The following is a 230686-nucleotide window of genomic DNA, read 5'->3' as shown; positions in this document are numbered from 1 at the left end:
AGATCCTTCTGCGCGCCGAACAGCCGCTTCAGCGCGGCGCCCAGGCGGGCGATCTCGTCGAACAGGCCAGACGACGACGGCGCCGGGTCCGGCGCCGTCTCGCGGGTGCTGTCACCCTGCTCGTGCATCAGTGGCTCAACGTCGCAGGATGCGGCCAAGCAGCCAGCCGGCCCCCAGCGCAATGGCGACCGATTGCATCGGCTTCTCGCGCACGTATTCGCGCGCCTGCTCAAGGAACTCGTCGGCGCGATCGCGGGTGTGCTCGTAGGCGGCGCGGCCCTGCTCGCCCACTTCGGCCGCCTTGTCGACGGTGCGGTGGGCCGCCGACGCGGTCTTGTCGGTGGCGTGGTGCAGGCCTTGCTCGACGCGGTCGGCGGCGCGGTCGACCTTGTCCTTGGTGCTGGCCACGGCCTGCGAGGTGGCCTGCTTGACGCGCTCGGCGCGCTCGTCGATGCGCTCGTCGACCGAGGGCTTGGGGGTTGGCTCTTTGGGGTTCATGACCTGCTCCGACATGGCATTCTCTTGGATGATAAGGGGGCTATCTGGCGCGGCGGAAGAACGCGATGATCGCCAGGATCAGGAAGATGACGAAAAGGATCTTCGCGATGCCGGCTGCGGCGCCGGCGATGCCGCCGAAGCCGAGAATCGCGGCGATGATCGCGATGACCAGGAAAACCAGCGCGTAGTGCAACATGGGGCATCCCTCGTGGTGGGTGGGTGCCATTCACCCACAGCACGCGCCATGCGGGCGTGAAGGATACCGCCAGCCGCCTGCACGCCGCGCCCACGCGCCCTCGTTCAGCCGGCCACCGCAGGGTTCAGGCTGTAGACGCCGGTGAGCGTGGCCTGATCCAGCACATGGCCGGCCATCGCCGCGCGCAACTGATCGCGCGAGTAGCCCTTGACCAGCGGCAGCACGTCGACGTCGATCGCATGGATGGTGAAGTGGTAGTGGTGCAGCAGCGTGTCGTTCCAGGGCGGGCACGGGCCGTCGTAGCCCAGGTATTCGCCGCCCATCTCGGCGTCGCCGGCAAACCAGCCGGTGTAGTCGTTCACCCCCTGCACGCTGCCCGGCGGCCCGTACGGCTCGCGCTTGCCGCGCGGCGTGACCTCGTCGCTGCAGGCGCCGGCAGCCAGTTCGCCGCACTCGGCCGGGATATTCGCCATCAGCCAGTGCACGAACTCCACCCGCGGCAACGCCGCCGGTACCGTGCGGCCCGCCTGGTTCACGTCATCGCCGCGACTGGGCACGTCGGTGTCGATGCAGGTGAGCACGAACGAGCGCGTGGCCGGCGGGGCGTCGCGCCAGGCGAGGTGCGGGCTGTGGTTGTCCGACAGCGCGAAGGGATCGGCGATCTTGCCGAAGGCGAAGCGCGCGGGAATGCGCTGGCCGTTGTCGAAATTGTCGCTGCGCAGGTGCATGGTGCCTCCGTGTGGCTGTTTCATCATGGTGAAAGGGCGATTCCTGCCCGGGCTTACGGCTGGTATGTCACCCGGTACACCGCCCCCGCCAGGTCGTCACTGACCAGCACGCTGCCGTCGGGCAGGGGCTGCACGTCGACCGGGCGGCCCCAGGCGCTCTGGTTTTGCTGGAAACCGGTGATCAGCGGTTCGTAGGAGAGGACTTTGCTGCCGCTGAGGCGCACGGTCATCACGCGGTAGCCGGACTTCTCGGTGCGGTTCCACGAGCCGTGCTCGGCGACCAGGATGGCGCCGCGGTAGCTGGCCGGGAACTGCTTGCCGGTGTAGAAGCGCATGCCCAGCGAGGCGACGTGGGCGCCGAGCTTGAGCACCGGCGGCACGTAGTTGCGGCAGGGGTGGCCGGCGCCGAATTCGGGGTCGGCCACGTCGCCCTGATGGCAATACGGATAACCGAAGTTCTGGCCGATGCGGGTGACCTCGTTCAACTCGTCGCTGGGCACGTCGTCGCCCAGCATGTCGCGGCCGTTGTCGGTGAACCACAGGTGTTTCGTACCCGGCTGCCAGTCGAAGCCGACGGTGTTGCGGATGCCGGTGGCGACGTCCTGCCAATCGCTGCCGTCCGGGTTCATGCGCATCAGCTTGGCGTAGTCGGGACCGGCGTTGCAGATGTTGCACGGCGCGCCGATCGGCACGTACAGCTTGCCGTCGGGGCCGAAGGCGAGGAAGCGGCCACCGTGATGGCCCTTGGTCGGCAACTTGTCGGTGACCAGCGCGGGTTCGGGCGGCGCGTCCAGGTGCTGCTCGATGTCGCGCAGCACGAGGATGCGGCTGATCGCCGACACGTACAGGTCGCCGTCGTGGAAGGCCACGCCGATCGGGTTGCGCAGGCCGCTGGCGACCACGCGCACTGTCTCGGCCACGCCGTCGCCGTTGGCGTCGGTGAGCGCGTAGACCTTGCCGGCGCCGCCGGACCCGACGAACACGGTGCCGTGCGTACCCAACGCGATCTCGCGCGCATTCGGCACCTGGTCGGAGTACACGGCGATGTGGAAACCTGCAGGCAGGGTCAGCCGATCCAGCCGGGGGGCCGCCAGCAGCGGCAGCGACAGGATCACCAGCAGCACGGACAGCAACGCGCGCATGAGCAGTCTCCGGCAAGGCGAGGCCACCAATGTACCCCGGACCGCGCGAAGCCAGAAACAGCGCCGCCCGCTAAACTGGGCTCCTTTCAGGGGAGTGGCATGAGCGAACTGGACGACCTCACCACGCTGGTGCGCGCGGCAACGCCGCTGCTGGTCATCGAAACCGTGGACGAGCAGCGGGTGATCGACTGCTTCCGCCACGTGATCGCACAGGCGCTGCGCCCGCTGTGGCGCTGGACGCTGACCGACGGCCTGAGCCGCCTCGACTTTTCGCAGGACGGCGGCGCGGTGTCGCCGGACGCCACCGCCACGCTGGACGCGATCCGCGCCCAGACCGAAGCGGGCATCTACCTGCTGTTCGACTTCCATTCGCTGCTGGACTACGCGCGCAGCCTGCGCCAGCTGCGCGAGATCGTGCAGCGCCAGCGCTCGGCGGCGCACACCATCGTGCTGGTGGGCGCGAAGATCGAGCTGCCCGCGGGGCTGGAGGCGCTGGCCCTGCGCGTGCCGCTGTCGCTGCCGGACATCAAGGAGCTCGCCGGCATCCTGCGCGGCGAGGCTGCCGGCTGGCAGCGCGAACAGGGCCGCAAGATCGAGGTGGACAACGACGCCGCGCGCACCATCGTGCGCAACCTGCTCGGCCTGACCGCGCCGGACGCGCGGCGCATCGTGCGCAAGCTGATCTACGCCGACGGCGCGCTCGGCCCGAACGACCTGCCGGTGCTGATGCAGTCCAAGTTCAACCTGCTCAACCGCTCCGGCCTGCTGCATTACGAATACGCCACCGCCAGCTTCGCCGACATCGCCGGCGTCGCGCGCGTGCGCGAATGGGTGCAGCGCCGCCGCCCGGTGTTCCTCTCGCCCGAAGCCGCGCCGCGACTGGACCCGCCCAAGGGCGTACTGCTGCTGGGCGTGCAGGGTTGCGGCAAGAGCCTCGCGGCGAAGGCAATCGCCGGCGGCTTCGGCGTGCCGCTGGTGCGGCTGGATTTCGGCACGCTGTACAACAAGTACCAGGGCGAGACCGAGAAGAACCTGCGCGAGGCGCTGACCAGCACCGAGCTGCTGAGCCCCTGCGTGCTGTGGATCGACGAGATCGAGAAGGGCCTGGCCAGCGGCGGCGACGATGGCGGCGTGTCACGCCGCGTGCTCGGCTACCTGCTGACCTGGATGGCCGAACGCAAGGCCAAGGTGTTCACCGTGGCCACGGCCAACGCGGTGCAGGAGTTGCCCGCCGAGCTGCTGCGCAAGGGCCGCTTCGACGAGATCTTCTTCGTCGACCTGCCGAGCGAATCCGTTCGCGCGGAAATCTTCGCCCTGCACCTCAAGCGCCGCCAGCTCGACCCGGCGAACTTCGAGCTGCCCGCGCTGGCCGCCGCCAGCGAGGGTTTCTCCGGCGCCGAGATCGAGCAGTCCATCGTCAGCGCGCTGTACGACACCGCCGGCCAAGGCAATGGCCCGGACCAGGCCGCCCTGCTCCACGCCCTGCAACAGACCCGCCCGCTGTCGGTGCTGATGCGCGAACAGGTGGACACGCTGCGCGCGTGGGCGCAGGGGCGCTGCGTGGCGGCGGACTGAACACGGGCAGCAAATCGCCCTCGCAGAGAGCGCGCAACAGCCGGCCACGGCGGCTGTCTCCCTGTCGAGGGCGACGACACGGGGCGCGGGCCGGCTGCTCGCCGACCTGCCGGCCTGGTTCGCGCGCGAGGGGTTTCCGCCGGGGCAATGGGGGCGGTCGCTGGCGCTGGCGCTGGAGATCGACCGCAACGGCCTGGCGGGTCCGCTCGATCCGTTGCGACGGCCGCCGCGCTGAGGACGTTTCGACTTATGCTGCCGGCGCCGCACGGCTGACGGGACCGACCCACCGGCATCTCCGCGGCAACCTTTCCGCGCCGGCCACGACGGGCCTGCACCGGATCGGCAACGTCGTGCATCCCGAGGCGCTCGATGAATTCCGGCAACTCCTCATTCCACGCCGCGGCGGACGCGCTGGCGAGCGACGGCTGGTGCGTCGTGCACGACCTGCTGGAGCCGGCGCAGATCCGCGCGCTGGCGGCCGAGTGCGCGGCGTTGCATGACGCCGGACAGCTGCAGCCTGCAGGCACCGGCATCGGGCAGCTCGATGCGACGCGGCGCGGCGACCGCACGCGCTGGTTCGCCGAAGGCGCGATGAGCGTGCCGCAGCAGGCCTTCGCCGATCGCATCGACGTGTTGCGCGGCGTGCTCAACCGCGAGCTGATGCTGGGCCTGGTCGAGTACGAAGCGCACTACGCGGTATATCGGCCGGGCGCGCGCTATGCGCGTCATCGCGACCGCCTGCGCCACAGCGACGCGCGGGTGGTGTCGGCGGTGTTCTATCTCAACGAGGATTGGCGGGAGGTCGACGGCGGGGCACTGCGGCTGTACCTGGCCGATGGTTCCTCGCGCGACATCCTTCCGCAGGCGGGCACCCTGCTGCTGTTCCTGTCGGCGCAGTTCGAGCACGAGGTGCTGCCTGCCAGCCGCGACCGCATGAGCATTGCGTGCTGGATGCGCCAGCGCAGCCTTGCCGCCACCAACCCGTAGGAGCCCGCTCGCGGGCGATGCGCGGTTCCGTGGGGCGGACACTGTCCGCCGCCTTTCGTCACGACCGCGGAAGGCAACGGCCGGCAGGCAGTGCCCGCCTACGGGGTGAGTCCGAGCAGTTCGATTTCGGCGAGGGCGCGGGGCGATGCGTCCGGTGCCGCGTCGAAGTGCAGCCGGTAGTGCGCGTACTCGCCCGGCGCCGGCACGGCGAACGCCCGGGTCTGCCGCGGCCAGGCGAAGCGTTGCTGTTGGCGGGTATCCAGCGTGCGCCAGTGGTGGCCGTCGACGGAAGCCTGCAGCTGCCAGCCCGACGGCGCGGCGGCCCTGGCCGCCGAGGTCAGGGTGAGCAGGGCGACCCGGCGCGGCGCGGCATAGTGCCAGGCGATCGTGGTCGACGTTGCGGGCAACACGGCTTCGCTGGCGGAGTCGTTGTCGAACAACGCGGGCAGGCCGGCGATGGTCGGCGTGCTGCTGGTGGCGGCACCGGGATCGCGCAACGGCTGCGGCCGGCCGTGGGGGGTCAGCGACGGCGGCAGTGCGGCCTCGTCGCTGGCCCAGCGTGAGGGCGTCGGCCCCATGAGGAATTCGAGCGTGGCGCCCTGCGCAAGCAGCGCGTGCGGCAGGGTCAGCTTGTTCCATGGCTGGCCGTTGACGCGCAGGCCCTGCACGTAGCGGTTGGTGTCGCTCACCGCCGGCGCATCGATCACGATGTGCCTGCCGTTCTCCAGCGCAATGTCCATGTGCGGGAAGTACGGCGCGCCGATCACGTATGCCGGCGTGCCCATGCGCAGCGGATAGAAGCCGGCGGCGCTGAACAGGTACCACGCGGGCATCTCGCCGTTGTCCTCGTCGCCGGGATAGCCCTGGCCGATCTCGCTGCCGACGTAGAGACGGCTGAGCACGTCGCGCACCTTGTCCTGCGTCTTCCACGGCTGGCCGGCAACGTCGTACATGTAGACGATGTGGTGCGAGGGCTGGTTGCTGTGGCCGTACTGGCCCATGCGCACGTCGCGCGCCTCCAGCATCTCGTGGATCGGCTCGCCGTAGCTGCCGACGTGGAACTCGCCCGGGGTGGCGAAGAACGCGTCGAGTTTCGCCGCGAGTCCGGCGCGACCGCCATACAGCGAGGCGAGGCCGGCGCCGTCCTGGGGTGCGTGGAAGGCCATGTTCCAGGCGTTGGTCTCGGTGTAGTCGCCGCCCCAGCGCAGCGGGTCGAAATGCTTCGCGTCGTCGCGCCACTTGCCCTTCGCGTCGCGGCCGACGAAGAAGCCGACGGCGGGATCGAACAGGTTGACGTAGCCCAGCGCGCGCTGGTGGAAGTACGCCGCGTCGTCGGCGTAGTGCGCGGCGTACGGGTCGTCCGCAGCCGGCGCGGCCGCCAGCGCGGCGGCGAGATTGCCGATCGCGAAGTCGTTGATGTAGCCGTCCATCGACCAGGACAGCCCTTCGTCGACGGCGGTGTCGGTGTAGCCGTTGAAGATCGAGCGCTGCAGCCCCTTGCGGCCGGTGCCCTTGAGCGGGCTGACCACGGTCGCGTCCTTCAACGCGGACTGGTAGAACGCGCGCACGTCGAAGTTGCGCACGCCCTTCAGCCAGGCATCGGCGAATGCCACGTCGGCGCTGGTGCCCACCATCAGGTCGGCGTAGCCGGGCGACGACCAGCGCGCGATCCAGCCGCCGTCGCGGTACTGCTGCACGAAGCCGTCGATCATCTCGCCGGCCTTCGTCGGCGCGAGCAGCACGTAGGCCGGCCACGCGGTGCGATAGGTGTCCCAGAAGCCGTTGTTGACGTACGGCTTGCCGTCGACGATGCGCGCGCCGGTCCGGGTGGGCGTGTCCGGGCCGACCGGCGCGGAGAACGGGCTGGCGTAACGCCAGTGCGGCTGCGTCGCGGTGCCGGTGTTCTCGTAGGCGGCGTTCGGATACAGGAACAATCGGTACAGGTTGGAATACAGCGTGGTCAGCTCGTCGCGGCTGGCGCCGCGCAGCCTGACGATGCCGAGCTGCGCATCCCACTGCCGCTGCGCGCGCTCGCGCACGTCGTCGAACGTATCGCCCGGTGCGATCTCCAGCGCCAGGTTGCGCCGCGCCTGTTCCAGGCTGATCAGCGAGGTGGCGATGCGCAGGTTCAGCACTTTCGTCTGCGTGGTGTCGAAGCCGAACCAGGCGGCGACATGATCGCGGCCCTCGCCGCGGAGCCGGCCGCTCTCGCGCACCGGCTGGTCGACTTCACCATGGAAGAACAGCCGGGTGGCGCCGGCGGACAACCGGCTCTTCACGTCGGACCAGCCGCTGAAGCTGCGTGTCGCCGGGTCGAGCACGATGCCGCCGTGGTCGTCGCGGTTGTCGAACACCAGCTGCGAGCGGTCCCCGGTGAAGGTGAAGCGGAACATCGCGGCGTGGTCGGTCGGCGCGATCTCGGTGACGATGCCGTCGTCGAAGGCGACGCGGTAGGCATGCGCGTGCGCGGTCTCGTTCGCGTGGCTGAAGCTCAACGCGCGCGTCGCGCGGTTCGCGCTGGGCGCGCCGCGGGTGACCGCCGCCGGCATCAGCTGGAAGGTCTGCCGGTCGCCCATCCACGGACTCGGCTCGTGCGACAGCGCGAACGCCTCCAGCCGCGGGCGGTTGTCGGCGCCGTTGCGCTGCTGGTACTGGTACATCCAGTTCGAACCGGCGTCGGTCACCGGCGTCCAGAAATTGAAACCGTGCGGCACGGCCACCGCGGGGAAGTTGTTGCCGCGCGAGAAGCGGCCGTTGGAATTCGTGCCGCGGCGGGTGTCGACGAAGTCGCTCGGGCGCCGGCGCGTGTCGGTCGGTGCGGGGCCGATACGCAGATCATCCAGATAGCCCTCGAAGCTGGCGGCCGGACCGTCATGCGCCAGCACGATGCGCTTGATGGTGCGACCGGCGGCCACCGCGCCGACGTCGACCGCCAGGTAGTTCCACTGATCCGGGTACAGCACGCGGCCCTCGCCCTGCGCACGCGCCGACGCGCCGAGGCGGTGCTGGTCGCGCGCGCCGCGGCCGGACAGCCGGCTGCCGTCGTCGAACAGCAGGTCCACCGCCACGTAATTGGCCGGGTTGCGCAGGTCGCCCGCGTTGGACACGGGAAACAGCAGGTAGGACAGCTGCGTGTCCGCATGTACCGGCAGGTTCACCGCGTACAGCGCGACCTGCTGTTGTCCGCCCGCCTCGCCGCGGTAGCGCAGCGAATGCAGGCCGCTGAAGCCGACGCCCGGCTTGGCGGTGAGTGCCGCCGCCTGACCGGGACCACCGGCGACGGCGACGTTGAAGCGCGGGTCGGGCGCGCCCGCCAGCGGTGCCGGTTCGGCCGGTTCGAACGAGCGCAGGAAGGTCGTGGCCGCGGGCGTCGCCGCCGGCGCCAGTCCACCCGGCAGGACGGCCAGCCACAGGGCGAGGCGCACGCCGCGCATCGCGTGCCGGCGGATCGTGTCGCGTGCTCGCCCCATGTCGCCCCCTTGCGCCGCCAGGTTCTCAGCCGATCGGCGACGTGCCGTCGGCCAGTGCGTTGAAGCGCGCCGCGATGTAGTCGTCGGTGTAGCTGACCATGTCGCCGCCGCGGATGAAGCCACAGTGGCCGCCGAAGTCGGCGATATCCAGCTCGACGTTGGGCGGCAGGCGCAGCTGCTCGAAGCTGTTGACCGGGATCACCGGATCGTCTTTCGCGGTGAGGATGGTGGCCGGGACCTGCATCGCCAGCATCGCGTCGCCGGCCACCGAATAGCCGTCCAGATATTGCTGCAGCGACTTGAAGTCCGTATGCCGCAGCACCAGCGCCTCGGTGAGCCCGCGCAGGTGCTTCTTCAACTCCGACATCTCGAAATACTGGTGCTGCGGAAACGCCTTCTGCTTGAGCAGCAGCGAGTGCCGCCACTTGCGCATGAAGTACGCCTGATAGAACCACGGCGCCGTTTCCTCCAGCGAAAACAGGCCCACCGCCGGATCGATGATCGGGCACACCGCCAGCGCGTAACTGAGCGGAATACCCACGCGCGAAGTCTGCATCGCCGCGCGCAGGGCGAAGTTGCCGCCCAGCGAGAAGCCGGCCACCGCCATCGGCCGCGCGCCCCAGCGCGTGGCGATCTCGCCCAGCGCATGCACCACCTCGTCAAGCCGGCAGGAGTGGAACAGCGCCTCGTTGAGGCCGTGACTGTCGCCGTGGTCGCGGAAGTTGAGCCGGAAGATGTCCCAGCCGTCGGCGAGCAGGCGGCTGCCGGTCTGCAGCACATAAGTGGAATCGACGCTGCCTTCCCAACCATGGAACAGCACGGCCAGGCCGCGCGACTGCGGACGGGTCTTCTGCGCGGTGTAGGCGCCGCTCAGGCGCACGCCGCCGCCGCCGTCGAGCACCACCGGCTCGGCGCCCTGCAGCACGGTCTTCGCCGCACGCGGCAGCAGCAGGCGGCGCACGCCGCTGGAAGACAGCATGGTCTGGACATGGCCGTTGCGCAGGGGCCAGGGCGGGCGGAAATCCTTGCCCCGGGGCAGCGTCATGCAGAGCGGTCCGCCAGTGCGGCGGCGATGCGTTCGCGCGATTGCTCGGCCATGCGCCGGCGGCCCTCCGCGCTGGCCGGCACGGTGCCCAGGAAATGCACCTCGGCATCCATCGGCGGCTCGCCCAGCAGGCGCACGAAGTTGGCCAGGAAACTCTCGTGCTCGCGGAAGCCGGCGTCGATCACGCGGCGGCCGTCGCGGGCGAAGCGCAGCGCCACCGGCTGCACCGGCACGTCGGCTTCCAGCGCGGCCTGGAAGATACGCGCGTGGAACACCCTGAGCACGCCGTTGTAGCCGCTGCCGCCTTCGGGGAACACCGCCACCGAGCGCCCCGCGCGCAGGCGCTCGACCATCACCGCCATCACCGCAGCCAGCGAATGGTTGTTGCCGCGCCGGTGGAAGATGGTGCCGCCGTTGGCCGCCAGCCAGCCGACCAGCGGCCAGCCGGCGATCTCCGCCTTGGCCACGAAGCAGGCGGCGCGCTGGCTGTGCAGCAGCTCGATGTCGATCCACGAGGTGTGGTTGGCGACGAACAGCACCGGATCGGGCAGCGGCTGGCCCACACGCACCGCACGCAAGCCGAAGATGCGCATCAGGCCGAGCGACCACCAGCGCACCAGCCGGTGCGGGAACGGTTCGCGGCCGTCGCGCATCACGCGATGGCCGTTCCAGCTCATCACCAGCCCGGCCAGCAGGACCGCCAGCACGGCATGCACCAGCAACAGCGGCACCCGCCACAGGTAACGCAGCGGGCGCAGCAGGTCGCGTTCGGCGGGACTGGCGGTGTCGAGGCTCATCAACGAGTTAGTTTAGCGTTAGTCGGCGGCGAGGGGAGACCGGCGCCGGACGTTTCCGCGGCGGCCGTCATCGCTGCAGATGCTGCAGCGGCAGCGAGGGCGAGCGCTTCACCGTGCGCAGCACGAAGCTGGAATTGACGTCGGCCACGCCGCTGGCGTTCAGCAGATGATCGAGCAGGAAGCGCGAGAAATCGGCCAGGTCGGCGACGTAGACGTGCAGCAGGTAATCCATGTCGCCGGTCAGCGCGTGGCAGGCGACGACCTCGTGCCAGCCGTTGACCCGTTCCACGAAGCGCTCCACCGCGGCGTGCTCGTGCTTGGCCAACTGCACCCGCACGAAGGCCTGCAGGCCCAGGCCCACCGCCTGCGGATCGACCTGGGCGGCGTAGCCGGTGATGATCTGCGCCGATTCCAGCCGCTGCAGCCGGCGCAGGCAGGCCGATGGCGACAGGTTGACCCGCTCGGCCAGCTCGGCATTGCTGATGCGGCCCTCGCCCTGCAGCACGGCGAGGATGCGCAGGTCGGTGCGGTCCAGCGTGGCCATGGCAAGATTCTCCGACGTTTGGCGTGATCCGAGCAAGAATAGTGCAACCACGGCGCTGCATCCGGCAACAAAACAAGCTTCGTGCCCGCCATTCGGCCTAAGCTGGCGGTTCGAACCCGAAGTCTCCGGAGACCCGCCATGGAAGCCCCCGCACCGCGCAAGATCGAACACCAGCAGACCGACCGCGGCTACGTGCCGGTTTACGCCACCGGCGTGGTCGAGCAGCCGTGGACGAGTTACAGCAAGACCGACCATGACGTGTGGGACACCTTGTTCAAGCGACAGCGCGAGCTGCTGCCCGGGCGCGCCTGTCGCGAATTCATGGAGGGCGTGGAGCGCTTCGGCCTCGGCGACGGCGGCATCCCGAAGTTCAGCGAGCTCAACGTGGTGCTCGGCGCCGCCACCGGCTGGCAGGTGGTGGCGGTGGAAGGCCTGCTGCCGGACGAGGTGTTCTTCGACCACCTGGCCAACCGCCGCTTCCCGGTCAGCTGGTGGATCAGGAAGCCCGACCAGCTCGACTACCTGAGCGAACCGGACCTGTTCCACGACCTGTTCGGCCACGTGCCACTGCTGCTCAACCCGGTGTTCGCCGACTACATGCAGGCCTACGGCCGCGGCGGCATGAAGGCGTTCGCGATCGGCCCCGAGGCGCTGATGAACCTCACCCGGCTGTACTGGTACACGGTGGAGTTCGGCCTGATGAACACGCCCGAGGGCATGCGCATCTACGGCGCCGGCATCGTCAGCTCCAAGGGCGAGTCGATCTACTGCCTCGATTCGCCCTCGCCCAACCGCATCGGCTTCGGCCTGGAGCGCGTGATGAGCACGCGCTACCGCATCGACACCTACCAGCAGACCTACTTCGTGATCGACGACTTCGCGCAGCTGTTCGAGGCGACCCGGCCGGACTTCACGCCGATCTACGCACGCCTGCACGACCAGCCGGCGCACGCCGCCGGCGACGTGCTGGACACGGACCGCGTGTTCACCCGCGGCGACCGGGTCGGCTGGGCGACCAACGCGGACACCTGAGCTCCCAACAAGGAGTCTCGACAGGCCTCCGTCGTTCCTGCGAAAGCAGAAGCGCTTTTCAACAATCCGAAGGACTGGTCAATCCAGCGCCTTGATGGCCGATCCGCAAGGCACTGGAGCCCGGCTTTCGCCGGGATGACGAGCCGTCGCGAGTCAATCGTGCGCGGCGGGTTTGCCGTGCGCCTCCACCCACGGCTTGAGCCGCTCGATCCACAGCGCGTAGCCGCGCCGGTTCATGTGCAGGCCGTCCGGCCCGAACCACTGCGGCTGCGGCTGGCCATCCTTGCCCAGCATCGGCGTGAACACGTCGACATAGGCCACGCCCCGCTGCGCCGCCGCGTACTCGCGCACCAGCGCGTTAGCCGCGCGGATCTGCGGCAGAAGCTCGCGGCGCGCCATGCTGGGCTTGATCGCGATGAAGGCGATCGGCACGCCGGGGTCGAATGAGCGGACGCGGCGCACGAAGGCGGCGAAGTCGTCGCGCACGTGGGCCGGGCTGTCGCCATCTGCCAGGTCGTTGTCACCGGCATACATCACGATCGCGCGCGGGTGGTACGGCGCCACGAGGCAGTCCGCGAAGAAGGTGGCGTCGTCGATCTGCGAACCGCCGAAGCCGCGGTTGATCGTCGCCACGCCGGGGAAGTCCGCCGCCAGCGTCTTCCACAAGCGGATCGACGAGCTGCCGATGAACAGCACCGCGCCGCGCGGCGGCGGCGCGGCCCGGTCCGCGGCCTGGAACGCGGCGATGTCCGCCTGCCACTGCGCGTGATCGTTGGCGTGGTTGTCGCGCGCCAGCGCGGGCACGGCGCACAGGCACAGCAGCAGTATCGCGGCGATCCTGTTCACGGTGCACTGCCGTCAGCGGGGTTCGACCTTGCCGTGCCGACCGCCTGCGGCCGGCTCAGCTCCGAGACTTCCAGCACCTGCGCGATGCGCGAGCCGTCCCAGCGATAGACCAGGTGCTGCGACTGCACGCAGGGCGCGACCACGTCGGGCTGGAACGCGGCCAGGCATTCGCCGCCCGGGTGGCGGGCGCTGTCGTAGACGATGCCGTTGGAGCCGTCGTCGCGCAGCGTGCGCGCCAGCTTGACGCTGGCCACATAGGCGTCCGGATCGTGCTCGGCCTTCCAGCCGCCGCGGATGTCGTGCAGGCGGCTGTCCACGCTGGTGCGGTAGCAGCGCATCTGGATGCTGCACGGCGGCTCGGCGGTGGCGGCGAGGAAGCGCTCGCGGTGGTACACGGTCTCCTCCACTGCGGTAGCCACGCTGTGCGCGGCGTAGAACACGCCCCACGTGCCGTCGGAGAAACGGCTGCCCTCCGGGTTGAGATGGGTGAACGCGGCCATCACCGGGGTGGAGCCGGGGCCGCTGATGCGGTGCTCCTTCGGCACCAGCTTCAGCGCATCGGCTTCCTCGCGCAGGCGCGGATTGGTCAGCGCCTCGACCGCGAACAGCGCGTCGATGTCGGCCGGGGCGGCGATGCGGTCGTACACGCCGACCGGCGGAAAGCGGCTGGGCACGATGCGGAAGGCGTGGCTCCAGCGGATGCGTTTGACGGGTGGCAACGAGGGCGGCATCGGTTTTCCATGGACAGGCATCAACCCCGCAGGAGCGCGCTTGTGCGCGATGCTTTTGTTTCAGGCCCAACGCGAAGAGCATCGCGCACAAGTGCGCTCCTGCGGGGGTATCGCAGCGTCGCGGATGGATGTATCGCGGGCTGCGATCAGCCGCGCTGCGCGTCCAGGTACTGGCGCACCACGTACAGGTCGGCGACGTTGCCCGACAGCATGCGTTCGAGCGCGGAGTGGCCGCCGAACAGCGGGGCCGCGTTCGGCTTGTGCAGCCAGGCGTCGGCCTGGGCCGGGTCGGGAAACAGGATCTGCAGCGACTTCCAGATGCCGAGCAGGTAGCTGATGCGTTCGAGCGTGTCGCGGCCCGGGCTGCCGCCCTGCTCGCGCTTCCACTTGTAGAAGGTGGATTCGGGCGGGTCGCCGAGCAGGCGGCGCTGCTCGGCCGTGCGCAGCTGCCATGCCTCGGCGAGGCGGAAGAAGCCGCGCAAGGCGGGTGGTCCCAGGGTATCGGCGGGCGGCGCGTAACGCGGCGAGGCTTCGGCGAGGCGGGCGGTCATGGCGGCGACTCTCCCTGTGAAGTACGCCTTGATATTACTACATCCGTGAAGTCCCCTGTCCCGTCCGTCCGGACCGCGTTCAGGCGCCGTCGCCGGTGCCCTTCGCCTTGGCGCAGTCGCAGCCGAAATCCGGTTCCGGGCCGCCGTCGGCGATGAAGTGGTCGATGCGCTTCTCCAGCACCGGCAGCGGCACCGAGCCGGTGGACAGCACGGTATCGTGGAAGTGGCGGAGGTCGAACTTTGCGCCCAGCGCCTGTTCCGCCTTTTCGCGCAGCTCGCGGATCTTCAGGTAGCCGAGCTCGTAGGACAGCGCCTGGCCGGGCCAGCTGATGTAGCGGTCGACCTCGTTGGCGATCTCGCGGTCGGACAGCGCGGTATTGCCGGTCAGGTAGTCGATCGCCTGCTGCCGCGTCCAGCCCAGGTGGTGGATGCCGGTATCGACCACCAGCCGGCACGCGCGCCACATCTGGTAAGTGAGGAAGCCGAACTTCTCGTAGGGCGTCTTGTAGATGCCCATCTCGTTGCCGAGGTATTCCGAATACAGGCCCCAGCCCTCGCCATAGGCGGAAATGTAGCCATTGCGGCGGAATGCCGGCTGGTCATGCCGCTCCTCGGCCAGTTCCAGTTGCAGCGCGTGGCCCGGATACGACTCGTGCAGGGTCAGCGCCGGCATGTTGTACAGCGGCCGCGAGGGCAGATCGTAGGTGTTGACCAGGTAGGCGTCGGCGCCGCCGCGGCCGGAGGTGTAGTACGGCGCGATGTCGGCCGGCACCGGCACGATGGCGAAGCGCGAACGCGGCAGGTGGCCGAAGAACTTGGCCATCTGGCCGTCCACTTCCTTGGCCACCCACGCGCTCTTGTCGAGCAGCTCCTGCGGGGTCTTGGCGTAGAACCGCGGATCGCTGCGCAGGAAGGCCAGGAAGGCCGGGAAATCACCCTTGAAGCCGGTGTCCTTCATCACCTCCAGCATCTGCGCGTGGATCTTCGCCACCTGCTCCAGGCCGATCTTGTGGATCGCGTCGGGGCTGAGGTCGAGCGTGGTGTACTCGCGAATCTGCTGGCGGTAGAACGCCTTGCCGTCGGGCAGCGCCTCGGCTGCCAGCGTGGTGCGCGCCTGCGGCACGTACTCGTCGCGGAAGAACTTCAGCAGCTTGGCATAGGCCGGGATCACGTCGTCGCGGATGTGCTGCAGCGCCTGGCCCTGCAGCGCCTGCGCCTGGTCGGCGGGGATCGTGGCGGGCAGCTGCTTGAACGGTTTGTAGAAGCTGCTCTGCGTGGGGTCTTTCAGATCCGCCACCGCCGCGATGGAGACGTCGCGGCCCTTGAGCACTTCGCGCGGCACGCTGAAGCCGCGTTTCAGGCCGAGGCGCATGTTGGCGATCTGCTGGTCGAAATAGGCCGGGATCTGGTCCAGCCGGTCGAGGTACTTGCGGTAGTCGTCGACACTGCGCAGGCGGTCGCCGCCGAGCTCGTAGCCGATGTCCGACCAGAACGCGGAGTCGCTGTTGAACGGCATCTGCCAGGCCTTGAACTTCTGGTCGGCCAGCAGGTTGCCGATCTGCGCGTGGTAGACCTCGAAGTTGACCCGATTGCCCGGCGACAGCTGCGCCACGTCGATCGCGTCGAGCTGCGTCATCACGCGCTGCCAGTATTCCAGCCGCCGCTGCTGGCTGGCCGCGCCGACGTCATCGAGCCGGCCGCTGTCGCCGGCGTCCGCATTGCCGGGGTGGCCGCTGCGCCACGCCCATTCGGTGGTGTAGATGCGCTTGAACTGCGCATCCGCGCTGCCCGTGGCGGCGGCCGGCGCCGCCGTCGCCGACGCCATGGCGCACGCGCCGAACACCAGTGCCAGTGCGGCGAGGCGGGTGATCCTGGAGGTCATCTTCAACACGGGGCTCCTTGGCGGGCAATCGGCAGGCGGAGCGCGGCGCGATCCGGCGAACCCGTCAAGCCTAACGCGCCGACCGCGGCTTGAACACGGCGAACGCATTCAGCGCAGCGCGAGCTGATCCACGCCCACCGCGCGCAGGTAGGCGGCCAGGCCGCGCTCGGCGACGTCGGCGAACACCTCGCCGGTGGGCGTGCCGGTGCCGATGCGGTCGGGACGGAAATTGCGGAAATCCTCGCGCAGCCGGCACCACGCGCCCAGCGTCCACTTGCCGCCCCAGAACGACAGGCACAGCGGCTCGACCTCGCGCACGCTGGACTGGCCGGCCTCGTCGCGATAGTCCAGCCGCAACACCTGGTTGCCGACGATCGCCGCGTGCAGCTGGTCGATCAGCGCGGCGAAATCCTCGCGATGCTGGTCGCGCCAGACCGGGGCGAAGATGCGCGTGCTGCCGGCGCGCTCGCGCAGGTCCGGCGGCAGTACCGCCTCGATCTTCAGCAGCGCCGCCCGCGCGCTCTCGGCCAGGCGCACGCCGGCGAAGGCCTGCACGAAGCGCGAACCGACCACCAGGGCCTCGAGCTCGTCGGCGTTGAACATCAGCGGCGGGATGTCCGAACCCTTGCGCAGCACGTAGCCGACGCCGGCCTCGCCCTCGATCGGCACGCCGGACAGCTGCAGGTCGGCGACGTCGCGGTACACCGTGCGCAGCGACACGCCCAGGGTCTGCGCCAGCGCGCGGGCCTGCAGCGCGGTGCGCCGACCGCGCAGCGCATGGATGATGAGGAACAGGCGATCGGCACGGCGCATGCGTACATGATTACCGAGCCGGCGCGCGCCGGCCAGCGTCGGAGGTCACGGTCGCGGCGGCGCGAGCGCGGTGCCATCGTGGCCGTACCGGCGGATCACGCCGACTGCGCCGCCACCAGCGCGGCATCGGCGGCGGCGGCACGCTGCATCGCCGGGCGCGCCAGCACGCGGTCGATGTAGGCGCGGATCACCGGCAGCTCGGGCACCAGCTTGAACGTCACCGTCCAGTTCAGCGCCGTGCCCCACAGCACATCGGCGGCGCTGAAGGTGTCGCCCAGCAGGTACGGGCCGCGTTCGAGCTGGTCGGTCAGCGTCTTCAGCATGGTGTCGTAATCGCCGTAGGGACAGGTGGAGGGCGCGGCGGGTTCGCGCTGCATCGACTTGTCGATCACCGCCGGCTCGAAGCACGAGCCGTAATAGACCAGCCAGCGCAGATACGGCCCGCGCAGCGGGTCGCCGAGCGGCGGCGCCAGCCTGGCCGCGGGGAACAGGTCGGCCAGGTACAGGAACACCGCCGGCTGCTCGGTGACCAGCGCCTCGCCGTGGCGGATCGCCGGCACCTTGCCCATCGGGTTGATCACCAGGTACTCCGGCTTGCGCGTGTCGCCGGTTTTCAGGTTGAGCGCATGCAGGTCGTAGTCGGCGCCGAGCTCCTCGAGCAGGGCGCGGGTGCCGCCGGAGCGGCTCTGCGGCGCGTGGAAGAAGGTGACGCGTGGGTGATCCATGGAATGGACTCCTTGCCAGGGGGATGATGGTGCGGCTCAGCGATGCTGTCCCGCGGAAGTCCGGCCACCGCTGCGGCCGCCCGAACCAAGCGGGCAGAGAACAAGCTGGAACAACGTGGCCAGCAGGGCACGCCGGGTGCGTGGGGCCGTACCGGCGACCGGCGGCGGATCGGCCTTCGGCAACCGGTACTGGCCATCCAGCAGCAAGCCATGCAGATACAGCGGGCGATACGCCCTCTCGATGCGTTGCAGGATCGTGCTCATGTCGCCCTCCTCAGGCCGCCACCGCTTCGCCGACGCACCAGGGCGGAAGTTGCGCGTGCTTGAACAGGCGATACCAGTCGGCGCGGTCGGTGGCGCTGTACAGGTCCAGCGTGTGGATCACCTCGCGGGCGAACTCGATGCTGCCCAGGTGGCTGGCGCTGATCACGCCGTCGTCACTGACCGCCAGCACCTCGGCGTCGAACTGCTCCGTGCCGCGATAGCCCGGCACCTGCGCGGCCAGCTGGCCGGCCCAGTTGCCGGTGTGCCGGCGCTGGTCGAGCAATCCGCTGCGGGCCAGCGCCAGCACGCCGCTGTCGATGCCGGCCACCGGCGCGCCGGCGGCATGCACGCGGCCGATCAGCTCCACCGCCGCATGCCCTTCGTCGCGCAGCCACAAATGGCCGCCGGGCACGATCAGCAACGCCGCCCGCGCCAGCTCGACCTCTTCCAGGGCGAGGTCGGGCTTCACCGCCAGGCCGCCCATCGAGGTCACCATGGCCCGCGAGAAACCCACGGTGCGCACCTCCCAGTCGCCGGGGCGACGGATCTCGCACAGTGCCAGCGCCGCCTGCCAGTCGGCAAAACCGTCGAACACCACGAAATAGACCGTGTCGCGCATGTCGTATCCCTCCGTCTTGGAGGTACAGCTTGGCGACCCCCTGCTGCCAACGTGTTGTCAGCAGGCCGGGAATAGGGAATAGGGAATAGGGAATCGGAAAAACATCGCCCGCAGCAGCTGAGGAGCAGGAAGCTTCGAGCTTGGCGAGTCCAGCTCTTCCTATTCCCTATTCCCTATTCCCGATTCCCAGCTCCTCACAAATGCGACAATAAGCGTCTCCCACGCCATGGACCCGACATGAAACCCGTCTCGCTGATCCAGTTCCTGATCGAGGAACGCCGCGCCGGCCACATCAACGCCGAACTTTCGCTGCTGATCGAGGTGGTCGCGCGCGCCTGCAAGCGCATCGCGGTGGCGACCAGCAAGGGCGCGCTGGGCGGCGTGCTGGGCGAGGCCGGCACCGGCAACATCCAGGGCGAGGCGCAGAAGAAGCTGGACGTGATCTCCAACGAGATCCTGCTCGAGGCGAACGCCTGGGGCGGCCACCTGGCCGCCTGCGCCTCGGAGGAGATGGAAGACCCGCAGCAGATTCCGGACGGCTATCCCAAGGGCCAGCACCTGCTGCTGTTCGACCCGCTGGACGGCAGCTCCAACATCGACGTCAACATTTCCGTCGGCACGATCTTCTCGGTGCTGCGCTGCCCGGACGGCGTCACCGAGCCGAAGGCCGAACACTTCCTGCAGCCGGGCACCACCCAGCTCGCCGCCGGCTACGTGGTGTACGGCCCGGCCACCGTGCTGGTGCTGACCTTCGGCCACGGCACCCACGAGTTCACCCTGGACCGCGAAGTGGGCAGCTTCATCCTCAGCCGCCGGAATATCCGCATTCCCGGGCAGGCCACCGAGTTCGCCATCAACATGTCCAACCAGCGCCACTGGCAGCCGCCGATGCAGCGTTATATCGGCGAACTGCTGGCCGGCAAGACCGGGCCGCGCGGCAAGGATTTCAACATGCGCTGGGTGGCCTCGATGGTCGCCGACGTGCATCGCATCGTGACCCGCGGCGGCGTGTTCTATTACCCGCTGGACGCGAAGATCGAGAAGCAGGGCGGCAAGCTGCGCATCATGTACGAGGCCAATCCGATGGCCTTCATCATCGAGCAGGCCGGCGGCGCGGCCACCACCGGCCGCCAACGCATCATGGAGGTGCAGCCGACCGGCCTGCACCAGCGCGTGCCGGTGTTCCTCGGTTCGAAGGAAGAAGTCGAACTGGCCACGCGCTACCACCTGGAAGCCGAAGGCGCGCAGGCCTGACGCCTTCGCTCCCTCCCCCGCCAAGGCCGGGGAGGGCTGGTGGGGGCCCGCCCTGATCTTCCTCCAGCCGCGCCTCGCTCCCCGGGCGATGCGCCAATCCGGCCCCGGCACGGGGCACGCTGCGCGCGCCTTCCCTACTTGGCGCACGCCACAGCGGGTTGTAGGTTTGACGGATTCCCCCGGCCGGAACCTCTCATGCCCAAGCGCACGCACCTGATCGCTCCCCTTTCGCTGCTGTGCCTGGCGCTGGCGCCCAACGCCTTCGCCGACGCGCCCACGGTGGACCCGCGCATCGAGCAGGTGCTGACCGAACTGGGCAAGGCGCAGTCGATCCAGGCCACCGCGATCTCGCCGGACGGCCGGCAGCTCGCCTGGGTGATCCGGCGCGACGACAAGCCGGCGATCGAGGTGGCCAACGCCGATGGCAGCCATGCGCGCCGCGTGAGTGCGGCGGCCACACCGGGCAGCTGCGCCGAATCCGGCATCGCCTGGGCGCCGGACTCGCGCCACCTCGCCTTCGTCTCCAACTGCAACGTCGACCTCACCAGCACCCGGGTGATGCAGAACGACATCTACCTGGCCGACACCCGCGGCAGCACCGCACCGGCGCGGCTGGCCGCGCTGAAAGGCTACGTGCGCGCGCTGCAGTGGACCGACGACGGCAAGTCGCTCGGCTTCCTCTATGTCGCAGGCGCCACCCGCCACGCCAGCGCGGTGGCCGCGGCCAAGCGGCCCGCCGGCGAGATCGGCGTCAGCGGCGTCGAGGTGCAGCGCGTGGCCAGCCTCGACGTCGCCAGCGGCGCGCTGCACGAGCTGACGCCCGCCAGCATGTACGCCTATGAGTTCGACTGGTCGCCGGACGGCTCGCGCATCGCCTATACCGCCGCGCCGCCGCCGGGCGACAACAACTGGTGGATCGCCAGGCTCTACGTGCAGCCCGCACAGGTCGATGCCGCCGCCACCGTGCTGGTCGATCCGGCCGACACCGCCAGCGGCTCGCTGCACGGGCTGCAGATCGCGCTGCCGCGCTGGTCGCCGGATGCCTCGCGGATCGCCTTCATCGGCGGCCTGATGAGCGACCAGGGCGCCACCGGCGGCGACATCTACGCGGTGCCCGCCGCCGGTGGCACGCTGGTCGACCTCACGCCCGGCATCAAGGTCACGCCGAGCTGGCTGCGCTGGACGTCGCCGCGCGCGATGCTGGTCAGCCAGGTCAGCAACGGCCAGAGCCAGCTGGCCGATTACGCAGTGTCCGCCACGCGTGCACAGCAGCAGCGCGTGCACTTCACCGTGCCGGCCAGCATCGGCGATGGCAGCGCGTCGATGGCGATGTCGCTGTCCGCCGACCTCAGGCACGTCGCCTTCCTGCAGAGCTCGTACGCCAGCGCCAGCGAAGTGCACGCCGGCGCGCTGGGCAACACCGCGCCGCCGGCGGTGACCTCGTTCAACGCCGGGCTCAAGCCGGCCTGGGGCAAGGCCGAGTCGGTGGAGTGGAACAACGAGGGCTTCCACGTGCAGGGCTGGCTGCTGTATCCGGCCCACTACGATCCGAAGAAAACCTATCCGATGGTGGTGGTGGTGCACGGCGGCCCGGCCAGTGCGGTGATCCCGCGCTGGCCCGGCGTGGGTTACGGTGCCGCGCCGCTGTCCGCGCTGGGCTATTTCGTGTTCCAGCCGAATCCGCGCGGCAGCTTCGGCCAGGGCGAGAAATACGTGCAGGCCAACCGCAAGGACTTCGGCTACGGCGACCTGCGCGACATCCTGGCCGGCGTCGACGCGGTGGAGAAGAAGTTCCCGGTGGACGACAACCGGCTCGGCCTCACCGGCTGGAGCTACGGCGGTTTCATGAGCATGTTTGCGCCGACCCAGACCCAGCGCTTTCGCGCCGTGGTCGCCGGCGCCGGCATCTCCAACTGGCAGAGCTACTACGGCCAGAACCTGATCGACCAGTGGATGCCGCCGTTCTTCGGCGCCAGCGTCTACGACGATCCGGCCGTCTACGCGAAGAGCTCGGCGATCAACTTCATCAAGCAGGTGAAGACGCCGATGCTGATCGTGGTCGGCGACCGCGACGCCGAATGCCCGGCGCCGCAGTCGTTCGAGATGTGGCATGCGCTGCGCGCGCAGGGCGTGCCGACCTCGCTGGTGGTCTACCCCGACGAGGGCCACCATTTCGTCGACCCCGCGCACCAGCGCGACGTGCTGCAGCGGGCGCTGGAGTGGTTCGGCAAGTACCTGCCGGCGACGGAATAGGCGGCGACATGGCCAGCCTTCCCTGTCGGGAAGGCTGGCCATGACTGCGGAAATCCATTCACGGATCAATCCACGTGAACCGGCAAGCTGCTGAATAACCTTTCATCTGGCTGAAAGTATCTATTCATGAATCTATTCCGTGCTGGCCCTCAGCAGCCTCGGCTTCTTCCTCGCACCGTGGTGCCGCCAACACCGCCTGGAACTGATTTGCTGGCGCATGGAAATCTGCGACGAGTGTCTTTCCGGTCGTTACCATGGCGCGCAATGCATGGGCGAGGAAGAGGCCCTTCGCGTGAGCAAATGTCACGACCTTGATCCGTATGAGGCTTGCTACGCCTACGGTGACACCCACGAGGACGAGGCCATGCTCGCGCTGGCACACAAGCACGACTACTGCGGATAAAAGATCTCTTGCGATACCCGGTAATCCGCACTCATCGAGACATGCCAAAGAAGCAACAACCTACCAGCCAAGCTAAGCTGAGACTACCGACTGCCGAGTACGGTGGGCGACAAGTTTCCGGGAACCATTCATGCGCATCGAATCGTTGCAACTCAAAAACTACAAAAGTTTCCGTGACGCAGAGATGCGCGACATCCCGGCATTGTGCGTACTCGTTGGTGCCAACGGCACCGGCAAGACCACTTTGTTTGGCGTATTCGGCTTTCTGAAGGACTGTTTGATCTTCAATGTCCGCCACGCATTGCAGGCTCGCGGTGGCTTTCGCGAGATGTTGTCACGCGGTGCCGCGGCGAACGACAACATCGAGATCGAGATCAAGTTTCGCCTCGATATCGCCGACATCGAGCGCTTGGTGACCTATATCGTGCACATTGGCGAAGAGAAGGGCCGCCCGGTCGTGCGGCGCGAAATCCTGCGCTACAAGCGCGCACGACACGGCAAACCTTTCCACTTCCTGGATTTCCGCAATGGTGGTGGTTATGCGATCACCAACGAAGAGGACTTCAACCGTCCCGACGAAGAGTTGGATCGCGAAGAACAGCGCGTGGCTCCCGACACCCTGGCGATCAGCGGACTGGGACAGTTTGAGCGTTTCAAGGCCGCCAATGCGTTTCGTTCGTTGATCGAGAGCTGGCATGTTTCCGATTTCCACATCAGCCAGGCTCGCGGCAGCAAGGATGCGGTGGGCATTGATGACCATCTGTCGGTGTCGGGCGACAACCTGCAACTGGTTGCACGCAACCTCTACGAGAACCATCCGGAGGTATTCGAGAAGATCCTGCGTAGCATGCGTGAGCGTGTGCCTGGCGTGACCTCGGTGACGCCCAAGCCCACAGACGATGGCCGCCTGCTGCTGCAATTTCAGGACGGCGCGTTCAAGGATCCATTCATCGACCGCTACGTGTCCGACGGCACCATCAAGATGTTCGCGTACCTCGTGCTTCTGCACGATCCTCGACCGCACCCGCTGTTGTGCGTGGAGGAGCCGGAAAACCAGCTGTACCCCACTCTTCTGGAGGAGCTGGCCGAGGAGTTCCGCGACTATGCTCGCCGAGGCGGGCAAGTGCTGGTGTCCACCCATTCGCCGGATTTCCTCAACGCACTGCAGTTGGACGAAGTCTTCTGGCTGCGCAAGCGCGACGGATACTCGCAAATTCTGCGTGCGCGCGACAATGCGCAGGTCGCCGCCTACATGGCCGATGGCGATCGCATGGGCGCACTGTGGAAACAGGGCTTCTTCGACGGAGTCGATCCGCGGTGACCACCTTGGTGTTCTGTTTGGAAGAGCCATCGGCACGTGAAATGCTGGAAGGCGTTCTTCCACGACTGCTTCCGCCGGAGATCTACACGCGTTTTGTTGTTTTCGACGGCAAGCAAGACATGCTGCGTGAACTGGAACGTAAATTGCGATGCTGGCTTACGCCAAATACGCATTTCGTCGTGATACGCGATCAGGACTCGGCCGATTGCCATGCCATCAAACACGAATTGACGAAGCTTTGCCGCTGCGCCGGCAAGCCCGGAACGCTGGTTCGCATAGCCTGCCATGAACTGGAGAGCTTCTATCTTGGTGACTTGGCCGCGGTGGAACGAGGCCTTGGGTTGCCTCGTCTGTCGGCACAACAGTCAGCGCGAAAATTTCGCGCGCCGGATCAGCTTAACAACGCCAAGCAGGAACTGATTCGTCTGACGGGCGGGCGTTACCAGGAGCGCGCCGGCTCACGCGCCATTGCTCCGTACCTGCGCTTGAATACCGAAAACTGTTCGCATAGCTTCCAGATTTTGCTCGACGGCATCCGCCGCATCGTCGCTGGTGTTGCGACAGCAGGTTGAGCCTCAGAACAACTTTCCCTGCGGCGATGGTTTACGCGGCGGCACGAAGTGCGTGCAATCCAGTCGGAGTTCGCGGGCGCGACCGAAGCCATGCCGGCGGCAGGCGAGTTCGAAGCGTTTGCACAGGAGGTCGGCGAACACGCCCGCGCCGCGCATGCGGGTGGCGAAGTTGCTGTCGTAGTCGCGGCCGCCGTTCATCTGCTGGACCAGGCTCATCACGTGTTCGGCGCGCTGCGGCGCGTGCAGCGCCAGCCATTCGCGGAACAATGTTTTCAGTTCCCACGGCAGCCGCAGCGTGGTGTAGCCGGCGCTGCGGGCGCCGGCATCGAAGGCCTGCGCCAGTACCGCTTCCATGTCCTTGTCGTTGAGCGCGGGGATGATCGGCGCCACCAGCACGCCGACCGGCACGCCGGCATCGGCCAGCGCGCGGATCGCCTTGATCCGCCGGTGCGGCGCGCTGGCGCGCGGCTCGAGCTTCGCGGCGAGGCGGTTGTCCAGCGAGTTGACCGAGACCAGCACCTGCACCAGGTGTTCGCGCGCCATCGGAGCCAGGATGTCCAGATCGCGCTCGACCAGTGCGTTCTTGGTCACGAGGGTGCACGGGTGATGGCACTCGGCCAGCAGTTCCAGCGCCGCGCGGGTCAGTCGCCAGCGTTTCTCGATCGGCTGGTAGGGATCGGTGTTGCTGCCGATGTTGATCGGGCTGACCTTGTAGTTCGGCTTGGCCAGCTCCGCGCGCAGCACCTCGGCGAGATTGCCCTTGGCACGGATCTTCGTTTCGAAGTCGAGGCCCGGCGACAGGTTGAGGTAGCTGTGCGAGGGGCGCGCGAAACAGTAGATGCAGCCGTGCTCGCAACCGCGGTAGGGATTGATCGCCTGAGTGAAGGCGATGTCGGGCGAATCGTTGCGGCTGATCACGCTGCGGGCGCGCTCGTCGGTGACCTCGGTGCGCGGGCGCGGCGCGTCCTCGTCCAGCAGCGCGCTTTGCCAGCCGTCGTCCTCCGCCTGGCGGCGGATGTGCTCGAAGCGGCCTTCCGGATTGGACGCGGCGCCGCGGCCCTTGATCGCCGCGCCCGGCGCGGCGGAAGGCGGCGGTGCCTGCGAGGCGGCGGGGTCTTCCATCGCGCCAGTGTGCCGCGGGGAGGTCTCAGCCGGCGCGACATCGGCCCCGCTCACGGGGCATCCACACCAGAGCGCGGACGCTTGGGCGGCGCGATGGCCAGCACCGCGTCGCCCATCCTTCCACTTCAAGGAGTTCGCATGACCGCCACCGCCCTGATCATCTTCCTCGTCATCGGCGCCATCGCCGGCTGGCTGGCCGGCCTGATCGTGCGCGGCTTCGGCTTCGGCCTGCTCGGCAACATCGTGGTCGGCATCATCGGCGCCTTCCTCGCCGGTTGGCTGCTGCCCGCGCTGGGCGTGAGCTTCAGCCTGGGCAGCCCGATCGTCACCAGCATCGTCTATGCGCTGATCGGCGCCGTCGTGTTGCTGGTGATCATCGGCTTGATCAAGCGTGCCTGACAGAACCGCTGGATGCAAATGCGCAGCGTTGACCCCGCTGCGCATTCTTCGTATCCGCCACGCGATTGATCGCGCGCCCATGGTTCCACGGAGAGAGGCGTCATGGTCATGTCAGCGCGCGGCCCTGGCGGCCATCGACCTGCGCCGATGCAATCGAGAAACTCAGACACTCACTGAGTTGACCTTGGTGCAGTGGCTCGACAACCAAGCCCGCCTTGCCGGTGGCAGTCAGTCGGCTGGGCCATGTTCGCCGAGACGCCGATAGATGGTGCTGCGGCTCACTCCCAGTTTGCGTGCGGCGGCGGCGACGTTGCCATCGCAGGCGGCAATCGCCACGTCAATCGCCCGTTGCTCGATCGCCTGAAGACTGCCGGACAGACTCGTCGACGCCGATGCTGGCGCCGATGCTGGTGCCTGCGGGTTCTTCAAGTCCGCTGGCAAATCGTCGTGGGTCAGGGTGGCCCCTTTTTCGCCGAGTGCCAGGAAGCTGCGCAGCAGGCCTACCAACTGGCGCAGATTTCCGGGCCATGGCATGGCGGACAACTCCTCGACCAGGTCGGGGTGCAACGACATCGGGATCTGCTCGGCACCCAGGGCGTGCCAGAGCTGCCTGATCAAGGTAGCGGGATCGAGATGGTCTCGCAGCGCGGGCAGACGCAAGGTGGCCTGTGCGATCCGGTAGTACAGGTCGGCACGGAACTCACCGCGGGCGACCGCACCAGCCAGGTCGCGATGGGTGGCGGCAATCACGGCGATGTCGATCGCGTGCGCGCGGCTGCCGCCCAGCGGCGTGACTTCACGCTCCTGCAGCACGCGCAGCAATCGACTTTGCATGCCGAGCGGCATGTCACCCAATTCGTCGAGAAACAATGTGCCGCCATCGGCCTCGCGCAACAATCCGGTGGCGCCCTCGCGTCGGGCACCGGTGAATGCGCCCGGCATGTAGCCGAACAATTCCGATTCGATAAGATGTTCCGGCAATGCGGCGCAATTGACCGCCACGAACGCCGCCGCGCGGCGCTGACTACGCTGATGCAAGGTCCGTGCAACGACCTCCTTGCCTGTCCCGGTTTCACCATGCAGCAGCAGCGGGATATCGGCATCCAGCAAACGCACGCCGCGATCAAGTTCGGCTTCCAGATCGGCAGGGAAAACCGGTTCCGGCAGTCGGATCGAGCGAGCACGCTGACTGCCTGGTACGCGTGACGCGACACCGTTGTGACTGAGTGCATCACGTTTGGCATGGAGCATCTCGCCGCTCTGGCAGCGCATGCTGGTCAGACTGCCCGGGCGTGGCAGGGCCGAAACGAACAATTCGTCGTAGCGACGACGGCCGAGCTCTTCCCAGTTGACCCCGAGCAGGCGCAGCGCATGTCGATTGGCGGCCACCAACCGGTGCGCCTCGAATACCAGCATGCCCTCGCGCGCCGTGCCGAGCAGGTCGGGGTCGGGCTGGATGCGCACGATGTCGGCACCGTCGAAACGATGTTCGAACAGGCGATGTTCAATCTGTTCGACCGCCAGTTGCACCATGCCCAAGGCGTGCAGGTGATGCATCGACGCTTCGCCTGACAGATCAAGTACACCGACAACTTCTCCGAGCGGGTCGAAGATCGGCGAGGCTGAGCAGCTGAGCACGCGGTGCGGCGCGTAGTAATGCTCGCCGCCGCGTACTTCGGCCTCGCGGCGCTCGAACAGCGCCATGCCGATGGCATTGGTGCCGGTCACCGATTCGCCCCAGGGTGAGCCGGCACACAGTGACACCCGGGCCGCCTTGTCGAGAAAGCTGGCGTTGCCCAGCGCATCAAGGATGAAGCCGTCGGCGGCGGCGAGTATCACGATGCTGCCGGCCTGATTGGCGCTGGCGTACAGAGCCTGCAATTCCGGCCGGCACAGCCGGCGCAGGACTTCATGTTGTTCCTGCATCTGATTCAGCGCATGCCGCTCTACCGGCGCCACTTCAGGACCGATATCCGCCACCTGGCCCTGCTGTCGGCAGCGGCGCCATGAGGCGAGGATGTTGTCTGGAACCAGGCCTGGCGGTGCAGTACCGCTGTCGAAAAAGCGGCGGCGTGCCTTGCTGATGGATTCGGTCATGCCTGATTGGCGCATGGGATACCTCGTGTGTCGCATTCTGCGACACCTACTCCAAAGGGTGTCTTGATACAGAACACATCAGACGGCGCAGCGCAACCATGCCTTCGAATCGCGGATGCTGCGTTGCCACAAATGAAAAGCATTCCCTTTTCATTGCCTGACATGACGGTTTCATGCGCCGCAACAATTGCGACGCGAAAAAGCATCTGGCACGACATCTGCTCTGACTTCGATACCTTCCCACCGACGCGGAGTACGCACCCATGACCAAGCTCGAACAGCAGCAACTCGCCGTGCAGGTTCCCTTCAAGCAGCGCTACGGCAATTTCATCGGCGGCCGTTGGATCGAACCGATCAACGGCAAATACTTCGAGAACGTCACGCCGATCACCGGTCATCCATTCTGCGAGATTCCGCGTTCGGACAAGGATGATATCGAGGCCGCGCTCGACGCGGCCCACGCGGCCCGCGAGGCGTGGGGAAAGACTTCGGCCACGACGCGCGCGCGCATCCTCAACCTGATCGCCGATCGGATGGAACAGAACCTCGATCTGCTCGCCCACGCGGAGACTTGGGACAACGGCAAGCCGATCCGCGAGACCGCCAATGCCGACGTGCCGCTGGCCATCGACCATTTCCGCTACTTCGCCGGTTGCATCCGCGCGCAGGAAGGTTCGCTGGGCGAGATCGATGACGACATGGTGTCGTACCAGTTCCACGAGCCACTGGGCGTGGTCGGCCAGATCATCCCGTGGAATTTCCCCTTGCTGATGGCATGCTGGAAGTTGGCGCCGGCACTGGCGGCAGGCAATTGCGTGGTGCTGAAGCCGGCCGAACAGACGCCGGTCAGCATCCTGGTCTGGGCCGAGCTGATCGGCGACCTGCTTCCACCGGGCGTGTTGAACATCGTCAATGGCTTCGGTCTGGAGGCGGGCAAACCGCTGGCTTCCAGCCCGCGCATCGCCAAGATTGCTTTCACTGGCGAGACCACCACCGGCCGGCTCATCAGCCAATACGCAAGCCAGAATCTGATCCCGGCCACGCTGGAGCTTGGCGGCAAGTCGCCCAATATCTTTTTCGCCGACGTGGCCGACGCCGACGACGATTTCTTCGACAAGGCGATCGAGGGTTTCGTGATGTTCGCCTTCAATCAGGGCGAAGTCTGCACTTGCCCCAGTCGTGCACTGATCCAGGAGTCGATCTATGACAAGTTCATGGAGCGCGCGCTGAAGCGTGTCGCCGCGATCAAGCAGGGCAATCCACTGGACCCCTCGACCATGCTTGGTGCACAGGCGTCGAGCGAACAGCTGGAGAAAATCATCTCCTATTTCGACATCGGCAAGCAGGAAGGCGCCAAGGTACTGATCGGTGGCGAGCGCAACATGCTCGAAGGCGAATTCAAGAACGGCTATTACGTGAAGCCGACGGTATTTTTCGGCCACAACAAGATGCGCGTGTTCCAAGAGGAGATCTTCGGCCCGGTGGTGTCCGTCACCACCTTCAAGACCGACGAGGAAGCGCTGGAAATCGCCAACGATACGTTGTACGGACTCGGCGCCGGCGTGTGGACGCGCAACGGTACGCGGGCATATCGCTTTGGTCGCGGCATTCAAGCCGGTCGAGTCTGGACCAACTGCTACCACGCGTATCCGGCGCACGCCACGTTCGGCGGCTACAAGCAGTCGGGCATCGGTCGCGAGAACCACAAGATGATGCTCGACCACTACCAGCAGACCAAGAACCTGCTGGTCAGTTACTCGCCGAAAAAGCTGGGCTTTTTCTGATCAGCCAACACGCACGGCCGGGGTGATTCGTTGCCTTGCGCCGTGCGACCGGGCTGGCCGCGGGAAGGCTGTCGTTACCGGATTTGCCGGCACCGGCAAAACAGCAAAGGCCTGATCTACACGGCGCGCATTCGTGGCGCGATCAGTCGCTCGGGGGGGGGAATCGCCCGTTCGGAAGAAGCAAGACATTCACGCCACAACGGTGGCAACGCAGGGGTCGCGCCACAATTCAACCATGGGGAGCAGGGTATGAAAACATCAGCAACCGACAGGACGGCAGGCAAGCATCGCCTGTCCAGTCTCAAGTCACTTTCCAGCGGCGTGGCCGTGCTGGGTCTGGCCATGTGTCCACTGGCAGCCAACGCCACTTCATTCAGTGGCGACGACTGGACGGTGGACATCGGCGGTTTCGCCAATGCCTACTACACCACGGTGAGCTGCAATGGCGATGCCGTCGGCGGTACCGCCCTGGCGGGCCGCGCGCTGGGTTGCGGCGGGCAGCAGAACCGCACCACGATCGGCAACGGGCTGCTGCCGGATGCGCTCATTACCAAGTTCAGCACGCAACAGCAAGGCATCGACATCAGTGCCCAGATTGGCCTGATGGCGCACGTAGCCACTGGCGACGCGCTCTCGGCAAACAGTGGCGTCGATGTACGTCAGGCCTTCTTCACCGTCGGAACGCCGGGTTTCGGCACGGTCAAGCTGGGTCGCGATTACGGCGTGTTTGGCTCCAACGCGATTCTCTCTGACATGACGCTTATCGGCGTGGGTGCGCCCATCCAGGCGACCCAGCGAGGTCGCGTGGCGTTGGGTCATATCGGTGCCGGCTACACCTACCTGGGCAATTACGGGCAGATTGTCTACACCTCGCCGGGCACTACCGGATTGATCTTCACCGGTGGCGTGTTCAGTCCGGTCGACAATACCGGCATCTACGACTCGCGCTCGGCACCGCAGGTACAGCTGCAGCTGGCTTACAGTGCCGGTGGGTTCAAGGGTTGGGTGGGTGCGAAGACGCAAAAGTTTTACGCGGCGGACGGATCCGGCGCCCAGCCTGACAACTTCACCATGACGGCAGCCGAAATCGGTGCCTCATACAAGATCGGTCGCTTCGGCCTGCTGGGCAATGTGCAGAGCGGCCGCGGCATCGGCATCCTGACCGATGGTGACCAGGGCAATGCCAAGGCCACCAACTACCTGCTGCAGGGAACCTTCCAGCTGACCGACAAGCTCAAGCTGGGCCTCAACGGCGGCATCAGCCGCAACCGGGACGACCTCGCCAGCACGGCGAACTTCAAGTCCAACAGCAACGTCACCGCCGGCGTGTACTACGCGCTGACCAAGAGCGTGACGCTGAGCTTCGAGCTCGGCCAGACCCGTTCGAAGGACTTTGCCGGCAATACGGCGCGCATGAATGGCGCGTCGTTTGGCGGCGCCGTCTTTTTCTGATTTGCCTCACCGACCCAGGAGACTCTCATGAAAGATCTGACTGTTTTGCGCAACACGGGGCTGTTCGTCGCCATGCTGGTGATGGCCGGCGGCGCGCTCGCGGCTGACTACAAGCCGGTGACGAATGCCCGGCTCGTGAATGCGGCGAGCGACAACGGCTGGCTGATGTACCGGCGTGATTACGCCAGCACCGGCTATGCCCCGTTCGAGAACATCAATACCGACAACGTGACCAAGCTCAAGCAGGTCTGGGACTACAAGACCGCATTCGAGCAGGGGCATGAGTCGCCGGCGATCGTCAATGGCGATTACCTGTTCATCACCACGCCGAAGAATGAGCTGGTGGCATTCCAGGCCAGCACCGGCAAGCAGTTGTGGAAATACCAGCACGATCTGTCCCAGGTCGGCCTGAAGACCGTGTGTTGCGATGTGGTCAATCGCGGCGTGGCGTTGTACGGCGACAACGTCTACATGGCCACGCTGGACAACTATGTGGTGGCGCTGAACGCCAAGACCGGCAAGGTGGTCTGGAAGAAGCAGCTGATGTCGGCCGATGTGGGCTACGCGATGACACTGGCGCCGCTGGTGGTCAAGGGCAAGATCATCGTCGGTGAATCCGGCGGCGAATATGGCGCGCGCGGCTTCATCGAAGCGTTGGACGCGGAAACCGGCAAGCAGGCCTGGAAGACCTACACCGTTCCCGCACCCGATGAACCCGGTGGCAAGACCTGGCCCAAGGGCGCGTACAAGACCGGCGGCGGTGGTGCGTGGTTGACTGGTACCTACGACGCGGCGACCGACACGCTGTTCTGGGGCGTCGGCAATCCGGGTCCATGGCTCGCCACGTTGCGTCCGGGTGACAACCTGTACACCGATTCGGTGATCGCCATGAATCCGGCCACCGGCAAGATCAAGTGGCACTTCCAGTACACCCCGAACGACACCTGGGACTACGACGGTACCAACGAAACGGTACTCACCGACATCGACTACAAGGGCAAGTCGTACAAGGGAATGGTCAGCGCCAGCCGCAACGGCTGGTTCTACGCCATCGACCGCACCAACGGCAAGTTGATCTACATGGAGAAATTCGCCACGGCGACCTCCGTGAACGGCTCGAAGGACGGCAAAGTCACCACCGATCCGGCGATGCGCCCGACCGTCGACAAGGAAGTGTTCACCTGTCCCAGCTTCCTCGGCGGCAAGAACTGGTGGCCGATCTCGGTTGACCCGAAGACGCGTCTTGCCTACGTGCCGACCATGCATACCTGCATGACGATCAAGGGCACTACAGTCAGCTACAAGGCCGGACTGCCTTTCCTGGGTGAGAGCTTCAAGGTCGTGGCCGATCCGGCATTCAAGGGGCAGTGGGGCGAAGTACAGGCGATCGACGTCAACACTGGCAAGCAGGCGTGGAGTCATCCCTCGGCGTTGCCGTGGAATAGCGGCATGCTCAGCACGGCCGGTGGCCTGGTGTTCTCCGGCAGCGCGGACGGCTACCTGTATGCGTTCGATGCCAAGAGCGGCAAGGTGCTGTGGAAGAGCCCGCAGATGAGTTCGGGTGTCATCGGCGTGCCAAGTACGTGGAAGGTGGACGGCAAGCAATACGTGTCGGTCTACGCCGGCTGGGGCGGCGCCACGCCGATCTGGGGCGGCGACATGGCCAAGGATCCTGCAGTGCGGAACATACCGCTGGGCGGTCATTTTTACGTGTTCTCGCTGTAACCGGAGTGCTGGCATGAAGACATACCGTTTCCCTTCCAGGTCCCATCTGTGCCGCATCGGAATGGCCGCCGTACTTATGTACGGCGGCACCGCCGTCGCGGGCGAGCTGTCGGTTTGCATCGACAAAAGCAGCCCTACCGCGTCCATGGACCACCACCTCGCACAGGCCGTGGCCACCCACGAAGGCAACTCCCTGCGCGTTCATGAGTTTGATGGCAGCGGCGGCGACGAGGGCTTTGACCTGAAGGAGTTCAACAAGCTCGCCAAAGACAGTTGCACGTTGGTGCTGGGCTTTCCGATCGATGCCGACGAACATGCCGTACCGTCCGGCCTGCAGGCTACCGAGGCGTACGGTCACACCGGCTTCGTGCTGGTGACGCCGAAGGACAGCAAGGCCACCACGCTCGACCAGTTGCCGAAAAAGACCAGTGTGGCGGTGACCTACCAGACCACGCCGAACCTGTACTTCGCAGATCATCCCGGCCTGCAGGCGGACGTCCATCTGACCAACGACGATTCGATCAAGGCGTTGCAGACACATGCAGCAGGTGCGGCGATGCTGTGGCAACCAACGGTGGTGAATTATCTGTCCAGCCACCACCAGGCGGGTGGTTTCAGTTACCACCCATTGCACGAACCGCATGCGCAATTCGACCTGGTGGCGCTGTACAACAGCAGTCACGCAACTGCGGCGGCAGCATTCGGCCGAGCAATCGTGGCGATGACCGCTTCGGGCGAGCTGGCGCGGCTGCTCACGCCCTATGCCGAGGCGGGAAGGGCGCAGGCCTCGCAGCGCGGTGCGTCAGCATCGGTGCAGCTTTCTCACAAGGTTCAGTCGCTCGATAACGGTCGCGCAACCGCATCGAAGCAGGACGATGCGAGCCACCCTCCGGCGTTGTTTACCGAGACCCAGGCGGCGAGCGGCAAGCAGAAGTTCGAGGATCACTGCGCGTTCTGTCACGGGTCAACCCTGGCCGGTCGCGCCGGACCCGCACTCAAGGGACCGCACTTTGCTCCGGCCAAGGCTGACTTCCATGTCGGTGACATCTTCGGCATCGTTTCGAAAAACATGCCAGCTACCGAACCGGGCAGCCTGGCGCACGAGGATTATGTGGAGATCATGGCCTTTATCCTCCAGCAGAACGGCTACCCGGCCGGCAGCGATGCACTGACTTTCGAAGATGCGACGGAGTCCAGGGTGCGGTTGATCTACCACGGCGAATGAATCGGCACCGCCGGCAGGCGAAGCTGATGTCGCGCACCAGCCATGCGCCCGTTGGCGCAGGATTTTCCAGAGTCTACGGGAGTGCCACGTGAATCAGCCAGGACGGTCACCGCCGCGACAGCGCGCGGCAATCCGCGGGCTTCATCTTCATCCGCTTGTCCTGGTTCATGCGGGGTGTGCGCTGCAACCAGTCATGGCGAAAGAAGCGGATTTTACCGCTACGGCTGCCGTGACCAATCTGCAGGCTGTAGAGGTCGATGCCAGTCGACTGGATCTTGCGCCGTTTGATGTTCCTGCCGCACTCAGCGGCACGGTGATCGTCAACGACGGCAATGCCCGCTATTTCGGACCCGGACCGGACCGCCGCCTCGTGCTAGGGGCTCGGTTGACGTTTCAGCTTGCCACAATGCAGGAGAACAAGATGTCGGATACCACGGTTGCAGTTGCCAAAGTGCTCGCCACGCCGGCTGCTGAGGAGTTGATCGAACGATTGCGCACACGCCACGGACCGCTGCTGTTCCACCAGTCTGGCGGCTGCTGCGATGGCTCCTCGCCAATGTGCTTTGCGCAGGACGATTTCATCGTGGGCGATCGCGACGTCAAGCTCGGGGAGATCGCCGGCGTAGCGTTCTACATGAATCCCGCGCAATACGAATACTGGAAGCACACGCAATTGATCATCGACGTGGTCGAAGGGCGTGGCGGCATGTTTTCGCTGGAAAACGGCGAAGGTGTCCGCTTTCTCACTCGTTCGCGGCTGTTCACCGACGACGAGATCAAGCAGCTGATCCGCGAAGGACGCTTCTGAGCAAGGCGCCTGATCAGCGGCGCCGGGATGTCGGGATGTCGGGATGTTGGCTTGTCCGTCTTGGCAACATCGGGCCGTCAAAATCACGCCATGGTCGGCCGCAACTATCATTGCAATGCAATGCAGTGACGGTTGCCGAGCATCAAATGAACTGGCGACGACCCCGAATCTTTCCGGCAACGCTGAAGAATGGAAAGGAGTGTGTTTGATGGCAGCTCACAAGAAATCGCGGCGCTTTCGCGGACTCGGCCCACTATCGATCGCACTGGCGCTGATCGTCGCGAGCAGCTCCGTATTCGCACAAGAAAGCAGCCGCGAGACCAACCCCCAGAACGTCACCGAACTTGACCTGATCAGGGTGGTCGGCGTGACACCTGTCACCGGCACCGACATTGATCCCGGCAAGCTGCCGTATTACGTGCAGTCGACCAACGACGACCAGATGGATCGCGCGCAAGTACTCGACCTTACCGACTTCGCCAACCGTCGTTTTGTCGGTGTAACGACGAACGGCGCGCAGAACAACCCGCTGCAGGCGGATGTCCAGTTCCGCGGGTTCACCGCGACGCCGCTGCTTGGTGGCTCCGAGGGCATGTCGGTCTACCTCGATGGGGTGCGCGTCAATGAAGTGTTTGGCGATACGGTCAATTGGGACCTGATCCCGACTGGCGCCATTGAGCGAATGAGCCTGCTTGCCGGCGCCAACCCGGTGTTCGGCCTGAACACGCTTGGGGGTGCGATCTCGATCCAGACCAAGACGGGCTTCAGCGACCCAGGTACGCGCCTCTCCTTCTACGGTGGATCATTCGGGCGCACCAACGCCACCTTCGAGACCGCCGGCAACTCCGGCCGCTGGGGCTGGTACCTGATGGGCAATCGCTTCGACGAGGACGGTTGGCGCGACCAGTCACCCTCAAACGCCCGCAACTTTTACGGCACCCTGTCCTGGCGTAGCGAAGCCGCTACGTTCGACTTGCACCTTGGCCACGCGAAAACCGACCTGGTCGGTAACGGCAGCTCGCCGGTCGAGCTGCTCGCCGAACGCTGGAGAGGCATCTTCACGGCGCCGGACAACACCAGCAACGATATGGGTCTCATCAGCGGCCAGGGAACCGTTGATATCAACGACGCCACGAAGCTCTCGTTCACCGTGTTCCACCGCAAAGTCAAAACGCTGTCGTACAACGGCGATGCCAGCGATTTCGACGAGTGCGACGACGACGATGACATCCTTTGTGACGGGGACCACGACGACGCACCGATCATCGACCAGAACGGCAATACCGTTTCCCCCGACTTCGACGCGATCAACAATATCGGCCACCGAAACCAGACGAGCGACGGTGGTACCGTGCAGCTCGCATTCAACCAGCCACTCGGCCCTTTGGAGAACCAGTTTGTGGCGGGCCTGGATTACATGAACGGCCGCCTCGACTACAACTCGGCCCTGGAGATGGCAGTCCTGCAGCCAAACCGGGTGACGTCGTCCGATTCAGGCATCCTGATTCCGGCAGGCGCACTGAACGTCAATAGCCACACGCGCACGATCAGCCTGTACCTCACCGATACCTTGTCGATCACCGACCGCCTCGCACTGACGGTGTCGGCGCGAGGCAACCGGACACGCACCACGATCAACGATCCGACCGGTATCAATCCCGCGCTGGACGGCAAGCACCGTTTTTCGCGCGTCAATCCGGCGGCCGGACTCACCTGGCAATGGACTGACGCGGTGAACGTTTACGGCGGCTACAGCGAATCCACGCGCGCACCCACGTCGGTCGAACTGACCTGCGCGGACGAGGATGCCCCCTGCAAGCTGCCCAACCAGTTTCTGTCCGATCCGCCGTTGAAACAGGTCGTCGCCAAGAGCTGGGAAGCGGGCTTGCGCGGCAGGTTCGGCGGCGGCGACAACCTTGGCCACTGGCACGTGGGTCTGTTTCGCACTATCAACACCGATGACATCCTGTTTCAGGCCACCGGTGGAACGAAGTCCAACGAGGGCTTCTTTGCCAATGTCGGGGACACGCGTCGGCAGGGCCTCGAGGCCAGCATCGCCGGCACCGCATGGGACCGGCGTCTGCACTGGTACGCAAACTACAGTTGGCTTGATGCGACCTATCGGACCAGCTTCTTCGAGAAGAGCGCCAACCACCCTGACGCCGATGAAGATGATGAGATATTCGTGCGCAAGGGTGACCGCATTCCCAGCCTGGTGCGCAACAGCTTCAAACTTGGCGCCGATTTTTCGATTACGCCGAAGTTGAGCATGGGTGGCGAAGTCATCGCGAACTCCGGCCAGTACCTGCGCAGTGACGAAGCCAATCTGCTTGGGCAGACCGGCGGATATGTGGTGGTGAACCTGCGAGCCAATTACGACGTGAATGCACACTTCAGTTTATTCGCACGTATCGACAACCTGTTCGACCGCCACTACGTCACGTTCGGAACACTTGGTGAACCCCACGAAGTCATGCCGCAATTTGACGACCCGCGCTTCTATGGCCCGGGCGAGATTCGCGGTGTTTGGGTTGGCTTCAAGGTTTCGCTATAGCTTCGTTTCCATAGGACCGGTAATAGTAATGCGTGATCAATTTGGAAATCTCGATAGGTGCTTGATGAACGGCGCGGCCAGGGGCCTTGCTCCACGCGCATTCATTTGGCGCAGTCTCTCGGAAGCGTTGGTGCTTGTCTTGTTGGTCCTGCCTGCGGCTCATGCGCAGGATGTACAGACCAATACCGCACAGACAACATCGTCCACGACGACGCTACCCGTGATCGTGGTGACCGCGACCCGCATTCCGCAGCCCGACTTCGACGTGCCCGCCGCGGTTGGCGTCGTCACGCAAGACAAGATCGCCGATGGCGCTCCGGCATCCGCACTTTCCAAGTCACTTGCGCGGATACCCGGGGTTGTCGCGCAGAATCGCCAGAGCTACGCGCAGGATTCGCAGATTTCCATTCGTGGTTTTGGTTCACGCGCCTCCTTTGGCGTGCGCGGCATCCGCCTGCTGGTGGACGGCATTCCGGTGTCCGGGCCGGACGGGCAGGGCCAGACCGATCCCTTCGACCTTGCTACCGCGGAGCGCATCGAGGTGTTGCGCGGGCCGTTTTCGGCCCTGTACGGCAATGCCGCCGGGGGCGTGATCCAGATATTCACCAAGGACGGCCCGGAGCAGCCGACGGTCGGGGTTTCCACGCTGTTCGGCAGCTACGGCACCCGGATCCAGCGGCTGGAGGCTGGAGGCACGGTCGGCAACTTCAACTATGTCGTGGATGGCACGCATTTCGAAACCGACGGCTTTCGTCAACACAGCAAGGCCGAGCGCGATAATTTGCGCGCGAAGTTCCGCTACGACATCAGCAAGGACGCTTCGCTGACGTTGCTGCTCAACGGCGAGAACCAGCCCTTCGCCGAGGATCCTTCAAGCCTGACCAAGCAACAGGCACGGGAAAACCCAAGCTTCGCGGTGCCAGGCGTGTTCAAGTTCGGCGCGGGTGAAAGTCATCGTGACCGCCAGCTTGGCGCTGTATACGAGCAGCAAATCGGCCAGAGCGATCATCTGCATGTGATGGGTTACGGTGGTTCCCGGCGCGTGGTCCAGTTCCTTCCTTTCCGCGGCGGTTCCACCAATGGCGGCGGCGCGGTGGTCGACCTGAAAAACAGGTCCAGGGGCGGCGGTGTCCGCTGGGTGCACAGTTTTCCGCTCACCTCGACATCGCTCGACCTGATTACGGGTATCGAGTACGACCACCTGCGCGAGCTGCGCAAGGGCTGGGTCAATGATGCAGGCGTGGAAGGGGAGCTGCGTCGCAACGAGAGGGATTTTTCCAGTCAGGCCGGGGAATACGCCCAGCTCGAATGGAAACCCGACCGTTGGATCATCGTCGCTGGCCTGCGTCATTCGAACGTCAAGTTCGGAAGCGACGATCACTACATGACGCCCGAAGATCCCGACGACAGTGGCAGGCGGAATTTTTCGAGCACCAATCCGGTTGCAGGCGTGCTCTACAAAATCAATCCGCATCTGAACGTCTACGCGAATTACGGCCAGGGCTTCGAAACCCCGACGCTCTCCGAGTTCGCCTATCGGCCCGACGGTCAGGCCGGCTTTAACCAAGCCTTGCAGCCAAGCACGAGTCGCGACTATGAGACAGGACTAAAGGGGAGTTGGGCTGCGACAAAATTCGATGTGGTACTTTTCAAGATATCGACCACAAACGATATTGTCGTTGGCGCATCCAATGACGGTCGCGACAGTTTCGCCAATGCCGGAAGCACGAAGCGACACGGGTTGGAACTGAACGTTCAGCAGGCCTTTTCGGGCGGCTTCAGTGGTTACCTGGCCTATAGTTACCTGCACGCGACTTTCGATGGCGGAGCGCTCGACGGCCATCGCATGCCAGGCGTGCCGCGCCAGATGGTGTACGGCGAGTGGGACTGGCAGTATCGCCCGCTTGGATTTTCCACCTCGCTAAGCGCGCAGTGGCGTGATCGCGTTTATGTCGACAACAAAAACACGGACTTCGCCGATAGCTACGTCGTGGTCGATTATCATCTGGCGTTCAGGCAAAACGCGGGCGGCTGGCAGGTCAGCGAGTTTGCAGGTATCAACAACCTTTTCGATCGCAACTACGTCGGTGCCGTTGTCGTCAACTCCGGCAACGGTCGCTTCTTCCAGTCCGCACCGGGCCGCAATTTCATGCTCGGCTTGAGTGCAAGTTACAAATTCTGATTTGCCCGATTACATACGATGTTCGCGGATGTCGCGACGGAGCGGGCACCCCCGCATGGAGGCTCTTTCGCGTTTGGCGTGGTTGAACTTCACGCCGCAACCTGTTGAGTCGCTTGCGTTCATGGGTTCTTCGGCAGGTGTTGGAGGTTGGAGCACATCAGGTAGCTGACGGTGGTCATGTGGTGGTCGGTGGCGTAGTCTCTGGCGCGAGCCTTGGCCGCCTGGGTGCGCCCATTGATCCCTTTGTGCAGAAACATTTTCTGATGGGCGTGACCATTATTTATGCTTCTAGACAACAGAGGACCATGCCATGCCGAAATACGTGATCGAACGTGATATTCCTGGTGCCGGGAAGTTGTCGCCCCAAGAACTAAAGGCCATTTCGCAGAAGTCTTGCGGTGTACTGAGCAATATGGGGCCACAGATTCAATGGCTCCAAAGCTACGTGACCGGCGACAAGATCTATTGCGTATACATCGCTCCGGATGAGGAAATGGTTCGGAAACACGCCGAGGAGGGGGGCTTTCCTGCAAATCGTGTGTCCGAAGTTGCCTCAGTCATTGATCCAACAACGGCTGAGTAGCGCCACCCGGCGACGCCGCTGACAACGGCAGCCCCCTTTTTAATGCCGACAGCCGGCGCGATCCGGGTGCGGGCAGGACCAAACGCGCCTATCTTTATGTATCGCGAAGTACCGACTCCCATCGTATTACGAGCGGGCTAACTCAAGGACCACACACAGCGCGGCATCGATGCCTGTCGCAGGTTGCCCGAGTCACTCCCATCCAGTCCAGCAGGAGCAAATCCATGTCCAGCACCTATCCGGTCGATCCCGAGTTTGCAGCATCTGCGCGCACCAGCCACGACAACTACGTACACATGTATGCCGAATCCGTCAGAGATCCGCAGGCATTCTGGGCCGGTATCGCCAAGCGCCTGGACTGGACCAGGCCGCCGACGAAGATCAAGAACGTCTCGTTCGACCGCAACGACCTGCACATCCGCTGGTACGAAGACGGCGAGCTCAACGTGTCCGCCAACTGCCTCGACCGCCAGCTCGAAAAGCGCGGCGACAAGGTGGCGATCATCTTCGAGGGCGACGATCCGGCCAACTCACGCAAGATCACCTACCGCGAGCTGCACGCCGAGGTATGCAAGTTCGCCAACACGCTGAAGCACCTGGGCGTGGTCAAGGGCGACCGCGTGGCGATCTACCTGCCGATGATCCCCGAGGCGGCGGTGGCGATGCTGGCCTGCGCGCGCCTGGGCGCGATCCACTCGGTGGTATTCGGCGGCTTCTCGCCCGACTCGCTGGCCGGGCGCATCGTCGACTCGCAGGCCAAGGTGGTGATCACCGCCGACGAGGGCCTGCGCGCTGGCAAGCACATTCCGCTCAAGGTCAACGTGGATGCGGCGCTGGAGCGCCCCGGCACCAACAGCGTGGAGACGGTGATCGTGGTGCGCCACACCGGCGGCGCGGTGCACATGCAGTCGCCGCGCGACCGCTACTGGCACACGCTGATGGACGGCCAATCCGCCGATTGCCCGCCGACCCCGGTCGAGGCCGAACACCCGCTGTTCGTGCTGTACACCTCCGGCTCCACCGGCAAGCCGAAGGGCGTGCAGCACAGCACCGGCGGCTACCTGGTGTTCATCAGCTACACCCACGAGCAGGTGTTCGACCTGCGCGAGGACGACATCTACTGGTGTACCGCCGACGTGGGCTGGGTCACCGGCCACAGCTACGTGGTGTACGGCCCGCTGTGCAACGGCGCCACCACGGTGATGTTCGAAGGCGTCCCCAACTATCCCGATTACAGCCGCTTCTGGCAGGTGGTCGACAAGCACAAGGTCAGCATCTTCTACACGGCGCCCACCGCGATACGCGCCCTGATGCGCGAGGGCGAGGAGCCGGTGAAAAACACCTCCCGCGCCAGCCTGCGGCTGCTCGGTTCGGTCGGCGAGCCGATCAACCCGGAAGCGTGGGAGTGGTATCACCGCGTGGTCGGCGAGGAGCGCTGCCCGATCGTGGATACCTGGTGGCAGACCGAAACGGGCGGCATCATGATTTCGCCGCTGCCCGGCGCGATCGCCACCAAGCCCGGCTCGGCCACGCTGCCGTTCTTCGGCATCAAGCCTGCCATCGTGAATGCCGACGGCGAGGTGAAGGACGGTGTCGCCGAGGGCAACCTGCTGATTACCGATTCCTGGCCCGGTCAGGTGCGCACCATCTACGGCGATCACCAGCGTTTCATCGAGACCTATTTCAGCGCCTATCCCGGCAACTACTTCACCGGCGACGGCGCCCGCCGCGACGAGGACGGCTACTACTGGATCACCGGCCGCGTCGATGACGTGATCAACGTGTCCGGCCACCGCCTCGGCACCGCCGAGGTGGAGAGCGCGCTGGTGTCCCATCCGAAGGTAGCCGAGGCCGCCGTGGTCGGCTGCCCGCACGACATCAAGGGGCAGGGCATCTACGCCTACGTCACCCTGGTCGCCGGCGAAACCGGCAGCGACGAGCTGCGCAAGGAATTGATCGCCTGGGTACGCAAGGAGATCGGGCCGATCGCCACGCCGGACTATCTGCAATGGGCGCCCGGCCTGCCGAAGACCCGTTCGGGCAAGATCATGCGCCGCATCCTGCGCAAGATCGGCGAGAACCAACCCGACCAGCTCGGCGACATCACCACCCTGGCCGATCCCGGCGTGGTGAAGAACCTGGTCGACGAGCGGCTGATCAAATGAGCTGGCTGTAAGAGCGCACCCTGTGCGCGAGCTTTTTCGTCACGTTACGAAAAGCATCGCGCACAGGGTGCGCTCCTACATTCCCCGTGAATCACCGGGCCATGATTCGGCCATATAGACGGCCATTTCTTTTGCTTGCTTATTTTTGTTGCAACGCACTATAGTCGAGACTCCCCCTTGTTTCGGGAGTGCAGTCGATGGACCAGCCACGCGCGCAGGGTTTGTACGACCCACGGCACGAACACGATGCCTGTGGCGTGGGTTTCGTGGCGCACATCAAGGGGCGCAAGAGTCACCGGATCATCGAGCAGGGGTTGCTGATCCTGCGCAACCTGGACCATCGCGGCGCAGTCGGCGCCGACCCGCTGATGGGCGACGGCGCGGGCATCCTGATCCAGCTTCCCGACCAGCTCTATCGGGAGGAAATGGCGCGGCAGGGCGTCCAGCTGCCGCCACCGGGCGAATACGGCGTGGGCATGATCTTCCTGCCGAAGGAGCACGCCTCGCGACGCGCCTGCGAGCAGGAACTGGAGCGCACGGTGCGCGCCGAGGGCCAGCTGGTGCTGGGCTGGCGCGACGTGCGCGTGGATGGCGAAATGCCGATGTCGCCCGCGGTGAAGGCGAGCGAGCCGGTGATCCGCCAGCTGTTCATCGGCCGCGGCCCGGACGTGATGGTGCCCGATTCGCTGGAGCGCAAGCTCTACGTGATCCGCAAGACCTCCAGCCATGCGATCCGCGCACTGAAGCTCAAGCACGGCCGCGAATACTTCGTACCCTCGATGTCGACCCGCACCGTGGTCTACAAGGGCCTGCTGCTAGCCGATCAGGTCGGCATCTACTATCCCGATCTCGCCGATCCGCGCGCGGTATCGGCACTGGCGCTGGTGCACCAGCGTTTCTCCACCAACACATTTCCCGCGTGGGAGCTGGCCCACCCCTATCGCATGGTCGCGCACAACGGCGAGATCAACACGGTCAAGGGCAACGTCAACTGGCTGAATGCGCGCACCGGAGCGATCTCCTCGCCGGTGCTCGGCGACGACCTGGCCAAACTGTGGCCGTTGATCTATCCGGGCCAGTCCGACACCGCCTCGTTCGACAACTGCCTGGAACTGCTGACGATGGCGGGCTACCCGCTGTCGCACGCGATGATGATGATGATTCCCGAGGCATGGGAACGTCACACCCTGATGGACGCCAACCGCCACGCTTTCTACGAATACCACGCGGCGATGATGGAGCCGTGGGACGGCCCGGCAGCGATCGCCTTCACCGACGGCCGCCAGGTCGGCGCCACGCTGGATCGCAACGGCCTGCGCCCGGCGCGCTACCTCATCACCGACGACGACCTGGTGATCCTCGCCTCCGAGGCCGGCGTGCTCGCCGTGCCCGAGCCGCGCATCGTGAAGAAGTGGCGGCTGCAGCCAGGCCGCATGCTGCTGATCGACATGGAAGCGGGGCGCATCATCGACGACAAGGAGGTGAAGGACCAGCTGGCCAATGCGCGGCCGTACAAGCAGTGGATCGAGCACATCCGCATCCGCCTGGACGACCTGCCGGTCGGCCACGTCGAGCCGCCCGCGGGCGAGCAGCTGGTGCAACGCCAGCGCATGTTCGGCTACACGCTGGAAGACCTCAAATTCCAGCTGCTGCCGATGGCGCACGACGGCCAGGAGGCGATCGGCTCGATGGGCAACGACGCGGCGCTGGCGGTGCTGTCCGAGCAGAACAAGTCGCTGTACCAGTACTTCCGCCAGCTGTTCGCCCAGGTCACCAACCCGGCGATCGACCCGATTCGTGAGCAGCTGGTGATGTCGCTGGTTTCCTTCATCGGCCCGAAACCGAACCTGCTGGACATCAACAACGTCAATCCGCCGCTGCGACTGGAGGTGGCCCAGCCGATCCTCGACGTCGCCGACATGGCGAAGATCCGCAAGATCGGCCGCTACTCCAAGGGCAAGTTCCGCAGCTTCGAGCTGGACATCACCTACCCGGCGGCGTGGGGCAAGCAGGGCATCGAGGCCCGGCTGGCCTCGCTGTGCGCGCAGGCGATCGACGCGATCGGCCAGGGCCACAACATCCTGATCGTGTCGGATCGCCACGCGGGCCGCGAGCGGGTGGCGATCCCGGCGCTGCTGGCCACCTCGGCGGTCCACCAGCACCTGGTCGGCCGCGGCCTGCGCACCAGCACCGGCCTGGTGGTGGAGACCGGCTCGGCGCGCGAAGTGCACCACTTCGCCCTGCTCGCCGGCTACGGCGCCGAGGCGATCCACCCGTACCTGGCGATGGAGACGCTGGCCCGCCATGCGGCCGACAGCGGCGCGATCGCCGCGGAGCAGGCGATCGCGCACTACATCAAGGCGATCGGCAAGGGGCTGCAGAAGGTGCTGTCCAAGATGGGCATCTCCACCTACATGTCCTACACCGGCGCGCAGATTTTCGAAGCGGTGGGGCTGAACAGCGAACTGGTGGAAACGTACTTCAGCGGCACCGCCAGCACGATCGAGGGCATCGGCCTGTTCGAGCTGGCCGCCGAGGCGCTGCGCCAGCACGAGGCGGCCTGGGCCGACGACGCAGGTCAGGCACTCGATGGCGGCGGCGAATACGCCTGGCGAGCCGATGGCGAAGCCCATCTGTGGACGCCCGATTCCATCGCCAAGCTGCAGCACGCCACCCGCGCCAACAGTGCGACGACCTATGCGGAATATGCGCGACTGATCAACGACCAGACGCGCCGCCAGCTGACCTTGCGCGGGCTGTTCGAATTCCGCATCGATCCGGCGGCCGCGGTCGCGCTGGACGAGGTGGAGCCGGCGGCGGAGATCGTCAAGCGCTTCGCCACCGGCGCGATGTCGCTGGGTTCGATTTCCACCGAGGCGCACGCCACGCTGGCGGTGGCGATGAACCGCATCGGCGGCAAGTCCAACACCGGCGAAGGCGGCGAAGACGAGGCGCGCTACCGCGACGAGGCGCGCGGCATCGCCATCGGCGAGGGCGCAACGCTGGGCAGCATCCTCGGCGCCGATCGCATCGAGAGCGACCTCACTCTCGAACCCGGCGATTCACTGCGCTCGCGCATCAAGCAGGTGGCCTCGGGCCGCTTCGGCGTCACCGCGGCGTACCTGGTCTCGGCCGACCAGATCCAGATCAAGATCTCGCAAGGCGCCAAGCCCGGCGAGGGTGGCCAGTTGCCGGGCCACAAGGTGTCCGACTACATCGCGCAACTTCGCTTCTCGGTGCCCGGCGTGGGCCTGATCTCGCCGCCGCCGCACCACGACATCTACTCGATCGAGGATCTGGCCCAGCTGATCCACGACCTCAAGAGCTGCAACCCGCAGGCGTCGATCTCGGTGAAGCTGGTGTCCGAAGTCGGCGTGGGCACGGTCGCGGCGGGCGTGGCCAAGTGCAAGGCCGACCACGTGGTGATCGCCGGCCACGACGGTGGCACCGGCGCCTCGCCGTGGTCGTCCATCAAGCACGCCGGCACGCCGTGGGAACTGGGCCTGGCGGAAACCCAGCAGACGCTGGTGCTGAACCGACTGCGCGGGCGCATCCGGGTGCAGGCGGACGGCCAGATGAAGACCGGCCGCGACGTGGTGGTCGCCGCCCTGCTCGGCGCCGACGAGTTCGGCTTCGCCACTGCGCCACTGGTGGTGGAAGGCTGCATCATGATGCGCAAATGCCACCTCAACACCTGCCCGGTCGGCGTGGCCACGCAGGATCCGGTGCTGCGGCGCAAGTTCGCCGGCAAGCCCGAGCACGTGGTGAACTTCTTCTTCTTCGTCGCCGAGGAAGCGCGCGCGATCATGGCGCAGCTCGGCATCCGCCGCTTCGACGAACTGGTCGGGCGCGCCGACCTGCTCGACGTGCGCCAGGGCATCGCGCACTGGAAGGCGCGCGGGCTCGACTTCAGCCGCGTGTTCCACCGCCCGGCGGTGCCTGCCGACGTGGCCTGGCGCCACGTCGACGAGCAGGACCACGGCCTCGCGCGCGCGCTGGACCACGCGCTGATCGACAAGGCGCGCGCCGCGCTGGAGCAGGGCGAGCGCTGCAGCTTCATCGTGGCGATCCGCAACACCGATCGTTCGGTCGGCGCGATGCTGTCGGGTGCGCTGGCGCGGCGGCACGGCCACGCCGGCCTGCCGGAGGACAGCATCCACGTGCAACTCGATGGCGTGGCCGGGCAGAGTTTCGGCGCGTTCCTGGCGCGCGGCATCACCTTCGACCTGGTCGGCGAGGCGAACGATTACGTGGGCAAGGGGCTGTCCGGCGGCCGCATCATCGTGCGTTCGCCGAACGATTTCCACGGCTTCGGGCCCGAACACATCATCGCCGGCAACACGGTGCTGTACGGCGCCACCGGCGGCGAGGCGTTCTTCAACGGCGTCGCCGGCGAGCGCTTCGCCGTGCGCAACTCCGGTGCCACCGCGGTGGTGGAAGGCGTCGGCGACCACGGCTGCGAATACATGACCGGCGGCACCGTGGTGGTGCTGGGCGAAACCGGGCGCAACTTCGCCGCCGGCATGTCCGGTGGCGTGGCCTATCTGTACGACCCGGACGTGCAGTTCCAGGCGCGCTGCAATCTCGCGATGGTGGCGCTCGAGCCGCTGCTCTCCACGGTCGAGCAGGAACTGCGCGTGCCGCGCGAACTCTGGCACGCGCCGGTGCGCGGAGCCCCCGGCGAGACCGACGAGGCGATCCTGCGGCGTCTGCTGGAAAGCCATTTCCGCGCCACCGGCAGCTTCCGCGCCAAGGCGATCCTGCACGACTGGATCAACGCGCGCACGCACTTCGTCAAGGTGATGCCGCACGAGTACCGGCGCGCACTGGGCGAAGCCGGCCGGGCGGCGACGGCGCCCGGCACACGAGCCATCACGGCCTGAGCGGCCCGGGGAGACAACGATCATGGGCAAGATCACCGGCTTTCTAGACTACCCGCGCGTGCCGGAACCCGGCGAGGCGCCCAATCTGCGCAAGCGCCACTGGCGCGAGTTCACCCCGCAGCTGGACGACGCCGGCGCGGCGATCCAGGCCGCGCGCTGCATGGATTGCGGCATCCCGTTCTGCCACCAGGGCTGCCCGGTCAACAACGTGATCCCGGACTTCAACGACCTGGTCTATCGGCAGGACTGGCAGCGCGCGATCGAGGTGCTGCATTCGACCAACAACTTCCCCGAGTTCACCGGCCGCATCTGCCCGGCCCCGTGCGAGGCGGCGTGCACGCTGAACATCAACAGCGATGCGGTGGGCATCAAGTCGATCGAGCACAAGATCATCGACAAGGCATGGGAGGAAGGCTGGGTGCGCCCGCAGCCACCCGCGCGGCGCACGGGCTGGAGCGTGGCCGTGGTAGGTTCCGGCCCGGCCGGCCTGGCCGCGGCACAGCAGCTCGCGCGTGCGGGCCACGCGGTCACCGTGTTCGAGAAGAACGACCGCGTCGGCGGGCTCCTGCGCTACGGCATCCCCGATTTCAAGTTGCAGAAGGAGCATATCGACCGCCGCCTCGATCAGATGCGCGTCGAGGGCGTGCAGTTTCGCCCTGGCGTGTATGTCGGCAACGCCGCCGACGCGAAGGACGGGCAGCTCGCGCTGACGCCGGCGCAGTTGCAGCAGGACTTCGACGCGGTGGTGCTGGCCGGCGGCGCCGAGACCCCGCGCGACCTGCCGCTGCCGGGCCGCCAACTGGACGGCGTGCACTTCGCGATGGACTTCCTGCCGCTGCAGAACCGCGTACTGGCCGGCGACGCGCTGGCGTCGCAGATCCTTGCCACCGACAAGCAGGTGGTGGTGATCGGCGGCGGCGACACCGGCTCGGACTGCGTGGGCACCTCCAACCGCCAGGGCGCCGCGGCGATCACCCAGTTCGAACTGCTGCCGCAGCCGCCGGCGCAGGAGAACAAGCCGCTGACCTGGCCGTACTGGCCGATTCGGCTGCGCACCTCCAGTTCGCACGAGGAGGGTTGCCGGCGCGACTGGGCGGTAGCCACCAAACGTTTCAACGACGACGGCAAGGGCCGCGTGCGCAGCCTGACCGCGGTGCGGCTGCAATGGCACGAGGGCCGCATGAGCGAGGTGCCGGACAGCGAGTTCGAGATCGAGGCGGACCTGGTCCTGCTGGCGATGGGTTTCGTGTCGCCTGCGCAAGCCGTGCTCGATGCCTTCGGCGTGGACAAGGACGCGCGCGGCAATGCGGCGGCGAAGGTCGACGGCGGCGCCGCCTACCGCACCAGCGTCGACAAGGTGTTCGCCGCCGGCGACATGCGCCGTGGCCAGTCGCTGGTGGTGTGGGCGATCCGGGAAGGCCGCCAGTGCGCGCAGGCGGTGGACGAGTTCCTGATGGGCACGTCGCGCCTGCCGCGTTGACACAAGCGCCGTCGCGTCGCTTGTACCGCGACGCGACGGGCCGCACCATGAGCGGGATGACCGACACGCTCCCGCCCCTTCCCGCCGCCGCTGCCGCGCAACTGGACGACCAGACGGTGCACGTCTGGCATCTCGGCTACCGCCGCGCACCCGGTCGTCTGCCGTTGTTGCGGATACTGGCCGCATATCTCGGCGTTGACGCCGACGAGCTGCAGCTCACGCAGGACGCGCATGGACGGCCGCGGCTCGATCCGCGCCACGGCACGGCACTGGATTTCAACTGGTCGCACAGCGGTGACCATGCGCTGGTGGCGATCGCCCGTGGCATCGCGCCGGGCGTCGACGTCGAGCGCCGGCGAGCCCGACCGCGTGCGCTGGCGCTGGCCCGGCGCTTCTTCGACGCGGCAGAGACGGCGGCGCTGGCGGCGTTGCCCGTGGACGCGCGCGACGACGCATTCCTGACGCTATGGACGGCCAAGGAAGCGCTGCTCAAGGCGCATGGACGCGGCATCGGCTACGGACTGCAGCGGCTGCGCGTGGCGGCGCCGCCGCAACCATTGCAGCTGCTGCGCTTCGACGGCGAAGATGTCGGCGCCTGGCAACTGCAGCGGCTCGACCTCGCGCCGGAACTGGTCGCCGCGCTGGCCTGGCGCGGGTCGCCGCGCAAGGTGCGCGCGGCGACACTGCTTGCCGACATCGAATGATCGGCGCACTGTCACCCGTCGGCATGGCGTGCTGCCGGGCCAGCCAGCCGATTCTTCCCGCCCCGGAGTGGTTTCCGCGATGACCCTGCTCAGCGTCAACCTCAACAAGATCGCCGTCCTGCGCAACTCGCGCGGCGGCCGCAGCCCCGACATCTGCCATGCCGCGCAGACCTGCATCGAGGCCGGTTGCGGCGGCATCACCGTGCATCCGCGCCCGGACCAGCGCCATGTGCGGCCCGATGACGTCCGTGCGCTGGCCGCGATGCTGCGCGGGCGGGTCGAGTACAACATCGAGGGCAACCCGTTCGCGGGTCCGCGCGGCGATTACCCCGGCCTGATCGAACTCGCGCGCCTGGTCCGCCCGACCCAGGTAACCCTGGTGCCGGACAGCGACGGCCAGATCACCTCGGACCATGGCTTCAACCTGCGCCAGGAAACCACCCGCCTGAGGCCGCTGGTCGATGAGCTGAATGCATTGGGCTGCCGGGTCAGCCTGTTCGTCGACGCGGGCAGCGGCGATTTCGAGCTGGCCGCGGCCATCGGCGTACAGCGCATCGAGATCTACACCGGCCCGTATGCGGAGGCCTTCGCCGAAGGCGACCCCGCGGCGGCGCTGGCGGCATGTGCCGACACCGCCCGCCGCGCCCAGCAGGCCGGCCTGGCGGTCAACGCCGGACATGATCTCAGCCAGGCCAACCTCGGCACCTTCAAGGCCGCGATCCCCGGCCTCGCCGAGGTCTCGATCGGCCACGCCCTGATCGGCGAGGCCCTGTACGAAGGGCTGGCCACCACCGTGCGCCACTACCTGCAGATCCTGCGCTGAGCCGTGGCGGACGTGCCCGGCAAGCGCTTCACGCGAGCGACCCGTCGCTCAAGCGGGCACCTCCCGCGGCATGGCGCGGTGCCGAGCTCTGAAAACAAAAGCCCCGCCGAAGCGGGGCTCTTGCCTGGATCGTTTTGCGCCGAGCTCAGCGTGCTTCGTTGAAGCCGATCTTCACCAGGTTGTAGCTCTTGGCGTCGGCCAGCACCCGCGCCACATACTCGTAGGCCACGTGGTCATCGGCGGCGATCTGGATCTCCGGCTGGTTCGGCAGCGACTGCTGGCCGATCACCGCCAGCTGCGCCTTCAGGCCCAGCTCGTCGACCGGCGTACCATTCCAGTAGAACGCGCCACTCTGATCGATCTTCAGATTGATCGGGCTGGGCGGATTGGAGGGCGGGATCACATCCTTGTTCGGCTGCGGCAGATCGACCTCGATCTTGTGCGCCAGGATCGGTGCCGTGATCATGAAGATGATCAGCAGCACGAGCAACACGTCGACCAACGGCGTGACGTTGATCTCCGCCATCGCACCGCCGCTGCTTTTGGTTGAAATCGCCATCTCGAATTATCCCTTCGGTGCGTCGGTGGTCATGAAGGCGACATGCACCATGCCCGAACCCTTCGCATCGCTGATGATCTTCTTCACCACCATGAACTGCACTTCGCGATCGGCACGGATCTGCAGCTGGGGCTGCGGCGTGAGCTGCGCTTCCACCAGCAGCTTGGCGCGCAGTTCCGCATCGGTCACCGGCTGATCGTTGAGGTACAGACTGCCATCGACCTTGATCGCCAGGTCGATCGGCGGCGTCTTCGGATCAGGCGTCTTGGCATTCGGGTTGGCGATGGGCAAATCGATCGTGACCGAGTGCGACATCAGGGGAGCCGTGATCATGAAGATGATCAGCAGCACCAACATCACGTCGACCAGCGGCGTGACGTTGATCTCCGACATCGGGCCCGTGGAATCACCACCTAGGCTTACGGCCATGGGTCAATCCCTCACTTCGTGCTTTCGATGCGCGAACCGGTTGCAAAGAAGTCATGCAGGTCGTTCGCGAACTCGTCGAAGCGGGCGTAGACCACGCGGTTCGAGCGGTTGAAGAAGTTGTACGCGAACAGCGCCGGGATGGCCGCGAACAGACCGAAGGCGGTCATGATCAGCGCCTCACCCACCGGACCGGCCACCGCGTTCATCGAGGCGTTGCCGGTGGCGGCGATGCCGATCAGGGCGTGGTAGATGCCCCACACGGTACCGAGCAGACCGACGAACGGCGCGGCCGAGCCCACCGTGGCGAGCAGGGTCATGCCGCCTTCCAGACGCATGCTCTCGCGAGCCACGGCCTGGCGCAGGGCGCGGTCGATGAACTCCGAGCGGCTCAGCGATTCCGCCAGGCGACCGGCGGTGCCGGTAGTGCTCTGCTGGTGGTGCGCCATTGCCGAAGCGGCTTCCAGCGCGATCTTGGAGAACGGCTCGCTCTTGGGCTGCGCTTCCAGCTCACGGATGGCGTCCTGGGTCGAGCCATTGCCCCAGAAACCGTCGATGACCTTGTCCGCCCGTGCCTTCACGGTGGCATTGCGAATGCCGTTGGCGATGATGAAGTACCAGGACAGGAACGACATCGCGACCAGGGTCACGAAGACCACCCAGCCGAGCCAGTCGAAGTTCTGCATCAGGTTCTCGAAGCCCATCTGTTTCATGGCTTCGGCGTTGGTATTGCCGGTTGCAGCAGGAGTCTGAAGGAACATAACGCTACCCTAGAAAAGTCAAGCGTGAACTGTGACCGTAATCGACTGTCGCCCGATTACGGCGGGTTGAAGTGGTTATCTCTAGCCACTGAGATTGAAGTTGATGGGGACACGAGCATAGCCCTCCACTTTCTTGCCGGCCTTCACCTCTGGATTGAACTTCCAGTGGCGCATGACCCAGTCCTTGGCCGCTCGATCCAGCTCGCGATAGCCGCTGGATTTCTCCACCTCGACGGACTTTGGCGATCCGTCCAGGCCAACCAGGATCAACAGGACCACCGTGCCCTCATGGCGCTGACGGGCGGCCATCGGCGGATACGGCGGACTCGGACGGGTGCCGTAGCTCAGGTCCGAACCGGCCGCGATATCCGGTGGCGGCGCCGGCGGCGCGGGAGGTGCCGGTGGCGGCGCCTGCACGGCATTGGCGGAAACCTCGGTCACCGGAGGCGGCGGCGTCGGCGGCGGCGGGGTCGGCGGCGGATTGACCTGCTGGATGATCTTCGGCGGCGGCTGCTTCGGCGGCTCCGGCGGCGGCGGCGGTGGCGGCGGCGGCGGCGGTGGCGGCTCGATGAAGCTGACCTGGACGATCTTTTCCTTTTCCTTGTGGTTTTGATTGGGCGGCGCCATCGGCGCCACGATCAGCAGGAAGGCAAATGCGTGCAGCCCGATGGCCACGGCCAATGCCCAGGTCCGCTTCCAACTAAAACGCCCGGTTTCTTCGTTACTAGAGGCCATCTGTCACTATCTGGAAGCTGATCAATCGGGGGATCGCATCGCCGCAGTGACCTGTCGGGAGCCGTCTGGTTGGACCTGACGGAACCCGCCACGGGTTTGCTGAAGCAATGCGCAGTGAAAGGTTTTCAACGTTACAACACGCCATGGCTTTTGTATAGCGCTGGCGGGGCGTGAAATGGACGTCCACGCTCGCCAGCGCTGCGCCGGATGGCTACTTGCCTGCAGCTCCCAGTTTCTTGAGCAATTCGTTGGCCCGGTCGGCGCTTTCCGGTTGCTGCGCGGCCTTCTTCAATGCGGCGACGCGCGCAGCCTTGTTGTTCAGCCCCCGCTCGCACTCGGCCAGCACCAGGTAGGCGTTGCCCATGTGCTTCACGCCCTTGCTGATGGCCTGGTTGACCATCGTCTTGGCCTTGGCGTAATGGTTGTTGGTCAGTTCGATGTTGGCGATCTGCAGCGCGGGCTCGCCGTCGGTGGCCAGCGGCAGCGCCTTCTGCAACGCCTGCGTGGCCGCCGGGATGTCGCCGGCCACGTAGTCGGCCTTGCCCAGCAGCACGTAGTTCTCCGCGCTGGGCTGCATGATCTGCTTGCTCATGCCTTCCTTGATGACGGCGACCGCCTTGTCCGCCATCGGCTTGGGCTCTTCGCTGGACAGCGCCTGGTTGTAGTACAGCGAAGCCAGCAGCACGTAGTCCGCTTCGTTGCCGAGCAGGCCCTTGGCACGGGCATCTTCCATGACCTTGATCGCCTCGGGGTATTTCCCCGCCTGCTGGAGTGCCTGGATGGCGGCCTCGACGACCTTCGGGTCATCCGGATGCGCGGCGAGGTTGTCCTGCGCCATCTGCACCAGCTGGTCGTTCTGCCCGCTGGCGGCATAGCTTGCCATCAGGATCTGGTCCCACTGCGGTTCGGGCTTGTCGGTCAGCGATTTGGCCTTCTTTACGGCCGCGATGGCTTCCGGGTACTTCTCCAGACGATACAGGTCGTTGCTTTCGACGGCATACGATTCGGCAGTTTCCTTCTTGCCCTCGGCACGCCACTTCTTGAGGGTGTCCAGCGAGGCCTGGTACTGGCCGTCGGCTTGCTGCGCGACAGCCATCATGTACTGCATGGCGAAGTAGTCGTCGTTTGGCAGCACGCCGTTGTCCAGGGCGCGTTGCAGCAGGCCGATCGCGGCCTTGAAGTCCTGCGCGTTGTACTTGAGCACGGCCAGCCCGCGCAGCGCCATGGCCTGGGCGTACTTGCTCTTGCTGTCGTCGAGCAGCTTCTGCAGGGTCGCCTCGGCCGTGGCGGCATCGCCCTTGTTGAGGGCATCGAAACCTTCCTGCAGCTGCTTCTGGTCCTGCGTCTTGGTGAGGTCGAGCTTCGGCGCGGTGCGCGTACTGTCGGGGTACTCGCTCGTCTGCTTGGACTTGTCGTCGTGCTGCTTCCGGGCCCATGCCGGGCTGGCGAGCAGACCAAGCAGCAAGGCCCCGGTGGCCAGCAGAGTGAAGCTTCGAAGCTGTTTCATGGGGTTCCTCATCGCAAGGCCGGTACGTGTCGACGCAAACAGGCGGGTCTTGCAGCGTAACCCTATCCGGGCCCGGATAACAAGTTGCGCTGCGGCATAAAAGATCTTTTCAGATCAACAGGTTAGACACAAACTAAAGTATCGCCGAAGGCCGCGCGCCCAGCCTTGCTCAGCGGCGGTCGGCGATCACCGGCTGCCGGCGCCTGCCACGTCACGGCCGGCGCCGGTGGTGCCTCGTCAGATATCCAAGTTGGCAACCTTGAGCGCGTTGGCCTCGATGAAATCGCGCCGCGGCTCGACCGCCTCGCCCATCAGCATGGAGAACATCTGGTCGGCGACGATCGCATCCTCGATGCCGACCTGCAGCATGCGGCGGGTTTCCGGGTTGACCGTGGTATCCCACAGCTGCTCCGGGTTCATTTCGCCCAGGCCCTTGAAGCGCTGGATGCTGCGCCCCTTCTTGGCCTCCTCCAGCAACCAGTTGCGGGCGTCGACGAAGCGGAGGATGCCGCGCGAAGCATTGCCCCGGCGCACCACTGCATCGGGCTGGACCAGGCCGGCGATCTGCTGGCTGATCGCCAGGATCGGACGGAACTCGGCGCTGCCGAAGAACGGCTGCGGCAGGAACCAGGTGTGGCTGAGCCCATGCTGCTCGCGGATCACCTCGATGGCCGCCGGCTGCGCCGCGCCGGCGGCGTCGGCGTGTGCCGGTCGCAGGCGCAACGTGTAATGCGGCTTGCCCAGCCCGCTCGCGCTGAGCTTGAGCGTCACGGCGTCCAGCCAACCCTGCATGGCCTCGGCATCGGCCCACAGCGCCGGCACCAGCGGCGGATGCTCCAGCATCGCGGTGAGCACCGCGGGGTCGAAGCGATGTGCCAGTCGGGCGATCTGGTCCAGCGCGCTCTGGTAGCCGCGCAGCAGCTTTTCCAGCGCCTCGCCGGTGATGGGCGGCGCCTCGGGGCTGTACTCCAGCGCAGCGTTGTCCACCGCGCTGGAGATCAGGTAGTCGTTCAGCGCAGTGTCGTCCTTGATGTACAGCTCCTGCTTGCCCTGCTTCACCTTGTACAGCGGGGGCAGGCCGATGTAGATGTGGCCGCGCTCGATCAGCTCGGGCATCTGGCGGTAGAAGAAGGTCAGCAGCAGGGTGCGGATGTGCGAGCCGTCGACGTCGGCATCGGTCATCAGGATGATGCGGTGATAGCGCAGTTTGTCGGGGTTGTACTCGTCCTTGCCGATGCCGGTGCCGAGCGCGGTGATCAGGGTGCCTACCTCGGCCGAGGCGAGCATGCGGTCGAAGCGCGCCTTCTCGACGTTGAGGATCTTGCCCTTGAGCGGCAGCACCGCCTGGGTCCTGCGATTGCGGCCCTGCTTGGCCGAACCGCCGGCGGAGTCACCCTCGACCAGGAACAGTTCGCACAGCGCCGGATCCTTCTCCTGGCAGTCGGCCAGCTTGCCGGGCAGGCCGGCGATGTCCAGCGCGCCCTTGCGCCGGGTCATCTCGCGCGCCTTGCGGGCGGCTTCGCGGGCACGGGCGGCGTCGACCACCTTGGAGGCGATCGCCTTGGCTTCGTTCGGGTGCTCCAGCAGGAATTCGCCAAGCTTCTCGTTGACGACCTGCTCCACCACCGTCTTGACCTCGGAGGAGACCAGCTTGTCCTTGGTCTGCGAGGAGAACTTCGGATCGGGCACCTTGACCGACAGTACCGCGATCATGCCCTCGCGCATGTCGTCGCCGGACAGGGCGACCTTGGCGTTCTTGGCCAGGCCTTCCTTCTCGATGTAGTTCTGCAGCGAGCGGGTCAGCGCGGCGCGGAAGCCGGTGAGGTGGGTGCCGCCGTCGCGCTGCGGGATGTTGTTGGTGAAGCAGAACATCGTCTCGTTGTACGAGTCGGTCCACTGCATCGCCACCTCCACCACGATGCCGTCCTGCTCTGCGGTCAGGCTGATCACGTTCGGGTGCAGCGGGGTCTTCATCTGGGACAGGTGCTGCACGAAGGAGCGGATGCCGCCCTCGTACGCAAACGTGTCCGAGCGCCCTTCCCCGCGCTCGTCTTTCAGCTCGATGGTGACGCCGGAGTTGAGGAAGGCCAGCTCGCGCAGGCGCTTGGCGAGGATCTCGTAGTGGAAGTCGATGTTGCTGGTGAAGGTGGCCGGGCTGGGCAGAAAACGAACGGCAGTGCCGCGCTTGTCCGACGGGCCGACCTCCTTCAGCGGGAACAGCGGCTCGCCGAGCGAGTATTCCTGCAGGTATTCATGGCCGTCGCGGTGGATGGTCAGCCACAGGTGGTCGCTGAGCGCGTTCACCACGGAAACGCCCACGCCGTGCAGGCCGCCGGAAACCTTGTAGGAGTTGGCGTCGAACTTGCCGCCGGCATGCAGCACCGTCATCACCACCTCGGCGGTGGAGCGGTGCTCCTCCGGGTGCATGTCGACCGGGATGCCACGACCGTTGTCGGCGACGCTGACCGAACCATCCTCGTGGATCATGACCACAACCCTGTCGCAGTAGCCGGCCAGGGCTTCGTCGATCGAGTTGTCGACGACCTCGAACACCATGTGGTGCAGGCCGGTGCCGTCATCGGTATCGCCGATGTACATGCCGGGGCGCTTGCGCACCGCCTCGAGGCCCTTGAGTACCTTGATGTTGCTCGAATCGTAGTGGGATTCGTTGAGGGGTTCGTTCATGCGGAGGTCGTTTCCTGGCGCCAGCGACCCGGCCCGACGCGGCGCCGTGATCGGCCGGGCAAGGGTTATGCAACCTGCGAAAGGTGCAACCCTTCGATTATAGCAGGCGCGCTATCTGGCCTTGTTCCACGTGGAACACGCGTGCGGAGGTCGCCTGCAACGCCGGCGGCAATTCGGTGCCGGTCAGCAGCACCTGGGCGTGGACGTCCTGCAGTTCGGCCACCACAGCCGCTTGGTGCGACTGGTCCAGCTCGGAGGCAAGGTCGTCCAGGCACACCACCGGCCAGTCGCCATGTTCCTGTGCATACAGGGTAGCTTGCGCCAATACGCAGGCCAGCGCAGCGAGCTTCTCCTGGCCGCGCGACAGGTGCTCGCGCAGCGGGGCCCGTTCGAAAGAAAGCGTCCAATCGGCGCGGTGTGGACCCAGGCTGGTGTGCCCCCGCGCCTGATCCCGGCCGCGCTGCGTCGCCAGCTGATCGGCAAGCGGCAGCTCGTCCGACCAGCCACGGCGGTAGCGCAGTTCCATCGCACCCAACTCCGGCAGCAAGGCCGCCATGCTGACTTCGAGGCAAGGTCGCAAGCGGTCCAGGTAAGCGCGGCGCTGCAAGTCGATGCGTTCTGCGGCCTGCGAAAGCTCCCGTTCCCACGGTTCGCACAGGTCATCCGACGGCGTCACTCCCGCGCGCAGCAAGCTGTTGCGCTGCTTCAGCGCGCGCTGGCAGCGCCGCCACAGCGCCAGGAAATCCTGTTCCACGTGGAACACGCCCCAATCGAGATAGCGCCGACGCTCCTCGGCCGGGCCGGCGATCAGCGCGTGTGAGCCAGGCTCGAAGCAGACCACCGCGCAGGCTTGCACCAGCTCGCCGATCGACGCGGCCTCGCCGTTGATACGCGCCTCCCAGCGCGTGCCCGAACGCCCCAGCCCCAAGCGTTCGACATCAGACTCATCGCGGTGGCGCACCTCGGCAAATAAGGCCAGTTGCGCCATGCCCCGCTGCACCAGCGCCTCGCGCGCGCCGGAACGAAACGAGCGTGCGTGCGAAAGCAGAAAAGCGGCCTCCAGCACGCTGGTCTTGCCGGCACCGTTGTCGCCGATGAACACGTTGATTGCCGGGTCCAGCGCCAGGCTGACATCGGTCAGGCAGCGCAAGCCGCAGATACGCAACTGTTCCAGCCTCATGCGGACCGACACCCCAGACGACAACGCCGGGGCTCCCTGCGGAGACCCCGGCGCTGCTGGTGACGACGCCTGATCGCAACGACCACGAGAGCCGCGTCAGAGCCGCAGCGGCATGATCACATGGCGCGCCTGCTCGTTGTCGTGCTCCTGCACCAGGCAACTGGACTGCGCATCGCGCAGGCTCAAGCGCGCCTTGTCGCCGCGCAGGGCCGCGAGGGCATCGAGCAGGTAACCCACGTTGAAGCCCACCGCCAGGTCGGAGACATGGGTGTCGGCCTCGACCTCCTCCACGGCTTCTTCCTGTTCCGGGTTGTGCGCCACGATGCGCAGCTTGCCTGGCGACAGTTCGAGCCGCACGCCGCGGTATTTCTCGTTCGACAGGATCGCTGCGCGCTGCAGCGCCCCCCGCAGAACTTCGCGGTCCAGCGTGGCGGTCTTGTCCGCACCCAGCGGAATCACCGCCTCGTAATCCGGGAAGCGACCGTCGATCAGCTTCGACGTGAAGGTGACATTGCCTCGGCGCACGCGCAGATGGTTGCGGCCGAACTCCAGCTCCACCTCGCCGTCACCGCCTTCCAGCAGGCCGATCAGCTCGTTGACGCCCTTGCGCGGGATGATGATCTGGCGGCGGGTGCTCACCGAGCTCTGCAGCTCCGTCTGCTTCATCGCCAGGCGATGGCCGTCGGTGGCCACGCAGCGCAGGCTGTGTTCCTGCAGGTCCAGCAGCATGCCGTTGAGGTAGTAGCGCACGTCCTGGTTGGCCATGGCGAACGCCGTGCGCTCCATCAGGTCGCGCAGCACCTCCTCCGGCAGGTTGACCTTCTCGACCACCTCGATCTGGTCCACCGTGGGAAATTCGCTGGCCGGCAGCGTGGTCAGCGTGAACCGGCTGCGTCCGGCGTGCAGTGCCACGCGGTCACCGTTCAACTTCAGCTCGATATGGGCGCCGTCGGGCAATGCGCGCACGATGTCGAACAGCTTTCGGGCCGGGATGGTGATCTCGCCGTCGGCGAGCTTCTCCGCCTCGGTGACCGCGATCATCTCGACTTCCAGGTCGGTACCGGTAAGCGAGACCTGACCGTCTGCCACCTTGAACAGCAAGTTGGCCAGTACCGGCAGCGTCTGGCGCCGTTCGACCACACCCACTACCTGTTGCAGCGGCTTGAGCAGAGCTTCACGTTGGATGCTGAATTGCATGGTGGGCTTCCCTTTACCTGCTGTTCTTTCTTTTGAAAAGAAGTGTAGTGGCTGTTGTTGTACTTGTGGAGAACCGGTTTTTGTTGGTTTTTGTCAGCAAAATCAACTTGTTACGGTCTATTTGCGGTGTGCAGTGGGGGCCGGCCAGGCAGTGCATGACTTGTGGATAACCTGGCAGGTCCATTCATCCACCCATTATCCACAGCTTGGCCCCAACTTGCCCCGCATTCTCGCGCATTCCCGGCGCGCAGGCCCGCCCGCGCGCGCGTCAACCGGTGAGCGTGCGGATCAACTGTTCCCAGTCCTGGCGCATGCGCACGTCGGTTTCGAGGAACTTGCGGATCGTCTTGCAGGCGTGCATCACCGTGGTGTGGTCACGCCCGCCGAACGCCTCGCCGATCTCGGGCAGGCTGTGCTCGGTCAGTTCCTTGGACAAGGTCATCGCGATCTGCCGCGGCCGCGCCAGCGAGCGCACGCGCCGCTTGGAGAGCAGGTCCTGCAGGCGCACGTTGAAGTATTCGGCGGTGATCTTCTGGATGTTGGCGATAGTGACCGCCTGGGCGTGCGTGGCCAGCAGGTCGCGCAGGGTCTCCTCGGCAAAATCGGTGGTGATGGGCCGCCCGTAGAAGTTGGCACGCGCCGCCAGCGTGTTGAGCGCGCCTTCCAGGTCGCGCACGTTGGAGCGGATGCGCTTGGCCAGCAGCATCGCCACGCTCTCGTCCATGGCTACGCTCTTGTCGTGTGCCTTGGACAGCAAAATTGCCGCGCGCGTCTCGAAATCCGGCGGTTCGATCGCCACGCTCAGGCCCCAGCCCAGGCGCGACTTCAGGCGCGGCTCCAGCTTGTCCACTTCCTTGGGATAACGGTCGCAGGTGAGGATGATCTGCTGCTTGGACTCGAACAACGCGTTGAAGGTGTGGAAGAATTCCTCCTGCGTGGTGTCCTTGCCCGCGAAGAACTGGATGTCGTCGATCAGCAGCGCGTCGACCGAACGGAAGCGGCGCTTGAACTCGTCCATGCTCTTGGCGCGCAAGGCTTCGATCATCGAGCCGACGAACTGCTCCGAGTTCAGGCACATCACCTTGCAACCCGGGTTGCGCTCCAGCATCAGGTTGCCGGCGGCGTGCATCAGGTGGGTCTTGCCCAAGCCGGTGCCGCCATACAGCAGCAGCGGGTTGTACGCGCGCCCCGGATTGGTGGCCACCTGCATCGCGGCGGCCTTGCCGAGCTGGTTGGACTTGCCCTCGACGAAGGTTTCGAAGGTGTAATGCGGGTCGAGATTGTGGTGGAACGCCTGCGTCGCCGCCGCAGGGGCGGGCCGGGTGGGCGTGGCTGCTGCCGATTTGACCGGCTCCGCCCGACGTACACTGGAACCCACCTCCAGCCGCACCGGCATGGCGCGGCCAGCCAGCTGCCCCAGTACCTGCTCGATTTGCGCCAGGTAGCGCTGGCGCACCGTGTCCAGCGTGTAGGAGTTGGGGGCGAACAGCTGCAAGCCGTCGGCATCGTCACGCGCCTGCAGCGGCATCAGCCAGGTGTGCAGGTCTTCGGCGCTCAGATCGCCTTCCAGACGCTCAAGGCAGCGCCGCCACAGATCACTCATGAATTCGATCAACCACGACTTGGGGCGCTTGCGCGCAGGGTGATGGGCTAGTCTAGCAGCAGCCCCCGCGGTGCCGGACCGGCACCGTCGCCGCGTCGCGCAAGGCGCGAGCTGGCGCGATTTGACAGCCGCGGCCCCAACCGGACATACTCTCCAACCTTTTACTCACATTCCCTTCGGAGCAACCCATGAAGCGGACCTTCCAGCCCAGCAAGCTCAAGCGCGCCCGTACCCACGGTTTTCGCGCACGCATGGCCACCGCCGACGGCCGCAAGGTGATCAACGCCCGTCGCGCCAAGGGCCGCAAGCGCCTGATCCCGTAATCGGGCGCGGCGTGATGTCCAGCGCCGGTCTGCCGCGCGAGGCGCGGCTGCGTCGGCCCGGTGAATTCGCCGCCTTGCGAAACAGCAGCGGACGCGCAGGCGGCCGCTGTTTTCATTTGCGCTATCGCGACAACGAGCTGGGCGGCGCGCGGCTGGGCCTGGCCATTTCCAAGCGGGTGTCCAAGCGCGCAGTGGAGCGCAACCGGATCAAGCGTCTGGTGCGCGAGTCGTTCCGGCGCGTGCGCCACCGCCTTCCCGCGATCGACCTGATGGTGATGGCGCGCGAACAGGCCGCCGGCGTGCCCGGGCCGGAGTTGCTGGGCGAGCTGGAAGCCCTGTGGCAAAAGCTGCCGGCCCGCGCGGCTGACCCGGCCGAACCATTGAAGCGAATCGACGGTCCCCCCACAATCGAGCGCTGACCTTTTTCCAAGCTTCCGCGGCGAGACCCTCGAGTCGTGGCGTTACCCGGATCTGCTACGCGATGAATCAAACGCGCAACTTCCTCCTGTTTGCCCTGCTGGCCGTGGCCTATTTGCTGTTCATGGCCTGGGAAAACGACCACGCACCCAAGCCGGCGCCGACCCCTGCAGCCACCGTCAGCCAGGCCGTCCCGACGTCGGCGGACGGCAGCGTGCCCGCCGCGATGGCGGTCGCGTCGAGCGCCGCGCCTTCGAGCACGGCGGCAACCGTCGCCACCCATGAGCCATCGGCACCCGCGAGCGCGCAGCTGATCACGGTCGACACCGACGTCCTGCACCTCACGATCGACACCCGCGGCGGCAGCCTGGTGCACGCCGAACTGCTGGCCTACCCGCAGCAGGCGCCGACCCACAAGAACCCCACCCCGCCGCCCGTCGTGCTGCTGGACAACAGCCCCACGCATTACTTCGTGGCGCAGAACGGCCTGGTCAGCAGCAGCGACACCGCGCCGGCCGACCAGCCCAACCACCTGGCGCTGTTCCACAGCGAGAAGACCAGCTACACCCTGGCGCCGGGCCAGGACGAACTCCAGGTCGCGCTGACCTGGCGCGACGCCGCCGGCCTGGCGGTCACCAAGACCTACACCTTCAAACGCGGCAGCTACGTGGTGGGCCTGAGCCAGCGCATCGACAACGGCGGCAACACGCCGTGGCAGGGCAACGCCTACCAGCAACTGCAGCGGATCGCGCCGCCCAAACCGTCCAGCTGGTTCAGCCATTACACCGATCCCGAGCAGCGCAGCTTCATCGGTGCGGCCTGGTACACCGGCGAGAAGTTCGAGAAGCTCGGCTTCAAGGATTTCGGCGAGAAGAAAGACGCGCTCGACAGCGAGATCAAGGGCGGCTGGGCGGCGATGCTGCGACTGTACTTCGTCACCGCGTGGATTCCGCCGGCCAGCCAGACCAACCACTACGTCACCCAGACCATCGATCCGGACAGCGCCCACCCGCGCTACCTGATCCGCACGATGAGCCCGACGCTGAACGTGGCCGCCGGGCAGAGCCTGACCACCGAAGCGCGGTTGTACGTGGGCCCGAACCGGCAGGGCACGCTCGATGCGATCGCTCCCGGGCTCGACCTCACCATCGACTACGGCATGTTCAAGGCCATCGCCGTGCCGATGCACTGGATCCTGTCGCAGTTCCACGCGATCACCAGGAACTGGGGTGTGGCGATCATCCTGCTGGTGCTGCTGATCAAGGGCCTGACCTGGAAGCTCACCGCGATGCAGTACCGCTCCAGCGCGCGCATGCGCAAGCTGACGCCGCGGCTGCAGGCGCTGAAGGAGCGTTACGGCGACGACCGCCAGAAGATGCAGCAAGCCACCATGGAGCTGTACAAGAAGGAGAAGGTCAACCCGATGGGCGGCTGCCTGCCGGTGCTGATCACGCTGCCGGTGTTCTACGGCCTGTTCTTCGTGCTCGAGTACAGCCTGGAGCTGCGCCACGCGCCGTTCCTGTGGATCCCCGACCTCAGCGCGCCCGATCCGTTCTACATCCTGCCGATCATCTACGCCATCGTGATGCTCGGTACTCAGTGGCTGAACCCCGTCGCCGCGGGCATGGACCCGACCCAGGCGAAGATGATGAAGGTGATGCCGCTGCTGTTCACCGTGATGTTCGCCTTCTTCCCCGCCGGCCTGTGCCTGTACTACGCGGTCAACGGCCTGGTCGGGCTGGGCCAGCAGTGGTGGGTGACCCACCACATCGATCGCGAAGGCGAGGCCAGGGCCAAGGCGGCGTAGCTCTTCGCCGAACGGGCAACCGACAGCCGCGACCGGGCGACCGTCGCGGCTGTTTCGTTTCTGGCGTCGCGGCGGAGTCGAAGGACATCGCATCCATCCCGACTCGCACCGCCCTGTAAAGTCCACCCATGACCACCGAGACCACCGACACCATCGCCGCCATCGCCAGCGCCCCCGGCGCGGCCGGCGTCGGCGTGTTGCGCGTCTCCGGTCCCGCCGCGCCAGCCATCGCGCAAACCCTGCTCGGCCGCGCACCGCAACCTCGCCATGCCCACTTCGCCGCGTTTCGCGATGGCGCCGGCGAACTGATCGACCGCGGCTTGCTGCTCTACTTTCCCGCCCCCGCCTCCTACACCGGCGAACATGTGCTGGAGCTGCAGGGCCACGGCAGCGCCGTGCTGCTGGACGCATTGCTGCGCCGCTGCTGCGAACTTGGCGCGCGACTGGCGCGCCCAGGCGAGTTCACCGAACGCGCATTCCTCAACGGCAAGCTCGACCTGGCCCAGGCCGAAGCCGTCGCCGACCTGATCGCTGCCCGCTCGCAGGCCGGTGCGCGGGCCGCGCTGCAATCGATGGAAGGCGTGTTCTCGCGCAAGGTCGGCGCGCTGCTGCAAGCGCTGATCGCGCTGCGCGTGCACATCGAGGCGGCGATTGATTTCCCCGAAGAGGAAATCGACTTCCTCGCCGACCCCGCCATCACCGCGCAACTCGCCAAGCTGCGCCGCGAACTGGCCGACCTGCTGCGTGAAGCGCAACGCGGCGTGCGCCTGAACGACGGACTCAAGGTGGCCATCATCGGCCGCCCCAACGCCGGCAAATCCAGCCTGCTCAACGCGCTGGCCGGCAGCGACCGTGCCATCGTCACCCCGATCGCCGGCACCACCCGCGACGTGCTGCGCGAAAGCCTGAGCCTCGACGGCATCGTGCTGGAACTGGCCGACACCGCCGGCCTGCGCGATACGGAAGACGAAGTCGAACGCGAAGGCGTGCGCCGCGCCCACGGCGAACTGCAACGCGCCGACGTTGCCCTGCTGGTCACCGACGCCGCGCACGCCGGCGCCGACCTCGCCTTCTTCGCCGCGTTGCCGTCCCAGGTAGAGCGCATCGTGCTGGTCAACAAGATCGACCGCGACGGCCTCGCCGCGCATGACGAATGGCGCGAAAGCGTCTACTGGTTATGGGCCTCTGCCAGAACCGGCGACGGCCTCGATCTCCTGCGCGACCACCTCAAGCACGTCGCCGGCGCCGGCAGCGGCGAAGGCGCCTTCAGCGCCAGACGCCGCCACGTGCTCGCCCTCCAGTCCGTGCGCGACCATCTCGATCGCACCGCCGCCATCCTTGCCACCACCCGCGCCGGCGAACTTGCTGCCGAGGAATTGCGCCAGGCCCAGCACGCGCTGGGCGAAATCACCGGCCACTACAGCAGCGACGACCTGCTGGGCGCGATCTTCAGTTCGTTCTGCATCGGCAAATAGCCCGTCGGGGCCGCTACGCGAGGAACCTGTCCAGCTCGCGCCCGGTGGGCATGCCGCCCTGCGCGCCCAGCTTCGTCACCGACAGCGCGGCGGCCGCGCAGGCCTTGCGTACCGCTGCGGCCAGGCCTTCTTTCAGGAACACCGCCAGCGTCGCGTTGAAGGTGTCTCCGGCGCCGGTGCTGTCGACCACCTCGACCTTGAAGCCGGGCTGGTGCAGCGGTTCGCCCTGTTCGCGATACCAGGCGCCTTCGCCGCCGCGGGTGAGCACGACCGGGCATGGGGCGCGTTGCATCAGCGCCTTGAAGTCTTCGGTGGGATCGGCGCCGAGCAGGATCGCCAGCTCGTGCTGGTTCGGGGTGACGTAGCGGGCGAGTTTGAGCCAGTCGATGGGCAGTTTTTGCGCGGGGGCAGGATTGAGGATCACCGGCACCCCGAGGCGGTGGCCCAGGCGCACGGTGGCTTCGACGGTTTCCAGCGGGATTTCCATCTGCACCAGCACGGCGTCGGCCCGTTCGAGCAGCGAACGCGCGGCTTCGACGTGGGCGGGCGTGACGCGAGTGTTGGCGGCGGGCACCACGATGATCTGGTTCTCGCCGCCGGCGACGGTGATCGAGGCGGTGCCGCTGGCGCTGTCGTCGAGGCGCGCGACGTGGGTCAGGTCGACGTGTTCGGCGGCGAGGCCGGCGTGCAGCTGGTCGCCGAAGGCGTCGCGGCCGAGCGCGCCGACCAGGGCTACCTCGGCGCCCAGCCGCGCGGCAGCAACCGCCTGGTTGGCGCCCTTGCCGCCGGGCACGGTGAGGAAGCGTTCGCCGAGGATGGTCTCGCCGGGGCCGACGAAGCGCGGCGCCTGGGTGACCAGATCCATGTTGATGCTGCCGACGACGACGATGCGGCTCATGCGTGCTCCACGGCGGACGGGCTTTCAGGATGAATCCGAAAGCTTACCCGTTGGCGCGACGAGTTGGGTGCGACCGCGACCCCGCAGGAGCCCGCTCGCGGGCGATGCTCTTAATGCTTTTGCGATTCCCGATTCCCGGCCAAAAAGGCATCGCCCGCAAGCGGGCTCCTACGGGAGGAGGGGTTCAGGGCGAGGGCGCGCGACCGAGGCCGCTGGCATCGCCGGGCAGCAGGGCCGGGGCGGGGCCGGCCACAGCCAGCAGGGATTGGGCGTAGCTGTCTTCCATGCTGATGGTGGAGACCTCGTCCCAGCTGAAGAACGAGACCTCGCGCATCCACTCCGCGTCCGGGCTGAGTTCCTGCATGTAGAAGCCGTCGTCCTCGACGCTGACCAGCCGGCCGATGTAGCAGACCTCGGACTCGTCCTCGCTGTCCACGTGCACGCCGATCACCGGTGCCTGGGCGCCGGCGGCCTGGACCACCTCGCGGATGCTGTCCAGCGGGAAGCCGCGCGGCATCCGCGGCAGGATGTGCTTGAGCGCCAGCGCCTTCTCGAAGAAGGCATGGTGCTTGTCGGGTGCTTCGAGCTCGGAGATGTCGCGGTGCCGCATCACGTACATGCCGTCGTAGGTGATGCCGTCGCCGACCACCCAGAGCAGGAAGAACTCCCGCCCCACCCCGCCCACGTAACCGCAGAAGCTGCCGTGTTCGAGGTCTTCACGCCACAACCGGATCAGCGTCTGTTTCTGTTGCGCCTCGCGCAACTGGGCGCGCTGGCCGGTGTTTTTCAGTTCGATAACGTTGTTCACGATGTCCATTTTAGCAGATCGGGGTGATCTGCCGGCTTTACAGGATGTAGCGGCTGAGATCCTCGTCACGAACCAGGTTGGCGAGGGAGTTGTCTACATGTTGGGCGTCGATCTGGTATTTTTCGCCGGATTTATCCGCAGCTTCGAAGGAGATTTTTTCCAGCAGACGCTCCATCACGGTGTGCAGCCGGCGGGCGCCGATGTTCTCGGTGCGCTCGTTCACCTGGAACGCCACCTCGGCCAGGCGGTCGATGCCGGAGTCGGCGAACTCGATGGTGACGCCCTCGGTGCCGAGCAGGGCCACGTACTGCTTGGTCAGCGCGTTGTTCGGCTCGCGCAGGATCCGCTTGAAGTCGTCCACGCTGAGCGCGGAGAGCTCGACCCGGATCGGCAGTCGGCCCTGCAGCTCGGGGATCAGGTCCGAGGGCTTGGCCAGCGAGAACGCGCCGGAGGCGATGAACAGCATGTGGTCGGTCTTGATCGGGCCGTACTTGGTCGAGACGGTGGAGCCTTCCACCAGCGGCAGCAGGTCGCGCTGGACGCCCTCGCGGCTGACCCCGGCGTGGCCGTGGTCGCTGCGCTGGGCCACCTTGTCGATCTCGTCGATGAAGACGATGCCGTTCTGCTCGGCGTTCTCCATCGCCTGGGCGCGGATCTCCTCGTCGTTGAGCAGCTTGCCGGCCTCCTCGTCGATCAGCAGCGGGCGGGCCGCCTTGATCGCGAGCTTGCGGGTCTGGGTCTTGGCGCCGCCCAGGTTCTGGAACATCTGGCGCAGTTGCGCGCCCATCTCCTCCATGCCCGGTGGCGACATGATCTCCACGCCCACGTTCATGGCGAAATCCAGCTCGATCTCGCGCTCGTCCAGCGCGCCCTCGCGCAGCTGCTTGCGCAGCTTCTGGCGGGTGTCGCTGTCGATGGCGGGAGCGGCCGGTGCGTCGTGGCTCCAGTCGGTCGGCGAGGACTGCCGGCGCGGCAGCAGCGCATCGAGGATGCGATCCTCGGCGCGGTCCTCGGCCTGTGAACGCACGCGCTTGATCGCCTGCTCGCGGGTCAGCTTGTAGGCGCCGTCGGCCAGGTCGCGGATGATCGACTCGACGTCCTTGCCGACGTAGCCCACCTCGGTGAACTTGGTCGCCTCGACCTTCACGAACGGCGCGTTCGCCAGCGTCGCCAGCCGCCGCGCGATCTCGGTCTTGCCCACGCCGGTGGGCCCGATCATCAGGATGTTTTTCGGGGTGATCTCGTTGCGCATCTCCACCGGCAACTGCATGCGTCGCCAGCGGCTGCGCAGCGCCACCGCCACGGCGCGCTTGGCGTCGTGCTGGCCGATGATGTAGCGGTCGAGTTCGTTGACGATTTCGCGGGGGGTGAGTTCGGACATGGGCTGGCTTCGCAGGGAATAGGGAATGGGGAATGGGGAATAGGGAATGGGAAGAGCGTGGGCTTGCGGGAATGTCGGGCTTGTCTATTCCCTATTCCCCATTCCCTATTCCCAGCTCCTCGATCGACACGTTGTGGTTCGTGTAGATGCAGATGTCGCCGGCGATCTTCAGCGCCTTCTCGACGATGGTGCGGGCGTCCAGGTCGGTGTTTTCCAGCAGGGCCATCGCGGCGGACTGGGCGAACGGGCCGCCAGAGCCGATCGCGATCAGCCCGTGCTCGGGTTCCACCACGTCGCCGTTGCCGGAGATCAGCAGCGAGGTTTCCTTGTCGGCTACCGCCAGCATCGCCTCCAGTCGGCCGAACCGGCGGTCGGTGCGCCATTCCTTGGCCATTTCCACCGCGGCGCGGGTGAGGTTGTTGTTGTGCTTCTCGAGCTTCTGCTCGAACAGTTCGAACAGGGTGAAGGCGTCGGCAGTGGCGCCGGCGAAACCGGCCACCACCTCGCCCGTCTTGCCGAGCCGGCGCACCTTGCGCGCGTTGCCCTTCATCACCGTGTTGCCCAGCGTGACCTGGCCGTCGCTGCCGATCACGACGCGGCCGTCGCGGCGCACGCAGACGATGGTGGTGGCGTGAAACGATTCCATGGGTGCTCCGCAAGAGGATGTCTGAGCGGATGAGATGGGGCCGTGGGCGGCGGGCTTCAATGCGCGGGCCAGGAGTGAGTGAAGAGGAGTGAGAAGTGAGAGAAAGCCGGGCTCGTGGTCTGCTCTCTCTCATTCCTCACTCCTCTCCACTCACTCCTCGCTTTTCGCCCCTCGCTTCACCCGTGCTCGCGGATGCGCGGCGTCGTAGACCTTGGCCAGGTGCTGGAAATCGAGGTGGGTGTAGATCTGGGTAGTGGCGATGTCGGCGTGGCCGAGCAGCTCCTGCACCGCACGCAGGTCGCCGGAGGATTCCAGCATGTGGCTGGCGAAGGTGTGCCTGAGCAGATGCGGATGGATGTGTTTCGGGATGCCCTGCTGCAGCGCGAGGGTGTTCATGCGCAGCTGGATCGTGCGTGGATGGATCGGCGCGCCGCCGCGGCCGCGGAATACCGGGCCGTCCGGCGGCATGCCCTGCTCGGCGCCGAGCGCACGAAGCGCGGCCACGGCGTGGCGGCCGACCGGCACGATGCGCGTCTTGCTGCCCTTGCCCAGCACGCGCACCTCGCCGTCGTCGAGCTTGAGGTCGAGCCAGCGCAGGCCGCACAGCTCGGACAGGCGCAGGCCGCTGGAGTAGAACAGCTCCAGCATCGCGCGGTCGCGCACGGCGAGCTTGCCGCCGCTGTCGGTCTCCACCAGCGCGGTGGCCTCGTCCACGTCGAGCACCTGCGGCAGCTTGCGGCGCACCTTGGGGCCGCGCACGCCGAGCAGCGGATCGTGGCTCAGCGTGCCCTCGCGACCGAGCTGGCGGAACAGGCTGCGGCAGGAAGAGAGCAGGCGCTGCAGGCTCTTCGGCGCCAGCCCCGCGCGATGTTCGCCGGCGATGAACGCGCGCATGCGCGCGCCGTCGAGTGCTTCGAAGGTGCCTACCTGACCTGCCGCCATGAAGCGCAGCAGCTTGTCCAGGTCGCGCCGATAGCCGGCGACGGTGTGCGGCGAGGCGTGGCGTTCGCCGGCGAGGCGGGCCAGCCAGGCATCGACTTGGCCGGCCGGGGTCCCTACCGGCTCAGGAGACATCCCGCGAGCGCGCCAGCGCGGCGGTGATGGTGGCGGAGATCATCCTCAGGAACAGCGTGCCCATGCCCGGCTGGAAGCGGTTCGGGTCGGCGCTGCCGATGGCCAGCATGCCGGCGTCGCCCAGCGGGATCAACGCCACCGACTGCAGTCCGGTCGCGTGCTCGCCGAACAGCCGCGCCAGCTTGTCGGCCGACAGGCGGCCGGAGCTGGGCTCGCCCTTGTGCAGGAAATCGGCGAACTCGGGCAGCGCCGCCGCGCCGCCGGCGATCTGCTGCAGCCAGTCGGCGCGCGGCAGCTTGGGTTCGGCCCCGAACAGCAGCAGGCTCACGCGCTCGGTGTGGAAATCCGCGCTGAGCCGTGCGATCACCGTGCGTGCAGTGACCTCCATCGTGCTGGCGCGCAGCAGCGCCACGGTCAGGCCGTGCACGCGCTCCATCAGCTTCTCGTTCTCGGCGGCGATCTCGACCAGTTCGGCCAGCCGCCGCTCCAGCTCGGCGTTCTTGTCGCGCAAGCTCTGCATCTGGTAGACCGCCAGCGAGGCCACCGCGCCGCCGCTCTCGCGCGGCGGCATGGTCAGCTTGGCGGCGAGCTCGGGGTACTCGCTGAGGAATTCCGGGTGCCGCTTCAGGTAGGCGGCGACCACGCGGGCCTGGGTGGCGTCGTCGAGCAGGGTAGCGGTCATGCGCGGAGATCCTGGAGCGGGGCGGGCGGGGCTTGCCTGCCGCAGTGTGCGATGGACGCGCGCGGGCTTCAACCGGCCGGCGGCGGTTCGACGCGGGGAAGCGCCCATTCGCCCTCGAAAACGAAGGCCGCCGGGCCGGTCATCCAGAGCGCATGGCCGGCGCCGGCCCAGTCGATGCGCAGGCTGCCGCCGGGCAGCGCCACCGCGACGCGCTCATCCACTTCGCCACGCCGGTGCAGCACCGCCATCGCGGCGCAGGCCCCGGTGCCGCAGGCGCGGGTCCAGCCGGCGCCGCGCTCGTGCACGCGCAGGCGCAGGTGGCTGCGGTCCAGCCGCTGCACGAAGCCGGTGTTGGCGCCTTCGGCGAAGCGCGGATGCCGGGTCAGCAGCGGGCCGAGCCGTTCCAGCGCCGGATCGGCCAGGTCATCGACGGTCACTACCGCATGCGGATTGCCCATCGAGACGGCGCCGATGTCCAGCGTATCGCCGCCGACCTCGATCGGGTAATGCGCGGCCGTCGCCGCGGCCGCGAACGGAATCCGCGCCGGTTCGAAGATCGGCTCGCCCATGTCCACGGTGACCTCGTCCGGTGCGAGCACGCGCACCGTCACCGGTCCGGACGGACTCTCGATGCGCACCGCCTGGTCCAGCGCCAGCGCGCCGGCACGATGCAACCACGCCGCCACGCAGCGCACGCCGTTGCCGCACTGGCCTGACGGCGAGCCGTCGGTGTTCCAGATGCCGTAGTAGAACGCGCATGACGGATCGCGCGCCGGCTCCACGCTGAGCAGCTGGTCGAAGCCCACGCCGGTGTGGCGATCACCCAGCGCGCGGATCTGCACCGCGTCGAGCGCGAACGCCTGCCGCCGGCAGTCCAGCACGACGAAGTCGTTGCCGCTGCCGTGCATCTTGGAAAAGCGCAGTGGCGCCGGCGCCATCTCAGTGCTCGCCGGAAGCATCCGCGGCCACGCTGGCCGGCATCGCCGGTGCCGGTGCGCTGGTGGCCGGTGTCGGCGGCGGCGCGGTTCGTGCCGGCGGCAGCACCAGCGGTCCCTTGTTGCCGCAGCCGGCAAGCAGGGCGACGACGAGGGCGAGCGGCAGCAACAACAGGGATCGGCGCATGGCGGGGTTCCTCAGCAAGTGGCCAGTATAGCGAGGCACCCGCGGTGCGCCGGCTATCATGGGGCGGCGGCGCGTGCCGCGCGACGACGAGGGTGGATGCGATGGACTGGAGCGCCTTGCTGCGCATGCCGATGACGGTGCTGCTGGTGCTGGCCGCGGTGTTCGCGCTGGTCACCCTCGCGCAGTTGGTGATGCTGCGCCGGCACCTGCAGGCGCGTCGCCGCGCGGCGGCCAGCTGGCGGGCGCTGCTGTGCGTGGCGGCGTTTGCGCTCACCCTGTTGCTGGCCGGCACCGGCGCCGCGCTGCGTGGCTACCACCTGCTGGGCGAGGAGGCGTCGGTGGTCGAGATCGACGCGCGCATCCTGTCGCCGCAGCGCTGGGCGCTCAACCTGACCTGGCCCGACGGCAGCACGCGCGAGGTCGAACTGGCCGGCGATGCCTGGCGCGTCGAGGCGGTCGTGCTGAAGTGGAAGCTGCCCGCGCTGCTGGCCGGCGTGCCACCGCTGTACCGGCTCGATCGGCTCTCCGGCCGCTACGACGATCCCGCGCAGGAAATGACCGCGCCGCGCACGGTGATCAGTTTCGAGCCGGCCGGTGCGTTCGACCTGGTCAAGCTGGGCAAGACGCACCCTGCGTGGCTGCCGGAACTCGACACGGTCTACGGCAGCGGCGCGTTTCTGCCGCTGGTCGACGGCGGCCACTACACGGTGAACCTGATGCGCACCGGCGCGCTGGTGGCGCGGGCGGACGACGCCACCGAGCAGCGCATCCGCCACCCGCTGGGCGGCTGACGCGCGACGCGATCAACCCAGCGCCTGCTCGTAGCGCCAGGCGTCGGTGCCGTCCTCGTAGTAACGCCGATACGCGCCGAAACGGCGGAAGCCCGCGCGCTCGTACAGGCGGATCGCCGCGGCGTTGTCCGGACGCACCTCCAGCCGCAGCCGGTCGCAACCGCGCCGTCGCGCGGCGGCCGCGGCCGCCTGCAGCAGCGCCGCGCCGATGCCCAGGCCGCGCGATTCGGGTCGCGTCGCCAGCGAATACACGCGCGCCACCCGGCTGCGCTTGCGGAAAAACAGCACCGCGCTGCCGAAGAAATCGTGGCGGCCGCCGCTGGCCACCAGCACTTGCGCCGAATCGCTGTCCAGGTGGCGGCGGTATTGCGCCCGGCTCAGGCGGTCGCCGTCGAACGCGTTTTGTTCCAGCGTCACCAGGTCGTCGAGATCGGAAAGATCCGCGCGGCGCACGCGCGCCGGTGCGGTGACGGGCAAAGACGGCATCGAGGGTGGTATCCGTGGCATCAGGCAGGGCAATCCCGCGGACTCTAGCAGGCGCTGCACAGGCTGGCGCGGGCGGGCATTTACGTCTCCTTCAGTGCCATCCCTTGTGTCGTCGCGGCGCTGTGCCAGACTGCGCACTTTGCGCCGCCGCCCGCCCCGGGCGCGACCGGCCGCGCATGCCACTTGGGATCGAGAGGTGTCATGGCCCGCCTGGTCGTCGTTGTCGAGAAAGCCTCCGACTGGAGCTCGTATTACCCCTCCGTTGATGTGATGAGCGCAATGGATTATCTGCGCACGCCGGTCGGTGCCGACGACGAACGCACCCACGTGATCAACCTGTGCCGCAGCTACAAGTACCTGGGCACCGGCTACTACGTGTCGTTGCTGGCCGAGGCGCGCGGGCACAAGGTGATGCCGTCGGTGCGCACGGTGAACGACCTGCGCCGGCGCTCGCTGTACGGCCTGGACATCGACGACCTCAACCAGAAGCTCACCCACTTCCTGCCCGCCGGCGGGCGCGACACCACCGACTTCGGCATCCTGGTGTACTTCGGCGAGACCGCCTACCCGGCGCTGCAGGACCTGGCCCGGCAGGTGTTCGAGATGTTCCCCTGCCCGCTGCTGCGCATCGAGTTCGAGCGCGACCGCGTGTGGCAGGTCAGCTCGATCAAGCCGGTCGGCCTGCATTCGCTGGACGACGCGCAGGAGGACGCCTTCGCCGAGGAACTGGACCGCTTCTCGCGCAAGCTGTGGCGCAAGCCGCGCGCGCGCAAGCAGTTCCGCTACGACCTGGCCATGCTGGTCGACCCGGCCGAGCAGATGCCGCCGTCGAACAAGCGCGCGCTGAAGGCATTCATCGGCGCCGGCAAGGAGCTGGGCATCGAGGTCGACCCGATCGGCAAGAACGACTACCAGCGGCTGGCCGAGTACGACGGCCTGTTCATCCGCGAAACCACCGCCAGCGACAACCACACCTACCGCTTCGCCCACCGCGCCGAGAAGGAAGGCATGGTGGTGGTCGACGACCCCAGCTCGATCCTGCGTTGCACCAACAAGATCTACCTCAACGACCTGATGGTCTCGCGCAAACTGGCGGTGCCGCGCACGGAGATCCTCTATCGCGACGACAGCAAGGGCATGAAGGAAGTCGTCGAGCGGCTCGGGTTCCCGCTGGTGCTGAAGATCCCGGACGGCTCGTTCTCGCGCGGCGTGGTCAAGGTCGAGGACGAGCAAGAGCTGGCGCACGCGGCCAGTGGCCTGTTCCAGCACAGCGCATTGCTGCTGGCGCAGGAATACGTCTACACCGAGTTCGACTGGCGCATCGGCGTGTTCAACCGCGAGGCGATCTACGCCTGCAAGTACTACATGTCGCGCGGCCACTGGCAGATCTACAACCACGGCGCCACCGGCACGGCAAAGTCCGGCGGCTTCGAGACCATCGCGTTGAAGGACGCCCCGGTGGCCGTGGTCAAGCTGGCGCTGAAGGCGACCCAGCCGGTCGGCGACGGACTCTACGGCGTCGACCTCAAGCAGGTCGGCAACCGCCCGGTGGTGATCGAGGTGAACGACAACCCCTCGATCGACGCCGGCGTGGAAGATGCCTATCTCGGCGACGAACTGTACCTGCGCGTGATGCGCGAATTCCTGCGCCGGATGGAACGCAAGCGCCAGGGCGGCGCCGTCTGAGCCATCAGCGCCAGGCCGCGCCGTGAACGGTGTGGACGACACGCAGACGCCGCCGCGCCAGCCAGCGGCGCGGCAGCCCCGGTTCCAGCGCCAGCAGCACCAGCAAGGGCGCGACCAGCAGCCAGAACGCGGGCGTCCAGCCCAGGAGCGCGGTGTGCGCCGGCACCAGGGTGCTCAGCAGCAAGACGCCACCTCCGAGCAGCCAGGTGCTGGCGGCGGCAAACAGGCGTGGATGATGCGGTGAAAGCGGGCTCGACGTGCGCATGGGGCATCTCCCGTGAAAGTGCCGCCAGCGTGCCTGCCGCTCATCTCACCGCCTGCGACCCTGCACGCTGATGGGTGGCTTGTAGACTGGCAGCCAGTACTCCTCAGGGAACCCCCATGCAGCCCGCCCAGTTCGCCGTGTTCGGTCACCCGATCAGCCACAGCCTGTCGCCGGCGATCCACCAGGCGTTCGCGCAGCAGTGCGCCATCGAGCTGGCATACCGCGCGATCGACGTGCCGCCGGCCGACTTCGCCGATGCGGTGCGGCGCTTCTTCGCCGATGGCGGCCGCGGCGCCAACGTCACCTTGCCGCACAAGGCGGCCGCGTTCGCGCTGGCCGACCAGCACAGCGTGGCAGCCACGCGGGCCGGCACGGCCAACGTGCTGACCCGGCTGGAGGACGGTCGTCTGGCGGCGCACAACACCGACGGCGACGGCATGGTGCGCGATCTGGCCGAACGCCACGAGATCGACCTGCGCGGCCATGACACCTTGCTGCTCGGTGCCGGCGGCGCGGCGCGCGGGGTGGCCTGGCCGCTGCTCGATGCCGGCGTGCGATCGCTGACCATCGTCAATCGTTCGCCGGCGGCGGCCGACGCGCTGGCCGACGCCATTGGCGAGCCGGCGCGGGTGCGTACCCGCTACTGGGACGACCTGGCCACCATCGGCAGTTTCGACCTGATCGTCAACGCCACCTCGGCTGGCGTGCTCGGCGCGGCGCTGCAACTGCCGTTTGCCCTGCTCGGCAGCCGCGCAGTGTGCTACGACCTGTCCTACGGCCAGGCCGCCGCCGGTTTCCTCGGCTGGGCCCGCGCGGCCGGCGCGCGCTACGCCTGCGACGGCCTGGGCATGCTGGTGGAAACCGCGGCCGACGCCTTCGCGCTGTGGCACGGCCAGCGACCGGACACCGAGCCGGTGTACCAGACCTTGCGGCGGCAAACGGCCTGAGCGCACCGGTCGCCGCCGCGCCACACGACTGAAACAATGCGCGGGCAGGATGGCGCGACCCGCCGGGAGCGCGCCGATGACGACGACTCCAGCGCGCGGCCATCGTTTGCGCAGCAGGTGTCATGTCCCGCTTTCTTTCCACCGTATCGCATCGATACGCGCTTGCCGTCGTCTTGCTGCTGGTGTTGGGCGGAGCCGCTGCGACCTTCCGGCGGGGCCCGGTGGCGGCACCTTCGCCCGCTGGAACGACCGCTGTCGAAGCGGCCGGGACACCGCTCGACGATGCGCAGAGCGGCCGCGCCATCCTGCTCGGGCTGGCGCGCGACGCCATGCGCGACGGCCGCCTGATCGCGCCGGCCGGCAGCAACGCGTTCGAGTTCTACCTCAGCGTGCTGCAGCTGGAGCCGCACGACCGCACCGCGCACGAGGCGCTGCGGGAATCCTTCGGCCGCGCCTCGGAGGAGATCGAGCGCACCATCAACCGCAACGAACTGGAGGAGGCGCGCCGCGAGATCGATCTGCTGCGCGAATTCGACAGCAACAACTTCACGTTGTCCCTGCTCGGCGGCAAACTGTCCGCCGCGCGCAACATCCTGACCCGGCAGCACGAGGCCGAAGCCGAGCGCATTCGCCAGACGAACGCCCTGCGCAGTGCGGCGATGTGAGGCCGGCTCAGCGCAGCAGCGGCCCGGCCTTCCGCAGCAGCGCCGCGACCAGTTCCGCCTGCATGAAGGCGTAGCGGTCGGGAATGTCCAGGCAGACGATCTTCTTGCCCTTGAGCCGGGCGCGATGGCGCGCCTGCAGGCGCCGGCGATGGCTGCTCTCCATCACCACGATCCATTCGGCCCGGTCCAGCTGGTCCGTGCTCAGCACCACGTCGGCGTCGTCGGCGAGGCCGGCCGAATCCACCTCGAGGTTCGGCCATGCGCCGAACACCCGCTCGGCAGTCGGGCTGCGCCGGCGGTTGCGGCTGCACAGGAACAGCACGCGACGGATGGCCATCAGGCCTCCGCCAGGTAGACGTCCTTCAGCCGAACGTAATGCCCGGCCGAATAGTGCAACTGCTCGATCTCGCGCTCGCCCAGCACGCGCACGCATTTCGCCGGGTTGCCCAGCCACAGCTCGCCCTCGCCGACCACCTTGCCTGGCGGCACCAGTGCGCCGGCGCCGACGAAGCCGTGGCGCATCACCACCGCGCCGTCGAGCACGCTGGCGTGCATGCCGATCAGGCAGTAGTCGCCGATCGTGCAGGCGTGCACCACCGCACCATGGCCGATGGTGACGCCCTCGCCGATCAGGCACGGGTAACCCGGTCCGTACGGGCCGGCGTGGGCGACGTGCACGACCGCGCCGTCCTGGATGCTGGTCTTGGCGCCGACGCGGATGGCGTTGACATCGCCGCGCAGCACCGTGCCGGGCCAGATCGAGACGTCGTCGCCGAGCACCACGTCGCCGATCACCGTGGCGGCGGGGTCGACGTAGACGCGTTGGCCGAGCGTGGGCGCGATGCCCTTGAAGCTGCGCAGGGAATTCATCGGCGCATTCTAGCGGCGCGCGGTGCCTCGTCACGCGGCCGCGCTTGATTTCGCCCGGCGCGATCGCCACGCTGGCGGCTCAAAGGAGACCGCATGAGCCCCGACAATCCGCTGCTGGCCGACGACACCCTGCCGGCGTTTTCGCAGATTCGCCCCGAGCACGTCCAACCGGCGATCGACGCGATCCTGGCCGACTACCGCGCCGCCATCGACGCGCTGGTCGCCCCCGGCGCGCCGCGCGACTTCAACCACGTGATGCTGACCCAGGAACGGCTGGAGCAGCGCCTGGCGCGGGCCTGGGCACCGGTGTCGCATCTGCAGGCGGTGGCCGACAGCGAAGCGCTGCGCGCGGTCTACGGCCCGGCCGAGGAAAAACTCACTGAGCACGCGATCGAGCTGGGCCAGAACCGCGCGCTGTACGCGGCGGTGCAGACGCTGGCCGATGCGGCGGATTTCGCCGCCTTGCCGCGGCCGGAGCGCGCGCTGGTCGAACATGCCCTGCGCGACTTCAGGCTGTCCGGCGTGGCACTGGCCGAGCCGGCGCGTTCGCGCTTCCGCGAGATCGGGGTGGAGCTGTCGCGGCTCTCCACCGAGTTCTCCCATGCCGTGCTCGATGCCAGCGAGGCATGGCACGAACACGTCACCGACGAGCGCGACCTCGCCGGCGTCCCTGCCTCCGGCCTCGCCGTGCTGCGCCAGTATGCGCAGGATCAGGATCTGGACGGCTACCTGGTCACGCTCAAGCAGCCCAGCGTGCAGGCCGTGCTGAACTACGCCGACCACCGCGGCCTGCGCGAGCGGGTGTACTGGGCCTACCAGACCCGCGCTTCGGACCAGGGTCCGGATGCGGGCAAGTTCGACAACAGCGAGCGCATCGAGAAGATCATGGCCCTGCGCCACGAAGCTGCGCGCCTGCTCGGCTTCGCCAATGCGGCGGAGGAGTCGCTGGCCACCAAGATGGCCGCCTCGCCGGCCGAGGTGCTGGAGTTCCTGCACGACCTGGCCGCCCGCGCCAAGCCCGTCGCGCAGCGCGAACTGGCCACCCTTCGCGAGTTCGCCCGCGCCGAACTGAAGCTCGACACGCTCGAACCGTGGGATGTCGCCTACGCGTCGGAGAAACTGCGCCAGCGCGAGTACGCACTGGACGAGGAGCAGCTCAAGCCGTACTTCCCGCTGCCGGCGGTGATCGACGGCCTGTTCGGCCTCGCCGGAAAACTCTACGGCATCACTCTCGCCGCCCGCGACGACGTCGACGTGTGGCACCCGCAGGTGCGCTACTACGACGTGCGCGATGCCGCCGGCAAGGTGTTCGCCGGCGCCTACGTCGATCTCTACGCGCGCAACGGCAAGCGCGGCGGCGCCTGGATGGACGTCTGCCGCGCCCGCTTCGACGACGGCGGCCAGGAGCAACGGCCGGTGGCCTTCCTCACCTGCAACTTCGCGCCGCCCACCGAGGGCAAGCCGGCCCTGCTCACCCACGACGACGTGCTGACCCTGTTCCACGAGTTCGGCCACGGCCTGCACCATTTGCTCACCGGCATCGCGCTGCCCTCGATCGGCGGCATCGACGGCGTGGAATGGGACGCGGTGGAACTGCCCAGCCAGTTCATGGAGAACTTCGGCTGGAATCGCCAGGCGCTGGACCTGTTCGCGCGCCACTGGCAGACCGGCGAGCGGCTGCCGGACGAGCTGTTCGAGCGCATGCTGGCCGCGCGGCATTTCCACGCCGGCCTGTTCCTGGTGCGCCAGCTGGAGTTCGCGTTGTTCGATTTTCTGCTGCACCTGGAGTACGAGCCGTCCCGCGGCGCCCGCGCGCTGGCGGTGCTGGAGCAGGTGCGCAAGCAGGTGGCGGTGCTGCATCCGCCGGCATGGCAGCGCTTTCCGCACGGCTTCAGCCACATCTTCGCCGGCGGCTACGCGGCCGGTTACTACAGCTACCTGTGGGCCGAACTGCTGTCGGCCGATGCGTTCGGCGCCTTCGAGGAGGCTGCCGGACAGGGCGGCAGCGTGATCGACCCGGTCACCGGCGACCGCTTCCGCCGCGAGTTCCTCGCCGTCGGCGCCAGCCGCCCGGCGCTGGAGAGCTTCGTCGCCTTCCGCGGCCGCAAACCCGAGCCGGAGGCGCTGCTGCGCAGCTACGGCCTCGGCTGATTCCGCCTCCTGCCCGGGGCAAAAAAAAGCCCGCCGAAGCGGGCTTTCCTTCAGGAGCTGAGTCTGTGCGACTCAGGCAGCCTGGACTTCCTCGGCCTGCAGGCCCTTCTGGCCCTTGGTGACGATGAACGTGACGCGCTGACCTTCCTGCAGGGACTTGAAGCCCGTGCCCTGGATCGCGCGGAAATGCACGAACAGGTCATCACCGCTTTCCGGCGTGATGAAGCCAAAACCCTTGGCGTCGTTGAACCACTTGACTGTACCGCTCTGACGATCCGACATGTAACGTTACCTTTGAAGCATGGATGATTTGCGGCTCGGAGCGATTGCACTTGACCGCAAGATGGGCAAGTGAACCGGGTGCTCCGGACGGCTTGCCCGCGCAGCATACACTGGAAATCGCGATTTCGGTGGCTTTCCTGCACCGAAGTATTGCGATCGGCGCGAACCGTTCAGCCGGCCCGCCGGGCCGATCGGGGCAATCCTTTACAATATCCCGATGAAAATCGCCTCCTGGAACGTCAACTCGCTGAAGGTGCGCCTGCCGCATCTGGGCCAGTGGCTGGCCGACGCACAGCCGGACATCGTGGCGCTGCAGGAAACCAAGCTGGAGGACGCGAAGTTCCCGGTCGACGAGCTGGCCGCCGCCGGCTACCGGGCCGTGTATTCGGGCCAGAAGACCTACAACGGCGTGGCGATCCTGGCCCGTGAGGCGCCGGTCGACGTGATTACCGACATCCCCGGCCTGGACGACCCGCAGCGGCGCATCCTCGCCGCGACCATCGGCCCGCTGCGCGTGGTCGACCTGTACGTGGTCAACGGCAAGGCGGTCGGCGACGAGAAATACGCCTACAAGCTGGACTGGATGGCCAGGGTGCGCGAGTTCCTGGCGCGCGAGCACGAGCGCCACCCGAACCTGGTGGTGCTGGGCGATTTCAACATCTGCCCCGACGATCGCGACGTCTACGACCCGGTGGCCTGGGGCGAGGACATCCTGTGCTCGCCGCCCGAGCGCGAGGCACTCAAGGCGATCACCGACCTGGGCCTGCACGACAGCTTCCGGCTGTTCGAGTCCGCGCCCGGGCACTACAGCTGGTGGGATTACCGGCAGGCGGCGTTTCGCCGCAACATGGGCCTGCGCATCGACCTGATCCTGATCGGCGACGCCCTGAAACCGGCCGCCAGGGCGGCGGGGATCGACCGGGAACCGCGGCGCTGGGAGCGCCCGTCCGACCATACCCCGGTAACGCTGGAACTGGACATCTGACCGAAATGACTGCAAAGAACGAATGGCCCAGCTCGCTGGACGACCACGAACTGGACGAACTGGACCGCTACCTGCGCGCGCATACCGGCGAGGGCGACCTGCTGCTCGATGGCGTGCACGGCCTGCTCTCGGCGCTGGCGGTCGGCCCGCTGCTGGTGCTGCCCGAGGAATGGCTGCGCGAGGTGCTGCACGAGCCGTTCGAGGACGAGGACGAAGGCAATCGCGTGCTGGCCCTGCTGGCCAAGCTCAACGATTCGATCAGCGCCGAGCTCGACGTGGATGCCTACGAGCCGATCCTGGGCGAAGTCGAATCCGAGGCCGGTCCGATGCTGTCGGCCGCCGGCTGGTGCGAGGGCTTCAGCCGCGGCATCGACCTGCGCGCCGCCCTGTGGGAAGGCCGCCTGGCTGAAGATCCCCAGCTGATGGAGCTGCTCGGCCCGGTGATGGCGCTGGCGGTGGACGAAGGCATCCTGCGCGCCGAGGCCGAGTTCGAAAAGCTCAGCGACGACGAATACGACGACTGCCTGGGCCAGGTACCGGCGGTGCTGCAAGCCGTGAACCAGTACTGGCAGGCCAACCCCGCCACCGAGGCGGAAGTGGAAGCGATGGTGCGCCAGCACCAGCCAGCCAGCGATAGCGAGGCCGCGCCGCCGCGCCAGCGCAGCGGTCACTGGGTGCATTGAGGGCCGGGATTCGGGAATCGGGATTCAGGATTCGGAGTAAACCCATCGCCCGCGAGCGGGCTGCTGCTGCATTTGGCGAGGTCATTCGTGACGGAACTCGGCTTGTACACCCCGCTCGACACGTTGAAACCGGTTGCCGCCGACATCTGGATCGTCGACGGCCCGGTGGTGGCGATGGCGGCGCTCGGCATGCGCATGCCGTTTCCCACCCGCATGACGGTGGTGCGGTTGCCCGACGGCGGGCTGTGGTGCCACTCGCCGATCGCGCCCGACGCGGCGCTGTTCGAGGCGATCGATGCGCTCGGGCCGGTGCGCCATCTGGTGTCGCCCAACCTGCTTCATTACGCCCATATCGCCGCGTGGAAGCAGCGCTACCCCCACGCCACGGCGTGGGCTTCGCCGGGGGTGCGCCAGCGTGCGGCCAGCCAGCGCATCGACGTGCATTTCGACGCCGATCTGGACGACGCGCCGCCCCCGGACTGGGCCGGCAGCATCAAGCAGATGTGCTTCCGCGGCAGCCGCGTGATGCAGGAATTCGTGTTCCTGCATGACGCCAGCGGTACGCTGATCCTCGCCGACCTGATCGAGAATTTCGAACTCGACAGGCTGCACGGCCCGATGCGCTGGCTGGCACGGCTGGGTGGCGTCCTGGACCCCGACGGCAAGGCGCCATGGGACATGCGCCTGACCTATCTGGGTCGCAAACGCCAGGCACGCGCTTGTCTGGCGCGGATGCTGGCGTGGCAGCCGCGGCGCGTGGTGCTGGCGCACGGGCGCTGGTTTCCGGACAACGCCATGGCCGAGTTGCGCCGGGCCTTTCGTTGGCTCGACTGAGCCGGTGTCGCGCCAGCGAAACGATCCGTTCCGGTGACACTGCTTGGATCGGGGCACGAATCGGACCATCTTGGCGGGCATGTCTTACCAGCCGGAGAACCCCATGAGCGATCGCACCATCACCCGCCGCATCCGCGGCACCGACACCTCCGACGGCGCCGGCGTGAAGCTCAAGCGCATCATCGGCCAGCCCGGGCTGGACATGCTCGACCCGTTCCTGTTGCTGGACGAGTTCCGCTCCGACAGCGCCGATGACTACATCGCCGGCTTCCCCGAACACCCGCACCGCGGCTTCGAGACGGTCACCTACATGCTCGCCGGCCACATGCGGCACGGCGACAACCATGGCAACCGCGGCGACCTCACGCCGGGCAGCGTGCAGTGGATGACCGCCGGCCGCGGCATCCTGCACTCGGAAATGCCGCAGCAGGAAAACGGCCTGATGTGGGGCTTCCAGCTGTGGGTGAATTTGCCGGCGAAGGACAAGATGACCGCGCCGCGCTACCAGGACATCGCCCCGGAGCGGATTCCGGTGGTGCATCCGGCCGACGGCGTCGAGGTCAAGGTGATCGCGGGCGAGCTGGCCGGCGCCACCGGACCGGTCGAAGGCATCGCCACCGCGCCGGTGTATCTCGACGTCAGCCTGCAGCCCGGTGCGTGGTTCGCGCTGGCGTTGCCCGTCGGCCACCACGGTTTCGCCTACGTGTTCGAGGGCGAATCGGCGCTGGTCGGTGGCGAACGGCTGCAACGCAGCGAGCTGGGCGTGCTGTCCGATGGCGAACAATTGCAGCTGGCCGGCGGTGACAAACCCTCGCGCCTGCTGGTCGTCGCCGGCAAGTCGCTGAACGAACCGGTGGCCCGCTACGGTCCGTTCGTGATGAACACCCAGGCGCAGATCCACGAGGCGATCGCGGATTTCCGGGCGGGCCGGTTCTAATCAGATAAAGCGCTCCTTGCGTCACTCCATTAAAGCGGGCGCTCTCACCCCTTCACGCTCCCGAGCAACAACCCCTGCAGGTAATGCCGCTGCAGCGCCAGGAACAGCACCAGCACCGGCAGCACGGTGACGACCGAGCCGGCCATCATCAGTTCGGTGTCCTCGCTGTGTTCGCGCACCAGCGAGGCCAGCGCCAGTGGCAGGGTGTAGTGCTCCTGGCCGGTCAGCACGATCAGCGGCCACATGAAATCGTTCCAGGCGGCGAGGAAGGTGAACACGGTCAGCGTCACCATCACCGGCTTGAGCAGCGGCAGCATGATCTGCACGAAGATGCGCCACTCGCCGGCGCCGTCGATGCGCGCCGCTTCCAGCAACTCGTCCGGCACGCTGCGGGCGAACTCGCGCACCAGGTAGATGCCGAACAGCGTGGCCATGCCCGGCACGATCGCGCCGGCGTAGCTGTTGACCAGGCCGGCATATTTCAGCAGCAGGAACAGCGGCAGCATCGCCACCTGGGCGGGGATCAGCAGCGCGCCGATCAGCGCGCGGAACAGGCGCTCGCGCCCGGCGAAGCGCAGCTTGGCGAAGGCGTAGCCGGCCATCAGGTTGCACACCAGCGCCAGCGCGGCGATCGCGCCGGAGATCGCCAGGCTGTTGAGCAGGTAGCGGCCCATGCCGGCACGGGCGAACAGCGCACGGTAGTTGTCCAGCGTGGGTTGCGCGGGCAGCAGCGGCGGCGGCAGCGAGCTGGCGCTGCCGGCCGGCATCAGCGAGGCCGACAGCATCCACAGCAGCGGCAGCACGGCCACCGCGGCGCAGCCGAACAAGGCGCCGTTGACCAGCCACCGGGCGAGGCGCGGGTTCATGCCGCCGCCCCGCGTCGCGCCAGTCGCAACAGCAGCATGGTCACCGCCAGGATGATGCCGAACAAGGCGAAGGCGACGGCCGAGGCCACGCCGAAGTTCCACCACTTGAAGCCGTCGTCGTACATCAGGTAGAGCACGCTCGTGGTGCTTTGCAGCGGCCCGCCTTCGGTCATCACGTAGGGCTCGGCGAACAGCTGGAAATAGCCGGCCACGGTGAGCACCATCACCAGCACCATGGTCGGCCGCAGCATCGGCAGGGTGATGTGGCGGAACTGCCGCCAGCGCGAGGCGCCGTCGATGCGCGCCGCCTCGTACAGCTCCGGCGGGACCGCCTGCAGGCCGGCCAGCAGGATGATCATGTTGTAGCCGAAGTTCTTCCACACCGCGAAGGCGATGATCGTCGGCATCGCCCAGTGCGGATCGCCCAGCCAGTCCACCGGGTTCAGCCCCAGCACGGCCAGTGCATGGTTCACCAGCCCGTACCTGGTGTTGAACAGGTAGCGCCAGATCACCGCCACCGCCACCACGGTGGTCACCACCGGGGCGAACAGCACGGTGCGATGGAACGCCTTCATCCGCGCCAGCGGCGAGTTGAGCAGCAGTGCGGTGCCCAGCGAGGCGCCGATCGACAGCGGCACGCCGACAACCACGAAGTAGAACGTGTTGCCCAGCGCGGTCCAGAACAGCGGCCGCTGCAGCAGCTCCCCATAGTTGTGCAGGCCGACGAAGCGCAGGTTGCGGATGTCGGCCAGCGCGTACAGGTCGTAATCGGTGAGGCTCAGGCCCAGCGCGCCCAGCACCGGCACGAAGAAGAACACGCCCAGCACCAGCAGCGCCGGGGTGAGGAACAGCCAGGCGGTGCGCGCGCGGCTCATCGCGCGCGCCCGGCGCGGTCGAGCATCCAGCGCCGCTTGGCCAGGATCGCGTCGGTGCGGCGGTCGATCTCGGCGGCGGCCTGGTCCACGGTGAGCTCGCCGTGGGCCGCGCGCGCGGCGACCAGCTGCATCTCGGTGACGATGCGCTCCCATTCCGGCACCGGCGGGGTCGGCTTGACCCGTTCCAGCTGCTCGTGGAATGCCTGTACCGCGGGATCGCCACGCAGCGCGTCGCCCCGCCACGCCGAACGGCGCGGCGGCATGTCGCCCAGCAACGCATAGAACTGCTGCTGCACCTCGGGGCGCGACAGGTATTCGATCAGCAACCAGGCCTGCGCCTTGCGCGGCGAGTGGCGAAAGATCACCAGGCTGGAGCCACTGGCGATGCCGGCACCGGGGCCGTGCGGACCAGGCAGCGGCGCGGTCGCCCATTCGTCCTGCCGGGACGCCGGGAGGCGCTGGCGGAACTCGCCGATGTTCCATGGCCCGGAGAAGTAGAACGCGTACACACCGCGGCCGACCTCGGCCCATGGGTTGGGCACTTCGGTGTTGGCCAGCAGCGGCGCTTCGTGGCGCTTGAACCGCTCCACGTAGAACGCCAGCGCGCGCTTGAATCCGGCGCTTTCGAAATTGCCGTAGCGGCCGCCGTCGCGCAGCAGCGGTTCGTCCTGCTGCAGGGCCAGCGACAGCAGCTGCTCGAACTCGTTGGTCGGCAGCAGGATCGCGTAGTGATCGGGCGCAGCATGCGCCTGCAACGCGGCAAGCTGCCGCGACCACGCGGCCCAGTCGCGCGGCGGCGTGTCGAAGCCGGCGGCGGCGAGCAGGTCCTTGCGGTAGAACAGCAGCCGCGTGTCGACATACCAGGGGATGCCGACCAGGGTGCCGTCGATGCGGTTGGTGGCCCAGATGCCGGGAAAGTAATCCGCCGGCTGCACCACGCGCGAGCGTTCGACGTACGGCTGCAGCGGTTCGAGCGCATCCAGCGCGCACATCTCGGCGAGCCAGGTGTTGCCCAGCTGGGCCACGTCCGGCGTGGTGTCGCCGGCGATCGCGGTGAGCAGCTTCTGGTGCGCCGCCTTCCACGGCAGTTGCTGCACGTCGACGCGGATGTCCGGGTGTTCGCGCTCGAACGCCGGCATCAGCTGCGCCACCGCCTCGCTCTCGCGGCCCATCGCCCAGAAGGTCAGTGTGTGGCGATCATCGTGATCGCCCCGGCAGGCAGCGATGCCGACCAGCAACAGCGCCGGCGCCAGCAGTCGCCAGCGCCGCCGGCTCACGGTGTGGCCGCCGCCCGTGACAGCCAGCCACCGCGGAAGCCGGCCTGCTGCAGGCCCTTGCGCACATACGGGTTGCGCTTCATCACTTTCCACACCAGGCCGCTGCGCCAGTTCTCCAGCATCAGCAGGATCGGGCCCTGGTCGATGCCCAGGTACTCGGTGTCGACCCAGCCGAAGCCGGGAATCACCAGGCCGGTGCGCAGCGGCGCGTCGGGATCGCGCAGGGTCAGGTTGAACGCGTCGCGGAAGCCGTACTTCGCGTAGATGTATTTGCCGTAGCGCTGTTTCATGTGCAGGAACTCCGGCACCACCAGGTCCGGCGCGAAGGCGATCGAGCCCAGCGCTGCCGTGGGCGCGATGGTACCGTCATCGACCACGTGGCGCAGGCCCACGCCGCGCGCGGAGTAGCCGAAGTAGCGCCGCTCGCGCCCGTCCGTGACGATGCCGAAGTGGCCCGGGCCGTTGCTGGCCGTCAGCCCCCACAGGTTCTCGCCGTAACCGGTCCAGCCCGCCGGATTGGCGATCGCGTAGTTGCGTTGCGACAGCACCGCATGGCGGCCGTTTTCGAAATAATCCGAATCGTGCTGGCGCATGAAGTCGTCACGGATGCCGCGGAAGTCGATCCACGCGGCGCTGTACTGGTGGCCGAACAGTGGCCCGAAGGTCAGGAAGGTTTCGCCGTAGAGCGTGCCCCAGTAGCGCGGGTTGGTGCGCGTCCACGCGTGCCACGCCGCGGGCTGCAGCGGATGGGTGGGCGAGCCCAGCGCCAGGATGTAGAGCAGGTTCGCCTCGCTGTAGCCCTCCCAGTCGTGAGGGATGAACTTGCCGCCGGGGGTCCAGCCCATGCTGACCAGCGGCGGGCGTGCCTGCATCCACGGCCAGTCGACGCGCTTGTAGAGCATGTCGGCGAGCGCGCGAATCTCTTTTTCCGGCGGCGTGTCGCGGTCGTAGTACGACTGCGCGAACAGCACGCCACCGAGCAGCAAGGTGGTGTCGATGCTGGACAGCTCGACGCCGCGACCGTGGCGCAAGCCGGTCTGCATGTCGAGGAAGTGGTAGTAGAAGCCGCGGTAGCCGGTGGCGTCATCCTCGCTGGCGTTCTGCGGCGAGTCGGCGAAGAAGCGCAAGGTCACCAGGGTTCGCTTGACCGCCTGGTCGCGGTTGATCCAGCCCCGTTCGGCGCCGATGCCGTAGGCCGTCAGGCCGAAACCCACCGCCGCGATGCTGGAGAACGACTGCCCCGGCCAGTGGTCCGGTGCCAGCCCGTTGACCGGATTGGTGGTGTCCCAGAAGAACTGGAAGGTGCGGTGTTCCAGCTCGTCCAGTTGCGCCTGCTGGTCGGCAGGGAGGGCGGTGAAGGCCAGCGGCGCGTGGCGCGTGGCGGTGGTGGTGCCCTGTGCCGCGACGGGCGCGAACGCGCCGAAGGCGGTAAACGCCAGGGTCAGGACCAGCGTGGCGAGGAGAGAGCGGAAACGTCGAAGAACCATGGGTACAGCCTGTCGTGAAAATGCGGCAGATGCAGGCGCGGTGGCCGCCCGCGGCGAGTCGTGTCAGCCGGCCCTGGCGATCGCGCAGTGACGATCGATGAAGGCCTGGTGGCTGGGCATCACCTCCACACAATCGGCCATCAGCCGGGCCACGTCGTCGACGAAGCGGTACAGGTCGGTCTCAGGCACCTGGTCGACCAGTGGATGCCAACTGCGCGGCACGATGCCCTGGCCGATCATCACCTGCACCCAGCTGATCTCGGCGAACAGTTCGTCGGCGTTGCGGAAGAAGCGGCCGCTGTCGGCGAACAGGTCGATATTGTCCTGCAGCGACGGCGGCACCGACATGTGCTGGCACTGCTGCCAGAACGGCGTGTCCTCGCGCTCGGTGGCGTGGTAATGCAGGATCAGGAAATCGCGGATGCGCTCGGTGTCGAACTTCAGCTGTGCGTTGTAGCGCTCGCTCAGCACCGGGTCGAAACCGTCGCGCGGGAACAGGCCGAGCAGGCGGGTGATGCCCATCTGGATCAGGTGGATGCCGGTCGATTCCAGCGGCTCCATGAAGCCGCCGGACAGGCCGATCGCGACCACGTTGCGGTTCCACAGCTTGCGCCGCATGCCCGCCGTGAAGCGCAGCTGGAACGGCTCGCCCAACGGCCGGCCCTGGATGTTGCGCAACAGCGTGGCGGTGGCCTCGTCGTCGCTGATGTAGGCACTGGAATAGACGTGGCCGTTGCCGGTGCGATGCTGCAGCGGGATGCGCCATTGCCAACCGGCGGCCTGCGCGTTGGCGCGGGTGAACGGCGGCGGTGGACCGACGCTTTCGGTGCGCACGACGACCGCGCGATCGCACGGCAGCCAGTCCTTGAACTCGATGTAGCCGGTGTGCAGCGCCTGTTCGATCAGCAGGCCGCGGAAACCGGAGCAGTCGATGAACAGGTCGCCGGCGACGACTTCACCGCCTTCCAGCACCACCGATTCGACAAAGCCATCGTCGGGCCGCAGCTTGACCTCGGCCACCTTGCCCTCGGTGCGGCGCACCCCGCGCGCCGCGGCGTACTCGCGCAGGAAGAGCGCATAGCGGGCGGTGTCCATGTGATAGGCGTACGGGATGTCCGCCAGCGGCGAATCCCGCGGCACGTCGCTGGCCGAAGACATGAACTTGCCGCGCGGCGCGGCCAGCGTGTGCACGGTGTAGTCGCCCAGCGGCCCGGCGCGGCCGGCGCGGGCGGCCTTCAGCCAGTACTGGTGGAACGGCAGCAGGCCCAGGCCGCGACCGATGGTGGTGCCGAAGCCGTGGATGTAGGAATCGCCGAGGTGATGCCAGTCGTTCAACTGGATGCCCAGCTTGAAGGTGGCGCTGGTCCGGCGGATGAACTCGATCTCGTCGATCTGCAGCAGGTTGTTGAACAGCTTCAGGTGCGGCACGGTGGCCTCGCCGACGCCGACCGTGCCGATCTCGCTCGACTCGACCAGGCGCACCGCGAGCTGAGCGCCGAACGTGCGCGCCAGCGCGGCGGCGGTCATCCAGCCGGCGGTGCCGCCGCCGACGATCACGACGTTCCTGATGCACGATTCGGCCATGGCGGTTCCGGTGTTGGCGGACGCGACTGCGTGGTCGGTGCGCGGCCCGACCGGCGGGCCGCGCGAAGAATGCCGGCGTGCGGCCGTCTCCGGCCGCACGCCGCGTGGCTCAGAACTTCATGCCGATCTCGAACTTGATCGTGCGCGGCACGAAGGTGATGTTGCCGGTGGGGTTGTAGGTGACCGGGCTGAGCGTGCCGATCGTGTTGTTGGGGAACATCAGGTCGCTGTAGTTCTTGAAGTTGAAGGCGTTCATCAGATCCAGGCGGCCATAGAAATCCAGACCGTGCACGTCGAAGTGCTTGGTCGCCTGGAAGTCCACGCTGCGGTAGCCGAAGATCTTGCCGCCGAGCAGGAACTTGCCGTTGCCCTGCGGTTCGGTGCCGTAGGGTGCGCAGCGACTGCCGCTGGGGAACAACTGGCCGGATGCGCCGGAGTAGCAGGCGAAGCCGTTGAACGGGATCGGCGTGGCCAGGGTCAGCTTGGCCGACACGGTGATGCCCCACGGGCCGTCGATCACGCCGGTGGCCACGAAGCGGTGCTTGGCCGCCGCGTTGGACAGGATGTACGGGTAATCCTGGATCGTCGCCGCGTCGAACGCGTAGTGTTCGTTGATGTCGCGGTTCTGCTTGGCGTCGGTATAGGTGTAGGCGAAGGTGGCGCCCCAGCGCGATTCGGGCGTGTACGGCTTGGTCGCCGACAGCAGCACCTGGGTGGTGCGCGTGCCGATGCCGTTGTTGCCCACGATCAGGCTGCCGAAGCCGGGCACGCCGTTGCCCCACGGCTGGCTGGCGTTCTTCCAGAAGCTGCCGTCCGGGTAGCGGTTGCCCAGCGTGAAGGCAAAGCCGTCGTGGCTGATCACGCGGGTTACCGTGGCGTCGGTCTGCCAGTCGCCCAGGCGGTTGGCCATGCCGATGCTGAACTGGTCGGAGTACGGCGCCTTGAGGTGGTTGTTGAGCACGTCGATCTCGGTACCGGCGTTGCTGGCCGAGGCCAGTTGCTGCACGTTCGACAAGCCGTTGAGGTAGGCCGGATCGAACGGCACGCACGGCGTGCGGCCCTGGTAGCACAGTCCGGTGACCGGGTCGGCGAAGTAGAAGCGGAACTGCGGCAGCGCGGCCTTGGTGGTTTCCAGCTGCAGGTAGTTGTAGAGGTCGCGGTCGTAGGAGCGGCCGGCGCCGCCGTGGATCACGTGTGCCTGGTCAGCATCGATGTCGTAGGAGAAGCCCAGCCGCGGCTGCCACTCGCCCTTGTAGGCGCTGCGGTTGTGGCCGTTGCTGATGTAGTCGTTGACATCGATGCCGCCCTTGGCCAGCGACTGCGCGTAGGTCTGTCCGGCCGGTGCGTTCGGGTCCTGGCTGTTGAACGCCGCCACCACGTTGGCCGGGGTGACGAAGTCGAGATAGGACGGCGTGCTCTCGTAGTCCCAGCGCACACCGAGGTTCAGGATCAGGTGCTCGTTGATCGCCCAGTCATCCTGGATATAGGCGCCGAACTGCTTGTCCTTGGTGGTCACCGTGGGCGACAGTCCCAGGCCGGTGACCGGCTTGGTGAAGAACACCTGATAGGGCTGCGCGTTGGTGCCGGTGGGCGTGACGTCGTAATAGAACTGCGGATTGACGTCGGCCGCATCGGCGGAGTGCAGCGTGACCCACTTCTGCTTCACGCCCAGCTTGATGACGTGGTCGCCGTGCCACTGCAGGTCGTTGAAGGTGAGGTTGTCCTCGATCGCCGGACCCTTCTGCCCCTTGTTCTGCGTGGCCAGCGGGTTGGCCGCGCCGGTGTTGATCAGGGTGGCGGTCTGGTTGGCCGCGGGCTGGTAGGTGTAGATGGCGCCGTTGCCGTAGTTCAGCGCGGTGGGCGCGTAGTTGGAGTCCTCGTAGGTGGCCAGCAGTTCATTGAAGTACGAATAGCCGCTGTGCTGCCAGCGCAGGTCGTAGCGCTTGTCGTCGTTGACCACCGAGAAGCTGGCCGATTTCGCGTTCTGGCCGCCGATGCCGCCGCTCTGGTCCTCCTTGCGGATCTGCGCGCTCAGCTCGAAGCGGTCGCGGTCGGTCGGCTCCCAGTCAACCTTGCCGAAATACAGGTTCTCGGTGAACGGGATGTTGGCCGGGCCGAACTGGCTGGCGATGTCGGCCGGCAAACCGGGAATCGCCGGCACCGCGTCGGCCGCGGGCACCACGGTGATCGGCCGGTCGAAGCGCTTGCCTTCGTAGGTGATGAAGAAGTGCGCCTTGTCCTGCACGATCGGCCCGCCCAGCGCAAAGCCGAACTCCTTCTCGTCCGAGGGCGTCTTCTTGTTCGCCGCGTTCTCGCTCGGCGTGCGCGCGCGGTACTTGTCGCTGGTGTAGCGGCCGAACACCTCGCCGTGGAACTCATTGGTGCCGGACTTGGTCTGCGCGGTCACCGCGGCGCTGGAGATCTGGCCGTACTCCGCCTTGTAATTGGAGGTGATCACCTTGTACTCGCCGATCGCCAACTGCGGGAACGGGTTGCCCTGGGTGGCGAACTGGCCGCTGGGGCCGCCGAACAAGTAGCTCTTCTGGCCTACGCCGTCGATGTAGACGTTGGTCGAAGCGTCGTTCTGCGCACCGCCGCGCAGCGAGGTGTTGCCATTGGAACCGACCGAAAACACCATGCCCGGCACGGTGTCGGCGAACTCCAGGAAGTTGCGCGTCAGCTGCGGAATGGTGTCGATCTGATGCAGCGACACGGTCGAGCCCACCTCCGGCGTGGTCACGTCGGGCAGCACGCTGGCCGTCACCGTGACGCCGCCGAGCGTCACCGCGTTGGCGGCGCTGGGCGCCGCGCTGGTGAAGTTCAGGGTGGAGGTGGAGGCGACCGTGAGGGTCACGGTCTGTGCCGTGCCCGGGCCGGCGTCGATGCGCCAGGTGCCTGGCTGCAGGCCGGTGATCGCGTAGCTGCCGTCGGCGCTGGAGGTGGTCTGACGGGTGCTGCCGGTGGCCGGGTTGACCGCGGTGACCTGGGTGTTCGGCGCCGCCTTGCCGCGCAAGGTGGCGTACGCGGCCTGTGCGAACGAGGTGCCCGGCAGCGCCACCAGCGAGGTGACGGCGGTGCCGATCAATCCGGCCAGCAGGTTCTTCTTGAATTGCGTTGAGGTTTTCATCGCTCCCCTCCCCGGGCAGCTTGCTGAGACGTTCAGGAGTTCTTTTCTGGTTTGTTTCCGCCGCAGGTGTCGCGAACCACGATTTCAAAACCGAGCGTGTCGGCGGAAGGTGTTTCCTGCCCGGGGTGTTCGACGACGTCGGCCAGGCGCTCCAGCGCGAGACGGCCGAAGTCGGCAATGCGCACGCGCACCGTGGTCAGGGCCGGTGTCACGTAGCGGGTGATCGGGATATCGTCGAAGCCGGCCAGTGCGATGTCCTCCGGCACCTGCACGCCGGCGTCCTTGAACGCCGCCAGGCAGCCCACCGCCATCATGTCGTTGGCGGCGAACACGGCCGCCGGCCGCTTCGTCCGCGCCAGCAGCTGCTGGCCGGCGCGATAGCCCGATTCCTCGGTGAAGTCGCCGGCCACCACGGTCAATGCCGCGCGCGGGGCGTATCTGGCCATCGCCTCGCGATAGCCGCGCTCGCGTTCGCTGGCGTCGAAGTTGCCGGGCGGCCCGGCGATCAGCGCCACGCTGCGATGGCCGGCCTGCAGCAGGTGCCGCACCATCGCCACCGCGCCGCCGTGGTTGTCGATGTTGATCACGTGGAACGCCGGCCCGCTCACCGCGCTGTTGAGCAGCACCACCGGCAGCGCCTTGGGCAGGTTGGCGCGCAGGAACGCCGTGTCGACCCGTTCGGACAGGATCAGCAGGCCGTCGACGCGCCCCTGCATCGAGCGCACCGCCGCGGCCGCTTCGGTCGCGCCACCGTGCGAGCTGGATACCAGCAGGTGCAGGCCGCGCGCACGCGCCGCCAGGTCGATGCCGCGGATCAACTCGGAAAAGAACTCGCCGTACAGGTCGGGCAGCAGGGCGCCGACAGTGTGCGTGCGGCGGGTGATCAGCATGCGCGCCGCTGCATGCGGGATGTACTGCAGGCGCTCGGCGGCGGCGTGGATGCGCGCGCTGGTGGCCGCGGTGACGCCGCCGCCGCCATTGAGCGCGCGCGACACCGAGGCCACCGACACCCGGGCCTCGCGCGCCACGTCTTTGATGGTTGCTGCCGCCATGGGAATGTTTCCGCCGGGTTCGCCAACCCTTGGGTGGCGCCAACGTAAACGTTTTCATGCGGACTTGTAAAGGGCTTGTTGCGGCGACTTGTGCTGCGTCGCAGCAGCGCGCAGGCGGCAGCCCGGCGGGAAATCCCGGCGAAACGTCAGAGCGGCCCGCTTGCCGCTCCAGGCACTGCCTTGCTGCGCCACGGCAACGGCATGCGGCGCCGACGGGCCGGCGTGGCCGATCGGCCGCCCCCTCGAACGTGACGGACGCCACGCCGCTGCGCCTTGGCTGCGGATACCCCGTGTTTTGGCAAGTTCGATGCTTGATTCCCGGGGAAGGAGGAAAAGCGGGCCGCGCGCGACCGAACCGGAGTGAAAACTGACGCAGCGCGGCCGTTCGTGTCCTCCCGTGTCGTCGACAGCTTCACCGATCCGACGACGCGCTCTTGACTTGTTTTCGGCGTCTTGTTAAAGATTCATCCGCGCGTTAAACCGCGGTTAAGTCACACAGAGTCAATCGATTGTATCCTTCAGTTCCAGTATCAGACGAATAAACCAATCTCAAGTTACTGATTTCACGACCATGACCATGCTGTCCACCCTCATTGTTGCCTTGCTCGCCGTGCTGTTCGCCAGCGCCGTGCGGCGCGTGCCGGAGGGTCTGGTCTACAGCATCTACCGTCATGGCAAGCCGCGCCGGCTGCTGCCGGCCGGCACGCATCTGGTGCTGCCGCTGCTCGACCGGGTCGCGCACAAGATCAATCTGTCCGGCCAGACCCTGCAGCTGCAGGCGCCGCTGGGGCCGCGCGACGTGCGCGGCACGGTGTACTGGCAGGTGCTGGAGCCGGAACGCGCCGACGCCGTGTTCGAGCAGGTCGACCAGCTGATCCGCCATGGCGCGCAAGCCGCGCTGCGTGACGAACCCGCCACCGAGGCGGTCGATCGGCGCGATCTGGGCGCGCGGGTCAAGCAATCGTTGAATCACGTGCTGCGCGAGCGCGGCATGATGGTCACCCGGGTCGATCTCGACGCCGCCTGAGCATCGCATCGCGCCAGGCGCCCGCAGAGCGCCGCGCCGCAGGGGATTTGCTCCACTTCGAGCCCGCTTCGGCGGGCTTTCTTTTGCCCCGGCTGCTGGCGTTGCGGCGGGCTTGCCGGGATACTTGCCGACCGCTTTCCCACAGGACTGATGGCCGATGGCCGCGCGCGACGCCTTGCAGGCACAACTCGAACAGGGCATTGCCGCGCTGGGCCTGCAACTGCCTGCCGATGCGGTGCCGCGCCTGCTCGACTATCTCGCCCTGCTCGAACGCTGGAACGGCGCCTACAACCTCACCGCGGTGCGCGAACCGACCGAGATGGTGACCCGCCACCTGCTCGATTCGCTGGCGATCCTGCCGTTCGTGCAGGGTCACAGCCTGGCCGACCTCGGCACCGGCCCCGGCCTGCCCGGCATCGTGCTGGCGATCGCCGCGCCGGGCCGGCAGATCCTGCTGGTGGACTCCAACGGCAAGAAGGTGCGCTTCCTGCGCGAGGCGATCCGCAGCCTGAAACTGGAGGGCGTGCGCGCCGAACAGGCACGGGTGGAAGACGTCGCCGGCCAGTTCGACTGCATCACCGCGCGCGCCTTCGCCAGCCTTGCCGACATGCTGGCCTGGGGCGGCCACCTGCTGGCACCGCAAGGGACCTGGCTGGCGATGAAGGGGAAGCTGCCGGACGACGAGTTGGCGGGGATCCCGGACGGCTTCATCGTGCGTGCCACGCACGAACTCCATGTGCCCGGCCTGCCCGCCGAACGCCATCTGCTGGTGCTCGGTCGCGCGTAGGACGGCACTGCCCGTCGTTCCTCCCCGGCACCAAGAGCCGGCGGGCATTGCCCGCCCTGCACGCCGGTCGTCGGGCGTGCCGGTGGACGGCTACTCGTCCAGCACCGCGCCGTTGCTCGCGATCACTTGCGCGTACAGCTTCGCGCTGGCCTTGGCGGTGCGCTGCTGGGTGGCGAAGTCGACGTGGTAGAGGCCGAAGCGCTTGGCGTAGCCCAGCGACCACTCCAGGTTGTCCAGCAGCGACCAGGCGTAATAGCCCTGCACGTTCACCCCTGCGGCGATCGCGGCATGCAGCGCGCGCAGGTGCTTGCGCAGGTAGTCGCAGCGCAGCGGGTCGTCCACGGTGGCGCCTTCGGCGACCGGCGGGTCGTAGAAGGCGGAGCCGTTCTCGGTGATGTACAGCGGGATGTCGCCGTAGCGCTGCTTGAACCAGACCAGGGTGTCGGTCAGCCCCTGCGCGTAGACCTCCCAGCCCGTTTCGGTGTGGGTGCGGTTGGGTTGGCGCACCGACACCGCGCGCAGCGGATACGCGTCCGGGTCGTGCCGGACCACCGCGCGCGTGTAGTAGTTGATGCCGACGAAATCGACGCGCTGGCGGGTCAGCGCGAAATCCTCTGCCGGGAAATCCGGCCATGCGGCGCCGAAGATCTCCTTGAGCTGCTCCGGATAGCTGCCCAGCAGCGCGGGGTCGGCGAACTGCCGGTTCATGTAGGCGTGCGCGCGAGCGGTGGCGGCCATGTCTTCGGCGCCTTCGGAATACGGGTATTTCGGCTCGATGTTGAACACCACGCCGATCTCGTGCCTGCCGTGCGCGCGATAGGCCTGGATGCCGGCGCCGCTGGCGCGCATCAGGTTGTGCGCGGCGATCGGCGCCTCGTACTTGTTGCGGTGTCCGGGCGCCAGCGCGCCGTGCAGGTAGCCGCCGTCGGTGACCACCCAGGGTTCGTTGAGCGTGGACCAGCGCGGCACGCGGTCGTCCAGCGCCTTGAACATGACCTCGGCGTACTCGGCGAACCAGTGCGCGCTGTCGCGGTTGAGCCAGCCGCCGCGGTCGTCCAGCGCCGCCGGCAGGTCCCAGTGGAACAGCGTGGCGTTCGGCGCGATGCCGTGCTCCAGCAGCTCGTCGACCAGCCGCGAGTAGAAGTCCAGCCCCTTTGGATTGACCCGGCCGGTGCCCTCGGGCAGCACGCGCGCCCAGTTGATGCTGAAGCGGTAGCCATCGAGGCCCAACGCCTTCATCAGCTGCACGTCTTGACGGTAACGGCGGTAGTGGTCGCAGGCGACGTCGCCGGTGTCGCCGTTGGCCATCATCCCGGGCGTATGCGCGAAGCGCTGCCAGATGCTGGGGCCGGCGCCGTCGGCCAGCGGCGAGCCTTCGATCTGGTAGGCGGAAGTGGCGGCGCCCCAATGGAAACCGTCGGGAAAAACGAATCGGGGTGCGGTCATGGGGTTCCCTGAGAGGTTGTGCTCTTTCAACCTCGAAGCCCGGCCATGGATGGCCGGACGCGGATCGGGCACGCAAGTGCCTGATTCGCGTGAGCGAGTCCGGGCGTGTACCGGACTCGCGATAGAAGAAAACCACAGGAAGTGGTTTTCTTCACAAGCTCTGAGGCCCGCGCTTTGATGTAAACGCTTACATGGGCAGAATAGCCCAATGCCCGCCGGCCTGCGAAGCGCCGGCGCCGCGGCCGAGCCGGCCACCGCTGTGGAGATGCCGATGGCCGAGGTTCAACTCGATCGCCTGCGCAAGGTCTACCCCGACGGCCACGTCGCGGTCGCCGGCGCCAGCTTCACCGTGGCCGACGGCGAATTGCTGGTGCTGGTCGGGCCGTCCGGCTGCGGCAAGACGACCTTGCTGCGCATGATCGCCGGGCTGGAACCGATCAGCGACGGCACGCTGCGCATCGGCGGCCGCGTGGTCAACGAGGTGGCGCCGAAGGACCGTGACATCGCGATGGTGTTCCAGAACTACGCGCTGTACCCGCACATGACGGTGGCCGAGAACCTGGGCTTCGGGCTGAAGCTGCGCGGCCGGCCGCGGGCCGAGATCGCGCAGAAGGTGGCGGTAGTGGCCGAGTCGCTGGGGCTGCAGTCGCGGCTGGCGGCGCGCCCGGCCGCCTTGTCCGGCGGCCAGCGCCAGCGGGTGGCGCTGGGCCGCGCGCTGGTGCGCGAGCCGCAGGTGTTCCTGCTCGACGAGCCGCTGTCCAACCTCGACGCGAGGCTGCGCCTGTCGATGCGGGTGGAGATCGCCCGGCTCCACCGCCAGCTCGGTGCCACCATGATCTACGTGACCCACGACCAGATCGAGGCGATGACCCTGGGCCAGCGCATCGTGGTGCTGGATGGCGGCGTGATCCAGCAGATCGACACGCCGATGGCGCTGTACGACCGGCCCGCCAACATGTTCGTGGCCGGCTTCCTCGGCAGCCCGGCGATGAACCTGCTCCGCGGCACGCTGCGCCGGCACGAGGGCTGGCGGCTGGGCTGCGCCGCGGGCGAGCTGGTGCTGGGCGACCTTCTGCCCGATCCCGCCTGGGCGGCCTGGTGCGATCGCGAGGTGGTGCTGGGCGTGCGCCCGGAACACCTGCAGCCGGACCCCGCCGGTGCGGCCTTGCAGGCGCGACTGGAGGTGGTCGAGCCGGTGGGCAACGAGGTCTTCCTGAACCTGCGCTTCGGCGACCAGGTGCTGGTGGCGCGGGTACCGCCACGCCCCCTGCCCGAGCCCGGCAGCCTGGTCGCGCTGGGCCTGTCGCATCCGTACCTGCACCTGTTCGATGGCGCCAGCGGCGCGCGGATCGGCAACTGAGCCCGGATCGCCCAGCAGCGTGATCCCCGCCGCCACCGGCGGCAGAGCGGTCCGGCCGGGGCAGGCAAGCCCGGGCGGCAATGCTAATCTAGCCGTCCTTCGCGAACGGAATGCCTTCGATCCATGGCCCGCATCATCGCTGTCGCCAACCAGAAGGGCGGCGTCGGCAAGACCACCACGGCCGTCAACCTGGCCGCTGCGCTTGCGGCGGCCAAGCGCAAGGTATTGCTGGTGGATCTCGACCCGCAGGGCAACGCCACCATGGCCTCGGGCATCGACAAGCGCCAGATCGGCCCGAGCGGCTGCGAGGTACTGCTGGAAGAGGTGGAGATCAGCGCGGCGATCGTGCCCACCGAGGCGCACTACGACGTGCTGCCGGGCAACGGCGACCTCACCGCCGCCGAGCTGAAACTGATGGACGCGCTGGCCCGCGAGCACCGCTTGAAGGACGTGCTGGCCAAGGTCGCGGACAAGTACCACACCATCCTGATCGACTGCCCGCCCTCGCTCAACCTGCTCACCCTCAACGCGCTGACCGCCGCCGACGGCGTGCTGATCCCGGTGCAGTGCGAGTACTTCGCGCTGGAGGGCCTGTCCAGCCTGCTCGACACGGTCAAGGCGGTGCGCCATCGGCTCAATCCGAAACTGGAGATCGAGGGCCTGCTGCGCACCATGTACGACGTGCGCAACAACCTCGGCAACGAGGTCTCCGCCCAGCTCACCCAGCACTTCGGCGACAAGGTGCTGCGCTCGATCATCCCGCGCAACGTGCGCCTGGCCGAGGCGCCGAGCCACGGCCAGCCGATCCACCTGTACGACCGCAGCTCGCGTGGCGCGATCGCCTACATCGGCCTGGCCGGCGAGGTGATCCGGCGCGAACGCGGGCTGCCGCCGCGCGCCGAGCCGGCCGACGAGGTCGACTCCGCCGCGCATGGCGACCACAACGGCGTGCTGCTCAAGGCACCCGCCGCCAATCACCAGGACTGAGGCATGGCAGCAGCGAAAAAACGTGGATTGGGACGCGGGCTGGACGCCCTGCTCGGCGGCGACGGCGAAGGCACGCCGTCGGTGCTGGCGCAGGAGGGCGAGCTGCGCACGCTGCCGATCCAGCAAATCCAGCCCGGCAAATACCAGCCGCGGCGCCACTGGAACGACGAGGCGCTGGACGAGCTGGCTGCCTCGATCAAGGCGCAGGGCCTGATCCAGCCGGTGGTGGTGCGCGAGATCGGCAAGCACCGCTACGAACTGATCGCCGGCGAACGCCGCTGGCGCGCCGCGCAGCGCGCGCAGCTGGGCGAGATCCCGGCGCTGATCAAGCAGGTGGCCGAGCAGGCCGTGCCGGCGATGGCGCTGATCGAGAACATCCAGCGCCAGGACCTCACCCCGCTGGAAGAAGCCGATGCGCTCAAGCGCCTGATCGAGGATTTCGAACTCACCCACCAGCAGGCCGCCGACGCGGTGGGGCGTTCGCGCGCCGCGGTGTCCAACCTGCTGCGGCTCACCGAGCTGCCCGAGGCGATCAAGAAACTGCTCGACGACGGCAAGCTGGAGATGGGCCACGCCCGCTGCCTGCTGACCCTGGACGAGTCCATCGCCGTGCCGCTGGCGCGCCAGGCCGTCACCCTCGGCTGGAGCGTGCGCGAGCTGGAGGAGGCCGCCCGCCGCGCGCAGACCGCGCCGAAGGGCAAGGCCCGCCACGCGCCCGCGCGCGATCCCAACATCAGCGCGCTGGAGCGCGAACTGGGCGAGCGCTTCGCCACCCGCGTCGAGCTGGCCCAGGGCAAGGGCGGCCGCGGCAAGCTGGTGATCCACTACCACAGCAACGACGAACTCGACGGCATCCTCGGCAAGATCCGCTGACCTTGGTGAAAGATGAAACGCTCCGGGCCGGTCTATCTGGCAGTGAGTTCCCGACAACGTCAATTCGAGGCGCTGACCCGCGCGCACGCCGGCGACCTGTACCGCTTCGCCTACTGGCTGTGCGGGCAGGATGCGCTGGCCCAGGATCTGGTGCAGGAGACCTTGCTGCGCGCGTGGAAAAGCCTCGACGCGCTGCGCGAGGCCGAGTCCGCCAAGCCGTGGCTGCTGACCATCCTGCGTCGCGAGCACGCGCGGCTGCATGAGCGCAAGACGCCGGATACCGTCGAGCTGGAAGACAACCTCGCCGAGGACGCCGCCTGGGCCAGCCCCGAGCGCCACGGCGATGCCGCCGAACTGCGTGAAGCCATGTCCCGATTGCCGCACAAGTACCGCGAACCGCTGCTGCTGCAGGTGCTGGGCGGCATGAGTTGCGACGAGATCGCCGCCGAGCTGGACCAACAGCCCGGCGCGGTGATGACCCAGTTGTTCCGCGCCCGGCAGAAGCTGAAATCCATCCTGCAGGGCGGCCGCCCGGAGGCGCAGCATGGATTGCCTTGAGTTCCGCCGCCGCCTCGGCGCCGAACCGCACTCGCGTGCTGCCGAACTGCTCGCCCATCGCGACCGCTGCGCCGCCTGCGCCGCCGCGTGGGAGCGCGCCCAGGCCTTCGAGCGCGAACTGCATGCCGCCTTCGAGGTGCCCGTGCCCGAAGGCCTCGCCGAGCGCGTGCTGCTGGCCCAGGCCACCGGCGAGCGCCACCGGCAGACCCGTCGCCGCCAGCTGGCGTTCGCGCTGGCCGCCTCGCTGCTGCTCGCGCTCGGCCTCGGCGGCTACGGCTGGAAGCGGATGGATGCGCGCTCGCTGCCGGCGCTCGCCGTCGCGCACATGCCCGACGAAATCCACTCGCTCGACCTCGTCCAGCCCATCGGTACGCCCGCCATCGCCGCCGGCTTCGCCGTGCGCGGCGTCAGCCTGCGCGGCCCCGCCCCCGTCGACGTCACCTACGTGCACGACTGCCCGGTCGGCCCCTACAAGACCGTGCACCTGGTCAGCCGCGTCGGCGGCACCCCGGTCGCCGTGCTCTACCTGCCGCACAAGCAAGTGGCCAAGGCCAGCGACTTCCAGCGTGACGGCTGGCATGGCCGCATCGTGCCGCTGCAACACGGCACCCTGGTGATGCTCACCGACCGTGGCGGTGCACGCCCGTTCGACGCGGTGGCACGCCACTGGCGGGTGGCGATCGATGGAGAGGGCGGCGCGCAGACCGCGCAGCGCCGCGCGGTCAACGAGGCGCCGGGCCGGTTGGCACCCTGAGTCTTCCAGGCACCTGATCAAAAGGACTCGCGGCGACCGGCTGGCGTCCATGCCCTTTCGTCCGCGCTGACACGACGGGCAGGGGACGCCCCGTCACCGGAACAACCGGCTCATCACGGCGTCCACCGAGATCCGCCCTGCTCCGAGCGCCACCAGGGCCAGCAACATCAACCCCCAGGCCTTGTGGTCATTGAAGTCGCCGCCGATCAGTCCGTGCCAGAGGCCGTTCGGCCACAGTGCCGGGTAGGAGACCACCGCGACGATGTTGTAGACGAACAGCACGGCGGCGACCACGCGGGTGCCGAGACCCAGCGCGAGGAACCACGGCAGCACCAGTTCGGTCCAGGTGGCGAGCGTGGCGGCCAGCGCGGGGGCGAGCAGGGGCACCTGGTATTCATTGTCGAACAGGTAGGCCGTGCCGCTGGGGTCATCCCATTTCACCGTGCCGGCGCGCCAGAACGCGAGCGCCACGAACACGCGGAACAGCAGCAGGGCGAGCGGGGTGAGCACCGCGAGTTGCGCGGTGAGACGCGACCAGCGGGCGATGGCGACGGTGGTGTTCATGTGGACGATTCCCGGATGAGTGGATGACGGATCACGCGGCGAGCAGCGCGTGTTCGAGCAGGGGGCGCAGCAGGGTTTCGGGCGGCGCCTGCGGGTCGATCAGCTGTGCGGCGGCGAGCGCCAGGTCGAGCGATGACTCATGCCGCAGCGCCTCCACGAACGCGGCCTGCGCAGGTGCGATGGCGCGCATCGCGACCTGGCTGCCTTCGCGCCACAGCAAGACGGATTGCGGCATGGCGGGGTCGATGGCGTCGTGTTCCGGCGCCTCCGCGCAACGCCAAAGATCCAGCACCGCCCAGGCGCAGGACAGCGCGCGCACGCACGGCCGCAGCCGCGGCGGGTGGTCCGCGTCGGCCAGCGCGGCGACCAGGGCTGCGGCATCGGCGGGCGTGGCATCGGCGGCCAGCGCGACTTCCTGGCGCAGCCATTCCAGCCGCGCCACGTCACCCAGCCAGGGCCACGGCGCGGTTTCCGGCTGCGCGGCCACGAACGCGGCGAAGTCGGCGCCGTAGTCCTGCAGGTTGCCGCTGCGGTTGCCGCGGAAAGCGGCGTGGCGGGTGGCGAGGCCGTCGAAGCAGTCCTCGCCGAGCAGGTGTTGCAGCGCGGGGAAACTGGTGGCCAGCGCGTCGACGTGGATCGCGAGGTTGGCGTTCCGATAGATGCGCAGGCGGGCGGCGGGCGCGATGCCGCGCGTGGCGATCCACGGCTCCAGCGCGGGCGCGGCGCCGTCCACGATGGCGCCGGCGAACGCGTGCTGCAGCTCACGCAGCGAGGGCGGCGACGACATCGAGATGCTCCGTGGCGAGCCGCGCCTCGTCTTCCAGCACGGCGAAATCGGGCAAGTGCTGGTCCCATTCGATCAGGGTGGGTTTCGCGCCGAGGCGGGCCAGCGTGTAGCCGTACAGCGCCCACACGGCGGCATCGACGCGCTGGTCGTGCGAGTCGATCAACAGTTCGCCGCCCAGCCCCTGCTTGCGGGTGAAGCCGGCCAGGTGCAGTTCGCCCACCGCGGCGGCGGGGATGCCGTCGATGAAGCGTTGCGCGTCGAAGCCGTGGTTGACGCTGTTGACGTAGACGTTGTTGACGTCCAGCAGCAGGCCGCAGCCGCTGCGCGCGGCGAGCGCGGCAAGGAACTCCCACTCGCTCAAGGTCGAGTGGCGGAAATGGATGTAGCTGGAGACGTTCTCCACCAGCACGCGGCGGCCCAGCGTTTCCTGCAACTGGCCCACGCGCGCCACCATCAGCTTCAGCGCTTCCTCGGTGTACGGCAGCGGCAGCAGGTCGTTGTAGTGGCGCCCGCCGATGGCGCCCCAGCACACGTGCTCGGATACCAGTGCGGGTTCGGCGCGTTGCACCAGCGCGCGCAGCGCGGCGAGGTGGGCGGGATCGAGCGGATCGGCCGAACCCAGCGACAGGCCCACGCCGTGCAGGCTCACCGGGTAGTCGCGGCGCAGCGCGTCGAACGCGTCCCACAGCGCGCCGCCGGCGCAGAACAGGTTCTCGCTGTGCAGCTCGAAGAACGGCACGGCGGGCCGGTGGTGCAGCACGTGCGCGACGTGCGCCGGCCGCAGCCCGATCCCGACACTCGTCGGGATCGGCTGCGCACGCACGGGGCGTGACGGGGGCACGGCTGTCAGCTCTTCTTCATCATGGCGTCGTGCGACATGGCGGCGTGGGCCTGCAGCGAACCGCCATCGAGCTTGGCGCACAGGCCGGCGGGTACCGCCACGAAGGCCTGCGGATCGCGCGCCTTGCTGTCCTGGCCCGCGCAGGAATGGCCCGGGGACTGGCAGTCGTTCTTCATCGCGGCGTTGACGCCGTAGCACTTCTGCGTGGCGCTGGCGGCCATCTTGTCGGCGGCGTGGGCGGTCGTGGCGGCGCCGAGCGCGCCGGCGGCGAGCAGGCTGAGCAAGGCGGAGCTGAGGATGGTCTGGGCTTGCATGGGTCTCTCCCGTGGATGCCGGACAATTCCGGCTGCGGTAGATGACCCGGTGGACGCGGATTTCATTACACCCGGTTTTCGCATCCGGTGCCGACGGTCCGTGCCGGCAGGCATTAAACTGCGCGTTCGCCGCCGTCCGCGGTGCCCGTTTCCGCTGAAAGGCCAGCCCCATGCCGCAACTTTCCGTCGTCGTCCCCGTGTTCAACGAGCGCGACAACATCCCGCCGCTGCTGGCCGAAATCGCGGCTGCCTTGCGTGGCACGGCCGACTACGAAGTGATCTACGTCGACGACGATTCGTCCGACGACAGTCGCGCCGTGCTCGAAGCGCAGAAGGCGGAGCATCCCGAGTTGCGCGTGCTGCACCACGTCACCCGCAGCGGCCAGAGCACGGCGGTGTGGAACGGCGTGCGCGCGGCGCGCGGCAGCTGGATCGCCACGCTGGACGGCGACGGCCAGAACGATCCGGCCGACATCCCGAAGCTGCTCGCCGCGCGCGACGCCGCGGCGGCCGAGGTGAAGCTGTTCGCCGGCTGGCGCACCACCCGCCGCGACAGTTTCAACAAGCGCATCTCCTCGAAGATCGCCAACGCGGTGCGCTCGCGCATGCTGCGCGATGCCACGCCCGACACCGGTTGCGGGCTGAAGCTGTTCGAGCGCGAGGTATTCCTGCGCCTGCCCTACTTCGACCACATGCACCGCTACCTGCCGGCGCTGGTCAAGCGGGCCGGTTTCCAGAGCCAGAGCGTGCCGGTCGGCCATCGCCCGCGCACCGCCGGCGTGTCCAAGTACGGCATGCTGGACCGGCTGTGGGTCGGCCTGGCCGACCTGCGCGGCGTGGCGTGGCTGATGCGCCGGGGCAAGGTGACCCAGGTCGAGGAACGCTGACCTCGATCACGCGGTGTCGCCGCGGCGGTCGTATGCTTGTCCCGTTTCATTGCAGGAGAACGCCATGGCCCTCGCGATCAAGCGTGCGTACGAAGCGCCCGCGAAAGAGGACGGTTATCGCGTGCTGGTGGAGCGGCTGTGGCCGCGCGGCATGAAGAAGGAAGAGGTGCCGCTGGACCAGTGGGCGAAGGAGCTGGCGCCCTCCACGGCGCTGCGCAAGTGGTTCGGCCACGAACCGGCACGCTGGGACGGCTTCCGCCACCGCTACGCCGGTGAACTCGACGAACTGGCCGAATACTGGCAACCGCTGGCCGAGCGCTCGGCGCGGCACCCGGTCACCCTGATCTACAGCGCCCGCGACGAGGAGCACAACGGCGCCCTCGTGCTGCGCGACTACCTGCAGCACTGGCTGCACACGCACGGGCCGCGCTGATCGCCTTGAGGATGGCCACGGTCTTGAGGAGCGGGGAAGTCGACGTGCCGCGTGACCCGCTCAGGTTGCGCGCAGCGGCGTGCCCGTGTGCGGCCACTCGGCCAGCGCCTTGCGCGTCTGCAGGCGGCCGCGCTCGATCAGTTCGCGGGCGCGGTAGAACTCGTAGACGCTGGCGATGTTGCGCGGCAGGGTGATCAGCAGGTCCGGCTCGTACGCGGCCAGGCGCAGCCGCGCCAGGTTGGCCTGCATCAGGTCCATCGCCTGGTTCAGCGTGTCGAAGGTGCCCGGCTCGCGCGGCTGTTCCTCGTTGCGCGGCATCAGCCGGCTGATGAACTCGCCGATGCGGTGGCGGTAGCCCGGGTCCTGTCCGGTGGCGCTCTCCTCCACCGGCGCGACGATCGCCTCGACCGGGCCGTCCACGCTGACGGCGAACAGATAATCCGCATCCACCCCGATCAGCGGCGTGACCGGCACCGGGTTGAGCAGGGCGCCGTCGACCATGCGGTGGCCGTTGAGGTGGTGCGGGCGAAACACGGTGGGCACGGCGATCGAGGCGCGGATGGCCTCGAACAGGTTGCCGCGGCCCAGCCATACCTCGCGGCCGCGGTCGAGGTCGGTGGCCACCGCGGTGAACGCCAGCGGCAGCTCCTCGATCAGGGTGTCGCCGATCAGCCCGCGCAGCGTGCCGATGATTTTCTCGCCCTTGATCAGGCCGCCGCCGGAGAAGGTCCAGTCGACCAGCCGCAGCACGTCGAAACGGGCCAGCGCGCTGACCCAGTCACGGTAGACGTCGAGCTTGCCCATCGCGTGGATGCCGCCGATCAGCGCACCCATCGAGCTGCCGGCGATCGCCACGATGCGAAAACCCTGCGCCTCGATCTCCTCGATCACGCCGATGTGCGCCAGCCCCTTGGCGCCGCCGGCGCCCAGCGCCAGCGCCACGGTGGGCTGGCGTTCGCCGGCTGGTTCTTGCGGCTCGCCCGGCGCATCGGGTTCGTGGGTATTCATGCCGACATTCAATCACGAATCGTCGACGCTGCCGCGGCGGGCCGGCAGCGACGGCGGGCGAACCGCCGCGCGGGTTAGTATGACCGGGGCCGTGGCGGCAAGCCGACGGCGACACTCCACGGAAACCCGCATGGCCCCATCCCGACCCATCGCGACGCCAAGCCCCGCCCGCCAGCCCGCGCCGAGGCGCACTGCATGAGTTGGCAGGCGTGGGCCACGGTCGCGGTGATCGTGCTGGCGATGGCGCTGTTCGCCAGCGAGAAGCTGCGCATCGACCTGATCGCGCTGCTGGTGCTGGCGACGCTGGTGATCCTGGGCATCGTCACGCCGGTGGAGGCGCTCAGCGGCTTCAGCAACGAGGCGACGGTGACGGTGGCGGCGATGTTCGCGCTCAGCCTGGGCATCGAGCGCTCCGGCGCGCTCGATCCGCTGAGCCGCTGGCTGATGCGGATCAAGCGGCCGTGGGTGCTGACCCTGGCGCTGATGCTGGCGATCGCGCCGCTGGGCGCGTTCGTCAAGAACATTGCGCTGGTGGCCACCTTCCTGCCGCTGGCGCTGCGCGTGTGCCAGCGCACACACACCTCGCCCGGCCGCGTGCTGATGCCGATGGCCTACGCCGCGCAGATGGGCGGCGTGTGCACGCTGATCGGCACCTCCTCCAACCTGCTCGCCGACACGCTGGCGCAGAAGCACGGGATGGAGGCGTTCGGCGTGTTCGAGTTCACCCGCATGGGCGTGATCCTGGCGGTGGTCGGCATTGTCTACCTGATGCTGGTCGGCCGCTGGCTGCTGCCGCGCGAGATCGACACCCAGCTGCCGGTGCAGGAGGAGATCGGCAAGTACGTCACCGAGCTGGAGGTGACCGAGCAGTCCGCGCTGGTCGGCGGCAGCATCGCCGATGCGAAGCTGGGCGAGCGTTACGGCGTCTACCCGCTGGAGCTGCTGCGCGGCGAGCGGCGCATGTGGTCGCCGCGCAGCCAGGAGATCGCCGTCGGCGACGTGCTGCTGGTGCGCGGCGACTGGGGGAAGATCGAGGATTTCCAGCGCCGCGCCGGCCTGCGCAACGCGCCGGACCGCCGCTACGCCACCGGCGATGCCCGCTCGCGGGTGATGGTGGAGCTGATGATCGCGCCGGCCAGCCCGATGGAAGGCCGCCAGCTGGAGGAAACCGGCCTGCACTGGCGCTACAACGCGGTGGCGCTGGCGATCCACCGGCGCGGCCAGCTGCTGCGCGACAAGCTCAGCGACGTCAGCCTGGCGGTGGGCGACGTGCTGCTGGTGCTGGTCGACGACGAGGCGTTGTCCAACCTGCGCAACGACGAGGCCTTCATCGTGCTGAGCGAGCGCGAGGAAGCCCACCGCACCCCGCGCAAGGCGTGGTATGCCGCCGCGATCATGGTTGGCGTGGTGGTGGCCTCCGGCCTGCACTGGCTGCCGATCCCGATCGCGGCGATCTGCGGCGCGGTGGCGATGGCGCTCACCGGCTGCTTCGGCCGCAAGGACGTCTACGAGGGCGTGGACTGGAAGATCATCATCCTGCTCGGCGCGATCCTGCCGCTGGGCATCGCGATCGAGCGCAGCGGCCTGTCGGAAACGCTGGTGCAGATGGGGCTGGGCGTGGTCGGCGACCACGGCCCGCTGGCCGGCCTGCTGATGGTCTACCTGCTGACCGCCCTGCTCACCGAACTGATGGGCCACAACCCCTCGGTGGTGCTGATGGTGGGCATCGCCGTGTCGGTGGCCCACGCCATGCACGTGGACCCGCGCCCGTTCGTCGTCGCGGTCGCCTTCGCCGCCGCCACCTCGTTCGCCACCCCGGTCGGCTACCCCACCAACACCATGGTCTACTACGCCGGCGGCTACCGCTTCACCGACTTCATGAAGGTCGGCATCCCGCTGATCGCCATCTTCTGCGCGCTGTCGATGTGGCTGATCCCGAAGTTTTGGCCGTTCTAGAGCTGGGAATAGGGAATGGGGAATGGGGAATAGGAAGAGCAACGGCGTTTCGCGACCCCCTGCTTTCCCTATTCCCCATTCCCTATTCCCGGCAGTCAGGCATAGCCTGACAGCGCCAGCCGCAGCAGGATCTTCATCTCCTCGCGCAGCGGCAGCGGGGCGACCACTTCCGCGTCGGGGCCGTACTTGAGCACGTCCATCAGCAACTCTTTCGAGTTGGAGTAGGGCAGCTTCAGCTCGTAGCGGCCGTCGCTCAGCCATTCGCCCTGCTGCTGCGAATGCCAGTGCTCGTCGGAAACCCAGCGCGCGGCGTGGGCGGAGAAGCGGATCGTGGCCCAGGCCTTGGGCTTGCCGGCGAAAATGCCGTAGCTGGAGGCGAGCAGTTCGTTGAGTTCGCTGTCGGTGACGTCGCGGGCGGGCGCGTCCTGCGCCTGCGCCTCGGCGATGCGGTCCACCGCGAAACTGCGCAGCGCCTCGCGGTCGTGGTCCCACACGTCGAGGTACCAGTTGTCGCGGTAGTGGGTCAGCCGCTGCGGCGAGACCAGCCGGCGGCTGTCGGCATTGGTGGTGCGTGCGCGGTAGCGGAAGCGCAGCTGGCGCCGTTCGAGCACCGCGCCGGCGACCACGCGGAACACTTGCTGGTCGAGCTTGCGCTCGCCCCACGGGATCACCCGGATGCGTTCGATCGGCAGCGCCTTGCCGCTGCCCTGGTGCGACAGCAGGCCCTCGATGCGCGCCTTGAACGGCGCCAGCGTGCCGGCGAGCACGCCGGGGCCGGAGCGGCTGATCAGTTCGTTGAGCGCCAGCAGCGAGGCCAGCTCGTCGGAGGTCAGCCACAGGCCGGGCAGCTCGAACTTCTCGCCTTCGCCGGCTTCGTAGCGGAATGCCGCCTGGTCGGTGCCGGCGCTCTCGATCGGCGCGCCCAGCGCATCGCGCAGGAACGCCACGTCGCGATACAGCGTGGCGCGCGAGCATTCCAGTTCGCCCATCAGGCGCGACAACGGCACCGGATAGTGCGCCGATTTCAGGAGGCGATGCAGCGTCAATATCCGTTCGTAGCGATCCATTCGGCACGTCTCGGGCGGGGCACGTCCTAGCATGGTGGCGGCCGTGGATGGCTGCAAGTCGCACGCCGGGCCGGCGCATTCACTGCGAGTTCAAGACGGCCGGCTAAGGTACGCTGTTACCAAACTTTAACAAACGGATATTCGGCAATGAACAAGACCCTGATCGGCGGCCTGCTGCTGGCCGGTTTCGCCAGCTTCGCCGCCCACGCCCAGGACACGGAGAATCGCGGCGGCTGGAGCGGTTCGGGCGAATTCGGTTTCGCCTCGTCCACCGGCAACTCGCGCTCGGAGAACATCAACGCCAAACTGGGCCTGAGCCAGGAAAACGACCAGTGGAAGAACAACTTCTTCGTTGACGCGCTGCGCTCCAAGAGCGAGCAGAAGATCGTCGACACCAATGGCAACACGATCGAGCAGTTCAACACCACCGCCAACCGCTACGATGCCGGCGCCTCGGTCGGCCTCAAGCTCGACACGCGCAGCTACATCGTCGGCGCGGCCCGCTACGAGCACGACGACTTCGGCGCCAACCTGTGGCAGGGCACGGTCTCGCTGGGCTACGGCTATATTGCGCTGAAGGACGAGCGCAACGAGCTGTCGTTCGAAATCGGCCCCGGCTACAAGCGCTACCGTCCCGCCGACACCCAGGTGCTGGTCGGCAACGTGCTGGTCGCCCAGCGCCAGCCCACCGAAGGCGAAGTGGTGGCCCGCGGCCTGGTCAACTACAAGTTCAAGCTGAGCGCCAACACCGCCTTCGAGGACACGTTCCTCACCGAAGCGGGCTCCAAGAACACCTACATCCAGAACGACGCCGGCCTGGCCGTCAGCATGACCAAGAAGCTGGCCCTGAAAGTGGGCTTCCAGGTCCGCTACAACAGCGACGTGCAGCCGGGCGTGAAGCAGACCGACACGCTGACCACGACGAATCTCGTGTACAGCTTCTGAGCGCCGGATGGCGTCGGCTCACGTCCCCAGCAGTTTGCCCGCCCCTTGCGCGAGCAACGCCTGCGCCACCTGTCGACCGAGTGCCTCGGCCTGATCCGCCGGCGCGCTGCCTTCGGCGTGCAGCAACTGGCCGCTGGCCGCGTCGCCGACCAGGCCGCGCAGGTGCAAGCCGTGGTCGCTGCGCATGCACCAGGCGCCGACCGGCACCGTGCAGCTGCCGCCCAGGGCGCGGTTCATCGCGCGCTCGGCGCTCACCGTGAGCCGCGTGTCGGCGTCGTCGAGCGCGGCGAGCAGGGCCAGCACCGCCGGATGCTCGTCGCGCGCCTCGATCGCGATGGCGGCCTGGCCCGGGGCGGGCAGCCAGTCCGGCGCGGCCAGTCGCGAGACGATGCGCGAGGCCAGGCCGAGGCGTTCCAGCCCGGCGCAGGCCAGCACGATCGCGTCGTACTGGCCGGCGTCGAGCTTGCCCAGCCGGGTGCCGACGTTGCCGCGCAGGTCGCTCAGCTGCAGATCCGGCCGCAGCGCGCGCAGTTGCGCCTGCCGGCGCAGCGACGAGGTGCCCACCCGCGCGCCCCGCGGCAGCGCGGCGAGGTCGGCGTAGTGGTTGCTGACGAAAGCGTCGGCGGCGTCGGCGCGGGGCAGGATGGCCGGCAGGGTGAAGCCGCTCTCGAGATCGGCCGGCACGTCCTTCAGCGAGTGCACCGCCAGCTCGGCGCGGCCTTCCAGCATGGCCACTTCCAGCTCCTTGAGGAACAGTCCCTTGCCGCCGATGGTGGCCAGCGGCTGGTCGAGGATCTCGTCGCCGCGGGTGGACAGCGGCACCAGCTCCACGCCCAGGCCGGGGTGCGCCGCGCGCAGCAGCGCGGCGACGTGTTCGGCCTGCCACAGCGCCAGCGCGCTCTTGCGGGTGGCGATGCGCAAGGTGGAAGGGTTCATTGGAACTCCGCGACGTTCGGCAAGGTCCCATTGTAGTTGACCGGCCCGGTGCGGCGTGGCCAGCCCGCGACGTTTGGGCGCGGTGGCTGACACGGTCGTCGCGGGCCGGCTACGATGTCGACAAACCCCTCGGAGTTCATCATGCAAAGCGGTAATCCGGCACTCAACAAGAACACCTTCCTCGACGCCGCCAGCGGTGCGGTGGTGTCGCATGGCGACGAGGTGATGACTCTCAACGGCACGGTCAACAAGACCGGCCTGCTGCTGATCCTCGCCATCGTCGGCGCGGCCTTCAGCTGGGGCCAGTTCAACGGTGCGGAGAGCCTGCCGACGATGGGCCCGCTGATGATCGGCGGCGCCATCGGCGGCCTGATCCTGGCCCTGGTCACCGTGTTCAAGAAAACCTGGGCGCCGGTCACCGCGCCGTTGTACGCGCTGGTGGAGGGCGTCTTCATCGGCGCGTTGTCGGCGATCTTCGAGATGCGCTACCCGGGCATCGTGATGCAGGCGGTGGGGCTGACCTTCGGCGTGATGGCGGCGATGCTGCTGGCCTATCGCAGCGGGCTGATCCGCGCCACCGAGAAGTTCAAGCTCGGCATCGTCGCGGCCACCGGCGGCATCATGCTGCTGTACCTGGCCAACTTCGTGATGGGCTTCTTCGGCCATTCGATGGGCTTCATCAACGGCTCCAGCGGTCTGGGCATCGCCTTCAGCGGCGTGGTGGTGGTGATCGCCGCGCTCAACCTGATCCTCGACTTCGACATGATCGAGCAGGGCGTGCATGCCCGCGCACCGAAATACATGGAGTGGTACGGCGCCTTCGCCCTGGTGGTGACCCTGGTGTGGCTGTACCTGGAACTGCTGCGGTTGCTGTCGAAGCTGCAGTCGCGCAACTGAGGCAGCACGACAGGCAGCAAAAAGGCGCGGGTGACCGCGCCTTTTTGCTTGCCGGGTGCGGGAATCGCATTTCACCCGGCGACGGGATCACCGCTCATGCCGCCGCCACCGACCCGTCCTTGCCCGCATGGTGGTCCGCCGCCAGCAGCATGTAGAACGCGGGCACCACGAACAGGGTGAACACGGTGCCGATGGCCAGACCGGTGGAGATCACCAGGCCCATGTTGAAGCGGCCCGCGGCGCCGGCGCCGGCGGCGATCACCAGCGGCATCACGCCGAGCACCATCGCCGCGGTGGTCATCAGGATCGGCCGCAGGCGCACCGCCGCGGCGTGCTCGATCGCCTCGCGCTTGGACATGCCGGCGCGCTGCGAGTCGTTGGCGAACTGCACGATCAGGATGCCGTGCTTGCTGATCAGGCCCATCAGGGTGACCAGGCCCACCTCGGTGTAGATGTTGAGGCTGGTGAACAGGTTGACGAAGATCAGCGCCCCGAACAGCGCCAGCGGCACCGAGACCAGGATCACCACCGGGTCGCGCAAGCTGTTGAACTGCGCCGCCAGCGCCAGGAACACGATGATGACGGCGAACAGCAGGGTGCCGCCGAAGCCGCCGGATTCCTGCATGAACTGGCGCGACTGGCCGGCGTAGTCCACGTTGTAGCCGCTCGGCGCCACCTCGTGCACCAGGTCGCGCAGGTAGGTCAGCGCATCGCCCTGCGACATGCCCGACACGCCCGAGATGGTGGCCGAGTTCAGCTGCTGGAAGCGGTTCAGCGACTGCGGCACCACCTCATGGGTGACCTTGGCCACGGTGCCGGCCTGGATCACCGAGCCGTCCGGCACGCGCAGGTAGTAGTCCAGCACCTGCTCCGGATTCAGCCGGTCGGCCTGCAGCACCTGCGGGATCACCCGGTACGAACGCCCGGCGATGGAGAAGTAGTTGACGTAGCCGCCGCCCAGCGCCGAGCCCAGCGCGGCGCCGACGTCGGCCTGGGTCAGGCCCAGCGCGGCGATCAGGTCGCGGTCCAGGTTCACCGTGGCCTGCGGCTTGTCCACCTTGAGGTCCGAGTCGATGAAGTAGAACTTGCCGCTGGCCTGGGCCTTGGCCAGCACCGCGCTGGCGACCTCGTTGAGGTTGGCGAACGGTTCGGTGGTGGTGATCACCACCTGGATCGGCAGGCCCTGCGCGCCGGGCAGCGGCGGAAACTGGAACGCCGCCACCTGCGCGCCGGCGATGCCGTTCCACTTCGCCTGCAGCTCCTGCTGCAACTCGTGCGCACCGCGGTGGCGCTGGTCCCACGGCTTGAACAGCACGCCGCCGATGCCCTGGTTCACCGTCGGCACGCCGGTCAGCTGGAACATCTGCTCGTACTCGGGCAATTCCTTGGCCAGCTCGAACATCTGGGTGGCGTACACGTTCATCTGCTCGGCGGTGGCGTTCGGCGCGCCGACGATCTGGCCCACCACCACGCCCTGGTCCTCCTCCGGCGCCAGTTCCGATTGCGCAGTGACGCCCAGCGCCACCGTGGCCAGCAGCAGCAGGCCGGCCATCACGATCACCACCACCCAGGTCGACAGCACGTTGTGCAGCACGCGCTGGTAGCCGTGGTGCACGCGGTCGAACTGGCGGTCGATGAACTGCACGAAGCGACCGCCTTCCTGCCCGCTCGTGAAGAAGCGCGAGGTCAGCATCGGCGACAGCGTCAGCGCCACGATCGCCGACACGGTCACCGCGCCGGCGAGGGTGAACGCGAACTCGCTGAACAGCGCGCCGGTGAGGCCCTTCTGAAAGCCGATCGGCACGTACACCGCGATCAGCACCACGGTCATCGCCAGGATCGGCCCGCCGAGCTCGCGTGCGGCCAGCAGCGCGGCCTGCAGCGGGGTCTTGCCTTCCTCCTTCATGTGGCGGTCGACGTTCTCCACCACGATGATCGCGTCGTCCACCACCAGGCCGATCGCCAGCACCAGCGCCAGCAGGGTCAGCAGGTTGATCGAATAGCCCAGCACCAGCATCACGAAGAACGCGCCGATCAGCGCCAGCGGCATCGCGATCACCGGGATGATCACCGCGCGCAGGCTGCCCAGGAACAGGAAGATCACCAGGGTGACGATCACCAGCGCCTCGACCAGGGTCTTGATGACCTCGTTGATCGAGCTGTTCACGAAGTCGGTGCCGTCGTAGACGATCTTGCCGGTCAGCCCGCTCGGCAACTGGTGCTGGATCTCGGGGAACGCATCGCGCACGCGCTGGGCCACGTCCAGCACGTTGGCGTCCGGCGCCACCTTGATGCCGATGAACACCGAACGCTTGCCGTTGAAGGCCACGTTGAAGTCGTAGTTCTCCGAGCCCAGCGACACCGTGGCCACATCCTGCAGCCGCACGATCGCGCCGCCGGACTGGCGCACCACCAGCTGCTTGAATTCATCCACCGTGTGCAGGCTGCTGTCGGTGGTCAGGTCCACCGTCACCGCCTGGCCCTTGCTGGAGCCGACCGCGGCGAGATAGTTGTTGGCCGCCAGCGCGGCGTTGACGTCGCTGGCGGTGACGCCGACCGCGGCCATCCTGGCCGGGTCCAGCCACGCGCGCAGCGCGAACTGGCGCGCGCCGAGCAGCTCGGCGGTCTGCACGCCGTCGAGCGCGTCCAGCTTCGGCTTGACCACGCGCGCGAGGTAGTCGGTGATGTTGTTGGTCGGCAGCACGTCGCTGTAGAAGCCGATGTACATCGCGTCGACCGTCTCGCCGGTCTGCACGTTCAGCACCGGCTGCTGCGCCTGCGGCGGCAGCTGGTTCTTCACCGAATTGACCTGGGTGGTGATCTCGGTCAGCGCGCGGTTGGCGTCGTAGTTGAGGCGCAACGTGGCGGTGATGGTGGACACGCCCGACACGCTGCTGGAGGACAGGTAGTCGATGCCCTGCGCCTGCGAGATCGCCTGCTCCAGCGGCTGGGTGATGAAGCCGGCCATGGTCGCCGCGTCGGCGCCGTAGTAGGCGGTGGTGACGGTGACCGTGGCGTTCTGCGTCTCCGGGTACTGGCGCACGCTGAGGCTGCTGACTGCGCGGATGCCCAGCACCAGGATCAGCAGGCTGACGACGATCGCCAGCACCGGCTTGTTGATGAACGAGTCGGTGAATTTCATCGTGGCGGCTCAGTGTTCCTGCGGCGTGGGATGCGCGCTGTCGGCCGGTTGCACCCGGTTGTCGACCTTGATCGGCGCATCGTTCTTCAGCTTCACCTGGCCGCTGGTCACCACCTCGGTACCGGCGTCGAGGCCCTTGAGGATCGCCACCTGGTCGCCGCGGGTCTCGCCTACGGTGACGAAGGTCTGTTGCACCGTCGGCGGCAGCGGATGGCCCTGCGCGTCCTTGCCCTTGGATGGATGCACCACGTAGACGGTGTCGCCGTACGGGTTGTAGACGATCGCCGCCTGCGGCAGGGTCAGCCGCGGCTGGCGCTGGCCGACGTCGACCGCCAGCCGGGCGAACATGCCCGGGCTCAGCGTCTTGTCGTGGTTCGGCACGCTGGCCTCCACCTGCACGTTGCGGGTGCCGGGGTCGACCTTGGGGCTGATCGCGGTGAGCTTGCCGTCGAACTGGCGCCCTTCGTAGGCATCCAGGTTCAGGTGCAGCGACTGCCCGACCTGCAACCGGCCCAGTTCGCTCTGCGGCACGTGGAAGTCGACGAACAGCGGGTCGAGCTGCTGCAGCGTCACCAGCGTGGCGCCGGCGCTCACGTAGTCGCCCGGACTGATCGTGATGATGCCGGCACGACCGGCGAACGGCGCGCGCAACTGTTTCTTCGCCACGATCACCTGCTGCTGCGCCACTGCGGCCTGGTTGGCCTTGAGCTCGGCCGCGGCGCGGTCGTAGTCGGCCTGGCTGATCGCCTGCGCCGCCAGCTGCTGGCGCGCGCGCTCGAAGGTCAGCTGCGACAGCTTCGCCGTCGCCTGCAGCTGCTCCAGCTTGGCCGCCTCGTCGCCGTCGCGCAGCTGCAGCAACAGCTGGCCCTGCTTGACGTCCTGGCCGGATTTCAGCGGCACCGCGGTGACCAGGCCGGAGGCATCCATCGCCAGCTCCGCGCCCTGCGCCGCGCGCAGCGTGCCGACCGCGTTCAGCGCGGGCTGCCACGGCTGCTCGCGGACGGTGGTGGTGCTGACCGTGGCCGGCGCCGGTTGCGGCATCGAGTGGATCATGCGCATCACCAGCAGCACCTTGATGCCGACGATCAACGCGATCAGCAGCAGCACGCCGCCGATCATCCAGAGCATGCGTTTGGTGGTGCCGGGTTTGTTGTCAACGCGCGTGGGCATGCGCGGGCTCCTGTGGGTGGGCATTGATTGATGCGATCCTCCCTGATCGCCAAAGATCAAAGAGCGGACATCCTGTCCGCACTCGTAGATAACGCTATGGCTTCTGGACGGCTGCCTCGGTGCTGGCGTCACCGCGCCAGCTGCCGCCGAGCGCGGCATACAGCGCAGCGGTATCGGCCAGCCGCGCGGTGCGTGCCTGGATCAGCGCGATGCGCGCGCGCTGGTGGTCACGCTGCGCCTGCAGCAGGTCGAGATAGCCGCTGGCGCCGACCCGGTACTGCCGCTGGGCCAGCGCCAGCCGCTGCGCGGCGGCGTCCTCGGCGGCGAGCTGGGCGGCCAGGCCGTCGGCGTCGTATTGCAGCGCCTGCAGCGCATCGGCCACGTTCTGGAACGCCACCAGCACGGTCTGCTGCCAGTCGGCCAGAGCCTTGTCCAGGCCGGCTTCGGCGGCGCGCTTGCGGTGGCGCAGTTCGCCGCCGTGGAACAGCGGCTGGGTCAGCCCCAGCCCCAGCGACCAGGCGCGGCTGCCGGCGGAGAACAGCTCGCCGACATGCGCCGTCTGCGAACCGGCGCTGCCGGAGAGAGTGATCTGCGGCAGCATCGCCGCGGTGGCCACGCCGACCCGCGCCGTGGCCGCATGCAGTTGCGCCGAGGCGGCGCGGATGTCCGGCCGCTGCGCCACCAGCCGCGAAGGCAGGCTGACCGGGATGTCGCGCGGCAGCGCGATCGCATCGAGCGGCAGCGGCGACAACTCCAGTTGCGCCGGCGTGCTGCCCAGATAGGTGGCCAGCTGGTTGCGGGTGGCGGCGAGGCGTGCGCGCAATGGCGGCAAGGTGGCCTCGGTGGCGGCCAGCTCGCTGCGTGCGGCCAGCGTGGCGGCCAGCGAGGTCGCGCCGATCTGCTGCTGGCGCTCGGCAATGCGCACGCTGTCGCGCTGGCTGTCGGCGATCGCCTCGGTGGCGCGCACCTGCTCGCGCAGCGACGCCTCCTGCAGCGAAGCGGTGACCACGTTGGCGGCGAGCGTCAGCCAGGTGGCATCGGCCTGCGCCTGCTGCACGTCGGCCAGCGCCGCCTGCGCCTCGATGCCGCGGCGGGTGCCGCCGAACAGGTCGATGCCGTAGCTGACGCTGACGCCGGCGTTGTACACGGTCAGCGGCGCGAAGGCGAAAGTGTCGCCGAACGCGGCGCCGGATTGCTTCTGGCGGGTGACGCCGGCGTTCGCATCCACCGCCGGGAAGCGCACCGCGCCGGCGGCGCGGGCGTTCTCCTGCGCCTGGCGCAAGGCGGCCTGGGCCGCGGCCAGCGACGGGCTGTGGCGCAGGGCGGTGTCCACCCGGCGGTCGAGCTCGGCATTGCCGAACGTGGTCCACCAGTGCTCGGGCACTGCCGCGTCGACGACGAAACGCTGTGCTGCGCCGGCCACGCTGGCGGTGCCGGCGGGCAGCGGCTGCGCCGTATAGCGGTCCACCGGCGGCGCATCCGGACGGTGGTAGTCCGGGCCGACCGCGCAGCCGGCGAGGATCAGTCCCAGCAGCGGTGGCAACGCGCGCAGGCGCAGGGTCGGCGAGAAGCGGAGCAGGTCGCGGGGCACGAGGGGAGCCTGGGCAGGGGGAGCCGGCCCGGGACATTAGCAGACGACGGAGTTCAGATATATAGGTGAGAGGTCACCCGTGGCGATGCCGCCGTTACAGCATGCCGACGCGGCCGTCCTGCGAGGAGAAGCGCATCGGCAGCTCGCCGCTGAGGCCGTCCGGATGTCCCGGCGGCACCGCGAAACGCCAGCCTTGCACGCTGCGCAAGGCGTGCGCGTCGAGGATCGGATCGCCGCTGGAGGCGACCACGCGCGCGTGCAGCACGCGACCTTCGCCATCCACCCGCAGTTGCACGGTCAATTGGCCGTCCAGATGGCCGCGCACATCGTCCCAGCGTTCGGCCGCGGCTGGCGTGGCCAGCGGCTGCAGGCGTGTCGGCGGGGGCGCCGCCGCAGCTTGCGCGATGTCCACGCCATTCTCCGCCGGCAGGGCGCGCTGGCGCACGGCCGGCACGACCGCATGGCGACGGTGCCGCAGCGGGCGGGCCGACGCCGGGCCATCGTGTGACGCGGCGATGCCGCGCGGCGCATCGGGCCAGCTGGCGGTCAGCGTGCTGAGCCAGCCGGTGCCGGCAATGCCGATGGCCAGGGCCAGGACGCTGAGGCCGGTGGTGGTGCGCAGTCGCAACATGACCGTGCTACGGCCGCTCGAGGATCGCGGTGACGCCCATGCCGCCGGCGGTGCAGATCGAGATCAGCCCGCGACCGGAGCCTTTCTGTTCCAGCAGCTTGGCCAGCGTCGCCACGATGCGCGCGCCGGTGGCGGCGAACGGGTGGCCCACGGCGAGGCTGGAGCCGTGCACGTTGAGTTTGGCCGGGTCGATCGCGCCCAGCGGCGCATCCAGCCCGAGCCGGTTCCTGCAGTAATCGGCCGACTCCCACGCGCGCAGCGTGCACAGCACCTGCGCGGCGAATGCCTCGTGGATCTCGTAGAAATCGAAGTCCTGCAGGCTCAGCCCGTGCCGCGCCAGCATGCGCGGCACCGCGATGGTCGGCGCCATCAGCAGGCCTTCGCCGTGCACGTAATCCACCGCGGCGACTTCGGCGTCGCGCAGATAGGCCTGGATTTTCAGCCCGCGCTGCGCGGCCCACGCCTCGCTGCCCAGCAGCACCGCGGCGGCGCCGTCGGACAGGCCGGTGGAATTGCCCGCGGTGAGCGTGCCGTGGCCGGAGCGCTTGTCGAACGCCGGCTTCAGCGTGGCGAGTTTCTCCAGCGTGGTGTCCGGGCGCAGGAAGCCGTCGCGCTTGAGCCCGCGGAACGGCACCAGCAGATCGTCGAAGAAACCTGCCTCGTAGGCGGCGGCGAGCTTGTGGTGGCTGTCCAGCGCCAGCCGGTCCTGTGCCTCGCGGCTGACCTGCCACTGCCTGGCCATCTGCTCGCAGTGATCGCCCATCGACTTGCCGGTGCGCGGCTCGGCCACGCCGGGGAACGAAGGCTTCAGCTCGCGGAGCGAGAAGCCGCGCGTGGCGGCCTTGAACTTCTCCAGCGGGGTCTTGGCCCGATTCATCGCCAGCAGGCGGCGGCGCAGGCGGCGGCCGTACACGATCGGCACGTCGCTGGTGGTGTCCGAGCCGGCGGCGATGCCGGCCTCGATCTGCCCGCAGGCGATCTTGTTGGCGATGATGATGGTGTTGTCCAGCGACGTGCCGCAGGCGCGCGCGGTGGTGATGCCCGGCGTGGTCGGTGCCAGCCCGGAGCTGAGCACCGCCTCGCGCGCCAGGTTCCAGTCGGCGCTGTGCTTGATCACCGCGCCGGCGGCCACTTCGCCCAGCTCCACGCCGTGCAGGCCAAAGCGCTCGACCAGGGCGCCGAGCACCTTCACCGACATGCCGAAGTTGCCCACGTCGGCATAGGCAGTGTTGTTGCGACAGAACGGGATGCGTACGCCGCCGATCACGCCGACGCGCCTGTGCGTGTTTTCCATGCCCTGAACGATCCATCACACGAATGGCTTCAAGGCTAACCCGCCATGCCGCCGGGCGAAAGCCCGGATGGCCGCCGGCGTGGCGGTTTGTTCAGCACCGTGCGGCAGGTCGCTCGCGGCGCGGCGGTAGAATGGATGTTTTCCCGCTGCAAGATGGATCCATCGTGGAAGCGCAAACATTGCACGCCCTGCCGGTGCTGCTGGCCCTCGAACCGGTGACCGGACAACCGGCGCCGGCGACCACCCTCACCCGCGACGCGGCCGCCGAACTGGCGCAGCACGTGGCGACCGACCTGCTCGGCCTGGTGCCGCAGGTCGCCGGGGCGCGGCTGGCGCTGGCCGGGGCGCTGTTCGACCAGGTCGAACTGCTGCGCCCCGGTTTCCCGGTGTGGGCGACGCTGGACGACCTGGCGCGCCGGCTGCCGCGCGGCACGCTGGAGCACGTGGTCGCCTTCGGCAGCCACGACGGCGTGATGCCGGCGCCCGTGCTGCAACCCTCGTCGGCGTACGCCGGCGGCCCGATGCGGCTGCTGCCGCTCAGCCTGCTGGTCAATCCGGAGGCCGCCGACGAACTCGCCACCCAGCTGGAGATCCAGCTGGTCGGCCGCGGCGAGGCCGGCGCGGCCACCGCCGACTGGCTGATGCGCACGCTGGGCATCCGCCTCGAACACCTGCGCTACCTCAGCCGCAACGACCTGCTCGCGCTGACCTGCGTGCAGTACGAACACGCCAACCTGGCGCCGCTGTGGTCGCTGCTGGAAGCGGCTTTGCTCACCCCGGAGCAGCCCGAGACGACGATGAGCGCGCGCGGGCTGGCGCTGCGCTACGCCGACGGCATCGTGTGGGCGCAGCCGCCGGCGCAATGGCTGGCCGCGCAGCGCACCGACGCGGCGCAGCGCGCGCACGATTTCGCCGGCATCGTGTTCGAGCTGCGCCAGTACGCCGCGCTGCTGGAGGCGCACCAGTTGCCGCTGCGGCTGCAGTCGTCGCCGGCGGTCGCCGCCGGCGCGGGTTATCTGCTGGAACAACTCGCCGACGCTCCAGCCTCCGCGCCCGCGCCGCGCCTGTTCGCGCATGAGGCGCCGGGGCTGGGCGTGGTGGCGGTCAGCGTGGCGCAGCCGCGGCCCGATGGCGCGCCGCGCATGCTGGCGCACGGCTATCCGCTGCAGCCGCAGGCGCTGGGCCCGTTGCTGCAGCAGCTCGCCGCGCAATACGGCACCGCCGCCGAACTCGACACCCGCGGCCAGATGGTGCTGGATGCGGCCGGCGCCCTCGGCGCGCCCTGAGCGGATGACACGCGCGTGCCGGCCGGCCCGGACATTTTCCTGGCCGGCAGCAGTTGTGCGGCGGCGAACGGTCGGCGCATGATGGCGTGGCGCTGATAAGGGGGCGCGCTCCAGCTGACGGAAACACCATGCGGCCGCCGAAGCAAGCCGAGGGAGTACCGACACCGACAGGGGGATCACATGGGCCGCAACGGCTGTGGCATGGCGCCCCCGTGCTGCTCACCTGGCTCGATCTCGACCAGCGCTTCGGCCACGTCAACGACACCCATCGGCGCTGGCTCGGGGTCGACCCGGCGCAGCTGATCGGCAAGCGCCTGGTCGAAGTGATCGGCGAGGCCAACTACGAACGCTCCCGTGCGGCGCTGGAGCAGGCCTACGCGGGCCACCCCTCCAGCTACGAGGGCGAGCTGTTCAACGGTCGCGAGCGGCGCTACGCGCACGGCAACTTCGCGCCCGATTTCGACGAAGACGGCCGCGTGCGCGGCGTGTTCACCGCGCTGGTCGACATCACCGAGCGGCGCGAGCTGGAGCTGCGCCTGCATGAAAGCGAGCGGCGCTTCTTCAGCGCCTTCCAGCATGCCGCGATCGGCATGGCGCTGACCGGGCCGGGCGGGCGCTTCCTGCGCGTCAACGCCGCGGTGTGCCACATGCTCGGCTACACCGAGGAGGAACTGCTCACCCTCGGCGTGGCCGACGTCACCCATCCGGACGACATGGCCGCCGATGCCGAGCAGATGCTGCAGCTGCTCTCCGGCCAGCGCGAAAACTACCAGCTGGAAAAGCGCAACCTGCACAAGGACGGCCACGTGGTGCACCTGCAGCTGGCCGTGTCGCTGGTGCGCGACGAGGAGGGCGCGCCGCTGTACTTCGTGTCGCAGGCGCAGGACATCAGCCAGCGCAAGGCATTCGAGGACGCGCTGCAGCGCGAGCGCGAGCTGGCCGAGGTGACCCTGCGCTCGATCGGCGACGCGGTCATCATCACCGATCCGCAGTCGCGCATCCGCTCGCTCAACCCGATCGCCGAGGCGATGACCGGCTGGCGCAGCGCCGAGGCGCAGGGCCTGCCGGTGGAGGCGGTGTTCCAGCTGTTCGACGCCGTCGACGGCCGGCCGGTGGCCAACCCGCTGCGCACCGCGATCGACAGCAACACCATCGCCGACCTGGCCGGCCGCACCCTGCTGCGCCATCGCCACGGCTTCGACACGCCGGTGGAGGATTCCTCCGCGCCGATCCACGACCACGCCGGCAACGTGGTCGGCGGCGTGCTGGTGTTCCACGATGTCAGCGAAACGCGCGCCTTCGCGCTCAAGCTGGTGCACCTGACCCAGCACGACACGCTCACCGGCCTGCCGAACCGCAGCCAGTTGCAGGACCACCTGACCCAGGCGCTGGCCAATGCGCGGCGCCGGCAGCAGCGCGTGGCGCTGCTGTACATCGACATCCACCAGTTCAAGCAGATCAACGACCAGCACGGACAGGCCGCCGGCGACAGCGTGCTGCGCGCGTTCGTGGCGCAGCTGCAGCGCCGCCTGCCTGCCGAGGCGCAGCTGCTGCGCTATGGCGGCGACGAGTTCGTGGTGGTGCTCTCCGCGCTGGACAGCACCAGCGAAGCGGCCAGCCTGGCGCGCGCCCTGATCGACCAGGGCGAGCAGACCCGGGTGGACGGCCTGCATGCGCTGGGCCTGCATCTGGGCATCGGCATCAGCGTCTATCCCGACGATGCGCTGGACCCGGAAACCCTGCTGCAGCATGCCGAGACCGCGCTGGTCGCGTTGCGCAGCCAGGGCGTGCACGGCTGCCGCTTCTTCACCGCCTCGATGGATGAGCGCGCGCGCGCCCGCCGCAGCATCGAGTCGGCGCTGCGCCAGGCCTTGCCGCGCGGCCAGCTGAGCCTGCACTACCAGCCGCGCATCGCGGCCTCCAGCGGACAGATCGTGGGTGCCGAGGCCCTGCTGCGCTGGCATGTGCGCGGACGCGAGCTGTACAAGCCCGACCAGTTCATCCCGGTCGCCGAGGACACCGGCCTGATCCTGCCGATCGGCACCTGGGTGCTGCGCCAGGCGTGCCGGCAGGCGCGCGCATGGCAGCAGCAGGGGTACCGCATCCCGGTCTCGGTCAACGTCTCGCCGGTGCAGTTCCAGCACGTCGATTTTCCCGACTGGCTGGACGACGCCCTGGCCGACAGCGGACTCGACCCCGGCCTGCTCGAACTGGAACTGACCGAACGCATGATGATGTCCGGCGGCGATGTCACCGGCAGCCTGCTGCAACGTATCCGCCAGCGCGGCGTGCGCCTGTCGCTGGACGATTTCGGCACCGGCTATTGCAGCCTGTCCTACCTCAAGCACTTCCCGATCGACACGCTGAAGATCGACCGCGTGTTCGTGCGCGACGTGATCGGCGACGCCGACACCGCCACCATCACCAGCGCGATCATCGCCATGGCCCAGCGGCTGGACAAGCTGGTGGTCGCCGAAGGGGTGGAGACGGACGCGCAAGCCGCGTTCCTGCGCCAGGCCGGCTGCGCCGAACTGCAGGGCTTCCTGTTCGCCGCGGCACTTCCGGTCGCCGAATTTGAGAAACTGCTCGCCGAACCCGCCCGGGCCGCCGGCTCGTAAAGCGCGCGGTCCCGGCCGTTCGCGTCCGCGCGTCGACTCCGCCCTCGGCGCGGGCGACGCTCAGCGCGAGCGGTCGGGATCGACCAGCGATGCCTCGTACATGAAGTAATGGCAGCGCTGCATGCCGAGGCCTTCGTAAGTGGCCTGCGCGCGCGCGTTCTCCGTTTCCACGTACAGCCGCAGGCCGACCGCGCCGGCATCGCGTGCGCGCTCCGCCACGGCGGCATGCAGCGCGCGGAAGACGCCGCTGCGACGCGCGGCGGGCACCACGTACACGCTCTGGATCCACCAGAAATCGCCGCAGCGCCAGTCGCTCCACTCATAGGTCACCAGCAGGCCGCCCACCGCCGTGCCGTCCATTTCGGCGACCAGATAGAAGCCCCGCTGCGGCTGTTCCAGCACCGCGCCGACGCCGCGGCGCAAGCGTTCGGGGTCCAGTCGCTTGTGTTCGGTCTCCCACGCCATCGCGGCGTTCCACGCCGCCAGGTCGGCGACATCGGCGGGGCTGGCGGTGCGGATCGACACGGGCATGGCGGGACTCCGGCGGCGGAACGCCGATCGTAGCGCGCACGCTCTTCACATGGGTCCGCGTACTGTCACGGCACAGCCGCTGGCCGCGCCGGCGACGTCCGGCCTTGCTGCCTGCGCGGCCCGCGTGCCGCGCGGCGGCATCGTCGGCGCTCTTTCGTTTTCCCCGGCAAGGAGTTTTTCGCTTGAACATCGGCAGCGTCCTGGATCGGCTCAAGCTGCGCCGGCTGCAGGCCTTCCGCCGCCGCCGCGTGGCCGCCCGCACGCGGCCGGAGCAGGAGCCGGCGCTGCGCGCGGAGCTGTTCAATGCCGAGCAGATGGAACAGCACGGCCGCGAGCTGGCCGGCCAGCACCGCCTGCGCGAACGCTCCAGCATGGATCTGCTGCTCGGCCGGCTGGCCGACAACGAGGCGGTCATCACCCACAGCTGCGAGCGGCTGACCCAGGCGACCCGGCGCAAGCGGCGGATCACGCCGGCGGCCGAATGGCTGCTGGACAACTTCTACCTGATCGAGGAACAGATCCGCATCGCCCGCCGGCATCTGCCCAAGGGCTACAGCCGCGAACTGCCGCGACTGGATAACGGCGCCTCGGCCGGGCTGCCGCGGGTCTACGACATCGCGCTGGAGATCATCGCCCACGGCGACGGCCGCATCGACACCGCCGGCCTGCACCGCTTCATCCACGCCTACCAGGAAGTGACGCCGCTGCGACTGGGCGAGCTGTGGGCGATCCCGATCATGCTGCGGCTGGCGCTGATCGAGAACCTGCGCCGCGTGGCCGCGCGGGTGATGGCCGACTGGCGCCACCGCGGCCAGGCCGCGCGCTGGGCCGACACGATGACCGCCACCGCCGAGCGCGCACCCAACTCGGTGGTGCTGGTGGTGGCCGACATGGCGCGCTCGGACCCGCCGATGAACGGTCCGTTCGTGGCCGAGATGGCGCGCCGGCTGCAGGGGCAGAGCCCGGCGCTGGCGCTGCCGCTGAGCTGGATCGAGCAGCGCCTGTCCGAGTCGGGGCAGAGCATCGAGCACCTGGTGCAGCGCGAGGCGCAGCAGCAGGCCGCCGCGCAGGTAAGCGTGAGCAACAGCATCGGCAGCCTGCGCCTGCTGTCGGCGATCGACTGGCGCGATTTCGTCGAGCGCGTGAGCCTGGTCGAGCAGCAGCTGCGCGAGGACCCGGCCGGCGTCTACGCGGAGATGAACTTCGCCACCCGCGACCGCTATCGTCACGTGGTGGAGCGGCTGGCCCGCCAGCACCGGCTGGACGAGGTGCGCGTGGCCGCCGCCACGGTGGAACTGTGCCGCGCCGCCTCGCCGAACGAGCCGGCTCCGGCGCTGCCGCGGCACGTCGGCTGGTACCTGATCGATCGCGGCCGGCCGCAGCTGGAGCAGCACCTGGGCGTGCGCCCGCGCCTCGCCGATCGCCTGCGCCGCCATTTCGACCGCGCCCCGGTGTCGATCTACCTCGGACTGCTGGTCGTGCTGACCGTGGCCATCGCCGAGCCGCTGGTGGTGGCCGCCGCCGAGGACGAACTGGCGGTGGGCTGGCTGCTGGCGATCGCCGTGATGGCCTTGCTGGTGGCCAGCCAGCTCGGCTCCAGCCTGCTCAACTGGATGGCCACGCTGGCGATCGCGCCGCAGCCGCTGCCGCGCATGAACTACGTCCACGGCATCCCGGCCAGCGCGCGCACCCTGGTGGCGGTGCCGTGCATCCTGGGCGGCGCCGGCGACGTGGAAGAACTGATCGAGGCGCTGGAAGTGCGCTTCCTCGGCAACCGCGACGAGAACCTGCACTTCGCCCTGCTCACCGATTTCGCCGACGCCGACAGCGCAACCCTGCCCGGCGACGAGGCGCTGCTGCGGCTGGCGCAGCGGCGCATCGAGGCGCTCAACGAACGCTACGCCAGCGTCGAGTCCGACCGCTTCTTCCTGTTCCACCGGCCGCGCCGCTGGAACGCCGGCGAGCGCTGCTGGATGGGCCACGAGCGCAAGCGCGGCAAGCTCGCCGACTTGAATGCGCTGCTGCGCGGCAACGCGCACGGCCGCTTCATGCGCATCGTCGGCGACATCGACGCGCTCGGCCCGGTGCAATACGTGATCACCCTGGACGCCGACACCGAACTGCCGCGCGATGCCGCCCAGACCTTCGTCGGCAGCATCGACCATCCGCTCAACCGCGCCGTGTACGACCCGGTGCGCCGACGCGTGGTCAGCGGCTACGCGATCCTGCAGCCGCGCGTGGGGATCAGCCTGCCCAGCACCGCGCGCTCGCGCTACGCGCAGCTGTACGGCAGCGACGCCGGCATCGACCCGTACACGCAGATGGTTTCGGATGTCTATCAGGACGTGTTCGGCGAAGGCTCGTTCATCGGCAAGGGCATCTACGCGATCGATGCGTTCGAGCGCACCCTGGACGGCCGCTTCCCGGAAAACCGCATCCTCAGCCACGACCTGGTGGAAGGTTGCCACGCGCGCTCGGGCCTGCTCAGCGACGTGCAACTGTTCGAGGAATACCCGGCCCGCTACGGCGCCGACGTGCGTCGCCGGCATCGCTGGATTCGCGGCGACTGGCAGCTGCTGCCGTGGCTGCTGCCGTGGGCGCCGACCGCGAAGGACGGCTGGCGGCGCAACGCGCTGACCGCGTTGTCGCGCTGGAAGATCCTCGACAACCTGCGCCGCAGCCTGGTGCCGCCGGCGGTGCTCGGCCTGCTGGTGTGCGGCTGGCTGCTGCTCTCGCCGGTGCTGTCGTGGACGCTCGCGGTGCTGGCGATGGTGCTGGTGCCGCCGCTGCTGTCGGCGCTGCTGGAGCTGGTGCAGAAACCCAAGGACGTGCAGCTGGACCAGCACCTGCGCGCCGGCTTCGCCGACGGCCTGCAACACGTCGCGCGGATGGCGCTGGGCCTGGCCTGGCTGCCGCACGAGGCGCTCTACCACCTCGACGCGATCGTGCGCACGCTGTGGCGGATCACGGTCAGCCATCGCCACCTGCTGCAATGGCAGACCTCCAGCGAGGTGGCCCGGCGCAGCAGCAATGCGCCCGGCGCCGTGTGGCGGCAGATGTGGATCGGGCCGGCGCTGGCGCTCGGCCTGGCCGTGGCGCTGGCGCTGCAGCGGCCGATGGTGCTGTGGCTGGCGTGGCCGCTGCTGGCGTTGTGGCTGCTGTCGCCGACGATCGCCTGGTGGGTCAGCCAGCCGCGCCGGCCCGACACCTTCGTGCCGAACGCGGCGCAGACGCGCTTCCTGCGCACGCTGGCGCGGCAGACCTGGGCGTTCTTCGACAGCCACGTCAACGCCACCGAACACTGGCTGCCGCCGGACAACCTGCAGGTGCAGCCCGGCCCGGTGATCGCCTCGCGCACCTCGCCGACCAACATCGGCCTGGCCCTGCTGGCCAACCTGGCCGCGTGGGATTTCGGCTTTCTCGGCACCGGCCGCCTGCTCGAACGCAGCCGCGACACGCTCGCCACCCTGCAGCAACTGCCGCGCTACCGCGGCCACTTCTACAACTGGTACGACACCCGCACGCTGCAGCCGCTGGCGCCGCAGTACATCTCGGCGGTGGACAGCGGCAACCTCGCCGGCCACCTGCTGACCCTGCGCCCGGGCTTGCTGGAACTGACCCACGCACCGGTATTCCGTCCGCGCGTGCTGCAGGGGCTGCTCGACACCCTGCAACTGCTGCATGACGCGCTCGACCAGGAGCACGAGCCGCTGCACCGCCTGCAGGTCGAGCTGCAGGAGGCGCTGGACGAACCGCCGACCACCACCGGCGCGGCGCTGGCGCTGCTGCAGCGCCAGCGCGAACACGCGCATGCGCTGGCGCCCGCGCTGGCGCCGCATCCGGACAGCGACGCGGGCTACTGGCTGCACGCGCTGTGCGCGCAGCTGGACGAGCTGTGCGAGGAAACCGCCCGCTTCCGGCTCGACCCGGTGGACGATGACGCCGACGCCCTGCGCGGCATCCCCACGCTCGCCGTGCTCAGCCGCATCGAGCCGCTGCGCTGGTCGGGCGAGCACGACGCGGAGGCTATCCGCGAGCACGCCCGCGAGCGCATCGCGCTGATCGAGCAGCTGGCGCAGCAGGCCGACGAGCTGGCGCGGATGGATTACCGCTTCCTCTACGACAGCGCACGCGACCTGCTCGCGATCGGCTACAACGTCGACGCGCGCCGGCTCGACGCCGGCTACTACGACCTGCTCGCCTCCGAGGCGCGGCTGGCCAGCTTCGTCGGCATCGCCCAGGGCCAGCTGCCGCAGGACAACTGGTTCGCGCTGGGCCGCCTGCTCACCACGGTGGGCGGCGAGCCGGCGCTGCTGTCGTGGACCGGCTCGATGTTCGAGTACCTGATGCCGAACCTGGTGATGCCCGGCTACGAGGACACCCTGCTCGACCAGACCTGCCGCGCCGCGGTGGCACGGCAGATCGAGTACGGCAACCAGCATGACGTGCCGTGGGGCGTGTCCGAGTCCGGCTACAACATTTTGGATGCGCACTTCACCTACCAGTACCGCGCCTTCGGCGTGCCCGGTCTGGGCCTGAAACGCGGCCTCGGCGACGACGTGGTGATCGCGCCCTACGCCAGCGCGCTGGCGCTGATGATCGCGCCGGCCGCGGCCACGAAAAACCTGCAGCGGCTGGCCAGCGAGGGCGTGCAGGGCCGCTACGGCATGTACGAGGCGGTCGACTACACCCCGGCGCGGCTGCCGGTGGGGCAGGGTTCGGCGCTGGTGCGTTCGTTCATGGCCCACCACCAGGGCATGAGCCTGCTGGCGCTGGACTTCGCCCTGCTCGACCGGCCGATGCAGCGGCGCTTCGCAGCCGATCCGCAGTTCCGTGCCACCAGCCTGCTGCTGCAGGAGCGCATTCCGCGCACCGCCGCCGAGTACCTGCACGCGTCCGGCTTCCCCGACAGCAACGCGGCCGAGCCGACCAGCGAGGCGCGGCTGCGCGTGTTCGGCGACCCGAACCGGCCGCGCCCGGCGGTGCAGCTGCTGTCGAACGGGCGCTACCACGTGATGCTGTCCAGCGCCGGCGGCGGCAGCAGCCGGCGCGGCGAGCTGGCGCTCACGCGCTGGCGCGAGGACATCACGCGCGACCACTGGGGCATGTTCTGCTACCTGCGCGACGTCGCCAGCGGTGCGTACTGGTCCACCGCCTACCAGCCCACGCGGCACAAGACCGAGCTGTACGAGGCGATCTTCTCCGAGGCGCGCGCCGAGTTCCGCGTGCGCGAGCGCGAGTTCGACGCGCACACCGAGATCGTCGTCTCGCCCGAGGACGACATCGAGCTGCGCCGCACCCACCTGACCAACCGCGGCCGCAGCGCGCGCACCATCGAACTGACCAGCTACGCCGAGGTGGTGCTGGCGCCGCCGCTGGCCGATGCGCTGCACCCGGCGTTCAGCAAGCTGTTCGTGCAGACCGAGCTGGTGCCCGCGCTGCAGGCGATCGTGTGCACGCGCCGCTCGCGCGCGGCCGACGAGCATCCGCCGTGGATGTTCCACCTGCTGGCCGTGCACGATGCCGACATCGACGAGATCTCGTTCGAGACCGATCGCGCCCGCTTCATTGGCCGCGGCCGCAGCCTGGCCGACCCTCAGATGCTCGACCTCGAGCAGACGCGGCTGTCCGGCAGCGCCGGCTCGGTGCTCGACCCGATCGTGGCGATCCGCTGCCGCATCACCCTGCAGCCCGAGCAGACGGCCACCATCGACTACGTCACCGGCATCGCCGACTCTCGCGAAGGCTGCCTGCAGCTGATCGGCAAGTACCGCGACCGCCACCTTGCCGACCGCGTGTTCGACCTCGCCTGGACGCACAGCCAGGTGCTGCTGCGCCAGCTCAACGCCGGCCTGGGCGATGCGCAGCTGTACGAGCACATGGCCACCGCGCTGCTGTATCCCAACGCCAGCCTGCGCGCCGAGCCGGCGGTGCTGCGCGGCAACCGCCGCGGGCAGAGCGGGTTGTGGGGGCAGTCGATCTCCGGCGACCTGCCGATCGTGCTGCTGCAGATCGCCAGCGAGGCGCGCATCGAGATGGTGCGCCAGCTGGTGCAGGCGCATGCCTACTGGCGGCAGAAGGGGCTGGCGGTGGACCTGGTGATCTGGAACGAGGACCGCGCCGGCTACCGCCAGCAACTGCAGGACCAGATCCTGGGCCTGATCGCCTCGGGCAGCGAGGCCGGGCTGCTCGATCGTTCCGGCGGCATCTTCGTGCGCCCGGCGCAGCAGCTCTCCAGCGAGGATCGCATGGTGATGCTGGCCAGCGCGCGCATCGTGCTGGCCGACCATCGCGGCAGCCTGGCCGAACAGATCGGCCGGCGCCAGCTGGAAACCCACGCGCCGCCGTTCGAGCCCAGCCGCGCCGAACGCCCCGCGCCGACGCTGCCGGCGCCGGTGGCCGCATTGCCGGAACTGCAACTGCGCAACCCCCACGGCGGTTTCAGCGCCGACGGCCGCGAGTACGTGATCGTCTCCGCCGCGAACGACGCCACGCCGGCGCCGTGGTCCAACGTGCTGGCCAACCCGCACTTCGGCACGGTGATCTCCGAGAGCGGCGGCGCCTACACCTGGGGCGAGAACGCGCACGAGTTCCGCCTCACCCCGTGGCACAACGACCCGGTCGGCGACGGCAGCGGCGAGGCGATCTACCTGCGCGACGAGGACAGCGGCACGTTGTGGTCGCCCACCCCGCGGCCGTGCCGCGGCAGCGGCCAGTACCTGACCCGCCACGGCTTCGGCTACAGCGTGTTCGAGCACGTCGAGGACGGCATCCATTCGCAGCTGTGGATCTACGTGGCGCTGGATGCCTCGGTGAAGTTCTCGGTGCTGAAACTGCGCAACGAATCCGGCCGGCCACGGCGGCTCAGCGCCACCGCCTATGTCGAGTGGCTGCTCGGCGACCTGCGCGAGAAGACCGCCATGCACGTGGTCACCGAATCGGACCCGGCCAGCGGCGCGCTGTTCGCCCGCAACAGCTACAACGGCGAGTTCCCCGGCCGCGTGGCCTTCCTCGACGTGGACGATCCGGAGCGCGGCATCGACGGCGACCGCGGCGAATTCCTCGGCCGCAACGGCAGCATGCGCAAGCCCGCCGCGCTCGGTCGCAAGCAGCTCTCCGGTCGGCTCGGCCCCGGACTCGATCCCTGCGCCGCACTGCAGTCGAAGGTGGCGCTGGACGACGGCGCCGAGCGCCAGCTGATCTTCCGCCTCGGCCTGGGCCGCGACGCCGCCGACGCCAGCGCGCTGGTGCAGCGTTTCCGCGGCGCCGGCTCGGCCGCGGCCGCGCTGGAGCAGGTGCGCGCGCACTGGCAGCGCGTACTCGGCGCGGTGCAGGTGCGCACGCCGGAACCGGCGCTTGACGTGCTGGCCAACGGCTGGCTGCTGTACCAGACAATCGCCTGCCGCATCTGGGCGCGCAGCGGCTACTACCAGTCCGGCGGCGCGTTCGGCTTCCGCGACCAATTGCAGGATTCGATGGCCACCGTGCACGCCGCGCCGGAGCTCTCCCGCGCCCAGCTGCTCCTGTGCGCGGCGCACCAGTTCCCCGAGGGCGACGTGCAGCACTGGTGGCATCCGCCGCTGGACCGCGGCGTGCGCACCACCTGCTCGGACGACTACCTGTGGCTGCCGCTGGCCACCAGCCGCTATGTGCAGGCCACCGGCGACCGCGCCGTGCTCGACGTGCCGGTGTTCTACATCGAGGGCCGCGCGCTGCACGCCGGCGAGGAATCCTATTACGACCTGCCGCAGCCCTCGGGCCTGTTCGAGCCGCTGTACAAGCACTGCGTGCGCGCGATCGAACGCAGCTTCATCCTGCGCGGCGAACGCGGCCTGCCGCTGATCGGCGGCGGCGACTGGAACGACGGCATGAACCGCGTCGGCGAAGGCGGTCGCGGCGAGAGCGTGTGGCTGGGCTTCTTCAGCTGCGAGGTGCTGCAGCGCTTCGCCGAGGTGGCGCGCGGGCACGGCGACGCGGCATTCGCGCAGCGCTGCGAAGAAGAAGTGGCCAGGCTTCGCGGCGCGCTGGAGCAGCACGCCTGGGACGGCGCCTGGTATCGCCGCGCCTGGTTCGACGACGGCACGCCGCTGGGCGCCGCCGGCAACCTCGAGTGCCGCATCGACTCGATCGCGCAAAGCTGGTCGGTGCTCTCCGGCATCGGCGCGCCGGCGCGCCAGCGCCAGGCCATGGAGTCGCTGGACCAGCACCTGGTGCGCCGCGACGCCGGCCTGGTGCAACTGCTGGACCCGCCCTTCGACAAGACACCGATGGACCCGGGCTACATCAAGGGCTACGTGCCCGGCGTGCGCGAGAACGGCGGCCAGTACACCCACGCCGCGATCTGGGCCACGATGGCCTTTGCGGAACTCGGCGACAGCGCCCGCGCGTGGGAGCTGCTGCGCATGATCAACCCGGTCAACCATGGCATCGATGCCGAGCAAATGGACGTCTACAAGGTCGAGCCCTACGTGGTCAGCGCCGACGTCTACGCGGTCGCCCCGCACGTCGGTCGCGGCGGCTGGAGCTGGTACACCGGCTCCGCCGGCTGGATGTACCGGCTGATCGTGGAATCGCTGCTCGGCCTGCGCCTGGAGGCCGGCACGCTGCGTTTCGCGCCGGTGCTGCCTGCCGAGTGGGAGGGCTTCGCCATGGACTATCGCCACCGCGACACGTCGTATCGGATCGAACTGCGCCAGCGCGACGCCGGCACGTCCCCCGCGGTGCGCCTGGACGGCGAGCTGCGGGCCGACGACCGCATCCCGCTGCTCGACGATGGCGTCGAGCATCATGTGGAGCTCGATTGGCCACGCACGAGATAACTGCGTCGGCGACCCGGCTCGCGCTTCTAGCGGGACAGACGCTCGATCGCCTGTGCCGGCGTGAGGATGGCGAGGCCGCGCAGCGGTGCGAGCACCAGCAGGCCGGCATCGCCGGTGATCAACGCATCGGCTTTCGCCGCGAGCGCGAGTTGCAGGAACGGCAGATCATGCGGGTCGCGGCAGAGGGGTGTCCGCGGTGGTGGATCGGGGATACGGAAAGTCCCCGTCCACGGCAAATAGTCGGCGAGCAGATCGTGTTGCTCGTCGGCGGTCAGCTTGAACTTGGGGTAAGCGAGCACGCGGATCAGTTCAGCGGCAGTGTCGCGACTGACCAGCGGCACGTGCAGCGCCGCCTGCCAGGCGAGACGCAAACGACCGCTGACGCCGCCAGGGCGGATCAGCGCCGACAACACGACGTTGGTGTCGAGTACCCAGCGGGGTTTCCCGTGCGCGGGCGGACTCACCGCTTGCGCCGCGGCACAGGCGTGCTCGCGCGCGATGGCTTCGCGTCGTACCGGCCCCGCGGCTCGGCGATGTGTGCGGCGTGGCTCGCCGGGTTGGCCTGGCGTGCCCAGGAAACCGCCGCGGCGAGACCATCGTCGTCGAGGTTCAGCTTGGCAAGCTTGGCGCGCACAGCGTCGGCGCGCTGGATGCGCACAGGCGTCAGCACGAGTTGCCCGGCACGCGCTTCCACCTCGAAGTACTCGGCATTGCCGGTGGCCTCAACCGCCGCCTTGGGCAGCGTCAACTGGTTCTTGCTGGTGAGCTTGGCTAGCATTGACCTGGGCCGAATGTAAGGAGACCTTACTTTAGGTCGAATGAGCCCGGTCTGCGACCTTGTCGCCGGGTTCGGATCGCGCCTCATGGTGCGAGTGGCGTCAACGGCAGCTCCCTGCCTGACCTCAGCTCACAGCTTGCGAGAATCGCGAGTCCGGTACACGCCCGGGCTCGCTCACGCGAATCCGTCGCCGGGCGTCGCGTTCAAAGGTGTCGCAAGCTTGGGTGGCGGTGATTCGGCCCTGAGCCAGAGGCGGGCAGCCTCGCCCCCAAAGCTCGTCGAGGAAGACTCACCGATCCAGCGGACTCAACACCCCATGCCCGCCGCGATTGAGCACATGCGTGTAGATCTGGGTGGTGGCCACGTCCTTGTGGCCGAGCAGTTCCTGGATGGTTCGGATGTCCTGACCGGCTTCCAGCAGGTGGGTGGCGAAGGAATGGCGCAACGTGTGGCAAGTGGCGGGCTTGACGATGCCCGCGCGATCCCGCGCCGCCTTGATCGCACGCTGCAACCGGGACTCGTCCACGTGATGGCGGCGTTCCACCCCATCGCGTGGGTCCACACTGCGCACCGCCGAGGGGAACGCATACTGCCATCCCCAGTCCGCGGCGGCACCGGGGAACTTGCGCGCCAGCGCATCGGGCATCCAGACCCGGCCAAACCCCGCCGCCAGATCCCGCTGGTGAATTCGCGTCGCCTCAGCCAACTGCGCCTGCAACGGCTCCGCCAGCGAATGCGGCAGCATGGTGCGGCGGTCCTTCGCCCCTTTGCCCTGGCGTATCAGAATTTCATGGCGCTCGAAATCCACGTCCTTGGCGCGCAAGCGCACGCACTCCATCAGCCGCATGCCGGTGCCGTACAACAAGCTGCCCATCAGCCAATGCAGACCGGTCAGCTCCCCAAGCAAAGCCGTTACTTCCGCCTTGGTCAGCACCACGGGCAGACGCTGCGGCCGCCGGGCCCGTTCGATTCCGTCCAGCCACGGCAGTTCGACCCCAAGCACCTGCTTGTAGAGGAAAAGCAGCGCCGACAAGGCCTGGTTCTGGGTAGCCGCCGCGACATGGCCATGCACCGCGAGCGCGGTTAGGAAGCGCTCGATCTCCGGCGCGCCGAGTTCGGCGGGATGGCGCTTGTCATTGGCCAGGATGAATCGTCGAATCCAGCCGACATAGGCCTCCTCGCTGCGTTTGGACATCGCCAGTCGACGCATCCGGGCGCGCACCTGGTCAAGCAGCTTCGGCGGTGCAGCAACCTCCGGGTGCGCTCGCTTTCCCTGCCTGTCAACGGAAGTCATCCCTGTCTCCATGTGTGGACATGGCAAGATTAGGCCGCCAAGTTAGGCTGCGCCAAGGAGGACAAGTCGTTGATTTGTGTAGGACGACAGCCCGATCCGGATACGGAGTGCAGGGATTAGGCTGCTGGACTAGACTGCACTTTGAAATCTACTTAGCGTTAGAGGTAAAAGATGGCGACTCCGATCATTCAGCACGAACTGGTTTCGGAGGCAACCGATGACCCTACGCATCCGATTCCGTATCTCGGCACCCTCGATGTTATGGCGACTAAAAAGGATGGTGGGGCCGACTTGGTCATAGTTGTTGCCTCGCCGCTCATGGCCGACGAACGGTCCCAGAATCGCCTTTTAGAAAAAATGGAAGGCTACCTGTCCTTTATCAGCTCCGACGAGTTTCGCTCCGAAGCTGGCAGTCCAAACCCTGACAACACTCACTTAGTAGTCAAGCTTCACCCAGACTCCTCGCCAGCTATCCATGATCTCCTAAGACGGTCCGAGTCCTGGGTTCTCAAGGGTAATGCTTCTCTGAAAGTAGCCATCCTTACTTCGTCAGAGCTGGCGTAACCTCTAACTACTCGTTCAAGGCGGACGGCTTCGCCGCCGCTTAACTTCAGCGTTAGGCAGCCCATGACGGAACGCGACAACTTTGAAAAATATCAAGCCAGCATGGCTGACTGGACCTCATGGCTAATGAGTTCCAAGGGCAAGGGAATTCCTGAAGCGAGCGACTTTTCAGAGCAGGAGCTTGAGCTACTCAATGAAGTCTTCCGTCGGTTTGCCGAGATCTCTCAGACAATGGACAACCTTGAGCTTTGCTTGAGCTTCATCGGAGCCAGGACGCCTCGTAGGGAGGGACTTAAGCTTGATGCATACCTTAATTACCACATCACCTTCTACCTGCAGGAAATCTACATCCTCAAAGAGCGACTTAAGACGCATGCAATAAAGACAATGCGCCTAAGAAAGCGCCTTGGGCACTCTATCGATCGGGGCGCCTACAAGAAGCTCATTGATACCGTGGAACAGTCGTTGTCGCCAATTGTTTCCGTGCGTGGGTCGCACGTTCACGACCGGCCTTTCACCGATGACGATATGAAGATGCTCGGAGCGTATTCTTTCCTCGCGGTTCAACGTCCTGACGATCCAAATTGGTCAAGGTACGCGCGGGCTGAGTATTCAGAGGTAAAGCAGACTTGGGTCGAAAGGTTGGGCAACAATCAAAAGGAGCTAAAAAAGCTCTTAGACGTTTTTTGTTCATTTCTTCATGCAGAGGTCTTTGAGGGCGGGCTACTCACTGTGCCTAACAAGTCGTCCAAGCGGACGCGCGAAAAGCCGCGCGCCGCTTAACTCAAGCGTTGAAGCTGTAGAAAAACCCCTTGCTGATCTGCAAAACGAGTTCGCCGTGCTGGCGGATTTTTCGTTTCGGCGTCGTGCAGTGCTCCGCTCGCTTCTTGTTTGTCGCTGATAGGCGATTTTTGGCCGCCCAGACGGCCGCATGGCACGGGTTTCACGGGCGTTCTTCGGCTTACGCGGCCAACTTGCCGTAGAGCTGTAGTTTCGCCACGTTGTGGACGATGCAATACAGCTTCCACTGCGTGTCGACCTTGCGCTGGCCACGCAGCGTGAAGCGGCGCAAGCCGCGTTGCTGGATGTGACCGAACACTGGCTCGATCAATCCCATGCGATGGGCGTAGATCGCTCGACCTTCGGGACTGTCGATTTTCTCGCGCATGGCGCGGCAATGCGGGTTGGGTAGTTTGCTTGCTACCGAACCTTCGAAGAAGGCGACCTGGCGTACGGCAGTGACATCAGGTTTGCGCAGGCACTGGCTGCGCAGTGGACATGCTTCGCAGGTGACGGACGTGCCTTTGAATACGGTGGCCTTGCGTCCATTGATGACGGCATTGGCGCTGTTTAGTTTGAGCGCCTTTCCAGCCGGGCAAACACAGCTGCCGTGTTCACGGTCAAAGATGAAGTCTTTGGGCTGGAAGGTCTTCGCCTGGCTCGCCGGCTTGTGCACAGCGGCGTCGACGTAGCGCGGGTCGCGCTTGCGCATGTTGCCGTCCGCGATATAGCCGTCGATACGGTCAGCCGCCAAGGCTTTCAGGCCACGCTCGCTGTGGTAGCCCGCGTCCGCCAGGAAGGCAGACTCATCGGCGGCACCGGCCTCGCCGATCGCCGCCAAGTGCTCGCGCACACCGTCGATCACCGGCTTGAGCAGATTGTGTTCTTGCGGGGTGCCGTGCGCCTGCGCCTCCACGATCACCTGGCACTCGTCATCGACAGCCGCCACGCCGATATAGCCTTGCAGCACGCCTCGACCGCTCTTGAGTGTGGCGCTTTCGGCATCGGTCAGGTTCAGCTTGATCGGCTTGCCTTTGGCTCCGATGCGTTCGGTCGTGGTGGCGAGCGCCGTGCGCAGTTTGTCGGCATTCTTGCGCAACGTGGCCAGCGTGCGTTCTTCATGGCGACGCTGGGTGTCCGCGTTGGGGGCGAGCGCTTCACTCGCATCCTGCTCGGCATGTGCCTTGACCAGGTGGGCAACGGCCCGCTCCATCTTCGCCGCCTTGCGCTCGAAGTCGGCGCGCGTGCCACTCCACTCCTTGGACGCGTTCGACGGGAGTTTGCAACCGTCGATGGCGAACATCGCCTTGCCGATCAGCCCTTGGGCGTTGCACACCATCAGCACGTCGCGGAATACCGCTTCCACTTCCTTACCCAGTGTCGCTATGAAGTGCGCCAGCGTCGTGAAATGCGGCTGCTGGTCGCACGCCAGGGCAATGAACACCACGTTCTCCGTGCACGCCCGCGCCATCGTGCGCGAGGAGGTGATGCCGCGTGAATAGGCGAACAACACCACCTTGAGCAGTACCGCCGGATCGTAGGCCGGCGCCCCGGTCTCGTCGTTCTTGAAGCGCGCGGCAAACCGTCCCAGGTCGATCTCGTTGTCGATCAGGTAGCTCAGCGCATGTTCGAAGGTGCCTGGCAGCAACTGCCGCCCGTAGCTCACCGGGATCATCTTGGTCTGATCGGGGTCGTAGTGTCGGTATCGCGCCATCGTCGCTTCGCCTCGTTTCCCGCCTTTTTTGCGGGCAACGCGAATGATAGGCTGCGAGGGAGTTTTTCTACAGCTACGTTAGGTGCCGCACAAACAATTTCGCCAAGTGAAGGAAAGAGCATGAGCGTCACACGAGTACTGGACAAAACAAGCAGCTTGGGGTCGCTCGTCGCGGCCATGTCCTGTGCCGGTTGCTTCCCAGCGCTTGGATCATTGGGTGCCGCGATCGGTCTTGGCTTTCTCGGACAATACGAGGGCTTCCTGTTCAGAACCTTGCTCCCGGCCCTGGCAGTGCTGGCGCTGATCGTGAACGCATGGGCGTGGTATCGGCACCGCCGCTTTGCACGCGGTGTCCTCTCAGTTCTCGGGCCGCTCGCCATTCTATCCGCGTTGCTCCTGTTTTGGAGCTACGACTGGAGCATTTATCTGTTCTATGCGGGCATTGCCCTGATGCTCGTCATGTCAGTTCTCGACCTCTTGCGCCCCGCCCGAGCTGTCCAGTGTCCAACCTCGAACTAGAGTCGGTCATTACTTGCCCAGAGTGTGGTGCGAGTGCCTGCGAAACCATGCCGACCAATGCGTGCCAGTGGTTCTATGAGTGCACCACTTGCCATGCCGTGCTCAAGCCTTTGCCGGGCGATTGCTGCGTGTATTGTTCTTACGGCACCGTCAAGTGTCCGCCAATCCAGCAGGGCAGTTCCTGTTGCAGCGGCGGCACCTAACATTGCCTTAGGAGACTTCCCGTCAACCCCGGGCGCATGATGCTTTTGCCCTGAGCTTTCGGGCGACTGCCGGTGGTCGTGTTGTGCTTCGTGTGTGCTGCGTGGTCAGTGGGATGCGGCGTCGAACGTTGCCAGACTGCATTTCCTTAGACGGTCTTGTTGAGTCGATGTTGCCGGCTCGGACCAGGGTATAAACCGCGCCCGGAGACCTCATTCGTTCAGCGGTGTCGTCGGTGCTCGGGGATCGGCCGAAGCACGTTTGGACGGCCAGAATGTTAGTCAGGTTCTCTCCGGGTGGGTCTGACCCGTTGTTGCCGCGTAGCGCTGACCGTGAATCGAAAGAAGAGGTTCCTCAGGCGAGCTGGGCGGGGCGATGCATCGGGTGGCGCTGGCTGGCGCAGGGATCGTAGTCCACGTCGTGGGCCAGCATCACCCACAGCTGGCGCGCATGCTTGTTGGCGATGGCGACCAGCACCTTGCCGAAGGACAGCCGCGCCGCCAGGGATCGAATCCAGAGTTGTTCGGGCGTGGCCTTTTCGGTGGCGACCGCCTTGGCCCGTTGCAGGCTGCTGCGCGCGCCCTGGATCAACAGCGTGCGCAGGTAGCCATCGCCGCGGCAACTGATCGCGCCCAGCCGCGTGTGGCCGCCGCTGGAGTGCTGGGTCGGCACCATGCCGAGCCACGCCGCCAGTTGCCGACCGTTGCGGAATTCCTGCGCCTTGCCGAGGCTGGCGATCATCGCGTCTGCGGTGAGTGCGCCGACGCCGACGATCGCGCGCAGCCGCACGCAGCGCTCGTCATCCCGCGCATGGGCTTCGATGCGTGCATCGCACGCGTCGAAGGCCGTGCGGACCTGCGTCCAGTGGGCGTCGACGCTGCGGATCAACGCCTTGAACTGCGCCGGCAGCGCCGTGTGTGCATCCAGATCGGCCAGCACCCGGCGCAGGGCCTTGTCGCTCTTGCCCATCACGATGCCGAACTCGGCCAGCAGGCCGCGCAGGCGGTTGCCGATCGCCAGACTCTCCGCCTTGTAACCTTCGCGCACCCGGTGCCAGGACAGCCGCGCCTGCTGGTCGACGGTCTTGATCGGCACGAAGCGCATGTTGCCCTGGCGCGCCGCCGTGGCGATCGCCTCGGCGTCGTTGCGGTCGTTCTTGCTGCGCTGACTCTTGCGGTACGGCTTGACCAGCTGGGCAGCCATCAGCCGCGGCCGCAGTCCGTACTCTTCACACCGCCGTGCCCAGTGATGGGCCCCGCTGCAGGCTTCCATCGCCACCACCGTCCCCGCCGGCCGCTGCGCCAGCCACACGGCGAAGACCTCACGCTTGAACTCCCGTCGTTCCAGCACGTGTCCGGCGCCATCCATCGCGCACACCGAAAACACGTTCTTCGCCAAGTCCACACCCAGGGTTATAGTGCTCATGGAGACTTCCTCTTCTGCTGACGGTTGTGTCGCAACACCATCATGGCCCTCGAGGCCGTAAGGGGAGGAAGTCTCTTTTTACTCGTCCAAGGCGGACGGCTTCGGCGCCGCTTAACTCCAGCGTTGGCTACCTCAAATGCACCCCCTCGAAAATGTGTTTGAATGGCTACCCGACTGCGACTTTGGCGTCATGGATCACGCCTTTGTCGAGCATGGCCGCGACTATTCCTTTCTCATCGAAGTATCGATGGGCAAAGATCCTGGGCGGCACCAGTTGCAGTTCACCCATGTCACCGATTTCGTCTACACCACAGCCGTAGCCGATGACGTCTGGGCTGAGTCGTGGGGCGAAGAATTCGTTGTCTACCAGTCTTGGCTGGAGGCGGGTGAGCCCGAAGGTTACGTTTGGGGTACTTGTTGGTCCATGGCTTGGCCCGGCATAAGCGCAGTTGAGCCATCCAGCAAAGCGGATGAGTGGTCCCGTCGGCTCGGAAAGCCCATGTACGAGGTCAAGATTCAGACTGATCGCTTTTGCATCACTCTTGTGTTCCACAGCCTGCGCACTCGAAAGATCAGCGACGAAGTTTCTACCGTTTCAAGTTGCATCGTCCCGCTGCCGGCGCCCGGCGGCTAACCAGCCATCCGAGCGGACGGGACAGTTCCCACGCTTTGGTGGACACCTTGCGCGGTTGCTTGGGTGTATCCGTCGGGTGCACGACGAAAGCCGGCAGACGTATGGCAGCCCGCGTGTCCATGCCGGCCTGCGGCAAGACGGCGAAGCGGTAGGCCGGCGGCGGGTCGAACGTCCAATGCGTGACCACGCCGTCCGTGGCTGCTCGGCCGATCTGTATCGGCGTTGCCCGGGCGTGGATCGCTTCTCGCCAGTGTCGGCAACCAGGTTCACGAGCTGACGGTGAGTGGGCCCAACCAGGTCTGGGTGACCGATGGCGCGTACCTGAAAGTCGGGGAAACGTCGTCCAGGTCTTCCAGCCTCTGCTCCAGGTTATTCGGGTTAGCCAGCACCTCGAACTGTCGAAAGTCACGACTATGGTTCGTCGTATGGTCGCATGCCGAGTCGTTCGTACATCGGCGTCGCAGAACTCCAGAATCCGGAGAGTCAAATGAGAAGGCTCAGAATCATCGAACACATCTCGCTGGACGGCGTGATCCAGCACTCCGCCGATGACGGCGATTTCCCTTACAGCAACTGGACCACGCCCTATCGAACCCCCACCGGCCGGAATGCGCTGACGGCCGCGCTGGGCGAGCGCTTCGATCTGCTGCTTGGTCGTCGCACCTACGATATCTGGTCGGAATTTTGGCCAAAGGCACCGAGCAGTCCGATGGCGGACGGCCTCAATGCGGCAACAAAACATGTCGCTACCCACCGTCCCGAGAGTCTCGAATGGGGCCCGTTCGAGGGCTTGGGACCGGACATTGTCGAAAGTGTTCGCCGCGTCAAGTCGCAGGCCGGCCCGGACCTGATTCTCTGGGGTAGCTCCACGCTTACGTCGCCGGTGCTCGAACATGGGCTTGCGGACGATCTCCTGCTGATCGTCTATCCGGTTCTGTTGGGCAGGGGGAAGCGCCTCTTTGCGGAGAGAACTCCGGCATGCTCATTCGAGCTCCTCGACACGGAAGCAATGCCTTCCGGCGTCATCCTCAGTACTTACAAGGTCGTTGGGCCTTTGAAGGCCGGATGACCAGACAGGATTGACATGAGCCAACGGTGTGGAGTGACGCCTGACCATTCAAGACGAACCCGCTACGTGTGGCGGCAGAATTCAGGTGCCAGGCATCGCAATGCCCGTTCAAGGAGAAGTTTATGAACTATCCATCCCTTGCCCCAGATCAGATCGCGATTCTAGGGCCTGCGAATAACGTGGCGAGCGAGACAAAGGACGTCATCCGCAAGTTTCACGAGGCGTTCGATCATCACGATCCACAAGCCATGGAAGATCTCGTGGCTGATGATTGCGTCATTGAGAATACCCACCCCGCCCCAAACGGTGCTCGCCTCCTTGGAAAGGCTGCGTGCTTGGCGAATTGGCAAGGCATCGCCAGTTCGACGAGTGCCCGGTTCGTGCGCGAAGAGGTATTTGTCGTCGGTGAACGGGCGGTTATCAGATGGCGTTACTGCTGGGGCACGGACGACGCAAGTTCGATCCGGGGCATCAATTTGATGCGGGTCTGTGGCGGACGCATTGTTGAAGCAATGGGTTACGTAAAAGGGAAATGAAGCGATGCCTGACAAGGCCACTCCAGCCGACCGGATAGGCGCGCGCGCAGGACGTCGCTGCTTCGCTTTACATCCATCCCTTCATGCTGTCTCGTTGGCGCAAATGGGCGCGCGAGGGCAGGATCATGACGAAGGGCGTGGCGGTGGACCAGGCGGTGACGGCCGAGCTCAAGGAGCTGCGCCGGGTGTCCCTGGTTAGGGTCATTGGCAACCCATGAGCTCCCGACGTTCCTCCCCCGCGACCCTTCCGACCCGGCTCTTCAAAACCCGGCGTGACTGGGCCTCGTGGCTGGGGGCGAACCATGGGAAATCCCCGGGCGTGTGGCTTCAGCTCGCGAAAAAGGTGGCGGGCGTGCAGTCTGTCTCCTATGACGAAGCCATCGAGGTGGCACTCTGCTTTGGCTGGATAGACGGCCAGAAACAGGCCCACGACGAGCAGTACTGGCTCCAGAAGTTCACCCCGCGGTCCGGCAGGAGTGCCTGGTCGAAGATCAACAAGGCGAAGGCGCTTGCCCTGATCGAAGCGGGAAAGATGGAGCCGGCCGGCCTGCTTGAAGTCGAGCGCGCCAGGAAGGATGGGCGCTGGGGCGCCGCGTACGACTCGGCCAGCACCGCGACCGTGCCGGACGATTTCCAGGCTGCCCTGGACGGCAACCAGCCAGCCCGGGAGTTCTTCGACTCGCTCGACAGCCGGAACCGGTATGCCGTGCTGTATCGGATCCAGACCGTCAAGATGGCGGCGACGCGCGAAAGGAAGATTGCGCAGTTCGTGGAGATGCTGGCGCGCCATGAGAAGGTGCATCCGTGACCGATCGCCGCATCCGTACGGGTGCGGTTCGACGTGTTTGACCAGGTGGGAGCTTGGCGCAGCGCGGTCACGGTACGGGTGGACCGCACCGGTGATGTCCCCGGATGGGATGTCCAACTGCTTGTCCGGGCGTGCGTGCGAGGGGCTGCACGCCGCCTGACCGAAGGTGAGCTGCTCATGAATCGATACTTTGCCAATCGCCTTTTCAAGGTCGGCTTCTGGATGTTCGTGCTTGGCTCGGGTCCGCTGCTGGCCATCATCGTGTTTGCGGCGATCGGCCTTTGGCCCGACCCGAACCCGAACCCGGTGGGGCCCGGCCTGCTGGCCTTCTTAACCTTCTGGCCGTCCATCATCTGCATGGTCATCGGCGCGATCCAGGCAAGAGCGCGGGCCAGTCGTGGCGGCTGACCGTTCATTCATGGTTATAGTGCTCATGAAGACTTTCTCTTCTGCTGACGGTCGTGTCGCAACACCATCATGGCCCTCGGGACCGAAAGGGGGAGGAGGGCTCGTCTTTCTTTCCACCGCAAAGGGGAGTTGCACATGAAGGTTGTCGAATCGGCCCTGCTGTTGGTCGCCGGTACCGCGTTGCTTACGTTCAGTGCCATCTCCCTCGGGCTCTTTCCGCGTCCACTCGCGCTCGGCAATCCCACCTTGCTGGTGGAGGCGCTTGCCGTTGCCGGCCTGATCCTGTTCGGGCTTGGCGCGCGTGGCCTCCACCGCGTTCATCGCGCCATCTCGGGCAACGATCCGTTGGCTCCGTCCCGTAACGCAGCCGGTTGACCGGGCATCCAGCGAAGAGCTTCGCCGTCGGTCAACTCCAGCGTCGGGTGCTGCAGGGGCAACGGCTGTTCTCGCGGCGTTCGTTCGCCGGCATGATGGTTCTGGCTGGTTCCATCGGGAGTTCCGCACCCGATCTCCCATCCCGACGGGCGCGGGAAGAACCGCGCTTCGTCCATCCCACACGCTGGTCCACAAAGGAAAGGCAGTGAAGACATCAGACTACCTTCAACGGCAGAACGCCGCGCTCGCAGAAGTCCAGCGGATCACTGGCCAGATCGAAGCGGGCACGATTGCACAGGCGGAAGGCTTCGAGCGGATCGAGGCGATAATGCAGTCGCTAGAGAAGCAGACGGCCGACCATGTGCCGCAGCGCCAGGCGGCCCGGGAAAAGCGGCGAATGCTGACACGTTGGGTGACCCTGGCGGTCTTGGGTGTCGTGGCTCTCGCTGCCATGGCGTACTTTGCGGATCTGGCCTGACCGCTGATGCCGATGCTGCGCAAAGCTCGCGCTGGTGACGCCAGGGAGCTGTCCGGGTTGGCCGAGGCTACTTTCAGGGCGACGTTCGGCGCCATGAACACGGTCGAGCACATGGAGCTCCATTGCCAACGCAGTTACGGCGAGCGGGTGCAGGCGGCCGAGATCGCGGACCCCGGCATGGTCACGCTGGTGAGCGAAGCTGACGGCCGCTTGATCGCCTATGCCCAGGTGCGTCGGAGCGCGGCGCCGGATTGCGTTTCCGCGAGGAGTCCGGGCGAGGTCCAGCGTCTTTACGTTGCCGAGGAATGGCATGGCAAAGGCGTTGCGCAGGGACTGATGCAGGCGTGCATCGACGAACTCGGGAAACGGGGGGCGGACGTGGTGTGGCTCGGTGTCTGGGAGCGCAACCCGAGGGCCATGTCGTTCTACCGGAAATTCGGGTTCGTGGAGGTGGGCGACCACATCTTTTCGCTCGGGGGCGATCCGCAGCGCGATGTCGTCATGGTCAGGCCGGTGGTTTGCGGGTAACGTGCCCGGCACTTTTTTTGGCGGTGTGCGCGTGCCCGCGTTCGACGCGCGCGCTCAGCCCAGGCGCAGCCAGCGGCGCACCGCGGCGAGGTTGCGGCGGCTGATCTCGGGGCTGTGTTCGCTGCCGTCGAGGCGGGCCAGCACGCGGCCGTCGGCCAGGCTGCGCAGCCCGACCAGTCGCGCGCGCGGCACCAGGCAATTGCGGTGCAGGCGGATCAGCTGGTCAGGCCAGGCTTCCTCCAGCTGGCGCAGCGATTCCTCGATCAGCAGCTCGCCGCCGGCGTGCTGCACGACCACGTACTTCTCCTCGGCAAGCAGGCACAGCACGTCGTGCAAGGCGATGCGCACCTCCTCGCCGCGCAGGCGGCCGTGCAGGAAGGCGGTCGGTTCGCGCGGGCTGTCGTCGAGGCGCCGCCGCGCACGCTGCAGGGCATCGCGCAGGCGTTCCAGCCGCACCGGCTTGAGCAGGTAATCCACTGCGCCAAGCTCGAACGCCTGCAGCGCGTGCGCCTCGTACGCAGTGCAGAAGATCACCTGCGGCCGTGCCCTGCCGGCGAGTCGCTGCGCTACGGAAACGCCGTCGATGCCCGGCATGTTGATGTCCAGCAGCAGCACGTCGGGCTGCAGTTCGTCGAGCGCGGCCAGCACGGCCTCGCCGTCGGCGACCGTGCCGACCAGCTGCGTGTCGCCGCATTCGCCCAGCAGCGCGGTCATGCGCGCGCGGGCCAGCGGTTCGTCGTCGACGATCAGCACGCGCATCACGGCGATGCCCTCGGCAGGCGCAGCATGACGACATAGTGATCGCCTTGCGGCGCAGCCTCGACCACCGCACGCGGGCCGTAGCGGAATGCCACGCGCTGGCGCACGCTGCGCAGGCCGTGGCCGTTGCCCGCCGCGCCCGGCTGCGGCGGCAGCGGATTGCTGATCTCGATGCGGATGCCGTCACCGTCGCGCGCGCCGCGCAGCACCACCTCGCCGCCTTCGCGCAGCGGCTGGATGCCGTGGCGCACGGCGTTCTCGACCAGCGGTTGCAGCAGCAGGCGCGGCAGCGGGAAGTCCGCCGGCAGCTCGTGCAGTTCGCGGCGGATGCGCAGGCGCGGGCCCAGCCGCAGCTGTTCGATCGCGAGATAGCGCTCGATCAGTGCGAGCTCCTCGCCCAGCGTGCCGTCGCCGCGATCGGGCGAGCCCAGTGCGGCGCGGAACAGTTCGGACAGGTCCTCCACCGTGCGCTCGGCGGCGGCGGGGTCGACCCGGATCAGCGCGGCCACGGTGTTCATGCTGTTGAACAGGAAGTGCGGGCGGATGCGCGCCTGCAAGGCCTCTACCTGCGCGCGCGCGACTGCGGCCAGGCGGGCCTGCCACTGCGCCAGCACGTAGAAGTAGCGCAGCATGGCGGCGCCGAGCAGGGCGGCGACGATCGTGTTGTCGCGCACGAAGGCCGTCATCGGACTGCCGATCAGGCCGGTCTGCAGTGCGCCGTCGAGCCAGCGCGCGATGGCGCTGGCCAGCAGCACGATCAGCACGATCAGCAGCCACACCGCGACGTACGGCATGTGACCGGGCAGACGTTGCAGCAGGTGCCGCAGCTTGCACAGCGTCAGCGCCACGACCATCGCCAGCCAGGTCACGAAGAACATGCTGACGCTGTAGGCGGGCCAGTCCTGGCGATTGTCGCGGGCCAGCCACATCACGGTTACTGTCAGCGCGCCGACCACGAACAGCGCGAACAGCGCCGGCAGCTGGCAGAAGTCCGGCAGCGGACTGTGTTCGGCGCGGCCGCGGGCGTCGCTGGCGGGCGTGGGTTCGGGCATGCGGCAAGTATGCCGCATGCGTTCGGGCGAGAGCCGGCGGGCGGTGCCCGTCCTGCACGCCGCCTCAGGCGGCCAGCCGGGCGCCCAGCCAGCGGCGCAGGTCGGCGATTTCCTCGGCGCAGACCGCGTGGGCCATCGGATAGCTGTGCCAGTCCACCGCGTAACCCAGCGCCTGCAGACGATCGCGCGAGTCGATGCCGCGCTGCATGACCACCACCGGGTCGGCGCTGCCATGCGCCTGGAAAATCGGTGTCGCGGCATTGGCGGCGCTGCGCTCGCGCGCCACCACCTCGGCGATCGGCAGATAGGTGGACAGAGCCACGATCCCGGCCAGCGTCTGGGCGTGGCACAGGCCCGCGGCCAGCGCGATCGCGCCGCCCTGCGAGAAGCCCGCCAGCACGATCCGCCCGGCGGGCACGCCGCGCTGGTGCTCGCGCGCGATCAGCGCCTCCACCGCGGCGATCGACGCACGCACGCCGGCCTCATCCTGGGGTGCCCGCGCGTCGAAACCCGCGATGTCGTACCACGCCCGCATCGGCATGCCGTTGTTGATCGTCACCGGTCGCACCGGCGCATGCGGAAACACGAAGCGCAGCGCCGGCCACGCCGGGTCGACCAGCTCCGGCACGATCGGCGCGAAGTCGTGGCCATCGGCCCCCAGGCCATGCAGCCAGATGATGCTGTGGGTGGGGTTGGCGGCGGTCTCGTGTTCGACGGCGGGGAGGATCATGAGGCGGATGGATGGTGGAAGACGGGCACCATCGTAGCAGTCGCGTTCCCCGCCTCGATGCGCAGGAGCCCGCCAGCGGGCTCCCGCGACGGGCGGCGGGCTATTTCCTGGCCGGCAGCCCCAGCTCGTGCGCGAAGAAGGTCAGGGTGATCGCGGTGTCGCCGACGCGCTGGCTGAACGGGGCGCCGATGCCGTGGCCGGCGTGCATGCGGGTGAGCAGCAGGATCGGCTGGGGCGAGGAGGTGGCGTTCTGCAGCGCGGCGGTGAACTTGCGCGATTGCCACGGCGCCACGCGCGGATCGTTCTCGCCGGTGGTCATCAGCACGGCCGGGTAGGCAGCGTGCGGCGTGACGTTCTGCAGTGGCGAGTACGCGAGCGTGGCCTTGAACTGCGCCGGGTCGGCGATGCTGCCGTACTCGGGGATGTTGTACGGGCCGTTGGCGAAGTCGGTCTCGTGGCGCAGCATGTCGTAGATGCCCACGCGTGCGACCACGGCGCGGTAGTCGGCAGGGTGCTGCACGATCTGCGTGCCCATCAGCAGGCCGCCGTTGCTGCCGCCTAGAATGCCCAGGTGGGCGCGGTCGGTCCAATGCGTGTCGATGAGAGCCAGTGCGGCGGCGTGGAAGTCGTCGAACACGTTCTGCTTGTGCAGCTTCTGGCCTTGCGCGTGCCACTGCTGGCCGTTCTCGTTGCCGCCGCGGATGTTGGCGTAGGCCAGCACGCCGCCGTGTTCGAGCCAGGCCAGGTTGGCGCCGATGAAGCCGGGCTTGATCGGGATGTCGAAGCCGCCGTAGCTGTACAGGATGGTCGGTCGCGCGCCGTCGGGCGTGATGCCGGGCATCGACAGCACGGTGGCCGGGATCCTGGTGCCGTCCTTCGAGGTTCCTTCGATGCGCTGCACGACCACCTTCGAATAATCGGCGGCGGGCTGCACCGCGAACACCGTTTTCAGCGTGCCCCGGTTGCCGTCGTATGCCGCCCAGCGGGTGGGCGTGGTCCAGCCGGCGTAGCTGATCAGGGCCTCGGGCCGACCCGACTCGGAGGCGATGTCGCCGATGCTGATGCCCTGCGCCGGCAGCGGCACGCGGCGCACGAAATTCGCGCCGGCGTCGTACTGCTCGATCCACCAGTCCGGGCCCTGGCTGCGCACCACCAGGAAGCCGTCGCCGAGCGGGGCGATCTGCTGGATCGCGCCGTCGCGCTGGGCCAGCACCGGCACGGTCTTGCCGTCGTCGGTGACGGCCACGATCCTGCCGCGTGGCGCATCGTCGAACGACGCCACGTACAGCCGTCCATTCACCCACGCGGCGGTACGCACGTTGGCGCGGCGATCGAGTGCGCGCGTGAATGCGGCGCCGTGGCGCAGGAACACTTCGGCCGGGCCGCCATCACCGTCGTAGGCGAGCACCGCGGCTTGCGCCGTGGCGGGCGAGTTCACCAGCACGTACTCGGCGGTTTTCGAGTAGCCGCGGCCGAACACCACGGTGTCGGTATCGGCGGCCCGGCCCAGCGCGTGATGCACCAGGGTCGCGTTGAACTGCACCACCTCGTGGCCCGCCGCCGGCGGCGCGAAGCGCACATAGCTGAAGCCTGCCTCGTCCGTATCCCAGGCCACGCCCTGCGGGGTGGTGCCACCGCCGGCCCAGGGCAGGGTGTCGGGGAGTGTCTTGCCGCTGGCTACGTCGAGCACGTGCAGGGTGGTCAGTTCGCTGCCGCCTTCGGCGGTGCCGTAGGCCAGATAGCGCCCGTGCGGCGAGGGCCAGTAGCCGGTGATCGCGGTGCCGCCGTGGTCGGCGTTCGGATCGACCAGGGTCCTCGCCGCGCCCTCCGGCCAGGCTTGCGCGACCAGCACCGGCTGCGATTGCGGCGGCGTCTGCTGCAGATAGAACAGGGTGCCGCCGGCCAGCACCGGGCCGGAGCGCGTGGTCGAGGTGATCGCCAGCTGCTGCACGCGCGCGGTGAGCGCCTTGCCTTCGGGCATCGCGGCCAGCGTCGCCTCGGTGTGGAAGTTCTGCGCGGCGATCCACTGCTGCACGGCCGGGTCGGCGGGGTTTTCCAGCCAGCGATACGGATCAGGCACCTGCACGCCATGCAGCACGCTGGCCGCCGTGTGCGTCGGCGACGCGGGCGGTGCGGCGGCGTGGCTGCAGCACGCCGCCGTGGCGGCAAGGACCAGTGCAAGACGACGTCGCATGGCGTACTCCGGAGACAGGCGTGGGATCGACATCCAAGGTTAGCGCCAATCGCCCGCGGCACCGCGCGAGCCGCCCCTGACTTTCGGCACAGATGACGGCAACCGGTCCCCACGCTCGGTTATGCTGATTTTTTTTGTCTGGGGAAGCACCATGCCTCGCCTGTTGTTCGCCGCCCTCGCCGCCTTGCTGGCGCTTCCCGCCGCCGCGGCCACGCCGACTGCCGGCGCGTCCACCCCGCTGGACCTGGAAACCATCATGGCCGACGCCGACTGGATGGGACAGCCGGTGGAGAATCCCTACTGGAGCGTGGACGGCCGCAGTCTCTATTACGAACTGAAGCGCGACGGCAGCTCGGTGCGCGACCTGTACCGCGTCGACCCGGCCAGCGGCAGCAGCGTGAAGCTCGATCCGGCGGCGATGGCCGGCGCCGACGGCCCGGCGGTGTTCGATCGTGCGCACCGGCACGCGGCCTTTGTCCTGCACGATGACATCTTCCTGGTCGACCTGGCCAGCGGCCGGCGCCGCCAGGTCACCCTGACCACGCAGCGCGAGTCCGCGCCGCAGTTTTCCGCCGACGGCCGCGCGCTGCAGTACCGCGCCGGCAACGACTGGTACAGCTACGACCTGGCGAAGGGCGTCAGCGCGCCGGTGGCCGAGCTGAAGTTCGCCGACGACCCGCAGGCGAAGCAGCCCGACGACCTCGGCCAGCTGCAGCTGGACCTGTTCAAGACGCTGCGCGCGATCAAGGCCGACAAGGAAGCGGTGCGCGAGCACGCGCAGGCGCTGGAGGCGGCCGATGCCGGCCGGGCGCCGCGGCCGTTCTGGCTGGGCGACAAGATCAAGGCGGTCAACAGCACGCTGTCGCCGAACGGCCGCTGGCTGCTGCTGGTGACCGAGCCCAAGCAATACAAGGCCGGCAAGGCCTCGGTGGTCAACCACTACGTCACCGACAGCGGCTACACCGAGGCGGAAGACGCGCGCAGCTACGTCGGCCGCGCCGACCCGGCACCGCAGTCGCTGCTGCTGCTGGACCTGGCGCAGCACAAGAGCTACCCGCTGACGACCGATGCGCTGCCCGGCATCAAGACCGATCCGCTCGCGGCGCTGCGCAAGCAGACGGTGGCCGCGCTGGAGAAGGCCGGCAAGGCCGACCAGGCCAAGGCGCTGAAGGCGCCCGAGGTACGGCCGGTCACGGTGAACTTGCGCGGCCTGGTGTGGAGCGAGGATGGCGCGAACCTGGCGGTGCAACTGCGCGCGATCGACAACAAGGACCGCTGGATCGCCAGCGTCGATTTCACGCAGCACGTGCTGACAAGCCAGCATCGGCTGACCGACCCGGCGTGGATCAACTGGAGCTTCAACGACTTCGGCTGGCTCAAGGACGGCCGCACGCTGTGGTACCTGAGCGAGCAGGACGGCTACTCGCGGCTGTACGCCAAGCCGCTCGACGGCAAGGCGCGCGCGCTCACCGGCGCCGGCAGGTTCGAGGTCAGCGCGCCGCAGCTGAGCGAGGACGGTCAGTGGTTCTACGTGCTGGCCAACAAGGTTGCGCCGTACAGCTACGACGTCTACCGCGTGCCTTCCGCCGGTGGTGAGCTGAGCCGGCTGACGCAGCTCCAGGGCGTGGAAAGTTTCGTGCTGTCGCCGGACGACCGGCAGCTGGCCGTGCTGCACGGCTCGCCTTACCGGTTCGACCAGCTCGCCGTGGTGGACGCCGCCGGCGGCGCCGCGAAGGAGCTCACCCACACCATGAAGAGCGCCTACATGGCGCACGACTGGATCGCGCCGAAGATCGTCCAGGTGCCCTCCTCGCACGGCGCCGGGGTGGTGTATGCCAAGTACTACGGCCCGGCCGACGAGGCCGCCGCGCCGGCCTCGCGCCCGGCGGTGATCTTCATCCATGGCGCGGGCTATCTGCAGGACGTGACGCTGCAGGCCACGCCGTATTTCCGCGAGCAGATGTTCAACAACCTGCTGGTGCAGCAGGGCTACGTGGTGCTGGACATGGACTACCGCGGCTCGGCCGGCTACGGCCGCGACTGGCGCACCGCGATCTACCGCAACATGGGTCACCCCGAGCTGGAGGACCTGCTCGACGGCAAGGCGTGGCTGGTCAAGCACCACGGTGTCGATCCGCAGCGCGTGGGCCTCTACGGCGGCAGCTACGGCGGCTTCATGACCGAGATGGCCTTGCTGCGTGCGCCGGGCGAGTTCGCCGCCGGCGCGGCGCAGCGTCCGGTCACCGACTGGACCAGCTACAACCACGAGTACACCTCCAACATCCTCAACGACCCGCAGCTCGACCCGGAGGCGTACAAGACCAGCTCGCCGATCGAGTACGCCGCCAACCTGCGCGACCCGCTGCTGATGCAGCACGGCCTGATCGACAACAACGTGATGGCCAGCGACACGATCCGGCTGTACCAGCGCTTCATCGAGCTGCACAAGAAGAACTTCTGGATGTCGCTGTACCCGATGGAACGCCACGGCTTCGTCCACGCCGATTCCTGGTACGACGAATACCGCCGCATCGACGAGCTGTTCGACACCTACGTGAAGCCGGTGCGCGAGCGCGCGCACTGAGGCACTGAACGTCACCGCCCGCCGGAACGGCGGGCGGTGGGCACGGGGCACCGCGACGCGGCGGGCTACAATGCGCGGCCTCCCTGCCTGTCCGGTACCACCCGATGCCTCGCCTCCGCCTCGCCGAACCGCTCGTGATGCTGGCGACGGTGGTGCAGTGGCTGGTGCTGTCGATCGTCACCGGCGCGGTGATCGGAGTGGGCTGCAGCCTGTTCCTGCGCGCGCTGTTCGCCACCTCCGGGCACACCTACGCGATCTCGTGGTGGGCGCAGGCCGGCCTGCTGCTGGCCGGCGGCCTGGCCAACGGCCTGCTGCTGCATTACGGCTATCGCCTGCGACGCAGCAACTTCGACGACTCGCCGATCGTGGCGGTCAACGAGCAGCGCGGCAAGATGCCGTTCCGCACCTTGTGGATCAAGCCGGTGGCAGCGCTGATCACGCTGGGCTGCGGCGGCTCGGCCGGCAAGGAAGGGCCGTGCTCGCACATCGGCGCCAGCCTCGCCGCCGGCATCGGCCGGGTGCTGCACCTGAACCCGGAGCTGCGCAAGCGACTGCTGGCCTGCGGCGTGAGCGCCGGTTTCGCCAGCGTGTTCGGCACCCCGATCGCCGGGGCGATCTACGGCGTGGAGATGCTGGCGATCGGCCGCATCCGCCACGACTTCCTGTTTCCCGGCATCGTCGCCGGGGTCACCGCGTTCGAGGTCAGCAAGGCGCTCGGCGTGCCGTATCCGGTCTACCGCATCGCCTTCGTCGGCGATTTCACCGAGCTGCTGTTCCTCAAGACGGTGCTGATCGGCATCCTCTGCGGCGCGGCGGCGTGGGTGTTCGTCGAACTGTTGCAGACCATCCGCCGCGCGTTCGTCACCCTGCGCGAGCGCTACGCGCTGTGGCCGCCGCTGTTGCCGATGGCCGGCGCGGTGGTGCTGGCGCTGCTGCTCCTGGTGCTGCCGACGGATTACCTCGGGCTGAGCCTGCCGCTGATGGATCGCGCACTGGACGGGCAGTCGATGCCGACCCTGGGTTTCCTGTGGAAGGCGTTGCTGGTGGCGATCACGCTGGGCTCGGGCTTCTACGGCGGCATCGTGACGCCGCAGTTCGTGATCGGCGCCGTGCTGGGCGGCGCGTTCGCCCCGATGCTGGGGCTGGCGCCCGCGCTCGGCGCGGCAGTGGGACTGGTGGCGGTGGTGGCCTCGGCCTCCAACGCGCCGATCGCGGCGATCCTGATGGGCGTGGAACTGTTCGGCTCCGATTCGACCCTGTACGTGGCCGGCGCCTGCGTCGCGGCGTATCTGATCATCGGCCATCGCAGCGTGTATCCGGCGCAGCAGATCGCCTTCAGCAAGTCGTCGTGGATCTTCGCCCGCGCCGACCTGCCGGTGGGCCAGGAAAAGGTGCGCCTGTCGTACGGCCTGCTGCGCTGGTGGACCAGGCGGCGACGCCAGCTGGGGCGACGCGACGACGAGCGCCTGCCCTGAGCGTGGCGCACTCGGCCAGCGGGCATAGAATCGGGGTTCCCCTCGCGCTTCGAGCACCGCCATGTCCCGCCGCAGCCTGAACCTGGACGACACGCTCTATCGCTACCTGCTCGACCACTCGCTGCGCGAGCATCCGCAGCAGGTGGCGCTGCGCGAGGCGACGCAGGAACATCCGCGCGCGCAGATGCAGATTTCGCCGGAGCAGGGGCAGTTCATGGCCTTGCTGGTGAAACTGATCGGTGCGCGGCGCTGCATCGAGGTCGGTGTGTTCACCGGTTACAGCGCGCTGTCGGTGGCGCTGGCGCTGCCCGAAAACGGCCATCTGCTGGCTTGCGACATCAGCGCGGAGTTCACCGCGGTCGGCCAGCCGTTCTGGGCGCGCGCCGGCGTGGCGCACAAGATCGAGCTGCGCCTGGCGCCGGCGCGCGAGACGCTGGACGCGCGCCTGGCCGCCGGCGAAGCCGGGAGTTACGACTTCGCCTTCATCGACGCGGACAAGAGCGGCTACGACGATTACTACGAGCGCTGCCTGCGCCTGCTGCGCCCCGGCGGCCTGCTGGCGATCGACAACGTGCTGTGGGGCGGCGCGGTGGCGCAACCCGCGCACGACGCCGACACCCTTGCGCTGCAGGCATTGAACGACAAGCTGCACCACGACGAGCGCATCGACTTGTCGATGCTGCCGCTGGGCGACGGTCTCAGCCTGGCGCGCAAGCGCTGATCGCGACGCGCTTTTTGCACCAGCTTCACCCGTGCGCGGGCACACTCGCCGCGATGCGGCTCTCGCCCGGCACCCGTTCCACCGCCGTCCGACCGCCGACCCCGACTCTCACCGGAGACACTCCCACGATGGCGACACCCCGCTCGGATGCATTGGTTTTCTTCGGCGCCACCGGCGACCTGGCCTACAAGAAGGTCTTCCCGGCGCTGCTGGCGATGACGCGCGACGGCGATCTGGAGGTGCCGGTGATCGGCGTGGCGCTGTCCGGCTGGACGGTGAAGCAGCTGCGCCAGCGTGCGCTCGACAGCGTGCGGCAGGCGGCGAAGGAGCACGGCGAGAAGTTCGACAAGGCGGTGTTCGACAAGCTTGCGGCACGGCTGCAGTACGTCGACGGCGACTACGCCGACCCGGCCACCTTCGCCCGGCTGAAACAGGCGCTGGGCAAGGCGAAGCGGCCGCTGCATTACCTGGCGATCCCGCCCAGCCTGTTTGGCACGGTGGTCAAGGGGCTGCAGCAGGCCGGCTGCGCCGACGACGCGCGGGTGGTGGTGGAGAAGCCGTTCGGCCACGATCTCGCTTCCGCGCGCGCGCTCAACCGCACGCTGCGCTCGGTGTTTCCGGACGAGGCGATCTTCCGCATCGATCACTTCCTGGGCAAGGAAGCGATCATGAACATCCTGTATTTCCGCTTCGCCAACTCGTTCCTCGAACCGATCTGGAATCGCGACCACATCGCCAGCGTGGAGATCACGCTGGCCGAGCAGTTCGGGGTGAAGGGGCGCGGCGCGTTCTACGACGGCGCCGGCTGCCTGCGCGACGTGATCCAGAACCACCTGATGCAGATCGTGGCGCTGCTGGCGATGGAGCCGCCTGCCTACCAGGGCTTCGAGGCGGTGCATGCGGAGAAGGCCAAGGTGTTCCAGGCGATGCGTCCGCTCGCGCCCGACGACCTGGTGCGCGGCCAGTACCGCGGCTATCGCAAGGAGCCGGGCGTGGCCAAGGGTTCGGACGTGGAGACCTACTGCGCGTTGCGGCTGTTCATCGACTCCTGGCGCTGGGGCGGCGTGCCCTGGTACCTGCGTTCGGGCAAGTGCCTGCCCGAGACGGTGGCCGAGATCATGGTGATGCTGAAGGCGCCGCCGCAGCAATTGTTCGACGACGCGGTGACCCGCCCCGGCCGCGCCAACTACCTGCGCCTGCGCGTGTCGCCGACCACCGCGATGGCGCTGGCGGCGCGGGTCAAGCGTGCCGGCAAGGAGTTTGTCGGCGACCAGCGCGAGCTGTTCCTGATGGACGAGCAGGCCGGCGAGGAGCTGCCCTACGAGCGCCTGCTCGGCGACGCGATGGCCGGCGACGGCGCCTTGTTCACGCGCGAGGATGCGGTCGAGGCGGCGTGGCAAGTGGTCGATCCGGTGCTGACGAACCACCACCCGGCGATCCCCTATCGCCCCGGCAGCTGGGGCCCGAAGGAGGCCGACGCGCTGATCGCCGCCGACGGCGGCTGGCACAACCCGGTGCTCGACGAGCACGCGGAGCGCACGTCATGAGCGAGGCCGCGGCGCTGGTGTTCCTGCTCGACGTGGACAACACCCTGCTCGACAACGACCGCTTCGGTGCCGACCTCGGCGACACCCTGGCCGCGGCCTTCGGCAACGACCAGCGCGATCGCTACTGGTCGCTCTACCGGCAGCGCCGCGACGAGTGCGGCTATGCCGATTATCTCGAAACGCTGCAGCGCTTCCGCAGCGGCCTGGACAACGAGCCGGCGCTGCTGCAGATGTCGAAGTACCTGCTGGAGTATCCGTTCGAGCAACGGCTGTACCCGCACGCGCTGGAGACCATCGCGCACCTGCGCACGCTGGCACCCACGGCGATCCTTTCCGACGGCGACGTGGTGTTCCAGCCGCGCAAGATCCAGCGTGCCGGGATCTGGGCGGCGGTGCGCGGCGAGGTGCTGATCTACATCCACAAGCAGCGCATGCTGGTGGCTGTGCAGCAGCGCTACCCGGCCGCCCACTACGTGATGGTGGAGGACAAGCCGCAGCTGCTGGCCGACATGAAGCGGCAGCTGGGCGAGCGGATCACCACCGTGTTCGTGCGCCAGGGCCACTATGCCGCCGAAGGTGAACACGAGCGCATCGAGCCGCCGCCGGACCAGACCATCGCGTGCATCGGCGAGTTGCGCGGGCGTAAGCTTGAAGACTTCCTGCCGAGCGCGCCCACCATCGCGCTCGCGGCCGAGTGAACGCGGCGACGGCAGGGCGATCGACACATCGAAGCGATTCCGGAGCAAGCATGAAAGCGACCCGACAACTGCACGACCTCGGCCAGAGCCTGTGGCTGGACAACATCACCCGCACCCTGCTCGACGACGGCACCCTGGCGCGCTACATCAACGAGGATTCGATCACCGGGCTGACCTCCAACCCGAGCATCTTCGACAAGGCGATCGGCGACGGCGACGCCTATGACGCCGGCATCCACGCCAAGACCCTGGCCGGACTCGCCGGCGAGAAGCTGTTCATCGAGCTGGCGCTGGAGGACCTGCGCCGCGCCGCCGACCTGTTCGCGCCGGTGTACCAGCGCACCGCCGGGGTGGACGGCTGGGTGTCGATGGAGGTCTCGCCGCTGCTGGCCGCCGACACCGCCGGCTCGGTCGCCGCGGCGCGGCAGATCCACGCCGCCGGCAAGCGCGACAACCTGTTCGTCAAGATCCCCGGCACGCCCGAGGGCGTGGGCGCGATCGAGGAGTCGATCTTCCTCGGCATCCCGATCAACGTGACCTTGCTGTTCTCCTGCGCGCAGTACGAAGCCTCGGCGCAGGCCTACCTGCGCGGCATCGAGCGGCGCATCGAGGCGGGACTCGATCCGCGCGTGCGCTCGGTGGCCTCGCTGTTCGTCAGCCGCTGGGACGTGGCCGCCAACGAGCAGCTGCCCGAGGCGCTGCACAACCAGCTCGGCATCGCGGTGGCGCGGCAGGCCTATCGCGCCTACCGCCGGTTGCTGGCTTCCGACCGCTGGATGAAGCTCGCCGCCGCCGGGGCGCAGCCGCAGCGCCTGCTGTGGGCCAGCACCGGCACCAAGGACCCGAAGGCCTCCGACACGCTGTACGTCAGCACGCTGGCCGCACCCAACACGATCAACACGATGCCGGAGAAGACCCTGCACGCGTTTGCCGAGCACGGCCAGCTCGACGGCGTGATGCCGCTGGACGGCGGCGACGCCGACGCGGTGGTGCAGAAGGTCGGCGCGGCCGGCGTGGACGTCGATGCGCTGGCGGACAAGCTGCAGCGCGACGGCGCCGAGGCCTTCGTCAAATCCTGGAACCAGCTGCTGCAGCGGATCGCCGACAAGGCCGCGGCACTGGGCGACAAGGGCCAGGGACCGGCGATGCCATGAACCAGCCGCTGCCGACCACACTGCCGGCCTGGCAGGCGCTGCAGCAGCACGCCGCCGTCATCGGCCGCAAACATCTGCGCGACCTGTTCGCGGGCGATCCGCGGCGCGGCGAGACGTTCGCGCTGGCGGACGTCGACCTGTACCTGGACTACTCCAAGCAGCGCGTCGACGCCGACACGCTGCGCCTGCTGCGCGAACTGGCGTTGGCCTGCCACCTGCCGGAGCGTACCGCGGCGATGTTCCGCGGCGAGCGGATCAACCGCACCGAGGACCGCGCCGTGCTGCACGTGGCACTGCGCGCGCCGCGCGGCGAGCGCATCGAGGTGGACGGCCGCGACGTGGTCGCCGACGTGCACGCGGTGCTCGATCGCATGGCGGCCTTCGCCGACCGCGTGCGCGGCGGCGAATGGCGCGGGCACAGCGGCAAGCCGATCCGCAACGTGATCAGCATCGGCATCGGCGGCTCGGACCTCGGCCCGGTGATGGCGTACGAGGCGCTGCGCGACTACAGCCGGCGCGACATGACGTTCCGCTTCGTCTCCAATGTCGACGGCACCGATTTCGTCGAGGCCACGCGCGACCTGGACGCGGCCGAGACGCTGTTCATCGTCTGCTCCAAGACCTTCACCACGCTGGAGACGCTGACCAACGCGCATGCGGCGCGGGCCTGGTGCCTCGCCGCGCTGGGCGACGCCGATCCCGAAAAGAGCGGGGCGGTGGCGAAACACTTCGTGGCGGTGTCCACCAACGCCGCCGAGGTGGCGAAGTTCGGCATCGACACCGCGCAGATGTTCGGCTTCTGGGACTGGGTCGGCGGGCGCTACTCGATGGATTCGGCGATCGGCCTGTCCACCATGCTGGCGGTCGGGCCGGAACATTTCCGCGAGATGCTGGCCGGCTTCCACGCCATGGACGAGCATTTCCGCCACGCGCCGTACGAGCGCAACCTGCCGGTGCTGATGGGCCTGCTGGCGATCTGGAACAACAACTTCCTGGATGCCGCCACGGTCGCGGTGCTGCCGTACGAGCAGTACCTCAAGCGCCTCCCGGCCTACCTGCAGCAGCTCACCATGGAGAGCAACGGCAAGCGCGTCACCCTCGACGGCACGGCTGTGGACTACGCCACCGGACCGATCTACTGGGGCGAGCCGGGCACCAACGGGCAGCACTCGTTCTACCAGCTGATCCACCAGGGCACGCGCCTGGTGCCGTGCGACTTCATCGGCTTCGCGCAGCCGCTCAACCCGCTGGGCAACCAGCACGACCTGCTGATGGCGAACCTGATCGCCCAGGGCGAGGCGCTGGCGTTCGGCAAGACCACCGGGGAAGTGCGCGCCGCCGGCACCGATGCGGCACTGGCACCGCATCGCACCTTCCCCGGCAACCGGCCCAGCAGCACGATCCTCGCCCGGCGCCTGACCCCGCGCGTGCTGGGCAGCCTGATCGCGCTGTACGAGCACAGCGTGTTCGTGCAGGGCGTGATCTGGAACATCGACTCGTTCGACCAGTGGGGCGTGGAACTGGGCAAGCAACTGGCCAAGACCACCATCGCCGAGCTGACCGCGGCCGACGAGCCGAAGCTCGCCCACGACAGCTCCACCAACACCCTGATCCGCCGCTACCGCCAACTGCGCGACGGTCACACCTGACGCTTTCCTTTGTAGGAGCGCACTTGTGCGCGACGCCTTTCGTGACGTGACGAAGAGCATCGCGCACAAGTGCGCTCCTACAGGCACGGCATTCCCATCGCACGAACTCCGAGCATCCATGAGCCAGACAATAAGCCCGCTCGCCGGCAAGCCGGCGCCGAAATCCATCCTGGTCGACGTGCCGAAACTGCTCGCCGCCTATGCCGATACCCGGCCCGACCCGTCGGTGCCCTCGCAGCGCGTGGCGTTCGGCACGTCCGGCCACCGCGGCAGCTCGCTGCAGGGCAGCTTCAACGAGTGGCACATCCTGGCGATCACCCAGGCGATCTGCGAGTACCGTGCGGGCAAGGGCATCGACGGCCCGCTGTTCATCGGCTTCGATACCCATGCGCTGTCGCAGCCGGCGTTCGAGAGCGCGCTGGAAGTGCTGGCCGCGCACGGCGTCACCACGATGGTTTCCAGCGGCGGCGAGTTCACGCCCACGCCCGCGATCTCGCACGCGATCCTGGTGTACAACCGCGGGCGCAGCAACGGCCTGGCCGACGGCATCGTCATCACGCCCTCGCACAACCCGCCAGACAACGGTGGCTTCAAATACAACCCGACCAACGGCGGCCCCGCCGACACCGACATCACCCGCTGGGTGGAGAACCGTGCCAACGCGCTGATCGAGGACGGCCTGAAGGAAGTCAGGCGCATGCCGTTCGCGCAGGCGCGCAAGGCGGCCGGCACGCGCGAGCATGACTATCTCGACCGCTACGTGGCCGACCTCGCCAACATCGTCGACTTCGACCTCATCCGCAGCGCCGGCGTGCACATGGGCGTCGATCCGCTGGGCGGCGCCGGCGTGCACTACTGGGCACCGATCGCCGAGCGCTACCGGCTCGACCTCACCGTGGTCAGCGAAACGGTCGATCCGCAGTTCGCCTTCATGAGCGTGGACTGGGACGGCAAGATCCGCATGGATCCATCGTCGAAGTACGCGATGCAGCGGCTGATCGGCCTGAAGGACCAGTACGACGTTGCGTTCGCCTGCGATACCGACCACGACCGCCACGGCGTGGTGACGGGCTCCGGCGGCCTGATGGAGCCGAACCACTACCTGTCGGTGCTGGTCGACTACCTGTTCCGCCACCGCCCGCAGTGGAGCGGGGATGCGGCGGTCGGCAAGACCGTGGTCAGCACCGCGCTGATCGACCGCGTGGTGAAGCGGCTGGGGCGCAAGTTGTACGAGGTGCCGGTCGGCTTCAAGTGGTTCTCCCAGGGCCTGTTCGACGGCTCGCTCGGCTTCGGCTGCGAGGAAAGCGCCGGTGCCTCGCTGCTGCGCCGCGACGGTTCGGTGTGGGCCACCGACAAGGACGGCCTGGTGCCCTCGCTGCTCGCCGCCGAGATCACCGCGCGCGAGGGCCGCGACCCGGGCGAGCTGTACCGCCAGCTCACCGACGAACTCGGCCGACCCTTCAGCAACCGCGTCGAAGCCGCCGCCACCCCGGCGCAGAAGGCGAAGCTGGCCAAGCTCTCGCCCGACCAGTTGCACACTGATCGATTGGCCGGCGAGAAGATCGAGCGGGTGCTGGACAAGGCGCCCGGCAACGGCGCGGCGATCGGCGGCATCAAGGCAGTCGCCGCCAGCGGCTGGTTCGCCGCGCGCCCGTCGGGCACCGAGGCGATCTACAAGATCTACGCCGAGAGTTTCAAGGACGAGCGGCACCTGCAAGCCCTGCTCGACGAGGCCCAGAAGATCGTCGACACCGCCATCGCGTAGGGCGGGCACCGCCCGCCAGCCGTCGGCGGGAGCCGACGGCGCATCGCGTCCATTCCATCGGAGAAACCATCATGTCCCACGACCTCGACCAGCAATGCATCAACACGCTCCGCTTCCTGTCGGTGGACATGGTGCAGAAGGCCAACAGCGGCCATCCCGGCCTGCCGCTGGACGCCGCGCCGATGGCCTACGTGCTGTGGACAAAGCACATGAAGTTCCATCCGGCCGACCCGCACTGGCCGGGCCGCGACCGCTTCGTGCTCTCCGCCGGCCACGGCTCGGCCCTGCTCTACAGCCTGCTGCACGTCACCGGCTACGACCTGTCGCTGGATGACATCAAGCAGTTCCGCCAGTGGGGCAGCAAGGCGCCGGGCCATCCCGAGTACGGCCACACGCCGGGCGTGGAGGTCACCACCGGGCCGCTCGGCCAGGGCCTGGCCAATGCGGTAGGCATGGCGATCGGCGAGGCGCAGCTGGCGGCCACCTACAACCGCGACGGCCACACCGTGATCGATCACCGCACCTGGGCCATCGTCAGCGACGGCGACCTGATGGAAGGCGTCGCCTCCGAAGCGGCCTCGCTGGCCGGCCATCTCAAGCTCGGCAAGCTGGTGTGCCTGTACGACGACAACTACGTCACCCTGGCCGCCGGCACCGACATCACCTTTTCCGAGGATCGCGCCAGGCGCTTCGAGGCCTACGGCTGGCAGACGATCAAGGTGGATGACGGCAACGACGTCGCCGCGATTGACCGGGCCTTGAACGATGCCGTGGCGGAGACCGCGCGGCCCACCCTGATCCTGGTGCGCACCCACATCGGCTACGGCTCGCCCAAGCAGGACAGCTACAAGGCGCACGGTTCGCCGCTGGGCGTGGAGGACGTCAAGGCGACCAAGGAAAAACTGGGCTGGCCGACGGAGCCGGACTTCCTGGTGCCGGAGCCCGCGCTCAGGCATTTCCACGAAGCCGGGCGGCGCGGCGCGCAGGCGCAGTCCGAATGGAACAGCCGTCTGGACGGCTATGCCAGGGCCTTTCCCGAGCTGGCCGCAGAATTGCGCGGGCGCCTGCGCGGCGAACTGCCGGAAAACTGGGATGCCGATATTCCGGGTTTCGACGCCGACCCCAAGGGCCTGGCCACGCGCGAGGCCGGCGGCAAGGTGATGAACGCGATCGCGCCGCATCTGCCGGCATTGTTCGGCGGCTCGGCCGACCTCGACTCCTCCACCTTCACCAACTTGAAGGGCTTCGGCGACTTCAATCCCGCGGCCACCAAGGGCCTCGATACGCAGGGTTCGGACAGCGCCGGCTGGAGCAACGCCGGCCGCAACCTGCACTTCGGCGTACGCGAGCATGCGATGGGCGCGATCGTCAACGGCCTGGCCGTGCACGGCGGCTTCATCCCGTACGGCTCGACCTTCCTGATCTTCTCCGACTACATGCGCCCGGCGATCCGGCTGGCCGCGCTGATGGGCGTGCACGCGATCCACGTGTTCACCCACGACAGCATCGCGCTGGGCGAAGACGGCCCCACCCACCAGCCGATCGAGCAACTGGCCAGCCTGCGCGCGATACCCAACCTCGTGCTGATCCGCCCCGCCGATGCCAACGAGACCGCGGTGGCGTGGAAGGTGGCGCTGGCCACCACCGGCAAGCCGGTGCTGTTCGCGCTGTCGCGGCAGAAACTGCCCACGCTCGACCGCAGCCGCTGCGCCAGCGCCGACGGCCTGCGCCAGGGCGCTTACGTGCTGCGCGATGCAACGGACGGCCAGAAGCCGGCGCTGATCCTGATCGCCACGGGTTCGGAGGTCAGCCTGATCGTGCAGGCCGCCGAGCAGCTCGAGAGCCGCGGCATCGCCGTGCGCTGCGTGTCGATGCCGAGCTGGGAGCTGTTCGAGGCGCAGTCGCAGGCCTACCGCGACGAGGTGCTGCCGCCCGACGTCACCGCCCGCCTTGCGGTGGAACTGGGTGTGGCCCAGGGCTGGCAGCGCTACACCGGCGCCCACGGTGACATGCTGGGCATCGACCGCTTCGGCGCCTCCGCCCCGGCCGAGGTGCTGCTGCGCGAATACGGCTTCACCGTCGAGAACGTGGTGCAACGGGCGAAGGCCTTGCTGCAACGCTGACCGTCACGCGGAGCCCCGCGAACGCGAAGGCTTGCGCGACCGCGTCGGCCGGCCTGGTTCCGATGCGTGCCGGTTCGAGCGGATCAGAGCAGCGGGATGTCCTTTGGATCGCTCGCCACGCCAAGCTTCTTGCGGTAGTCGCCCCAGACGCCCATCTCGGGCGTGCGCTGGATGCCGTGGTCGCGCAGCCAGTGCTGGCAACGACGCTGCCACTCGATGCCGTCGGGCCGCACCGGCGCATAGTAGATGTCTTCCACCATCGGCATGCGGCCATAGTTGAACGTGCCGGGGTCGGCCTTGATCTTGCGGGTCGGGTCGGCGCCGTGTTGCAGCAACCAGTAGGCCTGCTCGAAATCGGCGTATTGCGTGTACCAGTTGAGCACGGTGTTGTAGCCGTCGGTGGTGTACAGCGGCTGGTTGATGTTGGCGCCGCGCTCGATCAACAACTGCACGTTGGGCCAGACGTGATGCAGCGTGGCGACGTAGGTGAGCTGCTCGTTGTTGGAGCTCATCGTGTTCGGATCGCCGCCGCGATCAAGCAGCAGCTTGAGGTAGCGCTGGTCGGGCAGGCCTGCAGCGAAGACCATGGCGTTGTTGCGCTGCTTGCCATACTTGCGCAGCGGTTCGACCTTGCGCGCATTGGGGTTGGCGCCGTTGTCCAGCAGCAGGCGCAGGCCGTCGAAGTTCTGGTTGATGATCGGCCAGGCGACCATCGGCATGTTGGCCTGGTCGAAGATCGTGTCCGGGTTGACGCCCTCGTCCTTGATCAGGTGGCGGATGGCGGCGCCATCCTTGCGATCCACTGCCTGGGCCAGTTCCAGCGCCTTGCCCTGGAAGTAATCCGTGGCGCGAAACGGTTGCCTGGCCGGTGGCGGCGGGATCGAGCAGGCCACCAGGCCGAGGCTGCCGAGAGCCAGCCATCCGATCAGGGTTGCCGCACGCAGATGTCGATGCCAACGTTCCATGTCGTGTCGCTTCCTTGGGATTACAGCAACGGGATGTCTTCAGGCTTGTGCGGATCGCCGAGCCCTTCCCGAAACTTCGCCCAGCGACCCATCTCGTTCGTGCGTGGGATGCCGTGATCGCGCAACCAGTGCTGACACTTGCGCTGCCATTCGATGACGTCAGGCTTGATGACGTCCGCGTAGTAGATGTCCTCGACCATCGGCATGCGGCCGTAGTTGGGCGTGCCGGGATCGGCGCTCATCTGCCGGGTGGGGTCGGCGCCATGTTGCAGCAACCAATAGGCCTGCTGGAAGTCGCCAAACCCTGTGTACCAGCTGAGCACGGTGTCTGCGCCATCGGTGGAGTAAAGCGGCTGGTTGATGTTGGCGCCGCGCTCGATCAACAGCTGCACGTTGGGCCAAACGTGATGCAGCGTGGCGACGTAGGTGAGCTGCTCGTCGTTGGAGCTCATCGTGTTCGGATCGCCGCCACGGTCGAGCAGCAGTTTGAGATAGCGCTGGTCGGGCAACCCGGCGGCGAAGACCAGGGCGTTGTCTTCTCCCGCCTTGCCGCGCTCGCGCAGCGGCATCATCTTGCGCGCATTAGGGTTGGCGCCGTTGTCCAGCAGCAGGCGCAGGCCGTCGAAGTTCTGGTTGATGATCGGCCAGGCGACCATCGGCATGTTGGCCTGGTCGAAGATCGTGTCCGGGTTGACGCCCTCGTCCTTGATCAGGTGGCGGATGGCGGCGGCATCCTTGCGATCCACTGCTTGCGCCAGTTCCAGCGCCTGGCCCTGGAAGTGGTCGGTGGCGCGAAACGGTTGCCTGCCCGGCGGCGGCGGTATCGAACAGGCGGCCAGGCCGCCGAGGATGAGCAGCCAGGCCACAGCCGCCACGCGCAGATGTCGATGCCAACGTTCCATGTCGTATCGCTTCCTTGGGGTTACAGCAGCGGGATGTCCTTCTCTTCACTGGGCAGGCCAAGTCTTTCGAGATCGGCCTGCATGGCCGGGCGTATCGGTGGCCGACCGATGCCATTGTCGCGCAGCCAGTGCTGGCACTTGCGCTTCCAATCGATTTCGCGAGGTTGGACCGGTTTGTAATAAATGTCCTCGACCATTGGCATGCGGCCGTAGTTGCGTGTGCCGGGATCGGCCTTGATCTTTCGAGTCGGGTCGGCACCGTGGAGCAGCAGCCAATAGGCCTGCTTGAAGTCACCGAACTCGGTGTACCAATTGAGCACGGTGTTATAGCCATCAGTGGAGTAAAGCGGCTGGTTGATATCGGCGCCGCGTTCGATCAACAGCTGCACGTTGGGCCAGACGTGATGCAGCGTGGCGACGTAAGTGAGCTGCTCGTCGTTGGAGCTCGTCGTGTTCGGATCGCCGCCGCGATCAAGCAGCAGCTTGAGGTAGCGCTGGTCGGGCAGGCCGGCGGCGAAGACCAGGGCGTTGTCTTCTCCCGCCTTGCCGCGCTCGCGCAGCGGCATCATCTTGCGCGCATTAGGGTTGGCGCCGTTGTCCAGCAGCAGGCGCAGGCCGTCGAAGTTCTGGTTGATGATCGGCCAGGCGACCATCGGCATGTTGGCCTGGTCGAAGATCGTGTCCGGGTTGACGCCCTCGTCCTTGATCAGGTGGCGGATGGCGGCGCCATCCTTGCGATCCACTGCCTGGGCCAGTTCCAGCGCCTTGCCCTGGAAATGATCCGTGGCGCGAAACGGTTGCCTGGCCGGTGGCGGCGGGATCGAACAAGCCCCCAGAACCAGACCACCGAACACGACCAACAACAGCAACCGAGCGAAACGTCCCTGAATTCGCATGTGGCATACCCTAGTGAGTTGCCGAAAAGCTTACCCGATTGACGCGCCCGCGGACCATGTCCATAGTGCGAACCTCGTGCAGTCAGATGGATCTGTGCGGCTCATCATGGAATCAGGGAGAACGATCATGCCGACCATGCCCGGTGATCCGGTATTGCCCGAGCAATCGCCGCATACGCTGCAGGAAAAGATCGAACAGGTACGACAGCGGCAGGAATTGCTGGCGCAATGGCGCGCCACGGGCAATCCCGAGTTGATCGAACGCGCCGATGTTCTGGACGGGCTATACCATGCTCGCGACATGGCCGAGTTGGACGACGATGTCTACCGTTCTGGGGCGCATGAACCAGCCTCACCTGGCCTCGGCTGGATACGCATCAGCGAGCATCCCGAGTTGCTTGAACAGCGGATGGGTGTGGACTGGAGCGAGCATGAGATTAGAGACCGCCTTCAGCCTCTGCATTCCGACTTCCGGGCAGAGATCTACGTGCCAGACCCCAAGGTCTACGGACCGGAAGTCAACCCCGCCGTTGCGCTGAAGGGTTCGAATGGGCCGGTTGCGGTGCCGGATGGCAAAGGCGGCATTGTCCTGCGCGAGTCCGCGCTGGAGGACTGGATCGAAAATGGCCGTCAAGGTGTTGGTTTGGAGAGCGACCACGCCGATCGAGCGATGAAGTTGAGCACAGATTTAAAGCACGACTTCGAGGGAATATTCGATCTCACAGGTCACTCCAAAGGAGGCGCTGGCGCCAGCGCCGCTGCCGAGGTGACCGGCATGCCGACATACACGTTCAACAGTGCCGGGCTGCATCCCAACACTGCGCACCGTTACGTGGAGCAGCACGGTGGGACGCTCTACGGGGCCTCGTCCATCCACAGCTACTACGTCCACGGCGAAATGCTCCACGACGCCCAGAGTGGCGTCCACGACATGGACGCGGTGACACGGGCGCAGTTGGGACTGGCCGCACGGCAGCTGGGCGAATTGGGACAGCTGGACGGCATGCAGGACCTGCTGCGCGCGCGACTAGCGCAGGCGTTGCCGTACGACCGCAAGATGCAGAACGACGCGATGGAGCTGGTGGCCTATCTCAGCTCCCATTCCGGCGCGAAGATCCTGGCCGGCGTGCCGCTGGCCGCCGGTGCCCACCCGATCGAACTGCCGCCGAAGATGCGCGATGCGCAGGGCCAGCTGGTGGATCGCCCGGCGCAGCCGTCGCTCGGCGAGCTCGGCGCCGATGCCGGCCCGCTGATGAACGTGGTGTCCGGCGCGCTTGCCGGCGGCGCGGGCGGCAAGCGCGTTGGCGATGCCATCGCTGCCGGCGGTCGCGGCATCGAGCACAGCGCGCAGCGCACCGGCGACCACGTGCAGCGCGGCATGCAGGTTTTCGGCTACGTGCTGAACGAGGGCGTGCAGGGTCACGGCCGGCTGGTGGCGGGCGCCATGCATTACGGTGCCGCCGCGGTCGCCGACCTGCGCGTGGTGCACGGCGAGGTCCGCGCCTCGGTCGAGCGCGGGCTGGGCACGCTGGCGCAACTGAGCGCGGACCTGGACGGCGCCGTGCTTCGTGCGGGTAGCCATGTCCCCGGCTTGCAGGGTCTGCGCCAGGTCGCCGACAACGAGGCGCGCCTCGCCGCCGCCCGCGCCGGGCATCACCAGGCGCAGGCCGACCGCGAATGGCACGAGGCGCAGCGCGATGCCGGCGCGATACGCCGGTTCGCCGACGTGGGCGCGGATCGCGTCCGGCACGCATCGAGCGTCGCCGGGCAGACGCTGGAACGTGAGGCACGGCAAGGCGGCGCGCGCATCGGTGACGGTTATCGCGCCTACGGCGCATCGGTGCGCCGCGCCACCGAACATGCTCCCGAAGCCGGCGCCGCCGTCGGTGCCGTCGCTGGCGCCGGCGCGGTCGCCGCCGGCGAGCTGCTGACCCATCCGGCTGGAACCGTGCGGCAGAGCAGCCACGTCGCGCAGCATGGCGAGGCCACCGTGGCCGAAGCGGTCAACCGCCACAGCATGAAAGACACGGTGTTGCCCAGCCTGGATGCAGACATCCGTCGCCAGGAACATGCGGGCATGGCATTGCTCCACATGCTGCAGCGCCCCGCGACCTCCGCGCGCATGCCGGCGACGGTCGGACAGGACCCGAGCGCCTTCGTGCAAGGCATGCTGGATTCCGCGCAATCCGGCAACTGGGATGCCTTTCGCCAGGGCACAAGGACGCTGGCGAGTCTGCCGGCGGGGCAGGCGCTGCACGCCGAGGCCATGCTTGCCGTGGATCGCCAGCAGCAGGCGGCCGCGTGGCAGGCACTGTCACCCCAGCAGGTGGAGCCGCAAGCCGCCGCGCTGGCGATGATGCGCTGAAGCGGCCGTCGGTATACAGGGAAGCCACGCCATGAACGAGACCGAATGCATGACCCTGGTCAGCCAGGCCGCGCAGTTGATGGAGCAGTTCGAGCGACGATGCGACCACCTCGGCGGGCGCCTGCAGGGGCTGATGCAGGACATGCAGGCGCTGGCCACGCAACTGCCCCGCGTCGTGGAGCAGGCCGCCGATGCCTCCATGCAGGCGCTGCCGGCGCGGGTAGCCCACGAGACGCGCGAAGGGCTGGGGCAGGCCGTGCAGCACTACCGGCAGCACCTGCAGGCATCGGGCGAGGAGGTGTCCGGCAGCGCCCACGCGCTGGCCGAACGGATCGAGCGCCTGGAGCGACTGCACCGGCATCTGCTGTGGAAGACCTTCGGCGCGGTGGCGCTGTGCCTGGCCTTGCTGCTCGCCGGCGGCGCGTGGCTGTCGCTGCACTATCGCAAGGTCATCGAGCAGAACCAGCTTTCCGCGCAGCTGCTGAAGGCATACAACGATGCCGATGTGAATCTGTGCGATGGGCAGTTGTGCGCCCGCGTGGACCTCAAGGCGCCGCGTTTCGGCGAACGCCGGCAATACCTGCCGGTGCTGCCGCGCTGAGCCCGGCGCGACGCGTCAGCGCCGTTCCCGCAATTCATTCGCCTCGCGCGCCAGCAGCTCGATGCCGGCCCAGTCGCCTGCCGCCAGTTTGTCGGCGGGGGTGAGCCAGGAGCCGCCCACGCACAGCACGTTGGGCAAGGCCAGGAAATCCGCGGCGTTGGCGAGGCTGATGCCGCCGGTGGGGCAGAAGCGAATCTGCGGCAGCGGGCTGGCCCAGGCGCCGAGCAGCTTGTGGCCACCGGCGGGCACGGCGGGGAAGAACTTCAGGTGGCGGTAGCCGCGCTCGAGCAGGCTCATCGCCTCGCTGGCGGTCGCTGCGCCGGGCAGCAGCGGCAGCGTGCTGTCGTCGGCCGCATCGAGCAGGCGCGGCGAGATGCCGGGCGACACCGCGAAGCGGGCGCCGGCCGCTTGCGCCGCGCGCAGGTCGCCAGCGCCGAGCACGGTGCCGACCCCCACCGTGGCGCCTTCGACCTCCGCGGCGATCGCGCGGATCGCGTCCAGCGCCACGCTCGTGCGCAAGGTCACCTCGATCGCCGGCGCACCGCCGGCAACCAGCGCACGCGCCATCGGCACCGCGTCCCTCAGCGCATGGATCACCACCACCGGAATCACCGGCGCCAGGCGCATAGTGGCTTCGATCTGTTCCTGCTTCTGCTCGATGAGGCTGGTCATGACATGGCTCGGTGGGTTGATGATCGGCATTTTCGGCGCTGGGCGAGTGGAGAAGGCTGCGGACGCCTTGCGCGGTGTGGGGCGGGTACGGCCCGTCGGCCTTTTTCTCCCGACTTCGCGGCCAGACGACCGCGGCGGGCCGTGCCTGCCCTGCGCCGCCTACAGCACGCCGGCGCCGAAATCGGCGCTGGTGGCGGCCTGCCGGAACAGGCCGAACAGCTCACGGCCCATGCCGGTGTGGTCGTGCGACAGGTCGGCGAGGTGCGGCAGGCGGGCATCCAGTTCGTCCGTCTCGACAAGGACGTCCAGACGTCCATTTGCAGCGTCGAGCCGGATCATGTCGCCATCGCGGATCTTCGCGATGTTGCCACCGGCGACCGCCTCGGGCGTCACGTGGATCGCCGCCGGCACGCGGCCGGAAGCCCCGGACATGCGCCCGTCGGTGAGCAGGGCGATGCGGTGGCCGCGGTCCTGCAGCACCGCCAGCGTGGGGGTGAGCTTGTGCAGCTCGGGCATGCCGTTGGCGCGCGGACCCTGGAAGCGCACCACCGCCACGAAATCGCGGTTGAGCTCGCCGCGCTGGTAGGCGCCGGCGACCTCGTCCTGGTCGTTGAACACGATCGCCGGCGCCTCGATCAGCAGGCGATCCTCCGGCACCGAGGAGACCTTGATCACGGCGCGGCCGAGGTTGCCGTCGAGCAGGCGCAAGCCGCCGTCGGGGCGGAACGGCTCGTCCACGCCGCGCAGCACGCCACGGTTGCCGCTCTGCTTCGGCACGGGTTTCCAGCGCAGCGTGCCGCTGTCGTCCAGATACGGTACCTGCGCGTAGCCCTCCAGGCCGGTGCCGAAGATGGTCTTGACGTCGCCGTGCAGCAGGCCGGCGCCGAGCAGCTGGTCGATCAGGAAGGCCATGCCGCCGGCGTCGTGGAACTGGTTCACGTCGGCGTAGCCGTTCGGATAGACGCGCGCCAGCAGCGGGATCACCCCGGACAGCGCGTCGAAGTCGTCCCAGCGCAACTGGATGCCCGCGGCCTGCGCCATCGCCACCAGGTGCAGCAGGTGGTTGGTCGAGCCGCCGGTGGCGTGCAGCCCGATCACGCCGTTGATGATGGCGCGCTCGTCGAGGTGGTGACCGAGCGGCAGGTAATGCCCGCCCAGCGCGCTGTTGGCGGCGACGCGGCGCACCACCTCGGCGGTGAGCGCGTCGCGCAGCGGCGTGTCCGGCGCGGTGAAGCTGGCGCCGGGCAGGTGCAGACCCATGATCTCCATCAGCATCTGGTTGGAGTTGGCGGTGCCGTAGAAGGTGCAGGTGCCGGCGGTGTGGTATGACGCGGCCTCCGCCTCGAGCAATTCGGCCTTGCTCGCCTTGCCGTCGGCGAACGCCTGGCGCACTTTCGACTTCTGTTCGTTGGGGATGCCGCTGGGCATCGGGCCGCTGGGCACGAAGGCCGCGGGAAGATGACCGAAGCTGAGCGCGGCGATCAGCAGGCCCGGCACGATCTTGTCGCAGATGCCGAGGAACAGCGCGCCGTCGAACATGTCGTGCGACAGCGCCACCGCGGTGGCCAGCGCGATCACGTCGCGCGAGAACAGCGACAGCTGCATGCCGGCACGGCCCTGGGTGATGCCGTCGCACATCGCCGGCACGCCGCCGGCGACCTGCGCGGTGAAGCCGGCGTCGCGCGCTATCTGGCGGATCAGCGCCGGATAGCGCTCGTACGGCTGGTGCGCCGAGAGCATGTCGTTGTAGGCGGTGACGATGGCCAGGTTGGCGCGGTGGCCGTTGCGCAGCGCGTCCTTGTCTTCGCTGCCGCACGCGGCGAACCCGTGCGCAAGGTTGCCGCAGGACAGGTGCCCGCGCCGCGGCCCGCTGCGATCCACCGCGTCGATCCGCGCGAGATACGCCGCGCGCGTCTCGCGGCTGCGTTCGCGCAGGCGTTCGGTGACTTCGGCGACGACGGGATGCAGCGTGGTCATGATTCAAATCCAGAAATGAGTGAAGACGAGTGAGAAACGAGAGACGGCGGGAGTGGCGGGTGCGGTTCACTCATTTCTCACCCCTCTCCACTCGTTTCTCGCTCTCAAGGGCACCAGTACACCGCCACCGGCACGCGTTGCTGGGTCAGCACGGCGCGCACCGGATAGTCGCGCGCGGCACCCAGGCCAAGCCGCGCGTCGGCGAGTACGTCGCGCTTCTTCTCGCCGGCCACCAGCAGGTACAACGCGCGTGTGTGCAGCAGCGTGGGCAAGGTCAGCGTGATGCGTGGCTCGTCGGCACCGGGCGCGCGCATCGGCAGTACGCGCATGCTGCCGTGCGGGTCCAGCGCTTCGGCGAGGTGGTCGCCGCCGGGAAAGAACGAAGCGGTGTGGCCGTCGTCACCCATGCCCAGCACCACCGCGTCGAACGGCAGCGGCAACGCGGCGATGCGTGCTTCGGCGCGGGCCAGGCCGGCCTCCGGGCTGGCGTCGCCGGTGTACAGCGGAATGAATGGCGCCGCGGCAGCGGCGTGCTGCAGCAGGTGCGTATGCACCAGTCGCGCGTTGGAGCGCACATCGCTTTCGGGCACCCAGCGTTCGTCGACCAAGGTCACCTGCACCCTGGTCCAGTCCAGTGCCTGGCGCGACAGCTGCTCGAAGAAATCCTTCGGCGTGCTGCCGCCGGAGACCGCCAGCACGGCCTGGCCGCGTTGCGCCAGGCCGTCGCGCAGGCGTTCGGCCACGCGCTCGGCCAGCGCCACGGCTTGCGCCTGGCATCCGGTAAAGCTGTGGGTGGTGACGTTGGTGGGTGGGGACATGGCGGGTTCGATCGGCGGCGAGGTGATGCGTTCCAGTGTGGTTGGGGCGGCGCAGGCAGCAGGTGAAGTGCGCGCCTATTCGTTGTCGTCGTGCCAGGTGCGGCCGTCGCGCTCGATCAGCGCCACCGACGCGCTCGGCCCCCAGCTGCCGGCCGCGTACGGCCGCGGCGCTTCGCCGCTGTCGCTCCACGCGGCCAGGATCGGGCCGGCCCAGCGCCAGGCCGCTTCCACTTCGTCGCGACGCATGAACAAGGTGGGATTGCCGCGCACCACGTCCAGCAGCAGGCGTTCGTAGGCGTCGGGCTGCGACACGCCGAACGCCTCGGCGAAGCTCATGTCCAACGGCACGTGGCGCAGGCGCAGGCCGCCGGGGCCGGGGTGCTTGATGGTCAGCCACAGCTTCACGCCCTCGTCCGGCTGCAGCCGCAGCACCAGCCGGTTCTGCGCCAGCGAGCCGGAGGCGGCGTCGAAGATGGAATGCGGCACCGGCTTGAAGGTCACCGCGATCTCCGACACCCGATGCGCGAGGCGCTTGCCGGTGCGCAGGTAGAACGGCACGCCGGCCCAGCGCCAGTTGCCGATCTCGGCTTTCAGCGCGACGAAGGTCTCGGTATCGGATTTCGCGTTGCCCAGTTCCTCGCCGTAGCCGGGCACGCTGGCGCCCTCGGCCACGCCGGCGCGGTACTGGCCGCGCACGGTGAGCTGGCCGGCGTTGCTCGCGTCGATGGGCTTGAGCGAGTGCAGCACCTTGAGCTTCTCGTCGCGCACCGCGTCCGGCGCCAGCGACGAGGGCGGTTCCATGGCCACCATGCACAGCAGTTGCAGCATGTGGTTCTGCACCATGTCGCGCAGCGCGCCGGCGCGGTCGTAATAGGCGCCGCGGTGGCCCACGCCCAGCGTCTCGGCCACGGTGATCTGCACGTGGTCGATGTGCGCGGAGTTCCACAGCGGCTCGAACAGCGCGTTGCCGAAGCGCAGCACCAGCAGGTTCTGCACCGTCTCCTTGCCGAGGTAGTGGTCGATGCGGAAGGTCTGGGTTTCGTCGAACACCTGGCCGACCGCGTCGTTGATCCGGTTGGCGCTGTCCAGGTCGCGGCCGATGGGCTTCTCCAGCACCACGCGCGACTTGCCCTGGTTCAAGCCGTAATGGCCCAGCCGCTTGCAGATGTCGACGAACAGTTCGGGCGAGGTCGACAGGTAGAACACCCGCACGTGGTCGGGCTCGGCGCCGATGAAGGCGGCGAAATCGTCCCAGCCCTCGTCCTTGCGCGCATCCAGCGGACGGTAGAACACCTGCTGCAGGAACTCGTCCAGCTGGCGGGCATCGCAGATCGCGATCAGCGCCTCGCGCAGTTGCGCGCGATAGCCGGCGTCGTCCAGCGCCTCGCGCGCCACGCCGACGATGCGGCTGCTGGGCGGCAACTGGTGGTCGAGAAAACGGTGGAACAGCGCCGGCAGCAATTTGCGCGCGGCGAGATCGCCGGTGCCGCCGAAGATCACCAGGTCGAATGGCTCGACGGTTTGGGGGGAAGCAGTCACGCGATCACCTCGACTCGATGCCGGCTGGCGGGCCGCGGCCGGATGCCGCTGCCCGGGTTTTTGCCGATGGTACCAGTGAAATACCAGAGCGACTACCCGGTTGCATACGAATTCATCGGCGGCCCCAGCAGAACGATCCGCAGGCAGTCCCGCCACCCCCGTTCTCCCTGAGCGCAGGCCGTTCCCGCAGGCCGTACGCGGGGAGCAGCCAGGGATGGCTGTGCCTTGGGAAGCAAGGAAGTCGAAGGGTCCGGTCACCCGACGATGCACTTCGACCCCGCTCGCCGGCGCGAGCCACGCTCGGTGCGAACGGCTGGGCATGGCCGAGCGTTTGCTGGCGGGCATATCGCACCGTCATGGCTTGCGGCCGGTGGATCGCTATTGGTATGGTGCGCGCCATGGAAACCACCTTGTCCAAGGAATACCGCCGGATCTGCCGCGACCCGGCCAATCACCAGCCGCTGGCCTACCTGCGACTGCGCCAGGCGATCCGCAACGTGGTGCAGCAGCACGACGTCGAGCCGGGCCACGCGCTGCCCAGCGAACGCGACCTGGCGCTGGTGCTGAAGCTCTCGCGGGTCACCGTGCGCAAGGCGATCGCCGGCCTGGTCGAGGAAGGCCTGCTGACCCAGCGCCACGGCGCCGGCACCTTCATCGCCGAGCGCATCGTCAAGCCGATGTCGCGGCTGACCAGTTTCACCGAGGATCTGCGCGAGCGCGGACTGCGCCCGCGTTCGGAGTTCTTCGAGCGGGTGATCGGCGAGGTGACGCCGGAGGAGTCGATGGCGATGAACCTCTCGCCCGGCTCGCTGGTGGTGCGCCTGCATCGCCTGCGCTACGGGCAGGACGAGCCGCTGGCGATCGAGCGCAGCGTGGTGCCGGCCAGCGTGCTGCCCGATCCGATGCTGGTGCGCGACTCGCTGTACGAGGCGCTGGAACAACTCGGCTGCCGCCCGCGCCGCGCGCTGCAGCGCCTGCGCGCGGTGTCGCTGAACGCGCAGCAGGCGCGGCTGCTGCACGTGGCGGTGGGCAGCGCCGGCCTGAACATCGAACGGCGCAGCTTCCTCGACGACGGCCGCGTGGTCGAGTTCACCACCTCCTGGTATCGCGGCGACATCTACGACTTCGTCGCCGAATTGCACACCGACTGAAGGACAAGCATGAACGCCAGCGACACCCTGATGTTCCGCGAAGCGCAGGAATCGGCCGCGGTGGTGGCGCGCCAGCTTGCCGCCAACGAAGCGGTGGTGAGCGCGCTGGCGCAGTCGCTGCGCGAGGCGCCGCCGCGCTTCATCGTCACCTGCGCGCGCGGCAGTTCGGATCACGCCGCGGCCTACGCCAAGTACGTGTTCGAGACGCAGCTGGGCATCGCCACCGCCTCGGCGTCGCCCTCGGTGAGCTCGGTGTATGCCGCCGAGCAGCAGTGGCGGGACGCGCTGTTCATCGCGATTTCGCAATCGGGCAAGAGCCCCGACCTGCTGCGCACCGCGGAGGCGGCGAAACGTGCCGGTGCGCGCGTGGTGGCGCTGGTCAACCTGACCGATTCGCCGCTGGCCGCGCTGGCCGACACCGTGATTCCGCTGCACGCCGGGCCCGAGCGCAGCGTGGCGGCGACCAAGAGCTACCTCGCCGCGCTGGCCGCGGTGCTGCACCTGTGCGCGCGCTGGAGCGGCGACGCCGAACTCGACGCCGCGCTGCCGACCCTGCCCGACGCCTTGCGCAAGAGCTGGGATGCGGACTGGTCCAGCCTCCATGAAGGCCTGGTCGGCGCGCACAACCTGTTCGTGGTCGGCCGCGGCTTCGGCCTCGGCATCGCGCTGGAAGCGGCGCTCAAGTTCAAGGAAACCTGCGGCCTGCACGCGGAGGCGTTCAGCGCGGCCGAGGTGAAGCACGGCCCGATGGCGCTGGTCGGACCGGACTTCCCGGTGCTGTGCTTCGCCCAGGACGACGACACCCTGGCCAGCACGCTGGCGGTGGCGCGCGAGTTCCGCGGCCGCGGCGCGCAGGTCTTCGTTGCCGCGCCGGGCCAGCACGGCCCCGGCACGCTGCCGGTGCCCGGTGGCCTGCCCGCGCTGTGCACGCCGCTGCTGATCATCCAGAGCTTCTACCGCGCCGCCAGCGAGCTTGCGCTGCGCCGCGGTTTCAACCCCGACGTGCCGCCGCATCTGAACAAGGTCACCGAAACCGTCTAGGAGCGAGGAGTGAGTGGCGAGGAGTGAGGAGCGAGAGAAAGCCATGGCGCAGCGGCGCGCTCTGGTTCCGCTTCGGCTCCGACCCCCGCCCTGATTCCTGCTCTTGTTCGGCGCTCTCTCACTCCTCACTCCTCGCCACTCACTCCTCACTCCTCGCCACTCACTTTTCGCCCCTCACTCCCTGCCCATGCCCACCGCGCTCACCCACGCCCGCGTACTCACCCCCGACGGCTGGCGCGACGACCTCGCCGTGTTGTTGGATGGCGAGCGCATCGCCGAGCTGCTGCCGCCATCCGATCCGCGCGTGCGCGATGCGCAGCGGCAGGATCTCGCCGGCGCCATGCTGCTGCCGGGCTTCATCGACGTGCAGGTCAACGGCGGTGGCGGCGTGCTGTTCAACGAGGCACCGACGGTGGAGACGATCCGCCGCATCGGCGCGGCCCACCGGCGCTACGGCACCACCGGTTTCCTGCCGACCCTGATCAGCGATCGGGTCGAGGTGATGCGCGAAGCGCTGGCGGCGGTGGAACAGGCATTGGCCGAAGGCGTGCCGGGCCTGCTCGGCATCCACCTCGAAGGGCCGTACCTGGCGCCCGCCCGCAAGGGCGTGCACGACGCGAAGTACTTCCACGTGCCCGGCGCCGACGAGCTGGCCTTGCTGTGCGCACCCCATCGCGGCATCCGGCTGGTCACGCTGGCGCCGGACCGGGTGCCGCCGGCGAGCATCCGCGCGCTCGCCGCCGCCGGGGTGATCGTCTGCGCCGGCCACACCGCCGCCGACTACGAAACCACCCGCGCCGCACTCGATGCCGGCGTGCGCGGCTTCACGCATTTGTTCAACGCGATGACCCCGTTCGGCAGCCGCGAGCCGGGCGTGGTCGGCGCCGCGCTGGAAGATGCGGCGAGCTGGTGCGGCATCATCGTCGACGGCCACCACGTGCACCCGGCCAGCCTGCGTGTGGCGATCGCCGCCAAGGCCCGCGGCAAGATGCTGCTGGTCACCGACGCGATGCCGCCGGTCGGCGCCGATCGCCCCGACTACGTGCTCAACGGCGAAACCATCACCGTGAAAGACGGCATCTGCCAGACCGCCAGCGGCGTGCTCGCCGGCTCGGCGCTCGACATGGCCGCCGCCGTGCGCAACACCGTGCAGATGCTCGGCCTGCCGCTGGACGAGGCAGTGCGCATGGCCAGCACCTGGCCGGCCGAGTTCCTCGGTCTTGGCGCAAGCCACGGCCGCATCGCGGCCGGCTGCCGCGCCGATCTGGTGGCGATGGACGATGCGTTGCGCGTGCAGCAAAGCTGGATCGGCGGCGAGGAGCGGGGCGAGAAGTGAGTGGAGAGGAGTGAGAGGTGAGAGAGAGCCAGCACCACGCCTCGACCCGCCTTTTCTCGTTTCTCACCCCTCTCCACTCACTCCCGCACCATTGCCCGAATGGGCGTCCGCCGCTACAGTGACGCGGTTCAGGTGTCCCGACGGTTCAACGCCCAAGGGATGAAACGGGAAGCCGGTGCGTGGTGTGCGAACACTGCAAGGCCGGCGCTGCCCCCGCAACGGTAAGCGAAAGACACGAACGGCGAAGGCCACTGTGCGATGCACGGGAAGGCGCCGTTCGCGGCGAGCGGAATCACCGCCCGCCACTCGCGAGCCCGGAGACCGGCCTGGACGCTCCTTGGTGGCTCGCGGTGGGCGAGGCCGGACCACGGCCTGTCTGTCCGTCGTTCCGTCCCCGTTTCTTCGCCCGGCTGCCATTCCCTCTGGACATGCGGCCGTGCGCGGGTGCGCGGCGAAGGAAAACGAAGATGAAGAAGACCTTGCTGGCCAGCTTGCTGCTGGCCTGCGCCACCGGTGCCGGCGCGACCGGGCTGGACCCATCCGGGCAGGACCGCGCCATTTCGCTGGAGCCGGTGATCGTCACCGCCACGCGCACGCCGATCGACATCGGCGACTCGCTGTCGTCGGTGAGCGTGATCAGCCGCGCCGACATCGAGCGGCTGCAGCCGGTGTCGATCGCCGACCTGCTGACCGGCCTGCCCGGCGTGAGCTTCGCCAACGCCGGCGGCTACGGCCAGCAGACTTCGCTGTTCCTGCGCGGCGCCAATTCCACCCACACCCTGCTGCTGGTCGATGGCGTGCGGGTGGCTTCGGTCAGCGCGGGGCTGGCCGCGTTCGAGCAGATTCCGGTGGAGCAGATCGAACGCATCGAGATCGTGCGCGGCCCGCGCTCCAGCCTCTACGGCGCCGATGCGATCGGCGGCGTGATCCAGATCTTCACCCGCCGCGGCTCGCGCGACGGCGGCCTCGAACCGTCGCTGGCGCTCACCGCCGGCACCGACAGGCTGTTGCGCGGCCAGCTCGGGCTGTCCGGCGGCAGCGAACAGGGCTGGTACAACCTGGGCGCGGGCAGCCAGTACACCGGCGGCATCAACACCTGCCGCGTCGGCGCCGCCGCGGCCTTTGCCGGCTGCTTCACCGACGAGCCGGATCGCGATCCGTCGCGCAACAAGAACCTCAGCGCCAGCGGCGGCTACCGCTGGGACAACGGTGCCGAACTGACCGGCACCTGGTTGCGCAGCCTGGGCGAGGCGCATTTCGACGGCAGCTACCAGAACCGCTGGCGCACCGTGCAGCAGGTCGCCGGTTCGACCTTCGGCTTCCGTCCGCTGCAGGCGTGGAAGAGCACGCTCAGCGTGGGCCAGAACCTGGACCGCTACGACAACTACGAGAACGCGAGCTTCGTCGGCTACATCTATTCGCGCCGCAACCAGGCCTCGTGGCAGAACGACATCAACCTGGCCGCGGACCAGCTGCTGACGCTCGGCATCGACTGGCAGGGCGAGCACATCGACAGCGACACCGGCTTTCTCGCCACCCGCCGCCACGACACCGGCGCGTACGCGCAGTACCAGGCCACGTTCGGGCCGAACGAGCTGGCGCTCTCCGCGCGGCGCGACAGGAACAGCCAGTACGGCCACCACGACACCGGCGCACTGGCCTGGGGTTATCACTTCGACAGCGGCGTGAAGCTCACCGCCAGCTACGGCAGCGCCTTCCACGCGCCCACCTTCAACGATCTCTACTACCCCTACGGCAGCGGCAATCCGGACCTGAAACCGGAGACCTCGCGCAGCGCGGAGCTGGGCCTGAGCCGGCAGCACGATGGCTGGAACTGGGCGCTGAACGCCTACCAGACGCGCATCGACCAGCTGATCGCGCTGGACAGCCAGTACTTCCCGCGCAACATCAGCAAGGCGCGCATCCGCGGCGTGGAAGGCCAGTTCGGCGCCCGGCTCGGCGGCTGGCAGCTGCAGAGCTACCTGACATGGCTGCAGCCGCGCAACGAGGATGGCGGCCCGAACGACGGCAACGTGCTGCCGCGCCGCGCCGAGCAGACGGCGCGCATCGACCTGGACCGCCGCTACGGCGCCTTCGGCGTCGGCGCCACGTTCAACGCCGCCGGCCACCGCTATGACGATGCGGCCAACGCACACCGACTGGGCGGTTACGCCACCACCGACCTGCGTGCGAGCTGGCAGTTCGACCGCGCCTGGGAACTGGAGGCGCGCCTGGCCAATGCGTTCGACCGCCACTACGAAACGGTCTGGTACTTCAACCAGCCCGGGCGCGAGCTGCTGCTGACCTTGCGCTACCGCCCCGGCGCGCGTTGATCGGCGGGGTGGCGGGCACTGCCCGCCGCTCCCGCGGCCGCCGGCATGCCGCAGGTCACTGCCGTCGGCCGGACCGGTGCCGTTATGCTTGGGCGACAGGGAGAGCCACGTGAACGCATTCGCACCGATGATCCGCCGCCCGGTCGGCACCTCGCTGCTCGCCATCGGCCTGATGATCGCGGGCGTGTGGGCCTATCTGCTGATCGGCGTGGCGGCGTTCCCGTCGATCGAGTTTCCCGGCGTGGCGGTGGTGGCGGGCATGCCCGGCGCCAGCGCGCAGACCATGGCCACCACGGTGATGGCGCCGCTGGAGCGGCACATCGGGCGCATCCCCGGCGTGCAGTTCATGTTCTCCAGCGCCAGCGAAGGGCGCGCGCAGATCCAGGTGCTGTTCAAGTACGGGCGCTCCACCGATGCGGCTGCGCGCGACGTGCAGGCGGCGCTCAATGCCGCCGCCGCCGACCTGCCGCCGGGGATGCCGGCACCGCCGCAGTACTTCAAGTTCGATACCTCGACCATCCCGGTGCTGCTGGTCACGCTGACTTCCAGCAGCCTGCCGCCGGACCGCCTCTACGACCTCACCGACACCCTGCTCAAGCCCGCGGTGGCGCAGATCCCCGGCGTGGCCCAGGTGCAGGTCGGCGGCGGCACCCCGCACGCGGTGCGCATCGCGCTGAACGCCAACGCGCTGGCGATCAAGGGCATCACCACCAACCAGGTCGCCAACGCGCTGCGCGCGGCCAACGTCACCTCGCCGCAGGGCATCCTCAGCGACGGCGTCAGCCAGATGACGGTGACCGCCAACGACGCGCTGCACACGCCGGCGGATTTCGCCAGCCTGGTGATCGCCAGCAACAACGGCGTGCCGGTCCGGCTGGCCGACGTGGCCACGGTGAGCGGCGGGCAGCAGGACCAGTACGCCGCGGCCTGGTTCAACGGCACCCGCGCGGTGACCCTGCAGATCAGCAAGCGTCCGGACGCCAACGCGATCGCCGTGGTCAAGGCGATCCGCGCGGCGCTGCCCGGGCTCAGCCACGTGTTGCCCGCCGACGTGAAGATCACCCCGATCTTCGACCTCACCCCGACGACAGAATCGGCGCTGCACGAGGTCGAGGTGGCGCTGGGCATGAGCATCGTGATGGTGGCGCTGGTGATGCTGCTGTTCCTGCGCCGGCTGCGGCCGACCCTGATCGCCATGCTCAGCGTGCCGCTGTCGCTGGCCGGCGCGCTGATCGTGATGTGGATGCTCGGCTTCACCCTGAACATCTTCTCGCTGGTGGCGCTGGTGCTGTGCGTGGGTTTCGTGGTGGACGACGCGATCGTGGTGATCGAGAACATCGTGCGCCACATCGAGCAGGGCATGGCGCCGCTGCAGGCGGCGCTGACCGGCGTGCGCGAGATCGGTTTCACGGTGGTGTCGATCACGCTGTCGCTGATCGCCGTGTTCGGGCCGATGGTGTTCGGCGACAACATGTTCACCATGCTGATGCGCGAGTTCGCGGTGACCCTGGTCGCCACCATCGTGATCTCCGCGGTGGTCTCGCTCACCCTCACCCCAGCCCTGTGCGGGCGCAGCCTGGTGCACGAGCCGGAGGGCAGCCGCACGCCCGGGCGGCTGGAGCGGCTGGCCGAGCGCTTCGATGGCTGGCTGCTCGCGCAGTACCGGCGCGCGCTGGACTGGTCGATGCGCCATCGCCGCCTGATGCGCTGGCAGCCCGCCGTGCTGCTCGTGCTCACCGGCGTGCTGGCGGTGCTGGTGGTGATGACCGCCGGCGGCGGCCTGATGCCGAAGGAGGACACCGGCCTGGTGCAGGTGCAGATCACTGCCGGCCCGAACATCTCGCCGACCCGGCTGACCACGCGCTCACGCGAGGTGGCCGCGGTGTTCCAGGCCGACCCGGCGGTGCTGGACGTATCCACCATCGTCAACGGCGGCAACGGCGCGCACCTGTTCGTCGACCTCAAGCCGCTGGGCGATCGGCCGGACGATCGCCACGTCACGGTGCAGCAGGTGGTCGACCGCCTCGCCGCCCACTTCAAGGGCGTCACCGACCTCGACGTGGCGGTGTCCGCGGTGCAGTTCTTCGGTGGTGGCGGTGGCGGCGGCCTGGGCGGCGGCAATGTCGGGCGCTACTCGTTCCAGCTCGACAGCCTGGACGGCACGCCGCTGCAGGAACCCACCCTGCATCTCGAACACGTCATGCGCGGCATGAAGCAGTTCAAGGATGTCACCAGCAGCTTCGACGGCATCGGCACCCAGCAGATGGTGCAGGTCGACCGCGCCGCCGCCGCGCGGCTGCAGGTGAGCATGGGTCAGATCGACTCGGCGCTGTACAACGCGTTCGGGCAGAACCAGATCTCCACCATCTATTCGGACATCAACCAGTACCGCGTGGTGCTGACCGCCGACCGCGGCGACGAGCTGAGCCCGCAGGGATTGCTCGGCACCTATGTGCGCAGCAGCCGCGGCGAGATGATCCCGCTCTCCGCGCTGGCCACGATCCAGCCGCACCTGGCACCGGCCACGGTCAGCCACTTCAACCAGCTCGAATCGGCCTCGATCAACTACAACCTGGCCGAGGGCATCACCCCGGCGGAAGGCCTGAAGCTGGTCGACCAGGCGATCTTCGCCGCCGCGCTGCCGAACGGCATCCAGCGCAAGTACACCGGCGAGAACCAGAACCTGGTCGACGCGCTGAGCGACGTGCTGTTGCTGCTGCTGGCGGTGATCCTGGTGATGTACGTGGTGCTGGGCGTGCTGTACGAGAGCCTGATCCACCCGCTGACCATCCTCTCCACCCTGCCCGCCGCCGGCATGGGGGCGTTCCTCGCCATGCTGGTGACCCACACCCAGCTGACCCTGATGTCGGTGATCGCGGTGCTGATGCTGATCGGCATCGTCAAGAAGAACGCGATCCTGATGGTCGATTTCGCCCTGGTCGCCGAACGCGAGCGCGGCCTGTCGCCGCCCGAGGCCATCCGCGAGGCCGCGCTGGTGCGCTTCCGCCCGATCACCATGACCACCCTGGTGGCGATGGGCGCGGCGCTGCCGCTGGCGGTGGGCTTCGGCTACGGCTCGGAGCTGCGCCAGCCGCTGGGCATCGCGATCCTCGGCGGCCTGCTGGTGTCGCAGCTGCTGACCCTGTTGAGCACGCCGGCGATCTACCTGTGGCAGCACGACCACCGCGAGCGCAAGGCGGTGCAGAAGCGCATCCGCGAGGAATTCCGCCGTGGCCGCGGCGTGCCCCCGCCGATGCCGGTGTTGCCCAAATAACCGGGATTCGGCCATTCGACAAGCTCAGGACGGTGAATCCGGGATCCGCGACGAGCTGGTGGGCGCTCCCCGCCCTGCCCGCGGCTCTCCCGAAACCCGTCGCCCAAACCCCCTGCCTTCCGGCACGGTGCGTACTTCAGGCACATACGCCTCCGGATGCCCGGTGGCATAAAGCCGCCATGAAAGGAACTCCGCTGCCCACTGCTGGTCTTGCGTACTTGGCGCACGCGTGCGCCGTGCGCCGCTCCGCTTCCTCGCCGCGGGTATTCGCGTGAACGTGTTCGCCCCGTTGATCCGCCGCCCGGCCGGCACCTCGCTGCTTGCCGTCGGCTTGGTGCTGGCCGGGCTGTGGGCTTACCTGTTGCTCGGCGTGGCGGCGCTGCCCTCGCTGGACTTCCCCGGTGTCTACGTGGTGGCGAACATGCCCGGCGCCAGCGCGCAGACCATGGCCAACACGGTGATGGCGCCGCTGGAACGCCATCTTGGCCAGATCCCCGGCATCGACGACATGTACGGCAACGCCAACGAAGGCGCGGTGGGGATCGGCGTGCGCTTCAACTTCAGCCGCACCGCCGACAGCGCCGCGCGGGACGTGCAGGCGGCGCTGAATGCCGCGGCGGCCGACCTGCCCGCGGGCATGCCTTCGCCCCCGCAGTACTTCAAGTTCGATACCTCGCAGATCCCGATCCTCTTCATCACGCTGACCTCCGAGGGCATGCCGCAGGACAAGCTGTTCGACCTGGCCGACACTTTGCTGAAACCCGCCGTCGCGCAGATCGACGGCGTGGCCCAGGTGCAGGTGTTCGGCGGCACGCCGCACGCGGTGCGCATCGACCTGGACAACCGCGCGCTGGCCGCCAAGGATCTCACCGCCAACGACGTCGCCAACGCGTTGCGCGCAGCCAACGTCAACTCGCCGCAGGGCATCATCAGCGACGGTCGAACGCAGATGACGGTGAGCGCCAACGACGGCCTGCGCGAGCCGGCCCAGTTCGCCGACCTGCTGATCGCCGAGCGCAACGGCGCGCCGGTGCGGCTGTCCGACGTGGCGCATGTCTACTCCGGCCAGCAGGATCAATACCAGGCGGCGTGGTTCAACGGCGCGCGCACGGTCGGCCTGCAGATCACCAAGCGGCCGGAGGCGAACGCGGTGGCCACGGTGGCGGCGATCCGCGCGCGCCTGCCGCAACTGGCGGCCTCGCTGCCCTCTGATGTGAACATGCTGCCGGTGTTCGACCTCACCCAGACCACGCAATCGGCGCTGCACGAGGTGAAGGTCGCGTTGCTGATCTCGATCGCGATGGTGGCGCTGGTGATGCTGGTGTTCCTGCGCCGGCTGCGGCCGACCCTGATCGCCATGCTCAGCGTGCCGCTGTCGCTGGCCGGCGCGTTCGTGGTGATGTGGATGCTCGGCTACACGCTCAACACCTTGTCGCTGGTGGCGCTGGTGCTGTGCATCGGTTTCGTGGTGGACGATGCGATCGTGGTGATCGAGAACATCGTGCGCCACATGGAGCAGGGCATGGCCCCGCTGCCGGCGGCGTTGACCGGCGTGCGCGAGATCGGTTTCACCGTGGTATCGATCACGCTGTCGCTGGTGGCGGTGTTCGCGCCGCTGCTGTTCGGCAACAACATGCTGATCATGCTGCTGCGCGAGTTCTCGGTGACGCTCACCGCCGCGGTGGTGATCTCGGCGATCGTCTCGCTCACCCTCACGCCTGCGCTGTGCGGCCACCTGCTCAAGCACGAGCCGGTGCCGGCGCCCCCGCCGGGGCGCATCGAGCGGGCAGTGGAGCGTTTCGATCGCGGCCTGCTGCGGATGTACGAAAGCGCGCTGGACTGGGCCATGCGCCATCGCCGGCTGATGCGCTGGCAGCCGCTGCTGCTGCTGTTCCTCACCTTCGCGCTGGGCGCGGCGGTGGTGAAGACCGCCGGCGGCACCTTCATGCCCGACGAGGACACCGGCCAGCTGCAGGTGGAGATCGACGCCGACGCGAACATCTCGCCCACCGTGCTGGCCGACCGCGCGCGGCAGGTGCAGAAGATCATGCAGGCCGACCCTGCCGTGCTCGACCAGCTGACCCTGCTCGGCGGCAACGGTGCCGGCGGCGCGGTAGGCAACAGCGCGCAGATGTTCGTCGACCTCAAGCCGCGCGGCGATGGCCCTGGCGAGCGCGATGAAGGCATCAAGGCGGTGATCGAGCGCCTGTCGAAACAGTACGACCGCCTGCCCGACGTCAAGGTGTCGGTCAGTGCCTCGCAATTCCTCGGCGGCGGCGGCAGCGGCGACCGCGGCGGCCAGTACGAGTTCCAGCTCACCAGCACCCAGGGCAGCGACCTGCAGCCGTGGGCGTTGAAGATGGTGCGCCAGTTGCGCACGCTGAAGGAGTTCCGCGACGTCAGCAGCCCGTTCGACCAGGTCGGCAAGCAGCAGCAGCTGCGCATCGACCGCGAGGCCGCCGCGCGGCTGCACGTCAGCGTGGGCGCCATCGACACCGCGCTGTTCAGCGCGTTCGGCCAGCGCCAGGTGTCGCAGATCTACTCCGACATCAACCAGTACGCGGTGGTGCTCAACGCCAGCCCGAACGAGAACCTGAGCCCGCAGTCGCTGCTGAACATCCGCGTGCGCAGCGAGCAGGGCAAGATGATTCCGCTTTCCGCGCTGGCCACCATGGAGCCGACGATCAGCCCGCTGCGCGTGCGCCACCACAACCAGCTGCAGGCGGTGACCATCAGCTACAACCTGGCCAAGGACGTCACCCAGGATCGCGGCGTGGCGCTGGTCGACCAGGCCGCCTTCGCGCTGCACCTGCCGGACGGCGTCAAGGTGGAATACACCGGCGCCAACCAGCGCCTCAAGCAGGCGCAATCGAACGGCATGGTGCTGCTGCTCGGCTCGATCCTGGCCATGTACATCGTGCTGGGCATCCTCTACGAAAGCCTGGGCCACCCGCTGACCATCCTCTCCACCCTGCCCGCCGCCGGCGCCGGCGCGTTCCTGGCGATGCTGGTCACGCAGACGCAGCTGTCGCTGATGGCGATCATCGCGATCCTGATGCTGATCGGCATCGTCAAGAAAAACGCGATCCTGATGGTCGACTTCGCCCTGGTGCGCGAGCGCGAGCACGGCATGTCCGCGCCCGATGCCATTCGCGAAGCCGCACTGGTCCGCTTCCGCCCGATCACCATGACCACCCTGGTGGCGATGGGCGCGGCGATGCCGCTGGCGATCGGCTTCGGCATCGGCTCCGAAATGCGCCAGCCGCTCGGCATCGCCATCGTCGGCGGCCTGCTGGTCTCGCAACTGCTGACCCTGCTCAGCACCCCGGCGATCTACCTGTGGAATCACGACCGCAAGATCCGCAAGGCGGCGCGACGCGAACGTCGCGCCGAAAAGAAGCGGGTCCGGGCACTGGGCAAAGCACAGGTGGTTTCGTAACGACGGCGTTCGGAGAGTTGCGGCACGTCGTATGCGTCCCACGGGTTGCCTCAGCTTCGAGACAGGGGAGGCCAAGTCCGAAACGTCGGATCTTGCACCAGCTATCCGCTTGACGCGATCCCTACTCGGGCGTGAAAGCACGCGAAGCACCGTCCATGGCGACGCGCCAGGCACGGCATGTGTGCAGGAGTGATTTCCGCGGGGGCGGATCAAGGATCGGGGGAATTATGGCAACGAAAGTGCTCGGGCAAACGGATCGGTTTGCCACTCGGCTGCTGCTCAGCCTCATGGTTCTGCTGGCACCTCTCTGCATCGCGCCTGTCGCGCAGGCGCAGGTCGGCCCGGGAGATGGCGGCGGCGGTTCGGGCGCGGGCGGCATACCAACCTGGGTCGAATACAGCAAGCGGCTTGACGCCACCCAGCACATTTCGGCGCTGGAAAACGGTTTTTCCGGCGAACACGTCAGCCTGTCCAACGGCGCAACTTCATTTTCCGTCACTGATATCGACGTGCCGGGCAATTTTCCCTTGCCGGTGCAACTCGTCCGCGGGTTGGCCATTGAGTTGCAACCGCAGGACGGTATCCAAGCCTACGATGCTCTGCTTCGCGGCGCCGGCAATTGGGACATCGAAGTGCCCTTCATGGCGGCGACCTACCCCGCCGCCTCGGGGTGGAATGCGCAACGATGCTCTCAGGGCAGCGTGCCCAGCATCTCGTTTGGCCCCAACGGTGCGTTTTCGCGTGGCGAAGTTTGGCAGGGGATTGCCATCCACGTTCCGGGGCGCGGGGATGCCACCGCCCTGGGATTGGACTCGTCATCCCCGGTGCCTTCCAGCGGCGGGCCGTATCGCTTGACCACGGCCGAACGCGACATGTTCGACTGCATCGCGATGAAAAGCGGGCTTTCCGGCGAAGGCTTCCGGATGACCACGAGCGCTGGCGTGCGCTACTACTTTGATGTCGGCGTGAGCCGCACCGCGTCGAAGCTGGCCACGTCGATCGTGCCAAGCCAGGGCGAGCTTCCCGTCATGGTTTATCTGGCGCGCAACCGCTATTACCTGCTTGCCAGCAAGATCGAGGACCGGTTTGGCAACACCGTGCAATTCCAGTACGACGCCAACGGCCACCCGACCCGCATCTGGGCCAGCGACGGACGCGAGATCACGCTTCTGTACAGCAATGGCCGGCTGTCCTCGGCGTCCAGTCACGGCCGTACGTGGCAGTACCAGTACAACGCGGCTGGCAATTTGACAAATGTCGTGTTGCCGGACGCCAGCCGCTGGCAATACGCTTACACCGGCTCGCTCACACCGCCATCGCCGCCGCCCATCGAAAACCTCACGTTGCCTTGGTGCCAAGGCACCCCGGCCATCATCGGCGAGACGTACACCCTTGCGGCGACCCATCCGAGTGGCGCTACGGCAAGTTTCCACTTCGAAAACCGCCGGCACTACCGCAGTGGGGTGCATGCCAGCGAGTGCATGCAACTGGGGCCGCCCGACGCCCCCGATTACAAGTTGCTCGTACCGTACTTTTTCGACGTCATGAGCCTGACCGAGAAGTCGCTGAATGGGCCGGGCATGGCTGGCGCTACATGGGACTACGCCTACGACTCTGGCGGCAGTCTTGAACACCTGTGGGGTTCCCATACCGAGCCGGCGAACTACCCGTGCACGACGTGCCGGCAGTACAAGACCAACACCGTCACCAATCCGGATCGCAGCCAGCAGCGCTACCGCTTCGGCATCGTGTACGCGCTCAATGATGGCCGGCTGCTGCAGCAGGAAACCGTGCGCACCGACGGCAGCGTCATCCGCACTGAGGTGAACCAGTATCTTTCCGAGTCCGCAGCCGCCAGCCAGCCGTTCTACGCGCAGTACGGCTACGTGCTGGGCAACGTGGCGGACCCGCTGACGGCGCGGATCAGGCCCACCACCAGCACCGTCATCACGCAGGACGGCGCGACATTTACCACTACCACCAACACCTTCGACACTTACGCGCGGGCCATCAAGCAAACCGAAGCCAGCAGCCTGGGATATAGCAGGATCAGCCAGACGGCCTACTACGACAACACCAGCAAGTGGGTCCTGGGCCAGGTGGCGCAAGGCAAGATCGGCAGTGTCACGGCGTCCTCGACGACGTTTGACCCCAATACCGCGTTGCCGCTGACATATTCGGCATTCGGCAAGTTGAAGCAGACGATCACATGGAATGGCGACGGCACGATCGCCACTGTCAAGGACGGCAACAACAACGTCACTACGGCTTCGAGCTGGAAGCGCGGCATTCCGCAGATTATCGGATACCCCGATGGCACCAGCGAATCGGCCAGCGTCAGTGATGCCGGCTGGATCGCCTGGGTCAAGGACCAGAAAGGCTACACCACCAGCTACGGCTACAACGCCATGGGCCGGCTGGCCAGTATCAGCTACCCGACCGGCGACGACGTGGCGTGGAATCAGACGTTGCTGTCCTTCGCGCGGATGGGCAGCAGTGAATACGGCATCCCGGCGGGCCACTGGAAACAGACCGTCCACACCGGGAACGGCTACACCGTCACCTACTTCGACGGCATGTGGCGTCCGCTGGTCACCGAGCAGTACGACAGCGCGAACAAGGCTTCCACTCTCAGTCAGACGGTGCAGCGCTACGACTCGACCGGGCGCAAGGTGTTCACCTCCTATCCGATCAACAACGTCGCCAGCTACGCTACGGTCAACTCGGGAAGCCATACCAGCTACGACGCGCTGAGTCGAGCAACCCAAGTCACACAGGATTCGGAGCTGGGCTTGCTTGCGACAACCACGGCTTACCTGTCGGGCTTCAAGACCGTGGTCACGGATCCCAAAGGCAACGTGACGACCACCGCCTACATGGCGTTTGGTCAACCCACGACCGATTGGCCCGTCCGTGTCGACGCTCCCGCCGGCGTCACCCAGGTGGTGAGTCGCGATGCCTTCGGCAAGCCGCTGAACATTGCCCAGTCGGGAAGTTTCGGCGGTTATACCGCGGCGCTGACCAAGACCTTCGTCTACGACGGTTACCAGCGGCTGTGCCGATTCTGGGAACCGGAAAGCGGAAGCACCGTGCTTGACTACGACAACGCCGGCAACGTGGTCTGGCGCGCGCAGGGGCAGGCGATCACTGGCGGCTGCGGACAGGATCAGGTCAGCGCGGGTAGCAAGATCAGCTACACCTACGATGTGATGAATCGTCTCACGGCCGTGACGACGCCCGCCGGCACCGACGACCGCAGCTTTACCTACGACGCCAACGGCAACCGGATCACCGACAGCACCACGCAAATGGGCGCCGTGAACTACTACAACCGGCGCGACATGCCCACGGGGCGGCTCATCGGGATCGACGGGCATTTCTGGGGCACTGGCGATCAGTACGACGCCAACGGCCATCTCGCATCCACGACCTACCCCGACGGACGCGTCGTGGCCTACGCCCCCGACGCATTGGGCCGCGCTCATCAGGCTGGCAGCTACGCCAGCAATGTCGGCTATTTCCCGGATGGGGGCGTGGAGAGCTATACCCTGGGGAATGGCATCTCCCGGTTGTCCGATCGCAACGCGCGACAACTGCCCTCCAACCTTACCTACGCCAAAGGCGGCGGCCTGCTCTACAGCCAGGATTTCAGCTACGACGCCAACGCCAACCTCACTACCGTCAACGGCCTGGTCGACAACAGGGACAGCGCCACCTACGGCTACGACGCACTCAACCGGCTGACATCCGCCAGCGCGCCGCTGCAGTGGGGGAGCGAAAGCTACGCCTATGACACGTTGAACAACCTGCGGCGGCGCACGGTCAACGGCACTGCACTAAGCTTGAACGTGGACAGCGCCAACCGATTGATCAGCTCCACGATCGGCGCCAGTCTTTCCGCCGCATACCAGAACGATGCCCGCGGCAATCGCGTCAGCATGACCTCCGGAGGCACGACCACCGCCTATACCTTCGACACCCTGAATCAGCTGGTCGAGGTTCCCGGTCTGGCGAACTATGCCTACGACGCCAACGGCCGGCGCGTGCGTCGCACGCTGCAGGGCGGCGCACCGAAATACAGCTTCTACAGCGTCAGCGGCAAGTTGATGTTCACCTACGACGTCGCCACGGCACAGGGCACCGACTACATCTATCTGGGCGGAACGCTAATTGCCAGTCACGGAGTCGCTGCCAGCTATATCCTGACCGACCGCTTGGGCAGCCGGGCGCGCGAGGCTGATGCCAGCGGTAACATTGTCGCCAGCTTCAGCTACCAGCCCTACGGCGGCATTTTCGCTGGTCCGATGCGCAATGAACCGGAGTTCATCGGGCATGTGTATGACCCCGGGACGGGGCTGACGTACATGCAGGCGCGGTATTACGATTCGGGGACGGGGCGGTTTTTGAGTGTGGATCCGGTGGGGCCCGTGTCGGGGAATGTGTTCAATTTCAATAGATTCGGATACGCCAACAATAGCCCAATCGTGAATATTGATCCGGATGGGAGGCTCACCGGGTCGCTCCTGCATCCCCATGAGGCAGGTGTTGTTGGGCCTGGGTATACCGTGCTCGTGAATCCAAGTTCTGGAGGTGGCTCTTCGCGGCAACAAGTGAATCAAGTAAATATTCTAGGAGGGAAGGTCGGAGTGTCCTACAGTGATGGTGTCTCTGACTCTGATAGGGTTATCACTGGAAAATCGATTCAGGGTGCGAGCAACCTAATAAATTCCCATTCTTCGTCCCTCTCGGGACGAGAGAAGGCGGCCATCGAAAGAATCCGTCAAGTAAAAGTTACCGGTGATAAGACATATCTAGGGGCGGTCAGCGGAGATATTATGTCACTTTCGGCATCCTACATAAAAGATATTTCTGAGGCCTGGCTGGCCTCATTATTCGGGCATGAAGGGCAGCATATATTAAACGCTGGCCAGTACTGGGGTGATAACCAATGGATGAATGAGCAGTCCGCTGGCGCGACCCAGTTGAGTATCGGACGTAAATTAGGGTTTACAAGGGAAGAGGTTCGGTATTTAGAAAAATGGATCGACCCCATAGGTAACGAGAAAGGCATGCAAAGCCACATGGAACAAGGTTATGGGCATTAATCACATGAACAAGTTTCGTTTGATAAAGACGGTACCAACGGCGTTTTTTTTGGCGTTAGCAATCATGTCGCCTTTCGTTTTCGCGAGAGACACTTTTTGCCCTGATAGTGATTCGAAGGATTTGCCAACGCTTGAGAGTGTCGACGTACTGCTATTAACGAATAAAGAAAAATTTAAGCTAGACGATATTGTAACTATTTACGCGGCTGTCCTGAATGATGGAGAGCATCCGGTTTATGTTTACCGAAAAATGGCTTGGGGTTACGGTGGCGGATTTATCCTTGAAGTAAATGATGACTTTGGAGGAAGGGTCTCTCCAAAGACCATGGATGATACCATGCTTCCACCCCCCCGGAATTTTGCCAGTAAAGACATTTTTGTAGAGTTAAGGAGCGGTAACTTTATAGGTTTGACTAGGGTGATAAAAATAAAAGATCTAGTGCATGCCGCTGGTAATTATACGTTACGGGTAATATACAGAAGCCCTCTTTCGTGTTCCATATTGGATAAAAAATTACAGTTGCTACCCGCATTGTGGCATGAAGATAGACCTATCTCATCATCGGGAATTTCGATTAAGGTGGTTAAATGAGTAATAACATCTAAGCCGAGCCCGGATTTGATGTCCCGCCCTATCCGTATCGAATTTGCCGGCGCGCTGTACCACGTGATGGCGCGCGGTGATGATCGCCGATCGATTTTCCTATGCGACGAGGACCGCCAAACGTTCTGCACGGGTCTGGCGCGCGCCAGCGAGCGTTCCGCGTGGCGATGGTGGGCGTATTGCCGATGGACAATCATTACCACTTGCTCGTGGAGACGCTGCAGCCCACGCTTTCGCGCGGGGTGCGCGAGGTCAACGGCGTTTACACGCAGCCTTCAACCGAAGGCATAGCCGGGTGGGCCGTGTGCTGCAAGGGCGCTACCAGGCCGTGCTGGTCGACAAGTGCAGTTACCTGAGAGAGTTGTTGCGCTACATCGTGCTGAATCCCGTTCGAGCCCATTTGTTCCAAGCAGCGGGTGATTGGCCGTGGGCCAGTTATCGGGTGGTGATGGGCAAAGCGGCGGCACTGGACAGGTTGGCGGTGGCGGAAACGGTGGCTATGTTCTCGGGGGCGGGGTGTGGCACGGCGGGCCTCTGAATCCTGGTCAAAGCGAGGGCGGAGGTTCTAGCGGAACCGGATCGAGGTCCGCGGGGATAAGTAGCAGCGCCACCGCACAGACCGAACAAGTTGCCGCGGCATCAAAGGACGTCAATAAATTCGGACGCTACAAATTCCCACCGGGATGGAAATTTGTCGTAAATTCACAATACGCCTACAAGAAATATAGTGACATTATCTATAGTGAGACACCGTGAATAAAAGTGGATTGCGAAAGATCTACGCGCGCTCTAACTTGGAAACCAATACCACCACCGTGTATCAGCAGTCGTTTCGACCATTTAAACAACGACTTTATTATCGAGGCGTACAAGACATAACAACAACTGGAATTCGTGAATTTACATTTGACGCCGTGGATACGTTGAGGTTCCTACTCGAGCACGAAGTCGAACACATTAATACCGGTAGCGGTGATGATCGAGATGGAGATGGTGGTGCGAACTACTGGGGGAACAAAGCAGTAGAGGATTAGCATCGTGGAAAAGGCCACTAGTTATGCCTACAAAATGTTACAATATAAAAACCGCTTCTTCGCAATGAGGTTGCTCGGGCTATTTCGACTATCATTTTCTTGATAACGTTAGCGTCCAGCAAGGGCGTGTCCGCCGGGCAGTTTGACGAGCTTGCCCATGCCGATCGGGCATTCATTGGTTTTGTGGAGGCGGCCAAGCTGGGATCGATATCAACATACCCTGGCGCACATACCCGTGGCTCAGAGAATAATGTAGAACGACACCGTTATGTGATCGCCTCCGTTGCCCCCGAGAAATTCCTGATTGGGCGTCCTCCTGTCGGAGAGGAAAAACAGGTTTTGTCCATATGCCATGATCAGAACATCGCGGTAGGATCGTACTATCTTTTTATTATGGACAAGGTGCCACTCCAGGAAGGCGAGTGTATGCTGGCGGAGGCATTCCTTCTTGGGGCGGGACCTGGCGGCAAACCAAACAGCAGCATAGTCCTGACTGCCGACACCCTGTTGCTGCTCCCTCCCTCACCGGTCCTTGATAGCCATCAATATGTGATGCCAGATGCCCACACGCTTTCGAAGCAGTGCAACGACAATGCGGTGGTGGTGGAGACCTACCTCGATCTTGATCGTTTCATTGATTTGATGCGACAAGAGAAGGCGAGAATCAAACGGGGCGAATGAGGGGCGGTCCGAAGGGTCACCTGGCCCGGCTGACGGGTCGATGCATGCCGGGCAATCCGGCACCGTAAGCAGGTGACGAACGCCGCCAACCAACTACCAGCCCTTCGCGGCCGTGGTGGCTGTCGTACCCGCAGCAACATGGACCGTGCTGCAGGATGCCAGCGTCCGGTTAGCCACGCAGCCACGCACCTCTGCACCCGACGGCGGCGCACCCATGACGACGGCGTGGCCCTCTGGCACTTCCTGCGCGCGGCCGGTTTGAGTGCCGTCGACGAAGACCTTGAATGCGCATGCGCCGCTGGACGACTGGATGCAGGTGAGCCGTGTTCCGTCGTTCCTCGCGCGGTCGGCGCGGAACGAAATGGTGGAGGTGCAGCCGCTGCCGACAAGCGCAAGCCCAAGGGTTCCCAATCCCGACAAAATCCATTTTCCTCGTTTGCTCACGGCACTTCTCCCTGGATGCCCCATTGGCATGCTGCCAATCAGACGACGATACGTGGCATCGAGTGCCGAGAGCAAGAACCGCGGAGAGGGTGGCTGCTTGCAATCCCACCGGTTTCTACCGCACTGTCCGGTGTCGTCATCCGCCTGATGCGCCGTTTGGCAAATACCGGTGCAAAGCCGTCACGCAGGGCACGAAGCCGATGGGACAGACCCCCGAATTGTTGCGCCGCCTGCTGCGCGCGAAGGACCGGATGGACGCAGCCTCCCACGAGGAGTGGCCGGTCGGGCGGCTGGCGCAGGTGAGCGCGGTGTCGGCGGCGCACTTCGCGCGTTCGTTCCGGGAAGCGTTCGGCGTGCCGCCGCATCGCTATCTGCTCACGCGCCGGATCGAACGCGCCACGGCGCTGCTGCGCGATGGCGATCTGCCGGTCACCGAGATCGCGCTGCGGACCGGTTGGAACAGCATCGGCACGTTCGGGCGGATCTTCCGCGACATCACCGGCGAGAGTCCGGGCGAATTCCGCGCGCGCCAGCGGGCGATCGGGCATGGATACGGACATGTTCCGGAATGCTTCGTGCGCGCCGCGCACCGGCCCGACCTCAGGAGCGCAGTTTCGGAGAAGCGCCGCCATGCGGCCCCCGGTAAAAAGGCACTCCAATCCACGGAGGTCCCATGACTCAAGGTGTCGATGTAGCCGGACTCTATGTCCGCGACCAGGATGAAGCGCTCGCCTTCTATGTCGGAAAGCTGGGCTTTGTCGTCAGTGCCGATGCGCGCAACGGCGACTATCGCTGGCTCACCGTGCAGCATCCGGAGCAGCCCTCGTTCCAGCTCGGTCTGTTCAGGCCGGGGCCGCCGGTCCACGACGCGGCGACTGCGCAGACGCTCTGCGAGATGGTGGCCAAGGGTGCGATGCCGCCGTTGGTGTTGGCGGTGGACGATTGCCAGGCCGCTTTCGAGCGGCTGCAAGCGCTGGGCGTGGAGTTCACGCAGGAGCCGATGCGCCGCTACGGCACCGTGGATGCAGGTTTCCGCGATCCCTCCGGCAATGGCTGGAAGATGATCGAGGCCAGGGCGAAGGGCGCGGCATGAGCGCGAGCCAGTGGATCCGCCAGAGCCACCGCTGGCTGTCGATCGTGTTCACCCTGACCGTGATCGCGAACTTCGCCTGGCGCGGGATGAGCCCGCACGAACCGCCGGCATGGCTGACCTATGCGCCGCTGCCGCCGCTGTTCGCGCAGTTGTTCAGCGGCCTGTATCTGTTCGCGCTGCCGTACACCAAGGCAGCGCGCCGCAGGGCCTGAGGGCCTCGGGCGCGGCGCGTTCCCGGTTCCCGCCATCGGCAACCGCGGTTCCGGTGGCGAAGCGCGAATCGAGCGCTGCGCCCCTACTTGCCGCCTGCCGTGACTCCGGGTCCGATGTTCGAGCCGATGAAGTCGAGCATCTTCCCGTACAGTTCGGCGACGTTGGCCTCGTCGTAGAAGCCGTGCATCTCGCCGGGCTTTTCCAGCCAGACGTGCGGCACGTGGCGCTTGAGCAGCGCCTCGTGCAGGTTCGTGCCCTGGATCGGCGGCACGCGCCGGTCCTGGCCGCCGACCACCAGCATCACCCGTGCCTTGAGCGCATCGAGCTGGTTGATCGGCGAGCGCTGCGCCAGTTGCGCCATGTCGTCGCCCAGCTGGCGCTTCAGGTAATTCTCGCCGCTGACCGTTTCGGGAATGTCGCCGCGCCGGTACATCAGGGGCAGGTCGTAGATGCCGACGTAGCCGATCGCGCACTGGTAGAGGTCCGGCTCCTTCACCGCGCCTTCCAGCGCGGCATAACCGCCGTAGCTGGCGCCGTAGATGCACAGGCGCTGCGGGTCGGCGATGCCCTGGGCGATGGCCCAGCGCGTGGCGTCAGTGACGTCGTCCTGCATCTTGCCGCCCCACTCGCGCCAGCCGGCCTGCTCGAACGCGTAGCCGTAGCCGCCCGAGCCGCGGAAATTGACCTGCACCACGACGTAGCCGCGCGTCGCCAGCGCCTGCACGTCGGCGTCGTACTCCCAGCGGTCGCGCACGGAGAACGGGCCGCCATGGACCATCACCACCGTGGGCAGGTGCTTGTCCTGCTCATGGCCCGGCGGGTAGCTCAGGTAGCCCTGCAGCTTCATGCCGTCCCGCGCGGCGAACTCGAACGGCTGCTTGGTCGCCATCGACTGCGGATTGATCCACGGCGCGCGCTTGAGCAGCGGCGTCAGCCTTGCGGCCTTGGCGTCGAACAGGTAGAACGTGCCCGGATCGGCGTCGGCCTCCACCAGCACCACGCTCAGGCTGCCATCGCTGGTGCCGGAGACGAAGCGTACGCTTTCGCCCGGGAACTGCTTCATCAGCGCCACCAGCATGCGTGCCGCCGGCGACTGCATGTCGAATGGCGCGATGCCGGCGCGGCCATCCATGTAGGCGACGCCGGCGATGTCGTCTTCGGCCAGCCCCTGCAGCAGGCCGTCCGATTCCACAGTGGGATTGCTCCACACCTCCTGCAGCGTGGGCTTGTCTTCGCTCCAGCGGCAGATGCCGAAGCCGCCGCTGCGGGCCGGGCAGCTGAAGTACGCCCCGCTGTCATCACGGTCGAAGGCGATCGGCACGGAATGGCTGGCACCCAGTTCGGGCATGGGCTTCCAGTCGCCGCCCCCGAGCGGCAGCTGGAACACCCGGACGTCGCCCTGCTCGTCCTCGCCCCAGGCAAAGCGGATCCGGCCCTGATGGTCCCCGACGAAAAAGGCGTCGCGCATCGGTGCGGTGATGATTTCCCGCAACTTGCCGGTGCGCACGTCCATGCGGGAGGCGGTGGCAAACACCCCATGCTTGCCGTTGGCGTCCCACAGCCGGGTAGCGACCAGGATGTGTTTCGGATCGCCGGCAATGGTGCCGATGAACTCCGCCGAGCCGCGTTCGCTCACCACCTGCTTGACCAGCGTACCGGTGGTCATGCCGTCCTTGCGAAAGCCGTACAGCATGGTCGAGCCTGTTCCATCGGCATTGACCGCATACAACTCGCCGGTGGGCAACGGGCGGTCGTAGCCACCCAGCCGTGTCCCCACCGTGTACACCACGCGGGTGGGAGAGATCCACCAGAAGTCCGTCACCGCGTCTTCGTTGCGCTGGCGGATCAGCTGCCCCTTCTTGTCGGCCAGGCGAATCAGCGCCAGCAGACTGTGGCCATCCACCAGGGCGGTGGTGGCAAGGTACTTGCCGTCAGGCGAAATCTTCACGGCTTCGTATTGCATGTGCCGTGCGAGATCGGCAAGCGGTACCGGTTCGGCGTGCAGGAACGTGGCGCACAGCAGCACCAGCGCGACCAACCAGCGTCGAGTATCCATGGCGATTTCCCCTGTTTTGCGATGTGCGCGGCCGCGCTCCGCGGCCATCCGGCCATCCGACTCTAATGCAAAGTGCGCGGCGGCAGGATCAGGACGCCGCCGTCGCCGCCGGCGCTGCCCCGATGCTGCGCAGCGCCGGGCTGCGCATGCAGCCCAGGGCGATCGCGGTGAGCAGCAAGCCGGCGCCGGCGAACAGGCCGGTGAGCGGGATCAGCCTGAGCAGGCTGCCGGCGATCGCGGCCGAGATCGGCCCCAGGCCCATGAAGGTGAACATCAGCACGCTCATGGCGCGGCCCATCATTTCCGGCGCCACGCGACGCTGGATCCAGCTGACGATGGCGATCTGCGCGATGCCGGCGAGCACGCCGGTGGCGGCCAGCAGCACCGCGCCGGTTACCGTCGCATGCACCAGCGCCAGTGTGGCCAAGGCCAGGCCGGCGAGGCTGTCGATGGTCAGCACCATCAGGCCGAGGCGGCCGCGCACGATGCGGCTGGCCGGGCCGGAAAGGAAACTGCCCAGCAGCATGCCGCCGCCGTTGGCGGTCATCAGGATGCCCAGCGAGGCGGCGCCCAGATCCATCCGCGTATCGGCCAGCACCGGCAGGCCCACCTGCAGCGGACCGCCGACGAACACCGAGACCACCGCCGCGTAGAGCATGAATGCGCGCAGCGGCAGGTCGGCCCAGATCATCCGCACGCCGCTGGCCACGTTGGCCAGCACGCCGCCCGCGGCGGGTTTCGGATCGAAGTCGGCGGACACGCGGATCAGCAGCAGCGACGCCAGCGAGAAGGCGAAGCTGATCGCGTCGATGGTGAATGCCAGGCCCAGTCCCTCCGCATCCTGCAGCGCCTGCGGCTGTGCGCCGTGCGCGCCCGCGCTGATCACCACGCCGGCCAGCGCCGGACCGACGAACATGCTGAGCTGGCGCATGCCCATCACCAGCGCATTGGCCGGTTGCAGCTGATCCTTGCGCACCAGTTGCGGCAGGATTGCCGAGCCGGCCGGGTAGGCGAACGCGGTGGACAGGCCGATGCCCAGCGCGATCAGGTACACCAGCCACATGCGGATGTCGCCCAGCAGCACCAGCGCGGCCAGCAGCGCCACCAGCAGCGCGTTCGCCCCGCGCGCGGCGAGCAGCACGCGGCGCGGCGACAGCCGGTCCACCACCGCGCCGCCGATCAGCATGAACAGCGCGCGCGGCAGCGCCATCGCCGCCAGCACCAGCCCCAGCGCGGCCGGGTCGCCGGTGAGTTTCAGCACCAGCCACGGCAGCGCCACCAGGGTGAACTGGTCGCCCAGCATCGAGATCGTGCTGCCGCCGAACAGCAGGCGGAAGTTGTGGTTGGCGAAAACGGAGTCGCGGCGGGCGGGCGGCATCGGGGGTTCCGGGTCGGGCAGGCCGACGGCGCAAGAGGCGTGTCGGCGAAAAAGCGGTCGGCGAGATGCGGGAAGGCCTGCCGTGCGGCATTGGCCAGGCGGGCGATGATCGCGCACCTCGGGCTCGGCCACCACTGTCACCGGTCGGTCGTCGCGCCGCGGCCGCAAGTCACGCGCACGATCCCCGGCGAGCTTGCTAAGGTAGGCGCCTTGCCCAGGAAGGAGTGCACCGGATGAACCTGCGCCTGCCGCGCCTCGTGCTGCTTGTCCCGCTGATCGCCTGCGCCGCGTGGGCCCCGCCCCCGGCCACGGCGGCGCAGCTGAGCATCCCCCCGATCCAGTACCACCAGCGCACCTTGCCCAACGGCTTGCAGGTGCTCAGCGTGGAGGATCACGCCAGCCCCAACGTGGCAGTGCAGGTCTGGTACCACGTCGGCTCCAAGGACGATCCGCAGGGGCGCTCCGGTTTCGCGCACCTGTTCGAGCACCTGATGTTCAAGAGCACGAAGCACATGCACGCCGAGCAGTTCGACCGGCTGACCGAGGACGTCGGCGGCGCCAACAACGCCTCCACCGGCGATGACGTCACCAATTATTTCGAGATCGTGCCCGGCAACCACCTGCAGACCCTGCTGTGGGCCGAGGCCGAGCGGCTGTCCAACCTCAACGTGGACGAGAAGAACTTCACCTCCGAGCGCGCGGTGGTGGAGGAGGAATACCGCCAGAGCGTGCTGGCCAATCCGTACGGCAAGCTGTTCAACGCGATCGACCCGAAGTCGTACACGGTGCATCCGTACCAGCGCCCGGTGATCGGCAGCATCGAGGACCTGGAAGCCGCCTCGCTGCAGAACGTGATCGACTTCCACCGCACTTTCTATCGTCCGGACAACGCAACCCTGATCGTGGCCGGCGACTTCGACCCCAGGCAGCTCGATGCCTGGGTCGACCAGTATTTCGGCTGGATTCCCAGGCCGGCCACGCCGATCCCGCAAGTCACCGCGAAGGAGCCCGTACGCAAGCAGGACAAGCGCTACACCGTCACCAGCGAGACCGCACCGCTGCCGGCGGTGGCGATGACGTGGCTGATCCCGCCGGCATCGGACAGCGCCGACCGCATTCCGCTGCAAGTGGCCGCCGCGCTGCTGTCGCAGGGCGATTCCTCGCGGCTGTACCAGTCGCTGGTGTATCGCCACCAGGTCGCGCAGGAGATCGGCGCGTTTGCCGACACCCGCGTGGGCCCGGGCCTGTTCACCGTCTACGCGGTGCTCGCCAGCGGCCATGAGCCGGCCCAGGCGGAGAAACTGCTGAACGAGGAAATCGTCTGGCTGGCGACCCAGCCGATCGCCGACGCCGAGCTGGACAAGGTCAAGACGCAACTGCTCACCAGCGAACTGAAACAGCGCCAGACCGCGCAGGGCATCGCCTTCGCGCTCGGCCAGGCCAGCCTGATCGACGGCAACGTGCAGCACGTCAACGACGACCTGGCCGCGCTGCAGAAAGTCAGCGCGAACGACGTGCATCGCGTGCTGCAGAAATACGTCACCAGCGCGAAGAAGGTGACCATCGACTACCTGCCGCAGGCCAAGGCCGCGCCGGACACCGCCAAGGGAGCAGCGAAATGAGCCGCGCCAACCATTTTCGTCTGGCCGTCTTTACGGCCATCGCGCTGACCGCCGGCATCGCTGCCGCGGCCGATTTTCCGGCCACGCCGCCGGCACCCGGTCCGGCGCCGCAGTTGAACGTGCCCACGCCCACCGCGCAGACCCTGCCCAACGGCCTGGAGGTCATCAGCGTGCGCCGCGCCAACCTGCCGCTGGTGACCGCGCAGCTGTGGGTGCGCCGCGGCGGCGAGATGGACCCGCCGCGGCTGGCCGGCCTGGCCGACCTCACCGCCAACCTGCTGAGCAAGGGCGCGGCGGGCAGGAGCGCGCCGCAGATCGCTGCCGCCGCCGAGGCGCTGGGCGGCTCGCTGGATGCTTCCGCAGGCTGGGACGAGAGCGCCATCGGCATCACCGTGACCACGCCGAAACTGCCGCAGGCGCTGGGCCTGCTGGCCGAAGTGGTGCGCCAGCCGGATTTCGCCGAGACCGAGGTGCAGCGCGCCCGCAGCCAGGCGATCGACGACCTGCGCCTGCAGCTGAGCCAGCCCACCGCGCTGGCCTCGCTGGCGGCCAGCCGCGGCGTGTTCGGCGAAGGCGCCTATGGCCATTCGCGCCACGGCACGCCCGACTCGCTCAAGCGCATCACCCGCGCCGACGTGCAACGCCTGCACGACGCGCTGTACCGGCCGGACAACGCGATCCTGATCCTCGCCGGCGACATCACTCCCGCGCAGGCCTTGCAGCTGGCGCAGGCCAGCTTCGGCGACTGGGCCAAGCCGGCCACGCCGCTGCCGCCGCGCCCGGCCGGCAGCGCTGCCAGCCAGCTGCCGCCGATCCTGCTGATCGACCAGCACGGTGCCGGCCAGGCCGGCGTGGTCGCCGCGCACGCCGCGCCGCCGCGCCGCGACGACAGCTACTACGTCGGCAGCGTGGCCAACGCGGTGCTGGGCGGTTCGTACTCGGCACGCCTCAACGAGGAAATCCGCATCAAGCGCGGCCTCTCCTACGGCGCCGGCAGCCGGCTGCAGGGGCTGGGCGATGGCGGCGTCTGGCTGGCCTCGGCGCAAACCAAGAACCCGTCCGCGCCGCAGGTGGTCGAGCTGATGCTGGGCCAGTTCAAGCAGCTGGGCGACAGCCGCGTGGATGCCGATGAACTCGCTGCGCGCAAGGCCACCCTGATCGGCGCTTACGGCCGCAGCCTGGAGACCACCGCGGGGCTGGCCGGCGAGGTCGCCGAACTGGCGATCTACGGCGTGCCGCTCGACAGCATCGGCAAGTACGTCACCGAGGTGCAGGCGGTCACGCCGAAGCAGATCGAGAAATACGCCCGCAAGCACCTGGCGGCCAACGACCTGCACGTGGTGGTGGTGGGCGATGCCGCGCAGTTCGGCGCGGCGATCCGCAAGGATCATCCGCAGGCGGTGCTGCTGCAATCCACCGCGCTGGACCTGGACAGCCCCAGCCTGCAGGCGCCGGCCGGTCGCTGAAGTTCCGGCGGAACGCGCACGGGAACCCCTGCAACGGCAGGGGCATCCCGTGGCCGCGGGGCATCGCGGCAATCATTCTTCGCCACCCCTTGGTTTCACTTCGGTTCGACGTTATTTAGTGAACCATCAAGTTCACTAAAATTCCGCCCCGTCCGAGGTTGCCATGCACGTCCCGTTTTCCGCCCGCCTGCTGCTGCTGGCGCTGGCGTCGTCTCCGCTGCCGCTGCTGGCGCAATCGGTCCATCTGCAGGTGCAGGGCGGGCGCAGCTACATGGATGGGCATGGCACTCCCGCGCTGTTCGTCGAAGCGGTGTTCGACGACCATGCGATCGGCGACAGCCGCTGGAGCCTGGCACCCGACGTCTCGCTGGGCTGGATCGACGGCCGCGACATCGCCCGCTTTCGCGACAATCGCTACCCCACCCGGGAGCAAGCCTGGCTGCTGGCCGCCGGTGCGCGCCTGCAGTACCGCACGGCCGATGGTGCGCCAGGCCACTGGTTCGCCAGTTTCCAGCCGGCGCTAAACAGCGCGCGCACGCAGGCGCTGAGCAGCCCGTACGAGTTCGTCACCACGCTCGGCTGGCAAGGGCACCGTTTCAGCTTCCAGATCCGGCACGTTTCCAACGCTCGCCTGCATCAGCCCAACCGCGGCGAAACCATGGCGCTGGTGGGCATCGGCTTCGATCTCTGACCGATCGCCTCAGTGCCCGCCAGCGACCGGCCGCGCCTTCGGCGTGAACGGCGGCTTGGCCAGCCAGATCACCAGCATCAGGCCGATGAAGATCCAGCCCAGCGCGTGGAACACCTCGTTGAACGAGATCTGGTAGCTCTGCTGGGTGATCATGCCGTTGATCACGCTGCCGCCCAGCTGCGGATCGCAGTGGCCCAGCTGCTGCATCGCGGCCTGGCTGACCGGACTGTAGGGCGTGATGTGCTCGGCCAGCTGCTCGTGGTGGTTCACCGCGCCGCGGGTCCACATCAGCGTGGTGATCGAGGCGGAGAAACTGCCGCCAAGCGTGCGCAGGAAGGTCGACAGGCCGGAACCGGCGGCGATCTCGTCCTGCTGCAGGTCCGACAGCAGGATGGTCAGCGTCGGCATGAAGAACAGCGCCACGCCCAGGCCCTGCAGCAGCTGCACCATCGCCACGTGGTAGAAGTCGATCTGCAGGTAGAAGTCCGCGCGCATGAAGCAGGTCGCGCCCATCACCAGGAATGACGCCGCGGCGAGCAGGCGCAGGTCCATGCGGGTGGCGTACTTGCCCACGAAGAAGGTCAGCAGCACCGGGATCACGCCCAGCGGCGCGGTGGCGAAGCCGGCCCAGGTGGCGGTGTAGCCCAGGTTCTGCTGCAGCCACAGCGGCACCAGCAGCGCGATGGCGAAAAACGCGGCGTAGCCCAGCACCATCGCCACCGTGCCGGTGGTGAAGTTGCGGTGGCGGAACAGCTTCAGGTCCACGATCGGGTCGGGGTCGGTCAGCTCCCAGATCAGGAAGATCGCGATCGCGATGGCCGAGATGATGCTGGCCACGATGATGAAGTTGGAGTTGAACCAGTCCGCGTCGTTGCCCTTGTCCAGCACGATCTGCAGCGCGCCGACGCCGATGATCAGCGTGATCAGGCCGACGTAGTCGATGCGCGGGCGCTCGGTCTTCTCGACCTTGCCGCGCAGCTGGTTGGCCACCACCACGCTGGCGAAGATGCCGATCGGCAGGTTGATGAAGAAGATCCACGGCCACGAATAGTTCTCGGTGATCCAGCCGCCCAGGATCGGCCCGGCGATCGGCGCCACCACGGTCACCATCGCCAGCAGGGCCAGCGCCATGCCGCGCTTGGCCGGCGGGTAGATGCTGATCAGCAGGCTCTGCGTGATCGGGTACATCGGGCCGGCCACCGCGCCCTGCAGCGCGCGGAACACCAGCAGCATGCCCATGCTTTGCGACACGCCGCACATGAACGAGGAGGCCACGAACAGCAGCGTGCACGCGGTGAACAGGCGCACCTCGCCGAAGCGGCGGGTGAGGAAGCCGGTCAGCGGCAGCGAGATCGCCATGCTCACCGCGAACGAGGTGATCACCCAGGTGCTCTGGTCGTTGCTGACGCCGAGGTTGCCGGCAATCGTCGGCAGCGAGACGTTGGCGATCGTGGTGTCCAGCACCTGCATGAAGGTGGCCAGCGACAGGCCGACCGTGCTCAGTGCCAGATTGGGTGGGCGGAATGGGGTGGTCATCGGGTTCGGTCAATGAAGAATGCGTAGGAGCCCGCTCGCGGGCGATGCCGTTGCTCTGGTGCCCGTTGAAAGATCAAGCAGGAGCATCGCCCGCGAGCGGGCTCCTGCGGGGAGCTATTTGTCGCCGGCCATGTTGGCGTGGATGATCTCCTTGATCGCCGCATCCGCCTTGGCCAGCTGCTGCTTGTAGATGTCGGTGCTGAAGGCGGGTTGCGAGGGCGCGCGCTGCGCCAGCGTGGGGCCGCTGCGGTCATGCAGGTTGACGTCCACGTTGAGCGACATGCCCAGTCGCAGCGGGTGCTGCTCCAGCTGCTTCGGGTCGGTGAACACCACCCGCACCGGGATGCGCTGCACGATCTTGATCCAGTTGCCGGTGGCGTTCTGCGCGGGCAGCAGCGAGAACGCGCTGCCGGTGCCGATGCCCAGGCTCTCCACCTTGCCGGTGTAGCTCACCGCGCCGCCGTAGACGTCCGATTCGATCTCCACCGGCTGGCCGATGCGCATGTCGGTGAGCTGGGTCTCCTTGAAATTGGCGTCGATCCACACCTGGTGAAGCGGCACCACCGCCATCAGCGGCGTGCCGGGCTGCACGCGCTGGCCGACCTGCACCGAGCGTTTGGCCACATAGCCGTCCACCGGCGCCAGCAACTGCGTGCGCGCGTCGGCGAGGTAGGCGGCGCGCAGCTGGGCCGCCGCCACCTGCACGTCCGGGTGCGAGGCGACCACGGTGTCGTCGACCAGCACCTTGCTGGTCTGGTACTGCTGCTGCGCTGTGATGAGGGCGTTCTGCGCGGTGGTCAGCGCGTCGCGGGCATGCGCCAGTTCCTCGGCCGAGATCGCGCCGGACTTGGCCAGCGCCACGCGCCGCTCGTAGTCGGAGCGCGCCTTCGCCACCGCGGTCTGGCTGGCGGCGACGTCGGCGTGTGCGCCGCTGACGCTGGAGTACAGGCCGCGCACCTTGCGCACGGTCAGCGCCAGGTTGGCCTTCGCCTCGGCCAGGGCCACGTCGGCATCGCTGGGGTCGAGTTTCACCAGCACGTCGCCGGCGTGCACCAGGTTGCCGTCGTCGGCGCCGATGCTGACCACGGTGCCGGGCACCTGCGGGGTGATCTGCACCACGTTGCCGTTGACGTAGGCGTCGTCGGTGCTCTCGTACCAACGGCCTTCGAGGAAGTACCAGAGGCCCCAGCCAATGGCGGCGAGCAGCACTACCACGCCGAGCGCGCGCAGCAGCGCGCCGCGGGATTTCTTCGGCGCCGGCAGCGGCGGCCTGGACTCGGCCTTGCTCTCGTTCGAGTCGGATGAGGGTTGAGCAGACATGGGGGAAGCCTCAGCGATGCGCAAAAGTGGAAGATGACGGTGCCGGCGCGCCGGCCTGCGGCGGGTAGCCGTCGCGGGGTGCCTGATCCTGCGGGCGGTATCCACCGCGGGATGCTTGATTCTGGGGGCGGTATCCACCGCGGGGTGCTTGATTCTGCGGGCGGTATCCACCGCCCAAGGCCTGGATCAACTGGATCGAGCGGTCGACCTGTTGCGCCTGCAGCGCGGCCACGCCGCGGTCGGCGGCCAGCAGCTGCTGGCGCACGCTGAGCGCTTCCAGGTAGCTGCCGACGCCGGCCTGGTAACGCTGCAGCGCGAGATCCCACGCCTGCCGCGCGGCGGCCTGCGCGCGCTGCTGGGCAGCGAGCTGCCGCTGCAGCGATTGCGTCGCCGAGACGTCGTCGGCAACCTCGTTCACCGCGCCGACCAGGGTCTGGTTGTACTGCGCCACGGCCAGGTCGTACTGGGCGTCCTTGGCCGAAAGGTTGGCGCGCAGCCGGCCGCCGTCGAAGATCGGCAGGCTCAGCGAGGGGCCGAGCTGGTAGAAGCGCGCCGGCAGGGTGAACGGGTTGCCGCCGCCGAGCCGGAGCACGCCGGCCATCGCGCCGATGCTGATGTTGGGCAGGAACTCGGTCTTGGCCGCCTTGATGTCCTTGCCCGCGGCCTCGACCCGCCAGCGCGCGGCGACCAGGTCGGCGCGATGGCCGATCAGTTCCAGCGGCAGATTCTCCGGCACCGCCAGTTCGGCCGGCGCCAGCACCTGTGGACGGGTGATCTCGTCGCCGCGATCCGGGCCCTTGCCGAGCAGCACGGACAGCGCGGAGCGCGCAGCATCCACCGCGCGGTCGGCCAGCGCGGCTGCCTGCTCATCCGTGGCCACTTCGGCCTCGGCCTGCTTCAGCACGATGCGGTTGTCGATGCCGGCGGCCACGCGCTGCGCGGTGAGCCGCTGCGACTGTTGCGCGCGCTTCAGCTCGCCGGCGGCCAGATCCTGCTGGGCGAAGGCATAACCGAGTTGCGCATAGGCGCGGGCCACGTTGCCGGACAGTTCGATGCGCGCGGCGCGGGCCTCGACCTCGGCGGCGCGCGACGCGCCCAGCGCGGCTTCCCACGCGGCGCGCTTGCCGCCCCACAGATCCAGGCCCCACTTGAAGCTGCCATAGGCGTAGCTGGCCAGGTTGAAGTGGCCGCCGCCGGCATCGGCCGGCATCACCGTGGTCGGGATGCGCGCGCCGGAAACGCTGGCCCCGGCATTCACGCTGGGGCGGCGCGCGGTGTCGGCCAGGCCGGCGGCCGCCTGCGCCGCGCGGGCGCGCGCATCGGCCACGGCCAGGCCGGGATTGTCGGCCAGCGCTTCGCGGATCAGCCGGTCGAGCTGCGGGTCGCCCAGCGCGCTCCACCAGTCGCTGTCGGGCCAGGCGGCCGCGATGTCGTTCGCGCCGAGATGGTGCGCGGCTTTCAGCGAGGCGGGGTCGAGCGGCGCGCCGTTCGGATGCAGGCCGCCGCTGCTGGCGCAGGCGGCCAGCGCGAGGGTCAGGGCGGTGGCAGCCGCAAGGTGATGCAGACGCATACGTGGGGGGCTCCGAGGGGGAGGGTCAGTTCTTGTCGCGAAGGGCGTGCAGCACGCGCTCCAGGTAGTCGTGCAACCGGGCCTGTTCGGCCTCGTCCAGCGAGCGCTGGGCGGCATTCAGCACGCGTTCGTTGCAGTCGGTCAGCTGCTGCCAGATCGCCTGGCCCGACTCGGTCAGCTCGATCCGCAACGCGCGGCGATCCTGTTCATGCGGGCAGCGGCGCAGGTAGCCCTTGCGTTCGAGCTGGTCGAGCTGGCGGGTCATCGCGCCGCCGTCCAGTTCGACCGAGCGGGCCAGCTCGCTGGCCGACATCGGGCCGAGCCTCGCCAACCGCTTGAGGATCAGGAACTGGGTGAAGCGCAGGTTCACGTTCTGCGCGGCCAGCTCGGCTTCCATCGCCCGCACGATCTCCGCGCGCACCAGCCCGAGCAGGATGCCCAGGCTTTCTTTCGGGGTGGCAAAGGCGAGCGACTCGGTATTCATGGCCGCGCATTCTATTGCCTCAAGTATATTTGTCAAGGCAAATATGTGCTGGAATGCTTTTGCCTTGGCAAGATGTCAGGCGGCACGCACCCGCTGGGCCTGCAGCTCGTCGCGCACCAGCGCGTGCAGCGCCGGATCGCGGAGGGTGAACAGTTCGAATACGCCCAGCGCCTGCAGGATCGGCAGTTGCGCCAGCAGGCGCGGTTCGGCTTCGCGGCGCACCGATTCCGGGGTGGCCGGATCCAGCATCAACTGGGCATGGATCACGAAATCGGTGAGCGCATCGATGCGTGGGGCATGGACGGGGGTGGGGACGGGGAGTAACGACATGTCGATCTCCTGCATGGGTTGGCACAAGGACGTCGGCGGGTGCCGCGTCGTGACAGGCTGCAAGACAGCGCGGCGGGCGTGGCGGCTGGAGGTGCGCCGCGGACGGGCGTGACCGCATCGCCGGCGTCACGGTCACGTGTGGGCACATGACTTGGGGGACAGGCGACATTAGGTCGCTGCGACGTAGCATGGGAAGGCAGTCCCCACTGCTGGTACTCCCACTACCCGTTCCGGATCGCCCATGAAAGCATCCATGCAACGCACCGAGCTGAAGGCCTTCCTGCGCACGCGGCGTGCCGCGCTCACGCCCGAGGCGGCGGGTCTGCCGCGGGGTTCGCGCCGGCTGACGCCGGGACTGCGCCGCGAGGAAGTGGCGGCGCTGGCCGAGGTCGGCGTCACCTGGTACACGTGGCTGGAGCAGGGCCGTGCGATCAACGTATCGGCGGCGGCGCTGACCCGGATCGCCCGCGCGCTGTCGCTGTCGCCGACCGACGAGGCCTACCTGTTCGCCCTGATGGGGCTGTCGCGCACCGACGTGCCGGAACATCACTTCAGCCTGCCGCCGGTGATGCACGAGGTGCTGCGGATGTACCAGGCGCCGGCCTTCGTGCTGGACACGGTGTTCAACGTGCTGGCCTGGAACCGCATGGCCGAGTGCCTGTACGACTTCGGCGAGTTCGACGGCCCGTTCGCCGACAACCACCTGTGGAACGCGTTCATGAATCCGGCGCGGCGGCGGCTGTATCCGGATTTCGAGAACGGCGCGCTGAACCTGCTCGGCATGTTCCGCATGAACCAGGCGGCGCATCCGGAAGACCCGCGCTTCGCCCGGCTGACCGAGGCGCTGGCCGAGGCCAGCGCGGAGTTCGTCGAACTCTGGCAGCGCTGCCACACCGCGCCGCTGAGCGCGATCGTGGTGCCGTTCTTCCATCGCGAGTTCGGCGACCTCAGCATCCATTCGATGCGCCTGCCGATCCGCGACAGCGACCACGTCGATCGCGCCACCGCGTTCTTCTTCGCGCCGGCGAATGCCGAGACCGCGGCGAGCTTCGCGCGCGTCGCCCGGCGCCTCGCGGCGGAGCAGGCCGCGCAATCGGCGTGATGCGGCGACCGTTGCCGCAGGGGCCATAATCTCCGCGATCCCGATTTCACCGCGAGGAGACGGACATGCCAAGCCCCGACGTGCGGGCGTTCTTCGACCAGGCCAGCCATACCTTCAGCTACGTGGCCTGGGACCCGGCCACCCGAAGGGCCGCCGTGCTCGATGCGGTGCTCGATTACGAGGCGGCCTCCGGGCGCACCGGCCACGCCGCCGCCGATGCCGTCATTGCGTTCGTGCGCGCCGAGGGACTGACGCTCGACTGGGTGATCGACACCCACGTGCATGCCGACCACCTGTCGGCGGCGTCCTACGTGCAAGCGCAGCTGGGCGGCAAGCTGGCGATCGGCGAGCACATCCGCGAGGTGCAGGATACGTTCGGCGCGCTGTTCAACGCCGGCGACGGGTTCGCCCGCGACGGCAGCCAGTTCGACCACCTGTTCACCGATGGCGAGCGCTATCGGGTAGGCGGGATCGAGGCGCAGGCGATTCACACGCCGGGGCACACGCCGGCGTGCATGACCCATGTGATCGGCGACGCGGCGTTTGTCGGCGACACGCTGTTCATGCCCGACTACGGCACCGCACGCTGCGACTTCCCCGGCGGCGACGCGGCTACGCTGTACCGCTCGATCCGGCGCATCTTCGCGCTGCCGGAGGCCACCCGGATCTTCCTGTGCCACGACTACAAGGCCCCCGGCCGCGACGAGTTCGCGCACCAGACCACGGTGGCGGCCGAACGCCAGGGCAACATCCACGTGCATGACGGCATCGGCGAGGAGGAGTTCGTCGCCATGCGCCGCGCGCGCGATGCCACGCTGAAGGTGCCGCAACTGCTGCTGCCGGCGGTGCAGGTGAACATGCGCGCCGGCCAGTTGCCGCCGGCCGAGGACAATGGCGTGCGCTATCTGAAAATTCCGCTGGACGCGCTGTAGGCGTCCATCCCTTCCTACGGAGCATTGCATGCAGATCCATCCGCTTGCCGGCGCGCTGAGCGTCAGCGCGCAAATCGACGTCGACGACATCGCGGCACTCGCCGCGCAGGGTTTTCGCGGCATCGTCAACAACCGCCCCGACGACGAGGAACCCGGCCAGCCGGACAATGCCACGCTGGAATCGGCGGCGCGTACCGCCGGCCTGGCCTGGCGGCATATCCCGGTGGCGGGCATGCCGTTCGCGCCGGCCGCCCTGCACGAATTCAGCGCGGCGCTGGAAGAACTGCCCGGCCCGCTGCTGGCGTTCTGCCGCAGCGGCACGCGCAGCAGCGCGCTGTGGGCGATGCAGGCGCCGGGCACGGCCGACGAGATCCTGGCCACGGCGCGCGCGGCGGGCTACGACCTGTCGATGCTGCGGCCGTGGCTGGGCTGACGCCTTGAGGCGCCGCCGCGCGCGGCGCGACTGACTCGCGTGCCGCTTGCGGCACAATGCGCGCTGTTTGTCGCGGGAGGGTCGGATGTTCTTCGTGCTGTTGAGCGTGTTGTGCAGCGTGGCGGTGTCGGTGCTTCTGAAGCTGGCGCGGCGCTGGCGCATCGACGTGGGCCAGGCGATCGCCTGGAACTACGTGGCCACCAGCGCGCTCACCGCGCTGCTGCTGCGGCCGTCGCCGGCGAGCCTGCGCGGCGGCGAGGTGCCGTGGCTGGCACTGGTTGCACTGGGCATCCTGCTGCCCACGATCTTCCTGGCGCTGGCCGCGGCGGTGCGCCACGCCGGCATCGTGCGCAGCGACGCGGCGCAGCGGCTGTCGCTGCTGCTTTCCCTGCTGGCCGCGTTCGTGCTGTTCGGCGAGCAACTCTCCGCGTTCAAGCTCGGCGGCATCGCGCTGGGCCTGCTTGCCCTGCTGGGCATGGTCTGGCGCAGCGAACGCTCGCCGGCCGATCCCGGCGCGGCCGGCTGGCTGTATCCGCTGCTGGTGTTCGCCGGCTTCGGCGTGATCGACATCCTGTTCAAGCGCGTGGCCCTCGCCGGCGTGGCGCTGGGTACCTCGCTGCAGGCGATGTTCGCGCTCGCCCTGCTGGTCGCCTTCGCCATGCAGTTGTGGCGGCGCGCCCGCGGCACCACCCGTTTCACCGCCCGCAGCGCGGCGGCCGGCCTGCTGCTGGGACTGGCCAACTTCGGCAACATCCTGTTCTACCTGCGCGGCCACCGCGCCCTGCCCGACCACCCGGCGCTGGTCTTCGCCAGCATGAACATCGGCGTGGTGGCATTGGGCGCGCTGGTCGGCCTGCTGCTGTTCCGCGAACGGCTGAGCCGGCTCAACCTCGTCGGCGTGGCGCTGGCGGCGGTGGCGATCGGGGTGCTGGCGCGCGGCTGACGGGTCGCCTGCCTGCCGATTTTGTCTATCGGCCAGCTATCGGGCGGGCCGGATCATCGACGCCGCTTCGCCTCGCGCTCGCGAGTCGGGCGAACGCACCCGGTGAGGCATTTTCAAAGCGGTCCAGCAGCAGTTTCACGAAGGCGGCCACGCGGGCGCTCAGGTGGCGGTGCGAGGGATACAGTGCCCAGACTTCGACCGGACGTCCGGCGAGCACGCCCCAGTCGAGCAACCGGCCCGCGTCGATGTCGGCCTGCACCAGCGAGCGCGGCATCGCGGCGGCGCCCACGCCGGCGAGCACCGCATCGTGGATCATCGCCATCGACGACAGACGCAGCACCGTATGCGTGGCGATGCGGCGCACGCTGCGTGCGCGACTGAGCTGCCAGGTCGCATCGGGCGGCGTGCGCGGCAAGGTGATTGCGGGCACCACGGCGTCACTTCTTCCCGCTGGCCGCGGCAGTGACGGCGTGGCTACGACCACCATCACGTCGCGCAGGAAGCAGCGGCCGGCCAGGTCGGTCGAGGGGTCGGGATTGGCGCGGATGATCAGGTCGAAATCGTCTTCCACCGGATCGACGAAGCGATCCTCGGTGACCACTTCCAGCTGCACCTGGGGGTAGGCGAGCGCGTAGTCCGCGGCGATGCGGCCCAGGCCGCGCTGGCCGAACAGCACCGGCGCGCTGATGCGCAGGCGGCCGCGGGGCGTGCCGATACTCCCGCGCAACGCTTCGCCCACTTCGTCGATGTGTTCCAGCAGCGACTGCGTCCGTTCCTGCAGCTCGCGTCCTTCCGGCGTGAGCCGGAGCGTGTGGCCGCCGCGCTCGAACAGGCGAACGCCCAGCGCATCCTCCAGCTGGCGTACCCGTCGCGACAGCGTGGCCTTGGGTCGGCCGGTGGCCCGGGCGGCGCGGCCGAAGCCGCCGTGTCGCGCCACGTCGTTGAAATCGGCCAGGGCGAGCAGATCCACGGGTGTTCCATGAGCGAGACGGGGTGTCCAGATTATGCGGCTATCGGGACGCTTCGTGAAACATCAGGATGGCGCTGTCCACCACCTCGAAGGAGATCCCCATGAACATTCTCGTCACCGGCAGCACCGGCACGATCGGCAGCCTCGTCGTCCGCGGCCTGGCCGCGCAGGGCGCCAGCGTCCATGCGCTGACGCGCAACCCGGACCAGGCGTCGTTCCCCGACGGCGTCATCGCGGTCAAGGGCGACATGACCGACGTTCCCTCCATGCGTGCCGCACTGAAGGAGGCCGACACGCTGTTCCTGCTCAACGCCGTGGTTGCCGATGAAGTGACCCAGGCCATCGGCACGCTGAGCCTGGCGCGCGAGGCCGGCATCAAACGCATCGTGTATCTGTCGGTGCTCAACAGCGACAGATACACCGACGTGCCGCATTTCACCGGCAAGTACACGGTGGAGCGGATGATCGAGCAGTTCGACCTGCCGGCGACCGTGCTGCGCCCGTCCTACTTCATGCAGAACGACGCGATGCTTCGCGACGGCCTGTTGCAACAGGGCCGCTACGGCATGCCCATCGGCAACGTCGGCGTGGCGATGGTCGACGTGCGCGACATCGCCGAGGTCGCGGTGGCCGCGCTGCTGCGTCGCGCGCGAGCGGCGGCGCCGCTGCCGCGCGAGGTGATCGAGATCAGCGGGCCGGACGTGCTGACCGGCGATGCGCTGGCGACGATCTGGTCCGGCGTGCTCGGCAGGCCGGTGACGCCTGCGGGCAACGACCTTGATGCCTGGGAGGCTTTCATGGCCGGCCTGATGCCGTCCTGGGCAGCCCATGACCTGCGCCTGATGCTGGCGCGGTTCCATGTCGACGGCATGCTCGGCAAACCTGGCGCGGCGGAAATCCTCACTGGCCTGCTCGGGCATCCGCCGCGCCGTTACCGCGATCTTGCCGTCGAACTGGCCGCGGCCTGGCAGGCGGGGTAAGCGCATGGGCGACGGGCGAACGGCGCGGGCACACGGGGCGCCATCCGCGCCCCGTTCCGCGTGAACCTCACGGCGTGCGCGATCCCGCATACGCCGCCACCGCAATCATGTCGTCGACGGTCAGCTGCGAGGCTTCCACCCGCATCGGCGCGGCGGCCGGATTCGAACGCTGGCCAGCGCGGAACAGCAGCAGCTCGCGCACGATGTAGGTCGGCGAGCGTCCGGCCAGCGGCGGGACGGCGTCGGTGCCCTGCAGCCTGGCGCCGTGGCAGGACTCGCATGCTGGCGCCGCGCCGCTGCCGCTGGCCGCGATCGCCGCGCCACGCGCGATGCTGCCGGGCGGCACGTAGGCGACATAGCGGGTGCGGCCGCTGCCGTATCGATAGTCATCGAAGGACACCGGTACCTCGACGATGCGCTCGCCCAGCGCTTCGCGCGTGCCATCCCGGTCCGGCACCTGCACGAATTCCATCCAGTGGGTCTTCGGCACGTTCGCGCTTTCGACCACGCGCGTATGCGGCACGAACTTCAGCCGCGAAAAATAGCCGGCGGCGAGCTGCAGATCGTCGTCGCTGAGGCTGCGCGCCTCGTCGGCCATGTCCTGCGTGGTGCGCGGTGCGCTCGCCCCGCGCTGGCCGTGCCGGAACGCGGCCACCTGTTCGAGGATGTAGCCCTTCGGCAAACCCATGATCTGCGCAGTCGCGGGAACGCCGGCGCCATTCACCATGTGGCATTCCGCGCACGGCCATGGCCAGCCGGGCTGGCGATCGACGGTGACGATCGGTGGCGCGGCCGAATGGTCCTGCGGGAACCAGTCGGGAACGAAGTGCTCGACGTCCAGTTGCGCCTGCGTGTAACTGCGCGTGCTGCCTGCCACGTGAATGATTCTGGTCGGGTCGGACTTCGGCGCGTGCGGGTCCGGCGGCGGAAATCGCGGAAACGCCCATGCCTCGGCCGCGCCAATCTCCGCGTCTGGCGATTCCCCGCCGACCGGAGCGTGGGTCGCGACCACGGGGAACACCTGGCACAGAAGAGCTGTGGTGATGAGCGTCGTCCACTTCCTGCCTTCGATTCGCATGTCGTTCCCCTTGCCGGTTGAAAAACTCCACGCTGCGCCGGCGTGAGCTGGCGCTATCGGTCACAAAGCCGGGCGGCCGGGTTCATGAGCAAACAAAAGCCTGCGCACCGGGGGCCGGCGTGGGCTTGCACAGGTCCGGCCAGCCGTACTGCTTCCAGTACGCGAGCATGCCGAGGCGTTGCGCAAAGCCCTGGAAGGCGGGATCGCGGCGCGCCTTCCGCGACCACGGTTCCGGCTGCCACAGCCAGTTCAGGTAGGCATCGGACAGGCCGCTGTGGCCGTGCTCATACAGATCGAATGAACGCGCCGGTGCGCCGAGTTGCAGCAGCATGGTTGGCGCCCAATTGTCATCGGCGTGCGTGGCGACGATCTGCAATGCGGCCTGGCGTTGTGCGGCATCGCCGTAGGTGCCGCGGTAGATCTCCTGCAAATCCGCGCGGGAAATCTTCGTGCCCATCTCGCTGGTGGAGCTTGCGAAGTCCCGCGCGGAAGCCTGCACGTCGCCGTGCGCGGCATCGTAGAACTCCAGCATCAACGCGCCGAACGCCGAATCCGCCACGCCGGCGCGATGGACGTAGGCCAGCGCGCCAGCCTGATCGCCTTCGCGCCAGCGCAGCATGCTCTTGTAGAACAGCAGCAGGGGATTGGCCGGATCGTCGACGAGCGCCGCATCGATGCGCGCCTCTGCGGTGCGGGTGCGGCCCATCGCGGCGAACTCGTTGGCGGCCCAGTAGTTGACCGCGGAGTTCTCCGGCGCCAGCTTCAGCGCCCGCTGCATCGGCTCCACCATGGCCGTGTAGTGGCGCTGCGAAAACTGGTTGTAGCTGAGCGCGGCATAGGCTTCCGCGTCGCCCGGATCGAGCGCCAATGCACGATGGGCGGCATCGTCGGATGTCTTCCAGCTCGCGTTCCAGTCACCGGCCACATATTGCGGCAGCACCGCGTTGGCCACGGCGAGCTTGGACCAGGCGCGCGCGAAGCCCGGATCAAGTGTCGTCGCCTGCTGCAACAAGACAATCGCGCGCGGCAGGCTGTCGCCCACGCGGCGATTCACCAGTTCCTGCGCGGTGATGAAATCCGCGTACGCGTCCGCGCTGCGGGTGGCCACCGGCACCAGCCGCGTGTTGCCGACATCGCCCAGCACCACTTTCAGGTGCTCGGTGATCGCCCGGGCGATCCGCTCCTGCAGGTCGAAGATGTTGTCCAGGTTGCCGTCGTAACTCTGCGACCATGCCTCGAAACCGTCGCGGGTGCGGATCAGTTGCACGCTGATCCGCACCGCCTGGCCCTGCGTGCGCACCGAACCTTCCAGCACGTTGGCCACATCCAGCGCCTTGCCGATCGTGCGCAGGTCGGCATTGTGGTCGCCGTAATAGAACGAGGAGGCGCGCCCGGCGACGCGCAGATCCTGCACGCGCGCCAGCGCATTCAACAGTTCCTCGGCCATGCCGGCGGAGAAATAGCCGTGATCGTGGGCGGGACTCAAATCCTCGAACGGCAGCACGGCGATGGATTTTGCCGGAACGATGGGCCCCGGACCGTCGCCCAATCCCGCGCCCTTGCGCCATACAAACGTATTTGTCAGCAGCAGCACGACCGCGACCAGCAGCACGCCGATGATCCACTTGTCCAGCTTGCGGCCAGTGGCGTGCGCGATGGAATCGCCCGTCGCGATCTCGCTCTCGCGCTTCAGGCCTTCAGGCGTGAATTCATAGAACCACGCGAACGCGATCCAGAACGGGAACCCGATGACCGCCGCAATCAGGAACCAGCGCGTCGCCCAGTCCGGCAATCCGACCGCCGGGCTGAACTGCGACAGGCCCTGCCCGAACGCCCACACCGTGCCCGCGTAGAGCATGGCCGCGCGCCATACGTTGCGGCGCTTGAGTTCGGCGAATAGCGACGACCGGGCGCTCATGGCGTGGCGGATTTCCATGGGGCGTAGGGCAGGTCGATCTTCCTGAGCATCGCCTTGAAACGAGGATCGTCGCGGATCGGATCGAACGCCGGATACCACAACAGTTGCGGCGTCGTGCTGTCGCCGTTCAGCGCGAATTCGTCGAGCATGGCCAGGGCGCGCTCATTCTGGCCAAGCGCGACGAGGAACACGGCATGCACGATGGCGTCATGGCGAAGGTTGTCCAGTGCAGGGGAAGTCTCCAGGGACTCGACCGCGCTCGCACGCAAATGCGGATCGGCGATGCCGCGTACCAGCAGCGCACTGACATCGGAATGACGCGGGCTCGACAGGCGCATCTGCCGTTCCGCTTCGGGGTAACGATGCGAGGACAGATACACCCACACCGCGATGCGATGTTCCAGCACGCCATTGGGATGCGCGGCCAGGGTGCCCTCGATCTGCTTCAAGGCCTCATCGTTGCGATGCAACGCGAACAGGAGCTGCGCGCGCACCGCGCCACTGACGCCGGAAAGCGGATCGCGCTGCAGCGCGCGCTCGATCTCGGCCAGGGCGGGTACGAGCTGCCCGGCTGCGTACAGGAACTGCGCGTATTGATCCATCGCCTCGGCGTCACCCGGCGCCAGCGCCAGCGCGCGACGGAACACGCGATCGGCCTCGGCCCAATGCATCTGGTTGGTGTAGACGATGCCCTGCGCGACATACGCCAACGCCACATCGGGATTCAGCGCAAGCGCATGTTGCGCGGCGGCCAGCGAATCGACATCGGCGGTCTGCATCGACACCGGCATGTATGCCGGCAGTAACGCATGCGCTTCGGCCAGCGATGCCCAGGCTTGCGCGTAATCCGGGTCAATCGCCACGGCCTGCCGGAACGCATCAACGGCTTCCCCCACCGAACGTGCGGCCAGCAAGGTGAGCCCGCGCAGATAGGCATCGTGTGCGCGCGGATCACCGGTTTTTTGCGGAACCAGCGACTGGCCGCTCCCGCCCGCCAACTGCACCTTCAGCTTGTCGGCAATCGCCTTGGAGATTTCATCCTCGACGGCAAAGATGCTGGTCAACTTGCGATCGTATTTCTCCGACCACAGGTGGTAGCCGCTGCGCGTGTCGATCAGCTGCGCGGTGATGCGCACCTCGTCGCCGGACTTCTGCACGCTGCCTTCCAGCACGGTGGCGACGTCCAGCACGTCGCCGACCTTGCGCAAGTCCTCGGCCTTGCCCTTGAACGCAAAAGCGGACGTGCGCGCGGCGACCTTCAGGTGCGGCAACTGCGCCAGCGCGTCCAGGATTTCCTTGGTGATGCCGTCGCTGAAGTAGTCGTTCTCCGGATCGCCGCTCATGTTGACGAACGGCAGCACCGCGATGGACTTGGCGGGCAGTGTTGGCGCGAGTGATGCGCTCGCGGATGGCCCGGCCGTCGGCGGGTTGGCGCGAACCGTCGACGTGGATGCTGCCGCGACACCCTGCATCGGCTGCCTGGCGTCGTGCTGGAAATGCCACCAGCCAAATCCCGCGATGGCAGCGACCAGCACGCCGATCAGGCCGACCGCGACGCCGGCGTGGTGCGCCGGTGAGGGCGCCATCGAATCGGTGCCGATGGTGCCGTCCGTGCGCACGATACCTCGGGGCGTGGCATCGAATGCCCATGCCAGCACCAGCGCGATCGGGAAGCCGAGCAGGATCAGCAATACCACCGCCTGATCGATCCAGTCCGGCAGGTGGAACACCGGCAGCACCTGCGTCGCCACCTGGATCAGCAGCCAGCCGACAATGGCATACGCAGCCGCCACGCGATACACGTGGCGGCGCCTGATCTCTCGCCAGAATCCCCGCTGGACCATGGGCGTGCGCCGAGTCGCGAAAGCGCGTCGTCCCTGCCCGTTCCGCGGCGGCATTCTGGCATAGATCGCGGGGCTTTCCGCTGCCTTCGGCCAGTCCGTGGCCGCGGCTTTTGCAGCCACGCAAGTTCCTGCGCAATGACTTCTGGCGGATGAAGGCCGGCCGGGGCGGAGCCTAAGCTCGGCGCTTCGCCTGCCGGATGCCAGCCCATGCGCAAACTTCCCCTCGCCGCGGTGCTTGCCGCGCTGCTGCTCACCTCGACGGCTTTTGCCGGCACGGACAAGAAGGACGACAAGGCGCCCCCCCGAGTCGAAGCCCGACGCGGCGCTGGTGCAGCCGCAGTCCTCGACCAGCGAGGGGTCGGTGTCGGTCGAGGGCAAGCGGGTCGACTACAAGGCGGTGGCCGGCACGCTGGTGCTGCACGGCAGCGGCGACAAGGAGGACGAGCCGCAGGTCAGCATGTTCTACGTCGCCTATTTCAAGAAGGGCGTCGATGCCGGCAAGCGGCCGGTCACCTTCATCTACAACGGCGGTCCCGGCTCGGCCACGGTGTGGCTGCACATGGGCGCGTTCGGGCCCAGGCGGGTGGTCACCAGCGACGACACGCACACGCCGGCGGCGCCGTACCAGCTGGTCAACAACGACTACAGCCTGCTCGATGCCTCCGACGTGGTGTTCATCGATGCGCCCGGCGCCGGCTTCAGCCGGCTGATCGCGAACGACGAGGACAAGGCCAAGCGCGAGGAGCAGATGAAGGACCGGCGCAAGGCGATCTACGGCGTCGACGGCGACGCGCATGCCTTTGCCCAGTTCATCACCCGCTTCCTGTCGAAGTACGACCGCTGGAACTCGCCGAAGTACCTGTTCGGCGAAAGCTACGGCACCACCCGCTCGGCGGTGCTGGCCAACATCCTGGAGAACGAGGACAGCGTCGACTTGAACGGCGTGATCCTGCTCTCGCAGATCCTCAATTTCGACACCAGCATCGACGGGCCGGAGTTCAATCCGGGCGTCGACCTGCCGTATGAGCTGGCGTTGCCGACCTTCGCCGCCACCGCGTTCTACCACCACAAGTTGCCGCAGCAGCCGGCCGCGCTGGAGCCGTTCCTGCGCGAGGTGGAGCAGTACGCGCTGGGCGAGTACGCGCAGGCGCTGATGGCCGGCTCGCGGCTGCCCGAGGCGCGCAAGCAGGCGGTGGCGGAGAAACTGCACCAGTACACTGGGCTGCCGGTGGCGTACCTGCTGAAGGCGAACCTGCGCGTCAGCGGCGGCATGTTCGAGCACGAGCTCCAGGCCGGCGACGACACCACCACCGGCCGGCTCGACACGCGCTTCTCCGGCCCGACGATCGATCCGCTGGGCAAGGCTTCCGAATACGACCCGCAATCCTCGGCGATCAGCTCGGCCTACGTGTCCGCGTTCAACGACTACGTGCGGCGCGAGCTGAAGTTCGGCCAGGGCCGGCAGTACCGGCTGTTTGCCGACATCGACCATTGGGACTTTTCGCACAAGGCGCCGGGCGTCCAGGGCGAGGCGCTGCAGTCCTCGACCAACGTGATGCCGGACCTGGCGATGGCGATGAAGACCAATCCGGGTCTCAAGGTCTACCTCAACGGCGGCTACTACGATCTGGCCACGCCCTACTTCGCCGCCGACTACGAGATGCACCACCTGCCGATCCCGGCCAGCCTCGAAGCCAACATCAGCTACGCGTGGTATCCGTCCGGCCACATGGTGTACGCGCACGCGCAGTCGCTGAAGCTGCTGCACGACAACGTCGCCCGCTTCATCGAGCAGACCGACAACGTGAAGTAATCGCCCGCCCTGGGGGGCGATGGCCGGCTGTTCAGCGCCGTGAGGTGGTGTGCCGCGGCGCGGTGGAACCGCGCACGACCAGTTCCGGGCTGAAGCCCTCGTTGGTGCCTTGCGCCGGCTCGCCGTGGGCGGCGCGCTGCAGGTCGCCGATCAGGCGTTGCGCGGCGTGGCGGGCGATCTCCTCGGTGGCCTGGCGGGCGGTGGTCAATGCCGGCCAGGACTGCTTGGAGAACGGGCTGTCCTCGAAGCCGGCGATGGAGAGCTCGTACGGCACGTTGATGCCGTCCGAGTGCGCCGCGGCCAGCACGCCGGCGGCGATCTCGTCGTTGGAGCCGAAGATCGCGGTGGGCCGGTCCTTCAGCGCCAGCAGCTTGCGCGCGCCGCGGAAACCGTCGTCGAAGGTGAAATCGCCGGGCAGGATCAGCTTGCGGTCGAGCGCGATGCCGTAATCCTTCAGCGCATCCTCGTAGCCCTGGTAGCGCTCCGGGCTGGAGCGGTGCTCGCGCCCGCCCCACAGGAAGCCGATGCGCTGGTGGCCGAGCTGGATCAGGTGTTCGGTGATCGCATAAGCCGCGTCACGGTCGTCCACGTAGACGCAGGGGTAGCCATCCTGCGGGTCCTTGCGCGCGGAGATGATGCGGATGAACGGAATCCCGGCGTCGCTCAACGCCTGGATCAGGGCGGGCTGCTCGGACATCGGCGGCGCCAGCACCAGCCCGGCCAGGTGCGAGCGGCGCACCAGCGTGCACAGCTCCTCGGCCAGCGTCGGCGAGGAGGAATCGCAGGGATGGATCTGCAGGCCGAAGCCGCTGGAGCGGCACACCGACAGCACGCCGCGCTGCAGGTTGATGATGTAGTGCGCGTTCGGGTTGTCGTAGACCAGGCCGATCGCATAGGCACGCGTGCTGCGCAGGCTGCGCGCGGTGGGGTCGGGCTGGTAGCCGAGCGCGTCGATCGCCTGCTGCACCCGCTCGCGCGTGCGCGCATGCACCGAGGGCTCGTTGTTGATGACGCGCGACACCGTCTTCAGCGAGACGCCTGCCCGTTCCGCGACATCCTTGATGGTGGCGCTGCGCACCGCTGGACCTCGTGCATCGTGAGTGGGGCGCCGGCAGCGCCATGTGCCGACACCGCCGCACAGCCGGTGTGCGGCGGCGTGTGCATCCTAGCGTATGGCCCCGGGACTGGCGAACGGCGCGATCACGGTGCCGCGCGCCGCTGGCCCACGCGGTGGCCGGCCAGTCCGAAGTACAGGATGTACAGGTAGCACGGCACCATCAGCACGGTGAAGGCGAGCTGGAAGTCGATGTGCTGCTTCAGGTGCACGAACAGCTGCGGCACCACCGCGCCGCCGGCGATCGCCATGATCAGCAGCGCCGAACCGCGCTCGGTGAGATCGCCCAGGCCCTTGATCGCCAGCGGAAAGATCGCCGGCCACATCATCGCGTTGGCGAAGCCCAGCGCGGCGACGAAGCCGACCGAGACGTAGCCGTTCGTGAGGTAGGCGCCGATCGAGAACAGCACGCCGAGCACCGCCGATACCGCGAGGTAACGCTGCTGCGAGATGTAGCGCGGGATCAGCACCAGGCCGACCAGGTAGCCGGCCAGCATGCCGCTCAGGGTGAATGCGGTGAAGACCTTGGTGCGGTCCAGCGGCAGGTGGAAGCCGGCGCCGTAGGTGCCGATCGCGTCGCCGGCCATCACCTCCACGCCGACGTAGAGGAACAGGCACAGCACGCCCAGCCACAGGTGCGGGAAGCTGAAGATGCTGCCGTGCCCGTGGCCGATCGCGCGCTCGCTGTTGGCGCCTTCCGGCGTGATCTCCGGCAGCGACGAACGCGCGATCCAGATCGCCAGCACCACCAGCAGGCCGGCCATCACCATGTACGGCGTGTGCACCTTGCCGGCGAAGGCGTTGAGCAGCGCCTCGCGCGCCTCGACGGTGGGCGCCGCGGCAACCTGCTCGCCGAAGCTGCCGATGCCGCTGAGCACCAGCGCGCCGAACACGAACGGGGCCAGCACGCCGGCCACCTTGTTGCAGATGCCCATGAACGCGATGCGCTGCGCGGCGCTGTCGATCGGGCCAAGGATGCTGATGTACGGGTTCGATGCGGTCTGCAGCAAGGACAGCCCGGCACCGATCACGAACAGCCCGGTCAGCGCGCCGGCGAACACGCGCAGGCTGACGAACTGGCCGAACAGCACGGCGCCGACCGCCATCACGAACAGGCCCAGCGCCATGCCTTTCTTCATGCCGGTGCGGCGCAGGATCATCGAGGCGGGCAGCGAGAACACCAGGTAGGAAATGTAGAACGCGAACGGCACCAGGAACGCATAGGCGTCCTCGACCTGGAACGCCAGCTTGACGAAGGTGATCAGCGGACCGTTGAGCCAGGTCACGAAGCCGAAGATGAAAAACAGCAGGCCGATGATCAGCATCGGCCCGAGTTGCTGCTGCCGGGACGGCGCGGCCGCCAGTGTGGTGCTCATGGTCGTGGATCTCCCCGGGTGCCGTGTCGCTGCGGCCGGCTGGCCGTGCTGACAGGAATGTCTCCTTATTCCGCAAAAAGTGCAACGTTGTCAATCGACGCCGGCGACGGGACATCGCGGCGGCGGATGGTCGAGCGCATCCGCCGCCGTTCGGATCGTGTCGTTGCGGCAGTGCAACAGGTGGTCCGGACCGCCAGGCGGCCACGAATATGGCTTGCACAAAGCCTCCAAGCGCACACTTGAAGCAACCTCGCAGGTTGCCATGACAGCTTTGCTGCGACGCCGCAGCCGCGTCGCGAAATTGGACGGCGATCACAGTTGACAACGTTGTCATCTTGACCACAGACTCGCCCTCCATCAGGCCGGCGTGCGGCCGTGCCGAGTGACCGGCGCACGCGTCGGGATCGCAGCGGAGTTTCGGGAGATCGTCCGTGGGGGAAGTCGCCAACCAGCGCCATGCCGTGTCGCCGTCGACCACCGTGCCGGTCGCTGCGGCGTCGTCGGAGCGGGTATCTGCGGCGTCGGACGGCGAGGCGGCGCAGCCGTTCCTCGCTGCCGATGTCGGCGGCACGCATGCGCGGGTCGGCCTGGTCAGCGGCTGTGGCGACGCGCACGGCCCGGTCCGCGTGCTGCACTTCCGCCGCTACGCCTGCGCCGAGTGGCCCGACCTCGCCGCGATGCTGCGCGACTTCGTCGCACAACTGGCGCATACGCCGCATGCGGCCGCGGCCGCCAGCATCCGCGAATGCGCGGTGGCCTGCGCCGGTTACGTGCTGGACGACGCGATCGTCAACGGCAACCTGGCCTGGCCGGTGTCGATCCGCGCGATCCGCGACGCGCTGGGCATCCGGCAGTTGGCCGTCATCAACGACTTCGAGGCGGTGGCCTATGCCACCCAGTTCCTCGACGCGGCCGATACCCGCTGCATCATCGAGGCGCCCGCACCGCCGCCGGGGCCGGTGCTGGTGATGGGTCCGGGCACCGGGCTGGGTTCGGCGGTGCTGTTGCCGGGCTCGCCGCGCGCCCGCGTGCTGGCCACCGAGGCGGGACAGATCTCGCTGGCGCCGGGCACCGAGCGCGAGATCGAGATCCTGCGCCTGCTGCGTCGCGAGCGCAGCCACGTCTCGTTCGAGGATGCGCTGTCCGGGCCGGGCCTGCTCAAGCTCTACCGCGCGCTGGCCGAACTGCACGGCCGCGCGCCGCGCTGGAGCACGCCGGCCGAAGTCACCGCCGCGGCGCTGGAAGGCCGCGACCCGGTCGCCCGCGAAGTGCTGGAGATTTTCTGCGGCCTGCTCGGCAGCTTCGTCGGCGATCTCGGCCTGCTCTACGGCGCCCGCGCGATCTACCTGGCCGGCGGCATCCTGCCGCGCATCCACGATTTCCTGCTGGCGAGCACGTTTGCCGAGCGCTATTTGAACAAGGGCGTCATGCGCGCCTGGCTGCAACAGGTTCCGGTTCGACTGATTGAGCACGGCCAGCTTGGTGTCATCGGCGCCGCAGGCTGGTTTCTGGATGAAGGGCGCAACCCCAGGCAAGGAGCTTGAGATGAGCCCGATCCCGCAGCACGGCGCCACGCCCACCGTCGTTGTCCGCTGTCCACCGCCACCACGCGTCACCCACAGTCCGCGACCGCATCCACGCCGGTCCTGATTCGATCCAGCCTCTTGAGGGGAGGAACACCATGAACCATCGCAAGACATTGCTCGCCGCCAGCATCATCACCGGTCTGTGCGTCTCCGGTGCGTTGTTTGCGCAGGACAGCACGGCCGCGGCCGACGCCAACCAGCCGAAGAAGACCAACGTCAAGGAACTGGCCACGGTAACCGTCACCGGCATCCGCGACAGCGAGGCCGAATCGCTGGCGTTGAAGAAGGCCGCCGATGCGCACGTGGAGGTGGTCACCGCCGAGGACATCGGCAAGCTGCCGGCCAAGAACGTGGCCGACACGCTGCAGCGACTGCCCGGCGTCAGCGTCGGCACCTCCAGCGCGGGCGAAGGCGGCTTCGACGAGAACGACCGCGTCAGCCTGCGCGGCACCGCGCCCAGCATGACCCAGACCCTGGTCGACGGCCACAACATCGGCACCGGCGACTGGTTCGTGCTCAACCAGACCGCCACCGTGGGCCGCAGCGTCAGCTACAGCCTGTTGCCGGCGGAGATCGTCAGCGAGGTGGTGGTGAACAAGACCTCCGAGGCGCGCCTGGTCGAGGGCGGCGCGGCCGGCACGGTCAACATCATCACCCGCAAGCCACTGCAGTTCGACAAGCCGGTGACCGTGCACGCGTCCGTCGGCGGCGTCTACTCCGACCTGCCCGGCACCACCAAGCCGCAGTTCAGCGGCCTGTTCAACTGGAAGAACGACGCCGGCACCTTCGCCGTGATGGCGCAGGCGTTCTACGAGGAGCGCAGCCTGCAGCGCAACGGCCAGGAAGTGCTCGGCCTGGAGCAGCTCAAGAGCACCGACGCCATCGTCGCCGCGCACCCGGATCTGAACGGCGTCTACTTCCCCAGCCTGATCGGCAACGTGCTGTTCACCCAGAAGCGCAAGCGCACCGGCGGGTCGGTGGACGTGCAGTTCAAGCCGACCGACAACGTGACGGTCAACCTGAACGGCTTCTACAGCAAGCTCAAGGCCAACAACTTCAACCGCAACTACATGATGTGGGCCACCCACTTCGTGCACGGCGCCACCAACCTCCAGCCCGGCTACGTCGTGGCCAACAACACGTTGACGAATGCCGTCTTCTCGCCCAGCAACGACGCGACGAACTACGGCATCTACGACCAGATCTCGCGCGAGGCCTCCGCCTCGACCCGCTTCTTCACCGCCGACGTCGACTGGCGCGCGACCGACCGCCTGAGCTTCTCGGCCCAGCTCGGCACCACCAAGGGCGAAGGCTCCAGCCCGAAGCAGGACGTGCTGGAACTGAACACCGCGCCGGGCACCGGCGCCGCATGGGATTTCCGCGGCACCGGCAAGCCGGTCAACTGGTCGCTGGGGCCGGACAACAGCTCGCCGGCAGCCTCGGGCGTCAGCGCCAACTGGATCTTCGGCGAAGGCGGCATCAACGTCGAGGACAAGGAGAACTGGGGCAAGATCGACGGCGAGCTGGATTTCGACGACAGCACGCTGGCCTCGCTGCAGTTCGGCGTGCGCTACGCCGACCACACGCGCGAAAACCCGTATGCGTTCGCGCAAGGCCCGAACGGCGGCGACTGGAGCAACCCGGCCAACTTCCCCGCCAGCTTCGGCCATTACCCGGGTGATTTCGGCAGCTCGCTGGGCGGCTCGTTCCCGACCAACATCTGGTACTACTCGCAGGCCGACCTGGCCGCCTACGACTCGAAGTACGCCAACCGCGGGCCGGAGCGGCTGTACCCGAACGACATCTACAAGGTGAACGAGAAGGACGGCGCGATCTACCTGCAGGCCAACTTCATCGGCGACCGCTGGAGCGGCAACGTGGGCGTGCGCTACGTGCACACCAAGCAGGCGGTGAACTACACCAGCACCTCGCCGCAGGAGACCGAAGTGCAGGGCCCGATCCTCGGCTCGGCGTTCTTCCCGGCCGGCTACTACTGGAACACCAACAACGCCAGCTACAGCAAGGCCCTGCCCAGCGCCAACCTGAAGTTCAACCTGACCGACGACGTGCTGGCGCGCGTGGCGGTGTCGCAGACGCTGACCCGGCCGGACTACTCGGCACTGGCCGGCACGGTGTCGCTGGATGACACCGGCCACACCGGCAGCGGCGGCAACCCGAACCTGAAGCCGCTGATCTCGACCAACTTCGACGCCGACCTGGAGTGGTATTTCGCGCCGCGCGGCCTGTTGTCGGCCGGCGTGTACCAGATGTCGCTGCAGAACTACGTCACCTTCGCTTCCGAGTCGCGCCTGTACAAGGACATGCCGGCCAGCACGGCGGCAGGGCACGATGTCTACTCGGCCTACCAGGTGAACATCCCCAGCAACGTCGACGGCAAGGTGCGCGGCGTGGAGTTGAACTACCAGCAGCCGATCGGCGACAACTTCGGCGTGGCGCTCAACTACACCTACGCCACCGGCAACGCCGACAACGGACAGGACCTGCAGGGCACCTCGAAGAACACCGCCAACGCATCGGCCTTCTTCGAGAACGACAAGTTCAACGCGCGGGTGAGCTACACCTACCGCTCGTCGTACTTCGCCGGCCCGGACCGCGGCGGTTTCTTCTACATGCAGGGCACCGGCTACCTGTCCGCGTCGCTGGGCTACAGCATCAACGACTGGATGTCGGTGTCGCTGGACGGCCTCAACCTCAACAGCCCGAAGCTGCGCTACTACGTCAAGGGCGACGGTTACGGCATCCAGCCGCGTTCGACCTACATCAACGGTCGCCAGTACTACCTGAACCTCCGCTTCAAGTTCTGACGCAACGCCGCGGCATGGCGCGCCACGGACGGCGCGCCGACACCCTCCCCGTGCGGGCCCCGGCATTGGTTGGCGGGCCCGCTTTTTTTTGGCGTCGCATGGTGGCCCTGCGTGGCACCATGCGAGCGCGCACCGGAGAATGCGGATGACCCGTCGATGCCTGCCGACCCTGTATTGCCTGCTCGCGTTGCTCATGCTGCTGCTGCCACTGCCGCCGGCAAGCGCGACGGCCGCAGCGCCCTCGCTGATCCCGCTGCCTGCGCAACTCGTGCCGGGCGACGGCAGCTTCCGCGTCGACGCCGCCACCGCCATCGTGGTGGCCGACCATGACCCGGCCACCACGCAGGCCGCGCACTACCTGATCGACCTGCTCTCGCGCACGCGCGGCCTGACGCTGCAGCCTGGCGGCGGCGCGAAACGCGCCATCGTGCTGCGGCGCGACCCGCAGGCGCCGGTGGCGCAGGCCGGCGGCTATGCGCTCGATGTCGACACCCACGGCATCCGCGTCAGCGCGCGCGACGATGCCGGCCTGTTCCACGGCGTGGTCACGCTGTACCAGTTGCTCACGCCCGATGCCGCGCGCGGCGCGGTGGTCGTGCCGGCGCTGTCCATCCGTGACTGGCCGCGCTTCGCCTGGCGCGGCGTGATGCTCGATTCGGTGCGGCATTTCCAGAGCGTGGCCGAAGTAAAAACCTTGCTCGACCAGATGGCCCAGCACAAGCTCGACGTGCTGCACTGGCATCTCACCGACGACCAGGGCTGGCGCATCCAGATCAAGCGCTATCCCGAGCTGACCAGGATCGGCGCGTGGCGCACGCCGCCGGACGCCGGCAAGGATGGCGAGCCGCAGCGCTACGGCGGTTTCTACACCCAGGACGAGATCCGCGACGTGGTGGCCTATGCCGCCGCGCGCCACATCACCATCGTGCCGGAGCTGGACATGCCCGGCCACGCGCAGGCCGCGGTGGCCTCGTATCCGCAGCTCGGCGTCACCGGCAAGCGTCCCGCGGTGTCCGTCGACTGGGGCGTGAACCCGTATCTGTACAACGTGGACGATGCCACCTTCGCCTTCATCGACAACGTGCTCGACGAGGTGATGGCGCTGTTCCCGTCGACCTACATCCACGTCGGCGGCGACGAGGCGATCAAGGACCAGTGGCAGGCGTCGCCCGCGGTGCAGGCGAAGATGCGCGCGCTCGGCATCCGCGACGAGAACACCCTGCAGGGCTGGTTCATCGGCCGCATCGGCCAGTACCTGCAGCAGCACGGCCGCAAGCTGATCGGCTGGGACGAGATCCTCGAAGGCGACAAGCTGCCGGCCGACGCCACCGTGATGTCCTGGCGCGGCATCGACGGCGCGATCAAGGCCGCGCTGCTGGGCCACGACGTGGTGATGTCGCCCGCGCCGGACCTCTATTTCGACCACGTGCAGAGCGCGCTGGCCGACGAGTACGCCGGCCGCCTCGGCGTGGAATCGCTGCAGGACGTGTACGGTTTCCAGGCCATTCCCGGCGTGCTCGACGCGCGCCAGGCGAAACACGTGCTGGGCGTCCAGGCCAATTTCTGGACCGAGCACATGCCCGGTTTCGCCCACGTCGAGCACGCGGCGTTCCCGCGGCTGGATGCGCTGGCCGAAGTCGCCTGGTCGCCGGACGCCCGCCGCGACTGGAGCGACTTCCTGTCGCGCCTGCCCGGCCAGCTCGCGCGTTACCGCGCCCAGCAGATTTCCTACGCCGACGGCGCCTTCGCGGTGGAGATCGCCACCGATCGCAACGTGGCGCTGGCCACCGGCCGTGCCACGGTCACGCTGGCCAGCCAGACCGGGTTCGGGGCGATCCGCTACACGCTCGACGGCAGCGCGCCCACCCCGGCCTCGCCGCGCTACGAGGCGCCGTTCAACGTGACCCTGCCGGTGACCGTGCGCGCCGCCAGCTTCGCCGCCGACGGCAGCGCGCTGGCTGCGCCGCGTGAACGGGTGCTCAGCCGCGCGGGGTTGCTGAGCCTTGCGGGCAACACCTTGCCCAACTGCCCCGGCAGCGACTTCCGCCTGCGCGTGCAGCCGTCGCCCGATGCGCCCAGCACCCAGCCGGTCTATGCGGTGAACGTGTTCGACAGCTGCCAGCTGTTCCCCGCCACGCGCATGGATGGCGTCGCGGCGATCCACGTCGACGCCGTGCGCCTGCCGCGCAACTTCGCGCTGGCGCACGAGCAGAAGCTGGTGGTGTCGCGCCCGCACGCCACGCCGTTCGGCGAACTGGTGGTGCATGCCGATCACTGCGACGGACCGGTGCTGGCGTCGATGCCGTTGCCCGATCCCGCGCACAGCCCGCGGCGTTTCAGGCTCGACGCGAAGCTGCCTGCGCAAAGCGGCGAACACGGCCTGTGCCTGATCTACACCGCGCCGATCGACGGGGCGCTGTACGCGCTGGAGAAGGTGTCGCTGCAGGCCACGCCATGAGCGCGTCGCATGCACGGTGCGGCGGCGTGGCATGAGCGCGCGGTCCACACGCCTCGCCTCGCTCGACGCGCTGCGCGGCTGCACGGTGGCCGCGATGCTGCTGGTCAACGACCCGGGCGACTGGGGTCACGTGTACCGGCCGCTGGAGCATGCGCAGTGGAACGGCTGCACGCCGACCGACCTGATCTTTCCGTTCTTCCTGTTCGTGGTCGGCGTGTCGGTGGCGCTGGCGATCCTGCCGCGCCTCGAACGGGGCGATGCCACCGCCGAGCTGACCCGCGCGGCGATGTGGCGGGCCGCGCGCATCGTGCTGCTCGGCCTGGCCATCAACCTGCTGGCGGCGTGGCTGCTGCCGGACCGCGACATGCGCATTCCCGGTGTGCTGCAGCGGATCGGCGTGTGCTTCGCCGCGGTGGCGCTGTTCGCCGTCTACACGCGGCCGCGCACGCAATGGTGCGCGATCGCCCTGCTGCTGCTCGGCTACTGGGGGCTGCTCGAACTCGGCGGCACGCTGGCGCCGTGGGCCAATCTCGCCAGCCGCACCGACAGCGCGGTGTTCGGCCACTACGTCTGGTCGATCGATCCGCTCAGCGGTCGCGGGCACGATCCGGAAGGCCTGCTCAGCACCTTGCCGGCGCTGGCCACCACCTTGCTCGGCCTGCGCGCGGGCTGCTGGTTGCGGCGCGGGCGGCTCAGGGCGCTGGGGCTGGGCGGTCTGCTGTCGCTGGCTCTCGGTGCGGGGTGGTCGCTCGTGCTGCCGTTCAACAAGAACCTGTGGGCGCCCTCGTTCGCGCTGTGGACGGCCGGCTGGGCCGTGCTGGCGCTGCTGGCCTTCCACTGGCTGGTCGAGCGCCGTGGCTGGCCACCGCTGGGGCGGCGCTTCGGCGTCAACGCCATCGCCGCCTATGCCGGCTCGGAGGTCATGCAGATCGTGCTG

At 67.6% G+C, this 230686-nt stretch carries 194 protein-coding genes and 1 riboswitch (2 of these 195 cut by a window edge); of the genes, 101 read left to right on the top strand and 93 right to left on the bottom strand.

The features are described from left to right. From ACVCMG_RS10765 to ACVCMG_RS10745, 5 genes are all read right to left on the bottom strand, one after another. Positions 1-128 carry the start of an ABC transporter ATP-binding protein gene (locus tag ACVCMG_RS10765; protein WP_395120722.1) on the bottom strand. The gene continues 358 nt to the left of window position 1, outside the view, so 128 of the gene's 486 nt are visible here — the first part of the coding sequence; it begins with the start codon at positions 126-128; its stop codon lies off the left edge, out of view. 7 nt (positions 129-135) lie between these two features. After that, on the bottom strand, positions 136-498 hold the full coding sequence (locus tag ACVCMG_RS10760) for a DUF883 family protein (RefSeq protein WP_395120723.1): 363 nt from the start codon (positions 496-498) through the stop codon (positions 136-138). Positions 499-538: 40 nt separating this feature from the next. Beyond that, positions 539-694: a DUF1328 domain-containing protein gene (locus ACVCMG_RS10755; RefSeq protein ID WP_395120724.1), complete on the bottom strand. Its 156-nt coding sequence runs from the start codon at positions 692-694 to the stop codon at positions 539-541. Positions 695-798: 104 nt separating this feature from the next. After that, on the bottom strand, positions 799-1422 hold the full coding sequence (locus ACVCMG_RS10750) for a YbhB/YbcL family Raf kinase inhibitor-like protein (RefSeq protein WP_395120725.1): 624 nt from the start codon (positions 1420-1422) through the stop codon (positions 799-801). 53 nt (positions 1423-1475) lie between these two features. After that, positions 1476-2564, bottom strand: a complete 1089-nt coding sequence (locus ACVCMG_RS10745) for a PQQ-dependent sugar dehydrogenase (RefSeq protein WP_447107039.1) — start codon at positions 2562-2564, stop codon at positions 1476-1478. Positions 2565-2663: 99 nt separating this feature from the next. Between ACVCMG_RS10745 and ACVCMG_RS10740 the strand changes: the two genes are divergently transcribed. The 3 genes from ACVCMG_RS10740 (at position 2664) to ACVCMG_RS10730 (ending at position 5126) form a co-directional block, all read left to right on the top strand. Beyond that, the gene (locus ACVCMG_RS10740) at positions 2664-4139 is read left to right on the top strand and encodes an AAA family ATPase (RefSeq protein WP_395120727.1); all 1476 of its coding nucleotides are present in this window, start codon (positions 2664-2666) and stop codon (positions 4137-4139) included. A 13-nt stretch (positions 4140-4152) separates the two neighbouring features. Next, positions 4153-4374, top strand: a complete 222-nt coding sequence (locus ACVCMG_RS10735; RefSeq protein WP_447115407.1) for a putative quorum-sensing-regulated virulence factor — start codon at positions 4153-4155, stop codon at positions 4372-4374. A gap of 134 nt (positions 4375-4508) precedes the next feature. Then, positions 4509-5126, top strand: coding sequence for a 2OG-Fe(II) oxygenase (locus ACVCMG_RS10730; protein ID WP_447107041.1), 618 nt, complete (start codon positions 4509-4511; stop codon positions 5124-5126). A gap of 98 nt (positions 5127-5224) precedes the next feature. Here the strand turns inward: ACVCMG_RS10730 and ACVCMG_RS10725 are convergent, their stop codons facing one another. The 4 genes from ACVCMG_RS10725 to ACVCMG_RS10710 all read right to left on the bottom strand — a co-directional run bounded on the left by ACVCMG_RS10725 (position 5225) and on the right by ACVCMG_RS10710 (position 10982). Further along, the gene (locus tag ACVCMG_RS10725; protein ID WP_447114097.1) at positions 5225-8596 is read right to left on the bottom strand and encodes a GH92 family glycosyl hydrolase; all 3372 of its coding nucleotides are present in this window, start codon (positions 8594-8596) and stop codon (positions 5225-5227) included. Positions 8597-8621: 25 nt separating this feature from the next. Beyond that, entirely contained in the window at positions 8622-9641 is a 1020-nt protein-coding gene (locus ACVCMG_RS10720) for a YheT family hydrolase (protein WP_447114096.1), read from the bottom strand. After that, positions 9638-10438 (bottom strand): lysophospholipid acyltransferase family protein, encoded by an 801-nt coding sequence (locus ACVCMG_RS10715; RefSeq protein WP_447114095.1) that lies wholly within the window; start codon positions 10436-10438, stop codon positions 9638-9640. The genes ACVCMG_RS10720 and ACVCMG_RS10715 overlap by 4 nt, the downstream gene beginning before the upstream one ends. Before the next feature lie 67 nt (positions 10439-10505). Beyond that, entirely contained in the window at positions 10506-10982 is a 477-nt protein-coding gene (locus ACVCMG_RS10710) for an Lrp/AsnC family transcriptional regulator (RefSeq protein ID WP_395120733.1), read from the bottom strand. 138 nt (positions 10983-11120) lie between these two features. Here ACVCMG_RS10710 and phhA point away from each other — a divergent pair, with 138 nt between their 5' ends. After that, the gene (gene phhA / locus ACVCMG_RS10705; RefSeq protein ID WP_447097722.1) at positions 11121-12014 is read left to right on the top strand and encodes a phenylalanine 4-monooxygenase; all 894 of its coding nucleotides are present in this window, start codon (positions 11121-11123) and stop codon (positions 12012-12014) included. A gap of 153 nt (positions 12015-12167) precedes the next feature. Here phhA and ACVCMG_RS10700 read toward each other — a convergent pair whose 3' ends face one another. The 8 genes from ACVCMG_RS10700 to ACVCMG_RS10665 all read right to left on the bottom strand — a co-directional run bounded on the left by ACVCMG_RS10700 (position 12168) and on the right by ACVCMG_RS10665 (position 18445). Further along, positions 12168-12860 (bottom strand): SGNH/GDSL hydrolase family protein, encoded by a 693-nt coding sequence (locus tag ACVCMG_RS10700; protein ID WP_447114094.1) that lies wholly within the window; start codon positions 12858-12860, stop codon positions 12168-12170. After that, positions 12857-13591 carry an RES family NAD+ phosphorylase gene (locus tag ACVCMG_RS10695; RefSeq protein WP_447097720.1) on the bottom strand — a complete coding sequence of 245 codons (735 nt, stop codon included), beginning with the start codon at positions 13589-13591 and terminating at the stop codon, positions 12857-12859. Before ACVCMG_RS10695 ends, ACVCMG_RS10700 begins: the two co-directional genes overlap by 4 nt. Positions 13592-13737: 146 nt before the next feature. Next, positions 13738-14142, bottom strand: a complete 405-nt coding sequence (locus tag ACVCMG_RS10690; RefSeq protein ID WP_447097719.1) for an MbcA/ParS/Xre antitoxin family protein — start codon at positions 14140-14142, stop codon at positions 13738-13740. A 79-nt stretch (positions 14143-14221) separates the two neighbouring features. Continuing rightward, positions 14222-16024, bottom strand: a complete 1803-nt coding sequence (locus tag ACVCMG_RS10685) for a DUF885 domain-containing protein (RefSeq protein ID WP_395121300.1) — start codon at positions 16022-16024, stop codon at positions 14222-14224. A 108-nt stretch (positions 16025-16132) separates the two neighbouring features. Continuing rightward, positions 16133-16837 carry a helix-turn-helix transcriptional regulator gene (locus ACVCMG_RS10680; RefSeq protein WP_447114093.1) on the bottom strand — a complete coding sequence of 235 codons (705 nt, stop codon included), beginning with the start codon at positions 16835-16837 and terminating at the stop codon, positions 16133-16135. Positions 16838-16932: 95 nt separating this feature from the next. Continuing rightward, positions 16933-17562 (bottom strand): glutathione S-transferase family protein, encoded by a 630-nt coding sequence (locus ACVCMG_RS10675; protein WP_395120739.1) that lies wholly within the window; start codon positions 17560-17562, stop codon positions 16933-16935. Between the two features lie 36 nt (positions 17563-17598). Then, entirely contained in the window at positions 17599-17826 is a 228-nt protein-coding gene (locus ACVCMG_RS10670; RefSeq protein ID WP_447114092.1) for a hypothetical protein, read from the bottom strand. Positions 17827-17836: 10 nt separating this feature from the next. After that, on the bottom strand, positions 17837-18445 hold the full coding sequence (locus ACVCMG_RS10665; protein ID WP_395120741.1) for a DJ-1/PfpI family protein: 609 nt from the start codon (positions 18443-18445) through the stop codon (positions 17837-17839). Between the two features lie 237 nt (positions 18446-18682). Here ACVCMG_RS10665 and ACVCMG_RS10660 point away from each other — a divergent pair, with 237 nt between their 5' ends. The 5 genes from ACVCMG_RS10660 to ACVCMG_RS10640 all read left to right on the top strand — a co-directional run bounded on the left by ACVCMG_RS10660 (position 18683) and on the right by ACVCMG_RS10640 (position 24248). Beyond that, complete coding sequence (locus ACVCMG_RS10660; RefSeq protein WP_395120742.1) at positions 18683-19699, top strand: class 1 fructose-bisphosphatase; 1017 nt, start codon at positions 18683-18685, stop codon at positions 19697-19699. Between the two features lie 195 nt (positions 19700-19894). Then, positions 19895-21952 (top strand): prolyl oligopeptidase family serine peptidase, encoded by a 2058-nt coding sequence (locus ACVCMG_RS10655; protein ID WP_447114091.1) that lies wholly within the window; start codon positions 19895-19897, stop codon positions 21950-21952. 139 nt (positions 21953-22091) lie between these two features. Beyond that, the gene (locus tag ACVCMG_RS10650) at positions 22092-22355 is read left to right on the top strand and encodes a haloacid dehalogenase-like hydrolase (protein ID WP_447107049.1); all 264 of its coding nucleotides are present in this window, start codon (positions 22092-22094) and stop codon (positions 22353-22355) included. Between the two features lie 130 nt (positions 22356-22485). Next, the gene (locus ACVCMG_RS10645) at positions 22486-23676 is read left to right on the top strand and encodes an AAA family ATPase (protein WP_447107050.1); all 1191 of its coding nucleotides are present in this window, start codon (positions 22486-22488) and stop codon (positions 23674-23676) included. Continuing rightward, positions 23673-24248, top strand: a complete 576-nt coding sequence (locus tag ACVCMG_RS10640) for a DUF4276 family protein (RefSeq protein WP_447107051.1) — start codon at positions 23673-23675, stop codon at positions 24246-24248. Before ACVCMG_RS10645 ends, ACVCMG_RS10640 begins: the two co-directional genes overlap by 4 nt. Before the next feature lie 3 nt (positions 24249-24251). On the opposite strand, the gene ACVCMG_RS10635 is transcribed toward ACVCMG_RS10640, so the two are convergent. Beyond that, positions 24252-25370: a PA0069 family radical SAM protein gene (locus ACVCMG_RS10635; RefSeq protein WP_447107052.1), complete on the bottom strand. Its 1119-nt coding sequence runs from the start codon at positions 25368-25370 to the stop codon at positions 24252-24254. Between the two features lie 138 nt (positions 25371-25508). On the opposite strand from ACVCMG_RS10635, the gene ACVCMG_RS10630 reads away from it, so the two are divergent. Further along, positions 25509-25769 (top strand): GlsB/YeaQ/YmgE family stress response membrane protein, encoded by a 261-nt coding sequence (locus tag ACVCMG_RS10630; protein WP_447107053.1) that lies wholly within the window; start codon positions 25509-25511, stop codon positions 25767-25769. Between the two features lie 228 nt (positions 25770-25997). Here ACVCMG_RS10630 and ACVCMG_RS10625 read toward each other — a convergent pair whose 3' ends face one another. After that, a complete protein-coding gene (locus ACVCMG_RS10625) occupies positions 25998-27866 on the bottom strand; it encodes a sigma-54-dependent Fis family transcriptional regulator (protein ID WP_447114090.1) in 1869 nt (622 codons plus the stop codon). A 263-nt stretch (positions 27867-28129) separates the two neighbouring features. Between ACVCMG_RS10625 and adh the strand changes: the two genes are divergently transcribed. The 7 genes from adh (at position 28130) to ACVCMG_RS10590 (ending at position 39596) form a co-directional block, all read left to right on the top strand. Continuing rightward, entirely contained in the window at positions 28130-29650 is a 1521-nt protein-coding gene (gene adh / locus ACVCMG_RS10620) for an aldehyde dehydrogenase (RefSeq protein WP_447114089.1), read from the top strand. Between the two features lie 42 nt (positions 29651-29692). Beyond that, positions 29693-31102: a porin gene (locus tag ACVCMG_RS10615; protein ID WP_447114088.1), complete on the top strand. Its 1410-nt coding sequence runs from the start codon at positions 29693-29695 to the stop codon at positions 31100-31102. Between the two features lie 27 nt (positions 31103-31129). Then, positions 31130-32827: a methanol/ethanol family PQQ-dependent dehydrogenase gene (locus tag ACVCMG_RS10610; RefSeq protein WP_447114087.1), complete on the top strand. Its 1698-nt coding sequence runs from the start codon at positions 31130-31132 to the stop codon at positions 32825-32827. Between the two features lie 13 nt (positions 32828-32840). Then, complete coding sequence (locus ACVCMG_RS10605) at positions 32841-34052, top strand: c-type cytochrome (protein ID WP_447114086.1); 1212 nt, start codon at positions 32841-32843, stop codon at positions 34050-34052. Positions 34053-34473: 421 nt separating this feature from the next. Further along, positions 34474-34860, top strand: a complete 387-nt coding sequence (locus ACVCMG_RS10600; RefSeq protein ID WP_447107167.1) for a DUF779 domain-containing protein — start codon at positions 34474-34476, stop codon at positions 34858-34860. 208 nt (positions 34861-35068) lie between these two features. Continuing rightward, on the top strand, positions 35069-37414 hold the full coding sequence (locus tag ACVCMG_RS10595; protein ID WP_447114085.1) for a TonB-dependent receptor: 2346 nt from the start codon (positions 35069-35071) through the stop codon (positions 37412-37414). A 130-nt stretch (positions 37415-37544) separates the two neighbouring features. After that, positions 37545-39596 carry a TonB-dependent receptor family protein gene (locus ACVCMG_RS10590; RefSeq protein WP_447114084.1) on the top strand — a complete coding sequence of 684 codons (2052 nt, stop codon included), beginning with the start codon at positions 37545-37547 and terminating at the stop codon, positions 39594-39596. Between the two features lie 119 nt (positions 39597-39715). Here ACVCMG_RS10590 and ACVCMG_RS10585 read toward each other — a convergent pair whose 3' ends face one another. After that, positions 39716-39853 carry a hypothetical protein gene (locus ACVCMG_RS10585; RefSeq protein ID WP_447107059.1) on the bottom strand — a complete coding sequence of 46 codons (138 nt, stop codon included), beginning with the start codon at positions 39851-39853 and terminating at the stop codon, positions 39716-39718. A 53-nt stretch (positions 39854-39906) separates the two neighbouring features. Between ACVCMG_RS10585 and ACVCMG_RS10580 the strand changes: the two genes are divergently transcribed. The 6 genes from ACVCMG_RS10580 to ACVCMG_RS10555 all read left to right on the top strand — a co-directional run bounded on the left by ACVCMG_RS10580 (position 39907) and on the right by ACVCMG_RS10555 (position 50234). Further along, positions 39907-40179 (top strand): DUF4242 domain-containing protein, encoded by a 273-nt coding sequence (locus ACVCMG_RS10580; protein WP_447107060.1) that lies wholly within the window; start codon positions 39907-39909, stop codon positions 40177-40179. A gap of 224 nt (positions 40180-40403) precedes the next feature. After that, positions 40404-42344, top strand: a complete 1941-nt coding sequence (gene acs, locus ACVCMG_RS10575) for an acetate--CoA ligase (RefSeq protein ID WP_447114083.1) — start codon at positions 40404-40406, stop codon at positions 42342-42344. 197 nt (positions 42345-42541) lie between these two features. Beyond that, positions 42542-47227, top strand: coding sequence for a glutamate synthase-related protein (locus ACVCMG_RS10570; RefSeq protein ID WP_447114082.1), 4686 nt, complete (start codon positions 42542-42544; stop codon positions 47225-47227). Between the two features lie 22 nt (positions 47228-47249). After that, the gene (locus ACVCMG_RS10565; RefSeq protein ID WP_447114081.1) at positions 47250-48707 is read left to right on the top strand and encodes a glutamate synthase subunit beta; all 1458 of its coding nucleotides are present in this window, start codon (positions 47250-47252) and stop codon (positions 48705-48707) included. Between the two features lie 56 nt (positions 48708-48763). Next, positions 48764-49411, top strand: coding sequence for a 4'-phosphopantetheinyl transferase superfamily protein (locus tag ACVCMG_RS10560; RefSeq protein WP_447114080.1), 648 nt, complete (start codon positions 48764-48766; stop codon positions 49409-49411). A 79-nt stretch (positions 49412-49490) separates the two neighbouring features. Next, positions 49491-50234 (top strand): pyridoxine 5'-phosphate synthase, encoded by a 744-nt coding sequence (locus ACVCMG_RS10555; protein ID WP_395120756.1) that lies wholly within the window; start codon positions 49491-49493, stop codon positions 50232-50234. A 145-nt stretch (positions 50235-50379) separates the two neighbouring features. On the opposite strand, the gene ACVCMG_RS10550 is transcribed toward ACVCMG_RS10555, so the two are convergent. From ACVCMG_RS10550 to dnaA, 9 genes are all read right to left on the bottom strand, one after another. After that, positions 50380-50793 carry an ExbD/TolR family protein gene (locus ACVCMG_RS10550; RefSeq protein ID WP_395120757.1) on the bottom strand — a complete coding sequence of 138 codons (414 nt, stop codon included), beginning with the start codon at positions 50791-50793 and terminating at the stop codon, positions 50380-50382. Between the two features lie 6 nt (positions 50794-50799). Further along, positions 50800-51222 (bottom strand): ExbD/TolR family protein, encoded by a 423-nt coding sequence (locus ACVCMG_RS10545; protein ID WP_395120758.1) that lies wholly within the window; start codon positions 51220-51222, stop codon positions 50800-50802. An 11-nt stretch (positions 51223-51233) separates the two neighbouring features. After that, complete coding sequence (locus tag ACVCMG_RS10540) at positions 51234-51980, bottom strand: MotA/TolQ/ExbB proton channel family protein (protein ID WP_395120759.1); 747 nt, start codon at positions 51978-51980, stop codon at positions 51234-51236. An 81-nt stretch (positions 51981-52061) separates the two neighbouring features. Then, positions 52062-52715 (bottom strand): energy transducer TonB, encoded by a 654-nt coding sequence (locus tag ACVCMG_RS10535; protein ID WP_395120760.1) that lies wholly within the window; start codon positions 52713-52715, stop codon positions 52062-52064. 211 nt (positions 52716-52926) lie between these two features. Beyond that, positions 52927-54222 carry a tetratricopeptide repeat protein gene (locus ACVCMG_RS10530; protein ID WP_447114079.1) on the bottom strand — a complete coding sequence of 432 codons (1296 nt, stop codon included), beginning with the start codon at positions 54220-54222 and terminating at the stop codon, positions 52927-52929. Between the two features lie 237 nt (positions 54223-54459). After that, a complete protein-coding gene (gyrB, locus tag ACVCMG_RS10525) occupies positions 54460-56907 on the bottom strand; it encodes a DNA topoisomerase (ATP-hydrolyzing) subunit B (RefSeq protein WP_395120762.1) in 2448 nt (815 codons plus the stop codon). Positions 56908-57004: 97 nt separating this feature from the next. After that, entirely contained in the window at positions 57005-58087 is a 1083-nt protein-coding gene (gene recF, locus ACVCMG_RS10520; RefSeq protein ID WP_447114078.1) for a DNA replication/repair protein RecF, read from the bottom strand. A 96-nt stretch (positions 58088-58183) separates the two neighbouring features. Then, complete coding sequence (gene dnaN / locus ACVCMG_RS10515) at positions 58184-59284, bottom strand: DNA polymerase III subunit beta (protein WP_395120764.1); 1101 nt, start codon at positions 59282-59284, stop codon at positions 58184-58186. A gap of 268 nt (positions 59285-59552) precedes the next feature. Beyond that, complete coding sequence (gene dnaA, locus ACVCMG_RS10510) at positions 59553-60887, bottom strand: chromosomal replication initiator protein DnaA (RefSeq protein ID WP_447114077.1); 1335 nt, start codon at positions 60885-60887, stop codon at positions 59553-59555. 188 nt (positions 60888-61075) lie between these two features. On the opposite strand from dnaA, the gene rpmH reads away from it, so the two are divergent. The 4 genes from rpmH (at position 61076) to mnmE (ending at position 64909) form a co-directional block, all read left to right on the top strand. Next, positions 61076-61210, top strand: coding sequence for a 50S ribosomal protein L34 (gene rpmH / locus ACVCMG_RS10505; RefSeq protein WP_007809828.1), 135 nt, complete (start codon positions 61076-61078; stop codon positions 61208-61210). A gap of 14 nt (positions 61211-61224) precedes the next feature. Further along, on the top strand, positions 61225-61629 hold the full coding sequence (gene rnpA / locus ACVCMG_RS10500; protein ID WP_395120766.1) for a ribonuclease P protein component: 405 nt from the start codon (positions 61225-61227) through the stop codon (positions 61627-61629). A 62-nt stretch (positions 61630-61691) separates the two neighbouring features. Then, complete coding sequence (gene yidC / locus ACVCMG_RS10495; protein WP_447114076.1) at positions 61692-63434, top strand: membrane protein insertase YidC; 1743 nt, start codon at positions 61692-61694, stop codon at positions 63432-63434. A gap of 128 nt (positions 63435-63562) precedes the next feature. Further along, entirely contained in the window at positions 63563-64909 is a 1347-nt protein-coding gene (gene mnmE / locus ACVCMG_RS10490; RefSeq protein ID WP_447114075.1) for a tRNA uridine-5-carboxymethylaminomethyl(34) synthesis GTPase MnmE, read from the top strand. A gap of 13 nt (positions 64910-64922) precedes the next feature. Here the strand turns inward: mnmE and rbsK are convergent, their stop codons facing one another. The 8 genes from rbsK to lptM form a co-directional block, all read right to left on the bottom strand. Then, positions 64923-65807 (bottom strand): ribokinase, encoded by an 885-nt coding sequence (gene rbsK / locus ACVCMG_RS10485; RefSeq protein ID WP_447114074.1) that lies wholly within the window; start codon positions 65805-65807, stop codon positions 64923-64925. 184 nt (positions 65808-65991) lie between these two features. Next, a complete protein-coding gene (locus ACVCMG_RS10480; protein ID WP_395120770.1) occupies positions 65992-66624 on the bottom strand; it encodes a hypothetical protein in 633 nt (210 codons plus the stop codon). A gap of 28 nt (positions 66625-66652) precedes the next feature. After that, on the bottom strand, positions 66653-67996 hold the full coding sequence (gene hslU, locus ACVCMG_RS10475) for an ATP-dependent protease ATPase subunit HslU (RefSeq protein WP_395120771.1): 1344 nt from the start codon (positions 67994-67996) through the stop codon (positions 66653-66655). A gap of 91 nt (positions 67997-68087) precedes the next feature. Next, entirely contained in the window at positions 68088-68642 is a 555-nt protein-coding gene (hslV, locus tag ACVCMG_RS10470) for an ATP-dependent protease subunit HslV (protein ID WP_447114073.1), read from the bottom strand. 150 nt (positions 68643-68792) lie between these two features. Then, positions 68793-69716 (bottom strand): tyrosine recombinase XerC, encoded by a 924-nt coding sequence (locus ACVCMG_RS10465; protein WP_447114072.1) that lies wholly within the window; start codon positions 69714-69716, stop codon positions 68793-68795. Further along, positions 69706-70398 (bottom strand): DUF484 family protein, encoded by a 693-nt coding sequence (locus tag ACVCMG_RS10460; RefSeq protein WP_395120773.1) that lies wholly within the window; start codon positions 70396-70398, stop codon positions 69706-69708. Before ACVCMG_RS10460 ends, ACVCMG_RS10465 begins: the two co-directional genes overlap by 11 nt. Positions 70399-70466: 68 nt before the next feature. Beyond that, positions 70467-71336 (bottom strand): diaminopimelate epimerase, encoded by an 870-nt coding sequence (gene dapF / locus ACVCMG_RS10455; protein WP_447114071.1) that lies wholly within the window; start codon positions 71334-71336, stop codon positions 70467-70469. Position 71337: 1 nt separating this feature from the next. Then, the gene (gene lptM / locus ACVCMG_RS10450; RefSeq protein ID WP_395120775.1) at positions 71338-71520 is read right to left on the bottom strand and encodes an LPS translocon maturation chaperone LptM; all 183 of its coding nucleotides are present in this window, start codon (positions 71518-71520) and stop codon (positions 71338-71340) included. Between the two features lie 101 nt (positions 71521-71621). Here lptM and ACVCMG_RS10445 point away from each other — a divergent pair, with 101 nt between their 5' ends. Next, positions 71622-72311 (top strand): hypothetical protein, encoded by a 690-nt coding sequence (locus tag ACVCMG_RS10445; RefSeq protein ID WP_395120776.1) that lies wholly within the window; start codon positions 71622-71624, stop codon positions 72309-72311. A gap of 12 nt (positions 72312-72323) precedes the next feature. Here ACVCMG_RS10445 and ACVCMG_RS10440 read toward each other — a convergent pair whose 3' ends face one another. Beyond that, positions 72324-72797 carry a GNAT family N-acetyltransferase gene (locus tag ACVCMG_RS10440; protein ID WP_447114070.1) on the bottom strand — a complete coding sequence of 158 codons (474 nt, stop codon included), beginning with the start codon at positions 72795-72797 and terminating at the stop codon, positions 72324-72326. A gap of 201 nt (positions 72798-72998) precedes the next feature. Here ACVCMG_RS10440 and ACVCMG_RS10435 point away from each other — a divergent pair, with 201 nt between their 5' ends. Then, positions 72999-74483, top strand: coding sequence for a RimK family protein (locus ACVCMG_RS10435; protein WP_395120778.1), 1485 nt, complete (start codon positions 72999-73001; stop codon positions 74481-74483). Between the two features lie 4 nt (positions 74484-74487). Here the strand turns inward: ACVCMG_RS10435 and ACVCMG_RS10430 are convergent, their stop codons facing one another. Next, positions 74488-74748: a hypothetical protein gene (locus ACVCMG_RS10430; protein ID WP_447107073.1), complete on the bottom strand. Its 261-nt coding sequence runs from the start codon at positions 74746-74748 to the stop codon at positions 74488-74490. Between the two features lie 116 nt (positions 74749-74864). On the opposite strand from ACVCMG_RS10430, the gene aroE reads away from it, so the two are divergent. Next, complete coding sequence (gene aroE, locus ACVCMG_RS10425; RefSeq protein WP_447114069.1) at positions 74865-75695, top strand: shikimate dehydrogenase; 831 nt, start codon at positions 74865-74867, stop codon at positions 75693-75695. Positions 75696-75817: 122 nt separating this feature from the next. Further along, on the top strand, positions 75818-76360 hold the full coding sequence (locus ACVCMG_RS10420; protein WP_395120781.1) for an energy transducer TonB: 543 nt from the start codon (positions 75818-75820) through the stop codon (positions 76358-76360). 7 nt (positions 76361-76367) lie between these two features. Here ACVCMG_RS10420 and ACVCMG_RS10415 read toward each other — a convergent pair whose 3' ends face one another. Continuing rightward, positions 76368-76697 carry a low molecular weight protein tyrosine phosphatase family protein gene (locus tag ACVCMG_RS10415; RefSeq protein ID WP_447114068.1) on the bottom strand — a complete coding sequence of 110 codons (330 nt, stop codon included), beginning with the start codon at positions 76695-76697 and terminating at the stop codon, positions 76368-76370. Then, complete coding sequence (locus ACVCMG_RS10410; protein ID WP_447114067.1) at positions 76697-77230, bottom strand: gamma carbonic anhydrase family protein; 534 nt, start codon at positions 77228-77230, stop codon at positions 76697-76699. The genes ACVCMG_RS10415 and ACVCMG_RS10410 overlap by 1 nt, the downstream gene beginning before the upstream one ends. A 93-nt stretch (positions 77231-77323) precedes the next feature. Here ACVCMG_RS10410 and ACVCMG_RS10405 point away from each other — a divergent pair, with 93 nt between their 5' ends. Then, entirely contained in the window at positions 77324-79381 is a 2058-nt protein-coding gene (locus ACVCMG_RS10405) for a M3 family metallopeptidase (protein WP_447114066.1), read from the top strand. Positions 79382-79453: 72 nt separating this feature from the next. On the opposite strand, the gene ACVCMG_RS10400 is transcribed toward ACVCMG_RS10405, so the two are convergent. Further along, positions 79454-79663, bottom strand: a complete 210-nt coding sequence (locus ACVCMG_RS10400; protein WP_008438719.1) for a cold-shock protein — start codon at positions 79661-79663, stop codon at positions 79454-79456. A gap of 217 nt (positions 79664-79880) precedes the next feature. Between ACVCMG_RS10400 and xth the strand changes: the two genes are divergently transcribed. The 4 genes from xth (at position 79881) to ACVCMG_RS10380 (ending at position 83102) form a co-directional block, all read left to right on the top strand. Further along, positions 79881-80648, top strand: a complete 768-nt coding sequence (gene xth / locus ACVCMG_RS10395) for an exodeoxyribonuclease III (protein WP_447114065.1) — start codon at positions 79881-79883, stop codon at positions 80646-80648. A gap of 5 nt (positions 80649-80653) precedes the next feature. Continuing rightward, complete coding sequence (locus ACVCMG_RS10390) at positions 80654-81331, top strand: YecA/YgfB family protein (RefSeq protein WP_395120790.1); 678 nt, start codon at positions 80654-80656, stop codon at positions 81329-81331. An 87-nt stretch (positions 81332-81418) separates the two neighbouring features. Continuing rightward, on the top strand, positions 81419-82165 hold the full coding sequence (locus tag ACVCMG_RS10385; protein WP_395120791.1) for a DUF4336 domain-containing protein: 747 nt from the start codon (positions 81419-81421) through the stop codon (positions 82163-82165). 103 nt (positions 82166-82268) lie between these two features. Then, positions 82269-83102 carry a pirin family protein gene (locus tag ACVCMG_RS10380; protein WP_447107080.1) on the top strand — a complete coding sequence of 278 codons (834 nt, stop codon included), beginning with the start codon at positions 82269-82271 and terminating at the stop codon, positions 83100-83102. 44 nt (positions 83103-83146) lie between these two features. Here the strand turns inward: ACVCMG_RS10380 and ACVCMG_RS10375 are convergent, their stop codons facing one another. From ACVCMG_RS10375 to ACVCMG_RS10345, 7 genes are all read right to left on the bottom strand, one after another. Further along, positions 83147-83968 (bottom strand): carbohydrate ABC transporter permease, encoded by an 822-nt coding sequence (locus ACVCMG_RS10375; protein WP_395120795.1) that lies wholly within the window; start codon positions 83966-83968, stop codon positions 83147-83149. Further along, positions 83965-84843 carry a carbohydrate ABC transporter permease gene (locus ACVCMG_RS10370; protein ID WP_447114064.1) on the bottom strand — a complete coding sequence of 293 codons (879 nt, stop codon included), beginning with the start codon at positions 84841-84843 and terminating at the stop codon, positions 83965-83967. The genes ACVCMG_RS10375 and ACVCMG_RS10370 overlap by 4 nt, the downstream gene beginning before the upstream one ends. Continuing rightward, the gene (locus tag ACVCMG_RS10365; RefSeq protein WP_447114063.1) at positions 84840-86120 is read right to left on the bottom strand and encodes a sugar ABC transporter substrate-binding protein; all 1281 of its coding nucleotides are present in this window, start codon (positions 86118-86120) and stop codon (positions 84840-84842) included. Before ACVCMG_RS10365 ends, ACVCMG_RS10370 begins: the two co-directional genes overlap by 4 nt. Further along, on the bottom strand, positions 86117-87607 hold the full coding sequence (locus tag ACVCMG_RS10360) for a glucoamylase family protein (protein ID WP_447107083.1): 1491 nt from the start codon (positions 87605-87607) through the stop codon (positions 86117-86119). The genes ACVCMG_RS10365 and ACVCMG_RS10360 overlap by 4 nt, the downstream gene beginning before the upstream one ends. 63 nt (positions 87608-87670) lie before the next feature. Beyond that, positions 87671-89191 carry a tryptophan halogenase family protein gene (locus ACVCMG_RS10355; protein WP_136259829.1) on the bottom strand — a complete coding sequence of 507 codons (1521 nt, stop codon included), beginning with the start codon at positions 89189-89191 and terminating at the stop codon, positions 87671-87673. A gap of 109 nt (positions 89192-89300) precedes the next feature. Continuing rightward, complete coding sequence (locus ACVCMG_RS10350) at positions 89301-92318, bottom strand: TonB-dependent receptor (protein ID WP_395120799.1); 3018 nt, start codon at positions 92316-92318, stop codon at positions 89301-89303. Positions 92319-92350: 32 nt separating this feature from the next. Next, entirely contained in the window at positions 92351-93370 is a 1020-nt protein-coding gene (locus ACVCMG_RS10345) for a LacI family DNA-binding transcriptional regulator (protein ID WP_395120800.1), read from the bottom strand. A gap of 571 nt (positions 93371-93941) precedes the next feature. Between ACVCMG_RS10345 and ACVCMG_RS10340 the strand changes: the two genes are divergently transcribed. Beyond that, on the top strand, positions 93942-94397 hold the full coding sequence (locus ACVCMG_RS10340; protein ID WP_447107084.1) for an SPFH domain-containing protein: 456 nt from the start codon (positions 93942-93944) through the stop codon (positions 94395-94397). Positions 94398-94554: 157 nt separating this feature from the next. Then, positions 94555-95184 carry a 16S rRNA (guanine(527)-N(7))-methyltransferase RsmG gene (rsmG, locus tag ACVCMG_RS10335; protein WP_447114062.1) on the top strand — a complete coding sequence of 210 codons (630 nt, stop codon included), beginning with the start codon at positions 94555-94557 and terminating at the stop codon, positions 95182-95184. A 90-nt stretch (positions 95185-95274) separates the two neighbouring features. On the opposite strand, the gene ACVCMG_RS10330 is transcribed toward rsmG, so the two are convergent. Beyond that, positions 95275-96630: a GH1 family beta-glucosidase gene (locus tag ACVCMG_RS10330; RefSeq protein WP_447114061.1), complete on the bottom strand. Its 1356-nt coding sequence runs from the start codon at positions 96628-96630 to the stop codon at positions 95275-95277. A gap of 271 nt (positions 96631-96901) precedes the next feature. Between ACVCMG_RS10330 and ACVCMG_RS10325 the strand changes: the two genes are divergently transcribed. From ACVCMG_RS10325 to ACVCMG_RS10305, 5 genes are all read left to right on the top strand, one after another. Then, positions 96902-97990 carry an ABC transporter ATP-binding protein gene (locus tag ACVCMG_RS10325; protein ID WP_395121304.1) on the top strand — a complete coding sequence of 363 codons (1089 nt, stop codon included), beginning with the start codon at positions 96902-96904 and terminating at the stop codon, positions 97988-97990. 123 nt (positions 97991-98113) lie between these two features. After that, positions 98114-98977 (top strand): ParA family protein, encoded by an 864-nt coding sequence (locus tag ACVCMG_RS10320; RefSeq protein ID WP_395120804.1) that lies wholly within the window; start codon positions 98114-98116, stop codon positions 98975-98977. A gap of 3 nt (positions 98978-98980) precedes the next feature. After that, positions 98981-99850 (top strand): ParB/RepB/Spo0J family partition protein, encoded by an 870-nt coding sequence (locus tag ACVCMG_RS10315; protein ID WP_395120805.1) that lies wholly within the window; start codon positions 98981-98983, stop codon positions 99848-99850. A gap of 12 nt (positions 99851-99862) precedes the next feature. Further along, positions 99863-100408, top strand: coding sequence for a sigma-70 family RNA polymerase sigma factor (locus tag ACVCMG_RS10310; RefSeq protein ID WP_395120806.1), 546 nt, complete (start codon positions 99863-99865; stop codon positions 100406-100408). Further along, on the top strand, positions 100395-101162 hold the full coding sequence (locus tag ACVCMG_RS10305; RefSeq protein ID WP_395120807.1) for a DUF3379 family protein: 768 nt from the start codon (positions 100395-100397) through the stop codon (positions 101160-101162). Before ACVCMG_RS10310 ends, ACVCMG_RS10305 begins: the two co-directional genes overlap by 14 nt. Before the next feature lie 93 nt (positions 101163-101255). On the opposite strand, the gene ACVCMG_RS10300 is transcribed toward ACVCMG_RS10305, so the two are convergent. Genes ACVCMG_RS10300 through bufA1 form a run of 4 tightly spaced genes read right to left on the bottom strand, consistent with a single transcriptional unit; the run spans position 101256 to position 103668 of the window. Further along, positions 101256-101726, bottom strand: a complete 471-nt coding sequence (locus ACVCMG_RS10300; RefSeq protein ID WP_395120808.1) for a DoxX family protein — start codon at positions 101724-101726, stop codon at positions 101256-101258. Positions 101727-101757: 31 nt separating this feature from the next. Continuing rightward, positions 101758-102513 (bottom strand): HvfC/BufC family peptide modification chaperone, encoded by a 756-nt coding sequence (locus tag ACVCMG_RS10295; protein WP_447114060.1) that lies wholly within the window; start codon positions 102511-102513, stop codon positions 101758-101760. Then, entirely contained in the window at positions 102488-103354 is an 867-nt protein-coding gene (gene bufB, locus ACVCMG_RS10290; RefSeq protein ID WP_447114059.1) for an MNIO family bufferin maturase, read from the bottom strand. The genes ACVCMG_RS10295 and bufB overlap by 26 nt, the downstream gene beginning before the upstream one ends. Positions 103355-103359: 5 nt before the next feature. Continuing rightward, the gene (bufA1, locus tag ACVCMG_RS10285; RefSeq protein WP_395120811.1) at positions 103360-103668 is read right to left on the bottom strand and encodes a BufA1 family periplasmic bufferin-type metallophore; all 309 of its coding nucleotides are present in this window, start codon (positions 103666-103668) and stop codon (positions 103360-103362) included. A gap of 170 nt (positions 103669-103838) precedes the next feature. Between bufA1 and ACVCMG_RS10280 the strand changes: the two genes are divergently transcribed. Then, positions 103839-104555: a glycosyltransferase gene (locus ACVCMG_RS10280; RefSeq protein WP_447114058.1), complete on the top strand. Its 717-nt coding sequence runs from the start codon at positions 103839-103841 to the stop codon at positions 104553-104555. Between the two features lie 64 nt (positions 104556-104619). Beyond that, positions 104620-104988 (top strand): DUF488 domain-containing protein, encoded by a 369-nt coding sequence (locus ACVCMG_RS10275; protein WP_447114057.1) that lies wholly within the window; start codon positions 104620-104622, stop codon positions 104986-104988. Positions 104989-105048: 60 nt separating this feature from the next. Here ACVCMG_RS10275 and ACVCMG_RS10270 read toward each other — a convergent pair whose 3' ends face one another. Continuing rightward, a complete protein-coding gene (locus ACVCMG_RS10270; protein WP_447114056.1) occupies positions 105049-105996 on the bottom strand; it encodes a patatin-like phospholipase family protein in 948 nt (315 codons plus the stop codon). Positions 105997-106191: 195 nt separating this feature from the next. On the opposite strand from ACVCMG_RS10270, the gene ACVCMG_RS10265 reads away from it, so the two are divergent. Continuing rightward, positions 106192-107952 carry an SLC13 family permease gene (locus tag ACVCMG_RS10265; RefSeq protein WP_447114055.1) on the top strand — a complete coding sequence of 587 codons (1761 nt, stop codon included), beginning with the start codon at positions 106192-106194 and terminating at the stop codon, positions 107950-107952. A 95-nt stretch (positions 107953-108047) separates the two neighbouring features. On the opposite strand, the gene ACVCMG_RS10260 is transcribed toward ACVCMG_RS10265, so the two are convergent. After that, on the bottom strand, positions 108048-109019 hold the full coding sequence (locus ACVCMG_RS10260) for a helix-turn-helix transcriptional regulator (protein WP_447097657.1): 972 nt from the start codon (positions 109017-109019) through the stop codon (positions 108048-108050). Positions 109020-109166: 147 nt separating this feature from the next. Between ACVCMG_RS10260 and ACVCMG_RS10255 the strand changes: the two genes are divergently transcribed. Then, on the top strand, positions 109167-109964 hold the full coding sequence (locus ACVCMG_RS10255) for a DUF481 domain-containing protein (protein ID WP_395120817.1): 798 nt from the start codon (positions 109167-109169) through the stop codon (positions 109962-109964). An 18-nt stretch (positions 109965-109982) separates the two neighbouring features. On the opposite strand, the gene hemC is transcribed toward ACVCMG_RS10255, so the two are convergent. Further along, positions 109983-110900, bottom strand: a complete 918-nt coding sequence (gene hemC / locus ACVCMG_RS10250) for a hydroxymethylbilane synthase (RefSeq protein WP_395120818.1) — start codon at positions 110898-110900, stop codon at positions 109983-109985. Positions 110901-111041: 141 nt separating this feature from the next. Between hemC and ACVCMG_RS10245 the strand changes: the two genes are divergently transcribed. Then, positions 111042-111797: a Bax inhibitor-1/YccA family protein gene (locus ACVCMG_RS10245; protein ID WP_395120819.1), complete on the top strand. Its 756-nt coding sequence runs from the start codon at positions 111042-111044 to the stop codon at positions 111795-111797. Positions 111798-111891: 94 nt separating this feature from the next. Here the strand turns inward: ACVCMG_RS10245 and ACVCMG_RS10240 are convergent, their stop codons facing one another. The 5 genes from ACVCMG_RS10240 to ACVCMG_RS10220 form a co-directional block, all read right to left on the bottom strand. Continuing rightward, positions 111892-114939 (bottom strand): efflux RND transporter permease subunit, encoded by a 3048-nt coding sequence (locus ACVCMG_RS10240; RefSeq protein WP_447114054.1) that lies wholly within the window; start codon positions 114937-114939, stop codon positions 111892-111894. Positions 114940-114948: 9 nt separating this feature from the next. Beyond that, positions 114949-116109, bottom strand: a complete 1161-nt coding sequence (locus ACVCMG_RS10235; protein WP_395120821.1) for an efflux RND transporter periplasmic adaptor subunit — start codon at positions 116107-116109, stop codon at positions 114949-114951. A gap of 94 nt (positions 116110-116203) precedes the next feature. Continuing rightward, the gene (locus ACVCMG_RS10230; RefSeq protein ID WP_447114053.1) at positions 116204-117700 is read right to left on the bottom strand and encodes an efflux transporter outer membrane subunit; all 1497 of its coding nucleotides are present in this window, start codon (positions 117698-117700) and stop codon (positions 116204-116206) included. A gap of 94 nt (positions 117701-117794) precedes the next feature. Then, positions 117795-118331, bottom strand: coding sequence for a TonB family protein (locus ACVCMG_RS10225; RefSeq protein ID WP_447114052.1), 537 nt, complete (start codon positions 118329-118331; stop codon positions 117795-117797). A gap of 7 nt (positions 118332-118338) precedes the next feature. Further along, on the bottom strand, positions 118339-119625 hold the full coding sequence (locus ACVCMG_RS10220; protein ID WP_395120824.1) for an acetyl-CoA C-acetyltransferase: 1287 nt from the start codon (positions 119623-119625) through the stop codon (positions 118339-118341). A gap of 164 nt (positions 119626-119789) precedes the next feature. Between ACVCMG_RS10220 and ACVCMG_RS10215 the strand changes: the two genes are divergently transcribed. Both ACVCMG_RS10215 and ACVCMG_RS10210 read left to right on the top strand, forming a co-directional pair. Further along, complete coding sequence (locus tag ACVCMG_RS10215) at positions 119790-120911, top strand: hypothetical protein (protein WP_447114051.1); 1122 nt, start codon at positions 119790-119792, stop codon at positions 120909-120911. A 212-nt stretch (positions 120912-121123) separates the two neighbouring features. After that, a complete protein-coding gene (locus tag ACVCMG_RS10210; RefSeq protein ID WP_447107092.1) occupies positions 121124-123529 on the top strand; it encodes a sensor domain-containing protein in 2406 nt (801 codons plus the stop codon). A 60-nt stretch (positions 123530-123589) separates the two neighbouring features. Here ACVCMG_RS10210 and ACVCMG_RS10205 read toward each other — a convergent pair whose 3' ends face one another. After that, positions 123590-124060, bottom strand: a complete 471-nt coding sequence (locus ACVCMG_RS10205) for an N-acetyltransferase family protein (RefSeq protein ID WP_447114050.1) — start codon at positions 124058-124060, stop codon at positions 123590-123592. Between the two features lie 182 nt (positions 124061-124242). Here ACVCMG_RS10205 and ACVCMG_RS10200 point away from each other — a divergent pair, with 182 nt between their 5' ends. Next, positions 124243-132879: a GH36-type glycosyl hydrolase domain-containing protein gene (locus ACVCMG_RS10200; protein WP_447114049.1), complete on the top strand. Its 8637-nt coding sequence runs from the start codon at positions 124243-124245 to the stop codon at positions 132877-132879. Between the two features lie 26 nt (positions 132880-132905). Here the strand turns inward: ACVCMG_RS10200 and ACVCMG_RS10195 are convergent, their stop codons facing one another. The 3 genes from ACVCMG_RS10195 to ACVCMG_RS10185 all read right to left on the bottom strand — a co-directional run bounded on the left by ACVCMG_RS10195 (position 132906) and on the right by ACVCMG_RS10185 (position 134951). Beyond that, entirely contained in the window at positions 132906-133343 is a 438-nt protein-coding gene (locus ACVCMG_RS10195; protein WP_447114048.1) for a putative toxin-antitoxin system toxin component, PIN family, read from the bottom strand. Continuing rightward, on the bottom strand, positions 133340-133657 hold the full coding sequence (locus tag ACVCMG_RS10190) for a hypothetical protein (RefSeq protein WP_447107095.1): 318 nt from the start codon (positions 133655-133657) through the stop codon (positions 133340-133342). Before ACVCMG_RS10190 ends, ACVCMG_RS10195 begins: the two co-directional genes overlap by 4 nt. A 289-nt stretch (positions 133658-133946) precedes the next feature. Continuing rightward, entirely contained in the window at positions 133947-134951 is a 1005-nt protein-coding gene (locus tag ACVCMG_RS10185; RefSeq protein WP_395120831.1) for an integron integrase, read from the bottom strand. 171 nt (positions 134952-135122) lie between these two features. On the opposite strand from ACVCMG_RS10185, the gene ACVCMG_RS10180 reads away from it, so the two are divergent. Together ACVCMG_RS10180 and ACVCMG_RS10175 are read left to right on the top strand one after the other, a co-directional pair. Then, the gene (locus ACVCMG_RS10180; protein ID WP_447114047.1) at positions 135123-135515 is read left to right on the top strand and encodes a hypothetical protein; all 393 of its coding nucleotides are present in this window, start codon (positions 135123-135125) and stop codon (positions 135513-135515) included. Positions 135516-135578: 63 nt separating this feature from the next. Further along, positions 135579-136298: a hypothetical protein gene (locus tag ACVCMG_RS10175; protein WP_447114046.1), complete on the top strand. Its 720-nt coding sequence runs from the start codon at positions 135579-135581 to the stop codon at positions 136296-136298. A gap of 178 nt (positions 136299-136476) precedes the next feature. Here ACVCMG_RS10175 and ACVCMG_RS10170 read toward each other — a convergent pair whose 3' ends face one another. Further along, positions 136477-138009, bottom strand: a complete 1533-nt coding sequence (locus tag ACVCMG_RS10170) for an IS1182 family transposase (RefSeq protein WP_447114045.1) — start codon at positions 138007-138009, stop codon at positions 136477-136479. A gap of 120 nt (positions 138010-138129) precedes the next feature. On the opposite strand from ACVCMG_RS10170, the gene merC reads away from it, so the two are divergent. Further along, a complete protein-coding gene (gene merC, locus ACVCMG_RS10165; RefSeq protein ID WP_447114044.1) occupies positions 138130-138528 on the top strand; it encodes an organomercurial transporter MerC in 399 nt (132 codons plus the stop codon). Next, complete coding sequence (locus ACVCMG_RS10160) at positions 138510-138731, top strand: GDCCVxC domain-containing (seleno)protein (RefSeq protein ID WP_447114043.1); 222 nt, start codon at positions 138510-138512, stop codon at positions 138729-138731. Before merC ends, ACVCMG_RS10160 begins: the two co-directional genes overlap by 19 nt. A gap of 352 nt (positions 138732-139083) precedes the next feature. On the opposite strand, the gene ACVCMG_RS10155 is transcribed toward ACVCMG_RS10160, so the two are convergent. After that, positions 139084-140154 (bottom strand): IS110 family transposase, encoded by a 1071-nt coding sequence (locus ACVCMG_RS10155; protein ID WP_447114042.1) that lies wholly within the window; start codon positions 140152-140154, stop codon positions 139084-139086. Between the two features lie 136 nt (positions 140155-140290). Between ACVCMG_RS10155 and ACVCMG_RS10150 the strand changes: the two genes are divergently transcribed. The 9 genes from ACVCMG_RS10150 (at position 140291) to ACVCMG_RS10110 (ending at position 144990) form a co-directional block, all read left to right on the top strand. Beyond that, entirely contained in the window at positions 140291-140788 is a 498-nt protein-coding gene (locus ACVCMG_RS10150) for a YxiG-like protein (RefSeq protein WP_447114041.1), read from the top strand. A 76-nt stretch (positions 140789-140864) separates the two neighbouring features. Next, positions 140865-141065, top strand: coding sequence for a transposase (locus ACVCMG_RS10145; RefSeq protein WP_447114040.1), 201 nt, complete (start codon positions 140865-140867; stop codon positions 141063-141065). A 210-nt stretch (positions 141066-141275) separates the two neighbouring features. Next, complete coding sequence (locus ACVCMG_RS10140; RefSeq protein ID WP_447114039.1) at positions 141276-141857, top strand: dihydrofolate reductase family protein; 582 nt, start codon at positions 141276-141278, stop codon at positions 141855-141857. Positions 141858-141979: 122 nt separating this feature from the next. Beyond that, positions 141980-142393 carry a nuclear transport factor 2 family protein gene (locus ACVCMG_RS10135; RefSeq protein ID WP_447114038.1) on the top strand — a complete coding sequence of 138 codons (414 nt, stop codon included), beginning with the start codon at positions 141980-141982 and terminating at the stop codon, positions 142391-142393. Positions 142394-142712: 319 nt separating this feature from the next. Continuing rightward, positions 142713-143201 (top strand): YdeI/OmpD-associated family protein, encoded by a 489-nt coding sequence (locus ACVCMG_RS10130; RefSeq protein ID WP_447114037.1) that lies wholly within the window; start codon positions 142713-142715, stop codon positions 143199-143201. A gap of 33 nt (positions 143202-143234) precedes the next feature. Next, positions 143235-143609 carry a hypothetical protein gene (locus ACVCMG_RS10125; protein WP_447114036.1) on the top strand — a complete coding sequence of 125 codons (375 nt, stop codon included), beginning with the start codon at positions 143235-143237 and terminating at the stop codon, positions 143607-143609. A gap of 135 nt (positions 143610-143744) precedes the next feature. Beyond that, positions 143745-143984 (top strand): hypothetical protein, encoded by a 240-nt coding sequence (locus tag ACVCMG_RS10120; protein WP_447114035.1) that lies wholly within the window; start codon positions 143745-143747, stop codon positions 143982-143984. Positions 143985-144189: 205 nt separating this feature from the next. After that, entirely contained in the window at positions 144190-144462 is a 273-nt protein-coding gene (locus tag ACVCMG_RS10115) for a hypothetical protein (protein ID WP_447114034.1), read from the top strand. 6 nt (positions 144463-144468) lie between these two features. Next, positions 144469-144990: an N-acetyltransferase family protein gene (locus tag ACVCMG_RS10110; RefSeq protein ID WP_447114033.1), complete on the top strand. Its 522-nt coding sequence runs from the start codon at positions 144469-144471 to the stop codon at positions 144988-144990. Positions 144991-145044: 54 nt separating this feature from the next. Here the strand turns inward: ACVCMG_RS10110 and ACVCMG_RS10105 are convergent, their stop codons facing one another. The 4 genes from ACVCMG_RS10105 to ACVCMG_RS10090 all read right to left on the bottom strand — a co-directional run bounded on the left by ACVCMG_RS10105 (position 145045) and on the right by ACVCMG_RS10090 (position 149725). Next, positions 145045-145749: a LytR/AlgR family response regulator transcription factor gene (locus ACVCMG_RS10105; protein ID WP_447114032.1), complete on the bottom strand. Its 705-nt coding sequence runs from the start codon at positions 145747-145749 to the stop codon at positions 145045-145047. Beyond that, the gene (locus ACVCMG_RS10100) at positions 145749-146801 is read right to left on the bottom strand and encodes a sensor histidine kinase (RefSeq protein WP_447114031.1); all 1053 of its coding nucleotides are present in this window, start codon (positions 146799-146801) and stop codon (positions 145749-145751) included. The genes ACVCMG_RS10105 and ACVCMG_RS10100 overlap by 1 nt, the downstream gene beginning before the upstream one ends. Positions 146802-146865: 64 nt before the next feature. After that, on the bottom strand, positions 146866-147531 hold the full coding sequence (locus ACVCMG_RS10095) for an alpha/beta hydrolase (RefSeq protein ID WP_395120851.1): 666 nt from the start codon (positions 147529-147531) through the stop codon (positions 146866-146868). Positions 147532-147631: 100 nt separating this feature from the next. Next, on the bottom strand, positions 147632-149725 hold the full coding sequence (locus ACVCMG_RS10090; RefSeq protein WP_447114030.1) for a prolyl oligopeptidase family serine peptidase: 2094 nt from the start codon (positions 149723-149725) through the stop codon (positions 147632-147634). Between the two features lie 151 nt (positions 149726-149876). Between ACVCMG_RS10090 and ACVCMG_RS10085 the strand changes: the two genes are divergently transcribed. The 9 genes from ACVCMG_RS10085 (at position 149877) to tkt (ending at position 163441) form a co-directional block, all read left to right on the top strand. Continuing rightward, on the top strand, positions 149877-152309 hold the full coding sequence (locus ACVCMG_RS10085) for a S9 family peptidase (protein WP_447114029.1): 2433 nt from the start codon (positions 149877-149879) through the stop codon (positions 152307-152309). Positions 152310-152413: 104 nt separating this feature from the next. Next, on the top strand, positions 152414-153784 hold the full coding sequence (locus tag ACVCMG_RS10080; protein ID WP_447114028.1) for a chloride channel protein: 1371 nt from the start codon (positions 152414-152416) through the stop codon (positions 153782-153784). Between the two features lie 61 nt (positions 153785-153845). Next, positions 153846-154505: a class I SAM-dependent methyltransferase gene (locus ACVCMG_RS10075; protein WP_395120855.1), complete on the top strand. Its 660-nt coding sequence runs from the start codon at positions 153846-153848 to the stop codon at positions 154503-154505. 128 nt (positions 154506-154633) lie between these two features. After that, positions 154634-156052 (top strand): glucose-6-phosphate dehydrogenase, encoded by a 1419-nt coding sequence (zwf, locus tag ACVCMG_RS10070; RefSeq protein WP_447114027.1) that lies wholly within the window; start codon positions 154634-154636, stop codon positions 156050-156052. Next, complete coding sequence (locus ACVCMG_RS10065; protein WP_395120857.1) at positions 156049-156750, top strand: HAD family hydrolase; 702 nt, start codon at positions 156049-156051, stop codon at positions 156748-156750. The genes zwf (ACVCMG_RS10070) and ACVCMG_RS10065 overlap by 4 nt, the downstream gene beginning before the upstream one ends. A 50-nt stretch (positions 156751-156800) precedes the next feature. Continuing rightward, entirely contained in the window at positions 156801-157904 is a 1104-nt protein-coding gene (gene tal, locus ACVCMG_RS10060; protein ID WP_395120858.1) for a transaldolase, read from the top strand. Further along, positions 157901-159553: a glucose-6-phosphate isomerase gene (gene pgi, locus ACVCMG_RS10055; protein WP_395120859.1), complete on the top strand. Its 1653-nt coding sequence runs from the start codon at positions 157901-157903 to the stop codon at positions 159551-159553. Before tal ends, pgi begins: the two co-directional genes overlap by 4 nt. A gap of 118 nt (positions 159554-159671) precedes the next feature. Continuing rightward, positions 159672-161318 (top strand): phosphoglucomutase (alpha-D-glucose-1,6-bisphosphate-dependent), encoded by a 1647-nt coding sequence (pgm, locus tag ACVCMG_RS10050; RefSeq protein ID WP_447114026.1) that lies wholly within the window; start codon positions 159672-159674, stop codon positions 161316-161318. A 71-nt stretch (positions 161319-161389) separates the two neighbouring features. Then, positions 161390-163441, top strand: coding sequence for a transketolase (tkt, locus tag ACVCMG_RS10045; RefSeq protein ID WP_447114025.1), 2052 nt, complete (start codon positions 161390-161392; stop codon positions 163439-163441). 83 nt (positions 163442-163524) lie between these two features. Here the strand turns inward: tkt and ACVCMG_RS10040 are convergent, their stop codons facing one another. Genes ACVCMG_RS10040 through ACVCMG_RS10030 form a run of 3 tightly spaced genes read right to left on the bottom strand, consistent with a single transcriptional unit; the run spans position 163525 to position 166204 of the window. Continuing rightward, positions 163525-164406 (bottom strand): ankyrin repeat domain-containing protein, encoded by an 882-nt coding sequence (locus tag ACVCMG_RS10040; RefSeq protein ID WP_447114024.1) that lies wholly within the window; start codon positions 164404-164406, stop codon positions 163525-163527. A 20-nt stretch (positions 164407-164426) separates the two neighbouring features. Next, positions 164427-165308, bottom strand: coding sequence for an ankyrin repeat domain-containing protein (locus ACVCMG_RS10035; protein ID WP_447114023.1), 882 nt, complete (start codon positions 165306-165308; stop codon positions 164427-164429). A 20-nt stretch (positions 165309-165328) separates the two neighbouring features. Beyond that, on the bottom strand, positions 165329-166204 hold the full coding sequence (locus ACVCMG_RS10030) for an ankyrin repeat domain-containing protein (protein ID WP_447114022.1): 876 nt from the start codon (positions 166202-166204) through the stop codon (positions 165329-165331). Between the two features lie 127 nt (positions 166205-166331). On the opposite strand from ACVCMG_RS10030, the gene ACVCMG_RS10025 reads away from it, so the two are divergent. Next, the gene (locus ACVCMG_RS10025) at positions 166332-168569 is read left to right on the top strand and encodes a hypothetical protein (RefSeq protein WP_447114021.1); all 2238 of its coding nucleotides are present in this window, start codon (positions 166332-166334) and stop codon (positions 168567-168569) included. Between the two features lie 31 nt (positions 168570-168600). Continuing rightward, positions 168601-169170, top strand: a complete 570-nt coding sequence (locus tag ACVCMG_RS10020; RefSeq protein ID WP_447114020.1) for a relaxation protein — start codon at positions 168601-168603, stop codon at positions 169168-169170. 15 nt (positions 169171-169185) lie between these two features. Here ACVCMG_RS10020 and eda read toward each other — a convergent pair whose 3' ends face one another. The 4 genes from eda to zwf (ACVCMG_RS10000) all read right to left on the bottom strand — a co-directional run bounded on the left by eda (position 169186) and on the right by zwf (ACVCMG_RS10000) (position 174176). Then, the gene (gene eda, locus ACVCMG_RS10015) at positions 169186-169842 is read right to left on the bottom strand and encodes a bifunctional 4-hydroxy-2-oxoglutarate aldolase/2-dehydro-3-deoxy-phosphogluconate aldolase (RefSeq protein ID WP_447114019.1); all 657 of its coding nucleotides are present in this window, start codon (positions 169840-169842) and stop codon (positions 169186-169188) included. A gap of 159 nt (positions 169843-170001) precedes the next feature. Further along, positions 170002-171819 (bottom strand): phosphogluconate dehydratase, encoded by a 1818-nt coding sequence (gene edd / locus ACVCMG_RS10010; protein WP_447097611.1) that lies wholly within the window; start codon positions 171817-171819, stop codon positions 170002-170004. Positions 171820-171923: 104 nt separating this feature from the next. After that, positions 171924-172637, bottom strand: a complete 714-nt coding sequence (gene pgl / locus ACVCMG_RS10005; RefSeq protein WP_447114018.1) for a 6-phosphogluconolactonase — start codon at positions 172635-172637, stop codon at positions 171924-171926. A 75-nt stretch (positions 172638-172712) separates the two neighbouring features. Then, positions 172713-174176: a glucose-6-phosphate dehydrogenase gene (gene zwf, locus ACVCMG_RS10000; RefSeq protein WP_395120872.1), complete on the bottom strand. Its 1464-nt coding sequence runs from the start codon at positions 174174-174176 to the stop codon at positions 172713-172715. A 398-nt stretch (positions 174177-174574) separates the two neighbouring features. Between zwf (ACVCMG_RS10000) and ACVCMG_RS09995 the strand changes: the two genes are divergently transcribed. The 10 genes from ACVCMG_RS09995 to ACVCMG_RS09950 all read left to right on the top strand — a co-directional run bounded on the left by ACVCMG_RS09995 (position 174575) and on the right by ACVCMG_RS09950 (position 194174). Continuing rightward, positions 174575-175327, top strand: a complete 753-nt coding sequence (locus ACVCMG_RS09995) for a GntR family transcriptional regulator (RefSeq protein WP_136259285.1) — start codon at positions 174575-174577, stop codon at positions 175325-175327. Positions 175328-175336: 9 nt separating this feature from the next. After that, a complete protein-coding gene (locus ACVCMG_RS09990) occupies positions 175337-176368 on the top strand; it encodes an SIS domain-containing protein (RefSeq protein ID WP_136259286.1) in 1032 nt (343 codons plus the stop codon). 187 nt (positions 176369-176555) lie between these two features. Continuing rightward, on the top strand, positions 176556-177704 hold the full coding sequence (nagA, locus tag ACVCMG_RS09985) for an N-acetylglucosamine-6-phosphate deacetylase (RefSeq protein ID WP_447114017.1): 1149 nt from the start codon (positions 176556-176558) through the stop codon (positions 177702-177704). 113 nt (positions 177705-177817) lie between these two features. After that, positions 177818-178048: riboswitch (cobalamin riboswitch) on the top strand. Positions 178049-178171: 123 nt separating this feature from the next. Further along, positions 178172-180037, top strand: a complete 1866-nt coding sequence (gene btuB / locus ACVCMG_RS09980; RefSeq protein ID WP_447114016.1) for a TonB-dependent vitamin B12 receptor — start codon at positions 178172-178174, stop codon at positions 180035-180037. A gap of 109 nt (positions 180038-180146) precedes the next feature. Next, the gene (locus ACVCMG_RS09975; RefSeq protein ID WP_395120877.1) at positions 180147-183311 is read left to right on the top strand and encodes an efflux RND transporter permease subunit; all 3165 of its coding nucleotides are present in this window, start codon (positions 180147-180149) and stop codon (positions 183309-183311) included. A 271-nt stretch (positions 183312-183582) separates the two neighbouring features. After that, a complete protein-coding gene (locus tag ACVCMG_RS09970) occupies positions 183583-186750 on the top strand; it encodes an efflux RND transporter permease subunit (protein ID WP_447114015.1) in 3168 nt (1055 codons plus the stop codon). A 227-nt stretch (positions 186751-186977) separates the two neighbouring features. Beyond that, positions 186978-191855: an RHS repeat-associated core domain-containing protein gene (locus tag ACVCMG_RS09965; protein ID WP_447114014.1), complete on the top strand. Its 4878-nt coding sequence runs from the start codon at positions 186978-186980 to the stop codon at positions 191853-191855. A 4-nt stretch (positions 191856-191859) separates the two neighbouring features. After that, entirely contained in the window at positions 191860-192447 is a 588-nt protein-coding gene (locus ACVCMG_RS09960) for a hypothetical protein (RefSeq protein ID WP_447114013.1), read from the top strand. Between the two features lie 307 nt (positions 192448-192754). Beyond that, entirely contained in the window at positions 192755-192997 is a 243-nt protein-coding gene (locus tag ACVCMG_RS09955) for a hypothetical protein (protein WP_447114012.1), read from the top strand. Between the two features lie 622 nt (positions 192998-193619). Further along, a complete protein-coding gene (locus ACVCMG_RS09950) occupies positions 193620-194174 on the top strand; it encodes a hypothetical protein (protein WP_447114011.1) in 555 nt (184 codons plus the stop codon). Between the two features lie 93 nt (positions 194175-194267). Here the strand turns inward: ACVCMG_RS09950 and ACVCMG_RS09945 are convergent, their stop codons facing one another. Next, complete coding sequence (locus tag ACVCMG_RS09945; RefSeq protein WP_447114010.1) at positions 194268-194618, bottom strand: hypothetical protein; 351 nt, start codon at positions 194616-194618, stop codon at positions 194268-194270. A gap of 200 nt (positions 194619-194818) precedes the next feature. On the opposite strand from ACVCMG_RS09945, the gene ACVCMG_RS09940 reads away from it, so the two are divergent. Genes ACVCMG_RS09940 through ACVCMG_RS09930 form a run of 3 tightly spaced genes read left to right on the top strand, consistent with a single transcriptional unit; the run spans position 194819 to position 195923 of the window. Beyond that, positions 194819-195295, top strand: coding sequence for a helix-turn-helix transcriptional regulator (locus ACVCMG_RS09940; RefSeq protein ID WP_447114009.1), 477 nt, complete (start codon positions 194819-194821; stop codon positions 195293-195295). Then, positions 195292-195711, top strand: a complete 420-nt coding sequence (locus ACVCMG_RS09935; protein WP_395120882.1) for a VOC family protein — start codon at positions 195292-195294, stop codon at positions 195709-195711. The genes ACVCMG_RS09940 and ACVCMG_RS09935 overlap by 4 nt, the downstream gene beginning before the upstream one ends. Then, positions 195708-195923 carry a hypothetical protein gene (locus tag ACVCMG_RS09930; RefSeq protein WP_447114008.1) on the top strand — a complete coding sequence of 72 codons (216 nt, stop codon included), beginning with the start codon at positions 195708-195710 and terminating at the stop codon, positions 195921-195923. The genes ACVCMG_RS09935 and ACVCMG_RS09930 overlap by 4 nt, the downstream gene beginning before the upstream one ends. An 83-nt stretch (positions 195924-196006) precedes the next feature. Here the strand turns inward: ACVCMG_RS09930 and ACVCMG_RS09925 are convergent, their stop codons facing one another. Continuing rightward, complete coding sequence (locus ACVCMG_RS09925; protein WP_447114007.1) at positions 196007-197980, bottom strand: alpha/beta fold hydrolase; 1974 nt, start codon at positions 197978-197980, stop codon at positions 196007-196009. Positions 197981-198068: 88 nt separating this feature from the next. Beyond that, entirely contained in the window at positions 198069-199358 is a 1290-nt protein-coding gene (locus tag ACVCMG_RS09920; protein WP_447114006.1) for an MFS transporter, read from the bottom strand. A 233-nt stretch (positions 199359-199591) separates the two neighbouring features. Here ACVCMG_RS09920 and ACVCMG_RS09915 point away from each other — a divergent pair, with 233 nt between their 5' ends. From ACVCMG_RS09915 to ACVCMG_RS09905, 3 genes are all read left to right on the top strand, one after another. Further along, the gene (locus tag ACVCMG_RS09915) at positions 199592-200980 is read left to right on the top strand and encodes a M16 family metallopeptidase (RefSeq protein WP_447114005.1); all 1389 of its coding nucleotides are present in this window, start codon (positions 199592-199594) and stop codon (positions 200978-200980) included. Then, on the top strand, positions 200977-202446 hold the full coding sequence (locus ACVCMG_RS09910; RefSeq protein ID WP_447114004.1) for a M16 family metallopeptidase: 1470 nt from the start codon (positions 200977-200979) through the stop codon (positions 202444-202446). The genes ACVCMG_RS09915 and ACVCMG_RS09910 overlap by 4 nt, the downstream gene beginning before the upstream one ends. 163 nt (positions 202447-202609) lie before the next feature. Then, the gene (locus tag ACVCMG_RS09905; protein WP_395120889.1) at positions 202610-203137 is read left to right on the top strand and encodes an acyloxyacyl hydrolase; all 528 of its coding nucleotides are present in this window, start codon (positions 202610-202612) and stop codon (positions 203135-203137) included. Positions 203138-203146: 9 nt separating this feature from the next. On the opposite strand, the gene ACVCMG_RS09900 is transcribed toward ACVCMG_RS09905, so the two are convergent. The 5 genes from ACVCMG_RS09900 to ACVCMG_RS09880 all read right to left on the bottom strand — a co-directional run bounded on the left by ACVCMG_RS09900 (position 203147) and on the right by ACVCMG_RS09880 (position 208377). Continuing rightward, on the bottom strand, positions 203147-204673 hold the full coding sequence (locus ACVCMG_RS09900; RefSeq protein WP_447114003.1) for a DHA2 family efflux MFS transporter permease subunit: 1527 nt from the start codon (positions 204671-204673) through the stop codon (positions 203147-203149). A gap of 114 nt (positions 204674-204787) precedes the next feature. Continuing rightward, positions 204788-205993: an HlyD family efflux transporter periplasmic adaptor subunit gene (locus ACVCMG_RS09895; RefSeq protein WP_395120891.1), complete on the bottom strand. Its 1206-nt coding sequence runs from the start codon at positions 205991-205993 to the stop codon at positions 204788-204790. 10 nt (positions 205994-206003) lie between these two features. Continuing rightward, positions 206004-207563, bottom strand: coding sequence for an efflux transporter outer membrane subunit (locus ACVCMG_RS09890; RefSeq protein ID WP_447107135.1), 1560 nt, complete (start codon positions 207561-207563; stop codon positions 206004-206006). 25 nt (positions 207564-207588) lie between these two features. Further along, a complete protein-coding gene (locus tag ACVCMG_RS09885; RefSeq protein ID WP_395120893.1) occupies positions 207589-208047 on the bottom strand; it encodes a MarR family winged helix-turn-helix transcriptional regulator in 459 nt (152 codons plus the stop codon). Between the two features lie 75 nt (positions 208048-208122). Next, complete coding sequence (locus tag ACVCMG_RS09880; RefSeq protein WP_447097594.1) at positions 208123-208377, bottom strand: hypothetical protein; 255 nt, start codon at positions 208375-208377, stop codon at positions 208123-208125. A gap of 241 nt (positions 208378-208618) precedes the next feature. Here ACVCMG_RS09880 and ACVCMG_RS09875 point away from each other — a divergent pair, with 241 nt between their 5' ends. From ACVCMG_RS09875 to ACVCMG_RS09860, 4 genes are all read left to right on the top strand, one after another. Further along, positions 208619-209479 (top strand): helix-turn-helix transcriptional regulator, encoded by an 861-nt coding sequence (locus tag ACVCMG_RS09875; protein WP_447107136.1) that lies wholly within the window; start codon positions 208619-208621, stop codon positions 209477-209479. A gap of 65 nt (positions 209480-209544) precedes the next feature. Beyond that, on the top strand, positions 209545-210411 hold the full coding sequence (locus ACVCMG_RS09870) for an MBL fold metallo-hydrolase (RefSeq protein WP_395120896.1): 867 nt from the start codon (positions 209545-209547) through the stop codon (positions 210409-210411). A gap of 28 nt (positions 210412-210439) precedes the next feature. Further along, a complete protein-coding gene (locus ACVCMG_RS09865) occupies positions 210440-210844 on the top strand; it encodes a TIGR01244 family sulfur transferase (RefSeq protein WP_447107137.1) in 405 nt (134 codons plus the stop codon). Between the two features lie 85 nt (positions 210845-210929). Beyond that, positions 210930-211787 carry an EamA family transporter gene (locus tag ACVCMG_RS09860; RefSeq protein ID WP_447107138.1) on the top strand — a complete coding sequence of 286 codons (858 nt, stop codon included), beginning with the start codon at positions 210930-210932 and terminating at the stop codon, positions 211785-211787. 25 nt (positions 211788-211812) lie between these two features. Here ACVCMG_RS09860 and ACVCMG_RS09855 read toward each other — a convergent pair whose 3' ends face one another. Further along, positions 211813-212757 (bottom strand): LysR family transcriptional regulator, encoded by a 945-nt coding sequence (locus ACVCMG_RS09855; protein WP_447107139.1) that lies wholly within the window; start codon positions 212755-212757, stop codon positions 211813-211815. A 101-nt stretch (positions 212758-212858) separates the two neighbouring features. On the opposite strand from ACVCMG_RS09855, the gene ACVCMG_RS09850 reads away from it, so the two are divergent. Further along, a complete protein-coding gene (locus ACVCMG_RS09850) occupies positions 212859-213737 on the top strand; it encodes an NmrA family NAD(P)-binding protein (protein WP_447107140.1) in 879 nt (292 codons plus the stop codon). A 67-nt stretch (positions 213738-213804) separates the two neighbouring features. Here the strand turns inward: ACVCMG_RS09850 and ACVCMG_RS09845 are convergent, their stop codons facing one another. The 3 genes from ACVCMG_RS09845 to ACVCMG_RS09835 form a co-directional block, all read right to left on the bottom strand. Next, positions 213805-214614: a c-type cytochrome gene (locus ACVCMG_RS09845; protein WP_447107141.1), complete on the bottom strand. Its 810-nt coding sequence runs from the start codon at positions 214612-214614 to the stop codon at positions 213805-213807. Between the two features lie 283 nt (positions 214615-214897). Beyond that, entirely contained in the window at positions 214898-216733 is a 1836-nt protein-coding gene (locus tag ACVCMG_RS09840) for a tetratricopeptide repeat protein (protein WP_447107142.1), read from the bottom strand. Next, a complete protein-coding gene (locus ACVCMG_RS09835) occupies positions 216730-218955 on the bottom strand; it encodes a tetratricopeptide repeat protein (protein WP_447114002.1) in 2226 nt (741 codons plus the stop codon). Before ACVCMG_RS09835 ends, ACVCMG_RS09840 begins: the two co-directional genes overlap by 4 nt. Between ACVCMG_RS09835 and ACVCMG_RS09830 the strand changes: the two genes are divergently transcribed. Then, positions 218906-220390 carry a S10 family peptidase gene (locus ACVCMG_RS09830; protein ID WP_447114001.1) on the top strand — a complete coding sequence of 495 codons (1485 nt, stop codon included), beginning with the start codon at positions 218906-218908 and terminating at the stop codon, positions 220388-220390. The two genes, ACVCMG_RS09835 and ACVCMG_RS09830, sit on opposite strands and share 50 nt — an antisense overlap. A 31-nt stretch (positions 220391-220421) precedes the next feature. Here the strand turns inward: ACVCMG_RS09830 and ACVCMG_RS09825 are convergent, their stop codons facing one another. Next, positions 220422-221468, bottom strand: coding sequence for a LacI family DNA-binding transcriptional regulator (locus ACVCMG_RS09825; RefSeq protein WP_395120906.1), 1047 nt, complete (start codon positions 221466-221468; stop codon positions 220422-220424). A 122-nt stretch (positions 221469-221590) separates the two neighbouring features. Next, a complete protein-coding gene (locus ACVCMG_RS09820; protein ID WP_447097584.1) occupies positions 221591-222880 on the bottom strand; it encodes a sugar MFS transporter in 1290 nt (429 codons plus the stop codon). Between the two features lie 431 nt (positions 222881-223311). On the opposite strand from ACVCMG_RS09820, the gene glk reads away from it, so the two are divergent. The 4 genes from glk to ACVCMG_RS09800 form a co-directional block, all read left to right on the top strand. Continuing rightward, a complete protein-coding gene (gene glk, locus ACVCMG_RS09815; protein ID WP_447114000.1) occupies positions 223312-224424 on the top strand; it encodes a glucokinase in 1113 nt (370 codons plus the stop codon). 137 nt (positions 224425-224561) lie between these two features. Next, the gene (locus tag ACVCMG_RS09810) at positions 224562-227291 is read left to right on the top strand and encodes a TonB-dependent receptor (RefSeq protein ID WP_447113999.1); all 2730 of its coding nucleotides are present in this window, start codon (positions 224562-224564) and stop codon (positions 227289-227291) included. Between the two features lie 145 nt (positions 227292-227436). After that, on the top strand, positions 227437-229749 hold the full coding sequence (locus ACVCMG_RS09805) for a beta-N-acetylhexosaminidase (protein ID WP_447113998.1): 2313 nt from the start codon (positions 227437-227439) through the stop codon (positions 229747-229749). A gap of 31 nt (positions 229750-229780) precedes the next feature. Beyond that, a protein-coding gene (locus tag ACVCMG_RS09800) for an acyltransferase family protein (protein WP_447113997.1) crosses the window boundary here: on the top strand, positions 229781-230686 show its 5' portion. It continues 165 nt past the right edge of the window; 906 of the gene's 1071 nt are visible here — the first part of the coding sequence; the start codon lies at positions 229781-229783; its stop codon lies off the right edge, out of view.

Source organism: Rhodanobacter sp. UC4451_H18 (assembly GCF_052978225.1).
This window is presented reverse-complemented; position numbering and strand designations above follow the sequence as displayed.

Bases quoted from the DNA above. Each gene is read 5' to 3' on its own strand.
- ACVCMG_RS10760 (WP_395120723.1), bottom strand. From the start codon at position 498: ATGAACCCCAAAGAGCCAACCCCCAAGCCCTCGGTCGACGAGCGCATC.
- ACVCMG_RS10755 (WP_395120724.1), bottom strand. From the start codon at position 694: ATGTTGCACTACGCGCTGGTTTTCCTGGTCATCGCGATCATCGCCGCG.
- ACVCMG_RS10750 (WP_395120725.1), bottom strand. From the start codon at position 1,422: ATGCACCTGCGCAGCGACAATTTCGACAACGGCCAGCGCATTCCCGCG.
- ACVCMG_RS10745 (WP_447107039.1), bottom strand. From the start codon at position 2,564: ATGCGCGCGTTGCTGTCCGTGCTGCTGGTGATCCTGTCGCTGCCGCTG.
- ACVCMG_RS10740 (WP_395120727.1), top strand. From the start codon at position 2,664: ATGAGCGAACTGGACGACCTCACCACGCTGGTGCGCGCGGCAACGCCG.
- ACVCMG_RS10730 (WP_447107041.1), top strand. From the start codon at position 4,509: ATGAATTCCGGCAACTCCTCATTCCACGCCGCGGCGGACGCGCTGGCG.
- ACVCMG_RS10725 (WP_447114097.1), bottom strand. From the start codon at position 8,596: ATGGGGCGAGCACGCGACACGATCCGCCGGCACGCGATGCGCGGCGTG.
- ACVCMG_RS10720 (WP_447114096.1), bottom strand. From the start codon at position 9,641: ATGACGCTGCCCCGGGGCAAGGATTTCCGCCCGCCCTGGCCCCTGCGC.
- ACVCMG_RS10715 (WP_447114095.1), bottom strand. From the start codon at position 10,438: ATGAGCCTCGACACCGCCAGTCCCGCCGAACGCGACCTGCTGCGCCCG.
- ACVCMG_RS10710 (WP_395120733.1), bottom strand. From the start codon at position 10,982: ATGGCCACGCTGGACCGCACCGACCTGCGCATCCTCGCCGTGCTGCAG.
- phhA (WP_447097722.1), top strand. From the start codon at position 11,121: ATGGAAGCCCCCGCACCGCGCAAGATCGAACACCAGCAGACCGACCGC.
- ACVCMG_RS10695 (WP_447097720.1), bottom strand. From the start codon at position 13,591: ATGCCGCCCTCGTTGCCACCCGTCAAACGCATCCGCTGGAGCCACGCC.
- ACVCMG_RS10690 (WP_447097719.1), bottom strand. From the start codon at position 14,142: ATGACCGCCCGCCTCGCCGAAGCCTCGCCGCGTTACGCGCCGCCCGCC.
- ACVCMG_RS10685 (WP_395121300.1), bottom strand. From the start codon at position 16,024: ATGACCTCCAGGATCACCCGCCTCGCCGCACTGGCACTGGTGTTCGGC.
- ACVCMG_RS10680 (WP_447114093.1), bottom strand. From the start codon at position 16,837: ATGCGCCGTGCCGATCGCCTGTTCCTCATCATCCATGCGCTGCGCGGT.
- ACVCMG_RS10675 (WP_395120739.1), bottom strand. From the start codon at position 17,562: ATGGATCACCCACGCGTCACCTTCTTCCACGCGCCGCAGAGCCGCTCC.
- ACVCMG_RS10670 (WP_447114092.1), bottom strand. From the start codon at position 17,826: ATGAGCACGATCCTGCAACGCATCGAGAGGGCGTATCGCCCGCTGTAT.
- ACVCMG_RS10665 (WP_395120741.1), bottom strand. From the start codon at position 18,445: ATGCGCGACACGGTCTATTTCGTGGTGTTCGACGGTTTTGCCGACTGG.
- ACVCMG_RS10660 (WP_395120742.1), top strand. From the start codon at position 18,683: ATGAAACCCGTCTCGCTGATCCAGTTCCTGATCGAGGAACGCCGCGCC.
- ACVCMG_RS10655 (WP_447114091.1), top strand. From the start codon at position 19,895: ATGCCCAAGCGCACGCACCTGATCGCTCCCCTTTCGCTGCTGTGCCTG.
- ACVCMG_RS10645 (WP_447107050.1), top strand. From the start codon at position 22,486: ATGCGCATCGAATCGTTGCAACTCAAAAACTACAAAAGTTTCCGTGAC.
- ACVCMG_RS10635 (WP_447107052.1), bottom strand. From the start codon at position 25,370: ATGGAAGACCCCGCCGCCTCGCAGGCACCGCCGCCTTCCGCCGCGCCG.
- ACVCMG_RS10630 (WP_447107053.1), top strand. From the start codon at position 25,509: ATGACCGCCACCGCCCTGATCATCTTCCTCGTCATCGGCGCCATCGCC.
- ACVCMG_RS10625 (WP_447114090.1), bottom strand. From the start codon at position 27,866: ATGACCGAATCCATCAGCAAGGCACGCCGCCGCTTTTTCGACAGCGGT.
- adh (WP_447114089.1), top strand. From the start codon at position 28,130: ATGACCAAGCTCGAACAGCAGCAACTCGCCGTGCAGGTTCCCTTCAAG.
- ACVCMG_RS10610 (WP_447114087.1), top strand. From the start codon at position 31,130: ATGAAAGATCTGACTGTTTTGCGCAACACGGGGCTGTTCGTCGCCATG.
- ACVCMG_RS10605 (WP_447114086.1), top strand. From the start codon at position 32,841: ATGAAGACATACCGTTTCCCTTCCAGGTCCCATCTGTGCCGCATCGGA.
- ACVCMG_RS10600 (WP_447107167.1), top strand. From the start codon at position 34,474: ATGTCGGATACCACGGTTGCAGTTGCCAAAGTGCTCGCCACGCCGGCT.
- ACVCMG_RS10595 (WP_447114085.1), top strand. From the start codon at position 35,069: ATGGCAGCTCACAAGAAATCGCGGCGCTTTCGCGGACTCGGCCCACTA.
- ACVCMG_RS10585 (WP_447107059.1), bottom strand. From the start codon at position 39,853: ATGTTTCTGCACAAAGGGATCAATGGGCGCACCCAGGCGGCCAAGGCT.
- ACVCMG_RS10580 (WP_447107060.1), top strand. From the start codon at position 39,907: ATGCCGAAATACGTGATCGAACGTGATATTCCTGGTGCCGGGAAGTTG.
- acs (WP_447114083.1), top strand. From the start codon at position 40,404: ATGTCCAGCACCTATCCGGTCGATCCCGAGTTTGCAGCATCTGCGCGC.
- ACVCMG_RS10570 (WP_447114082.1), top strand. From the start codon at position 42,542: ATGGACCAGCCACGCGCGCAGGGTTTGTACGACCCACGGCACGAACAC.
- ACVCMG_RS10565 (WP_447114081.1), top strand. From the start codon at position 47,250: ATGGGCAAGATCACCGGCTTTCTAGACTACCCGCGCGTGCCGGAACCC.
- ACVCMG_RS10560 (WP_447114080.1), top strand. From the start codon at position 48,764: ATGACCGACACGCTCCCGCCCCTTCCCGCCGCCGCTGCCGCGCAACTG.
- ACVCMG_RS10555 (WP_395120756.1), top strand. From the start codon at position 49,491: ATGACCCTGCTCAGCGTCAACCTCAACAAGATCGCCGTCCTGCGCAAC.
- ACVCMG_RS10550 (WP_395120757.1), bottom strand. From the start codon at position 50,793: ATGGCGATTTCAACCAAAAGCAGCGGCGGTGCGATGGCGGAGATCAAC.
- ACVCMG_RS10545 (WP_395120758.1), bottom strand. From the start codon at position 51,222: ATGGCCGTAAGCCTAGGTGGTGATTCCACGGGCCCGATGTCGGAGATC.
- ACVCMG_RS10540 (WP_395120759.1), bottom strand. From the start codon at position 51,980: ATGTTCCTTCAGACTCCTGCTGCAACCGGCAATACCAACGCCGAAGCC.
- ACVCMG_RS10535 (WP_395120760.1), bottom strand. From the start codon at position 52,715: ATGGCCTCTAGTAACGAAGAAACCGGGCGTTTTAGTTGGAAGCGGACC.
- ACVCMG_RS10530 (WP_447114079.1), bottom strand. From the start codon at position 54,222: ATGAAACAGCTTCGAAGCTTCACTCTGCTGGCCACCGGGGCCTTGCTG.
- gyrB (WP_395120762.1), bottom strand. From the start codon at position 56,907: ATGAACGAACCCCTCAACGAATCCCACTACGATTCGAGCAACATCAAG.
- recF (WP_447114078.1), bottom strand. From the start codon at position 58,087: ATGAGGCTGGAACAGTTGCGTATCTGCGGCTTGCGCTGCCTGACCGAT.
- dnaN (WP_395120764.1), bottom strand. From the start codon at position 59,284: ATGCAATTCAGCATCCAACGTGAAGCTCTGCTCAAGCCGCTGCAACAG.
- dnaA (WP_447114077.1), bottom strand. From the start codon at position 60,887: ATGAGTGATCTGTGGCGGCGCTGCCTTGAGCGTCTGGAAGGCGATCTG.
- rpmH (WP_007809828.1), top strand. From the start codon at position 61,076: ATGAAGCGGACCTTCCAGCCCAGCAAGCTCAAGCGCGCCCGTACCCAC.
- rnpA (WP_395120766.1), top strand. From the start codon at position 61,225: ATGTCCAGCGCCGGTCTGCCGCGCGAGGCGCGGCTGCGTCGGCCCGGT.
- yidC (WP_447114076.1), top strand. From the start codon at position 61,692: ATGAATCAAACGCGCAACTTCCTCCTGTTTGCCCTGCTGGCCGTGGCC.
- mnmE (WP_447114075.1), top strand. From the start codon at position 63,563: ATGACCACCGAGACCACCGACACCATCGCCGCCATCGCCAGCGCCCCC.
- rbsK (WP_447114074.1), bottom strand. From the start codon at position 65,807: ATGAGCCGCATCGTCGTCGTCGGCAGCATCAACATGGATCTGGTCACC.
- ACVCMG_RS10480 (WP_395120770.1), bottom strand. From the start codon at position 66,624: ATGGACATCGTGAACAACGTTATCGAACTGAAAAACACCGGCCAGCGC.
- hslU (WP_395120771.1), bottom strand. From the start codon at position 67,996: ATGTCCGAACTCACCCCCCGCGAAATCGTCAACGAACTCGACCGCTAC.
- hslV (WP_447114073.1), bottom strand. From the start codon at position 68,642: ATGGAATCGTTTCACGCCACCACCATCGTCTGCGTGCGCCGCGACGGC.
- ACVCMG_RS10465 (WP_447114072.1), bottom strand. From the start codon at position 69,716: ATGTCTCCTGAGCCGGTAGGGACCCCGGCCGGCCAAGTCGATGCCTGG.
- ACVCMG_RS10460 (WP_395120773.1), bottom strand. From the start codon at position 70,398: ATGACCGCTACCCTGCTCGACGACGCCACCCAGGCCCGCGTGGTCGCC.
- dapF (WP_447114071.1), bottom strand. From the start codon at position 71,336: ATGGCGCCGGCGCCACTGCGCTTTTCCAAGATGCACGGCAGCGGCAAC.
- lptM (WP_395120775.1), bottom strand. From the start codon at position 71,520: ATGCGCCGATCCCTGTTGTTGCTGCCGCTCGCCCTCGTCGTCGCCCTG.
- ACVCMG_RS10445 (WP_395120776.1), top strand. From the start codon at position 71,622: ATGGACTGGAGCGCCTTGCTGCGCATGCCGATGACGGTGCTGCTGGTG.
- ACVCMG_RS10440 (WP_447114070.1), bottom strand. From the start codon at position 72,797: ATGCCGTCTTTGCCCGTCACCGCACCGGCGCGCGTGCGCCGCGCGGAT.
- ACVCMG_RS10435 (WP_395120778.1), top strand. From the start codon at position 72,999: ATGGCCCGCCTGGTCGTCGTTGTCGAGAAAGCCTCCGACTGGAGCTCG.
- ACVCMG_RS10430 (WP_447107073.1), bottom strand. From the start codon at position 74,748: ATGCGCACGTCGAGCCCGCTTTCACCGCATCATCCACGCCTGTTTGCC.
- aroE (WP_447114069.1), top strand. From the start codon at position 74,865: ATGCAGCCCGCCCAGTTCGCCGTGTTCGGTCACCCGATCAGCCACAGC.
- ACVCMG_RS10420 (WP_395120781.1), top strand. From the start codon at position 75,818: ATGTCCCGCTTTCTTTCCACCGTATCGCATCGATACGCGCTTGCCGTC.
- ACVCMG_RS10415 (WP_447114068.1), bottom strand. From the start codon at position 76,697: ATGGCCATCCGTCGCGTGCTGTTCCTGTGCAGCCGCAACCGCCGGCGC.
- ACVCMG_RS10410 (WP_447114067.1), bottom strand. From the start codon at position 77,230: ATGAATTCCCTGCGCAGCTTCAAGGGCATCGCGCCCACGCTCGGCCAA.
- ACVCMG_RS10405 (WP_447114066.1), top strand. From the start codon at position 77,324: ATGAGCCCCGACAATCCGCTGCTGGCCGACGACACCCTGCCGGCGTTT.
- ACVCMG_RS10400 (WP_008438719.1), bottom strand. From the start codon at position 79,663: ATGTCGGATCGTCAGAGCGGTACAGTCAAGTGGTTCAACGACGCCAAG.
- xth (WP_447114065.1), top strand. From the start codon at position 79,881: ATGAAAATCGCCTCCTGGAACGTCAACTCGCTGAAGGTGCGCCTGCCG.
- ACVCMG_RS10390 (WP_395120790.1), top strand. From the start codon at position 80,654: ATGACTGCAAAGAACGAATGGCCCAGCTCGCTGGACGACCACGAACTG.
- ACVCMG_RS10380 (WP_447107080.1), top strand. From the start codon at position 82,269: ATGAGCGATCGCACCATCACCCGCCGCATCCGCGGCACCGACACCTCC.
- ACVCMG_RS10375 (WP_395120795.1), bottom strand. From the start codon at position 83,968: ATGAACCCGCGCCTCGCCCGGTGGCTGGTCAACGGCGCCTTGTTCGGC.
- ACVCMG_RS10370 (WP_447114064.1), bottom strand. From the start codon at position 84,843: ATGAGCCGCGCGCGCACCGCCTGGCTGTTCCTCACCCCGGCGCTGCTG.
- ACVCMG_RS10360 (WP_447107083.1), bottom strand. From the start codon at position 87,607: ATGGTTCTTCGACGTTTCCGCTCTCTCCTCGCCACGCTGGTCCTGACC.
- ACVCMG_RS10355 (WP_136259829.1), bottom strand. From the start codon at position 89,191: ATGGCCGAATCGTGCATCAGGAACGTCGTGATCGTCGGCGGCGGCACC.
- ACVCMG_RS10350 (WP_395120799.1), bottom strand. From the start codon at position 92,318: ATGAAAACCTCAACGCAATTCAAGAAGAACCTGCTGGCCGGATTGATC.
- ACVCMG_RS10345 (WP_395120800.1), bottom strand. From the start codon at position 93,370: ATGGCGGCAGCAACCATCAAAGACGTGGCGCGCGAGGCCCGGGTGTCG.
- ACVCMG_RS10340 (WP_447107084.1), top strand. From the start codon at position 93,942: ATGACCATGCTGTCCACCCTCATTGTTGCCTTGCTCGCCGTGCTGTTC.
- rsmG (WP_447114062.1), top strand. From the start codon at position 94,555: ATGGCCGCGCGCGACGCCTTGCAGGCACAACTCGAACAGGGCATTGCC.
- ACVCMG_RS10330 (WP_447114061.1), bottom strand. From the start codon at position 96,630: ATGACCGCACCCCGATTCGTTTTTCCCGACGGTTTCCATTGGGGCGCC.
- ACVCMG_RS10325 (WP_395121304.1), top strand. From the start codon at position 96,902: ATGGCCGAGGTTCAACTCGATCGCCTGCGCAAGGTCTACCCCGACGGC.
- ACVCMG_RS10320 (WP_395120804.1), top strand. From the start codon at position 98,114: ATGGCCCGCATCATCGCTGTCGCCAACCAGAAGGGCGGCGTCGGCAAG.
- ACVCMG_RS10315 (WP_395120805.1), top strand. From the start codon at position 98,981: ATGGCAGCAGCGAAAAAACGTGGATTGGGACGCGGGCTGGACGCCCTG.
- ACVCMG_RS10310 (WP_395120806.1), top strand. From the start codon at position 99,863: ATGAAACGCTCCGGGCCGGTCTATCTGGCAGTGAGTTCCCGACAACGT.
- ACVCMG_RS10305 (WP_395120807.1), top strand. From the start codon at position 100,395: ATGGATTGCCTTGAGTTCCGCCGCCGCCTCGGCGCCGAACCGCACTCG.
- ACVCMG_RS10300 (WP_395120808.1), bottom strand. From the start codon at position 101,726: ATGAACACCACCGTCGCCATCGCCCGCTGGTCGCGTCTCACCGCGCAA.
- ACVCMG_RS10295 (WP_447114060.1), bottom strand. From the start codon at position 102,513: ATGTCGTCGCCGCCCTCGCTGCGTGAGCTGCAGCACGCGTTCGCCGGC.
- bufA1 (WP_395120811.1), bottom strand. From the start codon at position 103,668: ATGCAAGCCCAGACCATCCTCAGCTCCGCCTTGCTCAGCCTGCTCGCC.
- ACVCMG_RS10280 (WP_447114058.1), top strand. From the start codon at position 103,839: ATGCCGCAACTTTCCGTCGTCGTCCCCGTGTTCAACGAGCGCGACAAC.
- ACVCMG_RS10275 (WP_447114057.1), top strand. From the start codon at position 104,620: ATGGCCCTCGCGATCAAGCGTGCGTACGAAGCGCCCGCGAAAGAGGAC.
- ACVCMG_RS10270 (WP_447114056.1), bottom strand. From the start codon at position 105,996: ATGAATACCCACGAACCCGATGCGCCGGGCGAGCCGCAAGAACCAGCC.
- ACVCMG_RS10265 (WP_447114055.1), top strand. From the start codon at position 106,192: ATGAGTTGGCAGGCGTGGGCCACGGTCGCGGTGATCGTGCTGGCGATG.
- ACVCMG_RS10260 (WP_447097657.1), bottom strand. From the start codon at position 109,019: ATGGATCGCTACGAACGGATATTGACGCTGCATCGCCTCCTGAAATCG.
- ACVCMG_RS10255 (WP_395120817.1), top strand. From the start codon at position 109,167: ATGAACAAGACCCTGATCGGCGGCCTGCTGCTGGCCGGTTTCGCCAGC.
- hemC (WP_395120818.1), bottom strand. From the start codon at position 110,900: ATGAACCCTTCCACCTTGCGCATCGCCACCCGCAAGAGCGCGCTGGCG.
- ACVCMG_RS10245 (WP_395120819.1), top strand. From the start codon at position 111,042: ATGCAAAGCGGTAATCCGGCACTCAACAAGAACACCTTCCTCGACGCC.
- ACVCMG_RS10240 (WP_447114054.1), bottom strand. From the start codon at position 114,939: ATGAAATTCACCGACTCGTTCATCAACAAGCCGGTGCTGGCGATCGTC.
- ACVCMG_RS10235 (WP_395120821.1), bottom strand. From the start codon at position 116,109: ATGCCCACGCGCGTTGACAACAAACCCGGCACCACCAAACGCATGCTC.
- ACVCMG_RS10225 (WP_447114052.1), bottom strand. From the start codon at position 118,331: ATGTTGCGACTGCGCACCACCACCGGCCTCAGCGTCCTGGCCCTGGCC.
- ACVCMG_RS10220 (WP_395120824.1), bottom strand. From the start codon at position 119,625: ATGGAAAACACGCACAGGCGCGTCGGCGTGATCGGCGGCGTACGCATC.
- ACVCMG_RS10205 (WP_447114050.1), bottom strand. From the start codon at position 124,060: ATGCCCGTGTCGATCCGCACCGCCAGCCCCGCCGATGTCGCCGACCTG.
- ACVCMG_RS10190 (WP_447107095.1), bottom strand. From the start codon at position 133,657: ATGCTAGCCAAGCTCACCAGCAAGAACCAGTTGACGCTGCCCAAGGCG.
- ACVCMG_RS10185 (WP_395120831.1), bottom strand. From the start codon at position 134,951: ATGACTTCCGTTGACAGGCAGGGAAAGCGAGCGCACCCGGAGGTTGCT.
- ACVCMG_RS10180 (WP_447114047.1), top strand. From the start codon at position 135,123: ATGGCGACTCCGATCATTCAGCACGAACTGGTTTCGGAGGCAACCGAT.
- ACVCMG_RS10175 (WP_447114046.1), top strand. From the start codon at position 135,579: ATGACGGAACGCGACAACTTTGAAAAATATCAAGCCAGCATGGCTGAC.
- ACVCMG_RS10170 (WP_447114045.1), bottom strand. From the start codon at position 138,009: ATGGCGCGATACCGACACTACGACCCCGATCAGACCAAGATGATCCCG.
- merC (WP_447114044.1), top strand. From the start codon at position 138,130: ATGAGCGTCACACGAGTACTGGACAAAACAAGCAGCTTGGGGTCGCTC.
- ACVCMG_RS10155 (WP_447114042.1), bottom strand. From the start codon at position 140,154: ATGAGCACTATAACCCTGGGTGTGGACTTGGCGAAGAACGTGTTTTCG.
- ACVCMG_RS10150 (WP_447114041.1), top strand. From the start codon at position 140,291: ATGCACCCCCTCGAAAATGTGTTTGAATGGCTACCCGACTGCGACTTT.
- ACVCMG_RS10140 (WP_447114039.1), top strand. From the start codon at position 141,276: ATGAGAAGGCTCAGAATCATCGAACACATCTCGCTGGACGGCGTGATC.
- ACVCMG_RS10135 (WP_447114038.1), top strand. From the start codon at position 141,980: ATGAACTATCCATCCCTTGCCCCAGATCAGATCGCGATTCTAGGGCCT.
- ACVCMG_RS10120 (WP_447114035.1), top strand. From the start codon at position 143,745: ATGAAGGTTGTCGAATCGGCCCTGCTGTTGGTCGCCGGTACCGCGTTG.
- ACVCMG_RS10110 (WP_447114033.1), top strand. From the start codon at position 144,469: ATGCCGATGCTGCGCAAAGCTCGCGCTGGTGACGCCAGGGAGCTGTCC.
- ACVCMG_RS10105 (WP_447114032.1), bottom strand. From the start codon at position 145,749: ATGCGCGTGCTGATCGTCGACGACGAACCGCTGGCCCGCGCGCGCATG.
- ACVCMG_RS10100 (WP_447114031.1), bottom strand. From the start codon at position 146,801: ATGCCCGAACCCACGCCCGCCAGCGACGCCCGCGGCCGCGCCGAACAC.
- ACVCMG_RS10095 (WP_395120851.1), bottom strand. From the start codon at position 147,531: ATGATCCTCCCCGCCGTCGAACACGAGACCGCCGCCAACCCCACCCAC.
- ACVCMG_RS10090 (WP_447114030.1), bottom strand. From the start codon at position 149,725: ATGCGACGTCGTCTTGCACTGGTCCTTGCCGCCACGGCGGCGTGCTGC.
- ACVCMG_RS10085 (WP_447114029.1), top strand. From the start codon at position 149,877: ATGCCTCGCCTGTTGTTCGCCGCCCTCGCCGCCTTGCTGGCGCTTCCC.
- ACVCMG_RS10080 (WP_447114028.1), top strand. From the start codon at position 152,414: ATGCCTCGCCTCCGCCTCGCCGAACCGCTCGTGATGCTGGCGACGGTG.
- ACVCMG_RS10075 (WP_395120855.1), top strand. From the start codon at position 153,846: ATGTCCCGCCGCAGCCTGAACCTGGACGACACGCTCTATCGCTACCTG.
- zwf (WP_447114027.1), top strand. From the start codon at position 154,634: ATGGCGACACCCCGCTCGGATGCATTGGTTTTCTTCGGCGCCACCGGC.
- ACVCMG_RS10065 (WP_395120857.1), top strand. From the start codon at position 156,049: ATGAGCGAGGCCGCGGCGCTGGTGTTCCTGCTCGACGTGGACAACACC.
- tal (WP_395120858.1), top strand. From the start codon at position 156,801: ATGAAAGCGACCCGACAACTGCACGACCTCGGCCAGAGCCTGTGGCTG.
- pgi (WP_395120859.1), top strand. From the start codon at position 157,901: ATGAACCAGCCGCTGCCGACCACACTGCCGGCCTGGCAGGCGCTGCAG.
- pgm (WP_447114026.1), top strand. From the start codon at position 159,672: ATGAGCCAGACAATAAGCCCGCTCGCCGGCAAGCCGGCGCCGAAATCC.
- tkt (WP_447114025.1), top strand. From the start codon at position 161,390: ATGTCCCACGACCTCGACCAGCAATGCATCAACACGCTCCGCTTCCTG.
- ACVCMG_RS10040 (WP_447114024.1), bottom strand. From the start codon at position 164,406: ATGGAACGTTGGCATCGACATCTGCGTGCGGCAACCCTGATCGGATGG.
- ACVCMG_RS10035 (WP_447114023.1), bottom strand. From the start codon at position 165,308: ATGGAACGTTGGCATCGACATCTGCGCGTGGCGGCTGTGGCCTGGCTG.
- ACVCMG_RS10030 (WP_447114022.1), bottom strand. From the start codon at position 166,204: ATGCGAATTCAGGGACGTTTCGCTCGGTTGCTGTTGTTGGTCGTGTTC.
- ACVCMG_RS10025 (WP_447114021.1), top strand. From the start codon at position 166,332: ATGCCGACCATGCCCGGTGATCCGGTATTGCCCGAGCAATCGCCGCAT.
- ACVCMG_RS10020 (WP_447114020.1), top strand. From the start codon at position 168,601: ATGAACGAGACCGAATGCATGACCCTGGTCAGCCAGGCCGCGCAGTTG.
- eda (WP_447114019.1), bottom strand. From the start codon at position 169,842: ATGACCAGCCTCATCGAGCAGAAGCAGGAACAGATCGAAGCCACTATG.
- edd (WP_447097611.1), bottom strand. From the start codon at position 171,819: ATGACCACGCTGCATCCCGTCGTCGCCGAAGTCACCGAACGCCTGCGC.
- pgl (WP_447114018.1), bottom strand. From the start codon at position 172,637: ATGTCCCCACCCACCAACGTCACCACCCACAGCTTTACCGGATGCCAG.
- ACVCMG_RS09995 (WP_136259285.1), top strand. From the start codon at position 174,575: ATGGAAACCACCTTGTCCAAGGAATACCGCCGGATCTGCCGCGACCCG.
- ACVCMG_RS09990 (WP_136259286.1), top strand. From the start codon at position 175,337: ATGAACGCCAGCGACACCCTGATGTTCCGCGAAGCGCAGGAATCGGCC.
- nagA (WP_447114017.1), top strand. From the start codon at position 176,556: ATGCCCACCGCGCTCACCCACGCCCGCGTACTCACCCCCGACGGCTGG.
- btuB (WP_447114016.1), top strand. From the start codon at position 178,172: ATGAAGAAGACCTTGCTGGCCAGCTTGCTGCTGGCCTGCGCCACCGGT.
- ACVCMG_RS09965 (WP_447114014.1), top strand. From the start codon at position 186,978: ATGGCAACGAAAGTGCTCGGGCAAACGGATCGGTTTGCCACTCGGCTG.
- ACVCMG_RS09960 (WP_447114013.1), top strand. From the start codon at position 191,860: ATGAACAAGTTTCGTTTGATAAAGACGGTACCAACGGCGTTTTTTTTG.
- ACVCMG_RS09940 (WP_447114009.1), top strand. From the start codon at position 194,819: ATGGGACAGACCCCCGAATTGTTGCGCCGCCTGCTGCGCGCGAAGGAC.
- ACVCMG_RS09935 (WP_395120882.1), top strand. From the start codon at position 195,292: ATGACTCAAGGTGTCGATGTAGCCGGACTCTATGTCCGCGACCAGGAT.
- ACVCMG_RS09930 (WP_447114008.1), top strand. From the start codon at position 195,708: ATGAGCGCGAGCCAGTGGATCCGCCAGAGCCACCGCTGGCTGTCGATC.
- ACVCMG_RS09925 (WP_447114007.1), bottom strand. From the start codon at position 197,980: ATGGATACTCGACGCTGGTTGGTCGCGCTGGTGCTGCTGTGCGCCACG.
- ACVCMG_RS09920 (WP_447114006.1), bottom strand. From the start codon at position 199,358: ATGCCGCCCGCCCGCCGCGACTCCGTTTTCGCCAACCACAACTTCCGC.
- ACVCMG_RS09915 (WP_447114005.1), top strand. From the start codon at position 199,592: ATGAACCTGCGCCTGCCGCGCCTCGTGCTGCTTGTCCCGCTGATCGCC.
- ACVCMG_RS09910 (WP_447114004.1), top strand. From the start codon at position 200,977: ATGAGCCGCGCCAACCATTTTCGTCTGGCCGTCTTTACGGCCATCGCG.
- ACVCMG_RS09905 (WP_395120889.1), top strand. From the start codon at position 202,610: ATGCACGTCCCGTTTTCCGCCCGCCTGCTGCTGCTGGCGCTGGCGTCG.
- ACVCMG_RS09900 (WP_447114003.1), bottom strand. From the start codon at position 204,673: ATGACCACCCCATTCCGCCCACCCAATCTGGCACTGAGCACGGTCGGC.
- ACVCMG_RS09895 (WP_395120891.1), bottom strand. From the start codon at position 205,993: ATGTCTGCTCAACCCTCATCCGACTCGAACGAGAGCAAGGCCGAGTCC.
- ACVCMG_RS09890 (WP_447107135.1), bottom strand. From the start codon at position 207,563: ATGCGTCTGCATCACCTTGCGGCTGCCACCGCCCTGACCCTCGCGCTG.
- ACVCMG_RS09885 (WP_395120893.1), bottom strand. From the start codon at position 208,047: ATGAATACCGAGTCGCTCGCCTTTGCCACCCCGAAAGAAAGCCTGGGC.
- ACVCMG_RS09880 (WP_447097594.1), bottom strand. From the start codon at position 208,377: ATGTCGTTACTCCCCGTCCCCACCCCCGTCCATGCCCCACGCATCGAT.
- ACVCMG_RS09875 (WP_447107136.1), top strand. From the start codon at position 208,619: ATGAAAGCATCCATGCAACGCACCGAGCTGAAGGCCTTCCTGCGCACG.
- ACVCMG_RS09870 (WP_395120896.1), top strand. From the start codon at position 209,545: ATGCCAAGCCCCGACGTGCGGGCGTTCTTCGACCAGGCCAGCCATACC.
- ACVCMG_RS09865 (WP_447107137.1), top strand. From the start codon at position 210,440: ATGCAGATCCATCCGCTTGCCGGCGCGCTGAGCGTCAGCGCGCAAATC.
- ACVCMG_RS09860 (WP_447107138.1), top strand. From the start codon at position 210,930: ATGTTCTTCGTGCTGTTGAGCGTGTTGTGCAGCGTGGCGGTGTCGGTG.
- ACVCMG_RS09850 (WP_447107140.1), top strand. From the start codon at position 212,859: ATGAACATTCTCGTCACCGGCAGCACCGGCACGATCGGCAGCCTCGTC.
- ACVCMG_RS09840 (WP_447107142.1), bottom strand. From the start codon at position 216,733: ATGAGCGCCCGGTCGTCGCTATTCGCCGAACTCAAGCGCCGCAACGTA.
- ACVCMG_RS09820 (WP_447097584.1), bottom strand. From the start codon at position 222,880: ATGAGCACCACACTGGCGGCCGCGCCGTCCCGGCAGCAGCAACTCGGG.
- ACVCMG_RS09810 (WP_447113999.1), top strand. From the start codon at position 224,562: ATGAACCATCGCAAGACATTGCTCGCCGCCAGCATCATCACCGGTCTG.
- ACVCMG_RS09805 (WP_447113998.1), top strand. From the start codon at position 227,437: ATGACCCGTCGATGCCTGCCGACCCTGTATTGCCTGCTCGCGTTGCTC.